This window comes from Tolypothrix sp. PCC 7601 (assembly GCF_025677855.1).
GTDB classification, from domain to species: Bacteria; Cyanobacteriota; Cyanobacteriia; order Cyanobacteriales; family Nostocaceae; genus Aulosira; species Aulosira diplosiphon.
Genome location: NZ_CP064879.1, coordinates 1,672,474 through 1,903,159, shown reverse-complemented (window position 1 = coordinate 1,903,159; position 230,686 = coordinate 1,672,474). Strand labels below are relative to the sequence as shown.

The 230,686-nt window shown below is 40.7% G+C and carries 200 protein-coding genes and 5 pseudogenes (2 of these 205 running past the window's edge); 97 read left to right on the top strand and 108 right to left on the bottom strand.

The genetic code is table 11. From position 1 onward, the window contains the following. Positions 1-843, top strand: the 3' portion of a protein-coding gene (locus tag HG267_RS07945; RefSeq protein ID WP_045872814.1) for an NHLP bacteriocin export ABC transporter permease/ATPase subunit. 2,061 nt of this gene lie to the left of the window's left edge; the window shows 843 of its 2,904 coding nt (coding positions 2,062-2,904); its start codon lies off the left edge, out of view; its stop codon occupies positions 841-843. Between the two features lie 280 nt (positions 844-1,123). On the opposite strand, the gene HG267_RS07940 is transcribed toward HG267_RS07945, so the two are convergent. Next, positions 1,124-1,468 (bottom strand): type II toxin-antitoxin system Phd/YefM family antitoxin, encoded by a 345-nt coding sequence (locus tag HG267_RS07940; protein ID WP_045872812.1) that lies wholly within the window; start codon positions 1,466-1,468, stop codon positions 1,124-1,126. Positions 1,469-1,571: 103 nt separating this feature from the next. On the opposite strand from HG267_RS07940, the pseudogene HG267_RS07935 reads away from it, so the two are divergent. After that, positions 1,572-2,298: pseudogene (locus tag HG267_RS07935) on the top strand (ATP-binding cassette domain-containing protein); the annotation flags it as partial. 280 nt (positions 2,299-2,578) lie between these two features. Here the strand turns inward: HG267_RS07935 and HG267_RS07930 are convergent. Then, the gene (locus HG267_RS07930) at positions 2,579-2,923 is read right to left on the bottom strand and encodes a type II toxin-antitoxin system Phd/YefM family antitoxin (RefSeq protein ID WP_045872812.1); all 345 of its coding nucleotides are present in this window, start codon (positions 2,921-2,923) and stop codon (positions 2,579-2,581) included. Positions 2,924-3,015: 92 nt separating this feature from the next. Then, a complete protein-coding gene (locus HG267_RS07925; protein WP_045872811.1) occupies positions 3,016-3,438 on the bottom strand; it encodes an NUDIX hydrolase in 423 nt (140 codons plus the stop codon). Positions 3,439-3,950: 512 nt separating this feature from the next. Between HG267_RS07925 and HG267_RS07920 the strand changes: the two genes are divergently transcribed. Then, positions 3,951-5,810, top strand: coding sequence for an aspartate kinase (locus HG267_RS07920; protein WP_045872810.1), 1,860 nt, complete (start codon positions 3,951-3,953; stop codon positions 5,808-5,810). Positions 5,811-6,040: 230 nt separating this feature from the next. On the opposite strand, the gene HG267_RS07915 is transcribed toward HG267_RS07920, so the two are convergent. The 7 genes from HG267_RS07915 to HG267_RS07885 all read right to left on the bottom strand — a co-directional run bounded on the left by HG267_RS07915 (position 6,041) and on the right by HG267_RS07885 (position 15,213). Further along, positions 6,041-6,217, bottom strand: coding sequence for a ribbon-helix-helix domain-containing protein (locus HG267_RS07915; RefSeq protein ID WP_168161019.1), 177 nt, complete (start codon positions 6,215-6,217; stop codon positions 6,041-6,043). 3 nt (positions 6,218-6,220) lie between these two features. After that, positions 6,221-7,159, bottom strand: coding sequence for an SPFH domain-containing protein (locus tag HG267_RS07910; RefSeq protein WP_045872809.1), 939 nt, complete (start codon positions 7,157-7,159; stop codon positions 6,221-6,223). Positions 7,160-7,384: 225 nt separating this feature from the next. Beyond that, positions 7,385-7,987 (bottom strand): hypothetical protein, encoded by a 603-nt coding sequence (locus HG267_RS07905; RefSeq protein WP_263420036.1) that lies wholly within the window; start codon positions 7,985-7,987, stop codon positions 7,385-7,387. Between the two features lie 452 nt (positions 7,988-8,439). After that, positions 8,440-9,192 (bottom strand): ISH3 family transposase, encoded by a 753-nt coding sequence (locus tag HG267_RS07900; RefSeq protein ID WP_263420035.1) that lies wholly within the window; start codon positions 9,190-9,192, stop codon positions 8,440-8,442. A 203-nt stretch (positions 9,193-9,395) separates the two neighbouring features. Further along, a complete protein-coding gene (locus HG267_RS07895; RefSeq protein ID WP_263420034.1) occupies positions 9,396-10,514 on the bottom strand; it encodes a hypothetical protein in 1,119 nt (372 codons plus the stop codon). A gap of 472 nt (positions 10,515-10,986) precedes the next feature. After that, positions 10,987-11,964, bottom strand: coding sequence for an L-histidine N(alpha)-methyltransferase (gene egtD, locus HG267_RS07890; protein WP_045872808.1), 978 nt, complete (start codon positions 11,962-11,964; stop codon positions 10,987-10,989). Between the two features lie 999 nt (positions 11,965-12,963). Then, positions 12,964-15,213 (bottom strand): HAD family hydrolase, encoded by a 2,250-nt coding sequence (locus HG267_RS07885; protein WP_045872807.1) that lies wholly within the window; start codon positions 15,211-15,213, stop codon positions 12,964-12,966. A gap of 407 nt (positions 15,214-15,620) precedes the next feature. Between HG267_RS07885 and HG267_RS07880 the strand changes: the two genes are divergently transcribed. Beyond that, positions 15,621-16,358: a 2-phosphosulfolactate phosphatase family protein gene (locus HG267_RS07880; protein WP_045872806.1), complete on the top strand. Its 738-nt coding sequence runs from the start codon at positions 15,621-15,623 to the stop codon at positions 16,356-16,358. A 406-nt stretch (positions 16,359-16,764) separates the two neighbouring features. Here the strand turns inward: HG267_RS07880 and HG267_RS07875 are convergent, their stop codons facing one another. The 11 genes from HG267_RS07875 to HG267_RS07825 form a co-directional block, all read right to left on the bottom strand. Next, the gene (locus HG267_RS07875) at positions 16,765-17,961 is read right to left on the bottom strand and encodes a tyrosine-type recombinase/integrase (protein ID WP_045872805.1); all 1,197 of its coding nucleotides are present in this window, start codon (positions 17,959-17,961) and stop codon (positions 16,765-16,767) included. A 22-nt stretch (positions 17,962-17,983) separates the two neighbouring features. After that, a complete protein-coding gene (locus tag HG267_RS07870; protein ID WP_155539495.1) occupies positions 17,984-18,193 on the bottom strand; it encodes a hypothetical protein in 210 nt (69 codons plus the stop codon). Further along, positions 18,171-18,359: a hypothetical protein gene (locus tag HG267_RS07865; protein ID WP_045872804.1), complete on the bottom strand. Its 189-nt coding sequence runs from the start codon at positions 18,357-18,359 to the stop codon at positions 18,171-18,173. The genes HG267_RS07870 and HG267_RS07865 overlap by 23 nt, the downstream gene beginning before the upstream one ends. Continuing rightward, the gene (locus HG267_RS07860) at positions 18,352-18,708 is read right to left on the bottom strand and encodes a hypothetical protein (protein ID WP_045872803.1); all 357 of its coding nucleotides are present in this window, start codon (positions 18,706-18,708) and stop codon (positions 18,352-18,354) included. The genes HG267_RS07865 and HG267_RS07860 overlap by 8 nt, the downstream gene beginning before the upstream one ends. Positions 18,709-18,971: 263 nt before the next feature. Further along, entirely contained in the window at positions 18,972-20,210 is a 1,239-nt protein-coding gene (locus tag HG267_RS07855) for a hypothetical protein (RefSeq protein ID WP_045872802.1), read from the bottom strand. Further along, the gene (locus HG267_RS07850; RefSeq protein WP_045872801.1) at positions 20,207-20,566 is read right to left on the bottom strand and encodes a hypothetical protein; all 360 of its coding nucleotides are present in this window, start codon (positions 20,564-20,566) and stop codon (positions 20,207-20,209) included. The genes HG267_RS07855 and HG267_RS07850 overlap by 4 nt, the downstream gene beginning before the upstream one ends. 108 nt (positions 20,567-20,674) lie before the next feature. Then, positions 20,675-20,869: a hypothetical protein gene (locus HG267_RS07845; protein WP_045872800.1), complete on the bottom strand. Its 195-nt coding sequence runs from the start codon at positions 20,867-20,869 to the stop codon at positions 20,675-20,677. Then, entirely contained in the window at positions 20,862-21,092 is a 231-nt protein-coding gene (locus HG267_RS07840; RefSeq protein ID WP_045872799.1) for a hypothetical protein, read from the bottom strand. Before HG267_RS07840 ends, HG267_RS07845 begins: the two co-directional genes overlap by 8 nt. 69 nt (positions 21,093-21,161) lie before the next feature. Next, positions 21,162-21,527 (bottom strand): hypothetical protein, encoded by a 366-nt coding sequence (locus HG267_RS07835; protein WP_045872798.1) that lies wholly within the window; start codon positions 21,525-21,527, stop codon positions 21,162-21,164. Positions 21,528-21,838: 311 nt separating this feature from the next. Then, positions 21,839-22,096 (bottom strand): hypothetical protein, encoded by a 258-nt coding sequence (locus HG267_RS07830; RefSeq protein WP_045872797.1) that lies wholly within the window; start codon positions 22,094-22,096, stop codon positions 21,839-21,841. Then, entirely contained in the window at positions 22,077-22,247 is a 171-nt protein-coding gene (locus HG267_RS07825; RefSeq protein WP_155539493.1) for a hypothetical protein, read from the bottom strand. The genes HG267_RS07830 and HG267_RS07825 overlap by 20 nt, the downstream gene beginning before the upstream one ends. A 145-nt stretch (positions 22,248-22,392) precedes the next feature. Between HG267_RS07825 and HG267_RS41890 the strand changes: the two genes are divergently transcribed. The 4 genes from HG267_RS41890 (at position 22,393) to HG267_RS07805 (ending at position 23,929) form a co-directional block, all read left to right on the top strand. Next, complete coding sequence (locus HG267_RS41890) at positions 22,393-22,596, top strand: ribbon-helix-helix domain-containing protein (RefSeq protein ID WP_045872796.1); 204 nt, start codon at positions 22,393-22,395, stop codon at positions 22,594-22,596. 281 nt (positions 22,597-22,877) lie between these two features. Continuing rightward, on the top strand, positions 22,878-23,237 hold the full coding sequence (locus HG267_RS07815; protein WP_235623101.1) for a hypothetical protein: 360 nt from the start codon (positions 22,878-22,880) through the stop codon (positions 23,235-23,237). A gap of 117 nt (positions 23,238-23,354) precedes the next feature. Next, positions 23,355-23,573: a hypothetical protein gene (locus HG267_RS07810; RefSeq protein WP_045872795.1), complete on the top strand. Its 219-nt coding sequence runs from the start codon at positions 23,355-23,357 to the stop codon at positions 23,571-23,573. Next, positions 23,570-23,929, top strand: a complete 360-nt coding sequence (locus HG267_RS07805) for a hypothetical protein (RefSeq protein ID WP_045872794.1) — start codon at positions 23,570-23,572, stop codon at positions 23,927-23,929. The genes HG267_RS07810 and HG267_RS07805 overlap by 4 nt, the downstream gene beginning before the upstream one ends. Here HG267_RS07805 and HG267_RS07800 read toward each other — a convergent pair. Beyond that, positions 23,907-24,149, bottom strand: a complete 243-nt coding sequence (locus HG267_RS07800) for a hypothetical protein (protein ID WP_155539491.1) — start codon at positions 24,147-24,149, stop codon at positions 23,907-23,909. The genes HG267_RS07805 and HG267_RS07800 overlap by 23 nt on opposite strands. A gap of 229 nt (positions 24,150-24,378) precedes the next feature. Between HG267_RS07800 and HG267_RS07795 the strand changes: the two genes are divergently transcribed. From HG267_RS07795 to HG267_RS07735, 13 genes are all read left to right on the top strand, one after another. Next, positions 24,379-27,210: a phage/plasmid primase, P4 family gene (locus tag HG267_RS07795; protein ID WP_052335328.1), complete on the top strand. Its 2,832-nt coding sequence runs from the start codon at positions 24,379-24,381 to the stop codon at positions 27,208-27,210. Between the two features lie 391 nt (positions 27,211-27,601). Beyond that, on the top strand, positions 27,602-27,931 hold the full coding sequence (locus HG267_RS07790) for a hypothetical protein (RefSeq protein WP_045872793.1): 330 nt from the start codon (positions 27,602-27,604) through the stop codon (positions 27,929-27,931). A 2-nt stretch (positions 27,932-27,933) separates the two neighbouring features. Continuing rightward, a complete protein-coding gene (locus HG267_RS07785; protein ID WP_045872792.1) occupies positions 27,934-28,689 on the top strand; it encodes a hypothetical protein in 756 nt (251 codons plus the stop codon). Position 28,690: 1 nt separating this feature from the next. Then, positions 28,691-29,389, top strand: coding sequence for a hypothetical protein (locus tag HG267_RS07780; protein ID WP_045872791.1), 699 nt, complete (start codon positions 28,691-28,693; stop codon positions 29,387-29,389). Beyond that, a complete protein-coding gene (locus tag HG267_RS07775; RefSeq protein ID WP_045872790.1) occupies positions 29,386-29,967 on the top strand; it encodes a hypothetical protein in 582 nt (193 codons plus the stop codon). The genes HG267_RS07780 and HG267_RS07775 overlap by 4 nt, the downstream gene beginning before the upstream one ends. Beyond that, the gene (locus HG267_RS07770) at positions 29,951-30,205 is read left to right on the top strand and encodes a hypothetical protein (protein ID WP_045872789.1); all 255 of its coding nucleotides are present in this window, start codon (positions 29,951-29,953) and stop codon (positions 30,203-30,205) included. The genes HG267_RS07775 and HG267_RS07770 overlap by 17 nt, the downstream gene beginning before the upstream one ends. Next, entirely contained in the window at positions 30,205-32,667 is a 2,463-nt protein-coding gene (locus tag HG267_RS07765) for a hypothetical protein (RefSeq protein ID WP_045872788.1), read from the top strand. Before HG267_RS07770 ends, HG267_RS07765 begins: the two co-directional genes overlap by 1 nt. A 2-nt stretch (positions 32,668-32,669) precedes the next feature. Further along, a complete protein-coding gene (locus HG267_RS07760) occupies positions 32,670-33,509 on the top strand; it encodes a hypothetical protein (RefSeq protein WP_045872787.1) in 840 nt (279 codons plus the stop codon). Positions 33,510-33,636: 127 nt separating this feature from the next. Then, a complete protein-coding gene (locus tag HG267_RS07755; protein ID WP_045872786.1) occupies positions 33,637-33,996 on the top strand; it encodes a hypothetical protein in 360 nt (119 codons plus the stop codon). 3 nt (positions 33,997-33,999) lie between these two features. Beyond that, positions 34,000-34,362 (top strand): hypothetical protein, encoded by a 363-nt coding sequence (locus tag HG267_RS07750; protein ID WP_045872785.1) that lies wholly within the window; start codon positions 34,000-34,002, stop codon positions 34,360-34,362. A gap of 1 nt (position 34,363) precedes the next feature. Next, the gene (locus tag HG267_RS07745) at positions 34,364-34,726 is read left to right on the top strand and encodes a hypothetical protein (RefSeq protein ID WP_045872784.1); all 363 of its coding nucleotides are present in this window, start codon (positions 34,364-34,366) and stop codon (positions 34,724-34,726) included. Next, the gene (locus HG267_RS07740; RefSeq protein WP_045872783.1) at positions 34,719-35,084 is read left to right on the top strand and encodes a hypothetical protein; all 366 of its coding nucleotides are present in this window, start codon (positions 34,719-34,721) and stop codon (positions 35,082-35,084) included. Before HG267_RS07745 ends, HG267_RS07740 begins: the two co-directional genes overlap by 8 nt. 1 nt (position 35,085) lies before the next feature. Beyond that, positions 35,086-35,409 carry a hypothetical protein gene (locus tag HG267_RS07735; protein WP_045872782.1) on the top strand — a complete coding sequence of 108 codons (324 nt, stop codon included), beginning with the start codon at positions 35,086-35,088 and terminating at the stop codon, positions 35,407-35,409. 26 nt (positions 35,410-35,435) lie between these two features. On the opposite strand, the gene HG267_RS07730 is transcribed toward HG267_RS07735, so the two are convergent. Continuing rightward, a complete protein-coding gene (locus HG267_RS07730) occupies positions 35,436-35,645 on the bottom strand; it encodes a hypothetical protein (RefSeq protein WP_045872781.1) in 210 nt (69 codons plus the stop codon). Further along, the gene (locus tag HG267_RS07725; RefSeq protein ID WP_045872780.1) at positions 35,642-35,989 is read right to left on the bottom strand and encodes a helix-turn-helix domain-containing protein; all 348 of its coding nucleotides are present in this window, start codon (positions 35,987-35,989) and stop codon (positions 35,642-35,644) included. Before HG267_RS07725 ends, HG267_RS07730 begins: the two co-directional genes overlap by 4 nt. A gap of 272 nt (positions 35,990-36,261) precedes the next feature. Here HG267_RS07725 and HG267_RS07720 point away from each other — a divergent pair, with 272 nt between their 5' ends. From HG267_RS07720 to HG267_RS07705, 4 genes are all read left to right on the top strand, one after another. Continuing rightward, positions 36,262-36,867: a vWA domain-containing protein gene (locus HG267_RS07720; RefSeq protein ID WP_045872779.1), complete on the top strand. Its 606-nt coding sequence runs from the start codon at positions 36,262-36,264 to the stop codon at positions 36,865-36,867. Between the two features lie 62 nt (positions 36,868-36,929). Continuing rightward, positions 36,930-37,535: a vWA domain-containing protein gene (locus HG267_RS07715; RefSeq protein ID WP_045872778.1), complete on the top strand. Its 606-nt coding sequence runs from the start codon at positions 36,930-36,932 to the stop codon at positions 37,533-37,535. Positions 37,536-37,666: 131 nt separating this feature from the next. After that, positions 37,667-38,272, top strand: a complete 606-nt coding sequence (locus tag HG267_RS07710) for a vWA domain-containing protein (RefSeq protein ID WP_045872777.1) — start codon at positions 37,667-37,669, stop codon at positions 38,270-38,272. A gap of 119 nt (positions 38,273-38,391) precedes the next feature. Next, positions 38,392-38,796: a salt stress protein, Slr1339 family gene (locus HG267_RS07705; RefSeq protein WP_045872776.1), complete on the top strand. Its 405-nt coding sequence runs from the start codon at positions 38,392-38,394 to the stop codon at positions 38,794-38,796. Between the two features lie 89 nt (positions 38,797-38,885). On the opposite strand, the gene HG267_RS07700 is transcribed toward HG267_RS07705, so the two are convergent. The 4 genes from HG267_RS07700 to HG267_RS07685 form a co-directional block, all read right to left on the bottom strand. Then, complete coding sequence (locus HG267_RS07700) at positions 38,886-42,434, bottom strand: filamentous hemagglutinin N-terminal domain-containing protein (protein ID WP_081584096.1); 3,549 nt, start codon at positions 42,432-42,434, stop codon at positions 38,886-38,888. A 256-nt stretch (positions 42,435-42,690) separates the two neighbouring features. Further along, positions 42,691-42,897, bottom strand: coding sequence for a hypothetical protein (locus HG267_RS07695; protein ID WP_045872774.1), 207 nt, complete (start codon positions 42,895-42,897; stop codon positions 42,691-42,693). A 138-nt stretch (positions 42,898-43,035) separates the two neighbouring features. After that, on the bottom strand, positions 43,036-43,293 hold the full coding sequence (locus HG267_RS07690; RefSeq protein WP_045872773.1) for a hypothetical protein: 258 nt from the start codon (positions 43,291-43,293) through the stop codon (positions 43,036-43,038). 287 nt (positions 43,294-43,580) lie between these two features. Then, positions 43,581-43,706 (bottom strand): hypothetical protein, encoded by a 126-nt coding sequence (locus HG267_RS07685; RefSeq protein ID WP_255325298.1) that lies wholly within the window; start codon positions 43,704-43,706, stop codon positions 43,581-43,583. Positions 43,707-43,836: 130 nt separating this feature from the next. Here HG267_RS07685 and hetI point away from each other — a divergent pair, with 130 nt between their 5' ends. Continuing rightward, positions 43,837-44,571, top strand: a complete 735-nt coding sequence (hetI, locus tag HG267_RS07680) for a 4'-phosphopantetheinyl transferase HetI (RefSeq protein WP_045872771.1) — start codon at positions 43,837-43,839, stop codon at positions 44,569-44,571. A gap of 255 nt (positions 44,572-44,826) precedes the next feature. Here hetI and HG267_RS07675 read toward each other — a convergent pair whose 3' ends face one another. The 4 genes from HG267_RS07675 to HG267_RS07660 form a co-directional block, all read right to left on the bottom strand. Then, entirely contained in the window at positions 44,827-46,782 is a 1,956-nt protein-coding gene (locus HG267_RS07675; protein WP_045872770.1) for a right-handed parallel beta-helix repeat-containing protein, read from the bottom strand. A gap of 724 nt (positions 46,783-47,506) precedes the next feature. Next, on the bottom strand, positions 47,507-48,400 hold the full coding sequence (locus HG267_RS07670) for an ABC transporter ATP-binding protein (RefSeq protein ID WP_045872769.1): 894 nt from the start codon (positions 48,398-48,400) through the stop codon (positions 47,507-47,509). A gap of 9 nt (positions 48,401-48,409) precedes the next feature. After that, on the bottom strand, positions 48,410-49,183 hold the full coding sequence (locus HG267_RS07665) for an ABC transporter permease (protein WP_045873017.1): 774 nt from the start codon (positions 49,181-49,183) through the stop codon (positions 48,410-48,412). A gap of 253 nt (positions 49,184-49,436) precedes the next feature. Continuing rightward, positions 49,437-49,709: a GlsB/YeaQ/YmgE family stress response membrane protein gene (locus tag HG267_RS07660; protein WP_045872768.1), complete on the bottom strand. Its 273-nt coding sequence runs from the start codon at positions 49,707-49,709 to the stop codon at positions 49,437-49,439. Positions 49,710-50,364: 655 nt separating this feature from the next. On the opposite strand from HG267_RS07660, the gene HG267_RS07655 reads away from it, so the two are divergent. Continuing rightward, on the top strand, positions 50,365-50,520 hold the full coding sequence (locus HG267_RS07655) for a lmo0937 family membrane protein (RefSeq protein WP_096622101.1): 156 nt from the start codon (positions 50,365-50,367) through the stop codon (positions 50,518-50,520). Positions 50,521-50,999: 479 nt separating this feature from the next. On the opposite strand, the gene HG267_RS07650 is transcribed toward HG267_RS07655, so the two are convergent. Then, a complete protein-coding gene (locus HG267_RS07650; RefSeq protein ID WP_045872766.1) occupies positions 51,000-51,347 on the bottom strand; it encodes a DUF760 domain-containing protein in 348 nt (115 codons plus the stop codon). A 318-nt stretch (positions 51,348-51,665) separates the two neighbouring features. On the opposite strand from HG267_RS07650, the gene HG267_RS07645 reads away from it, so the two are divergent. After that, the gene (locus tag HG267_RS07645; protein WP_045872765.1) at positions 51,666-54,248 is read left to right on the top strand and encodes a U32 family peptidase; all 2,583 of its coding nucleotides are present in this window, start codon (positions 51,666-51,668) and stop codon (positions 54,246-54,248) included. 915 nt (positions 54,249-55,163) lie between these two features. Here HG267_RS07645 and HG267_RS07640 read toward each other — a convergent pair. Continuing rightward, positions 55,164-55,640 (bottom strand): annotated as a pseudogene (locus HG267_RS07640) (magnesium transporter); the annotation flags it as partial. Positions 55,641-55,703: 63 nt separating this feature from the next. On the opposite strand from HG267_RS07640, the gene HG267_RS07635 reads away from it, so the two are divergent. Then, positions 55,704-57,014 carry an IS701 family transposase gene (locus HG267_RS07635; protein ID WP_096621593.1) on the top strand — a complete coding sequence of 437 codons (1,311 nt, stop codon included), beginning with the start codon at positions 55,704-55,706 and terminating at the stop codon, positions 57,012-57,014. Positions 57,015-57,030: 16 nt separating this feature from the next. On the opposite strand, the pseudogene mgtE reads toward HG267_RS07635, so the two are convergent. Further along, positions 57,031-57,918 (bottom strand): annotated as a pseudogene (mgtE, locus tag HG267_RS07630) (magnesium transporter); the annotation flags it as partial. A gap of 1,200 nt (positions 57,919-59,118) precedes the next feature. Here mgtE and HG267_RS07625 point away from each other — a divergent pair. Then, positions 59,119-63,663 carry a LamG-like jellyroll fold domain-containing protein gene (locus tag HG267_RS07625; RefSeq protein ID WP_052335327.1) on the top strand — a complete coding sequence of 1,515 codons (4,545 nt, stop codon included), beginning with the start codon at positions 59,119-59,121 and terminating at the stop codon, positions 63,661-63,663. 123 nt (positions 63,664-63,786) lie between these two features. On the opposite strand, the gene HG267_RS07620 is transcribed toward HG267_RS07625, so the two are convergent. Then, positions 63,787-64,143, bottom strand: coding sequence for a hypothetical protein (locus HG267_RS07620; RefSeq protein ID WP_155539489.1), 357 nt, complete (start codon positions 64,141-64,143; stop codon positions 63,787-63,789). A 53-nt stretch (positions 64,144-64,196) separates the two neighbouring features. Between HG267_RS07620 and psb34 the strand changes: the two genes are divergently transcribed. Together psb34 and HG267_RS07610 are read left to right on the top strand one after the other, a co-directional pair. Beyond that, on the top strand, positions 64,197-64,367 hold the full coding sequence (gene psb34, locus HG267_RS07615) for a photosystem II assembly protein Psb34 (RefSeq protein ID WP_045872763.1): 171 nt from the start codon (positions 64,197-64,199) through the stop codon (positions 64,365-64,367). Positions 64,368-64,437: 70 nt separating this feature from the next. Beyond that, positions 64,438-64,635 carry a hypothetical protein gene (locus tag HG267_RS07610; RefSeq protein ID WP_045872762.1) on the top strand — a complete coding sequence of 66 codons (198 nt, stop codon included), beginning with the start codon at positions 64,438-64,440 and terminating at the stop codon, positions 64,633-64,635. Positions 64,636-64,710: 75 nt separating this feature from the next. On the opposite strand, the gene HG267_RS07605 is transcribed toward HG267_RS07610, so the two are convergent. The 17 genes and pseudogenes from HG267_RS07605 to HG267_RS07525 all read right to left on the bottom strand — a co-directional run bounded on the left by HG267_RS07605 (position 64,711) and on the right by HG267_RS07525 (position 90,082). Then, complete coding sequence (locus HG267_RS07605) at positions 64,711-67,743, bottom strand: type I restriction endonuclease subunit R (protein ID WP_045872761.1); 3,033 nt, start codon at positions 67,741-67,743, stop codon at positions 64,711-64,713. 303 nt (positions 67,744-68,046) lie between these two features. Then, positions 68,047-68,958: a DUF4351 domain-containing protein gene (locus tag HG267_RS07600; protein ID WP_045872760.1), complete on the bottom strand. Its 912-nt coding sequence runs from the start codon at positions 68,956-68,958 to the stop codon at positions 68,047-68,049. An 83-nt stretch (positions 68,959-69,041) separates the two neighbouring features. Beyond that, on the bottom strand, positions 69,042-69,431 hold the full coding sequence (locus tag HG267_RS07595) for a type II toxin-antitoxin system VapC family toxin (RefSeq protein ID WP_045872759.1): 390 nt from the start codon (positions 69,429-69,431) through the stop codon (positions 69,042-69,044). Continuing rightward, entirely contained in the window at positions 69,428-69,661 is a 234-nt protein-coding gene (locus tag HG267_RS07590) for a type II toxin-antitoxin system Phd/YefM family antitoxin (protein WP_045872758.1), read from the bottom strand. The genes HG267_RS07595 and HG267_RS07590 overlap by 4 nt, the downstream gene beginning before the upstream one ends. A gap of 14 nt (positions 69,662-69,675) precedes the next feature. After that, on the bottom strand, positions 69,676-71,022 hold the full coding sequence (locus tag HG267_RS07585) for a restriction endonuclease subunit S (protein WP_052335326.1): 1,347 nt from the start codon (positions 71,020-71,022) through the stop codon (positions 69,676-69,678). After that, on the bottom strand, positions 71,022-71,522 hold the full coding sequence (locus HG267_RS07580; protein WP_235623100.1) for a DUF3368 domain-containing protein: 501 nt from the start codon (positions 71,520-71,522) through the stop codon (positions 71,022-71,024). The genes HG267_RS07585 and HG267_RS07580 overlap by 1 nt, the downstream gene beginning before the upstream one ends. After that, positions 71,519-71,767: a UPF0175 family protein gene (locus HG267_RS07575; RefSeq protein ID WP_045872755.1), complete on the bottom strand. Its 249-nt coding sequence runs from the start codon at positions 71,765-71,767 to the stop codon at positions 71,519-71,521. The genes HG267_RS07580 and HG267_RS07575 overlap by 4 nt, the downstream gene beginning before the upstream one ends. A 31-nt stretch (positions 71,768-71,798) precedes the next feature. Continuing rightward, entirely contained in the window at positions 71,799-72,083 is a 285-nt protein-coding gene (locus tag HG267_RS07570) for a UPF0175 family protein (RefSeq protein WP_045872754.1), read from the bottom strand. Positions 72,084-72,120: 37 nt separating this feature from the next. Next, positions 72,121-73,683: a type I restriction-modification system subunit M gene (locus HG267_RS07565; protein ID WP_045872753.1), complete on the bottom strand. Its 1,563-nt coding sequence runs from the start codon at positions 73,681-73,683 to the stop codon at positions 72,121-72,123. 265 nt (positions 73,684-73,948) lie between these two features. Next, positions 73,949-75,496 carry a mercuric reductase gene (locus HG267_RS07560; RefSeq protein WP_045872751.1) on the bottom strand — a complete coding sequence of 516 codons (1,548 nt, stop codon included), beginning with the start codon at positions 75,494-75,496 and terminating at the stop codon, positions 73,949-73,951. 109 nt (positions 75,497-75,605) lie between these two features. Next, positions 75,606-76,337, bottom strand: coding sequence for a TVP38/TMEM64 family protein (locus HG267_RS07555; RefSeq protein WP_045872750.1), 732 nt, complete (start codon positions 76,335-76,337; stop codon positions 75,606-75,608). A gap of 300 nt (positions 76,338-76,637) precedes the next feature. Then, a complete protein-coding gene (locus HG267_RS07550; RefSeq protein ID WP_045872749.1) occupies positions 76,638-77,861 on the bottom strand; it encodes an ABC transporter substrate-binding protein in 1,224 nt (407 codons plus the stop codon). 197 nt (positions 77,862-78,058) lie between these two features. Continuing rightward, the gene (locus tag HG267_RS07545) at positions 78,059-78,805 is read right to left on the bottom strand and encodes a TVP38/TMEM64 family protein (RefSeq protein WP_045872748.1); all 747 of its coding nucleotides are present in this window, start codon (positions 78,803-78,805) and stop codon (positions 78,059-78,061) included. Between the two features lie 251 nt (positions 78,806-79,056). Continuing rightward, on the bottom strand, positions 79,057-79,779 hold the full coding sequence (locus tag HG267_RS07540; RefSeq protein ID WP_081584095.1) for a TIGR04283 family arsenosugar biosynthesis glycosyltransferase: 723 nt from the start codon (positions 79,777-79,779) through the stop codon (positions 79,057-79,059). Between the two features lie 310 nt (positions 79,780-80,089). Further along, positions 80,090-80,371, bottom strand: a pseudogene (locus HG267_RS41885) (hypothetical protein); the annotation flags it as partial. Positions 80,372-81,097: 726 nt separating this feature from the next. Continuing rightward, positions 81,098-84,517, bottom strand: a complete 3,420-nt coding sequence (locus tag HG267_RS07530; protein ID WP_052335095.1) for a malectin domain-containing carbohydrate-binding protein — start codon at positions 84,515-84,517, stop codon at positions 81,098-81,100. Between the two features lie 1,269 nt (positions 84,518-85,786). Beyond that, complete coding sequence (locus tag HG267_RS07525) at positions 85,787-90,082, bottom strand: malectin domain-containing carbohydrate-binding protein (protein ID WP_045868636.1); 4,296 nt, start codon at positions 90,080-90,082, stop codon at positions 85,787-85,789. Positions 90,083-90,563: 481 nt separating this feature from the next. Here HG267_RS07525 and HG267_RS07520 point away from each other — a divergent pair, with 481 nt between their 5' ends. From HG267_RS07520 to HG267_RS07510, 3 genes are all read left to right on the top strand, one after another. After that, positions 90,564-91,145, top strand: coding sequence for a Uma2 family endonuclease (locus HG267_RS07520; protein WP_045868635.1), 582 nt, complete (start codon positions 90,564-90,566; stop codon positions 91,143-91,145). A 149-nt stretch (positions 91,146-91,294) separates the two neighbouring features. Beyond that, positions 91,295-91,525 carry a type II toxin-antitoxin system Phd/YefM family antitoxin gene (locus HG267_RS07515; RefSeq protein ID WP_045868634.1) on the top strand — a complete coding sequence of 77 codons (231 nt, stop codon included), beginning with the start codon at positions 91,295-91,297 and terminating at the stop codon, positions 91,523-91,525. Beyond that, positions 91,510-91,914: a type II toxin-antitoxin system VapC family toxin gene (locus tag HG267_RS07510; protein ID WP_228045671.1), complete on the top strand. Its 405-nt coding sequence runs from the start codon at positions 91,510-91,512 to the stop codon at positions 91,912-91,914. Before HG267_RS07515 ends, HG267_RS07510 begins: the two co-directional genes overlap by 16 nt. 12 nt (positions 91,915-91,926) lie before the next feature. Here HG267_RS07510 and HG267_RS07505 read toward each other — a convergent pair whose 3' ends face one another. Continuing rightward, positions 91,927-93,174: an ABC transporter substrate-binding protein gene (locus tag HG267_RS07505; protein ID WP_045868633.1), complete on the bottom strand. Its 1,248-nt coding sequence runs from the start codon at positions 93,172-93,174 to the stop codon at positions 91,927-91,929. A 336-nt stretch (positions 93,175-93,510) separates the two neighbouring features. Here HG267_RS07505 and HG267_RS07500 point away from each other — a divergent pair, with 336 nt between their 5' ends. Together HG267_RS07500 and HG267_RS07495 are read left to right on the top strand one after the other, a co-directional pair. Beyond that, positions 93,511-94,920: an MFS transporter gene (locus tag HG267_RS07500; RefSeq protein WP_045868632.1), complete on the top strand. Its 1,410-nt coding sequence runs from the start codon at positions 93,511-93,513 to the stop codon at positions 94,918-94,920. Further along, entirely contained in the window at positions 94,920-95,120 is a 201-nt protein-coding gene (locus HG267_RS07495) for a hypothetical protein (RefSeq protein WP_045868631.1), read from the top strand. Before HG267_RS07500 ends, HG267_RS07495 begins: the two co-directional genes overlap by 1 nt. Here the strand turns inward: HG267_RS07495 and accD are convergent. From accD to HG267_RS07470, 5 genes are all read right to left on the bottom strand, one after another. After that, entirely contained in the window at positions 95,104-96,054 is a 951-nt protein-coding gene (accD, locus tag HG267_RS07490) for an acetyl-CoA carboxylase, carboxyltransferase subunit beta (protein WP_045868630.1), read from the bottom strand. The two genes, HG267_RS07495 and accD, sit on opposite strands and share 17 nt — an antisense overlap. A 594-nt stretch (positions 96,055-96,648) precedes the next feature. Continuing rightward, positions 96,649-97,470, bottom strand: coding sequence for a prepilin peptidase (locus tag HG267_RS07485; RefSeq protein WP_045868629.1), 822 nt, complete (start codon positions 97,468-97,470; stop codon positions 96,649-96,651). Positions 97,471-97,564: 94 nt separating this feature from the next. After that, a complete protein-coding gene (locus HG267_RS07480) occupies positions 97,565-97,834 on the bottom strand; it encodes a hypothetical protein (protein WP_045868628.1) in 270 nt (89 codons plus the stop codon). A gap of 243 nt (positions 97,835-98,077) precedes the next feature. Then, complete coding sequence (leuB, locus tag HG267_RS07475) at positions 98,078-99,160, bottom strand: 3-isopropylmalate dehydrogenase (protein WP_045868626.1); 1,083 nt, start codon at positions 99,158-99,160, stop codon at positions 98,078-98,080. 87 nt (positions 99,161-99,247) lie between these two features. Further along, a complete protein-coding gene (locus tag HG267_RS07470) occupies positions 99,248-99,406 on the bottom strand; it encodes a hypothetical protein (RefSeq protein ID WP_155539035.1) in 159 nt (52 codons plus the stop codon). A 289-nt stretch (positions 99,407-99,695) separates the two neighbouring features. Between HG267_RS07470 and HG267_RS07465 the strand changes: the two genes are divergently transcribed. From HG267_RS07465 to HG267_RS07430, 8 genes are all read left to right on the top strand, one after another. Further along, a complete protein-coding gene (locus HG267_RS07465) occupies positions 99,696-100,547 on the top strand; it encodes a mechanosensitive ion channel family protein (RefSeq protein WP_045868625.1) in 852 nt (283 codons plus the stop codon). A 661-nt stretch (positions 100,548-101,208) separates the two neighbouring features. Beyond that, positions 101,209-102,111 (top strand): polysaccharide deacetylase family protein, encoded by a 903-nt coding sequence (locus HG267_RS07460; protein ID WP_045868624.1) that lies wholly within the window; start codon positions 101,209-101,211, stop codon positions 102,109-102,111. 604 nt (positions 102,112-102,715) lie between these two features. Then, complete coding sequence (locus HG267_RS07455; protein ID WP_045868623.1) at positions 102,716-103,666, top strand: ABC transporter ATP-binding protein; 951 nt, start codon at positions 102,716-102,718, stop codon at positions 103,664-103,666. Positions 103,667-103,708: 42 nt separating this feature from the next. Next, complete coding sequence (locus tag HG267_RS07450; RefSeq protein WP_045868622.1) at positions 103,709-105,610, top strand: ABC transporter permease; 1,902 nt, start codon at positions 103,709-103,711, stop codon at positions 105,608-105,610. A 69-nt stretch (positions 105,611-105,679) separates the two neighbouring features. Continuing rightward, the gene (locus HG267_RS07445; protein WP_045868621.1) at positions 105,680-107,383 is read left to right on the top strand and encodes a hypothetical protein; all 1,704 of its coding nucleotides are present in this window, start codon (positions 105,680-105,682) and stop codon (positions 107,381-107,383) included. Positions 107,384-108,504: 1,121 nt separating this feature from the next. Next, positions 108,505-109,263, top strand: coding sequence for an ATP-binding cassette domain-containing protein (locus HG267_RS07440; RefSeq protein ID WP_045871384.1), 759 nt, complete (start codon positions 108,505-108,507; stop codon positions 109,261-109,263). Continuing rightward, the gene (locus HG267_RS07435; RefSeq protein ID WP_045871385.1) at positions 109,260-109,892 is read left to right on the top strand and encodes an ABC transporter permease; all 633 of its coding nucleotides are present in this window, start codon (positions 109,260-109,262) and stop codon (positions 109,890-109,892) included. The genes HG267_RS07440 and HG267_RS07435 overlap by 4 nt, the downstream gene beginning before the upstream one ends. Before the next feature lie 16 nt (positions 109,893-109,908). Further along, complete coding sequence (locus HG267_RS07430) at positions 109,909-110,808, top strand: glycine betaine ABC transporter substrate-binding protein (protein WP_045871386.1); 900 nt, start codon at positions 109,909-109,911, stop codon at positions 110,806-110,808. Between the two features lie 206 nt (positions 110,809-111,014). Here HG267_RS07430 and ald read toward each other — a convergent pair whose 3' ends face one another. Then, the gene (gene ald / locus HG267_RS07425; RefSeq protein WP_045871387.1) at positions 111,015-112,106 is read right to left on the bottom strand and encodes an alanine dehydrogenase; all 1,092 of its coding nucleotides are present in this window, start codon (positions 112,104-112,106) and stop codon (positions 111,015-111,017) included. A gap of 376 nt (positions 112,107-112,482) precedes the next feature. Here ald and HG267_RS07420 point away from each other — a divergent pair, with 376 nt between their 5' ends. From HG267_RS07420 to HG267_RS07390, 7 genes are all read left to right on the top strand, one after another. Next, positions 112,483-112,656, top strand: a complete 174-nt coding sequence (locus tag HG267_RS07420) for a hypothetical protein (RefSeq protein WP_155539341.1) — start codon at positions 112,483-112,485, stop codon at positions 112,654-112,656. A gap of 416 nt (positions 112,657-113,072) precedes the next feature. Continuing rightward, positions 113,073-113,369, top strand: coding sequence for a hypothetical protein (locus tag HG267_RS07415; RefSeq protein ID WP_045871389.1), 297 nt, complete (start codon positions 113,073-113,075; stop codon positions 113,367-113,369). 244 nt (positions 113,370-113,613) lie between these two features. Next, entirely contained in the window at positions 113,614-114,621 is a 1,008-nt protein-coding gene (locus HG267_RS07410) for a WD40 repeat domain-containing protein (RefSeq protein ID WP_045871390.1), read from the top strand. 488 nt (positions 114,622-115,109) lie between these two features. Continuing rightward, positions 115,110-116,939 (top strand): response regulator, encoded by a 1,830-nt coding sequence (locus HG267_RS07405; protein ID WP_045871743.1) that lies wholly within the window; start codon positions 115,110-115,112, stop codon positions 116,937-116,939. A 114-nt stretch (positions 116,940-117,053) separates the two neighbouring features. Continuing rightward, the gene (locus HG267_RS07400) at positions 117,054-120,530 is read left to right on the top strand and encodes a PAS domain S-box protein (protein ID WP_045871391.1); all 3,477 of its coding nucleotides are present in this window, start codon (positions 117,054-117,056) and stop codon (positions 120,528-120,530) included. A gap of 247 nt (positions 120,531-120,777) precedes the next feature. Then, on the top strand, positions 120,778-121,152 hold the full coding sequence (locus HG267_RS07395; RefSeq protein WP_045871392.1) for a response regulator: 375 nt from the start codon (positions 120,778-120,780) through the stop codon (positions 121,150-121,152). A gap of 644 nt (positions 121,153-121,796) precedes the next feature. After that, positions 121,797-122,240 (top strand): response regulator, encoded by a 444-nt coding sequence (locus HG267_RS07390; RefSeq protein ID WP_045871393.1) that lies wholly within the window; start codon positions 121,797-121,799, stop codon positions 122,238-122,240. Between the two features lie 171 nt (positions 122,241-122,411). Here HG267_RS07390 and HG267_RS07385 read toward each other — a convergent pair whose 3' ends face one another. Further along, the gene (locus HG267_RS07385) at positions 122,412-122,807 is read right to left on the bottom strand and encodes a PleD family two-component system response regulator (RefSeq protein ID WP_045871394.1); all 396 of its coding nucleotides are present in this window, start codon (positions 122,805-122,807) and stop codon (positions 122,412-122,414) included. A gap of 58 nt (positions 122,808-122,865) precedes the next feature. Then, positions 122,866-123,993, bottom strand: coding sequence for a response regulator (locus tag HG267_RS07380; RefSeq protein ID WP_071989423.1), 1,128 nt, complete (start codon positions 123,991-123,993; stop codon positions 122,866-122,868). A gap of 1,221 nt (positions 123,994-125,214) precedes the next feature. On the opposite strand from HG267_RS07380, the gene HG267_RS07375 reads away from it, so the two are divergent. From HG267_RS07375 to trxA, 4 genes are all read left to right on the top strand, one after another. Beyond that, positions 125,215-125,853: a tetratricopeptide repeat protein gene (locus HG267_RS07375; protein WP_045871397.1), complete on the top strand. Its 639-nt coding sequence runs from the start codon at positions 125,215-125,217 to the stop codon at positions 125,851-125,853. Further along, positions 125,799-126,026 (top strand): hypothetical protein, encoded by a 228-nt coding sequence (locus HG267_RS07370; RefSeq protein WP_155539343.1) that lies wholly within the window; start codon positions 125,799-125,801, stop codon positions 126,024-126,026. Before HG267_RS07375 ends, HG267_RS07370 begins: the two co-directional genes overlap by 55 nt. A 173-nt stretch (positions 126,027-126,199) precedes the next feature. Beyond that, the gene (locus HG267_RS07365; protein ID WP_045871399.1) at positions 126,200-127,153 is read left to right on the top strand and encodes an RluA family pseudouridine synthase; all 954 of its coding nucleotides are present in this window, start codon (positions 126,200-126,202) and stop codon (positions 127,151-127,153) included. Positions 127,154-127,656: 503 nt separating this feature from the next. Further along, positions 127,657-127,974 carry a thioredoxin gene (gene trxA / locus HG267_RS07360; protein WP_045871400.1) on the top strand — a complete coding sequence of 106 codons (318 nt, stop codon included), beginning with the start codon at positions 127,657-127,659 and terminating at the stop codon, positions 127,972-127,974. Between the two features lie 321 nt (positions 127,975-128,295). Here trxA and prmA read toward each other — a convergent pair whose 3' ends face one another. After that, positions 128,296-129,216, bottom strand: coding sequence for a 50S ribosomal protein L11 methyltransferase (prmA, locus tag HG267_RS07355; RefSeq protein ID WP_045871401.1), 921 nt, complete (start codon positions 129,214-129,216; stop codon positions 128,296-128,298). Positions 129,217-129,308: 92 nt separating this feature from the next. After that, positions 129,309-130,889 carry a phosphoglycerate dehydrogenase gene (serA, locus tag HG267_RS07350; RefSeq protein ID WP_045871402.1) on the bottom strand — a complete coding sequence of 527 codons (1,581 nt, stop codon included), beginning with the start codon at positions 130,887-130,889 and terminating at the stop codon, positions 129,309-129,311. 589 nt (positions 130,890-131,478) lie between these two features. On the opposite strand from serA, the gene HG267_RS07345 reads away from it, so the two are divergent. The 6 genes from HG267_RS07345 to HG267_RS07320 all read left to right on the top strand — a co-directional run bounded on the left by HG267_RS07345 (position 131,479) and on the right by HG267_RS07320 (position 137,187). Further along, positions 131,479-131,811, top strand: a complete 333-nt coding sequence (locus HG267_RS07345; protein ID WP_155539345.1) for a hypothetical protein — start codon at positions 131,479-131,481, stop codon at positions 131,809-131,811. A gap of 76 nt (positions 131,812-131,887) precedes the next feature. Then, entirely contained in the window at positions 131,888-132,331 is a 444-nt protein-coding gene (locus tag HG267_RS07340; protein WP_045871404.1) for a chemotaxis protein CheW, read from the top strand. Positions 132,332-132,344: 13 nt separating this feature from the next. Then, positions 132,345-133,643 (top strand): methyl-accepting chemotaxis protein, encoded by a 1,299-nt coding sequence (locus HG267_RS07335; RefSeq protein WP_045871405.1) that lies wholly within the window; start codon positions 132,345-132,347, stop codon positions 133,641-133,643. A 263-nt stretch (positions 133,644-133,906) separates the two neighbouring features. Continuing rightward, on the top strand, positions 133,907-134,980 hold the full coding sequence (locus HG267_RS07330; RefSeq protein ID WP_045871406.1) for a chemotaxis response regulator protein-glutamate methylesterase: 1,074 nt from the start codon (positions 133,907-133,909) through the stop codon (positions 134,978-134,980). After that, positions 134,980-135,813 carry a CheR family methyltransferase gene (locus HG267_RS07325; protein WP_045871407.1) on the top strand — a complete coding sequence of 278 codons (834 nt, stop codon included), beginning with the start codon at positions 134,980-134,982 and terminating at the stop codon, positions 135,811-135,813. Before HG267_RS07330 ends, HG267_RS07325 begins: the two co-directional genes overlap by 1 nt. Positions 135,814-136,665: 852 nt before the next feature. Continuing rightward, on the top strand, positions 136,666-137,187 hold the full coding sequence (locus HG267_RS07320) for a hypothetical protein (protein ID WP_045871409.1): 522 nt from the start codon (positions 136,666-136,668) through the stop codon (positions 137,185-137,187). A gap of 118 nt (positions 137,188-137,305) precedes the next feature. Here HG267_RS07320 and HG267_RS07315 read toward each other — a convergent pair whose 3' ends face one another. Beyond that, a complete protein-coding gene (locus tag HG267_RS07315; RefSeq protein ID WP_045871410.1) occupies positions 137,306-138,838 on the bottom strand; it encodes a GUN4 domain-containing protein in 1,533 nt (510 codons plus the stop codon). Between the two features lie 710 nt (positions 138,839-139,548). Here HG267_RS07315 and HG267_RS07310 point away from each other — a divergent pair. After that, positions 139,549-139,806, top strand: a complete 258-nt coding sequence (locus HG267_RS07310) for a hypothetical protein (RefSeq protein WP_052335241.1) — start codon at positions 139,549-139,551, stop codon at positions 139,804-139,806. A 45-nt stretch (positions 139,807-139,851) separates the two neighbouring features. Here HG267_RS07310 and HG267_RS07305 read toward each other — a convergent pair whose 3' ends face one another. The 4 genes from HG267_RS07305 to HG267_RS07290 form a co-directional block, all read right to left on the bottom strand. Next, positions 139,852-141,201 carry a pentapeptide repeat-containing protein gene (locus tag HG267_RS07305; RefSeq protein ID WP_045871411.1) on the bottom strand — a complete coding sequence of 450 codons (1,350 nt, stop codon included), beginning with the start codon at positions 141,199-141,201 and terminating at the stop codon, positions 139,852-139,854. Positions 141,202-141,666: 465 nt separating this feature from the next. Further along, positions 141,667-143,136, bottom strand: coding sequence for a pentapeptide repeat-containing protein (locus tag HG267_RS07300; RefSeq protein WP_045871412.1), 1,470 nt, complete (start codon positions 143,134-143,136; stop codon positions 141,667-141,669). 561 nt (positions 143,137-143,697) lie between these two features. After that, positions 143,698-144,810: a DNA polymerase beta superfamily protein gene (locus tag HG267_RS07295; RefSeq protein ID WP_045871413.1), complete on the bottom strand. Its 1,113-nt coding sequence runs from the start codon at positions 144,808-144,810 to the stop codon at positions 143,698-143,700. 176 nt (positions 144,811-144,986) lie between these two features. Further along, on the bottom strand, positions 144,987-145,541 hold the full coding sequence (locus HG267_RS07290) for a 1,2-dihydroxy-3-keto-5-methylthiopentene dioxygenase (RefSeq protein WP_045871414.1): 555 nt from the start codon (positions 145,539-145,541) through the stop codon (positions 144,987-144,989). A gap of 548 nt (positions 145,542-146,089) precedes the next feature. Between HG267_RS07290 and HG267_RS07285 the strand changes: the two genes are divergently transcribed. Continuing rightward, on the top strand, positions 146,090-147,988 hold the full coding sequence (locus tag HG267_RS07285; protein ID WP_045871415.1) for an iron uptake porin: 1,899 nt from the start codon (positions 146,090-146,092) through the stop codon (positions 147,986-147,988). A gap of 317 nt (positions 147,989-148,305) precedes the next feature. Here the strand turns inward: HG267_RS07285 and HG267_RS07280 are convergent, their stop codons facing one another. Continuing rightward, a complete protein-coding gene (locus tag HG267_RS07280; protein ID WP_045871416.1) occupies positions 148,306-148,749 on the bottom strand; it encodes a hypothetical protein in 444 nt (147 codons plus the stop codon). Between the two features lie 130 nt (positions 148,750-148,879). Beyond that, positions 148,880-151,888, bottom strand: a complete 3,009-nt coding sequence (locus tag HG267_RS07275) for a valine--tRNA ligase (RefSeq protein WP_045871417.1) — start codon at positions 151,886-151,888, stop codon at positions 148,880-148,882. A 62-nt stretch (positions 151,889-151,950) separates the two neighbouring features. On the opposite strand from HG267_RS07275, the gene HG267_RS07270 reads away from it, so the two are divergent. The 7 genes from HG267_RS07270 to HG267_RS07240 all read left to right on the top strand — a co-directional run bounded on the left by HG267_RS07270 (position 151,951) and on the right by HG267_RS07240 (position 159,598). Further along, entirely contained in the window at positions 151,951-152,376 is a 426-nt protein-coding gene (locus HG267_RS07270; RefSeq protein WP_045871418.1) for a GxxExxY protein, read from the top strand. 42 nt (positions 152,377-152,418) lie between these two features. Continuing rightward, positions 152,419-153,681, top strand: coding sequence for an MFS transporter (locus HG267_RS07265; protein WP_071989424.1), 1,263 nt, complete (start codon positions 152,419-152,421; stop codon positions 153,679-153,681). A 284-nt stretch (positions 153,682-153,965) separates the two neighbouring features. Further along, the gene (locus tag HG267_RS07260; protein ID WP_045871419.1) at positions 153,966-154,928 is read left to right on the top strand and encodes an N-acetylglucosamine kinase; all 963 of its coding nucleotides are present in this window, start codon (positions 153,966-153,968) and stop codon (positions 154,926-154,928) included. 138 nt (positions 154,929-155,066) lie between these two features. After that, on the top strand, positions 155,067-155,498 hold the full coding sequence (locus HG267_RS07255) for a hypothetical protein (protein ID WP_045871420.1): 432 nt from the start codon (positions 155,067-155,069) through the stop codon (positions 155,496-155,498). Positions 155,499-155,630: 132 nt separating this feature from the next. Next, positions 155,631-156,485, top strand: coding sequence for an McrB family protein (locus tag HG267_RS07250; RefSeq protein ID WP_081584065.1), 855 nt, complete (start codon positions 155,631-155,633; stop codon positions 156,483-156,485). Beyond that, positions 156,476-157,561: an McrC family protein gene (locus HG267_RS07245; protein WP_228045572.1), complete on the top strand. Its 1,086-nt coding sequence runs from the start codon at positions 156,476-156,478 to the stop codon at positions 157,559-157,561. The genes HG267_RS07250 and HG267_RS07245 overlap by 10 nt, the downstream gene beginning before the upstream one ends. Before the next feature lie 1,008 nt (positions 157,562-158,569). After that, a complete protein-coding gene (locus tag HG267_RS07240; RefSeq protein WP_309227695.1) occupies positions 158,570-159,598 on the top strand; it encodes a peptidoglycan-binding protein in 1,029 nt (342 codons plus the stop codon). Between the two features lie 256 nt (positions 159,599-159,854). Here the strand turns inward: HG267_RS07240 and HG267_RS07235 are convergent, their stop codons facing one another. Beyond that, entirely contained in the window at positions 159,855-160,310 is a 456-nt protein-coding gene (locus HG267_RS07235) for a DUF2141 domain-containing protein (RefSeq protein ID WP_045871747.1), read from the bottom strand. A gap of 99 nt (positions 160,311-160,409) precedes the next feature. Between HG267_RS07235 and HG267_RS07230 the strand changes: the two genes are divergently transcribed. Next, positions 160,410-161,318, top strand: coding sequence for an LD-carboxypeptidase (locus HG267_RS07230; RefSeq protein WP_045871423.1), 909 nt, complete (start codon positions 160,410-160,412; stop codon positions 161,316-161,318). A 453-nt stretch (positions 161,319-161,771) separates the two neighbouring features. Here the strand turns inward: HG267_RS07230 and HG267_RS07225 are convergent, their stop codons facing one another. Together HG267_RS07225 and psbP are read right to left on the bottom strand one after the other, a co-directional pair. Then, positions 161,772-162,368 carry a Maf family protein gene (locus HG267_RS07225; RefSeq protein WP_045871424.1) on the bottom strand — a complete coding sequence of 199 codons (597 nt, stop codon included), beginning with the start codon at positions 162,366-162,368 and terminating at the stop codon, positions 161,772-161,774. A 199-nt stretch (positions 162,369-162,567) separates the two neighbouring features. Further along, positions 162,568-163,113, bottom strand: coding sequence for a photosystem II reaction center PsbP (gene psbP, locus HG267_RS07220; RefSeq protein WP_045871425.1), 546 nt, complete (start codon positions 163,111-163,113; stop codon positions 162,568-162,570). 152 nt (positions 163,114-163,265) lie between these two features. Here psbP and HG267_RS07215 point away from each other — a divergent pair, with 152 nt between their 5' ends. Further along, a complete protein-coding gene (locus tag HG267_RS07215) occupies positions 163,266-163,892 on the top strand; it encodes a hypothetical protein (RefSeq protein ID WP_045871426.1) in 627 nt (208 codons plus the stop codon). On the opposite strand, the gene HG267_RS07210 is transcribed toward HG267_RS07215, so the two are convergent. The 3 genes from HG267_RS07210 to HG267_RS07200 all read right to left on the bottom strand — a co-directional run bounded on the left by HG267_RS07210 (position 163,889) and on the right by HG267_RS07200 (position 167,700). Further along, positions 163,889-164,566, bottom strand: a complete 678-nt coding sequence (locus tag HG267_RS07210; RefSeq protein WP_045871427.1) for a response regulator — start codon at positions 164,564-164,566, stop codon at positions 163,889-163,891. The genes HG267_RS07215 and HG267_RS07210 overlap by 4 nt on opposite strands. A 380-nt stretch (positions 164,567-164,946) precedes the next feature. Continuing rightward, positions 164,947-165,921, bottom strand: a complete 975-nt coding sequence (gene era, locus HG267_RS07205) for a GTPase Era (RefSeq protein ID WP_045871428.1) — start codon at positions 165,919-165,921, stop codon at positions 164,947-164,949. A gap of 882 nt (positions 165,922-166,803) precedes the next feature. Next, positions 166,804-167,700 carry an alpha/beta fold hydrolase gene (locus HG267_RS07200; protein ID WP_045871429.1) on the bottom strand — a complete coding sequence of 299 codons (897 nt, stop codon included), beginning with the start codon at positions 167,698-167,700 and terminating at the stop codon, positions 166,804-166,806. Positions 167,701-168,272: 572 nt separating this feature from the next. Here HG267_RS07200 and HG267_RS07195 point away from each other — a divergent pair. The 4 genes from HG267_RS07195 (at position 168,273) to HG267_RS07180 (ending at position 171,827) form a co-directional block, all read left to right on the top strand. Next, entirely contained in the window at positions 168,273-168,854 is a 582-nt protein-coding gene (locus HG267_RS07195) for a hypothetical protein (protein WP_045871430.1), read from the top strand. 328 nt (positions 168,855-169,182) lie between these two features. Further along, positions 169,183-169,950 carry a hypothetical protein gene (locus tag HG267_RS07190; RefSeq protein ID WP_045871431.1) on the top strand — a complete coding sequence of 256 codons (768 nt, stop codon included), beginning with the start codon at positions 169,183-169,185 and terminating at the stop codon, positions 169,948-169,950. A 552-nt stretch (positions 169,951-170,502) separates the two neighbouring features. Beyond that, entirely contained in the window at positions 170,503-170,784 is a 282-nt protein-coding gene (locus tag HG267_RS07185; RefSeq protein ID WP_045871432.1) for a phycobilisome linker polypeptide, read from the top strand. A gap of 287 nt (positions 170,785-171,071) precedes the next feature. Continuing rightward, a complete protein-coding gene (locus tag HG267_RS07180; protein WP_045871433.1) occupies positions 171,072-171,827 on the top strand; it encodes a phycobilisome rod-core linker polypeptide in 756 nt (251 codons plus the stop codon). 255 nt (positions 171,828-172,082) lie between these two features. Here the strand turns inward: HG267_RS07180 and HG267_RS07175 are convergent, their stop codons facing one another. The 4 genes from HG267_RS07175 to HG267_RS07160 form a co-directional block, all read right to left on the bottom strand. Continuing rightward, positions 172,083-172,502 carry a helix-turn-helix domain-containing protein gene (locus tag HG267_RS07175; protein WP_045871434.1) on the bottom strand — a complete coding sequence of 140 codons (420 nt, stop codon included), beginning with the start codon at positions 172,500-172,502 and terminating at the stop codon, positions 172,083-172,085. Between the two features lie 243 nt (positions 172,503-172,745). Continuing rightward, the gene (locus HG267_RS07170; RefSeq protein WP_045871435.1) at positions 172,746-173,030 is read right to left on the bottom strand and encodes a hypothetical protein; all 285 of its coding nucleotides are present in this window, start codon (positions 173,028-173,030) and stop codon (positions 172,746-172,748) included. Between the two features lie 314 nt (positions 173,031-173,344). Then, entirely contained in the window at positions 173,345-174,934 is a 1,590-nt protein-coding gene (locus HG267_RS07165; protein ID WP_045871436.1) for a TrbI/VirB10 family protein, read from the bottom strand. An 867-nt stretch (positions 174,935-175,801) separates the two neighbouring features. After that, positions 175,802-177,205: a PhoX family protein gene (locus HG267_RS07160; protein WP_045871437.1), complete on the bottom strand. Its 1,404-nt coding sequence runs from the start codon at positions 177,203-177,205 to the stop codon at positions 175,802-175,804. An 871-nt stretch (positions 177,206-178,076) separates the two neighbouring features. Here HG267_RS07160 and HG267_RS07155 point away from each other — a divergent pair. From HG267_RS07155 to HG267_RS07145, 3 genes are all read left to right on the top strand, one after another. After that, a complete protein-coding gene (locus HG267_RS07155; RefSeq protein WP_045871748.1) occupies positions 178,077-178,523 on the top strand; it encodes a hypothetical protein in 447 nt (148 codons plus the stop codon). 668 nt (positions 178,524-179,191) lie between these two features. Next, the gene (locus tag HG267_RS07150; protein WP_081584051.1) at positions 179,192-181,432 is read left to right on the top strand and encodes a PAS domain-containing hybrid sensor histidine kinase/response regulator; all 2,241 of its coding nucleotides are present in this window, start codon (positions 179,192-179,194) and stop codon (positions 181,430-181,432) included. A 62-nt stretch (positions 181,433-181,494) separates the two neighbouring features. Further along, complete coding sequence (locus HG267_RS07145; RefSeq protein WP_045871438.1) at positions 181,495-182,823, top strand: response regulator; 1,329 nt, start codon at positions 181,495-181,497, stop codon at positions 182,821-182,823. 76 nt (positions 182,824-182,899) lie between these two features. Here the strand turns inward: HG267_RS07145 and HG267_RS07140 are convergent, their stop codons facing one another. Then, positions 182,900-184,411, bottom strand: a complete 1,512-nt coding sequence (locus HG267_RS07140) for an FAD-dependent oxidoreductase (RefSeq protein ID WP_045871439.1) — start codon at positions 184,409-184,411, stop codon at positions 182,900-182,902. A 313-nt stretch (positions 184,412-184,724) separates the two neighbouring features. On the opposite strand from HG267_RS07140, the gene HG267_RS07135 reads away from it, so the two are divergent. After that, complete coding sequence (locus tag HG267_RS07135; RefSeq protein WP_045871440.1) at positions 184,725-185,627, top strand: class I SAM-dependent methyltransferase; 903 nt, start codon at positions 184,725-184,727, stop codon at positions 185,625-185,627. Between the two features lie 200 nt (positions 185,628-185,827). Here the strand turns inward: HG267_RS07135 and HG267_RS07130 are convergent, their stop codons facing one another. The 3 genes from HG267_RS07130 to pruA all read right to left on the bottom strand — a co-directional run bounded on the left by HG267_RS07130 (position 185,828) and on the right by pruA (position 190,667). Continuing rightward, positions 185,828-186,211 (bottom strand): cyclic nucleotide-binding domain-containing protein, encoded by a 384-nt coding sequence (locus HG267_RS07130; RefSeq protein ID WP_045871441.1) that lies wholly within the window; start codon positions 186,209-186,211, stop codon positions 185,828-185,830. A gap of 938 nt (positions 186,212-187,149) precedes the next feature. Next, entirely contained in the window at positions 187,150-187,593 is a 444-nt protein-coding gene (locus HG267_RS07125) for a GNAT family N-acetyltransferase (RefSeq protein ID WP_045871443.1), read from the bottom strand. A gap of 65 nt (positions 187,594-187,658) precedes the next feature. Further along, a complete protein-coding gene (gene pruA, locus HG267_RS07120) occupies positions 187,659-190,667 on the bottom strand; it encodes an L-glutamate gamma-semialdehyde dehydrogenase (RefSeq protein WP_052335243.1) in 3,009 nt (1,002 codons plus the stop codon). Positions 190,668-191,164: 497 nt separating this feature from the next. On the opposite strand from pruA, the gene HG267_RS07115 reads away from it, so the two are divergent. Continuing rightward, positions 191,165-191,839 carry a hypothetical protein gene (locus tag HG267_RS07115; protein WP_045871444.1) on the top strand — a complete coding sequence of 225 codons (675 nt, stop codon included), beginning with the start codon at positions 191,165-191,167 and terminating at the stop codon, positions 191,837-191,839. Between the two features lie 343 nt (positions 191,840-192,182). Beyond that, positions 192,183-192,950, top strand: a complete 768-nt coding sequence (gene fabG, locus HG267_RS07110) for a 3-oxoacyl-[acyl-carrier-protein] reductase (RefSeq protein WP_045871445.1) — start codon at positions 192,183-192,185, stop codon at positions 192,948-192,950. 68 nt (positions 192,951-193,018) lie between these two features. Here the strand turns inward: fabG and HG267_RS07105 are convergent, their stop codons facing one another. Together HG267_RS07105 and HG267_RS07100 are read right to left on the bottom strand one after the other, a co-directional pair. After that, positions 193,019-194,116: a M4 family metallopeptidase gene (locus HG267_RS07105; protein WP_045871446.1), complete on the bottom strand. Its 1,098-nt coding sequence runs from the start codon at positions 194,114-194,116 to the stop codon at positions 193,019-193,021. A gap of 117 nt (positions 194,117-194,233) precedes the next feature. Then, on the bottom strand, positions 194,234-195,325 hold the full coding sequence (locus tag HG267_RS07100) for an MraY family glycosyltransferase (RefSeq protein ID WP_045871447.1): 1,092 nt from the start codon (positions 195,323-195,325) through the stop codon (positions 194,234-194,236). Positions 195,326-195,631: 306 nt separating this feature from the next. On the opposite strand from HG267_RS07100, the gene groL reads away from it, so the two are divergent. Further along, positions 195,632-197,308: a chaperonin GroEL gene (groL, locus tag HG267_RS07095; RefSeq protein ID WP_045871448.1), complete on the top strand. Its 1,677-nt coding sequence runs from the start codon at positions 195,632-195,634 to the stop codon at positions 197,306-197,308. Between the two features lie 217 nt (positions 197,309-197,525). Continuing rightward, positions 197,526-198,617 carry a 3-dehydroquinate synthase gene (gene aroB / locus HG267_RS07090; protein ID WP_045871449.1) on the top strand — a complete coding sequence of 364 codons (1,092 nt, stop codon included), beginning with the start codon at positions 197,526-197,528 and terminating at the stop codon, positions 198,615-198,617. Between the two features lie 440 nt (positions 198,618-199,057). On the opposite strand, the gene HG267_RS07085 is transcribed toward aroB, so the two are convergent. From HG267_RS07085 to HG267_RS07055, 7 genes are all read right to left on the bottom strand, one after another. Further along, a complete protein-coding gene (locus HG267_RS07085) occupies positions 199,058-201,031 on the bottom strand; it encodes a response regulator (RefSeq protein WP_045871451.1) in 1,974 nt (657 codons plus the stop codon). Continuing rightward, positions 201,024-201,419: a two-component system response regulator gene (locus HG267_RS07080; protein ID WP_045871452.1), complete on the bottom strand. Its 396-nt coding sequence runs from the start codon at positions 201,417-201,419 to the stop codon at positions 201,024-201,026. Before HG267_RS07080 ends, HG267_RS07085 begins: the two co-directional genes overlap by 8 nt. 313 nt (positions 201,420-201,732) lie before the next feature. Next, positions 201,733-203,481 carry an ATP-binding protein gene (locus HG267_RS07075; RefSeq protein WP_045871453.1) on the bottom strand — a complete coding sequence of 583 codons (1,749 nt, stop codon included), beginning with the start codon at positions 203,479-203,481 and terminating at the stop codon, positions 201,733-201,735. A gap of 67 nt (positions 203,482-203,548) precedes the next feature. Continuing rightward, complete coding sequence (locus HG267_RS07070; protein WP_045871454.1) at positions 203,549-204,553, bottom strand: ATP-binding SpoIIE family protein phosphatase; 1,005 nt, start codon at positions 204,551-204,553, stop codon at positions 203,549-203,551. A 1-nt stretch (position 204,554) separates the two neighbouring features. Continuing rightward, positions 204,555-204,953, bottom strand: a complete 399-nt coding sequence (locus tag HG267_RS07065; protein ID WP_045871455.1) for an anti-sigma regulatory factor — start codon at positions 204,951-204,953, stop codon at positions 204,555-204,557. Further along, entirely contained in the window at positions 204,940-205,311 is a 372-nt protein-coding gene (locus HG267_RS07060; RefSeq protein WP_235623071.1) for an STAS domain-containing protein, read from the bottom strand. Before HG267_RS07060 ends, HG267_RS07065 begins: the two co-directional genes overlap by 14 nt. A 59-nt stretch (positions 205,312-205,370) precedes the next feature. Then, positions 205,371-206,222: an STAS domain-containing protein gene (locus tag HG267_RS07055; protein ID WP_045871457.1), complete on the bottom strand. Its 852-nt coding sequence runs from the start codon at positions 206,220-206,222 to the stop codon at positions 205,371-205,373. Positions 206,223-206,265: 43 nt separating this feature from the next. Here HG267_RS07055 and HG267_RS07050 point away from each other — a divergent pair, with 43 nt between their 5' ends. Continuing rightward, a complete protein-coding gene (locus HG267_RS07050) occupies positions 206,266-206,478 on the top strand; it encodes a hypothetical protein (protein ID WP_045871458.1) in 213 nt (70 codons plus the stop codon). Here the strand turns inward: HG267_RS07050 and HG267_RS07045 are convergent. Together HG267_RS07045 and HG267_RS07040 are read right to left on the bottom strand one after the other, a co-directional pair. Further along, positions 206,437-208,107, bottom strand: a complete 1,671-nt coding sequence (locus tag HG267_RS07045) for a phosphatidylglycerol lysyltransferase domain-containing protein (protein ID WP_045871459.1) — start codon at positions 208,105-208,107, stop codon at positions 206,437-206,439. The genes HG267_RS07050 and HG267_RS07045 overlap by 42 nt on opposite strands. 326 nt (positions 208,108-208,433) lie before the next feature. After that, positions 208,434-209,348 (bottom strand): alpha/beta hydrolase, encoded by a 915-nt coding sequence (locus HG267_RS07040; protein ID WP_096622110.1) that lies wholly within the window; start codon positions 209,346-209,348, stop codon positions 208,434-208,436. Positions 209,349-209,623: 275 nt separating this feature from the next. Here HG267_RS07040 and HG267_RS07035 point away from each other — a divergent pair, with 275 nt between their 5' ends. Then, complete coding sequence (locus HG267_RS07035) at positions 209,624-209,944, top strand: DMT family transporter (RefSeq protein WP_045871461.1); 321 nt, start codon at positions 209,624-209,626, stop codon at positions 209,942-209,944. Between the two features lie 268 nt (positions 209,945-210,212). Here HG267_RS07035 and HG267_RS07030 read toward each other — a convergent pair whose 3' ends face one another. Further along, entirely contained in the window at positions 210,213-212,153 is a 1,941-nt protein-coding gene (locus HG267_RS07030) for an FAD-dependent oxidoreductase (protein ID WP_045871462.1), read from the bottom strand. 493 nt (positions 212,154-212,646) lie between these two features. Between HG267_RS07030 and HG267_RS07025 the strand changes: the two genes are divergently transcribed. The 5 genes from HG267_RS07025 (at position 212,647) to HG267_RS07005 (ending at position 218,180) form a co-directional block, all read left to right on the top strand. Then, the gene (locus HG267_RS07025; RefSeq protein WP_045871463.1) at positions 212,647-213,249 is read left to right on the top strand and encodes a TetR/AcrR family transcriptional regulator; all 603 of its coding nucleotides are present in this window, start codon (positions 212,647-212,649) and stop codon (positions 213,247-213,249) included. 1,077 nt (positions 213,250-214,326) lie between these two features. Then, positions 214,327-216,009 carry a Mu transposase C-terminal domain-containing protein gene (locus HG267_RS07020; RefSeq protein ID WP_045874445.1) on the top strand — a complete coding sequence of 561 codons (1,683 nt, stop codon included), beginning with the start codon at positions 214,327-214,329 and terminating at the stop codon, positions 216,007-216,009. Between the two features lie 3 nt (positions 216,010-216,012). Continuing rightward, complete coding sequence (locus HG267_RS07015; protein WP_045874444.1) at positions 216,013-216,852, top strand: TniB family NTP-binding protein; 840 nt, start codon at positions 216,013-216,015, stop codon at positions 216,850-216,852. After that, positions 216,852-217,367: a TniQ family protein gene (locus tag HG267_RS07010; RefSeq protein ID WP_045874443.1), complete on the top strand. Its 516-nt coding sequence runs from the start codon at positions 216,852-216,854 to the stop codon at positions 217,365-217,367. Before HG267_RS07015 ends, HG267_RS07010 begins: the two co-directional genes overlap by 1 nt. A 48-nt stretch (positions 217,368-217,415) precedes the next feature. Continuing rightward, positions 217,416-218,180 (top strand): TniB family NTP-binding protein, encoded by a 765-nt coding sequence (locus HG267_RS07005; protein WP_045874442.1) that lies wholly within the window; start codon positions 217,416-217,418, stop codon positions 218,178-218,180. A 647-nt stretch (positions 218,181-218,827) separates the two neighbouring features. On the opposite strand, the gene HG267_RS07000 is transcribed toward HG267_RS07005, so the two are convergent. Continuing rightward, positions 218,828-218,977 (bottom strand): hypothetical protein, encoded by a 150-nt coding sequence (locus tag HG267_RS07000; protein ID WP_168161050.1) that lies wholly within the window; start codon positions 218,975-218,977, stop codon positions 218,828-218,830. A 68-nt stretch (positions 218,978-219,045) separates the two neighbouring features. On the opposite strand from HG267_RS07000, the gene HG267_RS06995 reads away from it, so the two are divergent. Continuing rightward, positions 219,046-220,356 (top strand): IS701 family transposase, encoded by a 1,311-nt coding sequence (locus HG267_RS06995; protein WP_096621593.1) that lies wholly within the window; start codon positions 219,046-219,048, stop codon positions 220,354-220,356. A gap of 226 nt (positions 220,357-220,582) precedes the next feature. Here HG267_RS06995 and HG267_RS06990 read toward each other — a convergent pair. Further along, positions 220,583-220,696: pseudogene (locus HG267_RS06990) on the bottom strand (helix-turn-helix domain-containing protein); the annotation flags it as partial. Positions 220,697-221,063: 367 nt separating this feature from the next. Here HG267_RS06990 and HG267_RS06985 point away from each other — a divergent pair. Beyond that, on the top strand, positions 221,064-221,567 hold the full coding sequence (locus HG267_RS06985; RefSeq protein ID WP_045874439.1) for a TniQ family protein: 504 nt from the start codon (positions 221,064-221,066) through the stop codon (positions 221,565-221,567). A gap of 158 nt (positions 221,568-221,725) precedes the next feature. On the opposite strand, the gene HG267_RS06980 is transcribed toward HG267_RS06985, so the two are convergent. From HG267_RS06980 to HG267_RS06970, 3 genes are all read right to left on the bottom strand, one after another. Continuing rightward, the gene (locus tag HG267_RS06980; RefSeq protein WP_045874438.1) at positions 221,726-221,923 is read right to left on the bottom strand and encodes a hypothetical protein; all 198 of its coding nucleotides are present in this window, start codon (positions 221,921-221,923) and stop codon (positions 221,726-221,728) included. A gap of 182 nt (positions 221,924-222,105) precedes the next feature. Then, positions 222,106-222,411, bottom strand: coding sequence for a hypothetical protein (locus HG267_RS06975; RefSeq protein ID WP_045874437.1), 306 nt, complete (start codon positions 222,409-222,411; stop codon positions 222,106-222,108). After that, entirely contained in the window at positions 222,408-222,926 is a 519-nt protein-coding gene (locus tag HG267_RS06970) for a hypothetical protein (protein WP_045874436.1), read from the bottom strand. The genes HG267_RS06975 and HG267_RS06970 overlap by 4 nt, the downstream gene beginning before the upstream one ends. 170 nt (positions 222,927-223,096) lie before the next feature. Between HG267_RS06970 and HG267_RS06965 the strand changes: the two genes are divergently transcribed. After that, complete coding sequence (locus HG267_RS06965; protein WP_071989489.1) at positions 223,097-223,270, top strand: ribbon-helix-helix domain-containing protein; 174 nt, start codon at positions 223,097-223,099, stop codon at positions 223,268-223,270. A 146-nt stretch (positions 223,271-223,416) separates the two neighbouring features. Here the strand turns inward: HG267_RS06965 and HG267_RS06960 are convergent, their stop codons facing one another. The 6 genes from HG267_RS06960 to HG267_RS06935 all read right to left on the bottom strand — a co-directional run bounded on the left by HG267_RS06960 (position 223,417) and on the right by HG267_RS06935 (position 227,297). After that, positions 223,417-224,013 carry a hypothetical protein gene (locus tag HG267_RS06960; RefSeq protein WP_045874435.1) on the bottom strand — a complete coding sequence of 199 codons (597 nt, stop codon included), beginning with the start codon at positions 224,011-224,013 and terminating at the stop codon, positions 223,417-223,419. An 8-nt stretch (positions 224,014-224,021) separates the two neighbouring features. After that, a complete protein-coding gene (locus HG267_RS06955; protein WP_045874434.1) occupies positions 224,022-224,429 on the bottom strand; it encodes a hypothetical protein in 408 nt (135 codons plus the stop codon). A gap of 4 nt (positions 224,430-224,433) precedes the next feature. After that, positions 224,434-225,219 (bottom strand): TIGR04255 family protein, encoded by a 786-nt coding sequence (locus tag HG267_RS06950; RefSeq protein ID WP_045874433.1) that lies wholly within the window; start codon positions 225,217-225,219, stop codon positions 224,434-224,436. A 202-nt stretch (positions 225,220-225,421) separates the two neighbouring features. After that, positions 225,422-225,619, bottom strand: a complete 198-nt coding sequence (locus tag HG267_RS06945) for a M48 family metallopeptidase (protein WP_228045701.1) — start codon at positions 225,617-225,619, stop codon at positions 225,422-225,424. Beyond that, positions 225,616-225,813, bottom strand: coding sequence for a hypothetical protein (locus HG267_RS06940; RefSeq protein WP_045874432.1), 198 nt, complete (start codon positions 225,811-225,813; stop codon positions 225,616-225,618). Before HG267_RS06940 ends, HG267_RS06945 begins: the two co-directional genes overlap by 4 nt. Positions 225,814-225,818: 5 nt before the next feature. Then, positions 225,819-227,297 carry a class I SAM-dependent DNA methyltransferase gene (locus HG267_RS06935; protein ID WP_045874431.1) on the bottom strand — a complete coding sequence of 493 codons (1,479 nt, stop codon included), beginning with the start codon at positions 227,295-227,297 and terminating at the stop codon, positions 225,819-225,821. 6 nt (positions 227,298-227,303) lie between these two features. Here HG267_RS06935 and HG267_RS06930 point away from each other — a divergent pair, with 6 nt between their 5' ends. Continuing rightward, positions 227,304-227,459: a hypothetical protein gene (locus HG267_RS06930; RefSeq protein WP_155539659.1), complete on the top strand. Its 156-nt coding sequence runs from the start codon at positions 227,304-227,306 to the stop codon at positions 227,457-227,459. Between the two features lie 140 nt (positions 227,460-227,599). Then, positions 227,600-230,686, top strand: partial view of an NACHT domain-containing protein gene (locus HG267_RS06925; RefSeq protein WP_045874430.1) — the 5' portion only. The gene runs 1,374 nt beyond the window's last position; 3,087 of the gene's 4,461 nt are visible here — the first part of the coding sequence; its start codon is at positions 227,600-227,602; the stop codon falls past the right edge of the window.

Sequence of the window (230,686 nt, the reverse complement as noted above, 5' to 3'; positions counted from 1 at the left end):
GCAACTAGCTTAAGTACTACCGTAGTTGATGTTTTAGAAGCCCTTCCCCTCTGGGAACGCGCCCAACCCATCCTCAAAGCTACCCCAGAAGTCGATACCAATAAAGCCGACCCAGGCAGATTATCAGGCAAAGTCGAAATTAGCCATGCCATTTTCCGCTATCGCCTTGATGGCCCCCTGACTCTAGATGATGTCAGCTTGCGGGCAGAACCCGGAGAATTTATTGCCTTCGTCGGCCCTTCGGGAAGTGGTAAGTCTACTTTATTCCGCCTGTTATTAGGTTTTGAAAATCTAGAATCTGGTAGTATTTATTATGATGGGCAAGAACTAGCCGGATTAAATGTCAACGCCGTGCGCCGTCAATTAGGTGTAGTATTGCAACACAGCCGTTTAATGTCTGCATCCATATTTGACAATATTTCCAGTAACGCCGTCATTTCAATGGAAGAAGCTTGGGAAGCCGCAAGGATGGCAGGTTTAGCTGATGATATCAACGCCATGCCAATGGGGATGCATACAGTAGTCAGCGAAGGTGGTACAAACCTTTCCGGGGGACAGCGACAACGGTTATTAATTGCCCGCGCTTTAGCTTTACGCCCCCGCATCTTGCTATTTGATGAAGCCACCAGCGCCTTAGATAATCGTACCCAGGCAATTGTTAGTGAAAGTTTAGAAAAACTGAACGTTACTCGCATTGTTGTCGCCCACCGCCTCAGCACCATCCGCAACGCCGATCGCATTTACGTTTTGCAAAATGGGCGTTTAGTACAACAAGGCAATTTTGACGAACTCGCCACCCAACCTGGATTGTTTGGTCAATTGATTAAGCGGCAACAGATTTAGTATAGGGCATGGGGCATGGGGCATTGGGCATGGGGCATGGGGCATTGGGGATGGATTTTGAATTGTTTGTTCCCCAATCTCTCAAGTCAACAAAAAAACCAAAAAACTAGTTACTCAACAAAAAACCAAACAATAATTTTGGAGGGGGTTTGGGGGACGCAACCGTCACCCAATCGGGGGTTTGGGGGAGAATCCCCCAAATGAGCTAGCTGTTTCCACAACTGACAAATCAATCACTAATGATCTTATTTAACCTGTATTGGTCTATAACGATTTATGATCAGCTATCCTGATGTAGCTGACGCTTTCCTCGCGCTTTGATATTTTCTAGTAAACTCGGTAGAGACTCATCATCGTATTCTGTATATTCGCCATTTTTTATCTGTTCAGCTGCGATCGCCATATCTCGTTGTAATGCTTCTAACTTCAACTGACGCAGTTCTGATTCTGCACGCTCAATTCTATCAATCATTTCCTGAAAAGCACTTGCATCATGGACAACTACCTCTGCTTTGCCATTGACGGTTAGGACGAGAAGTAATTTAGTCGCCTTGATCTGCTCTAGAAACTGTTTGACGTTGCGCTTAAAGTCCGTGAGCGAGTAAATATGCTCTAGATTAATCATAAATTAAATATTTAAGTACTTAATTAAATCTCTATTCAATACCTACCAAACCATCCCCAATCCCCAATCCCCAATCCCCAATCCCCAATCGCTCAAAACAGTACGATTATCAGGCAAAGTCGAAATTAGCCATGCCATTTTCCGCTATCGCCTTGATGGCCCCCCTGACTCTAGATGATGTCAGCTTGCGGGCAGAACCCGGAGAATTTATTGCCTTCGTCGGCCCTTCGGGAAGTGGTAAGTCTACTTTATTCCGCCTGTTATTAGGTTTTGAAAATCTAGAATCTGGTAGTATTTATTATGATGGGCAAGAACTAGCCGGATTAAATGTCAACGCCGTGCGCCGTCAATTAGGTGTAGTATTGCAACACAGCCGTTTAATGTCTGCATCCATATTTGACAATATTTCCAGTAACGCCGTCATTTCAATGGAAGAAGCTTGGGAAGCCGCAAGGATGGCAGGTTTAGCTGATGATATCAACGCCATGCCAATGGGGATGCATACAGTAGTCAGCGAAGGTGGTACAAACCTTTCCGGGGGACAGCGACAACGGTTATTAATTGCCCGCGCTTTAGCTTTACGCCCCCGCATCTTGCTATTTGATGAAGCCACCAGCGCCTTAGATAATCGTACCCAGGCAATTGTTAGTGAAAGTTTAGAAAAACTGAACGTTACTCGCATTGTTGTCGCCCACCGCCTCAGCACCATCCGCAACGCCGATCGCATTTACGTTTTGCAAAATGGGCGTTTAGTACAACAAGGCAATTTTGACGAACTCGCCACCCAACCTGGATTGTTTGGTCAATTGATTAAGCGGCAACAGATTTAGTATAGGGCATGGGGCATGGGGCATTGGGCATGGGGCATGGGGCATTGGGGATGGATTTTGAATTGTTTGTTCCCCAATCTCTCAAGTCAACAAAAAAACCAAAAAACTAGTTACTCAACAAAAAACCAAACAATAATTTTGGAGGGGGTTTGGGGGACGCAACCGTCACCCAATCGGGGGTTTGGGGGAGAATCCCCCAAATGAGCTAGCTGTTTCCACAACTGACAAATCAATCACTAATGATCTTATTTAACCTGTATTGGTCTATAACGATTTATGATCAGCTATCCTGATGTAGCTGACGCTTTCCTCGCGCTTTGATATTTTCTAGTAAACTCGGTAGAGACTCATCATCGTATTCTGTATATTCGCCATTTTTTATCTGTTCAGCTGCGATCGCCATATCTCGTTGTAATGCTTCTAACTTCAACTGACGCAGTTCTGATTCTGCACGCTCAATTCTATCAATCATTTCCTGAAAAGCACTTGCATCATGGACAACTACCTCTGCTTTGCCATTGACGGTTAGGACGAGAAGTAATTTAGTCGCCTTGATCTGCTCTAGAAACTGTTTGACGTTGCGCTTAAAGTCCGTGAGCGAGTAAATATGCTCTAGATTAATCATAAATTAAATATTTAAGTACTTAATTAAATCTCTATTCAATACCTACCAAACCATCCCCAATCCCCAATCCCCAATCCCCAATCCCCAATCGCTCAAAACAGTACTTCAGCTAGAAGAAATCCTTGTAAAATTCTTCTCAAAGAAGTAGTTTTAATTCGCCGCATGGCTTGGGGAATATCTAGCCACTGTCTATCTCGAAACCCAGCTTCGGGATAATCTTCACTCAGGGTTTGCACTGGTAATAAATACATCTTGACGCGATAATTTTTACCTTGTTTGCGATATTTATAAGTACCAATTTCACGAGTATTTACCTGGCCGATGATTCCCGCTTCTTCCCAAGCTTCTTTCGCGGCGGAATCCGGCGGACTCATACCTTCAGGAATATCACCTTTGGGCATTACCCAACTTTGGCGATCGCGGCTTGTGATCAGCAAGACTTGGATTTTGCCATCTTGAATTCTATAAGGAATCACTCCAGATTGCTTCAATACTTTGTTGGCTTTTCGACTCATGTGACGTAGATTCTGTGGTGTCAATTCCTGAGGTACTTGAGACGAGTGATTGATAAACTTAGTGACACTTAGCTTTTACAGGAACTCCAAAAAATAAATTATTCCGTTCAAGTTGTTGATTGTTGACAGTTCACAGTCAACAGTCAACAGTCAACAGTCAACAGTCAACGATAGCAATGGAATATTTTTTACTTGGAAGTCCCTCAGGCTTAATGCTAACTGCATTTTTTCAATCAGGTTGGCACATAGATACTAACTCTTTGTGGTCTAAATATCCTCAATTACTCATTCCCGTTTAGTTATTCATGGACATAGTCGATAAATCGCAATCAGACTGTTAAATGTAAACTATTTTTAATAAAATTATGGTCAATCCATAACATATATCACAGAGATTGTGAGACACAGCGCAATTTTCTGTAAACTAAATAACTGGTAATGCCTTGCTCGGCTTGCCAAATCGCTGGTGTCGTTGATACAAGCAAAGCAGCAATATTGATTTCCCAAAATTTATGGCGCTCATAGTTCAGAAATACGGTGGTACATCTGTTGGTTCAGTCGAACGTATTCAAGCTGTTGCACAGCGAGTATATAAGACTGTTCAACGCGGAAACTCTCTAGTAGTGGTGGTTTCTGCGATGGGGAAAACTACCGATGGACTTGTGAAGTTAGCCAATGCCATCTCTAATAATCCTAGCCGCCGCGAAATGGATATGCTGCTTTCTACTGGCGAACAGGTAACGATCGCATTATTGAGTATGGCATTGCAGGAAATTGGTCAACCTGCAATTTCCATGACTGGCGCACAGGTAGGAATTGTTACCGAAGCCGAACACACCCGCGCCCGGATTTTGCGAATTGAAACAGAGCGCATGGAGCGTTACCTCAATCAAGGTAAGGTGGTTGTGGTAGCTGGATTTCAAGGAATATCCAGCACAGAAGAATTAGAAATTACCACCTTGGGACGCGGTGGTTCCGATACCTCAGCCGTAGCTTTAGCAGCCGCCTTAAAAGCAAATTTCTGTGAAATTTATACCGACGTACCCGGGATTCTAACTACAGACCCCCGCTTAGTTCCCGAAGCTCAACTGATGGCAGAAATTACCAGTGATGAAATGCTGGAACTCGCCAGCTTGGGTGCAAAAGTCCTACATCCCCGGGCTGTGGAAATTGCCCGGAATTATGGTGTGCCTTTAGTAGTGAAATCAAGTTGGACTGAAGACCCTGGGACTTGGGTAACATCGCCTCAACCTCACGGGCGATCGCTGGTGAATTTAGAAATTGCTAAAGCAGTAGATGGTATAGAATTTGATACCAACCAAGCTAGGGTAGCGCTTTTACGCGTACCAGATAAACCAGGGGTAGCAGCTCGGTTATTTGGGGAAATTTCCCGCCAACAAGTCGATGTAGATTTGATTATTCAATCGATTCATGAAGGTAATACTAATGACATTGCCTTCACCGTAACTACACCCATATTAAAACGGGCAGAAGCAGTAGCATCTGCGATCGCCCCCGCACTGAGAAGCAACTCTCATAACAGCGAAGAAGCTGAGGTGATGATTGAGGAAAATATCGCCAAAGTCAGCATTTCCGGCGCAGGGATGATCGGCCGTCCTGGTGTAGCCGCCCAGATGTTCGCCACCTTAGCGACAGCAGGTGTCAACATCCACATGATTTCCACCAGCGAAGTCAAAGTTAGCTGTGTAGTTTCCGCCTCAGAATGCGATCGCGCCGTCGCCGCACTCCGTAGCACCTTTGAAATTGTCGAAGAAAATGAAGCTAGCAAGGAAACTGCAGAGACAAATCACAGAAACATTGTTTCGCCTCTACCCCTCTGCCCCTCTGCCTCTCTACCTGATTCTCCCCCCGTCCGTGGCGTGGCTTTAGATTTGAACCAAGCACGGCTGGCAATTCGCCAAGTCCCCGATCGCCCAGGAATGGCGGCAAAGCTATTTGGATTATTGGCACAGCACAACATCAGCGTTGACATGATTATTCAATCTCAACGCTGTCGTATAGTAGATGGAGTTGCCAGAAGAGATATCGCCTTTACCGTCGCCCGTATCGATGGGGAACAAACCCAGAATTTGCTTTCTCAAGCCGCCGCAGAATATGGCTGGGGTGAAGTTGTCCTTGATAGTGCGATCGCCAAAGTAAGCATCGTTGGTTCTGGTATGGTAGGACAACCTGGTGTAGCCGCGAAAATGTTTGAAGCCCTAGCCCAGAACCAAATCAATATTCAAATGATTGCTACCTCAGAAATCAAAATTAGCTGTGTAGTCGCCCAAGAACAAGGCAGTAAAGCTTTGCAAGTGATTCATGCAGCATTTGGGCTGGCTGGTAGCCAGAAGTTTGTCGTTCCCGCATAGAAGAGCAAGGGGGCAGGGGGCAGGGTGCAGGGAGATCAGAGGCGGTTCGCATAAGACAAATCGATTGATGTTTAAATCCTGTAGAGACGCGATTTATCGCGTCTTCATAACCCTCGGTTAAGGATTTTCAACTCGGAATTTAGTTTGGGGAAAAGGTGAAAGGGTAAGGGTTAAAGGTTTTTTCTTGCCCCTTTTCCCCTTCCCATTTTCCCCTTAACCCTGTTTTGTCACTACTCTTCCTCTGCTTTACCTGGCTCATCTTTCCAGCGTCCTGCTTTTTTGACGGCTTCTGCTAACAAAAACTCAATCTGAGCATTGACGCTGCGGAGTTCGTCAGAAGACCATTTTTCTAGCCGTTCGTAAAGTTTTTCATCCAGACGTAGCAAAAATCGTTTCTTTTGTCCCATTTCCTAGTTATATAGGGTACCAGCATTGATCACGGGTTGGGCGGTTTGCTCCGATGTTAAGACAACCAACAAATTATTAATCATTGAGGCTTTGCGCTCATCATCCAATTCCAGCATTTGTTCTTGACTAAGACGGTTCAAAGCTTCATTTACCATACCTACTGCTCCCTCGACAATCTGCCGACGCGCATCAATTAAGGCTTTTGCTTGTTGTCTTCGTAGCATCATTTGCGCGATTTCTGGTGCATAGGCAAGGTGAGAGAGTCTGGCTTCAATTACTTCCACACCTGTAACTTCTAACCTGGCTTGGAGTTCTTTTTGCAAAGCCTGAGCGATTTCATCGGGGATTCCCCGCAGCGAAGGCGTGGCTGTATCGTCTGGGCTGTCATAAGGATAGCGAATTGCTAACGCCCGAATTGCAGTTTCACTTTGAATCGCCACAAATTCTTCATAGTCATCCACTGCAAACTTAGATTTAGCAGAATCAAAAACCTGCCAGACGACAACCGCGGCAATTTCAATCGGGCTACCTTCGGCATCGTTGACTTTAATAATTTTGCTGTTAAAGTTGCGTACCCGCAACGAAATTTTTTGCTTGCTAGCAAAGGGATTTGTCCACCAAAAACCTGATTCGCGAACTGTTCCCATATATTTGCCAAATAACACCAAAACTACCGCTTGGTTTGGCTCAACGCTAAAGAATCCTGATATTGATGGGATGACAACTGCAATTAATGCCGCAGCCAAGGGAGCAAGAAATTCTGCAGCGCTATCTTCACCTATCAAGTCTGTAACCTTCAAACCTCTTGCCAGTAAAGCTTCTAGCCCCTGTACCCTAGACCAAAGATACCACCCTCCCAGCAACGCGATCGCAATCACCACAGCCAACATAATAAAGCCGTTGACTTTGAACGCCGGAAATTCCTTGATTTTCGGTTCCATAATCTTTGTAATAGTAATTTAATATCTCGATGATATCATCGAGATATCAAAAATGTGGAACCACCCAAATTTAGATTGGGGAAAGGTTAAAGGGAAAAGGGTAAGGGACAAAAACCTTTCTCCTTTACCCTTTACCCTTTTCCCCGCTTCCGTTGCCTTGGCGTACTACTAAATTTCGCGGGCAGAGGAAAACCAATGCCCAATGCCCCATGCCCAATGTTTACTTCAAACTCCCAACACAATCTTAGAGTCGTTGGAGGAAGCTGTACTCACCATCGCAGAATATTCGCCGTTATAGTTGGTAAATGCCAATGGCGCTCTGCGAATATTAGAAAGACGAATTTGCCAATCAGAAACTTCCTCGTAAGTAAGATGACGAGTATTGGAAGTAGTTGTCCATACCCCCCAAAGGCAAGTATCTTCAAACTGCAGCATTCCTGTTTTACGTAAGTTACAAGATTGCGGGGTTCCGGGTAAGGGAATAATGCTGTAGCAGGAAGTTTGAAATTCTAATTGTGGGTTAATCTCTACCAGTTCATCCACAAGTTCCGAAATTGCTTCTTCCAGGCGCAACAAGTCATCATGGTCATCATCTGGTAGCCCGATGATGATGCCATAAGTAACAACTGGTATACCAGTGCTAACTACAGATTTCATCAATGTACAATGCTCCTGCCAAGGTAGCAGTTTCTTATATGCTTCTCCTCCAAACACAGGACGTTCAGCAGGGATATAAGCCAAAGGACAACCAACCTTCAGTAGACCTAAAAGTTTTGCGATCGCTAAAAAATGGTAGCTTACGATACATTTTTTGAGGGAAATATACAAAAGCTGAGAGTTTAGCTCAATGATAAGATTACTTTATAAATTAGCATCCAAAAATCAACCAAGATTCAGCCAGATGGTAAACACACTTCGCTCTTTACCCCATAGTTGCGGTCTACAGCTTGACGTAAAAATTCAAGCATCTGTTTGAGGGTAAATAGATGAGAAAAAAACTTGTCTAGTACTTCTTTTTAAACGGCTAAGATAATGCCATACTAGATAAATCCAAACGTTAATAATTAAAAACGCCAAAGCTACAAACAGAAGTCTAATTGTTGGATTTTTGATAGTTGTTTTAATGCGGCATTGATTTTTCATCCGATAGCTACTTTCAATTCCGAAACGAAGACGATAGTCATCATGTATTGAATGTAATGACAGCTTAACTTTATAAACAGCGTAAATAAAAAACTCCCGCCCATGCGCTCGTCTTTTACCATTTTTATATGTACAAACTATCCACAATTAAAAGTAACTGAGCCATATTTATCGCTGTTTAAAGTATAACTAGTCTTATAACTACGCCGCCCTCTAATTAATTGTCTAGTTCCGCCATGTTTGCCTCGAACAATAACTGGCATTTCAAATGGGATATCCAAAGCTTGTAACCATCTAATTACAGGTACACAGAAGAATTCTCTGTCTAAATATAATCGTTCTATTTTCAGATTCAAAGGTTCAATCAGTGCTAAAAGATAAGTGATAATCGCTGCCTTAGTATTTTGTTGTTGAATAGCTTTAATAGCTAAGGTGACTCGTTTATTTTTCTTAATTACATAGACAGTAGCGTAAGCATAAAAAGAACAAGTGCCACTTTTAGCTTGACTTCTATAAATATATGGGGCTTCCGATGGTGATGGTTCACCATAATAAGGAATTAAGTTAAAATCAATAGCTATTTTTTGCTTCCCCTGTCGAATTCCTTCTGGTAAACGGCTTTGTAGTGCTGTATTTAAGTCTAATTCTAGAGATTTTAAATCTGAATATTTATCTAAATGGTAACGAATATCGTTGCTTGTCGGAACATTTTTTAAGACTTTGGTTGTGTTTTCAATACTATCCCTTTGGGTGGCTGCTCGAATTAAAATTTCAAAGATATTTTGTTGTTCACATTTACCTTGAGTAGGAATTGGAATATGTTCTGTTAAACAGTTAACTACTTCATTTAAGGTTTTACTATCAGTTAAAACTGGCTCTCTTGAACTCATAGCCAAACTAAATAATCCTCAATTTTGCTTCTTTACCTCCATACTTTACAAAAAATTGCATACTACAGATCCAGAACTATGTTTTGGTGGGCGCGTTACCCTTAACTTTTTCGGTGATTAATGAGTTTTACTTATTTATGGCTGCTCAAGGAGTTTTCTAAAAAATGTATCTAATAATACGGTTTTTTTGACAACAGTCAGTTTTATAGGTATGCTCTGTGCGCGATCGCAGAACTTTTAGGTCTACTGACCTTACCATCCCAGCCAAACAAGGCTGCAATTAGTTCTTCATCTGGTCGCAGGTCGGTGCTGTCATAGTTGCGTCCAGCACCGAGAGTTGTTTTCCGCAGTTCTAAACCATTGGGCCACATGAGAGTGATTCCCATCTCCCGCGCCCCATTGGTAATTTCCAATATTTCTTCTCGTCCTCCAGGGAACAGCCCACGGGCGAGGAATTGATCGGAACCGATATTGATCGACACAGCCCCCGCCTGTTTCTGAATCTCTAACCATTTGAGGGCTGTAGCTGGAGACATTCTGCGAAAGCCAGTCCCGTAGGTGGGTGTCATGCAAAAATCACAGGTGCGATCGCATCCAATGTCTGCAACTAAGGAACCAACAGGTACAAATCCTTGGACGTTGGGGAGTGTCCCTAAGCATTCTTTTGCTACTTCCAAAGAGGGTAGCGCCCACTCATCAGGACTTTTAGCTTTAGTTTTCCGAGGATACTGTCTACCATCAGCGAGAATCACACCTGTGAGTTCTTCTCTTGGAGTTTTGCCCAGTACATAGTCGAAAATCGCCCAGTTTGCTCCCCCAGATTTATCCTGAACTACTGCTGTTGCGCCAGCTTTGAAGTAATGCTGTGGTTCCGCTAACGCATCCGAACCACCCACAACTATGGGGCGATCGCCTTTCGCTAAATGCTCAATCACCATACAACTAACTTGGCGGTCTTGAGAGAAATTGACTGTAATACCCCAAGCATCATAGGCTTCGGGGTCGAGGGTGAAAATTTTTCCCCCGACGTATGTTTTCCTCAGGGTCATCCCTTTCCAAACAATCTCTCCAAATTCTTCACTATAATTGTCATCTCTGAGGTTGACCAAGCGCGCATCAAATCCACCAGCTTGCAAGTCAGCTAGCAACACTTGCTTACTAATTAAAGAGCGATGTCTATATAAAGAAGTCCAATTTTTGCCTTCTGCATCGTAGAGTCCTGTTGCTGGCGGTTCAATTAGTCCAATTGTCGGACGCTTCTTGTTTGTCATAGTCGAAGGTGCAGTATGGGGGATAAACGCAGAGTTGTTTTGTTGTGTCATATTGGTAGTCTTGAAGAAACAGTTTGCAAGTGCAATATTTAGGCGATCGCTAAAACTTTTATTTATTTGCCCTTACAAAAAATAACTAATTGTTGGGCTATTAACATCATCAATTTTGAATTTTGATGCATAAATTAACATAATCAAACATCTAATTATCAAAGTTTTTTCGGGTGATATCTTTCTCAAGATTTAATGGCAAAAAAGACAGCAGCATTCAAGCAGATGAGTATTGATGTTGTTCATCAAATCAAGCAATAAACTATTGTTTCTATAGGGGACAATGGCTTAATAATTAAAACAGAAACTTATTTTGATGTTTTGTTAATGCCTAACCAATACTACTTGGTTAAGCATTTTGAACTCAAAGTTAGTTTTGGGTTAAAGGTTTGTTATTTCCCTTTTCCCATTCCCCTTTTTCCCCTTAACCTAAAAATATTGACTGCCTAACCCTATATTGATTTCAAATCAATTAAACTCTTTGGCAAAGAATTAAGCCAAACCATTGCTGTGGATCTGTCCAAGTTTTTACAGTTTTTAACCCTTGCATCTCCAATTGTTTTTGCATATTTGCTAAATCAAACTTCCGCGAGATTTCGGTGAGAATACTTTCACCTGCTTGAAAGGAGACTTTTAAATCTAAAATTTCTAGATTCACCCAATGCTTTTTTTGACAACGGAGATACATCTCAATTTGAGAATCAGCTTGATTATAGATAGCTTGATGGGTGAATAAGTCGATATCAAAATTACCTTGAAAACGCCAATTTAAATGGGATAGCATATTTAAATTAAAAGCTGCCGTTACTCCCTGAATGTCGTTATAAGCAGGCTCTAAAATTTCTTTGGGTTTTTGTAAATCAATCCCTAAAAGAAAGTAATCGCCTAGTTGTAATGTCCTTGAAATTTGTTTTAAAAATGCATGACAATCTTGTGGCTCGAAGTTCCCCAGAGAACTACCTAAGAAAAAAATCATCCGTCTATAGGCGAATGTAGATTCTAGTTTGACTAATGCTTGCTCGTATGTTGCTATTAATCCATTGATAGAAAATGTCGGATATTTTTGCTTGAGATTGAGGACAGTAGATTTGAGAATTCCTCCACTCACATCGATAGGTATATATTGACAATACTTGGCAATTTTTTGATAAGCATCTAACAAAAACACTGTTTTTGTAGAACTACCACTACCTAATTCTACTAATTCACAAACACCTGTAATTTGAGCAATTTCATCGGCACATTGCTTTAAAATTAAGGCTTCTGTGCGGGTTGGATAATATTCTGGTAGTTCACAAATTTGTTCAAATAATTCTGAACCGCGATGATCGTAAAAATACTTTGGCGGTATTTTTTTGGGAACTTGAGTTAATCCTTGAATGACATCTGTACCATCTTGATTAATCAGATCATGGTGACGCTTAAGACTTATTAAAGATGTAACTGACATTTGTGTTTCTGAAGTACTGAATGTTGGACAAAATTAGAGTTTTGGCTACTTTTATATAGAAAAAGTAGACCTAAAGCGAGGTCATCTCAAAACTTTGAGTTTTTATTGCAATCCTTGCAGGACTTGCAAAATTACTTATGAAGCTAGGGAACAACCAACAAGTATCAGCCAACAGAAAAGAAAAACTTACAAATGTACTCTGGCTTTCAAAAATGAAAGAAGATTTTTATAAAAGCTAGAGTAAATACCCGTAATAGTATATTCACATTCAACAGATAAGGTCAAGTCAAAAATAACAACACTTCGGTGAAAAACAACTTTTCTGAATTTTTATTGGTGTAAAAGTACCACTGAGAACGAGATTCAAATAATATTTATCCAGCCACTCTCTGCAAAAAAATAGGCTCTCCTATACCAGTTATAAAAAATTAATACTTGATATTAGGTTAAATCCTTACATAGTCAGAAATTCCAGATAAACAAAGTATATTTTTATTAAATATTTGATGATATTTGATACAAATCTTGTTAAATTAAATCTTTTAAGCTGATACGCACCTAAATCAAATATTTTGGCTATTTTGGCGTTAGGACTGTCAAGAGTCCAGAGTCAAAGGCTAGTTTGGACTTTGGACTCTTGACTTTTGACAACCTGAGTGCGAAATATACAATTTAAATGCTTAACAGCTTAGACATTTTTGAGTGTGAAGTCTGGGATAGCCAAAAAATATAACGTCATTGAAGATTGAGGGATGCAAACCCTCTTATCCCATTTCACTTTAAAAATGATACAGCAGATTGCTAGTTGGTGAGGTATAGATAATCGTTGATTGTCAGGGTAAGGCAGTGCCATTCCCCTACCTGTGTACCTCATTTACCTGAAATACGCTGTACATATGGGCAAGCAGAGGAGGCAGGTTAAAAGTTTTTTCTTGCCCTTTTCCCCTTTCCCTTTTGCCCTTAACCAACAACTATTGCACGCTGTTCTACTTAAGAAGGTCAGGCCCCTTCTGTAACTAGTTCTTCCCTTCTTTGCATTACCAATTCGATTTGTGCGTTCATTTCCGATTCTGTCTGAGATAAAGTCCCAAAAAAGTCGTAGTGATTCAAAGCTTCCAAAATGCCCCAAGTATAATGTCCCTGAGCAAAGTAAACTTGTGGATAGCTACGCAACTTTTCCAGTTCTTGGCTGTAATTCCCCACAACGACAGCTAGAGTATTACCCGCCAGCATCGATTCATCATTACCTGACGCACCTGCGACTAAGAAGCGTTTGATTGGCAATCCCCACTTCAACGCACAATAACGGATGGCATCGCCTTTAGAAGCGCGGATTGGAACCAAATCCAGATACATATTGTGGCTATAAATACCTTTCACATGGAGTTTATGCCGTCGCAAATGACGCATAATTTCTCGGTAGCTCATAGATTTTTCTTCATCAATAAAGTAGCTAATTTTAAACTTACCTTGACCTTCTGCGGGTTGTAGCATCACTCCTGGTAGTTCTGCCATTGCTTGGCGCACTGCGTCTGGTTGCCAACGATAGCTAATATGTCTTTGCCAGTTCATATCCGGAATTATCTGGGGGCCATAGTAAATCTCGCTACCTGTGGAGACAATGAGCAAATCTGGCATAGGAAAGCGATATTCCTCTAACATCTCTAAGGCACTGTCGAGGTTACGTCCAGTCGCAATACCTACTCCAGTAGTGCTACCTTCATTATTTAATCGCACAATTAACTGTTGTAGTGCTTCTGGGTCACCTAAGAGAGTATTATCAATTTCACATACTAAAAAGCGATCGGCAGTTGGTAAGCGGTTGGTTTCGGGAATATTCCAATCAGTGATGTTACTAGCTGGCCCTTGCCGCAAAGGACTGAGTAGAGATTGGACTCTTCTTTGGGGTAATTGACGCACATTTTCCAAATAGCGCTCTACGTGGGTATCCCAAGAGAAATTTTCCCTTACCCTACTTAAACCATTACTAGACCAACGTTGCCATTTTTCGGTATCAGTTAATGCTGTTCGCAAAGCATCTTGAATCTGTTTAATATCGAGGGGATCAATTAGCATACCATTGTCGCAAGCCCCTAGAATATCCCGTGGGCCGCCATCTGATGTGGCAATAATGGGCACACCACAGGCTGTAGCTTCAATTAAAGTTAAACCAAATGGCTCAGTTAATGCCGGATTAATAAAGACTCCCCGGGTTTTTGCCAACAATCGATAGAGTTCTGGTACTTCATCAGCACCGTGGTGTTTGGGATAGGCGATATAACCATAAAGGTCATAACGGTCTATCAACTGGAAAATTTCTGTGAGTACCTGACGCGGCCCTGATTCCATCGTGGTGATGTCATCTCGGTTACCTAAAACCAAGACCAAATTGGCGAGCTGACGCAACTGTGGATCTTCCCCATAAGCTTTTACCAATGTACCAACATTTTTCCGAATCGCCGGACGGGAAAGCGCCATAATCATCGGCTTTTGCGGGTCATGGAGAAATCGCTGCAAATCTTTATAGATAGGCGGTTCCTGCCAATTTTCGGTAACTGGGTAGAAGCGTTCGAGTGCTACTCCTGGCGCAATTACAACCATCCGTTGCGGTTGATAGTGGTCGTAAATACCATACTGCTGTGTGACTTCTTGATTAGTACTAGCAATAATTAAAGCTGCACTAGCAAGAGTAGTTTCTTCAGCTTCAATTCTGGTAGCCATATGAAAATAATTTTCAATGACTTCCGGCTTAGTTCCCTGTTCTAACAATCGTTGTTGTTTCACTCGTCCTAGGGAGTGACCCGTATGCACTAGGGGGATACCTAACCACCCAGCCACCCGACAACCTACATATCCCGCATCAGCATAATGGGTGTGAATCACATGAGGTAATTTACCAATTTGACGCAGATGTTTGAGTAATTCATCTGCGAAGTTATCCAAATGAGGCCAGAGAACTTCTTTGCGGAGATAGCGACGCGGGCCGCAGTTCAGACGAATAATTTGAGCTTTGTCAGAAAGAACTTCTACAGGTTTGGCGTAGTCAGGACTAACTTTTGGGTCGTTAACTAAACGAGTAACTAGGTCTACACGTTCAACTTGAGGGTGTTTCACTAAGGCTTGAGCAAGTTCCAGCACATATTTTATTTGCCCGCCTGTATCAGCATCTCGTCCTAATTCTAAATTGTGACCCCGAATTAACCCATGAACGCTGACTAGTAGAATATACAACCCTGAGCTATGTGACATAGTGCATTCCTCGTCATGACTGCATTCCAGCCTAAGAACAGCATCTACTACAGATAACTGTTAATCGCTACAGGTAAATAAAATTATCCAGGTATTTGCAGATTATAGAACAGATTTCCTCTGAGGATATTAGGGGATGCGGCAACTTGGGGTTCCTTTAACTGGAAATTGCTGGCTCCTTGACTCAATGGAATATTTTGAGACTGCTTTTCTCAACACTCAAAATCTACGACAAAAACAGCCCAAACAAGCTCTGAGCATAAGATTATAGAGAAACCCATAATGGTATTCATAGAGTATCCTCAATGATTCACTGTGGAGATTTCTTAGCCAATTCATCATCAATTAGATGACACCAAGTAGTTAGAATGTTATCTCGGCAGCATTAGATCAGGCTTATCTAAAACGTGAAGCTATTTGTTTATCACACCCCGGAATTGACTCCAACAGATCAAGCCCCAGAATGTGCGATCGCAGTCGATGTTCTGCGAGCTACTAGCACAATGGCTACAGTTTTGGCGGCTGGAGGCGAAGCTGTACAAGTGTTCAGCGATTTAGATCAACTCATGGAAGTCAGTGAAAAATGGCCCCCTCTCAAACGGCTGCGAGCCGGAGAACGTGGTGGTGCGAAAGTCGCTGGCTTTGAATTGGGTAATTCTCCTCTAGATTGCACACCAGAACTGGTACAAGGGAGGCGCTTATTTATCAGTACCACCAATGGTACACGTGCCTTAAAGCGGGTACAAGATGTGCCCACTGTCATAGCAGCAGCCTTGATCAACCGTGCTGCGGTAGTGAAATTTCTCCTAGAAAAGCAACCTGAGACAGTCTGGATTGTCGGATCTGGTTGGGAAGGTAGTTTTTCTTTAGAAGATACAGTATGTGCAGGTGCGATCGCCCATAGTATTTTGCAACATACTCAATTATCACCAGATGACATCGCTGGTAATGATGAAGTGATTAGTGCGATCGCGCTCTACTCTCAATGGCAAGATAACTTATTAGGACTTCTACAACACGCCAGTCACGGCAAACGTTTGCTGCGTCTGGAATGTGATGAAGATCTAAAATACTGTTCCCAAACCGATATTTTAGATGTGTTGCCTATACAGCAAGAACTGGGAGTTTTAAAATCTCTGGGTTAATAATTATACCAATTTTAGATTTTAGATTTTAAATTTTGGCAGCAATGCCTTGCATGGGTTTCCAAGGCCATCTGTTCCGTTCCCAGACTTAACGGAATTGCCCTCGCGTCGTTTTTGACGCGATTGTAGGGACGTTGTTCTCAACGTCTCTATACTATTACAACTGAATTTTACTTTTGCTCTACAATACTAAAGCTCAGACTATGGAGATTTCCCGTGTTAATTAGGTATTAATAGCATAAAATAATACATTATTTTAACTACTTAAATCAATATTACAAAGCATCTTCCACAGCTGTCGTGCTATTTGCGAAAAGTTAGACTAGAACTGTTAAGTAACGCTAGAAAGCGTAATTCAGGCACTTTTTTGAGTAGCATTTGAGTAGTAAATTTTGCTCAGGTAATTTTAAAAGTCTGGGCAGTCTGCACTAACTGTTTCTGGGTGGCAGTAATATTTCAACACTGTCGCTACATTGTCACCAATCCACAATGCAACTTTGTCCGGCGATACCCCACAGCTGATCGCCCAGGTTGCAAAGGTGTGCCTGGTTGCATACATTTTCAGGTAAGGGCACTTACCCTCAGATGCCAATTGCCTGACTACACCCGTATATCTATATTCTCCAGAGCGTCTCTGATTCCAAGCGTCAAACAAAATGCTTGTTGTTATAGGCTTTCCGCCTTTAGACAGAAAGACTAAATCGCTGGGCTTTCTGGCGGTTTGTTTGAGGTTGAGCAATAAGTGTTGAAGTTTTGACCCACTCTGGCAGGGGAACACACGCCGCTTTCCGTTCTTCGTTCCCTTCATGATTCGGAAGTAGTTGCAGCTTTTATCAAAGGTGATTCGCCTGCAATCACTGCTGATGTCTGCCCAGGACAAAGCAAACGCTTCACCTGGTCGGCAACCTGTCCAGAAGAGGAATTTTATTAATGGGGCGTAATGGCAGTAGAGATGATGTTGCTCAAAAGTCTCAATGATCAAGTCTCTCTGCTCCAGGGTGAATGCGCGGAAATCCTCACCCTGAGTAGATTTTCTTTTGGGTTTTTGAATTTTGAGGTTTGCAAAGGGATTGTCTGGGATGAGTTGCGAAGATACGGCCCACGCACAACATCGGCTGAAAAACGATAATGACTCCCACGCCACAAAATGAGAGAACGTAGCTAGAAGCCAATCACGAATTTTAGGTGCTTGTATTAATTCCTGGGTTGGGGATTGGCTGATGATTCTCTCTATCGCCCGATATTTACCCCGAATTGTGGTTTCTTCAAGTTGAGTTGACTGAAACTCGGTGAACCTTTCCCAAAGTTCTTGCAAGTTGTACTGATACTTGGTTTTAGACTTTTTTGGGGCTAGCGCTGCGGGTGCGATCGCAGTCGCGTGAAACTGGTAACTGTCTAAGGTGCTATCGAAACGACCTAGTGTAATGTCATTGGCGATCGCATCTCTGCGCGTTCTCACGATTTCACGGTTGCGCTTGGTGTCGCTCAGTCCAGTGCTGATATAAAACTGACCATCAAACCCGCGAACTCGAAAGCGAATTGACAGCTTTCTCGTTCGCGGATCAACGTTGATCCATTTATCTTCGCTTGCAGCCGGTGACACCGAGAATCCTCACTAACTAGTTCTAAAAATCGCGTGTTAAGCTGTGGTCAGCTTTACCCTGGGGTCTATTGCACCCAATAACGGATTTGTAATTGCAAATTCCCAAAGGCGATCGCTCCTTTCCCAAGTCGATCGCTTTCCCAGTCAATAACCTGTATTCACACTTAGTTTGAGAAGCGATCGCACCTGGCACGCGCGATCGCTTTTGTTTAAGCTCCGAAATGACGACCACTGTCTAAGTCGATTACGTACCCGCAGTCTTCGCAACAGGCAAGCTTTTCCTCTTCGTCATCCAGGTCGATAAACATATTGCCTCCGCAATCACGGCATTCCCCATAAAACTCGAAATTGCCTTGGTCGTCATCTTCGTCATATTCGATTTCAATTGGATTACTCATAAAATCGCCGAATCTGAATTTTGTTGGACAATTCTTGAATCTTTTCTATTCGCTGGTTGATTGTGAGACGCGAGATGTATTGATCGCACAGAATTTCAAAATCTAAGCCTTTGCAGGTTTTGGCTGATGGCAATCCTCTGAAGGTGTAGGCAAGTCGCCGCAGTAAGCGGTCGAGAAAATGTAATTCGTCAGTGGCGTTTAGTTCACCCATTTTGTTGATGATTTCTTGTAGTTCGCTGTCGTCCGTGGGTGGGATATTCCAAGAGTCACAAATTTCGCTTAAAAAATACTCTTTGGGAATTAAATCGCCGTGAATTTCGGTGTACGGTAAATTTCCGTGTACTTCCATAGATTGTCTTTATTTTTCGTTATTTATCGGATTTTTAAATAATGTCCACAGTCGCCCAAAGCTTGATTTTTCGGCATTTTCAGCCGTCCACAGCCGATTTTTTGGGCATTTTTTCTGTGGACGCTGTGGACAACTTAGACAAGCTCAATTGATGCATTATTTGGCGGGTACAGTACCACTTGCAAACACTAGAAACTGATTTATTTTTAAGGATAAAACTGGTGTTTGCAGGCTGTGGACGAACTGTGGACGGACTGTGGACGCTAATTTATCCACTTCCAACCCAGGCGATCACCACTGCCTTCTATTTCTCCCAAGCCCCTATCAGCTAGTGCTGCAAAGATGATCCGCACCTCGTCCGGTTGCATCCCATCAAAAAGCCGGCTGGCTTTTAGAAGTATGCGAGCTTTTAAAATCTCTCCTGGGTGAGATTGTCCCCAGTTGAGGATAAATTGCTCATACTCGTTAAGCTCTGTGAGCTTATCTATTTTCTCCTTTGGCGTTGGTGGTGAGGCTGCTGGTGTGGTTCCCCAGTTACTTAAGTCAAGCTCACAGGGAAGGTCATCAACCATGAAACGCTTTTTATCACCAGCTTTTAACCACTGTTCAAGGCGATCATCTTTTAGTTTCGTCCTGGCGTGGTCACGACCAAATTGCCCCAACCTCACCAGCACAAAGCAGCTGTAGAGTGTGTCCTTATCTCCCTGCAACCCGAAATTCTCTGCGGTGTCGTTTTGGGCAAGCGCACAGATAAACTGCTTGTAACGCCTACCACGCTTGGCATGGCGTTTAATCCAGGAGGTAGCGTTGTCGCATTCATCCACCAAAATCGGGAATTCTTCAGCAATCATGAACCGTTCTCGCCCGGCGATCGCGTTATCTCCACCCTCACCGCGTAGCTGAACAAGTTCTTGTAAGGTGGTTAAGTCTTGTCCCATCGCGGTGTCGATGGCTTTAAAATTTCCCTTGCGCCCAATGACATCGGCTTGATCAATCCATCCCCAATCATCAGGTTTGGCATCAGAATCATAGACAACGACTCTACCACCAATTTTTGATGATAAGAACTGAGTAAAAGTTGACTTACCGTCCCCAGTCCCGCCAACTAAAGCGACGTGTTTCTGTTTTTTCTGGATGTACTCAATGGGGTCTGTAATCATGTTTTCGGGTTGCCAATTGGCATCAATAGCACCAACCGTTAAGGCTAGTTGTGCGGTTGGCTGGGTTTGAGTTCTCGCTAACGCTTGATAGTTAACCCTTGATGCTTGGTCGATATCGCCTAGCATCTGGTTTAATTGTTTAGCTGATTTTTTGAGATTTCCTCCACCCCACAGGGCAGTTGCAGCCCCAAAAAACAGCCAAGGCCTGATTTGCTTTTGCTGAACATCAACGGCAGCGCACAAGACTAATACTGATGTGGCCCAGCACAGCCAAGATGCTGCTTTTGCTCTACTGTGCATCTGCAAGTAAGTGTGTACTTGTGAGGGGTGTAATTGGCTCATAATCCCAGCACTACCCCCACTGTTGCTAATGCCAGACGAAAAGCCAAGATACGCTGTAATTCGGGAATCGCTAGCAGTTGCCACAGTACCAGCACCATAATCACAAAGGCGATCGCACCACCAACTCTCATGAAATTTGGCAATGGAAAGCTTGCCCAGCAGCTACTAACCAGTGCGGGGATAGTAATTGATGCGGTGATATCAAATACTAGGTCTGGTAGGTTGCCAGGAATTGCGATCGCATTTATCCACCCTTGGCGAAACTCCTCAATTTTGTTGGTTTGCTGCTGGGGCATGGGTGCATAAGGAGTGCGATCGCTGGGAATTTCCACTACGATTTTTTGCTCATCTGCCATACTGCACCTCAATCTTCAGGTAGAAAGGGCGTTCGTTTTGCGGCTTATAAAGGGCAATTAGCGAAAAAAGAAGTGATAAGGCTGTTATCAAGACGATTATCACTTGATTCATGGCTCATCCTCACTTATATCAAGGAAAGCCATTGCTTGATTGACCGCTTGCTGGTCTTCATCTGATCGGCCCAAGTTGGGTAATCCAGGCTCATCTTTAGCGACGACGGCGGAAGCTCTTTCGGCTATGTCTTCAGGTACACCGTGAGCCGTTAGCGCTGACATCGATGCTTGATAAAGTTGATTATTCATCTTTCCCCCAATCGCTGTATTTGCCATAGCCACTGGTTTGAGTAAGGCGATCTGCTACGCGGTTAATCACCTCGATGTCACTTGTGGGTAATGGTTTACCCAGGTGGTAAGCGGCTGAGATATTAGCGGTTTCCTCTGCACTGGCACCGTTAGCGAGTAGCTGACCTTCGGGAAAGCTAACAGAATTAATGTCATTTTTTGGGTGGTTTGAATTAGTTTCCATCTGGTAAAATCCTTTCGTATCTGGTGTAAGAACTGGATTAGGCGATCGCGTTCCGTCCAAGGAAATCGCCTAAAAATCGGCTTTACTTGCAGTTGTGGAATTGAAGCTTGTAACTAACCACACCTGCAATGTGAGCCGAATACTTGGTTTAATGTCGATTGCTTGCTTGGTATCTAGTCCGATCGCGCGGCCGTCGTTAATCTTTACGTACAAGCTTTTACCAGTTTTGGATCTTGAGAAGAGTTGACCAGGTTCTAGAGTTGACCAGGTAACGGGGGACTTTCCGACTACATACTCAGCTTGATGTGAGTCAAAACCTTCCGCTAGTGGGTCAATAGTTAGGTCTTTCCATTGCTTTTTACGTCCTTTTAAGCCACTATTACCGCTTGATTTGCCGTTAGCAATGTGGCGATCGGCGATGTGTTGGTCAGTCATAGTAAGGTTATTAATAGGTTTACGTTCAGTTTTTCAACAACTTCATAGTTATTCGACCTTTCGCTGAAGTCTCTCTACTCACGGGTTTCAGCGATTTTTATTTTGCTCCTCCTCCTAGGTTGATTGCTTTTGGTCTTTGGGCGATTGCTCCTGGCGTGCAGTTCCTATTAGTACAGGCGTTATGGAACATGGCTCAATTGCACTGTAAACAGTGGGGCGTTGTATTCCCCTGAGTTTCTTTAACCCGCGTTTTTTGCGTCTGTTATTAATCTGCACAAGATTCTTTTTTGACATTTTTTACCTCTATTGAATTAAGCGATCGCTCCTGGCTTGGTGTAGTTTTCAGTCTGGTAATTGTGCGCTAGCCAGCAAACAAGCTCTAGTTGGTTGTCGTCGGTTAGCTGGTCACAGGCGATAACCAACTCCGGCGGGACATCTGAGAAGTTCATCTCATCAAATTGATATTCGACTGTGGTTGCTTCTCTTTGGGCTAGGCAGATGAGTGTTGCTATTCCTAGAGCTTGAGGTCGATCGCAGTTGGCGAGTATTTCATTGAGTAGTTGTTTCATAGCTTTTGCGGTTGTCGGTTAACTGGCGTTTCCCACTAGCAGGTCTTTGGCGTTCGCTCAGTGCTGGCAGGCTGCTATCTCTGCCTAGTTTGGGGATGAGGGGGATAGGGCATAAGGTTCTCAGCGCTGGCAGGTCTTTTTCTGTTTGCACTACGGGCTACAGGCTGCTATCTCTGTTTGTTTTGTGCCAAGATAAAACTACTTTACCCATGTAATAAGTTGATGCTAGCATTGCATGGGTAAAACAAGCAATCATTACATGGGTAAAATAAGGTAGGTTTACATGGGCAATCCAAATGGCACGAAAGGCGAAGACAGCTGTACACGGGATGAAGAAGAAAGACGTAACAGTCACTTTGACCCCGGCTGGAGTGGAAATGTTAGATCAGAAAGCTCAGTTGCTAGGGATAAGTCGGAGCGAACTTATAGAGCGAATAGCGAGAGAACAAGTCTTATCGACTTCAGAAGCTCAGATCATGGGGGAGTCTTTAGGGAGCTAATTGCTGAGTATCGTAGTCAAGTTGCTCTAAAACTTGGCATGATCAATTCCTTGCAAGAGGAAGTTAAACAGCTCGAATCAAGGATTCAGCAATTTGAAACCCTGCAATCAACAATAGAAAAACAACTAACTGAAAAACATTGAAGCCGTACTGCCCATAAAGCAGGCGGTTTTTTTGTGTGCCTACCTTTGAGCGATCATGACCCATGAAAATACCTAATCCCCAACACTTTAAACACAAATGCGAAAATTCTCCGATGCTGAATCCGGAGAATGTTTCGCATGGTGGAATTGAACATCTACCTTTCAATTCCTATGGAAATTATATTCAGTCTTCTGCTGAATCTCTTGATTATTTACTACTGCATAGTCGCATTCATAGAACTGACTAAATATGTTTATTGCGAGTGGCAAGCTTTCATCTCTAAATTCGCCAAGCAACCGCAAGGCAGGATGTCTCACTCGTACCGAACAGACCCCAGAAACAGATACCTACAAGGTGATTTACTCATTTTGGTTAAAGGTGATGTAGCAACAGCCAAGCGACTTTTAGCACAACAGCGAAGAAAAAATCCAGGTAAATCTGACAACTGGTATTTAGAGAAAGTTATCTACGACTTAGAACGCGATCGGCGACGTTAAACCATGCCCAATGACTTAAGCATGGCGTTAGCTGATCGGCTACCGCCATTTTTTATGGCTATTCCCCAGAAACAGACAAGCGATCGCCAATACCCAACACCCAATAACTAATACCCAATGACTAACGACTCACTGAAAGTAACCCTAAAAACTGCCACCGGACACCTTGTCCATGAAGCCGAACTTCCGCCATTTAAGGAATATCCCCAAGTAGTGATTTGGGGCGACAGAGTTTTTCAACTCAACCCAAAAGAAGTAGGTGGCAAGTACTACGAATGCTTTTTCTACATCGTTGTTGACCGCAACCAATGGATTAAGGAATTTAAAACCCAATGACTATGGCAACACAACAAGTAATTGACGGACTAAACACCGAATTAACTCGCCTGGGGTGGAAATGGGAGAACCCTAGAGTTCAAGCATTCATCAGGGAAGTAGAAACCAGATATCAAAAAGCAATGCCTCATCCACTGGCAGCACCAGACAAAGTAATTATTCGCCTAACCCAACTACTTAATCTTTACTTCCAGTGCCAAAACCTCATGCAAATACTCGTGATCAACTGGCAAGACGAAGATATTCAAGCTGCATTTAAGAAGCACGGCTACGGAAACAGAATGCCTATCCACGGATGGAAGGAATTGGTAGACCAACTTGATGAGCGTTGGTTTATTTCAGGAGGCGGCTTTTAAATCTGACATCAATGAGGGGTGATCTGTCTGCTAGAAAAATTTTCGTAATAGTAGACCCTGAACCGTCACTAACCGTCACTTCCTTACACAGCAAGGGTTCTGAACCGTCACTTCTACCGTCACTTCTACCGTCACTTCTACCGTCACTTCTACCGTCACTTCTACCGTCACTTCTACCGTCACTTCTACCGTCACCCCATAACAGAACGTTTGTACTCATCCATGAAACACATCAACCGCTCATACCCTGTCTCCTGTCCCTTGTCTTTTATGAAACACAAAAACAACAGAATACTTGCTTAATTGACTCTTTTTTCTAAGCACATAGTTCTTTTTTTTACAAGGTAAAATTATGAAATTACTCACACAAAAAAAGAAGGTTTGCAACAGCAACCTTCAACAAAATCAATTCTTTTCTTTAACTAATTCTAACATTTTTGGAGGTAGAAATGGTTAAAAAAACTGCTTCCACACAAGTATTAGAGACAGAAAAGCAGAATAAATTTAACTCATTTGACGAATTCAAAGAATTTGTTGAAACAGCATTTATTGAGGGTAGCGGAATTGACCCACAACTGTTTAAACACTGTATAGAGTTTCATGAAAGTTTAGAAATTCTGCCAGGGAATGAGCCGACAACACCGATTCATGAAGCTCTAAATTGGCACTTCACCCGTTTTGGCAAACAAGTTAAGGAAACATTATATGCAGCATTTTTTAAAAATGAGGACGGCTCAATTTGGCAAGCGGTACTGAGCTTATGGGATGAAGAACGCCAACGCCCGTATCTCTATCGCGCACCGAATGACAACGGCGACAGAGTTTTTCTGCCCCCCATCCCCGCCTCAATTAGAAAACGAATTGCATCACGCTACGGTGTAGAAGTCCCAATGGAAGGTAGTTTTTGGGAATGGTATAAAAACTCATCCATTCCCAGAATTATTGGTGAAGGTGGCAAGAAAGCATTAAGCGGTTTCAGCCAAGGCTATGTTGTCATGGCGCTTTACGGTTGTCGTTGCGGGGTAAAATCCAAAGATACGGACGGCAATGAAATCGCACCCGTACTCATCCCTGACCTAGAACAATTCCACAAAGATGATGCTATGTGGTTGTTTGCCCTAGACAGAGACGAGAAACCAAAGGCGAAAGCATCTGTCAGTGCAGGTAAGCGAAACTTGACTAACACTTTGCTTAGAACAGCCAAGTGTTACGTCGAAGATATCTTTTGGCGACCAGAACAAGGAAAAGGACTCGACGACTTAATCATGAATAGTGGTAGCGGCGCGTTTGATTCAGCCTATGCCAAGGCGATTAGTCGGCTAGAAAAACAGTTCCGTCCCCAGGGTACTGTTGACGAAAGCGATCGCAAGCCATCACAAGTTTTTGTGGCCCGACATATTGCTGAGAAATATCGCAATATCCTGGCATTCAACAACGAGATTAGCTGCTGGATGCGATATGCAGCCGACCATGACGGGATGTGGACAGCCGAAACCGAAGAATATATTGAATCAGTAATCTACCAAATAGTGTTATCTGAAGGGTTTGAGAATTTCTCGGCTAGCTTCATCTCCAGTGTTGTCAAAATTCTCCGGCATGAACTGATTGAGCGAACCTGGGGAGAGCGATCGCCCAACGAATTGCTTCCATTCCGCAACGGGGTTTTAAATATTGCTACTGGGGAGCTAATGCCCCATGCCCCCGGCTATCGCCTGACTTGGCAACTACCCAGAGATTACACTCAGTCAGGCAACTGGGATACCATCAACAATTTTTTGGATCACTTGTCCAGTGGCAATGCTGCCATCAAAGACTTGTTACTCTGCTACTGCAACGCTGTACTCAAAGGACGTTGCGACTTACAGAAGTTCCTTCACCTCATTGGTTTGGGGGGAACAGGTAAGGGAACATTCTCCAGGCTGATCATCAACTTAATTGGCGCTCAAAACGTCCACACAACCACGCTTGAGGAATGGTGTCAGAATCGATTTGAAGGCGCAAACGCTTACCGCAAGCGGTTAGTAGTCTTCCCAGATGAAGACAGACAGCAAGGTAAGCTAGGGAAATTTCTCAGCCTGACAGGACAGGATTTAATTAGAGCTGAGGAAAAACGTAAGAAAGCCTTCCAGTACAGATTTGACGGTATGGTACTGGTGATGAGTAACTTCCCCGTCTTTGGTGGTGACAGTGCTAGCCGAGTTAAACGGCGGGTGATTACAGTTCCCTGTAACAACCCAGTTGCCCCAGGCGAAGTGAGAGACTTGGAAGCCGAATTTGAACCGGAACTCTCAGCTTTTACCAATTACCTGTTGAGCATTCCAGACAGCCACGTTACCAGTGTGCTGCGGGGAATCCGAGAAATTCCAGAATGTACTTTGGAATTCTGGGAAAACCGGATGAGGATTGATTCAATCGCCGCTTGGCTCAATCAACAAATTATTTATGACCCTACATCCGTAACACCAGTAGGAAGTAACAGACAAGAAGGGGCTAACGGCGAAAGAATTGTTACTTTGTTTGGCTCCTATGTCCGTCACTGCAATGCATTGGGCGATGTTCCCAAGAGCCACAAAAACTTTGCCCCCGATCTAATCGAGTTGTGCCGTAGTGTCATCGGCTGGGAAGTAGATAGAAAAGTTACCAATACAGGTAAATTTGTACGCGGTTTGCGACTGAGAATAGCTGGGACAGATGACCATATTCCGACCCATGATTTTTACCTTATGCAACGTGTCGCAGCCGGTGACGGTAAAAGTGACGGTTCAAGTGACGGTTCAAGTGACGGTTCAGAACCCTTGCCAAATAAGGAAGTGACGGTTAGTGACGGTTCAGCCCCTACTATTACCGAAAATTTTATTTGCGAAAATATCCCCAGCGACAACCAACCCCAAACCGAAATTTTATGCCCAAGAACCTCACTCCCATTACCAAAAGCCTTTCACAATGAGGTTTCCGGGAAACTAGTTAGATTTACCCCCCTTCGCTACCAAGAAGACAACCGCACCAGATGGAAAATTAGCGTTGAAGGGCAAGTTAAGGAGTTAGCAATCTCCAGCCGGGGTAAAGACGATGCGATCGCTCAACTGGAAACGGCGGCCAAAAAATTCATTGATGATAAATTCCCTTGGAAGCCAGAATTAAACCAGCCGGCTATATATGGTGGTGAACGAGTAGAGGTAGTGGGTTATGAATCCAACCCCAGAAGATACCAAATTGAATTTAAGTCAGGGCATAAAGAATACGTCAAACCCTCAAAGCTTGAGAAACCCCCTACCCAGTGATTTAAGATGCCCTCATTGCGGAAGCGATCGCATTTTTCGCAATGGGCACAACAAGCTGAGGCGAACAGGCGAGAAAGTTCAAAGGTTGTACTGTAACCAGTGCGACCACACCTTCAGCAAACTAAGTTAAGTGAACTTAGCCAAAGTTTATAAAAGTTATTGATTAGGTGTGATTGCTTGGTTTTGCGATCGCCATGTTCCTGTTTAAGTACCTGTAAGGGTAAAACAGGTATATTGTGCATCTCTTACGCAGTAGTAAACCCGCAAATCAGACATAGCAAGGCTTCTGGATACTTGCAATATTCCACTTCTACATAAAAGTGGAAGATTTACTATTTTTTATGCTGCTATTACAACGGATTTATTCACTTCAATAAAAAAATCCAGTTTTATGGCGGAGCCAACCTTAGCCCAAGTTTTTGGAACAGGCACAACTCAAGATGCTGATGAAGTTGTGATTCCTAAATCAGGTTTAACTGGTGTGGGACTAGTTGCCTCATCAACAAATAATGCTGAATCACTTTTTGTAGCATTTCTACTTCAAGGTTCAACTGTTCTCAACGAGACATCAAGAACCGCAAGTTCTGATGTCTCTGTGGTGATCAGCGAACCCAGCGAAAGTTTATTAACCCAAAACTCAATTCGCTATCGCGTTACCTCTTACACAGTCGAACTCTACAAAGAGGAACCCACAAGCACAACTAACCCGATGGATTATTAAAAATGGTAAGCACAGTAACAGCCTTGACAGATGTTTCACCAGTTACCCAAACATCTCTAACTGATGCCATCAAAGCAGCCTGGGTTAGTACATTGGGATATACGGCGATTGATGATTACACAGTTAGCACAACGCGAAATCTAGTATTTCAAAAGTCTTTAGGGCTGGGAAAAACATACGATAATGTTTACTTTCAAATTAGTGTTACTAGTGGCTTGATAATATCCCAGATATTTCATACAGGCTGGAATGCCAGTACACACGTTGGTACTAATTCTGGTAGCGCTGGTGTTCAGGTTACTTTTGTAAATACTTCACCAGTTAGTATGAAAACTTTTAGAAGTAATTCTGGTGAATTTGACTTTCTTGTTGTCTATCAGAACTTAACTTCTCATATTTTGGGATGGTTTAGACCTGCAACACTCAATAATGTTGATGAAAATTTCTATTGCACTTTTTTGCATTGGCAGAATTTTTTCAATAGTATGTTATTTCGTGGGGTTGGTGCCGCCGCCAGCTTACTAGGTGAAACACAGTGGGCAGTAATTCATGGGAATATTTCACTAACGAATCACTACAACAAAAATGATATTATTCCCAGGTTGATAATCTATTCTTCTGGTAAATCAGTCTTAGGGATTACCAGTGATGATATTGCTCTTGGGGCGGGTAATGGACTTGGCTTATTTGCAACAGTAGGAGACTGGATTAAGGTCTGGAATGGGGGAGCTTCATACTCAAGCATATTTCTGAAATAGTATGACAGATGTAGGAATAGCACCAGTTATCAGCTTTAGTTCCTACTCAGGAGGTATGAGTAAAAGTATTGATAATTCTTTTACTTTTTACTCATATATTCCCCCTATTCAAGTAGGTTCTATTAGTAGCTTAAGTCACTTTTCCAGGGGTGCATTAGTAGCATTCCAAGTAATACCAAGCTTCAACTTTTACAGTTATAGCGCTGGAATATCATCTGTGATATTTGGTGGCTTAACTCTTCCCTTTGCACCTATTCCCGTTGGTTTTAATCAATCAGTCTCTTATCAAAGTGTTGATGGCATTGCACCTATTAACTTAATAGATGTTCTAGGACTACCAACTATTCAATACTTTGTAGGTTTTAACGAATGGCTGGAGTATGAGTCGAATTATTCTGAGAGTGCATCACAGGCATTTAATTTAAGATATTTATCTTCCAAGCCTGCTGGATTAATTGATAACTTAGCTGAATTACTGGGATTCAATTATTCACAGGATATCAACGAAATCAGAATTAAAATTTCCGACTTGTCCTTGTCAGATGCCAGTAAAGCACAGAATATTCTAGTTGCAATTATATTCAATGCCTTGGGCGCTTTCATATTCTCCAAAACAATGAAGGCTGAATTATGGGGAATAAAAATCATTAATGATACGAAGTATGCAGCAATTGTGGTTACAAAAACTGAACTAGAATGACAAAGCAATTTTGTAGCACAGATAATTCTAAAGCAAGTATCACTGTTGAAACCATCAATGGTAGTAAGACAGCAATTTTCGACGACCCACCTATCAAAATAGATGTATATAATTCATCCAAGAAAATATATCTCAAAAATCAATGGGAAAATACACGACAGCTAATAAATGTTATTCCTAGTAATTGGGCTGGAGAGATATTTGATAGAAACTTGTATGTCTTCTCTGAAGGCGGATGGAGATATTACAAAGCCGGATACCAAAGCTTTGCGAACCTGATTTACACCGTGTTTTTTATTGAGAAAGACACCCCGGAATACGCTACTTATCTTGTTAGAAAATACACTTACGAAACAGAGTTTAGCGCTAACAAAATGATATGTGCTTATACCCCTACTACTTTCTATGGATGGGAGGTATACGATACATCAGCTTATGTTGTGAAATGCGATGGCTGCTTACCCCACGAAACGCGAGTAAATAAAGCTAAATATCCAGGTTATTACTGCCTTGATTGTGAGGCTATCGATAGCAGATTGAGAAGAGTAGGAGATAAGCTCGATGGCGCAAACAGATGATGAGGTTTTAAAGCTATATAGAAGAATTCAAGAGTTAGAAAATAAGGTTGATAAGTTAGCCAGAATTGGCGAGAGATTAACCAAGGCTGAAAAAGATATTTTAGATTTAGGCGGAATTATTCAAAGTGTGATTGATGATGTTGGTCATCTGACTGAAGCTGTCGGAGAACATAACAAAACTGCTAGTAATAACCGCAATATTTTTCAATCAATTATTCAAGCTTTTATAGAGGACTAATGACTGTATTTCAACAGATATCGCCAAGTGCTTTAAGAGCTTATAAAGCATCTAGGTATATGAATGGCAACCCCCAAAAAATGTTGCTGGAAGCTAAACGCGCTAGTCGTGCAACTTCTCAGTTTATGAGTAGGGGTGGTGCTAGAGCAGCAGCCAAAAGAATGAAACTTTTGAAAAAAAGTGCCAAGGAAACTAAAACTCTTTGGGATACTTTCTTAAAAAAAGTACCAGGTGGAACCCAAACACAAAAAGCATCAGGTTCTGGTCGTGTCATGGGTGCTTTATATAGCCTGGCAATTTCATTGGGAATAGCAACATTTATGCTCAAGCTCAATGAACTTGTGCAAGCAGCTAATGACAGAAACTTTGACAGGTTGGGAAATGATTTATCTAAGGCATTAAGTAGTGTTCAACTAACCAAATCACAGTTGAATACAACGAATAAAAAGGTGAAGGAATTTGAACTACAAGACCAGCGTACTAGGGATAGAATTTACACTCTAGAGAAGCAGTTCCCCACAGTTAGAGAAAATGCTAACAATGCCTTGTATGAAACCAGACAAGGTAGAAAAATTTTAGAAGACAAAATTAATGTTAATAAAAAACTGGCTAACGATGCTTTATATGAAGTCAGAAAAGGCAGAGAAATACTAGAAAATAAGATATCTAGCATTAAAACCAAAATAGATACCCAATTTGAAAACTTTAAAGCACAGCTAGAAACTATCAGGTCTAAAATTTCGGATTCAGGTACTTCGGCAATCAAAAATTTGCAAACTGAAATTATCAAGGTAGGAATTGGCGTTAAGGAAGCCGCTAAAAAGAATGAATCTCTAGAAAAGAAACTTGATGCACTTCCGCCTACTATTATCAACATTCAAAAAGAGCTTGCTAAAATCAAGCCTGATGAAATAGTAGGTACTACTATCAAATATGTTGATGGAAAGATAGCAGAAATTAAAGATATCCTCAGAAAAGATATTCAGCCTAAAATTGATGCTCAAGGCAAAGAAATTAAAGATATTGGTGGTGTAACTGTCACTAGTTATGAAGGCGTGACTAAAAGCCTAAAAGATACTTACAGTTTATCTTTTGAAGCTGGCGCGGCTAAATGGAATGAAGATATTAGAGCCGCACAAGCCGAAATTCTCAAATCTACAAGCGTCACAATATCTTCTAATACCACCACATCATCGGCTCAAACTGCCCAGCAACTTGAGAAGCTCAAAACAGAAATTAAGGCTGACTTAAAACAACAAACCAAAGAACTTGAGAAGTTAAGGACTGATTTAGATAAAACTAAGCAATCTTTACCTTCACCATCTGAGATTAATAGTTTGAAAATTCAAACTGGCAATCTTAGCCAAAAAATCCCCCAATTAGAAAAAGATATCAAAGAGCAAAAGAAAGTGAATGATGCAGCTTTACCCAAACTAGATGATATTTCTGCCAAGCTGGGACTTATCCCAGCGCTCACGGCTAAAACCATCAAGCCAGATTTGCCCACAACCGGACAAATTGAACAGGCCACAGGTACAGCAATTTGTCGAAGTCTTAACGGTGGCTGTGCTGGGAAAAGCCTCAATGATGCTGTAGGCAACATCAACAACAACGCTAACAACAATGCCAATTCTTTATTAGATGCGGTCAACACTGGTGCTAATGCTGCTCAGTTGGGAATTTTGACAACTATCAACAACAAACTAGGCGATCAGGTTCCCGGTGGCATCAGTGGCAAGCTTGACCGATTCTCAAAATGGTTGCATCTTGACCGACTGCTAAACATGATGATTTTTGCAACCACTGTACATAATGCCTTTCAACTTTCAAATGATATTGCAACTACTTTAGGCAGTGCATTAAGTAATATTCTTGGTTTGATTGGGTTAAAGGATGATACAGGAAGCAATATTGATATCGGGCAAATTATCAATTCAACTGTTGAGAATTTAGTAAAGGGTATTGTTGGTGAGGAAAATTATCAATCCATCAACGCAGCTTGGCAGAAAGCTAATAGAATCTACCAAGCTACAACCAATGTTTTGAATAATTTGATGAATGTTAACTCTGTAATTACGAATGCTCTAGAAGTTATTGGCAGTTACACGGGCAAAATTGGTAATGCTCTCAGGATTTGGGGTGTAGTGGGTGAGAAAGCTTATAACTGGATGAATCCACAACCAAGCTTTGACAATAAATGGATAACCAAATTGCAACAGTTGCAAGAAGGAGCCAACACCGTTGCAATGGTTGCCCAAATTCCTGTTGATGGCGTAAACGCAGTTACAGAACTTACAAATTCAACAACGGAATTTATCAAAGCAGTTAAACAAGAACCTGATACCAAAGATGGTTTAGATGTTGGGGAAGCAGCCAAGGTTAAAGTCGCAGTAGAAGCGGGTAAAGCTGTAAGCGCTCCACCATTATTTGACATCACTGATTTATTTGATGGAGATGATTAACTATGTCACTTCCTGAAAATTTCAACGGTTGGGAACATTTACAAAAAACTTATATGCTTGAATACAACCGTAGGGTTGATAAGTTTTTTAGTGATGTTCAAGGTAATGGTGATTTATCAAATGTGCGGTCAAGTTTAAAGTTAGCTTGTAGGCTTGTTGATGGTGATAATGAAGCAACTTGGAGTTTACGCACTTCGTTATTTTTTGATGTTATTGGTTATTCTAGGAAAAATTTATCTATTTTCTATGGAAGCAACATAGATACAGCTTTACCCGTGGCTGGGCATCCTCAATTATTTTTATATTTCTCCCAAGATTCGCAAGCAGTCCCGCTTAACGGTAAACGGCTTGACCATGAAAAATCGTGCCGCTTGACTCGTTATGCTTGCAAGTCTGGTCAATCCTTACCTGCTGTTACCAAAGCTAATTTATTAGATATTGCCCATGAAATAAAAGCTCAGTTTGTTTCTGGTGGTAAAGGCATTATCTATACTGCTGGTAAGCTTTCAGTAAGCTATACAGACCCAGCGAACGGATTTCCTAAAGGTACTCGATGGTTGGTTAATTCTAAGAGCGAGGCAATAGAGTTATATGGGAAATTGTGCAATGTGATTGACCGACCATTTGACATTAACAAAATGAATGTTAATACACCAGAAAAAGACAGCACAACTCAAGTTATAAACACAACCGACACAATTTTAGGTAAACAATACAAGCAATATGCATACCGTCCGGTAGCCAATTTAAGGTTTAGGTATGCTTATGTTTCCTTCGGTGGTTCAGCCTCCCCAATTTTTCTGATAGATACCACTTTTAGAAATACAGCCTTGATTGCGTAAACACTTATTTTTTTTATTTTCATTCCGCAACATAGGGAAAGGTATAACCTTTCCAACTCTCGCAACCTATATAAAGCAGTGCTAGTTATTAATAAGTTAATTTTTAGCAAAAATCTGCATTTAATTTATGCCTACAAGAGTAGCTGGAGTTGAAAATACACCTCACGTAGTTGGCACGGGAGACAATAGAGTTTTATTAGTTCTACCTGATGTTTATTCTAGTGTTGGTGCAGCCTTGGGTGTAGTGAAGTTGGTAGGAGATCCACCAGCAGGCGTTCCTAGTACAACCGTTGGACGTGCGGTTGCAGATGGTTTAATTCGGAAAATTAGAATCTCATATATTGGTTCAAATGGTAAGCGCAAAGTTTCATCATTAATAGTTGCCGGTGACAAAGCAATGCAAGCTCGTGCATCTTTAATTGGCAGTACTTACCAATCTCACAAAATCCTTACCGCTTACTACCCCACAAGAATACAACTTGGGTAATTTATGCCCAAATTACAAAAATATTATGCTGCCAATGCTGACTTTGATAAATTTTATTTTAAGTCAACGGCTGGGCTTTACCAAAGTATCGGCAGTGTAACGACAGGCATTTACCCAGCACCAGACAATGAACTTGATTTACCAGAGTTTACAGTCAAAAACCTTTTACAAAAAGGTGTGTTAATTCGCCTCAATGCAATTGTTATTGTTGGCGGAAAAAAACGCTCATTTGATTTGCTTTGTAATCGGCTTGTTTTTCCTACTGTGCTTGATACTGCGCTAGATAAAACTTTTTCAATTACTGGCGGAGCTTCTGGACAAATCAAATCCTTAAACCAACGTAGAAGACAAATTTCTAGGGGATAAAATGGCAAAGTTAGATAAATATGTCGCAACCATTGACACAAAAAAATATGCTTTTCGTGCTCCTGCGGGGCTTTACGCTGGAGATGTGTCCACACAAGCAGGGATTGCTGTAGCACCTTCAGAGGATCAGGATCTGCCCGAATATCCGGTCAAAGAATTGCTTAAAAAAGGCATACTTCGTAGGCTAACTGCAATTACCACAACCGGAGCCGGTAAACGTAGTCAATTAAAATTACTGTGTGCCAAAGATAAGTTGGCCACAATTTTAGATGGACTCAAAAACAAAAGCTATTCAATTACCGGGGGCGGTTCTGGAACTATTAAATCTGTTGGCTTTAGCCGTCGAGTAGTCAGCCGTGGCTAGTTGGGAATCACTGGGTGAACCGACTGTCAGCAATAGTTGGCAGCAGTTCCCCTCATCCTTTGGTGATACTTTCCGTATCACTACAACTATTCAAAATCAAGACGATTGGGACAAGTGGAAATTTAGAAGCGCTGCTTATCTTCGTTTTATTTATGGAGATGGTAGCGCTTCTACTAACTACTACATTAGGGTGCTGAGTATCCCAACTGTTTATGTTTTTGCTGTTCCCAATGACTTAAGAAATCCTACATTTAGTTTAAGAACACCGGAAATTATCAGGGCTTCAAGATATCTACCACTTACACCAAATGATATGTTTGCGGCTTGGAAATTTAAGCTTGAAAAATTAATTGATTAATATGAAAGAACACCTAGACATAATAGTTAGCGTTTGTGTTTTGGTGGGTATGGTTTGGCGGTTGGCTTTAGTTCAAGCACAAATTTACAAAGCTATTGATGATGCACGTGATGAAATTGATGATTCTATCAATGCTGTTGCACATAAATTAGACTTGCATCTAATTGAGTATGGCGAAAAGAAAGAATTTACTGTTTATCGCTTCAATGGCATTGACGAAGTGATTCGTCACAAGTTCGACCGATGCTGGGGTGAAATTAAGCAAATTCAGAATTATCTTGCCAAACAGGGATTTATCCCCCGTGACCACAACAAATCAGATTAAACGCTCTGGGGATTCACTCGAGTAATTTACTTGGATTTTTTGATGTCGTTGCCTGCATTCCCGTAGAGAATTAAATCTCCATTCTCATTGACAATCTCTATGTAGCCATTAGGGTGAAAGTCTGGATAGATGTATTTACGAACTATTCCACTTTGCTTGAATGGCTTAAGGTGTTCATCGTGAGACGGAAACTCTACTCGGTCGCCAGGTTGTAATTTTCTCTTTGATTTTTTCATTCGCATAATTCGTTGTAAGCAGCTTTGATGATTCGCACTAAAATATGGGTACTTGTTGGGTCAAGTCTTTTATCGCTGATCAACAAAGCAGCAATTTCTTCAACAGTATCTAGCTGATTATCTGGTTGCTTTTCCGAGGTAATGAACAAAGTGCCAGGGTTTACTTCTAGCCAATTGCAAAGAGCAATAAAGCTTTCCATGTCCGGCTGATTGTAATTTTCTACCCTTGATAAAGTTGATGAGCTGATATTGCCAATCTCCGAGGCCGCGTCACGCAGTCCCTTTGTCCCGCGCTTGAGGCGGACTAGCTTTGCTAGCTGCACTATATCTAAATAGTTTTGCATTGTTCAGTAAATTAATGACGATATCTGTCCGGTGTGACAAAAGCTACTTGCTGCTACTTCCGCGATCGCATCTGGAATACTGCTACCAGAAAACGAAATGAGTAGCATTTGAGTAGAAAAAATGCTGCTGGTGAATGCTAAAAATCGGATTAAGAATAGCGCTTTTGAGCAGTAAATGAGTAGTAAAACTGAAGTAAAGCCGAGAAAGACTTATACAATCGGTGGTTCAAGTGGTTAGACTAGTAACCACAGGTAACAATCAAAGGAATACTATGATGAGTGACCGTGATTACACATTGATTATTGACAAAAGCGGCAGTATGTCCACTCCTGACCAAGCGGGTGGCAGAAATAGATGGGAGATAGCTCAGGAATCAACATTAGCCTTGGCGAGAAAGTGCGAGCAATTTGACCCTGACGGCATTACTGTTTACGTGTTTTCTGGCAGATTTAAACGCTATGATGATGTGACATCAGCAAAAGTCGCGCAGATATTCCAAGAAAACGATCCGGCTGGGACAACAAATTTAGCTGGTGTACTCCAAGATGCACTCAATAACTACTTTAAGCGCAAAGCTGCAGGTAAAACCAAACCCAATGGCGAGACAATTTTAGTCATTACGGATGGTGAACCTGATGATCGCAAAGCCGTATTTGAGGTGATTATCAATGCTACCCGTCAGATGGAGCGAGATGAGGAATTAGCCATTTCGATGATTCAGGTTGGTTCAGATTCCCAAGCTACTAAGTTTCTGAAAGCTTTAGATGACCAGTTACAAGGTGTTGGTGCTAAATTTGATATCTGCGACACTGTGACTCTAGATGACTTAGAAGAGATGAGTCTTGCAGATGTATTGATGAATGCGATCACAGATTAATCATATTTAATTCTGCCAGGGTTATCTAAATAAATGATGAGCAATGATTGGAGATATCAGCCATGCTAGAAAATCGGGATTACACTTTAATTATTGATCAAAGTGCTAGCATGGCTACCACAGATCAAAAAAATGGTACAAGTAGATGGACAGCATTACAAGAATCAACATTTGCCTTAGCTGCTAGATGTGAAGAGTTTGACTTAGATGGTATTACTATTTATCTATTTGCCAAAGGCTTTAAGCGCTACGATTACGTTACAGCAGCCAAAGTCAAGGAAATTTTTACAGAAAATATCCCTGGAGATACGACCAACTTAGCAGGTGTATTGCAAGACGCAATTAATAACTATTTTAAACGTAAGGCAGCCGGCAAAACCAAGCCAGCAGGCGAAGTAATTCTAGTGGTTACAGATGGGACACCAGGCGATCGCCAAGCAGTATTTGAGGTAATTATCAATGCCACTAAGCGATTAGACAATCCGCAAGAATTGAGAATTTCCCTGATTCAAGTTGGTGCAGATACTAAAGCAACTAAGTTTCTCCATGCTTTAGATGACGAATTACAAAGCGTTGGCGCTAAATTTGATATTTGTGACACCATTACCTTAGACCAATTAGAAGATATGAGCCTGACAGATGTATTAATTCAGGCAATAAATGATTGAGTAATCAGTATTTTTCTCTCGGATGTATAGCAAAAGCTTAATAGCAATCAGAGAGAAATCATAAATTTCGCAAATTATCTTTAGCTGCCCTATTTAATTCAATTTTGACTAGATACTTGGAGACATTAGAAATGCTAGACAATCGTGATTACACTTTAATTATTGATAAAAGCGGGAGTATGGCTACCCCCGATCAAAAAGGTGGTAGAACCAGATGGCTAGCTGCACATGAATCAACTTTAGCCCTAGCTAGTAAATGCGAACAATTTGATCCAGATGGGATTACTATTTATGTCTTTTCTGGTAAATTTAAACGCTATGAAAATGTAACATCTGCGAAAGTATCACAAATTTTCCAAGAAAACGATCCATCTGGAACTACTGATTTAGCTGGAGTACTAAAACACGCAACTGATGATTACTTTCAACGTAAGGCTGCTAATCAAACTAAGCCCAATGGTGAGACAATTTTAGTAGTTACTGATGGAGAACCAGACGATCGCAAAGCTGTAATGAAAGTGATCATCGAAGCTTCCCGGAAGATGGATCGCGATGAAGAGTTAGCGATTTCTTTCATTCAAGTGGGTACAGATGCTAATGCTACTCGCTTCCTCAAAGTCTTAGATGATGAACTCCAAGGAGCTGGTGCGAAGTTTGATATCTGCGACACAGTTACAATGGAAGATATGGAAGATATGAGTCTTGCAGAAGTGCTACTCAATGCCATAAATGACTAAAGCCAAGTAGCCATCATTCCTGCTGTATAGCAATTAGGGATGAAACAGGACGAGGAACTATGGGCTAGAGACTAGTATAGGCATAAAGTGGTGTTAATCTTGTTTACAGGAATCAGATAATGGATGCCATTGATAAGCTGTTAGCTGAACTCAAAAATGAATATCAGGAACCAAAACCCTCTCAACCTCAGCCACAGCCACAGCCTCAGCTAGGTATAGCCCAACCTGCAATCCCAACATCACCAAAAGCAGCCTCATTAATTGATAACCTTTTGGACGAAGTGAAAGCAGATTTTGCCCAAGTCGATGCAGCTGAACAATTGCAAAGACAGCAAGAATTAGAGCAAGAACGTATTCGCCAAGAACAACTGAAAGCAAAACAACTAGCAGCTTTGAAAAAACAGGCAGAAGAATGGCTAGCTAAATTAGATCCATTTTCACCTGAAGGGCTGTGGTTTGAAAGATTTGCTGAAGGATATCCTTCAAAATTAGCAGCAGCAATTGAATATTTGCAAAACAATTAGTAGGATGCGTTAATAACGCATCCTAAATTTTATATTTCTTCTTCCTGTTTCCTCCCTACGCAAATAATTTCAGAAATTAAGGCGGATTCTTATATTGCACTGCAAGTAGGTGCAGAATTGCTAGATACGGGAGGAATAGTATTCACAGAATTCGCTATTAGCTCTAATTGTCCATTACTATTAACTGTCCATCCTTGAGCCTCAATAATTACGGATGGTGTATTTTGAGATATTTGCGGCAACACTTCTTGTTTGTTACCTCCTACTTTTGCCTCTACTCCTACTTTTGGCGACAACTCACGTAAATCTGTCCAAACAGTCTTGCCAAGAATAGCGTCAGTAGGGTTTTCTGGTAATCCACCCCGTCCTGTGACGACAAAATTATTGGCGCGATCGCCTCGACAACTAGCAGCAATTTGTTGATTAGAGTCTACAATATTTTTTGATAATTCTATATTGGCAATATTTTTACTAGTTTCTAAGTTAGTAATGGTGACAATACCATTCACCCCAAATTGTGAACTTGCATCAATTTTGCTATCTGGAGAAAAGAAAATGCCTTGAGTTTGTATTTGAATATTACCTCCTGGCCCAAATACAGCATTAGCTCTAATATCACTGTGATTGTGAGCTAAAACAAAATCAGAATTAATATAAATATTGCCACCACCACCATTACTATCTAACACACTAGTACTAATTAAACTATTGTTATTGAGCAACAATAAATTACTAGTTATGTTTAAATTACCACCACCAGTTTTAGTAGAAGTTGCAACAATGTTGCCTTGATTAGTTTTTATTTGTCGAGAGTTAATCGTGATATTTCCAGCTTGACCTAAACCTGCACTATTAGTAGATATACGAGCTTGATTATTCAACTGCAAAATATCACTTGTAACTTGAATATTACCGCCATTGCCTTGTGATTCTGCTTTAGCTTCGCTAAAAGCGCCCGTAAATAATCCATTACTATAGCCATCAAACAGCATAGAACGGGCATCAATATTAATTAAACCTGCATTGCCTTTACCTGCAGTACTAGTAGTTAAGTAAGCGCCAGTCGTAAATTCTAGAGAGTCAGCATTAATATTAATACTGCCACCATCACCACTGCCTTTAGTGTCAGCAGATATTTGACTACCATTGCGAGCAGTTAATGATTGTTGCACATTTAAAAATATATTGCCGCCACCACCAGATAATGTAGATGCGGTGATGCTAGCAGGATTTTCCGCGGAGGTGTTATCTAGTAAAATAGCACCAGCTGCAATTTGAATATTCCCAGCTTTTCCTTGCCCTGGGGAAATATTAGAGTTAATGCTGTGGAAATTACTAGCACTAATAATGCCACCATCTTTAAGAGTTAAATTGTCAGTTGCGATCGCTAAGTTACCGCCATCGCCATTGCCTTGAATTGCACTAGCAAATAAACCACTGCGTCCTTGTTTGCTATACCCTACAGCTTCTATATCAGTAGCTTTGACTGTCAAATTCCCTGCATTTCCAGAGCCAGCAGTACTACTAGCAATTTGACCTCCATCTATCAGGCGCAAGGTTTGGGTATCTAGGTTTAAGTTTCCCCCCTTACCTGTAGCATTGGATGTGACAGTAGTAAATATCATGCTAGGAGCTTTACTAGAACTACCTATGAGCTCTACATCATTTGCCTGAATATTTAAATCTCCTGCGTTTCCAGAACTAAACGTACCTGTACCAATTTGAGCGCCATTGATCAACTGTAAACTTTGGGTATCAATGAATAAATTACCACCATTCCCCTTAGCTCCTGATTCTACATTTGCTAATAAACCAGTGGGTGACCCTCCTGGAGAACTACCACTTAGTTGCATCTGATTTGCTTTCACTTGCACAGTTCCCGCATTTCCAGAGCCAAAGGTTAGTGCTGCTATCTGTGCGCCACCAGCCATTTGCAAGCTGTCGGTATCAACCAACAATTGACCGCCATTACCCGTGGCTCTTGATTCCACATTGGCAAATAAGCCACTGGAACCCACACTAGCTGCACCTCCTACTAACTCTATCTCTTTTGCCTTAACAGTTAAAATTCCTCCATCTTTTGAATTGAAGGTGCTGACTGCCATCCTAGCGCCATTAGCAACATATAAGTTTTGCGTATCAATAGTTATATTACCGCCAGCGCCTTGGGTACCAGATTCTGAATTAGCAAATATGCCACTGGAAATCCTGCCTGAAGCACCAATTAACCGTATATTTGTTGCATTGATTTGAATATTCCCGGCATTTCCGAAGCCAAATGTATTAGAAAATGCCTGTGCGCCATTATTAATTAATAAGTTATCTGTTTCAATTACTAAGTTACCGCCATTACCTGTGGCTCCGGGTGCAACTGGTGTAAATAAGCCGCTAGGACCCGCAACACGCGAATCACCAGTCAATTCTACTTCTTGGGCTTTAACTTTTAAAGTTCCGGCATTACCAGAACCAAAGGTGCCACTAGAAATCTGAGCGCCACCAGCAACCAGCAAACTTTTTGTATCAATAAATAAATTGCCGCCATTACCGATGGCTCCAGGAGCCACATCGGTAGATAAATAAGTAATAAAAGGAATTGGTGATAGCGAACTGCCACTGACTGCTACAGAATCTACTCCCTTAATGTTCAGTGTTCCACCAGAACCATTACCCAAAGTATTTGCCAACATCGCAGAGGCATCTTTGATTTGGATATTACGCCCCTGTAACTTGATAGTACCGCCACTATTGCCGCTGACTTCTAGGGAGGCTGCTTGCGAAAGGTTAATGTCTTGAAAACTATTAACATCCTCATAACTCAATTCCCAACCAGAGGTAATAGGATTGAGTTTGACAAAACTGTTTGTGCCAACACTTCCTAGCTCAATTCGTCCTTCTTGTGCAGTCAGATTACCCCCTGCGATCGCAATATCTCCACCTACCAAAGCGAGGGTTTTCTGTGACTGTACCTGAAGTCCTACAGGTCTATTGTCTGTAATTACAGAAAAGTTATCTTGATTAAAACCTGTATTATTTCCTGGGCCATTAACAGTAATCATGCCTGTATTAGTAGGCCCATATTGCAACCCCAACGGAATACTAACTGTCAGCAGAGTGTGTGTTTGAGGACTGGTAGCACTAAATTCACTACCATCAGTAAATTTGATGCTGTTGGCTGTTGAGGCAATCAAAGAACCACCAATATTTAAAGAAGCATTAGCGCCAAAAACAATACCATTAGGGTTGATGAGAAATAGGTTAGCTGTGCCTTGGGTACGAATTAAACCATCAATATTTGAGATAGCGCTGCCAGTGATGCGGCTGATAATATTTTGAATATCAGTAGAGTTATTAAAAGATGATGTTTGTCCTGTGAGCAGGGAAAACTGTTCAAAGCTGTGAAATAAATTATTACCTACTCTAGTGCCGCCATCGATGTTAAAGGTTGCATCATTTGTAGTGACAATTGTATTAATAGGTAGAGAATTATCTGGAATCACTTGTGCCGCAGCAGTTAACCTGATATTTGCTAACGACCAGATAACAAGAGGTAAGCCCAGCAAAATTTTGAGGTTGACAAATTTGCTCTGTTTTTTCGTCGTTAGCATAGTTGTTGCATTTCTCTTGTTAGACGACATCATCTTAGCTACTGAGTAACTAAAAGTCTTCTCTAATCTCAAAAATTAAATAACTGATTGCTCAAAAGGTGGCGCTCAATTGCTCCCGTTTTGACAATCCCCTCAATCAAGGGAAATTTGTGTTAGAAGAACCCCGATTTCTTCAAGAAACCGGGGTTAAGGTTTGTTGCTGATCTGAACCGCATTAGTAGACATCCAAGATTCTTAATCAGTCCAGTGTCCTTACACAAATTTTACGAAAGTTCTTGCCTAAAGTTCTTTAACTGGTGGTATTTGGTTCATCCCAACCACCAGTACCAGATCCACTACCAGTACCAGATCCACTACCAAATCCACTCCCATCACCCCAACCACCTACAACTATTTCAGCTTCTTGATCACTGAGTTGGCTCAATTCAAATAGCTGGATCGTTTTGCTATTTTCTTGATTGTATGGGTAATTATTTTTGGGAAATTTTGCCTTCATATTATTCTTTAAAATTTCTAGTATTTTGCTGATGATTTATAGTCTAAATTTCTTTGATTTTTCAATGCATATTTTGTTTTTAACTAAGATTAGTTGACAATCTTACTCTGGTGACCTTATAAGATAACAGGATAAATATTACCAACCACCAGAACCACCACTACCACCAGAACCACCGCTACCACCAGAACCACCACTACCACCAGAACCACCGCTGCTCCAAGCTAGTGATGTTTCGCCTATATTTGATTCGGGAACAATGGAGATGCTAACTTGTATGCTGACAATCTCTGTACCGCCTACTACTAATTCCAATTCTTCGTCGCTAAGTTCAGTCAGTTCTACTAGTTGCATAATTTTGCTATTTTCCTTTGCTTTTATAGAATTATCTGGCATTAAGGTCTTCATAAATAGGTTGTCTATATTGATAAATATATTTATATATTAACGATATTCTTGTGTAAGAAACACTCTTAAGTAACTTATTTTTGTAATTTTAATATTCAAGGTGACTTTTATAAAAACTATTTATTGATGCCGTATAAATACTTTGCTTTAGATTTTTATGTCAGATTTTTTCTGATATAAAAAACAAAGCATAGGAGTATTTAAAGATAGTTAACAGTATTTTTGCGTAACTGTTTAGAGCAACTTTATCTAAATTAAATAGTGAAAACTCGCATTTAAGTCAAAATATCTATAGGATTCATTGAAAGCGGCGGGAAACTCCATCCCCTTGTGGGTGGAGAGGGACAGCCGCCCCGCCGCTTGGGGCATTGGGCATTGGTAATTTCTTCGCCATGCCCCATGCCCATACCATCTGTCGCATTCTTTTTTTAAATTGGTATAACTTGGCAAAGCAGCAATTATATTTTCGTAATCCGACAAACCACTCAAGTAAAATAGCTGTACTTACCATTCTCTTAATGTTCTTATTTGATGAACAATCCTCAGTATTTATGGTTACCATCGCCCAGAGAAGTAACTTTGTCACCAAATGAGGTTCATGTTTGGTGTATAAATCTTGACAAATCAGTAGAGGAGTTGCAATATTTAGCAACAATCCTCTCTAGCGATGAATTTGCTCGTGCTGAAAGATTTTATTTTCCAGAACATCGCCAACGTTTTATTGCTGGTCGTGGTAGCTTGCGGACTATATTAAGTTGTTATTTGGGAATTTCTCCCCAAGAAGTGCAGTTTGATTATGAACCTCGTGGTAAACCACTATTGGCAAGTAAATTTTCTTACAGTGGATTGACGTTTAATTTATCGCACTCCCAAAATTTAGCTTTGTGTGCAGTTAGTCAAAATCGCCAAATCGGGATAGACCTAGAATATATTCGCCCCATGTCGGATTTGGAATCTCTGGCTCAACGGTTCTTTTTACCAGGAGAATATGATCTAGTGCGATCGCTATCTCCAGAGCAACAATCTTCAGTATTTTTTCGTTATTGGACTTGTAAAGAAGCTTACTTAAAAGCCACAGGCGAGGGCATAGCGCAGTTAGAGCAAATTGAAATTTCCCTCACGCCTACAGCATCAGCTAAGTTACAGACAGTAACAGGCTGGAGTTTACTAGAAATACCCGCTGCTGACAATTATGCAGCTGCTGTAGTTGTAGCTGGTGTTGGCTGGGATTTGAAATGCTGGCAATATAGAGAAGTTAAGGATTAGGGATTGGGGAGACAAAGGAGCAAAGAATTTTAAATTCTGTGTTACACATCGATTATTTTTAATAACGTACATCTGTATCTTTATCCCTATATTTACAGCTTTTTCAAGTAGATAAATAACATAGATATAGACACAACAATGTTGTGCCTATATCGATTATGTTTCCTTTTCTTAATTGTTGGCAGAAATTTGGGAGTTAGTTCCACTTTCAAAGAAAGTGAGATTTACTTAACTTGCTGAATTGACAATTTGGTTCTAGAAAATGAAATTCTTCGCAGTCAGATTATTACTGGAAACGTTACCCAGTGTCAACAATTTCTGGAATTGATTGGGAGTGCTATCACCACCTGCATTCACACTCACAACCGTATTAGAACCAATTTGCTCTTTTTTCACATAACTACTGAAAGGATTAGAACTCTTAAAATTGGTGCCTTCAATAATTTTGTTGAGGTCAATTATATCTGCTCCAGAATCAAAATATTGAATCCAATCGCCTTTTTCTGCAATATTTTGATAGACAAATCTGTCCTTACCTCCTGAGCCATGTAAGATATCACTACCTTTACCACCAATCAAAATATCATCACCTTCACCAGCTTGGAGGATATCGTTACTATCACCTCCTTTAAGGGTATCGTTACCATCACCCCCTTGGAGAATGTTGCTAGTTGCAATACCTTGGAGAGTGTCAGCTCCTCTAGTCCCACGCATGAGATTAGGCCCGGACATAGTTGTGTTCATAGCAGTTGCATTCAACTGGCTAGATATCTCGAAAGCACCAACATCTACTTTGCTATCTCGCGCCATCCCGCGTGCGTCAATGGTGGGTATACCAGCACCTACTTTACCAGTATTAATAGCGGGGCTACCAGCTAGAAGAGGATGAACTAGCATACCTCCGATATTTTGTAAGGTGCCAACCAGAGGATCAACTATCCGACTACCGGAAACAACTCGACGACCTTGTTGAGGTGCTGGAAATTCAATGTTTCCACCCCCATCTTTGAGTTGATAGCCTACTTGTTTTTGTGATGCATCACCAGCATTATTGTTAGCAACGATGGAATTAGTAAGGGTGACAGCAGCAGATGGATCGCCAATCCAAACTGCCCCACAAGCGCGTCCGGCGGAGTTATTTACAATAGTGGAATTCGTAATGTTGACGGGGGCAGTTTTATCGGTATTGACAAACAGTGCGCCACCAGCATCCTTAGTCACCTTATTCGTGGAAAAGGTACTGTTAATAAAATCTTTCTTTCCGCCACCATCTAACCATACAGCCCCTCCTTGTTGCTCGGATATATTATTGGCAAATGTAACGTTACGGACTGTAAGATTGTTATTTGCTCGTAATGCGCCTCCGCGAGCAACACCTTTGCTATCTAAGCTGGCTGTGTTACCTACAACAGTGCAGTTTTCCAAAAGCATCTTGTCTGCACCGTAACTATAGAGGAAGAGTGCGCCGCCTTCTCCTTTAGTTTTATTGCCTTCAAATCGACTATTGCGAATGGCGATCGCACCACCCACAGGAGTACCTGGCCCGACTGGATCGCATCCATCAGTAAAGACTGCACCACCACCAGTACCACCAGCTGAACTGTTATTTTGGAAGAGTGATTTGTCTATAGTTAATCCCCCTAAGAGGCTATAAATTGCACCACCATTAACACCTTTGTTATTGGTAAATTTACAACCTTTAACAGTTAGATCACCAGAACCTCTGGTGGCGATCGCTCCACTACTAAAGCCAGATTTCGTTAAAGTACCATCATTGCTGTCAAAGGTGCTGTTAGTGACTACGCCTTTACCGCTATACCCGATATTGATGGCTCCGCCTTCACCACCGCGATTGTAGTTAAATTTACAGTTATCAACTGTTATGCTGCCATAGTCAACAACTTTCACAGCCCCACCTTTTTCGGTTGAGTAGCCGTTGGTAATGCTGAGGTTCCGCAGCGTAGCATTGATATGTCTGCCAACTTCAAATACTCTTGTGGCATTATTGCCGCTAATTTTTAAATTTGCTGCGCCTGCACCATCAATTGTCAAATTCTTTGTAATGTTCAGTTGCCCACTTGTAAGTGTAATTGTTTTGTTAGCAAGAGTAGAGGCAAACTTGATAGTGTCACCTGCTTGTGCAGAGGCGATCGCAGATCGTAAAGAACCTGCTCCATTATCGGCAGTTGAAGTTACGTTAATAATAGCCATGCTTTGAATTCCCTTATAGAACAACGGTTTTTCATCGACTGTTTTGAGAAAATCACCACTAAGCAGTGATTTATCAAAAGTCGATTCATCGTTTCACACGATGGGATTCAGAGCACCCTGTTTTGTAGATATCTTCGAGCTAAATTTTAAACTCCAAATAGTTGGAAATATTTAGCTCATATTGACTGAAAATTTGCTAACATCACCAATTTTCCCTGATTTACAGATGCTGCAATTGATCCTTGTGTTGATTTAGTTGATTCCACAGGATTAGCTTTCTGCACATTTTATAACTTCACCCAAACTTTTATCGCTATGATAAAATTACGTAGATTTCAGTTACCGAAGTAACTTTATCTATTTTCTTTTGTCCAGCCAAATTTACTTAGACGATGTTACACAATTTGTCTTCTTTATGCAACCTTTATAAAAAAATAATCTGATATTTTTATCACCGAATTGCAGATTTATAGGCTATTTAGAGCAAATTAAAGAATAACTATGTAAGAGTGAATAAAAATTAGTAGAATATCTCAAAACGAGGAATTAGTGATGTCTACACTATTTAGGTTGCCAAAAATGTTGGTTGCGATCGCCACTCTCTGCTTAAACAAATATTGATGTAGAGTAACGTATTATTATACATCATATTCACATAGATTACCGCTTTACTGACATACTGATAATTAAAACGATAATTCTTCTACCTCAGCCTGAGATATTGTTAATTGTGGTGCATAAGTTCCAGATAAATATGCTCTAAACGTACAGGCTGACGGGCTATAGAATCAATGGCTATCCCCTCGAAGCGTGCAATAATTTCCTTTAATTCCAAAGGTTCAGGTAACCAAAAGGCTAAATCGTTACCATAACGCCGATGAGTGAAACCATATTTTTCGGCGCGTGCGATCGCTTGTGCTTCAAACTCAGTCTGCATTAACACAATTTCTTGGGCTGGAATCAATGTACGTAATTCTGCTAAACTACCCTCAGCCAAGATTCGGCCATTTTTCATAATTCCAATTCTCTGGCAAAGACGTTCTGCTTCATCTAATAAATGAGTTGTGAGCAAAACTGTAATTCCTTGATTTTTGAGTTGGCGGATTAATTCCCAAACTTCATATCTGGATTCAATATCTAAGCCTGTAGTCGGTTCATCCAGAATCACTAGCTGTGGTTGATGTACTAAAGCGACTGCAATATTTAACCGCCTTTGCATTCCCCCGCTAAGTGTCTCTACAGGATATTTTGCTTTATCTAGTAAATTGACAGCTAACAGAGTTTCTCTAATTCTTTTATGGCGAGTTTCGCGGTTTAAACCGTAAATATCTCCAAAAAACTGGAGATTTTCTGCACAAGATAGGCTTTTGTAGAGTAAATTTTCTTGAGGTGCAACACCAATTATTCTTTTGGTCGCGGCGGAAATTGGCTGATGATTGATGGTAATATCACCACTGTCTGCATTCAATAAATTACAAATAATATTGATTGTTGTGGTTTTACCTGAACCATTGGCACCGATTAAACCGTAAACTTCTCCTGGCTCAATATGCAAATTTAAATTGTGGAGAACCTGGTTTCTACCATAGGATTTATTTAAATTTTTAATAATTAACATTGTGATTTTTTATAATCGCCTTTCTACTATCAGCATCCGCCAATAAGATAGCCAGCCACCGACAATCACAATCATAGCAAAAACCAATAAAAACCAAAAGTGTGAGCCTATATCACTAATTCCTTCGCCTTGAGATGAAACTCCTACGAGGGCTTCATTCATGTGATAAATAGGATTGAATTGAGCGATATTAATTAATGTGGGAGGAAATAAAGCTGCTGGTAAAAATGCTCCACCAAGGATTAATAAAGGTACTCCAAAAGCTGCTACTAAAGAGTTAACATCTTCAATACGACGTGCTAATTGTGTACCTAAAATAAAACCTAAACCCACATAAGCAATGATAGTTAATAAGATAATAATTAATCCTAATAAAATAGAACCTTTAAAAGTAGCGCCCCAAAATGCAGCAATAGTATAAATTAATATTGCCTGACCGATACCAATGCAACTATGGGCCAGAAAAATTCCTAAAAAGTAGGAAATTCCGCTTAAGGGAGCCAGAAACAGGCGTTTGATGGTTTTTTGTTCTCTTTCTGCAACAACAGTGGCGACAGTTCCACCCAAACAGCTAAAAAACATTGCTGCACCTACTAAAGTTGAGGGTGCAGCATATTCAAAAGCAGTATTGATGGGGAGTTTTGCCCGTTCTGCTAAAATAAATCCGCTCAGAATCAACACCGATATGGGGAATATACTCCAAAAAATTAAGCTGCGTCTGCGGCGCAATAGTTCAATTAGTATGCGTTGAGTTACAGCTATAATTTCACGCCAATATTTCATAGGAGAGGGAACAGGGAACAGGGAATAGGAAACAGTAACGCACCACATTCTATACTTTGCTTGGTGCGTTGCGCTACGCGACAACACACTACGTGAATTTTAAAAATTGAATATGAGTCTTAAATAAGCTTATCAATATATAACGCCAGCCTGATGACAAGCTGGCGTTTTAAATCTATTAAATTCAGGGACAAAAAATATATATAACTAAAATTCCCTGAAGTTTACTAAAAAATTGGTGGGTAATTTACTTTTACAAAGCGCTGCGGCGAGTGAGTAAGTTCCACAAGAAAACTGCAACAATTGCGCCCAGAACAGCAACTATCACACCTGTAATGCTGAGAGTGGGTGCGGCTAATGCTAGAGTTCCCGTACTGAAGAATACTCCTAGGCTACCACCAACAAATGCACCTATAATACCTAACAAAATTGTTCCTAGAATACCGCCGCCTTGATGACCTGGGTAGATAGCTTTAGCAATAGCTCCAGCAATTAGTCCTAAAACAATCCAAGCAAGAATGTTCATGGTTTGTAAGTTGATAAAAAACTTTTTGTTTTAACCTTTGTTGAGTTAAATCTAACACCTCAAACTTGGCAATCATATCTACCATCAGAATTAATTTATGTTAGCCTGAAGAAATAGCTCCATTTATAAATGTATATAACTTAATTACTGGCGTAGAAAGGAAACAGTAAATGGCTAGTACAACAAGGCAAAAGTAAAAAGAAAGAATACTTATACCACAAGCCTTTTAGCAATTACAGATGGTCTGTTTATTTACGCCAGCCTGTACTAGGTAAATATTTTAGTAAAAATAAATCGGTACTCAAATACGGTACAAGTTACCGACTGACAACTCTACTGGCTGCCTAATGTTAAGCCTCAAAATTTCTCGGATAGCTGTTATCTATTACTATAGGACTCAGATTTGATTTCTGAAAAAATCTAAGTATATGTAGGGTGCGTTATCACGAAGTGATAACGCACCGTATTCTGAGCTTTGGTGCGTTGCGCTGCGCGACAACACACCCTACGTATTTGTTCAAGAATCAAATATGAATCCTATATCTCCTAAAAATCTATCAATATAAATAGCCGTAATTCATCCGCAAGATAGTTAACTATATATTGAATATGTATCTAAAATTTTATTCAAATACGCAGTTTATAGGAAAAAATTATGATTGGTGTACTTTGGACTGTTGCAGTTGTACTATTTATCTTTTGGGCTTTAGGATTAGCATTGCATATTGCAGGTAATATAATTCATGTATTGTTACTTTTGGCAATTGCGATCGCAATATATAATTTCCTGAAATCACGCACAGCTTTTTAGTCCTTTAGAGACAACTTATAATAAGTTTCGTAACATAGTTTGGTGCAATTACCGACTTACTCACATCAAAGTCTAAGCTTGGGAGATGGCTTGGACTTTTGATTTTTGACAGGCCTTATACCAGGATATTTAATTTAGGGCTTATCAGCTGATTCAGCCCCTAAAACCTGAGTAATTTTGTGAATCAAAATTTCACTTAGAGTACTCCAAGTAAAAAAATGCTCAATTGTCATTGCGAATGGAGCAAAGCGGAATGAAGCAATCGCATAGACTCGCTCGTAGTTGCAAGATTTTGCGATTGCTTCTCTGCGAGACGCTACGCGAACGCTACACTCCGTTTCGCTCGCAATGACAGGTTTTGGATCGTTTATTTTTTGGAACACTCTTACACTAAAAACAATAGAGACTGTATTGTACAGTCTCTAGAAAGTTGGAGGAATACGCAGAATTAATTTTTACCAAAATTAGCTTACAAATTACTAATGTTGTGTATCTTGAGATGGCAATGCAGGTAATTGTAGCGATTTTTCCATATCAAATCGCTGTTCAATATTGCGAAGAAAATAGCCATCTACCATAGCAGCGCCTAAGAGTCTTCCTAATTCATCGCGGCTAGTGGTAATGAATGACTGATATCTATCATGAGGTAAATTACCTAACATTTCCACAATTGCACGTTGAATTAACTGTAATACTGCTGGGGAAGAAGGTTGAGACAGTTGAGCAACTGTTTCAGGGGACAAAGATTGCACGTATTGCCATAAATTATTTTGAGTATTTGCTTCAGATTCAAAATAATCTGGTTGGCGGCGGGAAAGATTACTCATAGTATTAAGATTAATTTGCGCTTCACTATGAATAAAAATTTATCTGCATTTTGATGGCTGCACAATCAGCAAAACCGAACTGCAAAGGCGGGTTTTTTCTACTCAATTTATTGTAGGGAATTGAGCAATTAAAAATTCAAAGTTTTTTCGACTTTTTAGTAATGAGTTTAACAGTACATAGGTAGCGGTAGTTTCTCAGTTAGCGTGAAAATCGAACCGCAGAGTGCGCTGGGGGAGAGACATTAAGAAAGCGATCGCCTCCTTTGCCCATTAACTTAGATAGAATCACTATGGTGCTAGTTAAACTTTCCCAGCCTGATGAAAAGCGATCGCTCCTTGACTCCTCAACTCACTGTATCCACTCTGCAATGTCCAGAACTACTCGCACCAGCAGGTAGCTGGGATTGTGCGAAAGCTGCTGTCGAAAATGGGGCTGATGCAATTTATTTCGGTTTGGATAGGTTCAACGCGCGGATGCGGGCGCAAAATTTTACTGAGGCGGATTTACCAGAGTTGATGGCTTTTCTGCACCTGCGGGGTGTGAAGGGTTATGTAACTGTTAATACGCTAATTTTTCCGCAAGAGCTACCAGAGGTAGAGCAATATCTGCGCTCGATTATTGCTGCGGGTGTGGATGCGGTGATTGTGCAAGATGTGGGTATATGTCGTCTGATCCGTCACCTATCGCCTGACTTTCCTATCCATGCTTCTACGCAGATGACAATTACCAGTGCGGCTGGGGTGGAATTTGCTCAGTCACTCGGTTGTCAGTTGGTCGTGTTAGCCCGTGAATGTTCCCTCAAGGAAATTAACAAAATTCGCCAGCAGATACGCCAAAAAGAAACTTCTTTGCCTTTAGAAGTCTTTGTTCACGGTGCTTTGTGCGTCGCTTATTCCGGTCAGTGCTTGACTAGTGAAGCATTAGGTGGACGTTCTGCCAATCGCGGCGAATGTGCCCAAGCTTGCCGAATGCCCTACGAATTAATAGCAGATGGCGAAGTTATAAATTTAGGAGAACGCAAATATCTCCTCAGCCCTCAAGACCTTGCTGGGTTGGAAGTGCTGCCAGATTTGGTGAAGTCGGGAGTCACAAGCCTCAAAATTGAAGGGCGGCTGAAAACTCCAGAATATGTGGCAAATGTTACTCATGTTTATCGGCAAGCCTTGGATCGGGTGATGGAGGAATTAACAGCGAATACTCCAAAGGCGAGAAAACCCTCCCATTCTGCTGAAGAACAATACAACTTGGAAATGGCATTTTCTCGTGGTATCTACACAGGCTGGTTTAATGGAATTAACAACCAAGGATTAGTTCATGCGCGGTTTGGCAAAAAACGTGGGGTGTACCTGGGAGAAGTTACCCGCATTCGCAATGAACAGGTGACAATCACCCTAGAAGCACCAGTGAAAGCAGGTGATGGAATTGTTTTCGATTCTGGTCATCCCGAAGCCAAGGAAGAAGGCGGGCGAGTTTATGCGGTGGTACAAAAAGGTAAAGAAGCCGTGCTAACCTTTGGCAGAAGTGACCTCAACTTCCGCCGAGTGCATATAGGCGATCGCGTTTGGAAAACTAGCGATCCAGAATTAGATAAGCAATTACGTCAAAGCTTTGCGGGAGACAACCCCCAATTTCAGCGCCCCATTGACTTAGAAGTTTACGGCGAAGTCGATCAACCACTAACTGCGATCGCCCGCGATGGACAAGGTCATGTTGTGCAAGTGAATTCGACAATACCACTAGTAGAAGCGCACACCAAACCCCTAACCACAGAACGTTTACAAGAACAGTTAGGTCGCCTAGGTAATACACCCTTCTGTTTAGGAAACCTAACCAATCACCTCAATGGCGCATTAATTTTACCCGTAAGTGAATTAAACCGGATGCGGCGAGAAATGGTGGCGCAGTTAGAAGAATTACGCCGTCAACCCAAACGCTGGGAACTCAACGATCATGCTTCTCTAAAAGACCTACTCCCCTCATCCCCCTTATCTTCCTCATCTTCCTCATCCCCCGCATCTCCATCACTCATCGTTTTAGTAAGGAACCTCAAACAACTCCAAGCCGCACTCCAAGCCGGAATCCAAACACTGTACTGTGAATTTGAAGACCCCCGCTTTTATCGCGAAGCCGTGCAGATGGTAAAAAAAGGGGAAATAAGCAATGCCCAATGCCCCATGCCCAATGCCCCATGCCCCACTATCTGGGTTGCACCTCCCCGAATTACCAAACCTGGGGAAAATTGGATTTTGCAACAAGTACGGGACTCCCAAGCAGATGGCTATCTGCTGCGGAATTACGATCATCTGCAATTTTTCGCCCAAGACCGTTGTGTTGGAGATTTCTCGCTGAATGTTGCGAACGCCTTAACCGCAGATTATTTTCACCAGCGCTATGGTTTGGAACGCTTAACCGCATCCTATGACCTGAATATTAGCCAACTCGAAGACTTACTTCATAGTTGTCCACCCCAATGGTTTGAGGTAACAATTCATCAACATATGCCAATGTTCCACATGGAGCATTGCGTATTTTGCGCTTTTCTTTCCCAGGGAACAGATTACACTAACTGTGGCAGACCTTGCGAACAGCATGAAGTGAAATTGCGCGATCGCGTTGGTAGCGAACATGTCCTCAAAGCTGATGTCGGCTGTCGCAATACTGTATTTAACGGCACTGCTCAAACGGGAGCTGAGTACGTACAGCGCTTGATAAATTTGGGATTACGTCAATTCCGCATTGAGTTTGTCAATGAAACCCCAGCGCAGGTGAGTAAAACTATACATTGCTACAGTCAACTTCTGCGTGGCGAAATTACAGGTTCCCAACTCTGGCGCGAATTGAAACTGCAAAATCAGCTAGGCGTAACTCGCGGGCCGATGGGAGTTTCTGCATTAAAGTAGTAATACGAATTCAAATAATGTTTGCGAGACATCAATATATTCTAGAGGGTAAGGCATTGCCCATTGATGTCAATTTAAGCTAAAAGCGATATAGGACGGGCGTTGTACAAATAGCGCCCTCATCCCCTAACCCCTTCTCCCGCAGGAGAAGGGGAACTAAATCTCTTGCTCCCGTCTCCCTGTGGGAGAGGGGCTGGGGGTGAGGGTGAAACCTTGCAACCAAGCGGGTTTCACGTTAAGTTGACACGTAGGGGCAATGCCTTGCCCCTACTATTTGTCGCATTCTTTTTTCAAATTGGTAAGCTATTCTGCTGTTAAGTTGCACAATCCATCGTGAAGACTGTTGACGGTTGACCGTTGACAGTTAACCGTCAACAGTTAACAGCCCTGATTAGTAGTTATGCAATTTAGACGCGCATCAATACTTGTCGGTTAAGGGGAAAAGGGGAAGGGGAAAAGGGGCAAGAAAAAACCTTTAACCCTTACCCTTTCACCTTTTCCCCAAACCAAATTAAGAGTTTAAAATCCTTAACCGAGCAGTATTGAGACGCGCATTAGCTTATAAAATTTTATTTTCTGTCTTCTGCGTCAAAAACTTAGAAATAATTCCCTACTAACTATTTCCATCACTACCCAGCAGCGTTTGGAAAATATTTCCTAATAAAAATATAGCGCCTGCGATGAACAAGATAAGCATTACACCAGCAAGGGCAGCAAAGGGAGAAGTTACGAACAACAATAAGAATACAAACATCAAAATTGATATTAATATTCTCAACATTTTTGTCACCTTTGAAATCTATTGGTTTCAAGCTAACTTACTAACTTAGGCAATACATATCTCTAATAGAGGAAATCAGATGTATTTCTTTAGTACAGTCAGGCGAAAATTAATTTATTATAATTGCTCAACTTTTATAAATTTAAAATTACCCGCGCTAAGTTGAAATAGATTAAAACACCTAAAACATCTACTGCTGTAGTGATAAATGGTGCAGACATTAAAGCGGGATCGAGGCGGAGTAAGCGAAATAAAAACGGTAGTGCGGAACCAGAAATTGAAGCTAAAACAGAAATAGCTACCAAACTAGTTCCTACCGCGATCGCAACTTCTAATTTTCCTTGGAGGAAGTAGGCCCAGACGGTGGCGACTGTACCTAACATGACACCTAATAATGCACCCGCGATCGCTTCTCGTCCAATTACCTGCAATGGCCCTAACATCCGGATTTCTTCGGTGTTCATCCCTCTAATGACTACCGTAGAAGATTGCGCCCCTACATTCCCACCAGTCCCAGTCAACAAGGGAATAAACGCTGTCAGGGTAACAACTTTTGCCAAAATATCTTCCTGAGACTTAATAATCGTTCCCGTAACAGTATTAGTAATTAACCCTGTTTTGTCACTCTGGCAGTAGTATAATAAGGTAAAAATGCTAGAACCAAGACACAGAGCATGGTACAGCCCCGTCCAGCCGCACCAACAGTCAAATTTGTGGACGAATATTGCCAGTGGTATAAAAGTCTGTTTCCAGATGTTAGGAGTTTCGAGGCTTTTAAATATCTCCATGTAGGCTGCATTTCTGATCTAAAACGTAAAACATTGCCAGAAATAGCAAAAATCGTAGGATTAGATAACCAGCAAGGGTTGCATCATTTTCTAACTACATCACCTTGGGATATAGAAAAGTTAAGAACCTTAAGGTTAGAGTTAATTTTACAAGTGCTAAAAGGTAGACCAATCATTTTAATTATTGATGAGACAGGGGATAAAAAGAAAGGGAGCAAGACAGATTATGTGAAACGGCAGTATATAGGAAATTTGGGAAAAACAGATAATGGAATTGTGGCAGTGACAGTATATGGTGTTTTCTGTGGGATGACATTTCCATTACTGTTTGAAGTGTATAAACCCAGGGAAAGATTACAGGCAGGAGATAAGTACCGCACTAAACCAGAAATAGCAGCAATACTGATAAAAAAGCTACAATCAATGGGTTTTAAATTCAACTTAGTACTTGCAGATAGCTTATATGGAGAGAGTGGTAAGAATTTCATATCTGTATTAGATGAACTAAACTTGAACTATATAGTAGCGATTCGGTCAAATCATTATGTAGAAATACTTCCACGACAACATATTCAATATTTAAAGTGGCAGAAGTTTCAAAGGGTATTCTCTGACTTGAGTCGGGAAAATCGATTTATTAGAGAAATTATTCCGGGAAAACGTGGAGAACTTAGATATTGGCAAATTACTACAGATCCAGAAAATTTGCCTGATAACACTACTTGGTATGTGATGAGTAAATATCCAGACATTACGCCAAGAGAAGTTGGAAATTTTTACGGTTTAAGAACTTGGGTCGAGTACGGGTTAAAACAAAGTAAGAATGAATTAGGTTGGTCAGATTTTCGCCTGACTCACTACCCAGATATTGAGCGATGGTGGGAAATTATTTGCAGTGCTTATTTAATGGTTAGTCTGCATTCGGAGCAACTGTTTCAGTCTCCATCACAACGAGAGTCAAAATTTGTTTCACATCCTTGGTGGGATAATGGAAATGGCTGGAAGAACATTCTTAACAATCTTCGTTTGATTATTCAACCTTTTACTTTATTTAATCTGATATATCCCTGGTTAACGGTTTTTCCTATTCCTCAATTAGCTTTGGGTTTTTTTAAACTTCAATCTATTATTTATAGCCTCACCAGTTCAATTTTTATATCCCTGATTCACCCTGATTTCTACTTTTCCTCTGCCTAGAGTGACAAAAGAGGGTTAATAAGACAAATAGCCATACAACCCGTTTGCGCGCCACTTCCATTAAATTCATCTGGAAGTAATTATCACCCCCTGACTGCACACCACCACCCAAGGCGTAAATATCTTCAGTGGTTTCTTGTTGCAGAATATCAATCACATCATCGACGGTGATAATCCCCACCAACCTCTGTTCTCGATCAACCACAGGTACAGCCAGAAAGTCATATCGTTGAATCAACTTTGCGACTTCTTCTTGATCTGTATCCGTGTGGACAAACACCACATCACGGGTCATAATTTCGGCAATCGCTTCATCTGGTTGAGATGTTACCAATTCCCGCAGTGAAACAATCCCTGTCAAATGTCTAGCCGCATCGGTGACGTAAAGGTAATAAATCATCTCGCTAGCCTTCGCGAGGCGGCGAATTCTCTCTATAGCTTGAGATACCGTAAAATTCTCTTTCAGAGAAATTAATTCTGGAGTCATGATGCGCCCAGCAGTATCAGCTTCATAACCCAATAGTTGCGCTGTGGCTGTACGTTCCGCCGGACTTAGTTGTTCTAGCAAACGATTGACAACTTTTGCAGGGAGTTCATCAAATAACCTAGCGCGATCGTCTGGTGACATTTTATCGACAATGTCCCGCACATCCTGACTTTTCAATTCTTCGAGTAGCTGTTCTTGAATACTGTAGTCGAGATATTCATAAACTGCGATCGCCTCATCCTTAGAAAGCAACCGAAACGCTAAAGCGTGCATTGCTTCTGGTAAACCTTCTATAGCCTCAGCAATATCCGCCGGCTGTACAGGTACCAAAATTGCTTTAGCGCCTCGTAAATCTCCCTCTTCCAACAGCATTTGTAACTGAGTTCGCACCAAATCTCGCAATTCCCGGCGCGACATATCCTGAAGGTTAGAGATTAAATGATGATTTTCTGTCACAAAGTCCACCTTCCTAAGGCAGTTTGAACAAGTTTGCTGCCCTTAGTCTAAAAGATGAAGGCAATATTCCACATCCAACTTAGGATTTTTCTTCTTCTTACCTTGAGATTCTGTATCTTCAATTTTGCCGTCGTTGAACATCCTACTTACCCATATCACTTAACTTAAATACCAATTAGCTAATAAGTAATCAGAAAGCGATCGCTAATATTTTTGCTCTTATTTACTTTATATCAAGCATTATTTACAGAAAGTATAAATAGCCTCATAAATATAAAGCTTCTCTTGATATATTTCTTTCAAATAAATTTATATTTGTAAAAATTTAATTTAGCCTGTAACTAATCTTAAAACTACTAATAATTAACTTCAAAAAATATTGCAACAATCTTTTTATTTCGACAAATATTCGTCAGATAAGCTGAACATGAATATGTATTTTTTCTGGTTAATTTGAGCTTGTCTTCAAAAGAATTTAATTTTTATAGTAAAAAAGCAGCATAAATGTGAATGTTTCAAGAAAAGCCATCACAGAAATTGACATCAAAGATAAATATAGGTTCCAATGATAATTACTTAATCAGTAGAAGGACTGAAAGCGCAATTCTCTAATTCATGAGTTAAATATCTTTGTTGCTGCGTATATCTACAAAAACTATTTTTGCCAAATTAACAAATTATCATCTGCTTGCACAGCCATGAAATATATTCATGTTCTGCGATATTGCATTGTAAATAAACCACTAATAGATTTTTATCATTTAGCAATGCTCTGATGCATTAAAAAGCTTTATTTCAAATACTATTGCAACCATGAACACCTTTTATGAGTGCATTATTTATTTGCCTTTTTTATTTTTTTAACACAGCAATAAATCCAAAAATTTGGCTCTTCATTACATACTATTCTAAATCACGTTCACAATTATCACGCAACCCTTGCCAAACAATAATAGTGGGCATTATTTAATAACATTTTAAGCATTTGGCAAGTGTTTGAGTTCTTAAGCTATATTTTTCAGCCAAGCTTTGAGGTTTAACTAATAATTTGGCATAACAGGTACGTAAGAACCAAAAATTTTCCCCTTTTCCCCTCAACAGCAATGAGTCCAAAAATTCATATTTTTTGGACTTATTGAGGTTAGATCTACTAAAAATAAAATGTTAAATTCTCAAAATATAGAGCCAAATTCTTTGGTTCAGGGAACATATACTTCTTTAAATAATCCTGGGTTATCTACTAGCCAAAATTTAGTTTTCATTGACGCTGCGCTGGCTAACAATTCCAGCCTGACTCAAAGCTTTGGTAATGCACAGTTATTTACACTCGACCCTAACCGAGATGGTGTAGCACAAATTGCAGATGTACTCGCGCATTATCAAAACGTTGCCAGTGTACATATCGTCTCCCACGGAAATGTAGGAGATGTATTAATTGGCAATACAAATTTGAATTCCCAAAACCTCAGCTTATACAGCGATGCGCTCAAAAGTTGGAGTAATGCTTTTACTGCCGATACTGATGTATTATTCTACGGCTGTAATGTGGGCGCAGGTGCAGAGGGAGAGACTTTTATCCAACAGTTGAGTCAATTAACTAGCGCGGATATTGCTGCTTCTAATAACCTCACAGGTAGTTCCAAATTCGGAGGAGATTGGAATTTAGAAGTAGCAACTGGTAGTCTGGAAAGTCTTGATATATTAAACCAAGCTGCGATCGCTAATTATGATGGTGCTAACCTCGCTATTGATGATGGTTTAGTTGGACGTTGGCAATTTGATGAAACTAGCGGTTTAACTGCCACTGATACTATTCAAAATAATAATGGCACTCTGGTAAATAATCCTAATCCCCAGTGGTCTACTGGCCAGGTTAACGGTGCTTTACGATTTGATGGTGTGGATGACTACGTCAGTGTACCAAGTAGTCCTAGCCTCAATTTGAATGGTGGGATATTTACCCAATCTGTATGGATATATTCGCAAATTACAGACAATGCCTATCATGGCGTAATTGGTTATCAACCAGGCGGATCGATTTCTCAACGCTATCCCGGTATTTGGGTGTACGAGCAAACAAAAATCCATGCGGGTTTTGGCGATGGAAGTAACTGGAACTCGTTTACCACAGGGGATGTACTCAAACCCAATGCTTGGAATAATGTAGTCACATCCTTTGATGGCACCACCTATAAAGCCTATGTCAATGGGCAAGAAGTTTATACTACTACTCAGTTTGCTGGACGCAAACCAGCCGCAACTCAACAACTAAATATTGGGCGCGTTGATAATTACTTCCAAGGACAGATTGACGATGTGCGAATTTATAATCGCGCCCTCAGCGCCGCAGAGATTAGCACCCTTGCACAGCAAACTACATCCACACCCCCAACTCCTACCCCTGGTGTCATTAGTCTGCAAAATAATGCGATCGCAGTCAATGAAGTTGATGGCACTGCTACTGTCACAGTCTTAAGGCAACAGGGAAGTGATGGCACTGTCACCGTTAACTACCATACAGTTAATGGCACTGCTACTGCTGGTACAGACTATACCAGTAAATCAGGCACACTGACATTTGCTACTGGTGAAACTAGCAAGTCTGTCACAATTCCAATTCTGGATGACACACTGGCAGAAGCCAATGAAACTTTTAACTTTGTCATTGACAATATTACTGGTGGGGCAACGTTATCAGCACCGCAAACCACGGAAATCACAATTATAGATAACGAGAATAATCCAGGTTTGGTGGGCTATTGGAAGTTAGATGAAACTACTATTGGTACCACCGTCATTGATTCCTCTGGTTCTAACAATAACGGTAGCCATGTCAATATCGCCTCACCTAGTGGCCCATCTACCAATGTTCCTAGCCTCAACTTTACGGATACTGGCAGTTTAAGCTTTGATGGCGTAAATGACTATGTAAATATAGCCAGCAATCCTAGCCTAAATTTAAGTGCTGGGCAATTCACCGAATCTGTATGGATCTATTCGCAAATTACAGACAATGCCTATCATGGTGTAATTGGTTATCAGCCAGGCGGATCGACTTCTGACCGCTATCCCGGTATTTGGGTGTACGAGCAAACAAAAATCCATGCGGGTTTTGGCGATGGAAGTAACTGGAACTCATTGACCACAGGAGATGTACTCAAACCCAATGCTTGGAATCATATAGTCACATCCTTTGATGGCACCACCTATAAAGCCTATGTCAATGGGCAAGAAGTTTATACTACTACTCAGTTTGCTGGACGCAAACCAGCCGCAACTCAACAACTAAATATTGGGCGCGTTGATAATTACTTCCAAGGACAGATTGACGATGTGCGAATTTATAATCGCGCCCTCAGCGCCGCAGAAATTAGCGCCCTCGCACAGCAAACTACAGCCACACCTCCTACCTCCGGCCCTGGTGTCATTGGATTGGAAAGTAGTACGATCGCCGTCAATGAAAGTAATGGCACTGCTACTGTCACAGTATTAAGACAACAAGGAAGTGAAGGTACTGTCACCGTTGACTATCAAACAGTTGATGGTTCCGCTACTCCCGGCGCAGACTACATCAGACAAACAGGGACACTAGTATTTGCTCCCGGTGAAACCCGCAAATCTATTGTCATTCCCATCTTGGAAGATAGTCTGGTAGAACCAAATGAAATTTTTGGTTTGGCCATTGATAACATCACTGGTGGCGCGAGTTTATTAGCACCTCGTACTGCTCAGATTACAATCTTAGATAATGAAAACCTATCGGGACTGATAGGTTATTGGAAATTGGATGAGACTAGTATTGGTGTCACTGTTGTTGATTCATCCGGTTTTAATAATAATGGTAACCACGTCAATATTGCCTCTCCTAGTGGCCCGACGACAAAAGTACCCCTGTTGAATTTTACTGATACCCACAGTCTGAACTTTGATGGAATTAATGACTACGTAAATGTATCTAGTAGCCCCACTCTGAATTTGAGTAATGGCACATTTACAGAATCAGTATGGATTTATTCCAACATTACAAATAATGGCTTTTATGGTGTTCTTGGGTATCAAGCACCTGGTACTGGGGACAACCAGCGTTATCCAGGGATTTGGGTTTATAACCAAACACAAATTCATGCTGGGTTTGGAGATGGTAATAACTGGAACTCTTTTATAACAGGCAATGTGTTGAGACTCAATGCCTGGAACCATGTAGTAACCACATTTGACGGTACCACATACAAGGCTTATGTAAATGGTCAGGAAGTCTACTCTACAAATGATTTTGCCGGACGTAAACCCTATGCAACACAACAACTCAATATAGGCAGAGTTGACAACTACTTCCAAGGGCAAATTGACGATGTGCGAATTTATAATACAGCGCTAGGAGCAGCAGAAATCCAGCAACTATACCAAGCACAGCCGCTACCAGATTCACGCCAACTGTTGACAGAAACAGTTATATCTGGTTTGGCAGTACCGACTGCAATAGACTGGACACCTACTGGACAATTGCCTGATGGACAGCTAATGTTTGTTGCAGAAAAGAGTGGAGTTGTCAAGGTCTTCAAAAATGGTGCTTTACTAGCAACTCCCTTTATCGATATTTCTCGTCAGGTTAATAACACAAGCGATCGCGGCTTATTAGATATTGCTGTTCATCCCGATTTTATTCACAATCCCTATGTTTACTTGCTCTTTACCTACGACCCCCCAGAAGTATACCAAAACGGGGGTTTAGCAGGGCCAGACCAGCAAGGTAATCGCGCCGGTCGCCTCATTCGAGTCACAGCTGATGCTAGTACCAACTACACTACCGCCATACCCGGTAGTGAAGAGATTTTACTTGGTAAAAATAGTGTATGGAACAACTTTAATGGATTTGTTGATAGCACTATTAACTTTAATCAAGCTCCAGCAGGTATATTGGCGAATGGAGAAAATATTCAGGATTTCCTAGCGGCTGATAGCACCAGCCACTCCATTGGGACTGTGAGATTTGGCCCAGATGGCGCACTCTATATCAGCAATGGTGATGGTACTTCCTACAACCAAGTTGACTGGCGGACATATCGTGTCCAAGATATTAATAACCTATCTGGTAAAATTCTGCGGATTGACCCGATTACTGGTGAAGGTTTAGCAGACAATCCCTTCTATGATGGCAATCCTAACAGTAACCGTTCTAAGGTCTACCAGTATGGATTACGGAACGCCTTCCGGTTTACCATCTCTCCTGAATCTGGACAGATTTATATCGGTGATGTTGGTTGGACGCAGTGGGAAGAAATCAATGCAGGTGGCCCGGGAGCAAACTATGGTTGGCCCTACTATGAAGGTGGTAGTGGTATTAACCTCCAGACTAGTGGCTACAAAGATTTACCCCAATCCCAAGCCTTTTATGCGAGTGGACAAACTACAACACCATCCATTTATGCCCTTAATCATGGCACTGCTGGCATTAATGCGATCGTCATGGGTGATGTTTACAGTGGCACTGCATTTCCCGAACAATATTGGGGAGACTTGTTCTTCAATGATTTGGGTCAAGGTATTGTCCGCAATATCAGCTTCGATTCCCTTGGCAATGTCACATCAGTAGAAACCTTTGCTACGAATGCTCAAATCGTGGTGCAAATTAACACAGGCCCAGACGGTAACTTATACTTTGTTGATTTAGATAATGGCTCAGTTGGTCGCTGGCGCTTTGCGTAAAAGGAATGCAGGGGAAAGGATAGGGGGAAAAGGGTAAAGGGAAAAGGTTTTTAACCCCTGTCCTAACCTTCGCTGCTACCAACGCACATCAGACATAGTTGCTTGTCAATCCTTAGCTTTCAGCTAGGGATTTTTCTTGTTCACTTTTATAGAAAGCGGCGGGAAACTCCATCCTCTTGTGGGTGGAGAGGGATAACAGCCCCGCCGCTTGGGGCATTGGGCATAGGGCATTGGTATTTTCTTTCCTATGACGGCAGTTGCTACAACGCGGGAAACCCGACGACAGTTGCCTCTTTGGTCGGAGACGCTACGCGTAGCTTGCTTAAGCGCAGGGGTACAAGTCGGGGAAGCCGCCCACGGCACTGTCTCCCCTATGCCCAATTCCCAATGCCCAAAAACTCCATCCCCTTGTGGATGGAGTTTTTTATAACTAACTTTTATCAGAGGTATAAGTTTTTCTGTGTCAAGCCTTCTTGTCAATTCGTAACAATTTCGTTACATTAATTTACATAGGTTAACAAGAGCAAAAAATTATGTATACCACCATTAACGAAGACGGCATTCTCAACAACTATGCAAATGAACCCCAAATCTACTATGCAGACTATCCCTCAAATGAGGAGCAACGTAGTTATAGTTTCCAGGCTGGAGTAGCTACTTTATTAGTCACCGCATTAGTTTTGGTTGCTTGCGGCGTTAGCTAATCGCCACTGCATATATCTATATATTCACCAGCTATTTACAAAGAACTTTGACAATAAGGAGAGACGAAAAATGTTTGCACCATTAGTAATATTGTTCCGTGAATGGATGGGCAAAGCTAAATTTAATCAGTTACGTGGTAAAGCCATTGGTTTACACGCCCAAACAATCACTAATTTTTGTAATCGCGTCGGAATTGAATCTAAGCAAAGACAGAACCTCATTCGTCTAGCTAAAGACAACGGTAAAAAGTTAGGCTTATTAGCTTAACAGCGCTGATTTAGAGAAAAGTTAACTGTTGCAAATATCAGATAACTTTTGCGGGTAATGCCAATTTGTATATGACTATTCTGACTGTTCGCTGTTGATAGTCTCATAAATACTGGATAGCAATTTTTCAAATACAAGTGCTTTAAATTCTTCATTGTTCATCACTTGCATAAATATTTTTTCGTTACCATCCATGCGTTCGATAAATAGATTTTCCAGATGATTTTCTAGAACTGGGGCAAAGTTTTCTTTAGTATTGACTTGAGCCGCTTGTTTAATGGAATCATTTGCGATCGCAGTTTCGGTAATCTGCTCAAAAAATAGCTGGTCGGCTGGGGTGAAGTTAGTTCCAAAGCGTTCGTTAAGGGTGTCGATTAGCTGGGATAGGGGGACTTCTTTATCTGGCTGACGAGTCCCGACAGAGGTAGCACCGCGTAATGGTTCGGCTTGTCCTGCGGTTAAATCTATTTTTCCTTCGCTGATTTTTTCCAGGCGATAAAATTTCAGTTCGATATCCCCAGATAAATCTATTTTTGGCGCTTGGGGACTACGAGGTAGTTTTTTCAAGAGAAACCGCCCGTAAGCATAAAGCTTTTCTAGTTCTGAATCTTGGTAAGGAATAATCTGAGCCAGGAAGAGGTAGAGATTGCGGAAGCTGGTAAGTTGACTTTTAAATAGTTCTTTCTCTGCGTCTTGCAAAGCTCTATAATTTTCAATAATCAGGTCTAGGAGTGTGTTTAATTTTTTGTGTTCGCTTCCAGTAAGAGAAGTTTTCGGACGAAACCAAATTTCGCACCACTGATTTACATCGTCGTGGCTAAAAAGTTGCCATGCATAAAGCTGGTAAGACAAATCATTTAATTGTTGCGGATCTGCGGTTTCGCCAACGGGAGTTTCTTCGTAGTAGGGTTTAAAAGCTTTGTAGATATCTTCGGGTTTGTTGACAAAATCTAAGACGAAAGTATCTTCTTTTCCTATGGTGGTACGGTTGAGGCGAGAGAGAGTTTGGACAGCTTGCACGCCATCGAGTCGTTTATCCACAAACATAGTATGCAGTAATGGTTGGTCAAATCCGGTTTGAAATTTGTTGGCGACAAGCAGCACTTGATAAGCATCGCTAGCAAATTTATCGGGAATTTCGGAAGTTTTAATCCCGCCATTCATCTTGACTTCAGTAAATGTTTGTCCGGGTAATTCATCAAGGATAATAGAACCGGAGAAAGCCACAAGGGATTTAATATCGCTATAGCCTTTATCTTTGATATATTTATCAAAAGCCAGTTTGTATTTAACCGCGTGTTCGCGGGAACTGGTAACCACCATTGCTTTTGCCCTACCCCCAATTTTATGGCGGGTATGGTTGCGGAAATGTTCGATGATAATTTCTACTTTTTGGGCAATATTGTAGGGATGAAGTTCCACAAAATTGGCGATCGCCTTTGCTGCTTGGCGACGGGGTAAGTCTGGGTTATTCTCAGAAGTGCGGACAAGTTCGTAATAGCGATCGTAGCAGGTGTAATTGGCTAAAACATCCTTAATATAGCCTTCCTCAATCGCTTGGCGCATGGTGTAGAGATGAAAGGGAATTTGGCCGTTCTCCCCCGGTTCGTCAAAGACGAGTTGGGTTTTGTGTTTGGGAGTAGCGGTAAAAGCGAAGTAACTGAGGTTGGGTTGTTTGGTGCGGGTGAGTTGTGCTTTGAGGAGTTGTTGTTTGGCTTCATCGCTGAGATTATCTTCCTCAAGTTCATCTTCCAGCAATTGGGATGCGATCGCAGATTCAATACCATCTTTATTTAAGATTTTGCGGAGTTCGGCGGCGGTTTCTCCGGTTTGGGAACCATGCGCCTCATCAACGATGACCGCAAAGCGTTTATTTTTAGTAGTAATGTCGATGGTTTTACCTTTTTTGGCTAAAGTCTCGATGGCTTTAGTAATGAAAGGGAATTTCTGAATTGTCGAAATAATAATCGGTACACCGTCGCTGAGGGCTGTGGCGAGTTGTTGGGTATTCTCGTCAATTTTCTGGACAACTCCGGCTTTATGGTCAAATTGATAGATAGTGTTTTGTAGTTGTTGATCCAGTACAGTGCGATCGGTGATGACGACAACGGTATGAAAGATTTTTTCGTCTTGGTTGTCGTGGAGGTTAGCGAGGCGATGGGCTAACCAGGCGATAGAATTTGATTTTCCTGAACCTGCGGAATGCTGAATTAAATAATTATGTCCAGCTTGATTTTGTTTGGCGTGGGTGATGAGTTTCCGCACGACATCAAGTTGATGGTAGCGGGGGAAAATTAGGGTTTCTTTTTTCTGGTAATTAACGCCAGTGGCGGTAGGAATTTTGGTTTCTTTAATTTCGACGTGGAGAAAACGGGCTAGGATGTCCAAAAGGCTATCTTTTTGTAAGACTTCTAGCCAAAAATAACTGGTGCGATATTCTTCATTATCGCCGGGAGGATTACCTGCACCGTGATGATTACCTTTATTGAAGGGTAGGAAATAAGTATTTTCACTAGCAAGTTTAGTAGTCATCCAAACTTCTTCTGTGTCAACGGCGAAGTGGACTAAGCAGCGTTGTTTAAAAGCAAATAGCGGGTCTTTGGGGTCTCTGTAGAGTTTATATTGATGAATGGCGTTTTGGTAGGTTTGTCCGGTGAAGGGGTTTTTCAGTTCAATGGTGGCGATGGGTAAACCGTTGATGCTGAGGAGAATATCGGGAATGCGTCCGGTTTTGATAGTAACTTGGCGGGTGATGGTGAGGCGATTTTGTTCATAAAGTGCCAAAGTTTCCGGGTTCATCCCTGTGTTGGGCTGGAAGTAAGCAACTCGCAGGGTTTTACCATAGCATTTAAAGCCATTGCGGAGGATATCAAGCATTCCTCGGCTTTTAAGTTCCTTGGTGAGACTCTCTATAATGATTTTCTCAGCGTCGCTGCTGTTGGCTAGGCGTTCCCATTGTTTGGGTTGGGTGGTTTTGATAAAATTGATGATTTCCTTGGGGAAAAGAGCGGTATCTGTGTCGTAGTCGTTTGCTTTACCTTGGTGATAGCCACTGATTTGCAGGAGTTCCCGTTCAATGATGTCCTCAAATTTATCTTCCGTGTGCATAGCTCACCAAGTATAAATATACTTAAGTATAAATTGTGAATTAATTAATGGCTAGAAAGTTACTCGGCGTAATAATCTGGTTTTGATATTCGGGTAAATCTTTGAGGATTAAAAGGTCTTTATCATACAGCGCTTTTGATATAAGTGATATGCAGCAATTCTAGAGATGCTTTTTAAACGTAAATGTAGGGTGTGTTGTCGCGCAGCGCAACGCACCGATATAGCATTAAAAATTCAAGGTGCGTTAGCCTACGGCGTAACACACCCTACGAACATCTTTTAAAATAAGCTCTAAATATTCAATCAGTTTTGTTGGTCTAACCAATTAATCAGGTCTTCTAAAGATTGGAAATCAAAAATTGCATCCGCTAGGTTTTCTATTTGCTCTACAGATAAAGAATTAATTCGGTTTTCTAAAGTAGAATCAATATTATTAAAGCGTCGTTTTAGTTGTCTTTTAACTATTTTTTGTTCCCCTTGTTCAATTCCTCTTTCAATTCCTTTTTCCATCCAACTGGTGACAATTTCCATAATTGCTTCCTCTTCTACTAAGTTGGCTTGTTTTAATTCGGTATCAAGTGTTTGTTCTTCTGTAGCGTTTAATTTGAGATAGGTGTCTATAAAGCCGGAAATTAGTTCCATTTTAGCAGGATTTAACTGCAAGGTTACTAACATCCTTAAGCATTCTAGTTTAACTCGGACTCTTTCTTCTGGTTTAAAGTCCATTTTTGCCATTAATGCAGCAGCAACGGGGTTTGGTTGGTTTAAAAAGTTGCGCCAGTTGAGGTTATTTAGTTGAATGGCGATGTAATTAAATTCCAGAATTTTTCGGTTAGGGAAGTTAACTGTATATTGGCTTTTTTCCGGGCGTTTGGGTTCGTCGTAAGAAAAGATAACTATCGGGAAGATTGGTAATAAATATTTGGCATCTAAACGAGCAAAGTAATGAAACATTCGCCGTTCAAATTCTTTTTGATTATACGCTTGATTTTCAAGATGAATCAGAAAATAGGTGTCTTGTTCTCTAAATTTGACTTGGGCTAATAAGTCGATTTTTCTTTTGTCTCCAGAGGTGACATCTGTAAATATTTCTTCTGGTAAAAATGTGAGGCTGTCTTTATTTACGTAGTCTAATACTTCTGGTAGGAATAATTCTATAAATTCCCAAAAGAAGGTTTGGATTAATTCTTTAAATAATCTATCGTGGTCTATCATTGGCTGATATGAAATTAATTTTATTAAGTAATATCCTCACAAAAATAGGTAATTTTTTATGCTTTGTGAATTTACAACCTGGTTTAACTCAATGTACTAAGAAAAGTGGCTTTAGTTAAGTTTCCGTCTACCGTGACAAGGGTGAGGTTATAATGAACTGCGGTTGCTGCAATAAAACGATCTGCGGGATCTTGATGTACTAAAGCTAATTGGCGGCTTAAAATTGCAATTTCATTGGATAAAGGGGCTTCTTTTGTGTCGAGTTGCTGTAGACTATTTTGAACCCACTGTTCTGGAGTTGGCTTTAGCATAAGTCTTCCTTTCTCAGCAAGCAAGAGGGTTTCCCAAATACTGATGGGACTTAGCCATAATTCATTTCTTTCGTCAGAGATTGCTTTTTGTAGATTGTCTGAAAGGTTGAGATTACCGAGAAGATACCAAATCCAGATATGGGTATCTAGTAAAAGTTTCATAAAAGTACGTCCCAAGTAACTAGATTTGAAGTAGGCTCGATAATATCCCCTGTAATTTGACCGCTATCTTTCATCGCTCCAAAGGCGGCTCTTTTGCTTTGATTAATGGGGGATATGATGGCTAAGGGAATACCATTTTGAATGATGGTAAGGGGTTCGCCTGTTTTTTGCGCTTGGTTAATTAGGTTTTGGAGGGTTTCGGGAAGTTCTGCAAGGGTGATTTGTGTCATGGTGGTTTCTGCGGTTAGGGGATGGGGACTTGGCGCACGTCTATTTTACCTGTGACGGCGTTGGTGATGAGGGCGGTGCGATATTCTTTTAATAGTTCGATGGCCTCTAGAATCTTGGCTTTTTGTTGCTTTATTTCGGCTGTTTTATGATCTAAGTAAGTAACTATTGCTTGTTGCTCTTTTTTTGGTGGTTTTGGTAGTCTATATAGCTTTAATTTCTCCACAGTCAAATGGGTAATTGTATTGGGATTTCCTTCAGCTACAAAAACACCAAGCTTGACTAAATAATAGAATATATAGAATAAAAACCTAGGGATTTCTTCTGTTCCAATCACCCTAAGACGATGTATTGCTTTTTGAAAGCCTAAAATGCCATCAACACCTTGAACAATAGCGGATCTCCCTGACTCTCCTCCCTCACATACCAATAAGTCACCATTTTTTACTAAGTACCTTTCATACTCGTTCGGATTAATATCCATTTCTGGCAAGTCATTTTGATTAATAAAATCCCACTGCACATCAACATTTCTTAAATATTGAACTAGATAATCTCCTGATATTCTTCGTTGATCTAGCATTTTTCCTAGTTCAATTAGATATCTTAGCCGCAATAATAGTAAACTCCAATGCTTCGGAATTTTACCCAACCACTCAATACCAGAATCTTTCATCGGGACGCTTGGATCTAGTCCTTTGGTGACAGCGTGACTGATGAGGGCGGTGCGTTTTTCGTCGAGTTTTTCGAGGAGGGCTTCTTTCTTGGCGATAAGGTCGTCTATTTGTTTGGTTTTATGGTCGAGAAAGCGGGCGATTATCTCCTGCTCATCTGGTGGCGGAATAGCAAAAGTTAAATTTCCTGCTTGTTGAAAATTTAAGCCTTCACGAGATGTACCGTTTTCATAAGAAAAAATTTGTTCTTTACCCTGCTTAGAACAAAGAAGTAAGTGCAAATATGGGGGAAAGATTTTTTTTAAGTCTGGTCTGAATATGCAAACGTGCTGATTTACATTTGCTTTTATGAAATTAGGAGGGACTAAACTAACCCGCCCAATAGATGCGCCTGTAATATTAAGTAAAATATCATTTGGAAATACTCTGCTATTTATCTGTAGGTTATCTATCTCATCATCAATATAAACAACATCGTCTAAACGTAAGCCATCATCATAAACATTTTGACTTCTAATTAGCATTACACCAGAATCAACATAAATTTCCGATCCTCCTTTTGGTGTTTTTCCACTTCCAATTTTAGTGACAAAAAATTTAGTTCTTTTAACTTCCCAATGTTCAGGAATCTCCCCCAACCACTCAACACCTGAATCTTTATACTTTTCATAACCCTGATACTTACCCATTATTCCGCCTCTATTTCCCCTGCTAAGACTAAAATCTTCTCATATAAAACAGGAGAAATCCAAAAAGTAGAACTTTCAATTAATTTATCCATCAAAGGCTTAACAGAAACAATAAAGCCTTTTGTCTTACCTTCCAATAAAACCCCTAATAATCCCGTAATTCTAATTCCTAAACGTTGTGCCTCAGCCCTCCCTCTGCGCTCATCAATTAATAATAAATCAGTTTTTAACTCCAGTGCCAAAATAATAGCCTCTGACTCTCCTTGATCCAACTTAGCTTGTTGCTTCAACTCCTCAACTTTATTCTTATCTATCACAGTTCTAATCTCCAACACAGGAGATATTTCCGCGAGTAATTCACTTAATATTATGGGATGACACCTTGATAATTCTTGATACACTGCTTGAGGAATAATCACCCTTTCATAAAGTGATTGCAGTAAAAAAATATGTTCAATACTAATCAAATTAGTAATAACAGAAGTATCACTAATAATCACAATCGCCCTAACTCCCGCAAATTTTTTAAGTCAACCTCAAAATCATCCACATCATAATGATATAAAGGAATTTTACGGGCTTTTAGTAAATCTTGAAAAGCATCACAGTCCATCTCTGCCATTTTCGCCGCATAACCTAAAGTTAATCGCCCCGACTGAAATAAATGTAATGCAATTTCCTGCAAAAATTCTGTAGGTGTTAACTGAGAAGCGTCTAAAAATTCATCGGAAATTGTCACAGCCATTGCTAAAATCTCCCAATTCTACATTTATCATTTAAGAAATTTGCTGATTTAACATTAATTCTGCTTGTTCTACTTCGTGACGTAATTCCTCCAAACTCTGAGAGTCATCAAAAATAGAAATACCCCATTTATTCATCATTTCGATAACTTCTAGCCGAGAAACACTCAGAATTTTTGCAGCCCGTCCACTGGTAATTTCTCCTACCTCTAATAAAGCCATTACATACCCTTCTTTAGCTTTGTGTAAAGCCTTTTCTCGAATCTCTGCCGAAAGCTGAATACTTTCTAAGTCTTCATCTGCAATTGTTAAAGCCATCGTTAAAACTCCCGACTCTACATTTTTATTTTAGCCTCTAAACCACTTCCCCCAACATTGCCATAATATCTGCTTCTAAAGATTTAATATCATTCTCAATTTCATCCAAAGGACGAGGCGGCTGATACACATAAAAATGACGATTTAACGGAATCTCATACCCTACCTTAGTCTTATCAAAATCAATCCAAGCATCTGGTACATGGGGCAATACTTCCGCTTTAAAATATGCCTCACAATGCCCCTTTACTAACTTAATCAACTCATTTACACTTGCATCTTTGTCATATTCCAAAGGTAACGGCAAGGTAATATCATCCGGTAAAGGTACAATTTCCGTATCTCGTAAATTACTATCCGGTTCAGGATTCCCCTTAGCATCTCGGCAGATTTCCGCTTCTGTATCAGTCTCTCCCAATGCTGCTAAAATCGCTTTTTTTACTGGAGCTTTTAAACTTAATCCCGCTTGTTTTAACACCCGATTTAAGTCATTTTCAAACTCATCCCGTGACAGATAAAGTTTATTTGCATTCAATTTCTGCAAAGCAGCTAAAATTTGATTTTGCAGACTTTCACCCATCTCAATTTCTAACTGTTGGACTTTAGCATCTTTACGCTTCTTAGTCGTTGCTAAATCCTGAAATGCTTTCTGCTCCGACAACCGCGCCAAACGCTCTTCACTCACCTGAAAATTTAACCGTAACGGACGCTCTACAGTAATTTTAAGAAATCCAAACTTTTGATTATCAAAAATCTTTGAGCAAACCCGCTTTTCTATCTGTCCGTCTGACTCCACCACACTGACATCATTATGCTCAAAATCCCCATACAGTCGCACCAGTTCCGCAATATGCTCAGGGGATAATTCATTGCGCTTATTACCGAGACTCTTTTTCATTTTTTGGAAATGACGAGTACCATCAATCAGCTGTACTTTCCCCCGACGATGCGCTGCTTTTTTATTCGTCACCAACCAAATATAAGTAAAAATTCCCGTGTTATAAAACATTTGGTCAGGTAGCGCCACCACCGCATCTAGCCAGTCATTTTCAATAATCCAACGGCGAATATTACTTTCACCACTCCCCGCATCCCCTGTAAATAAAGGCGAACCATTAAACACGATCGCAATTCGCGAACCATCACCGCCTACTTCTGGGGATGAGTGCATTTTCGATATCATGTGTTGCAAAAACAACAGCGAACCATCATTAATGCGCGGTAAACCAGCCCCAAAACGCCCATTAAATCCTAAATTGTCATACTCATCTTTAATAAAATCTTCTGGTTTCCATTCCACCCCAAAAGGCGGATTGGCAAACATATAGTGAAACTGTTTATCAGGATGACCAATTGCCACTTTAGCGATCGCTTTTTCAAAAGCATCCCCCTCTAAACCCATCGCCGCATATTTAGACTTAGCCTCCAGGACAGCTTGCTTTGTCGGTTCCAAGACTGCATCCAAACGCCGCAATACAATCAAAGGTAACATCACCCGGCGGTACTGTGGTGGACGGTATGGGCCACGGAGTTTGTCGGCAATGCTCCAGATAAAACCGACTAACTCTTGATTAGTAGAACTTTCTATACTAGCCACCATAGGATTTTAAGTAATAAAGTGAAATTTAAGTAACACTTTCTGTAAAGAATATCCAGTTTACCCCGTTCCACGTTCATTACCGCAAGTATGGTGCATCATCTGGTGGTGAACTTTAGATCTCTTGCAAAAGATGTGGAAAGGGGAAAGGTTAAAGGGGAAAGGGGAAGGGGGAAAGGAAAATACAAAACTGTTCCCCTACCTCTGATTTACCTAATAACGAACCACAGAGACACAGAGTACACAGAGAAGAGAGAATACTTGAAGATTAAGACAATTTGGTGAGAAAACCTAAGAGGCGTTTGGTATTTTCTGTTAATAATTTGCGCCGATAAGCATCAGCAGCTTTTTTAATTGCTTCTGCTTGGGTGGGATAGGGATGAATGACACCGCTTAACTTGTTCAAACCTAACTTACCGACAATTGCTGTAGTCACTTCCGAAATCATTTCCCCTGCATGACGAGCGACAATGGTTGCACCGAGAATTTCATCGGAGCCTTTTTTGTGGATAATTTTCAGGAATCCTGACTCTTCACCATCTGCGATCGCACGGTCTACACTACTAAAAGGAATTTTGATTGTCTCGACATTCCAGCCTTTGTCTTTGGCTTCTTGTTCCGACAATCCTACATGGGCAATTTCTGGGTCAGTATAGGTTACCCAAGGCATAACTAAACTGCTGAGTTTGCTACGACTTAGCCCAAAGGGTGAAAATAAGGTATTTTTAATGACAATGCGTGCGGCTGCATCAGCTGCATGGGTAAATTTCCAATTCATGCAGATATCCCCAGCTGCATAAATTTTGGGATTAGTCGTTTGCAGGTAATCATTGACTTTCACACCATGCTGCTTGTCGTACTCTACTCCAACGGCTTCTAAATTCAAACCTTCAACATTGGGAGCGCGTCCCGCACCCACTAAAATTTCATCTACAGTTACAGAATCGCGATGTCCGTTGCTAGAAAAGTACAGTCGCTTCCCTTCGGTGACGGTGACGACTTCTTCTAATTTGCAATTAAGTACTAAGCGAATTCCTTCTTTAATTAAAACCTTTTGCAGAATTTCTGCAGCTTCCCCATCTTCTTTATTAAGAACATGAGAACTGCGATGGAAAAGCACCACCTCAGAACCCAAGCGTCGGAAAGCTTGCGCTAATTCACAACCAATCGGGCCACCCCCAATGACTGCTAACCGTTCCGGTCGTTGAATTAAGGAAAAAACCGACTCATTAGTTAAATAACCAGCTTTTTCAATTCCCGGAATCCCTGGTTGCGCGGCTCTTGCTCCCGTAGCGATTACGGCTTTTTTAAACCGCAGAGTTTTGTCGCCAACTTCCACAGTATTTTTACTCGCAAATCGACCGCTACCTAGAAATATATCAACGCCTAACTTTTGAAAGCGTGCAGCCGAATCATGGGGACTAATACCAGCACGAATGCGGCGCATCCTTTCCATAACTGCGGGAAAATCAATATCAATATTTTGCGGAATATTAATTCCTAATTCCTTACCATCCCACAATTCACCCACCACACGAGCCGAACGAATAATAGTTTTTGAAGGAACGCAACCTACATTTAAGCAATCTCCACCCATGAGATGCTTTTCAATTAATGCGACTTTTAAACCCAAATCTAAACCCGCCGCACCCGCAGCCACAACTAATCCCGCTGTTCCTGCACCAATTACTACTAAGTCGTAAATATCAGCAGGTTTCGGATTTATCCAATCTGGTGGATGAACGTGGGATACCAAAGTTTGGTTATATTCATCCATTGGGCGGACTGTAACTCTTTCAAATTCTAAATTAGACATTTTTTAATTGTTGACTGTTGATTGTTAACTGTTGACTGTTAACTCGCATTCAATTTTTAGGTACTTCCAGAAAATAAATTATCCAATTCACCCGAAAGCAGATTTTTTATTAATTATTGCTTACCTCCTCCTCTAAAGCTTTCCTTGCTATCCTCGTCACATAAATTGTGACTGCAACTGTAGCAATAAAACCAATAATCCGAATTGCCCATTGTATTGTTAAATTGGTAGGTTGTGTTTCACTGCCAATTCTCGCCAAATTACCAGCTAAAGAACCAATATAAACGTACATAATGGTTCCAGGAATCATCCCTACAGAACCAATAAAGTAATCCTGAAGAGAAACTCCTGTAATCCCAAAGGCATAGTTTAATAAATTAAACGGAAATACTGGAGAAAGTCGCGTTAACAGGACAATTTTTAATCCGGCTTTACCAACAGCTTTATCGATAGCAACAAATTTTTGATTACCTGCAATTTTATTAGCAACCCACCCTCTTGCTAAATAACGTCCTACAAGAAAAGCTGCAGTTGCTCCTAATGTTGCACCAAGAAATACATAAAGCGAACCCCAAACTACACCAAAAACAACACCCGCACCCAAGGTGAGAATCGAACCTGGTAAAAAAGCAACGGTAGCAATAATATATAGTGCAATAAAAGCGATCGCGCCTACAGAACCCAGGCTATCAATCCATTGCAAAGCATCGCGTAAAATTGATTGGGGATTAAAGGTAGTGGATGCTTGTGCTAATGCTGTTTCATTGTTGAAAATAAAGGCAATATTGATTGCTAGGAATGCGAATAAAATTACTTTTTTGAAATAATGAGAATATATCATTTGCTTAAATGACCTGATTATATAGCAATACGCTTGGCTTAAGCTCATTAGTGATTGATTTGTCAGTTAATTACAAAAGCCAGAAGAATTGGGGGATTCTCCCCCAAACCCCCGATTGGGTGACGGTTGCGTCCCCCAAACCCCCTCCAAAATTATGGTTCCGTTTTGTTGTTGAGTAAATAGTTTTTTGGTTTTGTGATCAATTAATTTTCTTCACTGAACTGTATTAGATTATATAGGTAGATGCATTGGCAAATAAATTGATCAAGCAGTCTATTTTAAGTGAGTGAGATACTTGTTTTATTTAACGTTTAAAAATGCAAATTTTCCTTTCACTCCGTTTGGTTCCATTTTCAGTTTGGCAACGTAAAAGTCTTTTTGAATGACATCACCGACTGGTGTGAAAGCAATTTCACCCAAAGGAGTTTGATAAGTTCCTTTGAGTAATTCTTGATTTAAGGCTTTACGCAGTTGTGGTAATGAAAGTTGATTAATTTTACTCTTTTTATCTAAAGATTGCAGCGCTTCTACATATACCTGTAAAGCCGTAAAAGCTTGAGCGCTGACTTGGGGTGGTTCTCTACGATATTGCTCAAAATAGGCTTTGCGAAATGCAGTGTTAATTTCACTCTGATATTCTGGACTGTAAGCCTGGGCAATAATTACGCCATCACAAAGAGCTTTGCAGACAGAAAATATATGAGATGTATTAAAACCATTACCACCAATAATAATTCCTTGATAACCAAGTTCTCGTAGTTGTTTAACTAAATTACCGCCATCAACAGCTAAACCAGAAATAATTGCTAAATCTGGTTTTAAATTAATTGCACTACTGGCTTGAGTTTGAAAGTCGGTATCTGTAGTTTGGAATTTTTGAACTGTAACTAAATCTAATCCTAAATCTTTAACTGTTTTTTGAAATATTTCTGTCTCTGATTTATTGAAAGCATCATTTTGAGCATAGAATATAGCTACTCTTTTGATATTCGGATTTTGTTTAAGTGCGGCTTTCACTGCATAAGGTGCAACAACAGCCACCGAGGAAGAAACCCGCGCCACATAATCACCAATTTCGGGAATACCTTTAGCTGTATTGGATGCGCCGATAACTGGAATTTGATTGCGTTCGGCAATGGGATTAGCACTAAAAGCTTGCTGTGATAAAGTAGGGCCAATAATTCCTACAACTTTATTTTGATTAATTAAAGTTTGAAAAGCATTAACAGTTCCGACTTCATCGCCGCCAGTATCTTGAAAGATTAATTTAATCGGGTTGCCATTGATACCGCCTTTAGCATTGAAATATTTTTCAGCAATTTTTACACCATCAGTTCCTTCTTGTCCGAGTAATGCTACATTACTTGTTTGAGCAAATGCGATACCAATAGGAATTCCATTAGCGGCTGCTGATGTAGAATTAGTTGCGGGAGTTTTATCTGTACTGCTACTTTTACCACAGCCTATCAACAACACAGAACAGGTAAATAATAAGACAGTTTGCTGTGCGATCGCATTTTTCATAGCCACGTATAATTAGAATAATTTAAATATATATAAGAGCGTAGGCAATACTGCTCGGTTAAGGATTTTAAACTCTTAATTTGGTTTGGGGAAAAGGTGAAAGGGTAAGGGTTAAAGGTTTTTTCTTGCCCCTTTTCCCCTTCCCCTTTTCCCCTTAACCGACAAGTATTGAGAGCGTAGGGATTTTGAATAACTCCTTACTTTTCGTTACTTCTATCATCAGTAATCTCGACTATTGCTACAGTTTGTTTGAGAGCTTTTTGAGCAACTTTAGTTATATATATAGTCACAGCCACCGTAGCAATTAACCCCAATATTTGTATTACCCATTCTCCAATTTGAGCTTGAGGATTACTAGGATGATTGCTTGTATTCAGCATCGTCAAATTTGTTGCTAAGGAGCCGATGTAAACATACATCACAGTTCCCGGAATAATGCCAAGAGAACCTAAAATATAATCTTTGAGGGAAACTTGCGTGACTCCAAATGCATAATTTAATAAATTAAAAGGAAAGATAGGAGAGAGGCGAGTTAGTAGCACAATTTTCCATCCTGCTTGAGCCACAGCCAAATCAATCGCTTTAAATTTAGGATGTTTTTCTAGTTGTTGCGCTACCCAATCCCGTGAAAGATAGCGACCAATTAAAAAAGCTAAAGTAGCTCCAATGGTGGCAGCAATTATGACATAAACAGAACCCCAAAATACACCAAATAAACAACCACCCTTTAATGTCAAAATAGAACCTGGTACAAATAATAAAGTCGCTAAGTTATAAACAGCAATAAAAGCAATCGGGCCAAAATAACCTAGATTGTTAACTGATGTTATTAATGTTAGTAACATTTCTTGGATATTGAGATGTTGACTAGCAATGATGACTGTGGCAACTAGACAACCTAATAGTAAAAATTTCAGTTTAGGATACAATTGGCGCTTTTGCATTTTCAGTTAAGTAAGTCAGTGGAAATAACCCAAACTATGTTAATAAAAGTAAATAGGCTTTAAATCCTTACCAATGACAAATGACCAAGGACAAAGCGCAAAGTCTGAGCGGAGGTTGCCTCCGATCAGAACTTTGTAAGAATGACAGCCTCAGCCAGTTATCTTTAATTTCGCCGACCTAATTATCAGTTGTTTACTGTTGAGCGTCTTGCTATCTACAACCAAAATATTCTACTTCCCTGAGAATCAGCTTAAATCTTTCTAAATTTTTCCTGGCGATACCAGCTACGAATTCGCTCAGGTGATACACCAAGTAGATAAGCGATAATTACTATTTGATTAATGAAGGTGGTTTGAAAGATTCCCTTGTTCAACCATCGGCGCGCAGATGTAAGAACTGGTACGGGAACAATGATAATTTTACCCATATTTTTTAAACGGCGAATGAGTTCAAAGTCTTCCATAATAGGCAATTCAGGGCAACCGCCTATTTGCTGAAACATCGACTTAGTGATAAAAATAGCTTGATCGCCATAGGGCATTTGGAGAAAATGCGATCGCAAATTTACCCCCCATTCCACCAACCTGATACCCCAAGGCGCTGCATCAATCCGCAACTTAAAAGCACCCGCCACGGTTTTTTGTTGTAGGAGTGCAGTCCGCACCATACCATCAAAGCCAGCAGGTAAGCGAGTATCTGCGTGGAGAAATAGCAGAATCTCACCACTAGCAGCTACAGCACCCGCATTCATTTGCACTGCCCGCCCAGGAGATGAGAAGATAACTTTCACACCCAATGACTGAGCTATAGCTACAGTGTCATCCTGAGAGCCACCATCGACCACAATAACTTCCGTATTTGTACTGCCTTGAGTCGTGATAATTGCCTCTGCAATATTTGCAGCCTCATTTAACGTAGGAATAATAATCGAAAGCTTGGGAATGTTTATAGAGACAGTTTCATAATTTGACAATTTTAGTCTTGCTCCTTCCTGAGCGCTTTCTTTTTTCTTAGAGTAATACCACGTTTCAGTGACATACTCCTACACTGATGCTTCGCATACAGTTTAGGCTTCCAAGACAATCCGGCTATTGCTTAGGAGACTCTTCTCGACTTTATCCATTTTTACTCAGCCCAAAACCTGACGCTGAAACCATTGTGGGACGGTAGTTTTAGTTTTTGGATTTGGGTGCAAATCAGTAACATGGAAAAAGTATTTGCCAAAAAACCAGGATTTTTGCCGGATAAGGAAAACCGAGTTTTTAATTTTGGATAAAGTTGAGCTAAGGAGGCAAGAGAAGAGGCAAAAACAAGAGGTAGGAAATATTAGGAAAGTCGCTACTGAGTTGAGAATAGCCACTACTGAGTTGAGAATAGCCACTATTGAGTTGAGAATAGCCACTATTGAGTTGAGAATAGCCACTATTGAGTTGAGAATAGCCACTACTGAGTTGAGAATAGCCACTATTGAGTTGAGAATAGCCACTACTGAGTTGAGAATAGCCACTATTGAGTTGAGCAAAGCCGCTACTGAGTTGAGAATAGCCACTATTGAGTTGAGAATAGCCACTATTGAGTTGAGCAAAGCCGCTACTGAGTTGAGGATAGCCACTACTGAGTTGAGGATAGCCGCTATTGACTTAACGATAATGGCTTCTGTTGTTGGTTGGCGAGTTTGCGATGCCTACGGCGGGCTTCTCTACGAGACGCTACGCGAACGCCTACGCAAATGAATAAGTAGTTACATAAAATTAATTACCCAGTTTGAAAAAAGAATGCGACAGATTGTAGGGGCACGGCACCAGTCATTGGTGTCAACTTAACGTGAAAACCGCCTGGCTGCAAGGTTTCGCCCTCACCCCCAGCCCCTCTCCCACAGGGAGAAGGGAGCCAGAGATTTAGTTCCCCTTCTCCTGCGGGAGAAGGGGTTAGGGGATGAGGGCGCGAGGTATTTGTACAACACGCGCCGTATATAGCTTTTAGCTTAAGTTGACACCAATGGGCACCAGTAAGATATTTGATATGTAAAAAGATGGTGGATGCCGTGCCCTACCTATCTGCCACGTTATGTATTCAAAATGGTTTTCTTGAGTTCAGACATGATAATAACAGCTAATCGTTCTAATTTATAAATGAAAATAGGGACACAAATAATTTGTGTCCCTGTAATATCTTAAAAATGATTGAGAACCACTAAATAATACTCCTAAATCATTGATGAAATATTCATACCTTATATTTCACACATCAGATAGGATTGCTATCAGCGCCCAGTATAATTGTATGTTTCACTAAACAAAGATTGCACTGTCATTTAATGGTGCAAATGCATCTGTAATCACAGATGTTTGATTATTACTCTTCACAACTACATCTAACAATCCATCCTTATTGGGATCAATGAACTGGCTAGCGGTAAAGTTGGGGAGAATTCCTTTAATTATTTGGGATGAAACTGAAGTGATAGTTGCAGCTTGTCCGCCAATTGAAACTTCAGTTTCTCCACCAAAGTTTTTACCGCCAATCACAAATGTATTACCACCTGCTGCTGGTGCCCTCCAAGGGAAGATATCATAAGCAGTAGTATCTACTATGTAAAGATCGTCCGCCGTCGCAACGGTAATTGCATTATCAGCATAGTCAATACCGAGAATTGCACCACCAGGCCCAGTTACCAAACTCAAACCATCTGCAACGGGAGAATCAGCATTGAGAACTGTATTTTTGATAACTTTTGTGCCATCAGCTGATAAAGCCACGCTGTAAAGTTTTTGGTTCCATTGCTGGGCAATTAAATTACCGCGCAATTGGCTTTGGAAAGTTGTTGCCCGATATTCATCAATGCCATTAGTTGAAGAAGCAAAAGTTGTGAGTGGCGCTGTATAAACACCAGGAATGCTTGGTTTATCTGGCCCATAAAAAACATTTTGGCGATCATCAGTACGTCCACGATTGCGGTTAGGAGAACCGTAGTATTCACCTTGTTTGATCAGGTTTAGTTCATCTGGCGCACCGGGTGCAGGGATAGAAGTTGTAGCTGAGGTAGAAAGTTCTCCAAAGCCTGTGTTATGACCATTATCAGTAGCATAAAGCAATCCTTTGGTAGTAAAAACTGCGCCAAAGGGATTTCGCAGACCACTTGCATAGACTGAAACGTCAGTACCCGGTACAACATTGGCAACATCACCAAAGGCTTGACTATCTGCAGGATCAAAAGTTAATCCTGCTGGGATTTCATAACCAGGAGGTAGGGGATTTTGTAGAACATACTTGATATCACCCTTAAAGCCCGGTTTGGAAATCTCCGCTTTTAAGATAGCCGCAGACAAAGGTGATTCTGGTAAACCACCAATGTTGCTGTTAATGACACCTGCGTTAGTATTACTACCAACATTGATGTATAAATCACCTTTTTGATCGAATGTTAAAGCATTGATCCCGTGGTCTTGATTGGAAGTTGGTAGTCCTGTGACTAAAGCTGTCAAGTTGGAGAAATTCGGCCCATCTAGTATGGAAACTTGACCGCTATAAAATGACTGTTCTGTTTTAGGAAAAGCACTGCCACCGTTACCATAAAGCCTTGTATGGGCAACGTAAATACTGGGGGAACCAGATTGATCGTAGGGGTTAAAAGCAATACCCAAGATGTTTGGTTTGTTGCCAGCTTTATCTTGAATTGTGGTGATGATTTGGGTATCGATAACATTGTACTTTTCATCAAAGGTATAAGCTCTGATTTCACCACTATAAGTACCTACATATAATCTGCCATCTGGCCCCCAAGCTGCAGTTGAGGGTGCAGCTATTGAAGCTACTGTTTTCTTAGTGAAGCTGATAGCAACGATATCATTATCGTTGACGCTGACAGGAAGTTCTGGGATGGTGAGATTTTGATAGTTGCTATCTGTAGTAGAGATAGTATGAGAAATGGTGAGATTGTCAGCACCTTGGGCTATTTTGTCATCAACTACATTGACATTTACAGTTTGCGGAACATTCCAGTTAGCAGGAGTAAAGGTCAGGCTAGTCTTATCTGTAGTTAAGCGATCGCCTTTAACTACATTAATTGTGACATCTGCGGTCGGTTGTGTATTCAGAACTAATGAGTAACTATCATCAGCACTTCCTTCTGTAACCTCAGTTCTACCTTGTGTTTGTTGCAAAATCACCTGAGGGCCAGTGAGTGGGATAATCTCTAGACCTGAGAGCAGAGCATTGTTAACGCTGGCATCCAAATTAAGATTCAGCTTGCCATCAGTAACAGTCACAGTAGGCACAGATAGTACTAGCGCTGAGTTATTACCTGTGAAGAACGCATTTTTAGATTGTTTAAAAATGTCTACGTCAGAGAACACTTTCTGACCTTCTAAAGAAACATCAAAGATGCGCTCATTGAAGACAGTGAAGAAATTCTCAGCAAAGTGCAGATTTACTGTATAGTTACCAGCTGTTACGGGAATCTCGTAAGCTAGCTTTGCTGCATATCGATCGTCTTGATATATAGGATCATCTTCTGTCTTGCCAATTTCCGCAGTGGTGGTATAGACGTTGCTGTCACCAACCACATATTGCGGTTGATCTGCATCCCACTTATTCTTTTTGGCATCAGTGTAAGCTTTACCACCTACATTGATCCGAATAGCCTCTGGTGTTGGCGTTGGGGTTGGCGTGGGTGTGGGTGTTGGCGTGGGTGTTGGTGTTGGTGTTGTATCTACAGGAATGATTTCAATCGCATCAATTTTGGCGTTGTTGACACTCGCCAAGAACTGTAAATTCAGTGTGCCATCAGCAACTGTAACATCAAAAGACTTATCCAAAGCAATGTTATTACCACCCGCTGCTTTGAAAATATCCAAGTTAGTAATTACTGGATTACCTTCAGCACTTACGTCAAAGACACGTTGTCCAGCTTCAGTCCAGAAGAGTTCGGAAAACTTGAGCTTAACTGTATATTTGCCGTTATCAACAGCAATGGCATAAGAGAATTTATCTGACCAATGTTCGTCTTGATAAAGGCCGTCGTCAACAGTATTGGCGATCGGTGCAGTTGTAGTATAGGTGTTACCGCCATCAAAATACTTACTATTATCTGCTTCCCAAAGATTACCCTGACTATCTCTGTAATCTGCACCACCTGCATTAATGCGAATTGTTTTGCCTGTGGCTGTGGGTGTGGGCGCGGGCGTTGGTGTGGGTGTGGGTGTTGGTGTTGGTGTGGGTGTTGGTGTGGGCGTGGGCGTGGGTGTGGGCGTTGGTGTTGTATCTACAGGAATGATTTCAATCGCGTCGATTTTGGCATTGTTAACACTCGCCAAGAAATCTAAATTTAAAATCCCATCAGTGACTTTAACCTTAAAAGACTTATCCAAAGCGATGTTATTACCACCCGCTTCTTTAAAAATATCCAAGTCATCAAAGACTAACTGATTTTCGACATTTACATCAAATACACGTTGTCCAGCTTCAGTCCAGAAGAGTTCGGAAAACTTGAGGTTAACTGTGTAGTCGCCGTTATCAACAGGAATGTCATAAGAGAATTTGTCTAGCCACCGTTCGTCTTGATAAAGAGGGTCTTCAACAGTATTGGCGATCGCCGCAGTTGTAGTATAAGTGTTACCGTCAGAAAAATAATTATCAGCTTCCCAGAGATTACCCTGAGTATCAGTGTAGGCTGCACCACCTGTATTGATCCGGAGGATCTTGGTAACCATTGTTGTCATTTCCAAACAATTTCTTACTTAATCTCTCGGAAAAGCTAAACCTAAAACAAGGTGCTATGTAAACTTTTTATGAGTTTTTTTTAAAGATTAAAACAAGTCCTAAATGAGATGCTCATAACTTTCCAAAATTTATAAATTTTCTCTAAATACATGAGGAAGAATTTATAAATTTTCGATAAAGATATATAATTTACTGATAGGTGTAACTGTTACCTAATAGAGTGAGTTATTAATTTTTCCCACAAAGTAAAAGCTCGTAGTGCAGCAATAATTAATCTAAACAGGGAACAGACAACTGGCAAAACTCTATCAGAAAATATATAAGGTCACACCTTTCTTGCACTATATGTTTAAAAAATAAAAAGACTGTTTGCATAAATAAATTTAATTGCTATTTTCCATATAGTATGTCTGATATCATATCCATTTGGGGACTTATCATTATCTGTGAAAGTCGGTAATGGGTAATGGGTAATGGGTAATGGGTAATGGGTAATGGGTAATGGGTAATGGGAAATAAAAATACAGTTTAACAATTACCAACAAGACCAACCATATCGTAAGTAATTAGCCGACATTGATATGATTTTTATTGCAGTTTTCTAACCTTTCACTAAAATGCTAAAATAAATCCCCCTATTGACCTGACAAGCGCAAATAGCAGGGGAAAATACAGTTCAGTTAAGAAAATTAATTGAGCACAAAACCAAAAAACTAAGGCTCTTCATACTATGCTAAATCACGTTCACAATTATCACGCAACCCTTGCCAAACAATAATAATGGGCATTATTTAATAACATTTTAGGCATTGGGCAAGTGTTTGAGTTCTTAAGCTATATTTTTCAGCCAAGCTTTGAGGTTTAACTAATAATTTGGCATAACAGGTACGTAAGAACCAAAACTAATTACTCAACAAAAAACAGAACCATAATTTTGGAGGGGGTTTGGGGGACGCAACCGTCACCCAATCGGGGGTTTGGGGGAGAATCCCCCAATTGAGCTAGCTTCTTTAATAAGTGAAAAATCACTCGCTAAAGAGCTTAATTGAACTGTATTGGGTTATGGGGGATCAATAAGTTCGTTCAGGACTTACGCAAGCAAAATTTGTCATTGCGACCGGAACGAAGTGTAGGGAAGCAATCCCAGAATCTCAGGCGATTACGTCGCTGCGCTCGTAATGACGTAATTACCTAACTTTTGTGTAAGTCCTAAAGTGTACAGAGACAGCCAATCGTTTTTTAAACAACCTCTAAGTTCATTACACGAATGTAGCAGAGCCATATAGTGGTAAATATGCATCTGCAATCGTTGAAAATTGACCATTACTGCTAACAGTCACATCTAGCAAGTCAATGGGATTGGTATTAGTAAATGATGGTAATATACCCTTAATTCTTTCGCTGTTAACTTCTGTAATCGTTGCCGTCTTACCACCAATAATTACTTGAGTATTCGCCAAAGTACCAAAGTTTTTACCACCAATCACAAATGTATTTTTACCCGCATCATTATTAGCAGGTGCGCGCCAAGGAAAGATATCGTAAGCGGTAACACCTATTGCCGCAGCATCATTAGGAGTCGCAACTGTGATTTTTTTATCACTATAGTTTATGCCCACAAGCGCACCACCTGGGCCTGTTAAGATATCTAACCCACCGCCAACATTATTGATGGTATCGATTTTTTGTACCGTCTTACCATCTGCTGATAGTTGGTAAGTAGAAACTTCCGCATTCCAGCGCTGGGTAATTAAATTCCCCCGTAATTGATTATTGAATGCTGTAGCTCGATATTCATCTATACCATTAGTTGAAGCCGTATTGGTAGCGATGGGAGCAGTATATACTCCTGGAATACTGGCTTGCGATGGATCGTAATAAACATTCTGGCGAGGATCTGAAATGCCGCGATTGCGGTTAGGGCTACCATAATAATTACCCTGTTCAATCAGGTTTAGTTCATCGGGAGCGCCAGTTGCAGGTTTCTGAGTTGTAGCTGAAGTAGAAATATCTCCAAAGCCTGGGTTATGACCGTTGTCTGTGGCATAAAGTAATCCTTTGGTGGTAAACACTGCATCGTAAGGATTCCGCAGCCCACTAGCGTAAACCGACACGTCAACACCCGGTTTCACAGTGGCTTTATCTCCAAACACCTGACTAATGGCTGGATCAAAAGTCAATCCGGCTGGCGGTTGGAAATTCGATGGTAAAGAATACTGAACCTTACCATTAAAGTTGGTTTTGGAAATTTCTGCCTTGAGAATAGCAGCAGAGAAAGGAGATTCTGGAATACCGCCTATATTATCATTGGTAACCCCGGCATTAGTGTTACCACCAACATTGATGTATAAATCGCCTTTATTATCAAAAGTTAAACCATTAATGCCGTGGTCATGGTTAGAAGTTGGTAGACCTGTAACTAAAGGTATCAACTGGGAAAAATTAGTTCCTTGCAGAATAGAGACTTGACCGCTGTAAGGCGAAAGTTCTGTCTGAGGAAAAGCTCCGCCACGATTAGCATAGAGCTTACTATGAGCTACGTAGATACTAGGTGCATCAGAGGTATCATAAGGGTTAAAGGCGATACCTAAAATGTCACTGTTATATAAGCCCTTAAGAGTAGTAATCTCTTGGGTATTGGTAACGTTGTAATTCTGATCGAAAGTGTATGCTCTGATCGTGCCATCGTAATCGCCTACGTACAGTCTGCCATCTGGGCCCCAAGTGGCTGTAGTAGGGCCAGCAGGTGTGGACTCATTGATTGTCGCTACTACTTTTTGCGTAAAGCTGATGGCAACTGTTTCGTTATCTGCGATACTAACAGTAACCTTGGGAATGCTGAGATTGTTATATGTGCTATCGGAACTAGTAACGGTATGACTAATGTTGACTGTGTGATTACCTTCTACTAACTTATCGTCAACGGCATTGACAGTAACATTTTGTGCAATATTCCAGTTATCAGGAGTAAATGTGAAACTACTCTTGTTGAGGGTGATTTGGTTAGCTTTGTCTGTTGCCAAGTTAATTGTGACATTGGCGGTAGGTTTGCTATTTAAAACTAATGAGTAATTATCATCAGCACCACCTTCCGCAACTGCAGTACTACCCCCCGTTTGTTGCAAAATAACTTGGGAACCTGTTAGGGGAATGATTTCAATTGCCGAGATTGTGCCATTGTTAACGCTAGCATCTAAATTGAGGTTGAGTTTGCCATCACTGACATTTTGGGTAGGAACAGATAATACTAAAGCAGAGTTATTTCCAGGGAAGAAGGCATTTTTAGATTGTTTAAAAATGTCTACATTGGAGAAAGCTTTCTGACCTTCTAAAGAGATATCAAATACCCGTTGATCGAAATCAGTCCAGTAATTTTCTGAGAAGTGAAGATTGACTGTATAGTTACCGTTTGCTACAGGAATTTCGTAAGCTAAATTTTTCGCATAACGGTCTGTTTGATATAAGATATCTTCTTCTGTTTTGCCGATAGGTGCTGTGACAGTATAGACATTACTAGTTCCAACAAAATACTGGTCAGCCTGCCATACTTGACCCTGAGTATCAGTAAAACTTTTAGTTGCGCCTACATCAATCCGAATCGCTCCAGGCGTAGGAGTGGGATTACTATCATTATCGGTAATAGTGACTGTAACATTACCCACAGCAAAATTATTGTATTTGCTATCTGTGCTGCTAACAGTGTGGGTAATATCAGCTGTGTGAGTTCCTTCCACAGCAGTATCATCAACAGCTGTCACAGTCACTGTTTGTGCTGTATTCCAGTTACTTGGAGTGAAAGTCAGGCTAGTTTTATCGAGAGTGATTTGATTACCAGTTGTCCCAAGATTAATCGTGACATTGGCGGTGGGTTGGCTACTGAGGACTAATGAATAAATATCAGTAGCGCCACTTTCAGTCACCGCAGTATTTCCATCACTCTGTTGCACAATTACCTGTGCAGTTGGAGTTGTCGTAACGGGAATGATTTCAATCGCGTCAACTTTGGCATTGTTGACACTGGAGAGGAAATTTAAATTTAATGTGCCATCCGACACTTTGACTGTGAAAGACTTGTCTAAAGCTGTATTAGCACCAGCTTCTTTGAAAATATCCAAGTTAGTAATTACTGAATTATTTTCTGCTTTCACATCAAAGACGCGTTGACCAGCAGCATTAAAGAACAGTTCCGCAAACTTCAGCTTAACTGTATAGTCTCCGTTAGCTACTGGAATTGCATAGGAAAAGTCATTCAGCCACCGTTCGTTTTGATAAAGAGGGTCTTCAACTGTACTGGCGATCGCAGCTGTTGTCGCATAGGTGTTACCACCTGAAGAATATTGATCTGCAAGCCATTGATTACCTTGTCCATCTGTAAAAGCTGCGCCACCTGCATTAATACGTATGGCTTTACCTGTGGGAGCAGTATCATTATCGGTAATATTGACTACAACATTACCTACAGCAAAATTATTGTATTTACTATCTGTACTGCTGACGGTGTGGGTAATATTAGCTGTGTGAGTTCCTTCCACAGCAATATCATCAACGGCTTTCACAGTAACTGTTTGTGCTGTATTCCAGTTACTTGGAGTGAAAGTCAGGCTAGTTTTATCGAGAGTGATTTGATTACCAGTTGTCCCGAGATTAATCGTGACATTGGCGCTAGGTTGACTGCTGAGGACTAATGAGTAACTATCAGTAGCGCCACCTTCAGTTACCGCAGTATTTCCGCCACTTTGTTGCACAATTACCTGTGGGGTGGGAGCAGTATCGTTATCGGTAATATTGACTACAACATTACCCACAGGAAGATTATTATATTTGCTATCTGTACTGCTGACGGTGTGGGTAATATTGGCTGTGTGATTTCCTTCCACAGCAATATCATCAACGGCTTCAACGGTAACTGTTTGTGCTGTATTCCAGTTACTCGGAGTGAAAGTCAGACTAGTTTTATCTAGGGTAATTTGATTACCAGTTGTCCCCAGGTTAATCGTGACATTGGCGGTGGGTTGGCTACTAAGAACTAATGAGTAACTATCAGTAGCACCACCTTCAGTTACTGCAGTATTTCCGCCACTCTGTTGCACAATTACCTGTGCAGTTGGAGTTGTCGTAACGGGAATGATTTCAATCGCGTCAACTTTGGCATTGTTGACACTGGAGAGGAAATTTAAATTTAATGTGCCATCAGTAACTTTAACTGTGAAAGACTTGTCTAAAGCTGTGTTAGCACCAGCTTCTTTGAAAATATCCAAGTTAGTAATTACTGAATTACTTTCTGCTTTTACATCAAAGACGCGTTGACCAGCAGCATTAAAGAACAGTTCCGCAAACTTCAGCTTAACTGTGTATTCTCCATTATCTACGGGAATTGCATAGGAAAAGTCATTCAGCCACCGTTCGTTTTGATAAAGAGGGTCTTCAACTGTACTGGCGATCGCAGCTGTTGTCGTATAGATGTTACCGCCTGAAGAATATTGATCTGCAAGCCACTGATTACCCAAGCTATCTGTATACGCTTGTCCCCCTACATTAATCCTGATGGCAGCCATAATTTTTTATCTACAAATAATTCCTAAATTGCTTTGCGTAAAATATAAGCTTTATACGTATATTTCAGGTTAAGATTCGTTGATCATTCTTGAAATCTTAAAAATAATAATTACTAACTTCATCGAAAGTATATCTTTATGAAACTTATCTATTTTTAGATAAGTTTTTGATGATTTAATTATGAATTTATGATGAAATTATGTTGATTTTATGATGAATATCTCTGGTTGAGCAGATTAATGCAATCACAGTAATAATACTAAGATAAATAGTATAAATTAAAAAAAATGACTATTTGCAACCAACATTGAGAGCGATCGCTGTTTTTTGGCTCAAGCTACTATTAGCCAAGGAACAATTCACCCTTCTCTAAGGGTGAAGAAGGAGGAAAAGTATACCTAAGCTTTGCCAAAATCAAATATCAGTTCTATATAGAAATAAAATCAAGAAATTGCATTGCTAAATTCTGAGGTCTTAACTATGGTTGCTTCACCTGAAATCTACCTCACCCCTGAACAATACCTGCAAATGGAGGAAAACAGCGACATCAAGCATGAATACATCGACGGCTACATTTACGCAATGGCTGGAGCGCTGGACTCCCATGTTACGATTGCGGGAAACCTGTTTGCGCTTGTTCGTAATCATGTACGCGGTTCAGGCTGTCGTGTTTACATTGCTGATATGAAAGCACGCATCGAATCTCTGAATCGATATTACTATCCTGATGTGATGGTGACTTGCGACGAACGCGATCGCGAAACTCCTGCTTATAAAAAATTTCCCTGTTTAATTGTCGAAGTTTTATCTAACTCTACCGAAGCCTTTGACCGAGGAGATAAATTCGCTGATTACCAAACTTTAGAAAGTCTGCAAGAGTATGTTTTAATTAACACCAAACGTCAGCGAGTTGAGTGTTTTCGCCGTAATGAGCAAGGTTTATGGGTTCTACAATCTTACACAGACGCAGATAAATCATTTCAACTACAGAGTATTAAATTTGAAGGTACAATGGCTGACCTTTACGAAGATGTAGTCTTTGAAAACCCTGAATTAGCCTGATTTTAAAGATTTTCAATCCCAAATCCCAAATCCCAAATCTAAAATCTAAAATTGGGATCAGCGATCGCTCTTGCAAGAAGAACTAAAAGAGGGATAGTGCGTCTAAGTTTTTTGTGAGACTATGACTATAGTCATGACTATAGTCATTTATGAAATCGATTTCTAAAAGTAAACTCAAAGCTCAACTACTGGAGTTCCTGCGACTTGTAGAGTCAGAAGGGGAAGAAATTGTAGTTACCGATCGCGGTAAGCCTGTGGTCAAAATTTCCAAATATCCACAGACACTTTCAACAGAGGAGCTATTTAAGGAGATGCGCGGGAAAGTCAAGTATTTTGAAGATTTAACCACACCAACCAGTGAGGAATGGACAGAATTGTGAAAATAGTCCTCGATACCTGCGCTCTCATTTGGTGGAGTTTAGATCCACAGAAGCTTTCTCAACGAGCCAGCCAAATGTGCGATCGCATGGAACGGGAGCAAAATGGTCTTGTCCCTTCTATTGCAATCTGGGAAATCTCAATCAAAATCAAAAATAGAAAACTCGATTTAGGAGTCAATCTCAACGACTATGTCGCAACACTGAAAAAATCTAGTGTCGTTGAGATTGTACCCATTGATGAAAATATTTGGCTAGAAAGTGTTCGGTTAGATTGGAAGCACCGCGATCCAGTTGATCGGGTCGTTGTAGCACTAGCTAAAAGTCATCAAGCAGTAATCATTACAGCCGATCAAGAAATAGCTGATTTCTACCCTGAGGTAATTTGGTAGATTGGTTAGAGCTTACTCCATCGCCTGAATTTGCTGATTCGCTGCTGTTTGCGCTCTTACCATTGCCTGCTTTAATGGCTGCTGACCTAATAAAGCGCTAATAAATTGGTTATCAAAATTATTGACAATAGCTGCTGGATATTTGCCAGCTTGCCAAGGTGTAGCGTAGGATACGCCACTAACAAAAGGCGATCGCAAGGGGTCTTGGTCATAGCCTAATTTCTCAGCTACAGATTTCCGCGTAGGGAGTGCAAACCCTGTTCCTGTCCACTTTTGCATTCCTTGTTTACCTGTGAGATAAGCAATTAATTCCCAAGCTTCTGCTTTATGTTTGGCTTGTTTATTCATTACATAGGCAACTGTAAACACCATAGTGTTATTTTTACCATTAATTGTAGGTATCTCTGCGGTAGCAAATTCTAATTGAGGAAAGGTTTCTTGCAAATAAGGAATTGCCCAATTACCTTCAATGACCATTGCTACCTTACTCTGACCAAACATTTCACTACCAGAGTTTGTTCCCACATCAGATTTTTGAGCAGAGGAACGGTCTTTTTGATACTGATCTATAACTAACTGCAATCCTTGCAAGCCTGGTTCACTAGCAAAGGTGGCATAATCATTTTGATTAATAATTTGTCCACCAAAGGCTTTGATTTTATAAGCTTGACGCGCTAATTCCGGAATTTCCCCAAAGCCATATTTGTTGAGTTTTCCTGTTAGTTTCTCAGAATAGCTGCGTAATTCCTCCCATGTAGTTGGTGAATTACTCAAACCAGCCTCAGCAAAAGCTTTTTTGTTGTAAAACAGCGATAAAGTGGAATAATCTTTGGGAAAACCGTAAATTTGGTTTTGGTACTTGAAGCTATTAAGTAGGTTAGGTTCAAAGTCTGCTAAATCAAATTCCGGAGTGATATAAGCATTTAAAGGTTCGAGGACGTTTTGACTCATAAAAAAAGGAGCCTCTAGCGCATCCAGATAGAAAACATCAGGTGCAGCTTCTCCTACCAAGCGGGTTTTGATAACGTCCATGTATTGGTCTGAAATGACCTCATACTTAACTTTAATCTTGGGGTGCTGTGCTTCAAAGTCTTTTAGTACTTGCTGTAGAAGTTTTTGTTCTACAGGATTACCTCCCCAACCACTAAGTTTGACCGTAACTGCTGTAGATGCTTTGGGTAGTGTTAGACTGTGGCAACTAATAATTGCGATCGCGATCGCAATTACCAATCCAAAAAACTTGAACCAACTATTTCTCATCACTAAAAAGGATGTTCGCGTAGCGTCTCCGCAGGAGAATGATCAAGGATAAAGGATGAAACAAACAATAAATTGGTAATTATCTCTCAGATTTAGCAGTTGATAAAAATTGCCTAATCTGTATCCTATTATGAATGGCTTAAGTTGATTATTGAATTGAATTCATACTTCATATTTCAGCCTTGAGTTGCTAATCTCTCTATTTCTACTTATATCGTCTCTAATTGATGCCTAATATTTCTAAATCTGAATTTTTATTGAGAAATGCAAGGTAGAATGACGAGAAATTATCGGCACAAAACTCATCTAGGGGATCTCTCCGTAAAACTTTAAGTTATGACTTCTGTTCCGATTGAAACAGCTGCGCCTGTAACTCTGGAAACTGGCCAGATTACCACGCCGCAATTAACACTAACTTCTACCACCAAAAGCAATTCGCAGCTTTATAAAGATGCGATTCGCACCAGTTTGAAGGCTTCAACCCTGGATGCTGTTTTTGCCACAGTTTTTGGTGTGGCTACAGGTGGTATTTTACTTAGCAATTTCCTGTTGGAATTGGGTGCTAGTCCGGTAGTTTTTGGAATGCTGTCATCGATTCCCATGCTGGTGAACTTAGTTCAGCCGTTGGGTGCGTACCTGTCAGAACGCAGCAGCAGCCGTTTCTACTATTCTTTAAGAACTCATGGAATTGCTCGGTTACTGTGGCTAATTCTCGGCATTGGTATTATTAGCTCCGGCTGGTTAGGTCTGACTGCTTCCCAGTTAGTAGGATTAACACTGTTAGTTGTCTTGTTCAGCAGTCTTTTAGGCGGACTAGGAAGCGCATCATGGCTGAGTTGGCTAGCAATGATTGTACCTCGGCGGTTACGAGGTAGGTATTTTGGTATTCGCAATAGTGCGGCTAGCTTGACTAATTTGTTCTGCGTACCGTTGGCGGGGTTAGCTGTATCTCATTGGTATGGTGGAACTTTACAAGGTTACGGGGTAATTCTGTTTGTAGGTATTTTGTTCGGGATTATCAGTTTGGGATGTCAGTACTTTCAAATAGATATGAATCCTGCTGTGCAAAACACTAGCCTTGTAAAGTACCAGCAAGTAAGTGAATCTACTACAAACATAGAGGAAATTTCTCCGCTACATCCAACCCCAAACAACGAGGTTGCTAGCATTTGGAGTAACACTAACTTTTTAAGGTTTCTGCTGTATTTCGGCTTCTGGATGCTGGCTGTGAATATCAGCGCACCTTTTTTCAACTTCTATATGCTAGATCGGCTGCATTTAGATGTAAGTTGCGTGACGCTCTACGGTAGCCTGCAAGCCGGAGCGAATATGCTTTTGATTATCCTGTGGGGTAAATTGGCAGATAAAATCGGTAATCGCCGGATTTTGATTGTAATTGGAATTTTTGTTGCACTCACACCTGTGTTGTGGATGGGTGTCAGTGCTAATAGTTGGAATATTTGGCTATGGTTACCGCTATTACATATTTTTACAGGTGGTACATGTGCAGCAATTGATCTATGCAATAACAATATGCAACTGGGGATAGTACCACTAAAAAACCAGTCTATCTATTTTGCGATCGCATCTGCCGTTGCTGGTGTGAGTGGTGCTTTAGGTGCAACAATTGGTGGTTTCATCGCCCAATTCGCTGAACAAGGAGGCTTACTAGGCTTATTCGCTCTCTCTAGCGCCTGTCGCCTCCTAGCGATTTTACCCCTGATGTTTGTCAAAGAACCCCATTGATGGGAGATGAGGGAGGTGGGGGAGATGAGGGAGGTGGGGGAGATGAGGGAGGTGGGGGAGATGAGGGAGGTGGGGGAGATGAGGGAGATGGGGGAGATGAGGGAGATGAGGGAGATGAGGAAGATGAGGAGGTATTTCTTTTCCCCTTTCCCCCTTTCCCCCTTGTCCCCTTCCCCTTTTCCCCTATTCAGCCGCGCTAGAACTCAAACTCATGGTTTCCCACAAAACCATGTGCGGGGTGGTGGGTACGGGCTGATGTAAGCCAATCAACTGAGATAGAGTATTCTTTAACTGAGTCCGGGGAACGATTTCATCAATAAAGCCATGCTTGAGCAAATCTTCAGCGCTTTGGAAATCTTCGGGGAGTTTTTCTCTGATGGTTTGCTCAATCACTCGCCGACCAGCAAACCCAATTGTGGCTTTTGGTTCTGCGAGAATAATATCGCCCAACATGGCGAAACTTGCTGTTACACCCCCAGTAGTGGGATGAGTTAAAACGGGAATATATAAAAGTTTGGCATCGCGATGGCGTTGTAGCGCTGCGGAGATTTTCGCCATCTGCATCAAAGAGAGCATTCCTTCTTGCATTCTGGCACCACCAGAAGTGCAGACAATTACTACAGGATAGCGGCGTTGAGTGGCTTGCTCAATTAAGCGGGTGAGTTTTTCGCCGACAACAGAACCCATACTACCACCCATGAAGCGGAAGTCCATGACTCCCAACGCCACAGGTAAACCGTTAATTTCGCCTAAACCTGTTTTGACTGCATCGATTAAACCAATTTTGTCCTGCATTTCCCGCAGACGATCGCTATAGGGTTTGCGATCGCGAAATCCTAGAGGATCGGTGGGACGCAAATGCTCGTCCATCGGTCTCCAGGTATTTTGGTCAATCAATTGGCGAATGCGTTCATCGCTATCCACGCGATGATGATGACCACACTCAGCACAAACCATTTGATTTGCTCTCAGGTCTTTTGTATATGCCAATACACCACACTTAGCGCATTTATGCCATAATCCATCAGCGATTTCGCGTTCTTGACGTTCCAGGCTGGTGGTTCCGGATTTCCGTCGATTCGCAAACCAATCCAATAGAGACTTTAAACCGCGTGATTCTTCGTTGTTTGCCATTTTTATCTTATCAAGTGGGTAATGAGGTCGAAAACGGGCCAAGAAGCGATGGGGATTACAGGGTAAAAGTCCTCATTTCAAAGTTATGATTTGGGACTAGAGAAGGGATGCGGAGGATTGGGTGGCTCCGCTAGGGGAAGGGAACAGTTGTTCATCCCGTTTGGCTCTTGACTATTGACTACATCGTCAAATTACGCTTGTAAGCAATTCAGACCTTATTTAGCATCTTTGGTTGCCAGCTTAACGAAAATGCTTATGCCAACACAAGTGTGTTGTTGATTCGTTCTTGTGAAGGTATCCGCACAAGCGTTTGCATATTTACCCCTAAACCGGATGCTCTTTCCCAACCCCGCCAGGGTATACTTGCTCCCAAATCAAGAATTAGTGTTATAAGGTGATGAGCAATCAGCTTTTTAAGAGGGTAATACAGGTCACAGGATGATATTACCAAAATCTCAAGGGGCGTTGGCGTAATTGCGGTTACAGTCATAGGGGGTAGAAATTTCTTATGATGGTTTAATGGGTTGTTAAGGGAAGCTGGAGAAAATGAAATTTGATAACTTTGGATGCTAAATTGGTTTTTGACTCCTCTATTCACGTTACTGGAAAAAATAACCCCTGGTAAACAGATAAAATTGCTTCCCCGCCAAATAAAGCGATCGCAGCTCCCAAAGCGAGAAACGGGCCAAAGGGTATTTTCTGTCCAAAGCGGCGCTGTGAAAGGGCTATAGCCACACCACCTACTAACGCGCCCACAGCACAAGCCATAAAACCAGCTAAGAGTAAATATTTCCAACCTAGCCAAGCTCCCATCATCGCCGCTAATTTGGCATCTCCGGCTCCCATTGCAGTTTTACCTAGTGCTATGGAACCAAAAAACGCGATCGCATCAAATAACCATAAGCCCAGTACAGCTCCCACAATCCCCATCATCAGGTGCTTAATTGCTCCCACAGAGCTACCTTCAGGGAAAAACCCAATTGCTATTTGGAAGATCAGCCCCAAAACCAAACCCGACTGAGTCAGTTGATTGGGTAGAGTCATCGTATCTAAATCTATGAGTGATAGGGCCAATAACCAGCTACAAAAAGCCCAATAGCCAATTGTCAAAATAGAAACTTTAAATAGTAAAAAAACTAGTACAAAAATTATGCCCGTTATCGCTTCTACCACAGGATAACGGGCAGCAATTTTACTTTTACAATAACGACACCGACCTCTGAGCCACAGCCACCCCAAAACGGGTACATTATCGTAAGCTTTTAGCTGGTTGAGGCAATGGGGACAACGGGAAGGAGGCCAAAGAACCGACAACCCCGCCGGCAGCCGATAAACCACAACATTAATAAAGCTACCAATAGAAGCACCCAAAATGAAGACGAGTAAACTCGCCGGGACAATCATCAAAATGTCCATATAGTCCTTTGTCATTAGTCATGTGTCATTTGTACTTTGTCATTAGTCATTTGTCATGACTGTTGACTGTTGACTGTTGACTGTTGACTATTGACTAATACATATGAGATTCAATTTGATTTAGTGGTACAAAACATTCTTGTGGTAACAGCACTGGGCTGTTAGTAAAAACAACTTTGCCGCGATGGGTAGTGCGATTAATCGCTACTCCTGTGGCTTGTCCTGTTACTTCAGGATGCGCTTCACAAAGAGTGTAGTAAATCTGACCAGCAGCCCGGATGACAGCCGGATCAACCAAAGGAGGCTGGGAATGCTGGCTTTTAGGAGCAGTATAGTTTTCGTATCCTTGACGTAAAGCGTACACTATTCAGTTATTTGCTTTCTAGATTTGTCTCTAGTTTATATGAAAGTTTCCGTAACGGTTGCCAAAATGGTCAAGTTTTGTTGCAGTTTGGGGACTGGGGACTGGGGACTGGGTAATGGGGACTGGGAGATGAGGGGGAAACGGAGAAGGGGAAAAGGGGAAGGGGAAAAAGGGGAAATAATTATGCCAATTACCAATTACCAATTACCAATTACCAATGCCCCATGCCCCATGCCCCATGCCCTATCCAATTGCCTTAATTAATGATTCGCCCATTGCGCGACAACCTAAAAGCTTGGTGCCGGGTGAGAGAATATCACCAGTGCGATCGCCTTGTTCTAAAACTTGGAAGACGGCGTTTTCAATGGCATCTGCTGCGGCTGGTTGGTCTAAAGCATAACGCAACATCATGGCGGCACTCAATACCTGCGCTAGGGGATTGGCTTTATCTTGTCCAGCAATATCAGGGGCTGAACCGTGAACTGGTTCAAACACACCAGGGCCAGAAGCACCTAAACTCGCTGAAGGTAACATCCCAATACTACCTGTGAGCATAGCAGCAGCATCGGAGAGAATATCGCCAAATAAATTACCTGTAACAATGGTATCGAACTGCTTAGGCGCGCGGACTAGCTGCATTGCCGCATTATCTACATAGAGGTGAGATAGTTCGATATCGGGGTATTCTTGGGAAAGCTTGGTAATGCGATCGCGCCACAGTTGCGATACTTCTAAAACGTTGGCTTTATCTACAGAACAAAGTTTCTTGCCACGTTTGCGTGCAGCTTCAAAGGCGACTTTGCCAATGCGATCGATTTCTGATTCGGTGTAAACCATTGTATTTACACCGCGCTTTTCTCCAGTCTCAGTTTCAAAAATTCCTTTGGGTTTACCGAAGTAAATTCCCCCTGTGAGTTCGCGCACCACCATAATATCAACACCTTCTACAACTTCCTTTTTCAAAGTTGAGGCATCTATTAATTGGGGCAAAATTTTCGCTGGGCGTAAATTCGCAAATAATCCCAAACCCGCGCGCAATCCTAACAAACCTGCTTCTGGGCGGAGATTGGATGGTAAGGTATCCCACTTATAACCACCGATAGCCGCAAGCAATACAGCATCGCTATCGCGGCAAGTATCTAAAGTAGCCGCTGGTAAAGGTTCCCCTGTAGCGTCAATTGCTGCACCACCAATGAGGGCTTCTTGGAAATCAAACTTTAAATCGAATTTCTGCCCTACAATTTTTAGCACATCTACCGCTACGGCCATAATTTCGGGGCCGATGCCATCGCCGGGAAGTAGGGTAATGCGGTAGTTTTGGGTCATAGCTGCTGTTTACTAAGTAGATGTTGAGTTGTGCAAAAATGCTCACAGATTAAATATCATACCGAGCAATCTGCACTAATGGAGCTATCAATTTATTACAAGGGGGCATTGGGCATGGGGCATGGGGCATGGGGCATTGAGTAATAATTGTTCTTCCTCCACTCTCTGCGCCTTGCCCCTTAATCCTCTTTGTTGAGCGTTACGGCTTTGTTTTGCAGCAATAACCAGAAATTGAGGCTGAATCATTTGATACTTTATACTTCAGTCGCAGCCTATACAAGAGTATTCATATTCTGTTAACAGGATTTGTGAATCAGAATTATTCAATTATCTTGAATTTGCAAGTAATATTTGGGGATTAAAGATTACATCCACAACACTTTTATATTCAGTAAATCTAACAATTTTTATAAAATGATTTTCTATTTGGGTATACAGTCCTGCAAGAAAATTAAAAAAAAAGTATTTATAGACATTTTTGAGATAAAAAACTGTATGTTTGTTGTGTTTAAGAAGGCACAAACTACAAGAAATTATGAATTTTAAGGAAATTGGTCAGGTTGCTTTGGCGTTGTTAACGCAGTTCGGCTTGAAGCTTGTAGGCGCTATCCTGTTGTGGGTTGTAGCTCAACGCTTGATTGACTTTGGATTGAAGCTATTACGCCGTGCTTTCAAAGTTCAACATGTTGATCCGACACTGATTACCTACATTATAAATATCATTTCTGTCACCCTGAGAATTGTTCTAGTTGTGGCAATTCTCGGATTCTTTGGTATTGAAACCACCTCCTTTGCAGCTTTGTTAGCAGCAGCAGGTATTGCAATTGGTGCAGCATGGGGTGGACTGTTGGCGAATTTTGCAGCTGGTGCGTTTTTAGTGATTTTTCGCCCATTTAAAATTGGTGATTTCATCAGTGCAGCAGGTGTTACGGGAACTGTCACAGAAATTGGACTGTTCACAACTAATATCAATACGCCTGATAATGTGATGACAATTGTCGCCAATAACAAAATCTTTTCTGACAATATTCAGAATTACTCTGCTAATCCCTACCGTCGGGTTGACCTACTAGCCCAACTGCATCATTCTGTAGATCATCACGATGCGATCGCACGGTTGAAAGCTAAAATCAGCCAAATCCCCAATGTTTTGCAAAGTCCTGCACCTGATGTAGAAATTATTGATTTCAATATGGCAGGCCCTGTACTAGCAGTACGTCCTTATTGCAATAATGACCATTACTGGCAAGTTTACTTCGACACTAATAAAGTTATACGTGAAACCTTTGGCGAAGCTGGGTATCCCGTTCCCGAACACCGTTATTCAATCAGCAGCCCATCTTCCAATGGAGTTGATCCAGTAGTCCCTGCATCAATAATTAGCTGATACTGACACAAACCTAAATAATACAAATGTAACAGTAGGTAGGCATCTGTCCTGCCTACTTTATTATTTTTATGTAATGTTATATAAAAAACAAAAAAATTCTCAGTATTTAAGTCATATAAATGTAAATAAATAATGTGCTATCAGACTCATATTTGATTCATATTTGATTTTTGACAGGACTTACGCAAGCAAAATTTGTCATTGCGACCGGAACGGAGTGTAGGGAAGCAATCCCAGAATATCAGGCGATTACGTCGCTGCGCTCGTAATGACGTAATTACGTGACTTTTGCGTAAGTCCTATTTGAAATTCATGTGTTGCTTTATTAGCAATGCTTTTTGTGCGTTACGGCTTACACCTAACCCACACTAAATTACTTCCGAATGATTGATTTGCGACAACCAAAAATTTTTATACATCATTTATTGCAAACTGCTGTAAGTATACAGATATAGACCACTCTGCTAAACCAGTAAATCAGAATAATCTAGTTATACTTTCTGTGAAAGGTAAACATATGAACAGCTATCTGATGTGAACAAAGTTATTAGCTATCAAAGCAATTTTTGTTTACAATCTCTTACTTAGTACGTAATTGGCCCTTATAAAGTATGTCTACCTTACTTTAGGCATCCACAGTGGTTGAAGGAGAATTAAAGTGGCAGATAAGAAATCTTCGGTTAGACGAGGAATTATATTTATCCCATTAATTGCCGGAGTTTGTACTTTTGGCGCGGGATTGTATTGGCTGATGGATCAAACAGACCATCAAATGCACATTCAGAAGTCAAAGTCACTAACAGCCAAAGCGTTAATTAATCAGCAAGATTTGGCATTAAATAGAGACGCTGTTTCTTCTACAAACAGCCATATATTTGAAGTACCAAAAGCATTTCAAGGAAAAGTAGTTCAGCAGTTACCATTAACTGATAAAAATAAAGTTATTGCGCTGACTTTTGATGATGGCCCTGCACCTAAATACACAGAACAGATTTTAGGAATTCTGAAGAAAGAAAATATTAAAGCGACTTTCTTCTGTGTAGGGGAAATGGTGCATTATTTTCCTCAAATTGCTAAGGAGGAAGTAGCGGCTGGTAATGCTATTGGCAATCACACATGGCATCATTGGTATCGCAAGATGAACCCAACTATTGCACAGCGTGAGATTGAATCTACTGCTACACAGATATACGAAACTACGGGAGTTAAAACATCTCTATTTCGTCCGCCTTTTGGCATCCTTAACAATGGTGTAGCTGACTACGCTAAGAAGAATAATTATGCCATATTAATGTGGTCAGATGACTCTGAAGATTATCGTCGTCCTCCCGTATCTAGGCTAGTTAATAATGTTATCAAAGGTGCAAAACCAGGTGGCATGATATTAATGCACGATGGTGGTGGAAATCGCTCCAATACAGTTAAAGCTTTACCAGAAATTATTGATACTCTGAAAAAGCGTGGCTATAGTTTTGTAACCATACCTGAATTATTAGCAATACAAGCACAAAAACCCTTGGTGAGAATGGCCAAATTCCATCAACCAAACAAAGATATGTAAAATTTACTCAATTAATATTTACCAAAAATATAATAATAGTAATTATTAGTTGTATTCGTGGATAATATCTGCGAATACAACTTTTTTGTATTTTATGCAAACAAAGTACGCAAAAATTTAACCAACTCAAATAATGTTTGCGACAGATAAATCCTTTGTAAGGGCACGGCATCCGCAATCTTTTGGCATATCAAATATCATACTGGTGCCGTGCCCCTACCTATCTGTCGCGTTCTTTTTTCAAAATAGTATTAGACTTATTTCAAGATTTTTTGACATATAAATTATCTGTAGAGGCATAAATATTTATGCCTATCTTTCAATTCTTTTGGTGTGTTACGCTTAACACCTAACCCAACGCACTGACTCCACTATATGGTGCTGAGATTTATTCAAAAATAAAATTGGATTCCTAATATTATTCATCCGGTTACAGTAGAAAATATACTGAATATTAAATAAAAACAGTATTGATTGAGCGAAGTATTAATACTTAATAACATTAAGTTTGTGTAAACCTGGTTTCCATTTCTGAAACAGACATGGCAAATGCTGTAGAGACAGGTTAGGTTAACTTATAATCACAAGCCGCACCAAAGCAGGTATGGTAAAAGAATTAGCAATTCGTACCTCTGGACTGACGAAGCAATTTGATCGCCATGTTGCGGTCAATGATGTTGATTTAGAGATCCAAGCAGGTGAAGTATACGGACTTATTGGGCCGAATGGCGCAGGTAAAACAACTCTCATCCGCATGTTAGCAGCCGCAGAGGAGCCAACAACGGGTGAGATTTATATTAATGGCGATCGCTTGTTGCGTGACAAAAGTAATCCCACTCTCAAGCGTCGTCTGGGCTATTTACCTGATGACTACCCACTGTATGAGGATTTAACAGTTTGGGATTACCTAGATTATTTTGCGCGGCTATATCGCTTGCGGGAACCACGCCGCACTCAACGTCTGCATGAAGTATTAGAACTGATACAACTCGGTAATAAGCGTAATAGCTTAATTTCTACCCTATCGCGGGGGATGAAGCAGCGCTTAAGTTTAGCGCGCACAATTATTCATGAACCCATCTTACTGCTGTTAGATGAGCCTGTTTCCGGTCTTGACCCCATCGCCAGGATGCAGTTCCGGGAAATTATTAAGGCTTTGCAAGAAGCGGGAATGACAATTTTGATTTCTTCCCACGTTCTCAGCGATTTAGCAGAACTCTGTACTTCTGTGGGAATTATGGAACTGGGCTTTTTAGTAGAAAGCGCTTCTCTGCAACAACTTTACCAGCGGCTATCCCGTCAACAAATTGTGTTGTCTACATTGGGAGATTTAGAAACATTACTGCGGGAAGTAAAACATCATCCTTTGGTGGAAGAATGGGAAGTAATATCTGGTAAAAACAGTCTCAGAATTAACTTTTCCGGTAAGCAGGAAGATAGCGCTGAGTTATTGCGATCGCTAATTCATGTTGGTATTCCGATTACTGATTTTCACTGCACCCAAGAAGATTTAGAAACCATTTTCTTAAAGTTAGGGCACAAGCAAGCATCTTAATTCCGCAATAATTTTTAATTCCTCTGTTTGGAGCTTTTATCTATGATGCTCAAGTGGTTAGACAAAATCGGTGATTGGAATCCGCAATTGTTGCGCGAACTCAAAGGCCGCCTGAAACCTGTCAATATTTTAATTGCCTTGGCAATATCCTTAGTAACTCAACTAGGGACTTATATATATCAAATCAGCGAGTTGCCTAGCAAAACATATGCTATGTCAGGCATATACTGCAATCTTGCTGACGGTTATCAAAAAAATCTTACCTTTCTCAATCAAAGCCTTGAGCAGGTTAACTCCAAAATCAATAGTTATAGTGGGAGTAAAAACTCAGATTTATTAGCGAAAATCCCGGATTTAAAATTAGAACAAAAATCCCTACAACAGCAAATTGATAATTTTAGGAACCTGTTATATCAAACTTCTTGCCCATCCGAGCAAATAAATATGCAAATGTGGTGGCAAGACCATTGGAAATATATATTTATGACGCTGAGTGTGATGTTTATCTTCACACTTTTAGTTGCTGGTACTTATTTGCTCATCAATAATTTAGGGCAAGAAGAACGTCGCGGCACATTAAATTTTTTACGTCTCAGTCCGCAGTCAGAAGCCAGTATTTTAACTGGCAAAATGTTAGGTGTGCCAATTCTTGTCTATCTCACAGTTTTAGCGGCAATACCTTTACATTTATTGTCAGGTATTTTGGCGCAAATTCCCTTCACTGGGATTCTAGCTTTCTATATAGTACTGGCTGCTAGTTGTGTTTTCTTCTACAGTAATGCATTGCTATTTGGCTTAATTAGTCGTTGGTTTAGTGGTTTTCAACCTTGGTTAGGAAGTGGTTTAGTTCTCCTGTTTCTATGCGTAACTTTGCAAACGTTATTTTATAGTGCAGATGTTCACAATATACTCGCTTGGTTAAGCTTATTAAATCCTGCGAGTATGCTCGGCTATCTCACACCGCGATATCAGGAACCAGCAATACAAGGAATACAGTTTTTTTACTTACCACTTGGTAAAAATCTGATTGGTCTACTTGCCTTACATTTATTTAATTATGGTGTAGGCATTTACTGGGCTTGGGAAGGAATGAAACGCCGCTTTCGTAATCCTGATGGCGCAATTTTGAATAAAGTTCAGAGTTATTTTTTGGTGGCGAGTTATCAAGTAATTTTTTGGGGATTTACTCTGCAATACTCTAACAATTACTGCTCAGATTACAGAGGTGGTCAATCTATTCCTTGTTATCATGACTTGAACTATCAAATAGTTCAAAATTGGGGATTTATAGCATTTTTTAATATCATGCTATTACTTTCCTTACTGGTAATTTTGTCACCTCACAGACAAACTATCCAAGATTGGGCAAGATATAGACATGAAAAAGTTGCTAATTTTCAAGGATTTTGGCGGAAATTTGCGCTCACAGATTGGCTGGTAGACGAAAAAAGTCCAGCACTATTGGCAATGTTGATTAATTTAGCGATCGCAACTACGCCATTATTAGTTTGGATTGTACTTGCACCAATGTTGAATACTCGCCATAACACTGCCATAGAGTGGGTAAATGATATTGGTAGATTGCGGGCTATTTTAGGCGTGGCTTTATTCATTAGCCTGATGATGATTTACGCCACCTTAGCTCAACTAATGCTAATGATGAAAACTTCTAAGCGTTCAATGTGGGCAGTGGGGAGTATAGTTGCGGCTATCTTCCTGCCACCATTGTTTCTCGGAATCCTAACTATTAAACCAGCAGCTTATCCAGTAGCATGGCTATTTTCTACCTTTCCTTGGGCTGGTTTAGAATATGCTGCCACAATCACAGTTTTTAAGGCATTTATAGCTGAATTAACTGTCCTAATTTTGTTAAATATCAAATTAGCAAAGCAGATAAAGTTAGCCGGAGAATCTGCTACAAAAGCCTTGTTAGCAGGACGTTAAGAGGAAGGAGGTACAAAAAATAACAAAAGCCAAACATCCAACACTCAACACCAAAAGAGAGTTTTTAATATGAATCTAAATTGGATGAATCAAGTAGGAGATTGGAATCCTCAACTGTTGCGCGAACTGAAAGGAAGGCTAAAGCCGCGCAACTTAATACTTTCTGGTGGTATCTCATTGCTGGGTCAATTTATCATATTTATGTATTTTCAAACCCAGCTACCTACAAAACTCGAACTTGTATACAATTCCTTTGACCGATATTGCACAGGTAAACTTGAATATAATTCGCGAGAATGCCTTGTAGATGGATTTGGTAATCTCATTATCAACTGGCAATTGTGGTATTTAGATGTATTTACCTGGCTAGGGATTATTGGCTCTATTTCACTTTTAGTTGCTGGAACTTACCTAATTATTAATGATTTAGCTGCTGAAGAACGGCGTGAAACTCTCAATTTTATTCGCTTGAGTCCCCAAACGCCTCGAAGTATTTTATTGGGCAAAATGTTAGGCGTGCCGATTTTACTTTATCTTGGGGTACTATTAGCAGTTCCTTTACATATATGCTTGGGTTTAGCTGGGAAAATTTCGTTTCCTCAGATTTTTAGCTTTTACGCAGTGGTGGTTGCTGCGGGGATTTTATACTATAGCAGCGCCTTGCTATTTGGCTTAGTTGGTTCCTGGTTGGGAGGGTTTCAAGCTTGGTTAGGTAGTGCTGTAGCTTTAGGTTTTCTGTTAGTTACTTCGCCAATAGCCTTCAAAGAAGTATCAAATGAATATCCATTGGTTTTTGCTAGACTGATTAATCCTTCTTTATTAATTCCGTCTACTGCAATCAATTCTACTTTTAATTATGCTGGTTACTGGCTTACCAATTTTCACTGGTTTGCTTTACCTTTGGGAAATAGCAGAGTAGTAACACTTGGCTTTGCTTTATTGATTTACGGTTTAGGAACCTATTTTATTTGGCACTCCTTAAAACGTTGCTTTCGTGACCCCAATACCACAATGTTGAGTAAGCGGCAGAGTTATTTATTAACTGCTAGCTTTGCATTGCTGACTTTGGGATGTGCAAATTGGCAAAGATTAGTTTTGGAAGGAAATCCCAGCACATATCTTTTAGCTGAAAATCTCATGTGCTTATTGTTATTAGATTTTTGGCTGTTTCTCTATTTAATTGCTGCACTCAATCCTCATCGTCAACCCCTGCAAGATTGGGCGCGTTATCGTCGCACATCTAATTCTCAAGGAGTAGTAGGTAGAAAGCTGTTGCAGGATTTGATGTGGGGTGAAAAAAGCCCCGGATTGTTAGCGATCGCTATTAATGCCATGATTGCGATTATTGCTATGTGTGGGTTAATTCTCCTCTCCCAAGTCCAACTTGATGAAAAAATCAGAGCGTTTTTCGCTCTAGTGTTATCTGGTAGTTTAGCTATGCTTTATGCATCCATAGCTCAACTATTTTTATTCACCAAAAATCAGCATAGAATCTTTTGGGCTGCGGCTACTGTTGCTGCTCTGATTGTAGTACCAGTGATAGTTTTAGCTATATTCTCCCCTTACGTCAGAGACAACAATTATTTCTACTTGCTTTCAGTAATTGGGCCGATTTTTGCGATCGCACCTGGTGCAAACTCAATATCACCCATCACCGCATTGCTGTCAATTCTTGGTTATTGGAGTGCTGTGGGATTATTGGTATTCCAACTCAAGCGGAAGCTAGTCAAAGCTGGAGAGTCTGCTACTAAGGCGTTCATAGCTAGTAATTAAATACTGCTAAGTAAAATAGACTTCTAAAAGAAGTCTGGGAAAAGGTTAAGGGGGGAGGGGGAAAGGTTTTGTATTTTCCCTTTCCCCTTTAACCTTTTTCCTTTGCCCATCTCTTGCAAAAGTGCTTTTTACAATAAGTCTAATGAGCCGCAATACTTGTCGGTTAAGGGCAAAAGGCGAAGGGGAAAAGGGACAAGAAAAAACCTTTAACCCTTACCCTTTCACCTTTTCCCCAAACCAAATTAAGAGTTGACAATCCTTAACCGAGCACTATTGTAATGAGCAGATGAGGAAAAATATCTAAAACAAAAACCCAGTGGTTTTCACTGGGTTTTTGTTAGGGTTAATCCCTAAACTTTACTCTATAAAGCTTATATATAAGTTGTTGGACTAATAATTACAATAATCTGCTCTAAGCGCTTCCGCAGAAATACTGAACTTATCCAAGCCATCACTTTTGAATAGTTAATTCTACTGATAATCAATGACAATGCCATATAAAACAAAAACCCAGTGAAAACCACTGGGTTCTTGTTGGGGTTAATCCCCGAACTTTACTGTATAAAACTTTTTCTCTAGTTGCTGGCTTAATAATGATTTAAACAATGCCCTATCCGCTTCCGCATAACTACTGAACTTATTAATAGCCTCAATTTTTTGTGCTTAAATCCACGGATAATCAATTACCATGATTGCGGGAAACCCTTGCAGTAATTCACTCTAAAACAAAAACCCAGTGGTTTTCACTGGGTTCTTGTTGGGGTTAATCCCCGCACTTTCTGTATAAGACTTTTCTATATCTTGGTTTAATAATGATTTAAACAATGCCCTATCCGCTTCCGAATAACTACTGAACTTCCTCACCCCAGCAATTTTTTATGCATAAATCTACGGAGAATAAATTGCTATGATTGCGGGAAATCCTGGCAGTAAGTTACTCTCAAACAAAAACCCAGTGATTATAACTGGGTTTTGCTTGGGGTATATCCCCGCACTTTTCGGTATAGGGCTTCAGTATAGTTGCTTGTCTGATAATGATTACAACGGTAGCTTTGAAGATTCCGGAAAAATACTAGAATTTTTGACACTCATAGGATGATCAAGAAAATACCAGGTAAATCATGCCAGAAAATCACCAAATCGCTGTTGAATTCCGTGATGTCACCTTTAGCCGTAACCATCGCCCTTTGGTATCCCATCTCAATTTCTCGATTCGCCAGGGAGAAGCATTAGTATTGCTGGGGCGCAGTGGTAGCGGTAAAACCACGACTATGAAATTGATTAATCACCTGTTCACACCTACCACAGGGGAAGTGTTATTTGATGGTATCCCGACAACGCAATGGGACGAAATTAAACTACGGCGTAAGATTGGTTATGTAATTCAAGAAATTGGTTTATTTCCCCATTTCACCGTAGAACGCAATGTAGGTTTAGTTCCGACTTTGGAAGGTTGGAAACCAAAACAAATTAAAACCAGGGTTTATGAGTTATTGCACTTGGTAGGTTTAGAACCAGAACAATTTGCTGGGCGTTATCCCCACGAACTGTCGGGGGGACAAAGGCAAAGGGTGGGCGTAGCTAGGGCGCTAGCAGCCGATCCGCCTGTATTATTAATGGATGAACCATTTGGCGCACTCGATCCGATTACTAGGCTGGAAATTCAGCAAGAGTTTCGCCGCTTACAACAAGACTTAGGCAAAACCGTGGTGTTTGTCACCCATGACATTCAAGAAGCATTTGTGTTGGCATCACGAATTGGTTTAATGTATGGGGGAGAATTGGTAGTATTAGGGACAAAGGATGAATTTATGTTATCCTCACATCCTGAAAGTTTAGCTTTCCTCCAATGTCTGCATTCTCTGCAAGACAATTTATGAAAGATTTCTTTTTGATTAAGTACGCCCCCGAAATTTTGCAGCATACCCTGGAACATTTATTTATGGTGGGCATTGCAATTGGAATTGCTATATTAATCGGCATTCCTTTAGGCATTTTAATTACCCGTCAAACCCAACTCCGCCAACCGATTTTAGGGATTGCCAATATTTTACAAACTATTCCCAGTTTGGCTTTATTTGGCTTATTAATTCCTGTGCCTGTAATTGGCGGTATTGGTGTAGTACCTGCAATTGTAGCTTTAACTTTATATTCTTTATTACCGATAATTCGCAATACTTACACTGGCATTATTGGTGTAGATCCAGCAATTAGAGAAGCTGGGCGAGGTATGGGGATGACAGATAAAGAATTGTTATTACAGGTGGAAATTCCTTTAGCAATGGGAGTAATTTTAGCTGGGGTTAGAGTTGCCACTGTGATTGCTATTGGGATTGCAACTATTGCAGCGGCTATTGGTGCTGGTGGGTTAGGTGTATTTATTTTTCGCGGAATTGCAGTGGTAAATAATCAGTTAATTTTAGCTGGTGCGGTTCCTGCTGCATTAATTGCGTTAATTGCTGATTTGGTAATTGGTTGGATTGAAGGAAAGTTAAAGGTTAAAGGTTGAAAGCAATGTTTTAAAGATGAAAAAATTTCTGAGTTTATGCCTATTAACAGTTGCCTTGATAATTGCGATCGCTAGTTGTAGTCCTAATACCAATACAACTAGTAGTGGCGATATTATTGTCGCTTCTAAAGATTTTACCGAACAAGATATTTTAGGTGAGCTTTTAGCCCAACAAATCGAAGCCACAACTAATTTAAAAGTAGCTCGTCGCCCCCGCTTAGGTGGTTCTTTTGTCTGCCATAGTGCAATTACAGCAGGGAAAATTGATGCTTATATTGAATATACTGGTACAGCTTTTACAGGTATTTTAAAACAACAAGTAGTTAACGACCCCAAAATAGTTTACACAAAACTCAAGCAAGCCTACGCCCAACAATTTAATTTAGAAGTCATGCCCAGTTTGGGTTTTGAAAACACTTTTGCCATGACTATTCGCGGCGAAGATGCGCGGCGCTACAATTTACAAACTCTCTCGGAAGCTACTCAATATACTCCTCAGTGGCGAGGCGGTTTTGGCTATGAATTTTTAGAACGGGAAGATGGGTTTGCGGGTTTAGCGAAAACCTATAATTTACGTTTTTCCAAACCACCCCAAATTATGGATTTAGGCTTAATTTATCGGGCATTAATTCAAAAACAAGTAGATATGGTAGCGGGAAATTCCACTGATGGGCAAATTGCCCGTTTGGGTTTAGTGGTGCTAAAAGATGATAAGCAGTATTTTCCACCTTATGAAGCTACGCCCATTGTCCGCAAAGCAACTTTAGAAAAATATCCGCAGTTAAAAAATGCGATCGCTCAACTGGCTGGTAAAATTTCCGCAGACGAAATGCGGCAATTAAATTACCTAGTTGAAGGTGAATTACAGGATATTAAAGATGTTGTCCGCGAATTCCGGAAGTCCAAAGGATTATAAGCTAAACCACATCTAGTTTGCATAATCTGAAATTGTATATTTCTTGTGGGGTGGGCATCTTGCCCGCCCAATATATGCAAGTTAAATGAGGAACAACTTTAATATTTCACAATCATTGTAGGGGCACAGCATGGCTGTGCCCTATCTTTGACATTTGACTCTTGACTACCCTAACGAGTTAATAGCCAATTTCCACGCGTCGCCGCTTAACTTACCAAATCGGGGAATACTTCCTGTACAGCAGGATGTACTAAGCGATGATTTTGGACATTCACACCCTTAGCTAATGCAGGGTTAACATCCAGCGCCTTAATGCCGAGATTTGCTAACTGCACAACGTAAGGTAAGGTACTGTTATTAAGCGCTTGGGTAGCAGTCCAAGGTACTGCACCAGGCATATTAGGAACGCCATAATGCACCACACCCTCTTCAATGTAAATGGGGTTAGTGTGGGAGGTAGTGCGTAAAGTTTCCACGCAACCGCCTTGGTCAACAGCCACATCCACAATTACAGAACCGGGACGCATTTTTTGTACCAATTCACGAGATACTAATATTGGTGCTCTACGTCCAGGCACCAAAACCGCACCGACTAACAAGTCAGCTTCTTTAACGGCGGCTTCGATATGGGCAGAGTTGCTATAAAGCAATTCAACTCTAGAGCCAAATAGAGTTTCTAGGTAGGATAAGCGTTCGACATTCACATCCAAAATTTGTACGATCGCGCCCATACCTACAGCGATTCTAGCTGCTTCTGTCCCAACTACGCCGCCGCCTAAAATCACAACTTTGCCTGGTTTTACACCAGGTACGCCACCCAAAAGCACACCTCGCCCGCCTTGCTGACGTTCCAAATACCTTGCGCCGAATTGTACTGATAGCCGACCGGCAATAATGCTCATAGGAGAGAGCAAAGGTAATTTATTTGCACCAGGCTGTTCTACAGTTTCATAGGCGATCGCACAAGTGCCGCAATCAATTAAACTCTCAGTTAATTTGCGATCGGCTGCTAAATGCAGATAAGTAAATAATATCTGCCCTTTCTGCAAAAATTTATACTCAGCTTCTAGAGGTTCTTTGACTTTAACAACTAGTTCCCGATTCCAAACCGCTTCTGGTGTGGGGACAATCTCCGCCCCAGCACTAATGTACTCCTCATCGGTAAAACCAGCACCATTACCAGCTTGGGTTTGAACGAAAATCTGATGACCATTTTCGCGCAACACCCGCACGCTCGAAGGACTCAACCCTACACGAAACTCTTGATCCTTAGTTTCTTTAGGAATGCCGATTTCCATTTACAGCCTCTAATTAATTTTTGTTTAACTTTAGCCTGCCAGTCTCAGAGTGGCTACTTCCGTATTAGGGATAGCTAATAATTGCTCTGAGTTCCTTACCTTCTTTGTGAGTGTTGCCAAACTGTACTCTTGACTATTACCCTTGTCTGCCTAAAATATATAAAGAATAATAAATAATTGTAAACAACGGTTTACAAAGGTTCGATTCAAGCAGCTACTGCTGGACTTCTGAAGCTGTCTTGCTGGCGATTCAAGCATAGCAACTCAGTTCCACACCCACAGAAGTGCTGATGTCTATACCCTGTTTCAAGCCGCAGTGGCTATAAACATCTAACAATCACATTTAGTTTGCCGACAAATAAGAGAGGAATTGTTGATGATGACACAACCAAAGCCCACCGTTACCCCCAAACTCGAAGAGCCAAAGTTAGGCTTTAATGAATATGCCGAACGCTTGAACGGTCGAGCTGCCATGATTGGCTTTATTTTGATGGTATTAATTGAATACACCACCAATCAGGGCGTGTTATCATGGCTCGGTCTGAAGTAGTACTGCTGTAGAAGCCCAGATTTTTAAGTTTTAAGCTAGTAATTAGAGAGTTTTGACCAGCTGGAACAACCAGCTGGTTTTAACTTAAGTAATTAATAGCGAAACTAGCTGCTATAGCTTAACGTCTATGGCTATTAAGTAGATTTTGTCAAAGGGACTGGGGACTGGGAATTATTCTTTTTACTCAGAACTCTTGTACAGACGCGATTAATCGCGTCTCTCCAACTCAGCATTTTCAACTTAGACTGGCAATTACTATATGCAAGAGGGTAAATTACTACACTTCCTCTCCTACTTAATAAAATTATAATACTTTCAACGCCTTGACATCAGCAGGGCCAATCAAGGCCTGATAGCAAGTTAGGGATTTTCGATATATTTACATATAAAGCTAAACTGGATTAAACCAAGCTGTGATGAACGTTCTCTTACCTCGTTTTTTGAAGTCATCTTACCGTAAAGAACCGCTAATAAGTGTGTTAATTACAATGGGCGTAGTTGATGCCCTGATTGGTGGCTTAGATGATAGCTGGTCATTATTTACTTTTGGCTTAGGGATAGCTGGAATTAGCGTTGGCTGGAAACTGTGGCGTATGTACCAAAGCCGCCCTCCTATACCTGAAGAGCCTGTAGTACAACATTACTTACCTTCACGCTCATCTAGCCCAACTTTACCGATGTTGACAGTGACGAAGAAAAAACCACCACAATAAACAGTGCTGAGTAGTGAGTGCTGAGTCCTGAGTTCTTACCCTGAATTTTTTAGGGGTGGATAATATCTTAGTGTTCCTGAATAACTTCTCAACTCTCACAGAATAACTAGTAGACCCTCGGAGGGCACTTTGCTCAAGATTAGAGTAGGGTAGCAACAGGCGTTAGAAAGTGAGAAAAACTGTGAGCAGTGAGGGAAAATTTAGGGGCTATTTTGTGCTGCGCCCGTATATAGTTCTGGCGTTTATGGCTTCTATAATCCTTCCAGAGGCAATCTGGAAAGAAGTCTTCATTCATACTGCTTATGCTGCTACAGAAACAGCAACAAACTCACAAGCTAAAACTAACTTTGCCAATCCCCAGTTAATTTACACCCTGCAAGGGCATGGGGGAACTGTTAAATCCTTAGCTTTCAGTCCAGATAGCAAAACTCTTGCTAGTGGCGGTGCGGAAAATGAAGGTGTAATTCGCTTGTGGAATCTGACAACAGGCGCACGGGTGGGGACTATCCGCAAAGCACATAAAACAGCCGTCGAATCTTTGGTGATTTCACCTGACGGACAAACCTTAGCCAGTTGTAGCAGTGACTACACGATTAATATTTGGAATCTCAAAAATCAGCGATTTAAACGCTCTTTTGTCGGGCACAGCACAAATGTCTTGTCCTTAGCAGTATCCCCTGATAGTAAACTTCTTGTCAGCGGTGGGATAGATGGAATTCGCCTCTGGGATTTACCGCAACAACGTCCTTTAGGTACTTTAGTTAACTTTGATAACTTAATTTACGCCCTAGCAATTAGCCCTGATGGTACAACCTTAGTGAGTGGTGACTATAAGGGTGTAGTCAAACTGTGGAACTTAAGTACAGGAAAATTAATTCGTGCATTTGTCGGACATTACGATTTAGTTAGTGCTGTAGCTTTTACACCCGATAGCGAAACCCTAGTTACAGCTAGCCACGATCGCACAGTTAAAATTTGGAATATTCAGACTGGCAAACTCATCCAAACTTTAACCGGACATAACAACTGGGTAAACGCCATTGCTGTAAACCCCGATGGCAAAACCCTCGCCAGTGCTGGGAAAGATGGCATCAAATTGTGGGATTTAACGACAGGCGAGTTAATTAATACACTTAGCAGCCATACAGATTGGGTAAGTGCGATCGCTTTTAGTCCTAATGGTCAAATGCTTGCCAGTGGTGGTTTTGATAAACAAATTAAGGTTTGGGGAACTGCACCAAAGCGTAAGTAGTTATACTAATTCAAATAATATTGGTGACATATCAATATATTCTAGAGGGCAAGGCACTGCCTATTGGTGTCAACTGAAGCTAAAAGCTATATAGGGCGGGCGTTGTACAAATACCTCGCGCCCTCATCCCCTAACCCCTTCTCCCGCAGGAGAAGGGGAACTAAATCTCTTGCTCCCCTCACCCTGTGGGTGAGGGGCTGGGGGTGAGGGCGAAACCTTGCAACCAAGAGGGTTTCACGTTAAGTTGACACGTATGGGCAATGCCGTGTCCCTACAACCTGCCGCATTCTTTTTTAAAATTGGTATTAATAATTGGCAGTCCCTAAATCGCCATTCTCAACCACCCTGTTCCCTCTTGCCCGTTCCCTGTTCCCTGTTAATATGATTAATTTTTATTCCTCATGTACTTGCAATCTGTGATAAATCTTGCTGAACTGGACTCAGCAACCTAAATAATTGCTGTAAAAAACCAACCAAGAATGCATCGGATGAAAATTTTGCTGATAGAGAATGATTTGTTACTCAGTCAGGTATTGGCAGAGTTTCTGAGTGCAAATCATTACACTATCGACTTGGTAAATAATGGGCAAACAGGGCTAGAGTTAGCCATATCGGGGGAATATGACTTAATTTTACTAGACTGGCATATTCCCCAAGTAGATGGAATTAGTTTGTGTCGCCAGATGCGATCGCTTGGCTATAGTAAACCCATTTTGTTACTCACAGCAAATAATTCTAATGCAGATATTGTGGCAGGTTTCGATGCTGGGGCTGATGATTATGTTATCAAGCCTTGTGAACCAGAAGCATTACTGGCAAGAATTCGGTCTTTATTGCGGCGCAGTGGGGCATTTTCAGCTTCCAAGTTAACTTGGGGTAATCTGTGTTTAGACCAAATCTCTGCTAAAGTTACTTACAACGCTCAAGTAATTTCCCTGACAGTTACAGAACACAAGCTGCTGGAATTGTTTTTACAAAACCCCAATCGTATTTTTAGCCGGAGGGTAATTTTAGATAGGCTTTGGGGATTTGATGATGCACCAATTGAGAATGCTGTGACGACGCATATTAAAGATTTGCGGAAAAAACTCAAAGCCGCAGGGATGACGGAGGATATTTTAGAAACAGTATATGGTATTGGCTATCGCTTACAATCTCCGCCCACTGCTGCTTCTATTGCAGAACATCAAGATAGTCAAAAACAATCCCCTACTCAAGATTTAACGGCTATTAATCGAGTATTGGAACGATTAATTAATTCCTTGAATCATCAGGTGGTGGTACTGGAGGAAGCGAAAACTGCACTATTAACGGGAAATTTCCACCAAGATTTACAGCAACAAGCAAAGCATGAGGCTCACAAGCTAGCTGGCTCAATGGGGTCTGTTGGTTATTCCCAAGGTTCTCAACTGGCGCGAACATTAGAAAATCTACTCAGCAGCGATCGCACTCTTACCAATGAGGAAGTTACACAATTTTGCCAATTAGTGGAGGCATTGCAACAAGAGTTAACAAAACCGCCAATTCCAGCGATCGCGCCCCCAACTCCGCCGCGTCAAACTCATTTTGTGTTGGTGATTGATGATGATACTCTGCTGACTGAGCGTTTATGGATAGAAGCACAGGCTTGGGGAATACAAATTAAAATCGCTGGTAATTTAACTACAGCTCGCTCCATCCTAGTCTTTGAAACTCCTGACGCTGTTTTACTAGATTTATCTTTTCCTGATACAGAAGAAGACGGCTTAACGCTACTGCGAGAACTGGCAGCAAAATCGCCAAATTTACCCATTGTAGTTTTTACAGCGCGAGATAGCCTTGCCGATCGATTAGCAGTATCACGCTTAGGTGCAAGGCAATTTTTACACAAACCTGCTACTACTGAGCAAATTTTTCAAGCGATCGCCCGTATTTTAACTCAGCCTCAAATCACAGAAGCCAAGGTCTTAATTGTCGATGATGACCCTGTGATGCTAGCCACATTAGCCGCCTTACTGACTCCTTGGGGGCTAGAGGTAACTACATTGAACGAACCTCAGCATTTTTGGCAAGTCTTAATTACAACATCACCAGATATAGTGGTGCTAGATGTAGAAATGCCTGAAATTAGCGGTTTAGAGTTGTGTCAAATTGTGCGCCAGGATGCTAAATGGGGTGATTTACCAATTTTAGTGGTCACAGTCCATACCGAAGCAGAATTTCTTCAACAAGCATTTGCTGCTGGAGCCGATGATTTTATTACCAAGCCAGTATTAGCGCCAGAATTGGTAACAAGGGTACTGAGTCGCATTGAGCGAGTGCGTTCTTTAAGGGGATGAGGGAGGGGGCGGGGAGCAGGGAGCAGGGGAGAAATAATTAATAATCCACCCCATTAACCATTACCCATTACCCATTACCCATTTTTCACACCCTATAAGCTATAAGAAAAAATTATGAAAATCTATTCTAAATTATTATCTTATGGGGTAGCGATTGGCTCACCGGCGATCGCACTTTTGCTGTCGCTTTGGGTAGAGTCGCTGTTGTTTCAGCCTATTAGTGCGTTTTTCTATATAGCTGTAATTGTCAGTACTTGGTATGGTGGCTCTCGTCCAGGAATTGTCACAGTTGTTCTTTCCACACTGGCAATTGATTATTTCTTTATTCCTCCTAAATACCAGATTGGGATGAAGTCAGTATGGCCAGATATATTGCGGGTAATACTTTTCCTACTGGTTGCCTTAATTATTCATTTGCTGACTAGCAACTTTCTCAAAAGTAAACAGAAGATTCAAAAACTGAGCCAGGAATTAGCACAGGAAAAAGCTCAACAACTACGGATGGCGCTATCTGCGGCACAAATGGGGATGTGGGATTGGAATCTGGTAACGGGAGAAATTATTTGGTCGCCAGAACAAGAACAGTTATTTGGCTTGGCGGTTGGGGCTTTTGATGGTAAATATGAAACTTTTGAGGCTTGCTTGCATCCTGAAGATCGTCCAACAGTTGACCAGAAAATACAACAGGCACTACAAAGTCATAGTAACTACCAGAATGAGTATCGCATTATTTGGCCAGATGGTAGCATCCACTGGGTTGAGTCTAGGGGACATGCATTTTATGACGCAGCAAATCAACCTGTGCGGATTACGGGAACTGTGATGGCGATAGATGAGCGCAAACAAGCCCAAGATGCATTGCAGCAAAGCGAACAGCGATATCGTGCATTAGTTCATGCTTCAGCCCAGATTGTCTGGCGCACTGATGCTGAGGGGGGGACAATAGCAGTCCCAGACAATTGGCAAGAACTCACCGGACAATCTCCAGAGGAATGTTTGGGATGGGGTTGGTTAGAAGTGATTCATCCAGATGATCGCGATCGCACTGCTCAAGCCTGGCAAGAATCTTATATAAATCGCAGCTTATATGCAATTGAATATCGCATCCGCATGAAAAATGGCAACTACCGCGATTTTGCGGTTCGGGGTGTGCCAATTGTCGATGCTAATGGGAAACTGCGGGAGTGGATCGGCACTTGTACAGATATTACAGAGCACAAACAAGCAGAAGCAGCCTTAAGGGAAAATCAAATTCAGCTGCAGCGCCAATTGGCTGAAATCGAAACCATCTACCAGTCAGCACCAATTGGGTTGAACGTCTTAGATACTGATCTGCGCTTTGTCCGGATTAATCAGCAACTAGCAGAAATGAATGGGTTTTCGGTAGAAGCGCATATTGGCCATACTATACGAGAGTTGCTACCTGAATTGGCAAACGCAGCTGAACAACTGTTACTCCCCATTTTGGCAACAGGCACACCTGTTCTTAATGTAGAACTAACTGGTAAAACTCCAGCTCAACCAGGCGTACAGCGAACTTGGTTAGAAAGCTTTTGGCCGTTAAAAGATGGTGAACGCATCATTGGTATCAGTACCGTATGCGAAGAAATTACTCAGCGCAAACAAACAGAAATAGCCTTGCGCGAAAGGGAAGCAACTTTACGCTTATTTTTCCAGTATGTACCTGCTGGGATTGCAATGTTTGATCGCGAGATGCGCTATATCATAGCTAGTCAAAGATGGATAGACGACTACAGACTCGATTCTATTGAATCGCTGATTGGGCGATCGCACTACGAAATTTTTCCGGAAATTCCAGAACGATGGCAACAAATTCATCAAAGGTGTATGGCTGGGGCGATTGAAAGATGTGATGAAGAATTGTTTGTCCGCCTAGATGGAAGCCAACAGTGGATACGCTGGGAAATTCGCCCTTGGCATAATGCTACTGGTGAAATTGGTGGCATTATCATTTTTGGTGATGACATTACACAACGTAAACAGGCACAAATTGCCCTAGAACAACTGAATACCGAACTTGAACAACGAGTAGGAGAGCGAACAGCGCAACTTACCCAAACAAATGAGCGCCTGCTAGAGACGGTAATACAGCAGCAAAAAACCCAACTCGCTCTTTTAGAACAGGCACAACTACTGGAGTTTCAGGCTGTAATTACCCGCAATATGGCCGAAGGAGTATGCTTAATCCGCGCTACTAATGCCATTATTGTCTACGCTAACCCCAAATTTGAGCAGATGTTTGGCTATAACTCTGGTGAACTTAACGGTCAGCATGTTTCCATTCTCAACTATGCCACCGAATCGGTAACTGCTGAAGATGTCAATCAAGCCATTCGTGCTGCTGTCTTATCAAAGGGTGAAGCCACCTATGAAGTCCATAATGTAAAAAAAGATGGGACTCCATTTTGGTGTAGTGCAACTTGTTGTGTATTCACTCATCCCCAATATGGGGATGTTCTAGTTGCGGTTCATCAAGACATCACCGATCGCAAAGCGATGGAAGAAGCTTTGCGCCAAAGCGAAGAAAAGTTTCGCCAACTTGCAGACAACATTCAAGTAGTGTTTTGGATCTCAGATCTGAAAATTGGGCAAGTTCTCTACGTGAGCCAAGGATATGAAAGGATTTGGCAAAGAAACTGCCAAAGTTTATATGAAAACCCCTTAACTTGGTTAGATCCTATTCACCCAGACGATCGCCCACTTGTAGAAATTGCCTTTAGGGAACAAAGAATATTGGGAAAATACGACATAGAATATCGGATTATTCAGCCTGATGGTTCCATCCGCTGGATTCACGATCGCGCTTTCCCTATCAGGAATGAACTTGGGGAGATAATTCGCATGACGGGAATTGCCGAAGACATCACCGAACAGCACAAAATTGAACAGATAAAAAGTGAATTTATTAGTATTGTCAGCCACGAACTCCGCACCCCCTTAACTGCAATTCGCGCTGCTTTAGGCTTGTTAAATAGTGGTGTCTACGACAACAAACCAGAAAAATTCAAACGCATGATCGAGATTGCTGCCATCGACAGCGATCGCTTAGTGCGATTGGTTAACGATATTCTCGATTTAGAACGCTTAGAATCAGGTCGTGCAGTTTTAGATAAAAGAACTTACAATGCAGCTGATTTAATTCAACAAGCAGTAGAAGGAGTGCAGGCGATCGCCAAACAGCAAAATATTACCCTAGAAGTAAACTCCACCAACACTAAAGTTTTAGCAGCCGCAGATGCAATTATTCAAACACTCACCAATTTGTTAAGTAATGCCATTAAATTTTCACCTGCCAATTCTACTATTACCCTGAGTGTAGAACAGCAAATAAATTGGGTACTCTTCAAAGTTAGCGATCGCGGGCGTGGTATTCCCCAAGACAAATTAGAAGTCATCTTCGACAGATTTCAGCAAGTAGATGCCTCAGACTCCCGTGATAAAGGTGGCACAGGCTTAGGCCTAGCAATTTGCCGTAGTATCATTGACCAACACGGTGGCAACATCTGGGCTGAAAGTACTTTAGGTATAGGTAGCACTTTTTTCTTTACTCTACCATTGGCTAGGGACTAGGGACTAGGGACTGGGGATTGGGGACTGGGGACTGGGGAACTCGGGGCCCCCTCTGGGGATAAGGGGTAATGGGGACTGGGGACTGGGGACTGGGGAACTCGGGGCCCCCTCTGGGGATAAGGGGTAATGGGGATTAGGGACTGGGAAAAAATAGGGGAGCAGGGAGCAGAGGGAAAAATAACAAACACCAATTACCAATTACCAATCACCCATTACCAATTACCAAATGACAAATGACAAATGACAAATGACCAAACAAGTATTAATTGTTGATGATGACGAGCACCTCCGAGAACTGGTACAGGCTTGTTTAGAAGACTTAGGGGGATGGAAAACAATGACAGCTCCATCAGGGAAGGAAGCGTTAAAAATTGCCCAGACAGCACCCATTGATGCGATTTTGTTGGATGTATCCATGCCTGATATGGATGGTTTTGCAGTATTCGAGAAACTGCAAGAAAATATGGTTAGCCAATCGATACCAGTAATTTTATTGACAGCGAGAGTTTTGCCCAGAGATCGCGATCGCTTTGCACTCATGGGAATTGCTGGAGTCATTTCCAAACCTTTTGAACCCATTACTATTTCCCAGCAAGTTGCAGATATTCTCGGTTGGGATTGATTTGAAAGTGCTAGGTGCTGACTGCTGAGTAAACCCCAAGTACACTTTCATACAATACTTGTGAAATTTGTTTCATCAGAACAAGCTATCTTGATGAAACAGCGATTATTGCTATCTAGTATCTGAAGCCATACTAATGACAAATAACAGCTACTTATACCAATTTGAAAAAAGAACGCGACAGATTGTAAGGGCACAGCATTACCGTGCCCTCTAGAATATATTGATGTGTCGCAAACATTATTTTAATTGGTATTATTTCTCAGAATATTAATTTCTTTATTAGTTCTTTATTTTTATCCTTTATCTTTCTTGTGAGTGCATCAAAGTTTCTCAACTTACAGGATAAAGCTATGAGTGTTGGTCAGAAACTTGTAAAAAATATTTCAGCGTGCTACCGATTTGAAAAAACAATGTGGCAGAGATACATTCCGTAACTATTATTATTTCTGGCTTGGTTTTGAATTGGTATGACTTTATTTTGCTTCCAAGTCGTACTACTAGCAAAATGCCAGCACCAGCATTTATAGCGCCGATTTATTAAAGAAAATCTGTAAAAATTAGCACATTTTTAACCAACTATATATCTAGCATCACTAAATCTCTTTTAGATGATGAATTTTACCTTTTTGGAGCTTAATTCAATGAAGACTGGGGAGAAAATCACTATAAATACTAGAAAAATCTTACTGATCGATCATGAATTGATTGTAAGGGAGGTTTTGGAACTGTGCTTGCAAGATTTAGCGAATTGGGATGTAATCACAGCCGATTCTCCATTATCAGGATTGGAACAAGCAGAACTTGAGCGCCCTGATGCAATCGTCTTGGATATCGGAATGCGTGGTAGCTTTATGTTTCTACAACAACTAAGAAGCAATCGCAAAACTAAAGCAATTGCTGTTGTGTTACTAAGTGCAAATGCAAAATGGCTAGATCCAAAATTTCTGCAACAGTATAAAATTTCAGGTATTATACTTAAGCCATTCAATCCAGTGACGCTACCTGTGGAAATCGCTAAACTTTTGAATTGGAATTATAATGTACTACTTAATTCCCAAAATAACTTAACATCTATAGTTCGATGAGTTACAAATTATTGTAAGGACGCACAACTATGCGTCCTTACCTATGTACTTAATTTACTGGAACGATATAGAAATCATATTTAATTGTTGCCAACTCAGGTATATTTTTATTCTTTATTTACTGTTACTCCTTTTACTATAAATTTGCAGCGCTTGTTATTTTTTTTCGATTCATGATATAATGTAGTTCCAACCAGTCACGACTTTAATTGCACTTAGTAGATCTTCGGGAGTATAAGGCTTAGTTAAATAAACATCAGCACCTTGTTTTCTAGCCCATGCATGATGAACTGCCTGATTTTTATTACTACAGATCACGATTGGCATTTTTTGACTACTTAAATTTATTTTCAGGAAGCGGCACAATTCAAATCCACTCATTCCTGGCATTACCACATTAGTAACTATTGCATCTGGTTTTTCCTCTAATGCTATTTCTAAAGCCTCTTTAGCAGCAGAAGCTTTAACTATTTTGTAACCCCAGTCTCCGAGATAATAACTCATCAGTTCCCATTCTCGCAGAGAGTCTTTGACAATGAGAATCTTGCCAGCCCAAGTAATACCCAACCCTCAACCTCCCAAAAAAATAAGTAGGTTTGGTATTGTTATACTTCTGATTGCGAAATTACACCATGTGTTGAAAGATAATTTTCAACAAGTCTCCTTGCGTAAAAGGTTTAGTCAAATAGCCAGAAGCCTTGACTATCTTGGCTTTAGCTCTATCAATCAACCCTGTTTTAGCTGTAACCATAATTACAGGCGTATTTTTAAATTGGGAATGTTTACGCAATAAAGAACATAATTCATACCCATCAAGATGTGGCATGTTAATGTCTAATAAAATTAAGTCAGGTTTGGTGCGAAGAATTTCCATTAAAGCTTTTAATGAATCTGTAACTCCAATGACAGAAAACATCTGCTCATCTAAAAAACTTTTAATAGCATTTAAGACGCTAGGGCTATCATCAATGCAGAAGATAGTGTATAGTTTCTGGTCTGTAGTCGCAGGCTCAAATTGATGAAATTGATTATCTGTCTGCTGCAGGTTCGCAGTTAAATTATCGGAGGTTTCGGCAACTTGATTACTACCTTGCTTTGGGAAAATTGGTGGAGTTGTACCTAAAGATGGCGATGGTGTTTGACGTGCAAATTGTGAACCTGGATTTTGGGAAAATTGCGGTTTAAGATGACCTCTATATAGTGATGATTTATCCCCAAAAGGAGCTGCTCCTCTATATTTTTGACATTGTTCAACTAGTAGGCGTAAATTGAGATAACAAAACTTTGGCAAATCATCTAAAAAACTTTCGGGAATAAATTCGTAACTACCTTCTTCCAACTTCAAAAATGAGTCGAGAACTTCTAACGCCAATTGTTCAATAATAATTCCGGCTTGCGAAGAACTAATATATTTTTGATTGACTAACCAACAAATAGCTAGATAATCTGGATTTGGTATTGCTTGATTTTCGATCCCAGTCTCAAAAATTGCCCGTAACTGTTGATCGATTCCTTTGGGAAGAGTGGAAATTTGCTGACTTAAACGCTGCAAGTGTCTGTAAAGAGACTCAAACATTTTTTCTGAGTAGCAAGCGTAAATCAGTTTACCTTCTTCTATATATATTGACCAAGACCCTGATGAGCTGAATACTTGCAAACACCCAGTTACAGATTTATTTGTGATTTTTTTTAAGAGAGATAATGGCTGTAGCTTTTGAAAAAACCTGTATCTACTAATAGGAAGTGTCTTCATTGGGACGGCTCTAAGATAAAAGCAATATTTTTAATCGAAATTTTTGGAAACCCTTTCTGAGCATTACAGGGATCAAGTTAGAAGTGCTTTTAGATAGACATAGCGCTTTACGTCTAGGCGAGTAGAAGCAAATCTCGCTAACTCCCAACTCCCTGTCACACTAGAGTGCAGTTCGATGCACTCTAGCTTAGTAGAACAGCCATGCTATTTCTTGCCAAATAGCAAAATGGCTATACCTGCTCCCAGGAAACAGTATTCCAAAAATCAGCTTTACTTTCTGTATCTTTCGCTAATCTAGCTCATCTCACAGTAACGCAAGCGTTACAGCTAGTGCATTGCTCATGCATTAATTGCATGAAATCATTGCTCATGAGCTTTTTTAGCGACATTTGACATTACGTAACTAGTTAACCTTGAGGATGTCTCCAATTTGTGAAACTGTATTTATTGTAACTAAGTAAATATTTACCCTAATATTTTACCAAATTGGAGATCGTAGTGGTTCTCTCTAGAAACTTGGATAAAATTATCACTTGTTTCACAACTATGGTAACTTAGCACCGAGGAATAATCAGTTTGGATTGGATACGCAGATTGTGTATGGTAAGATGCAACGGCAACCGATTTAGCAGCAGGCAAGCTTTTCATCAGCAATAGCAACATATTTTGCTTTTATAAGGGAAAAATAGCCAATCTGCACAATTTGAAGGGTCTAAAGGCCCGATGCCAGAACATTTACTCAACTAGATTTGAAATTGCTATGTTGTGGCTTCGGCGAAGGATTAGCCTGCGATCGCAACGCTTCGCAATTTTTCAGATCAATAGTAAATATTCAGTAACTTCCCTACTAAAACTTAGGTTACTGCAAAATTCATAAAAAGGGAAAAGAAATATGTGAATTTTGTGAAAAGTAAATGAAGGAATTATGAAATAGAGCTATCTACATTAAAAATGTTATTCAAAAATAAATATTTATTTGGTTTATCCGGTTAACTAAAAAATGTACAGAAGATATCATTTTTTAGTTGATTTTTAATACCTGTACGGTAATCATCAATTGAGAAAAAATTGAGCCAGTCAGGGGCAATTTCACCCCTTGGAGCAAGTTTAACCCCGCACATGGCGCTGGCTTACCTACGTAGATTTTACAAATGGTGCAGGAATTCTCTAGTTGTTCTATGTATAGGTAATAATAAGAACAATGCATTTCGAGAGTAAGAAATGACTGTAAGCCCTAACCTATCAGAGTTGCTTCAGCAAGGACATGACCAACTGGATGGGGGAAATTACCACCAAGCTTTAGATACTTTTTACCAAGCGGCTGCACTAGAAGCCCAAAATCCACAGGTATTATATGGCTTGGGTTTAGCTTGCTATCGACTTGAACAATATCAAGATGCCATAGGATATTGCAGCCAAGCTTTGATAATTGAGCCAAACTACATTTTGGCATTAGCTAGGCGCGGATTGGCTTACAAACAGCTAGAGCAAACACAGTTAGCACAGGCTGACTTTGAGCAAGTTATCGCACTTACCCCTCAAGATGCAGAAGATTGGCATGGTAAGGGAATTACTCTATGGGCGTTAGAACAATATGAAGATGCGATTGTATATTACAACAAAGCTATAGAAATTAAACCTGACTATCACCGTGCTTGGTACAGCTGCGGACTAGCGTTGGAACAATTGAGGCGATATGAAGATGCACTTACATCGTTTAACAAAGCAATAGAAATCAACCCCGACTATTGCCATGCTTGGAATGATAAGGGAATGGCACTGAGTAATTTAAGTAGATATCGAAGATGCGATCTGATCGCAATCTTAGCAACACGGTGGCGATCGCAGGTGTCGGATTAGCGACTAGCCAAGTAGCATCTTCCATCATTCTTGCCCAAGAACCCCCACCCCCAGATATTCCCTTTTTCCAAACTCCGGCGTTTTGGTGGAGTCTCACAACTGGCGTAGTTGCTAGCCTCATTCTTTGGAGTATTCTGCGTTTGTATCGCCTGATTGCCAATCGCTTTCAATAAAAGCGACGGGAAACTCTATCGCCTTGTGGGTGGACAGGGATAGTCGCACCGTCGCTTGGGGCATTGGGCATTGGGCATTGGGCATGGGAGGATTGATTGTTATTGTTCCTTGTGGGTGTGTGGTTCGTTAAAATTAACTAGCATTCACTTAATTAGCAGCACTTCTAGATAGGGTGACCGAATTTAATTTACAAGTCCAAGACAGCAGCGAACGCCTTGATCGCTACCTTAGCCAAGAGTTACCAGATTTATCCCGTTCGCGTATTCAACAGTTAATCGAACAGGGTAATGTGCAGCTGAATGGTAAAGTTTGCACATCGAAAAAAATTAATGTGAAAACAGGCGATCGCATTACTCTAGAAATACCAGAAGCTCAACCCCTACAACTGCAAGCGGAAGATATTGCTTTAGATATTCTCTATGAAGATGATCAGCTACTTATTCTCAATAAACCCGCAGGTTTAGTTGTCCATCCTGCACCTGGTCATCCTGATGGAACTCTCGTTAATGCTTTATTAGCACATTGTCCCAATCTTCCGGGAATTGGGGGTGTGCAGCGTCCGGGGATTGTCCACCGTTTAGACAAGGATACAACAGGTGCGATCGCGATCGCTAAAACAGATATCGCCTATCAACACCTGCAAGCACAACTCCAAGCTAAAACTGCACGACGTGAATATTTGGGTGTCGTTTACGGTGCGCCAAAAGCCGAAAGTGGTGTGATAGATTTTCCGATTGGTCGCCACCGCCAAGACCGCAAAAAAATGGCAGTGGTTCCCATCGAAGAAGGCGGACGCAATGCAATTACCCATTGGCAAGTCCGAGAACGGCTTGGTAATTACACATTAATTCACTTTCAACTCGAAACAGGACGCACCCATCAAATTCGCGTCCACAGCGCCAAAATTGGGCATCCCATTGTTGGCGACCCAGTTTATGGTTCTGGTCGTTCTATTGGGGTAAATTTGCCTGGTCAAGCATTGCACGCTTGGCGGTTAAAGTTACAGCATCCTATATCTGGTGATTTAATTGAAGTGACAGCCCCCCCACCCCAAACCTTTGTTACTCTGCTAGAAGTTTTAAGACGGCGTGCTTTTAGTAGTGCTGCATTGGAGAGACGCGATTAATCACGCCTGTACAAGAGCTGACTTTTCACGGCATGTGGAAAACGTCATTTTGCGCTTTCTCTCAACCCCTATTTTTCCGTTACCTATTGTCATCAATTTAATACTCTTGCGAATGAAACTGTGGAAAAAGCTACGTAGTTTGCTTGGTTGAGGACTTACCGTGAAAAGTCAGGTACAAGAGGGCGGGGGAGAAAGAGTTTTTTGGGTTGTTCTACAGATGGAGTATTAATAACTAATCAGTTAAAAATAATATGAATTATGAATATGAATTATTAAATATTAAGAATATTAAGTTATAAAATAAACCTTAAATTTTCTGTTGTGAGTTGTTTACCGTAATGCAATTTTTTCACAAATTTGCTGCATTAAAAGTAGAGTTAAAGCATCTTTCAAAGGTTTGATATTTCATGCTGTTGACTTACTTTAAAACAAAATGATGTTACACCTTTTCTTGAAAGTACGCATTAATATTGAAATCAAACAAGAGAAAATCGGTGTGTCACATGGCTACTAAAAAACAATTCAACAGCTTTGAAGAAATGCTGAGTGATTCTGATGTACCTGTTTTGGTAGATTTTTACGCAGATTGGTGTGGCCCTTGTCAGATGATGGTGCCAATTTTAGAACAAGTGAATGCCCAATTAAAAGACCGTCTACGGATAGTTAAGATAGACACAGAAAAATATGCAGAGTTAGCAACCAAGTATCAAATTTACGCCTTACCCACCCTGATGTTGTTTAAGCAAGGTCAACCAGTAGACAAAATTGAGGGTGTAATGCAAGCACCGCAATTAGTCCAACATCTACAAACTAAGCTTTAGGGCATTGGGCATGGGGCATGGGGCATTGGGTAATGGGTAATGGTAATTTCTCCTTATCTGCCTTATCCCCCTCAATACTTGTCGGTTAAGGGGAAAAGGGGAATGGGAAAAGGGAAAGAAAAAACCTTGAACCCTTAACCTTTAACCTTTTCCCCAAAACCAATTTTGAGTTCAAAACGCTATCCCTTGTAGTATTGTCATCCCCCTAATCCCCATTACCCCTGATCCCCAGAGGGGGCCCCGAGTTCCCCAATCCCCATTACCCCTGATCCCCAGAGGGGGCCCCGAGTTCCCCAGTCCCCAGCCCCCAATCCCCAACCCCTACGACCGTCGCACATTCAAGCAACACCATTCTTTCTTCTTCCACAAAGTAGCAATCACCCAGCCGTGTTGTTCTAAGGCATCAGCTACGGCTTTGGATTGCTCAAGTAAAATGCCACTGAAGATAGCCCAAGTGCTAGGTTTGGTAATCGCGGTGATTTCGGGGACTAATTCGATAATTACATCAGCTAAAATGTTGCAGACAATGCCATCTACTGGTGCTTCAATCAGTTTTTTGAGGATGTCTACGCTGCCTTCTGCTGGGATCAAGCGTTTTGGGTTAATGTCGTTGAGAGCGCGATTGCTGAAGGTGGATTGGACTGCTAATGGGTCATTATCCACTGCATAAACTTTTTCTGCCCCTAGTAAGACTGCGCCAATAGAAAGGATACCAGAACCACAACCAATATCAGCAATTACTATTGGCTCTTTTTGAGTGTCTGAATTTACAAATGATTTAGGTAATTGACTCAGCCGCATTTCCAGAGATTCTAAGCATAACTGAGTTGTGGCATGGTTGCCTGTACCGAATGCTACACCAGGGTCGAGGCGAATTACTAAGCGGTCTGTGGATTCTGGGAATGGTAGCCAAGCTGGATTAATCAAAAAGCGATCGCCTATTTCTTCTGGTTGCCAATATTGTTTCCAGCTAGTAGCCCAATCTTCTTCATCAATTAATTGCCAGTTTAAATTTGGCTCTGATAACCCTACACATAGCGCATCTTGACGTAGCCACAACGATAGTGCTGCCAAATCTAACAAATCTACCTGAAATTCTGGTAAATAAGCCTTGACGAGTGAAGAATTGCCTTTACCTTCAATTGCTGTACCACGACAGCCAAAATTTTCCAGTCGCCAAAAGATTGTATCTTCTAGGTCTGGTTCAGCTAATATCTGTAATTCCCACCAGGTGTTTGCCATCTTTTCAGTGCTCAGTTCTGAGTGCTGAGTGATGAGAAAGTCCTGAGTTGATTCTTCTTCTACTCAGAACTCGCTACTCAGCACTCAGCACTTTATAGTGTTACTGTATACGCGTCCCGAATGCCTGGTACTTTGGTAATCTCATCCAAAATGCCCTCTGGTAAGGGATCATCAATACTGAGAGCCATGACTGCATCACCACGGACGATTTTGCGACCTACCTGCATACTGGCAATATTGACATTAAAACTGCCAAGTAGGGAACCAAGTTTACCAATGATACCCGGCATATCGCGGTGCAGGGTAAACAGCATATATTTGCTGGGGGGAACATTAATGGGGAAACCATCAACGTCAGTCAGGTGGATTTCTTTGTCACCTAACAAAGCACCAGTGACGCAATGTGTTCCTAAAGTGCCTGTCGCTTCTAGATGCAAGGAACCTGCATAGTCACGTACAGAGGCATCTCTGGTTTCAATCACCCGGATTCCCCGTTCTTTAGCCTCAATGCTGGCATTGACGTAATTTACTCGTTCCCGCAGTGCTTGGTATAGAAGTCCTTTTAGGGATGCTACCACTAAAGGTTGGCTTTTGTTAGTTGCTAGTTCGCCTTGCAGTCTGATGTTGAGTAATTCTACTCGACCGCCTGCTAGTTGTCCTACGAGATTTCCCAAGGTTTCTGCTAGCTGCATATAGGGTTTGAGTTCTTCCAGGACATCGGGGCCGAGTCCGGGAATGTTCACAGCCGAACGTGCGGGTAATCCTAAGAGGACATCACGGATTTGTTCAGCCACATCAATCGCCACATTCACTTGCGCTTCTGCAGTTGATGCTCCCAAGTGGGGGGTGAGGATGATGTCTTTACCAATCGATCGCAAATCCGATTCGGCTAATGGTTCAGACTCGAATACATCTAAGGCTGCACCAGCTATTTTACCTTCTTTGATTGCCGCCGCTAAAGCTGCTTCATCAATGATCCCACCACGGGCGCAGTTAATAATCCGGGCAGTAGGCTTCATCTTTGCCAGGGTTTTGGCATTGATTAAATGCGCTGTTTCTGAAGTTTTGGGGATGTGTAAGGTGATGTAGTCTGCTTGCTGGATGAGCAAATCTAAATCAACTAATTGACAACCAATTTGTTCAGCTCGTTCTGTAGAGATGAAGGGATCGTAACCTAACAACTTCATTCCCATCGCCTTAGCTACAGCCGCCACGTGGGAACCAATTTTACCCAACCCAACAATACCGAGAGTTTTTTTGTAAACTTCCGCGCCGACAAAAGTTTTGCGATCCCACTCACCTTTTTTCACCGAGACATTTGCATCGGGGATGTGACGAGACAAAGCCAACATCATGGCGATCGCATGTTCGGCTGCTGCGATCGTGTTACCTTCAGGAGAATTGACAACCACAATCCCGTGGCGTGTGGCAGCGGGAACATCCACGTTATCCACACCCACACCTGCACGACCGATAATCTTTAACTGCGTGCCGGCTTCAATAATTTCTTGGGTGACGCGTGTACCCGAACGAATCATCAGCGCATCGTACTCACCAATAATTTCTATCAGTTCTGCTGGTTTTAAACCTGTTTTGACATCAACCGTTGCTACTTGCGAGAGAATGTCAATTCCAGCCTGGTCAATAGGATCGGAGACAAGAACCTTGGACATGATTACTTTGTTTAAAGCTACAAGTTTTGCTGCACAAGACTTTTTAGTTTAGTCTTTATCCGTTGCAATTCAGCAAAAATTCTTTATTGTAATATCAACTTATCCTTACACTGACACCTCTCACTGAGGGTATATATTAGTTACACAGGTGATATGGCGCTGCTGCCAAATGTGCTGAGTGCTGAGTTGCAAGTCAGAATATACTCTTCTGCCTACACCTCTGCTTCTGTTTTCTCACCTTGTCCCTTGTTGATGCTAGGTGCTGAGTTTCAGAATTTGAATTGATTTTTACTGCCTCCTATATTTGAATATCAGTGACTGTTCGTGTCACCTTTGGGTAAATATAAACCATGAATAGGGGACAGTATAGATATATTTATTAATCGTTAAGAGTTATCTGTATTTCTTTCTGGCTACGCAGTGGCTCAGGAATATCACTTGACGTTGCATTCATCCCCAGTAACACAGTACTGCTGAGTATCACTTTATTACTGTCAAGGTGTGTGCGTAGGCGTAACCCTTTCTTTTTAACGCGCCTATTTGTAGGTTCCAAATCTTAATACTTTGAACAAAGCCGGATTCAGTTTTCTTGAGATTTTCTTTACGAATCATCTCTTACATTAACAATGCCAACCTATACATTAGTAATGTCAACCGATACGTTGGCAATGTCAACCCTTACATTGGCAATGTCAACCCACACATTAGCAATGTCAACCGATACGTTGGCAATGTCAACCCACACATTAGCAATGTCAACCGATACGTTGGCAATGTCAACCCACACATTAGCAATGTCAACCGATACGTTGGCAATGTCAACCCCTACATTGGCAATGCTGATGAAGCAACTTGTGTGTACACTGTAGGCGCGTGGGAAGGGGAAAAGGGAAAGAAAAAACCTTTCACCCTTAACCTTTAACCTTTTCCCCAAAACCAAATTTTGGGTTCCAAACCCTATCTCTTGTAGTATTGCTTCCTTCCCCACCCCAACCATCATGACTGAACAACTGTGTACCTTTTTCCTCAACGGCATTTTTTTTGGGATTGACGTACAGCACGTTCAAGAAGTGATTCGTCCCCAAGTAATGACACCTGTACCCTTGGCTCCCTCAGATATTTGTGGCTTAATTAACCTGCGGGGACAAATTCTCACAGTCATTGATTTACAGCAGCGTTTAGAAATGGGTAAATCCACCATCCGCACCACAACCCCACTAGATGAAGCCCAAGGATTTAATATAGTTGTCTCGACTCACGATGAAGTAGTTAGCCTCCTGGTTGATGATGTTGGTGATGTCTTAGAATTCACACAAAATACATTTCAACCCCCACCAGCAACTTTAAAAGGTAGAATGCATCAGATGCTAGCTGGAGCTTATCCATACGCAGGGGGTTTGCTGCTAGTTCTAGATACTAAAAAAATTTTAGCTGCCAATTGAGGAGCACTTTGCAATGGCTACAAGTCGGAGTGGGAAAACAGCCAAAACTCCCTCAGAAAATACTATAAATACAGTTGAGAGCGATCGCACTCCCACAGATCCGCAACTGCAACCTTTACTGAATGCATTGATAGCCGCCAAAAATGGTGATTTTTCAGTCCGCTTACCAGTGGATAACAATGGATTAGCCGAAATCGCCACAGTTTTTAATGAATTGGTGAGTGTCAACCAAGCTTTTAGCAAGGAAGTGAATCGCTTTGCATCCGAGATTGGTAAAAAAGGTAAACTCGGTTCCCAAGCTGAGGTTCCTGGTGTAACAGGTGCTTGGCAAGAAGTAATTGATAATTTAAACCAAATGTCAATTAACCTCAAACAGCAGATTACCAGTATTAATGATGTAACTCTCTCTGTGACTAGTGGCGATTTATCTAAACAAATCAAGGTACGCAATGCTGGCGACTTCAAACAGCTTACCGATAATACCAATCAAATGATTGGTAGCCTGAAATCTTCAATTCAACAAATGGCAGAAGTAGCCACAGCCGTTGCATCCTCCGCAGAAGAATTAACCGCCGTCAGTCAGGAAATGAATGCAAATGCCGAACAAACCTCAGAACAAGCCACTTCCGCCTCCGCCTCCGCCGAACAGGTGAATCAAAATACAGCTACAGTGGTGACGGCGGTGGAAGAGATGAACGCTAGTATTCGCGAAATTGCCAAGACAGTTTCCCAAGGTGCGAGAGTCGCAATAGAAGCTGTCAAAACAGCCGGTCGCACCAACGAAACCATTGGTAAACTTGGTCAAAGCAGCGTGGAAATTGGCAAAGTCATCAAAGTAATTACCTCCATTGCCCAGCAAACAAACTTACTCGCCTTAAATGCTACCATTGAAGCAGCGAGAGCCGGAGATGCTGGCAGAGGATTTGCGGTAGTGGCAAATGAGGTGAAGGAACTAGCCAAACAAACCGCCAACGCCACCGAAGATATTAGCCAGCGCATTGAAGCAATTCAAACAGATACCAAAGGCGCAGTCAACGCCATTACCCAAATTACTGATATCATCAACCAGATTAACGACTTACAAAGTGCGATCGCCAGTGCCGTAGAAGAACAAACCGCAACCACCAACGAAATAGCCCGCAACATCGGCGAAGCCGCCGCAGGAACCTCCGATATTGCCAAAAACATCGGCATCGTCGCCCTCAACGCCCAAACCACCACCATAGGAGCCAGCAACACCTCACAAGCCGCCACAGAACTATCCCGAATGGCAATAGACTTGCAAAAAGTCGTCAATCAGTTTCAATATTAATTGGTGTTTGTCATTTGTCATTTGTCATTTGTCATTCGTCATTCGTCATTTGTCATTTGGTAATGGGTAATGGGTAATGGGTAATTGCAATTTCTCCCCTGCTCCCTCATCCCCCTCATCCTCCTCATCCCCCAATCCCCAGTCCCCAATCCCCATTACCCCTTATCCCCAGAGGGGGCCCCGAGTTCCCCAATCCCCAGTCCCCAGTCCCCAATCCCCAATCCCCAATCCCCACAGTCCCCAGTCCCCAATCCCCACCCCCTATGCCCAAAATCCGGGTGCTCGTAGTTGATGATGCTGTTGTTGTACGGAGTCGCGTTAGTAAGATTCTGTCGCACGATGCTGAGTTGGAGGTGGTGGATGTGGCGGCTAATGGACGTATTGCACTCGCGAAGATTCCCTATGTGAATCCTGATGTGATTATTTTGGATGTGGAAATGCCAGATTTGAATGGTTTGGAAACTCTGGCGGCGATTCGCCAAAGTTATCCGCAGTTACCTGTAATCATGTTCAGCACTTCTACGCGCATAGGAGCAACTGCAACCTTAGAAGCTCTGTCTTTGGGTGCTTCAGATTATGCCACCAAACCTAGTAATTTAGGAAGTATGGAGGCAACTACCAAACATATCCGCGAGGAATTAATTCCTAAAATTAAGCTCTTTGGTGCCGGAATTAGTGTAGTTTCCCCAGCAATTACAGTTAACCATGCAGATGTTCCTCCCCAGCGTCCGAAAATAGAGCAAATAGATGTCATTGCAATTGGGGTGTCTACAGGAGGGCCAAATGCTTTAGCGCAAATACTTCCTGAACTTCCTGGGAATTTAGCAGTTCCCATCCTGATTGTGCAACATATGCCGCCCATGTTTACAAAACTGTTAGCTGAAAGATTAGCTTCTAAATGTCAAATCGCCGTAGATGAAGCGATTCCCGGCGCAGTCTTAGAACCTGGAAAAGCGTGGATTGCACCTGGAGACTTCCACATGGTAGTACAACGGCATGGCAATATGGTGAGAATCGATACTCATAAAGACCCACCAGAAAATTCCTGTCGTCCTGCTGTTGATGTTTTATTACGCTCAGTTGCAGAAGTCTATGGAGGGCGATCGCTTGCCGTTATACTGACAGGCATGGGGCAAGATGGATTACAAGGTTGTCAGCACATTCGCGAAGTTGGCGGTAAAATCTTAGCTCAGGACAAAGCTTCTAGTGTAGTGTGGGGGATGCCAGGTTTCGTTGTCAATGCTGGACTAGCTGATCAAATTGTACCCCTCGACCAAATGGCAGGTGAAATTATGCGCCGAGTTCGTTACAATCAAGTTCCGATTTTAGGTCTGTAATGAAACAGACGATGGGTGTAAGCACTACTGATTTTGATTTTATCCGAGACTTAGTTTATCGTCATTCGGCAGTTGTGTTGTCTGCTGATAAAACCTATTTAGCAGAATTATATTTACAGCCAATTACAACCTCTCTAGGATTTACAAAAATTGCTGATTTAGTCAATTACCTGCGTAACCAAACTTTTAATCATATTCACACCCAGGTAATTGAAGCTTTAGTGACTAATGAAACATCTTTTTTCCGTGATATTTACCCTTTTGAAACGCTGCAAAAATTTGTTTTACCAGAGTTAATCAAAAAAAGAGCGATCGCGCGATCGCTAAATATTTGGTGTGCAGCCTGTTCTCATGGACAGGAACCTTATAGCATTGCCATGTTGATGCGCGAACATTTTCCCCTATTAGCCAATTGGTCTGTAAAGCTAATTGCTAGCGACTTTTCCCAAAAAGCCTTAACCAAAGCGCGCCAAGGACGTTATAACCAACTAGAAATTCAGCGAGGACTACCAAAAAATTTGTGCGATCGCTATTTTCACAAAGTCGATAATGAATGGCAAATTCTTGATAATTTCATCAAGATGGTGGAATTTCAGCAAATCAATCTTGTCAAAACTTGGCCATCCCTTCCCAAATCTGATGTGATATTTTTACGCAATGTTTTAATTTACTTTGATATCCCCACTAAAAAAGCTTTACTAAACAAAATTAAGCAGCAATTAAGTTCAGATGGCTATTTATTTCTAGGTAACGCAGAAACCACCATTAACCTAGATGCGTCATTTGAACGTGTGCAATTTAATAAAGGTATTTGTTATCGATTACAACAATAAAACCCTTACCAATGACAAATGACTAGTACAACAAGGCAAAAGTAAAAAGTGAGCCAGTGCGGTGGACGGGTTCCCCGGCATAAAGCAACTGGCGTTAGCGCAGCGTTAGCGACGAAGGAGCGTCACCCGTTCGCTTTAGCGTCTCCTTTGGGAGAAGGAAGCAAAAGTAAAAAGAAAGAATGATGATTTTGTAATACCATTTTGAAAAAAGAACGCGACAGATGGGTTGGTAAGGGCACGGCACCAGTAAGATAATTTGATATACCAAAAGATTGTGGATGCCGTGCCCCTACAAAGAATTGATCTGCCGCAAACATTATTTAAATTAGTATAAGCTATTCGCTTGTTTTAAATGGGTGGCTTATTTCCGCCGTATTGTACTAGTTATCTTTCTTTGCACCGACCTGACTTTAAAAAGCAGGAGAGCAGGGAGCAGGGAGCAAGGGGGATTAATGAATTTTTCATGTGTTCTAGTGTATGCAGTTCATGATGGCTACTTATAATCCAATAAAGTTCAGTTTAGTTAAGAAAATTAATTGACAACAAAATCAAAAACTATTTACTCAACAAAAAACCGAACAATCATTTTGGAGGGTGTTTGGGCGACGCAACCGTCCCCCAATCGGGGGTTTGGGGGAGAATCCCCCAAGTCTGCTAGCTTTTCCCCAAGTAATAAATCAATCACTAATAATCTTATCTGAATTGTATTAACTGATAATCTAATACCAAATCAAATAATGTTTGCAACACATCAATAATATTCTAGAGGACAAGGCAGTGCCTTGCCCCTACAATCTGTCGCATTATTTTTTCAAATTGGTATAAATTAATAATAGCTATCCATAAAAAAATATGCCTCCTCGCCACACATCACTCCCACTATTACTAACTATTAGCCTAGCCACTATTTCACTTTTACCCGTTCGACCCTTACAAGCCGAAACTATAACCGTACCGCAACCTTCTAATGCGCCATTAGAACTAAGCTTATTAACAGAACCAAAAGGGCCTGTAATTACCGGGAATACCGTTAGCCAAGGAACTATCACCATTCCTAAATTATGGTGGGCCAAAGAAAGCGCTGAAAACAAGCTTTTAGATAACTGGATAGCATATCCAACTTCGCCAAAAGAAGCAGCAAGAGTAGATTTAATTGTGAATCAACAAATTTGGAGTTTATTAGATTATCTAGAACGCTACGACTTTGTAAATCGTTTAGGTACTGCCGCTAGGAATGATAATTATAATCTGCGAGTCTTTAATTATCAGCAAGAACTTTTAGCAACTTATACTTGTAACTATAATAATAGTCAGCCTTTATGCAACATCAAACTATCTTCTCAAAATCAATTAGGCTGGCGACGTTCTTTGTAGAAACTAACAGTTGTTAGCCAAACTAAAATTGCTCGTTTCCGACTAAGAAAAAGGGGAAAGGCTAAAAACCTTTTCCCCTTTTTCCTTTTCCCCTTTCCCCTTTATTGCATTATTGATACTATGCTAATCGTGAAGAAAGAGCCGAAAACCCTACCAAACAACCAAATAAACCCACTACCCAACCTTGGCGGACAGTGAGTAGATCAACAGTCGCCGCAGCTGGAAAATGTCCTATTGGTGCATCATCCACAAAATTTAGGTCAGAGTAGAATAGCCAAGCATCATTGACACGCCAACCGATGAGATCGCCAAATTTGCACCATGTTTGATAATCAGCATCAGCTTCACCACCAATACTGTCCCAAATCTGCTTTTGCACAGTAAAACCAAAACGACCTTTGCTATATTTGACCCACAGTCGGTCAATTGTGCAAAGGTCGGTATAGGGGAATTTATTGATTGCTGGAATATCTAACCAACCGGCTTCTTCTCGCGCCGCTACTTTCAGCATGAGGTTGAAAGTTTCCCGATCTGCAGCTTTCCAATCACCAGCTGCTAATAATTCTGACAATCGCTGGTAATCTATTCCTCGTTCAGAAGCCAGGTCATCAATTGCTGGTTGCGAGATAGTTAGCGTTGATGTATGCGCTTGAGTGTGGGTACTGTGCATCTTGTCGTCAGACATCACTTGCATAGAAGAAGCGCAAACGACTGGATGAGAAGTAAAGTTCTCACCGCTACCTGCATATTGAGCAATTCTTGAGATGTCTTTAACTTTATGCTTTTCTACACTAGGAGTTACTGTATTTGTCCGTAACCATAACTCTTCTAGTTGTACAAATTCCCTATGAGAGTTTACTTCTATGGGCAGGCCATTTCTCTGATTTTTAGCAATATCATGTAAATTTGCGTATTTTTGAATAACAACTCGCTGTGACTTAGCAATTGGTTCTGCATTGATCACAGGTGTTTGCAGAGGATACTTGTAATGCGCTAACAGTTCTGGAACTCGGAAACTGAGATATTGGTGTAACCGTTTTACAGTGGCGCATTGTCCCTGGCTTCCTAAACCTTCTAGGAGTGCATGGGTAAAAGCACCTTGTTGCAAGGCATCGATTTCAGCAGCAGATTGATTAGCAGTACATGATAAGATACTGATAAACCCGGTTTGCCGAGCCAAATTTTGTGTTTGTTGCCCAATTCCTAAGCCATGTCCTTGATGCTGGTGGTGATTAGCATCCAACATCAAAACAATATTATCTGAGCCAGAATTCCGGAGGCACTCAGTCAAATAACTCAGGGAAATTCCCGTATTTTCTATATCTTCTGGATTCCCATCAGCAGCTAAGAGGTAATCTTGCTCACCATAGCTCATCCCATGACCGTTAAAGAAAAACCAGAAATTATCTTCTGGCTGAAGGAAGGGACGCTCAAATAACTGCTGTAAGCATCGTAATAAGTTAGCGCGATCAGGACGAGTTAGTTCACCACCAATACTAGGTGAGTCATCCGAGAATAAGAAAACCCGCTCGAAACCTGCTTCATTGTGGAGCAAATTCTGCATTAACTCTGCATCCCGCTTCGCATATTTGAGGGGTTGCAAGCAGTCGTAATGATTAATACCAATAACCAACGCCCAGTTTTTTACCATCTCACTTTATATTGTTGCCACTGCAAGTAGAGTTTGATTGCTCCTAACCTCGTACTTCAGGAAAAATCCTGAGAGTGCTTGAACCCCCATCAGTCATTCAAAATCCTAGATTGATAATCTAGGTTCCATAAATCTTAGGGCTGAGATTAGGAATACTTTGTATTTCGTGCTACATATATCAAGACAAACAGCTCTTTCTACGGCTCTTTGTCAGGTATTTCCGGACTAAGGGAGTAGCAAAAAATAAATTATTCGAGAAGCCACCAAACACAGGTCAAGGTAGGAAACACGGATAGGCTCTCAACGAGACATAAATCTTATCCATATTAACTACGATTTCCAAAATTGGTATCAAAAGTCTAAAAATAATTGGAAATGGCTGCTATTTGCCAAAAATAACCATTTAAATAGCAATATATCTATAATTTTTCTGACTGCGTAGTTAGTGCTTCAGCACCTATGCTTAGATAATTTACCCCTATGGGGATGCAAGCTAGAAGCAGCTTTTCGCAGGGATGAAACATTTTTTACTTAGAAATCCCTCGATATCTGCTGTAATTAATTTAGTCTTTATGAATATAAAGATGATTTCATCATACTGATAAGTAAATACATGGGACAATAGCCACAGCAAATCGGCTTTGAGATGAATTAGTCTAAATTATTTTTTATCAACCAGTCATCTACTACTATTAGAAATCTAAAAAAGTATGTATGAGCCACAGAATATTAAAAAAGGTAAATTTTACTATCAAAATTTACCCAGAATTATCTTAGCTATTTTATTTGCTGTCATTTTTGTGAGTTGTGGTTATGCCACTGCTTTAGTATTAATATTCCATCCAAATATAAACACAATATATCCGACTTTCATTCCCAATATTCATAATCAAGTGCAATGTGAAAAGAGCGAAAGAATATGGCGTGAGCAAAAATGTTGGGATGAACAACATAATCCCTTATTTTAAAAGTCAGCCAATGGCTAGTATCTGTATGAGTCTTTAACTTAGACTTCAAGTTTCGGAATCAGATACTGAACAGTCAACTAAATTTTGACACCAATGTGCAGGAATTTCCAAATTTTCTGGCAAAATAGTTGTGCGATCGCCTAACGCTAATTCTAGTTGCTGTGATTCCAGATTTTCACATTTTGTTAAGTCACAACCAAACATCTTAGCTTTTTGAAATATTGCTTGATTCAGGTTAGCTCCGGTGAGGGTAGCATATTTGAGATTAGCTTCATAGAAGTTTGCTTCTTCTAAATTGGCCTCATAAAGGTTGGCTTCTTGAAGATTTGCTGTACTTAATAGTACGGCTTCTAAGTTGGCACCAATCAATTTTGCACCTTGCAAGTTACTACCAATGAGGTTGGCTCCTGATAGGTTGCATCCTTCTAAGTTTGCTCCTGCTAAATTTGTGTCGCAAAGAATAGCATCTTCTAAATTAGCGTTATAAAGAACTGCGTCTTGCAAATTAGCATCATATAGCATTGCTCCTTGCAAATCAGCTTCATAGAGAATTGCTTTCGCTAAATCAACTTTTCTCAGTACAGCTTCTTGGAGATTTGCTTCTGGAAGTATCGCCTTATGCAAATTGGCTTCATACAGCACCGCACCACAGAGATTAGCTTCCGTTAAGTTAGCTCCAGATAAATTTGCTCCGATGAAGTTTACCCATTGCAAATTCGCTCCAATTAAAATGACTCCAGAAAGATTCGCTTCCATTAAGTCAGCGTTACTAATATCGATATCGCGTAAATCGAGTTTTTTATTAGCTAAATCGTATTGTGCATTCCGCCTACCAATAACGGTAAGTGCTGTTTGAATATCTGTAGGCAGTTTTTCTGGTAAATTATTTTCACTATCTCGGCGCGCTGGAGCATTTTCGCGAATAAAAGCAGCCAGAATTTCCATAATTGTCCAATGATTTTTAGGGAAATCGCGAGCAATTCTTTCTAGCTCATATATCGCAGCAAATCTAGTTTCTATTTTGTCATTACCTAAATGTTTAATTGCTTGATAAAATCTTTCTGTATCCAACTCTTGAACATTTGATTGGGTGTAATTAATACCCATTTCTACTTTTTTCTCCCACGCCATTACTTTTGAAAGTATTTGTCCTAATGTACTCTGATCAATTCCCAGAGATAACCTCGAGGTATTATAAGCATTAATGGTAATAGCCATTGCCCAAGCAAATATAGCAATGATTGCCATCACCTTAGTTACTGCTGTGATTTTTTCCTCAGTTGGCAAACCATGAAGACTAAAAAAGAATAGAAGAATTAAAATTAATGAGAGAATAAATATAAGTGTGATAGATAGCACCAAACTAGTGAGTTCATTAGTCTTGATCAAAGACATCTCATTAGTCTTCATCTTTGACTCCTTGTGGAATTTAGTTTATCCATACTATTATTTGTTATTACCTTTTAATACAGTAAAAACACTGACTTAATTAGTCAATTAATTGGGGATCAAAGAAATCTCTATATATTTACTGACGATGTGATTCAGGCTGAGAACAGGTAATAGAGAACAGGGAAGCATAAGCCAAACCTTCCCGAATATTGAGTTTAAAACCCCTAAATTGATTGATTAAATGTATTAAAAACTTTTGTAATTTGGTGCAGTAAAAACTGCTGTTGTTAATCTTAAATAGATTGGCGAAATTAAAGATAACTGGCTGAGGCTGTCATTTGTCCTTGGTCATTGGTCATTGGTAAGGATTTCAAGCCTATTTACCTTTCTTAACATAGTTTGGTTTATTTCCACCGACTTACTTAAATAGCCAGATGCACCCAGATCAGCAATAGATGATATGTTAAATTAGCCAGATTGTCGCCAATGGGTTGGAGTTTCCACATAATCTGGAAGGCGGGTTGTGCGATCGCCCACTGCCAGTGTAATTTGTTGTAATTCTAAGTTTTTTGCACCTGTCAAAATTGCGCCTTCTAGTTTGACATCACAAAGATTGGTATCTAAAAAGTTAGCTCCCATCAGGTTAGCGCTGTGGAGATTGGCTTCATAGAGCATGGCTTTAGAAAGGTTAGCTCCTATCAGGTTCGCTTGATACAGGTCAGCTTCTGCTAAACTAGCTTCTGAAAGATTGGCAAAAAATATCTCTGTCTGCTGGAGTTTAGCTGCATTCAGGTTAGCACCACAAAGATTGGCTCCATTCAAATTTGCGCCATGCAGATTGGCTCCAATTAAACCTGTTAATTGCAGGTTAGCTTTTCCGAGTTTTGCTCCTTGCAAATTAGCTAAAAATAATTTAGCGCCAGCCAGGTTAGCAACTTTTAAAGTTGCTTGTTGTAAGTTAGCTTTATAAAGGTTAGCTCCTTGCAAATTAGCTGCGCGTAGACTTGCACCTGTGAGGTTAGCACCACGGAGATTAGCTCCAGCCAAGTTAGCGCGATTCAAGTTTACCCAAGAAAGGTTAGCTCCTCGAAGGTTAGCTTTGAATAAATTGGCTTCATAAAGAATCGATTTTAAGAGTTTTGCGCTACTCAAATTAGCATTAGCTAAATTAGCTCCCCGCAAATCTGCACTAGATAAATTAGCTCCCCGCAAATCTACCCGTTCTAAATTAGCTCCCAGTAAGTCTGCACGTCTAACATCTGTGTTGCGTAAATCTAGTGTTTGATTAACTTTGTCTTCTAAATAATTACGTCTACCAATGACTGTCAATGCTACTTGAATATCTGTGCGAATTTTTGGTGACTCATCATAGTAGTTAGATACAGATTGCTGTGTACGATTATTTTCTCGCTTTTGCTGCTCATAATTTAAGACGGCTATATCTTCTTCTCTTAATTGCTCTCCTTCACCAATGGGAGCATTCTCGCGAATAAAAGCCGTGAGGATTTCCATAATTGTCCAATGTTCTGTGGGAAATTCCTGCGCGACTCTTTCTAAAGCATAAATTGCACCTGTACGAGTTTCCGTTTTTTGATGTCCCAACTGTGCAATAGCTGTCATAAAGCGTTCTGCAATCAGCCTATCTTGACTTAGTTTGGCATTTTGAATGCCAAGTTCAACACTTTTTTCGGCTGCGATCGCACTTTTTTGTAAAGCCTGGGCACGCTTTGCGCCATAATAAGCATTAACGATTAATCCTAATCCTAGGAAAATAATTGCAGTAGTAGCTAATGCTTGAATTGTGTATTCTATTTGTTGTTGAACAGACAATCCTCGAATTTGGGACAATGCAAAGATAATTAAACTCAATAAGAGAGCAAATATAACTGTTATAACTATCAACCAATTCAAGATTACGCCTGTCTTGTTAGCAGACATCGCAGAAATATTCCTCACTACTCTGGATTATTACTTATAGTCCGAGGATAATATAACATTTAACTACAGTATACTTGTAAAAGCGTAGTTTTTCATCGATAAATGAAGTTTGGGGCAACTTAAGGCTACGCGAATACAGCATTTTTAAGTACATAAGTTACACAGGTAGGTCAAAATATTGTTGTACTTGGTAATAATCTCTACCTAACTTATGTGAAATATTATGCCTAAAAAATAGGTGAATTAATTTCCAATTAAATAATTCAAAATCCAAAACCTAAAATCTATTAATACCATTTTTAAACAACGGAAAGACCAGTAGGGGCACGGCATCCAAAATATTTTGGTATATTCAATTATCTTACTGGTGCCGTGCCCCCACAAAGCATTTACCTGTTGCAAAAATTATTTGATTTGGTAGAAGCTATTTCCACAAAACAAATTATCCTATTTAGCTTTGGTATGGATGCGTTACGCTATCGCTAACGCATCATACATGAACGATATATTCCCCCCTACACCCTGCACCCTGCCTCTCTGCCAAACAAGAGATAGTATATTTTAGTTGCAAGTTTCTGACTCTTCACCCCATCCTTGCATTTCTACTAATTCCATACATAATTCATTAATTCTTTCCAAATCAGGTTTGTGACGCAGTGTTGATTGAGTATAAGCAGTTTCCATTTTTGCTACTAATTCCTCTGCCATTTTCATCACCTGCTCATAAGAATAATCTCCGTGAAGAATAGCTTTTAAATCATCAACATCACCCGCTATCCTTCTATCTACAATTATTTCTCCTTGCTGTAAAATTTCTAAGCCACTGCGTAGCAATCTAATGCAGTGCATACCATGCTTCAAGTCGAAACCAGACTTTCTTTCCATTTCGGCTCTAATGGGATTTCTATTTTCTTGCCATGACAAGTAGGCTTTCCATTCTCGTAAAGCAATTTGATAATTTTGGCTTTTTTGCAGCAAGCGAATAAAATCTTTACGGCTATTGGTTAGCTTTTGAGTATATTCTAGAGTTTCATCGGGTAAAGTATACTGTTTGAGCATTCCTTTAAAATCAATATCTGCTGTCAACAGTTGGTATAACTGTTCAGCTTCTTCTAAAAATTCAATTCTGCCTCGAATTAATAAATAGAGATATTCCAAAAAAGCATTTAAATCATCTTTAACTAAAGGTAATTCGTCTTCTATGCCAAAATCAGATGGTAGTGGTTTCTTTTGTGGCGGATTTAATAACCACTTGCGATGAGTTTCCATCTTTTTAATTTGGGCAAAAGCGTAACCAGAATATGTATGTTTTACTTTTTTAGATAAAAATAGTTGTTTGTGTTTAATTAAATGTTCGCCAACTGGAGTTAGTACAGGATAGTTACCTAACCACAGCAATTCTAAAACATTGGGATTAGCTCCAGCTAATAACTGTAGGATTTTACGTAATTCGTAAATCACAGTATCTTTATTATTATCCAAAAAAGAAAATATTCCTGGTTCATCCCAACCATTTTCTTTTTGTTCTATGCGATCAAATCCCAGATAATACCTTTTAGGGGCGATAAATATACCCCGATAATCAAAGTCAGAATCAGGACGATTCAATCCATAGCCGTGGCTACCCGCCAAGCCAATCAGAATGCTTCTTTGTTCAACTACTATTCTTTTCATTACAAGCGATCGCAGCGACTCAACATCACTATCTTAAGCAGGGTAAAGGGAAAGGGGGAAAGGGTAAAGGTTTTTCCTATTGCTCTTTAACCTTTTCCCTTTTCCCTTCAAAACCTTGCATAGTTCAGTTTAATCGCATCTACTTACTGAAAGTCAGTTAAATTTGTAACGAATAATTAGCGCGGCTTGTTCATCGAATCGCTTAACTGAGTACCTGTGTAAGTAGGTAACCAACCTTCTGCGGTTGTAAAATAGCGTATTGCTTTAAAATTCAAAGCAGCATTCGGGCTACACCAATGCTCAACACCAGCCGGAATCACCAGATAATCTTGAGACTCAATTAAAAGCTGTATCTGGTTCCCATCAGGTTTGACAAAACCAAAAATCATCTCTCCAGCCAAAACATAGATGGGTTCAGTAGCAGTATGGGTGTGATAACGGTTGTAAGTTGCAATTAGTATCTCAAGATGCGGCGAACCTGGATGCATATTCAGCAAATCACACCAGAGATAGCCATTTTCCTGTTGGAGAAACTCAAAGACACTATTATGAAGTTCTAAAATGTAGCGCTTCTCAGACTCAGTGATAGTATCTTGTTCGATTAAATGGGGAAAAAGCAGCGATGTACCCGGATCGTAGTGTTTCAACTCAATTCCCAGAGGGGAAAGTTCACGGACTATCTCATCTAAATCACTCTCGATTGTACCGTTATCAAGCAATAGAGTAGCCATAACAGAAACACTCATAACCATTAAGAAAAGTATACTTAATTTTTTCTTAATTAGCCACTATGCCGATGGGTAAACCGGAGTTGTTTGTCCGAATTTCCTCACATTATCAATTAGAGATATACACCAGGATGCATTAATAATTTGGTGTTGAAGAACCTCAGTAATATTTAACTTGTTTCAGGTGTAAGCAGTGACACACGAAAAGTCTTGCCATTTTCGTATTCTCAGCTAAACGGTTTAGTATCAACCCGAATCAACCATTGAAATCCCCAAGCATTACCACAGAACTACACTTTTGTAATATTATTCCATCAATAGCAATTATTGAAATTATCAATAGTATTGACTGCTAATTATTTCAGAAAATAGGATTTACTATAATTTAATACTTGCGATTAAACTTCTGCGTTGGTAAGTCAATTCAGTGAATATCTGAACTAAAAAATTTAGATTTAGCAAGCTGTATTTGTTAGTTTAAATTTACTTATCAATGGCATTATAACATCGCAATTAAGTTTTTCATACTTCATATATATTGGGAGCTTATCATGAAAAGATATCTACTAGCTTCTGCTGGTGGAGCAGGTCTGCTATGGGTATTTTGCGGTTTATTACCCGTCAAAGCGCTGAGTATTTTAGAGCGCACAAATACAAATATAGCCCCGGAAGCGGATGGTAGTAGCTATCAAGAAAGTGATGTTCATGATAGTAATTCAGCCAATAATGTTGCTAGTAAATTGATAGTAGCTGATGGGACTAATCAGAAACAAACCAATGAAGATTTAGGTAATAATCCTGCTGCTAATTCTTCACCATCAATCACAGCACCATCGCAAAATTCATCTCAACCATCAAACGCGCTTGCTCAAGTAACATCTGTATCCCAACTCTCTGATGTTCAACCAACTGATTGGGCATTTCAAGCACTACAATCTTTGGTTGAGCGTTATGGTTGTATTGCAGGTTATCCCAATAGCACCTATCGCGGTAATCGAGCGATGACTCGCTATGAATTTGCAGCTGGCTTAAATGCTTGTTTAGAACGAGTCAATGAACTAATCGCTACTGCAACTACTGATTTGGTCAAAAAAGAAGATTTAGCCACCTTGCAAAAGCTGCAAGAGGAATTTTCTGCGGAATTGGCAACATTGCGGGGTCGAGTTGATGCTTTAGAAGCGCGCACAACAGAACTGGAAGCCAATCAGTTTTCTACTACCACCAAACTCAATGGTGAGGCCATTATCGCGGCTGTGGGAGCTAGCGGTGGCGCTCCTGGTAGGAGTGACCCGAATATCATGTTAGTCAATAGGGTGCGGTTAAATCTGACCACTAGTTTTACAGGTAAAGATTTATTAATTACAGGGTTGCAAGCGCATAATTTTTTAGGTGGAGCTACTGGTGAAGGTAGTTTGCAAAACAGCTTGGGGTTAGCTTCACCGATATTGAGTTCTAGTAGTGCGCGTACTAGTTTTGAACCGCAGTTTCCTGGGCTGAACGTTAAGGACTTGTCGAGTGTTAGTGCGAACAGTTTACAGCTTTATAAATTGCTGTATATCTTTCCCGTCAGCGATAAATTAACTTTATTTGCAGGAACTGCGGCGGAAACATCTGATGCTTTTCCCACCATTACACCTTTTTATGGTGAGGGACAAGAATCAATTTCTCGGTTTGCTAGCCTGAATCCGGTGTTACGTGTCTCTGGTGGAACTTCGGGTTCTGGTTTAGCATCGGCGGCGGGATTTATTTTTAATATTTCTCCCAATCTGGATTTCAGAGCTTTATATGGTAGCGTCAACGCCAACTTACCTGCAAAATCTGCTGCTGAAGTGCTCCCAGGAGTTTCTACTACACCTTTAGGGTCTGGTTTGTTTAGTGGTAGTAATGTCATAGCTGCACAGTTAACTTTCAAGCCTAGCCGTAGTCTAGACATTGGCTTAAACTACTCTCACAGCTATCACGAAATCAATATCTTAGGTACCGGATTAATTAGTGGTGATATTGGCGCTTTAGCTGGTGTGGGGGCGGGGACACCAGTCACGCTCAACTCTGTGGGTGGTACAGTAACATGGCAATTTTCTCCCAAAATAGCCTTCTCTGCCTATGGGGCAGCACTATTTGTTGATGATTCATCTAATAGTGTCAATGCTGCTACTACTTTTACCAGCTGGATGGTGGGGGTTCATTTTAAAGATTTATTCAATGCTGGAAATACTGCGGGTATTATTTTTGGTCAGCCACTTTTTCGTGCTGATGCTAGTGGTGCTGCTGTACTTACCCCAGCAGGCGAAAATCGAGCTACGCCTTACCATTTAGAAGCGTATTATCGGTTTAAAGTTAGTGACAATATTAGTATTACCCCTGGTGCGTTTGTTTTATTTAATCCAGAGGGTAACAGTAGAAATGAAACGACAACTGTAGGTGTACTGCGTACTACTTTTACGTTTTAAAGACAAGCGGAGTGGCTGACAAGTAGAGGTTTTTAACAGGTTTCTTTTAGGGGAATTTTAAATAAAAAATCTCCCATCAATTTTGATGGTGGAGGAGCAGAGATAAGGTGAAAGTGCTTTTGATATGGTGAAATTGGATAATTGATTTTTTTGATTTTCCTAAAACCATCAAACTACATTTGTTGAAACTTTGTGAAGTATTTATTTATTGGTTAAGTTCTGCTTAAATGTGTAGTAGCCAGTTAAGAGATATTTCACAAATCGCACTTTAATTAAGTTGCAATCGCTCTTTCACGCTTGTGATTAATCTAGGTAATCTAGGAATCACCCTGCTCTTCTTTATGAAAGCCATTCCTTTCTTTTTTAATGCTTTCTTCTAAAGCTTGAATTTGTTCACGGCGGGCTTCCAATTCTAACGAACGACGGGCTAAATCTTGATTTTGCAAGGTTAATGCTTGTCGCCAATGTTCTGCGCGTTCTGTTTCCTGTTGTAAAAAATCTGGAGTCACGCCAGTAGAAAGGTAAGCCTGTATCAAATAGAGTACCCAACTGGTGGCATCTTCTAATCTTTCAATATCGCCTGTAGATGAAAGTTCTACTAACACCAGCAATTTCTCGCTCATAGCGTTTCCCTTTCCTAAAAGAATCACCGCCTCTTCAGGGATAAGTGCCCATAGATTTTCGGCTTCTTGACGGGCCAATAAGCGCAACTGATACTGTTCTAAAAATTCGTTTTTATTTACCTGGGCTAGATATCGCATGACTGTCGCTTGGCTCCAATTCAAAAACTCAAAATTAATTTTTGATTTTTGATTTTTGATTTTTGATGTTCTGGGGTTGTTTCAATAGTAATGGGTAAGTTGAAAAAAATTACCCATTACTTCATTGCAGTTATGCTAAACCACGCAGGCGCTCTCGTAAAATTTCCCCTTGTTTCTCAGCCTCCGCTAAAGCATCTCGTGCACCTTGTACTACATCTTTGGGTGCTTTATCAACAAATTTAGCGTTACTTAACCTTCCTTTGAGAGATTGCGCTTCTGCTTCTACTTTGTTGAGGCTTTTCTCTAGCTTGGCTCGTAGCACCTCAATATCTACCACACCCTTGAGCGGAATGACTACTTGTACTGTCCCCACAACGCCAGCAATAGCGTTTTCTGATGCTTCTGGCTGCGATTCTGTTGCTAGTGAATGCTGATTGTCTGTGGCTGGTGGGAAAAACTTCTCCCAGAACTTTTGTCTCGCCTCAGCTATCAATAAATAGCGACTAATAAACCAAGTTGAGTAAACAAAACCAACTATTTCAAAGAAATTTCCAAATAAAGGAACTCGATCAATTGCATAACCAACAGAATAAGCCAACCTAATAAAGACAATTGTCACAATAATCAAGCCGATAGTTTTTAAACCTTTTAAAGGTGTTTTTTCTACAACTGCTTGTTTATTTTCCTTGTCATTAATAGTTAAAGTCTCAACCTTGGCCAAATCTTTAATGTAAACTTGTCCAGAGTTAATAATTTGCCGTTCTCTGGCGTTTTCACTTTGCAAATTAGCCGTCACTTTTGCCCCAGGTTTAATATCCGCCTCGGCACGTAAATTCCTAATAGTGCGGATAGTCTCAATTAACAGTTCAAATTCTGTCTCAATCTCGGGATTAATCAGGTTACTATCCGGTTGGGGATAGGGTTGTAAAGATAAAGTTTGTCGAGAATCTGCTGGTTGTTGAGTGAGAGTTTGCCAAATCTCCTCCGTAATATGGGGCATAAAAGGATGAAGCAATTTTAAAATCCCTTCTAGGATATGAGCCAGAATTTGTTGTGCTACTCGCCGCGATGCTGGATCAGCATTTTGTTGGAGACGAGACTTCACCAGTTCAATATACCAGTCACAGAAGTCACCCCAAATAAATTCATATAATCCTTTGGCTGCTTCACCTAAACCATAATTATCGATGTAATTAATAGTCTGTTTAATAACTTGATGGTAGCGCGAAAGAATCCAGCGATCGCTTAATTCTATGGGGAGTGGTTGACCTAATTGTTGCGGCGTTTGTCCATCAAGATTCATCATCACAAACCGGGCGGCGTTCCACAACTTATTAGCAAAGTTGCGGGAAGCTTCTACCGATGGCGACTCATCCTTTTTGCGGTCATATTCCAAGCGAATATCTTGGCCTGCGCCTACCACTTCCTTAACTAGGGTATAACGCAGGGCATCAGTGCCATATTTATCGATTAATAATAGCGGGTCAATACCATTACCTTTGGTCTTTGACATCTTTTGACCTTTTTCATCCAGCACTAAGCCGTGGATGTAAACGTCATTAAATGGCATTTTTCCAGTGAAATGACCAGCCATCATCGTCATTCTGGCTACCCAGAAAAAGATAATGTCAAAGCCTGTGACTAAGGTAGTCGTGGGGTAGTAAGTTGCTAAATCCTGAGTTTCTTGCGGCCAGCCTAAAGTGGAAAACGGCCATAATCCTGAAGAAAACCAAGTATCTAACACATCTGGATCTTGCTCAAGCTGGACGTTTTCACCAAATTGTGATTTGGCTTTCTCCCAAGCTTCCTCTGCTGATTTAGCAACTACAAAGGGGGTATTATCAGCGATTTGTCCGTTTGTTTCACTAACAGCATACCAAGCGGGAATTTGGTGACCCCACCATAATTGACGAGAGATACACCAATCTTTGAGTTTAACTAGCCAATCACGATAAACCTTAGTCCAGCGTTGGGGGACAAACTCCGGCGAATTTTGCTGATCGAGAAATTCTAGCGCCCGGTCAGCTAAGGGGCGAATTTTGACAAACCACTGAGTAGATAACAGGGGTTCAATGGGAACTTTGCCGCGATCGCTATAAGGAACGGTATGCTTATAATCTTCAACTTTGACTAAAAAGCCATCTGCCTCAAGACGCGCAACCACATTCTTTCTGGCTACAAAGCGGTCTTGTCCTTGAAATTCCCCAGCATTAGCGTTGAGAGTACCATCTTTATTGAGGATGTTAATAAACGGCAGATTGTGACGCTTACCCATTTCAAAATCATTGGGGTCATGGGCGGGAGTCACCTTCACGCAACCAGTACCGAAAGTTGGGTCTACAAATTCATCACCAATAATCGGGATTTCTCGCTGCATAATTGGCAGAGTGATTGTCTTACCAATTAAGTGCTTGTATCTCTCATCACTGGGGTTAACAGCCACTCCTGTATCACCCAGCATGGTTTCTGGGCGGGTTGTTGCTACTTCCACATAACCAGAACCATCGCTGAGGGGATAGCGGAAGTGCCAAAGGTTACCATTCACCTCTTGGTTTTCTACTTCTACATCAGACACCGCCGACTGAGTAGCAGGACACCAGTTAACTAAATACTCACCGCGATAAATTAAGCCTGACCCATACAGGCGAGTAAACGCTTCGATAACAGCTTGTGATAAACCCTCATCTAGGGTAAATCTTTCCCGCGTCCAGTCCACCGAAACACCCAGGCGGCGTAGCTGATTCACAATAAAGCCGCCAGATTCCGCTTTCCACTGTTTAGCGCGTTCTAGGAATTGTTCACGCCCCAACTCATAGCGAGTTTTACCCTCTTTCTTGAGTTGCTTTTCTAGCATAGTGTGTACAGCAATACTGGCGTGGTCGGTTCCGGGTAGCCACAGAGTATTACGCCCCCGCATCCGGTGGTAGCGCACTAGCACATCAATCAACGCGCTTTCAAAGGCGTGACCCATGTGCAAACTACCAGTGACATTTGGTGGTGGGATGACAACACAGTAAGGTTCGCCGCCATGATTAGGGTCGGCTTTATAAACTTGGTTTTCTTCCCAGAATTTTTGCCACTTGGCTTCTGTGGAGAATGGTTCGTAGAGACTAGGGAGATTAGGTATAGTTGCGGTCATGCGGGGAAAACTAAGTTTGGAAGGACTCTAATAAATTTTGCCACAGGGTTGGAGAGGGATTGATGGAGATAAACCGCAGAGGCGCAGAGAACACAGAGGGAAGAGAGTTAGGGAAAAGGATGAATTGGCTGACTGGTGAAGTAATTGGGGCGGCGATTGAGGTACATCGAGTATTGGGGCCAGGGTTTTTAGAGGAGGTGTATCAGGAAGCATTGATGGTAGAATTTTTGAGCCGTGGGATACCTCATGAATGCGAGAAGTGGGTAACAGTCAATTACAAAGGATATGAAGTTGGTAAAGGAAGATTGGATTTTTTGGTTGCTAACTGTCTAATTTTGGAATTGAAAGCTGTACAGAATCTAGCCCCAATCCATGAAGCACAAGTACTCTCATACCTGAAGATTACTAACTATCCCCTCGCTCTCCTAATAAACTTTAACGTTCCTCTCCTTACAAAAGGCATCAAACGCATTATCCTATCTTCTTAACTCCTCTCTGTGTCCTCCGCGTCTCTGCGGTTCGTTAATTCTATGAAAACCCCTTCCCCCTGGACATATATCCCCACCCTCTACTTCGCTGAGGGTGTCCCCAACGTCATTATCAGCAGCGTTTCCGTCATCTTTTACAAAAAACTCGGAATCGACAACGACCAAATCACCGCTTGGACGAGTTTTCTCTACCTCCCCTGGGTGATTAAAATGTTTTGGGGGCCAGTTGTAGATATTTACGCCACAAAAAGAACATGGATATTAGTCACCCAATTTGCCATGTTCTGTTGCTTGAGTTTAGTAGCTTTATCTTTACAACTCCCAAACTTCTTTTTTATCTCCCTAGCAGCCTTAACAGTTGGAGCATTTATTTCTGCCACTTATGATATCGCCACCGATGGCTTTTATATGTTGGCATTAAATCCCGAACAACAAGCTTTCTTCGTTGGTATTCGCTCGCTCTTCTATCGTATCGCTGTATTATTTGGTAGCGGATTATTAGTGGTATTAGCTGGAAGATTAGAAACCACACTCAACAATATTCCTTTAAGTTGGACTATATCCCTAGGATTTTCCGCCGTTATTTTTGCTATTCTGTTTATTTTTCATCGCTTCATTTTACCGTTACCGGAATCAGATACTTCTCGACAAACACAAGCCCAAAGCGAAAAAATTCCTTTTTTAGATATTATTCAAACCTATTTCCGGCAAGAGAAAATAGGCGCGATTTTAGCTTTTATTTTGCTCTATCGATTAGGTGAAGCCATGCTGTTGAAGGTAGCTTCATTATTTCTTTTAGATAAAGTAGAAAAGGGCGGATTAGCTGTTTCCACAGAGCAATTTGGCTTAATTTATGGAACCTTTGGTGTACTTTCTTTAATTATTGGCGGCATTTTAGGCGGAATGATTATTTCCCGCTATGGCTTGAAAAAATGTCTGCTACCAATGGCTTTAGCTTTAAATTTACCAGATTTATTTTATGTTTATCTTGCCTATGCTAAACCATCACTCACATTAGTTTATCCCCTAGTTTCTTTAGAACAATTTGGCTATGGACTCGGCTTTACTGCTTTTAGCGTGTATTTGATGTATATTTGCCAAGGTGAATATAAAACCTCTCATTACGCCATATCTACTGGACTAATGGCTTTAGGTTTGATGTTACCAGGAGCAATTAGCGGCACAATTCAACAAGCAGTAGGATATCCATTATTTTTTGTATTGGTTTGTTTGCTAACTATTCCAGGGATGTTGTCTATATTCTTCATTCCATTGACAGAACCAGTGAAGCCTCCGACAAGTTAAGAAGTAGTAAAAAATAAATTCTCAAATTATTTTTGGCGGGTTAGATGCAGTAAGATTTCATATTTTTATATTTATTTTGAGTGCATCTTCATCCACTATTATTTTTTGCATGATGAGAAACTTCATATTTGATAACCTGTTATATCACTTCTCTAAACTTCACCAACACATTCAAACCCTGAAACACACCTTAACTGATTTTCTTAATTACGAATTACGAATTACAAATTGGTATTAATCCCTACATATATTAATGTATAAAATAGCGAGTTTTGAATTTATCCATGAATTATGTTTTAGGGATTGATGGCGGCGGTAGTAAGACTGTTTGCGTATTAATGGACGAAACACGCCAAGTTATCAGCCGAGGAAAAGCAGGAGCATCAAATTATCAAAGTATAGGTGTAGATGCAGCACGACAATCTATTGAATTTGCAATTATGGCGGCGACAGAGCAAGCCGTAAATATTGCCAAACCAATTAAAATTACAGCAATTTGTTTAGGTTTAGCAGGTGTAGGACGCGCAGAGGATATTGAATTAGTAAAAAGTTTGGTACCAGCATTACAAAATAGTGAATTATTGCCAATTAACTGGGCATTATCTGCATCTAATATTGTAATTTGTCATGATGCTTTAATTGCTTTGGTAGGAGGAATTGGTAACAATGTAGGTATTGTTGCAGCCGCAGGTACAGGTTCCATAGTTTTTGGATGTAATCATCAGGGAATTACCAAGCGCGTTGGTGGTTGGGGATATCTTCTAGGTGATGAAGGTAGCGCTTATAAAATTGCGATCGCAGGTTTACAGGCAGCATTAAAAGCTTATGATGGCAGTGGAATGCCAACGAGTTTGGTAGATATTTTTAAAGCGTATTTAGAATTGCCTCATTTAGAAGCTTTAGTAGAATTAATCTATCGGCGGGGATGGGGAGTTACAGAAATAGCAGCTTTAGCAGAAATTGTGGATTTAGCAGCAGCTTTAGGCGATAAAGTAGCAAATCAAATTATTGAGGATGCGGTGCAATATTTTGTTAAAGCTACTTCCACAGTAATTGAGCAAATTTTTAGCGATCGCCCAATTTTAGAAGTAGTCACTACAGGAAGTGTATGGCAAGGTAAATCGAAGATGCATGAAAAGTTTACCACATCTCTTGTGCAGCAGTTTCCCAAAGTAAAAGTAATTTTTCCGAAGCATGAGCCTGCTTATGGTGCTGGTTTATTGGCGTTGCGGAAGTTAAGTAGGTAATAGAGATTTGAGCTAAAACAATAAGCCTTTATATATTTACGAGTTTTTACTATAGTGACTGACCATTTGAGCCAGTTACGCTAAAAGTGTTAGCTTCATTCATACTTGTAAAACTATTACTCTAAATACATAAAAACTATGGAATTTACTAAAAATATAAAAACTATTTTTCCTAGTAATACTTTTCAAGTAATTGAAAGCTATAAGAAAATACATCGTAGAAATTCTAATGAACTCAAAACCTCAGAAGAATATAAAGATTTTATAGATTATGTACAAAAGCCATTCATATTTTTATGTGAACGTCTCTATCAAAATCTAAATAAAAATTTAGCTAATGATAATTTTTATTACATAAATGGAGAAGGTCTGAAAGAAGTAAATATTGATTTATTGGTATCTCCTAATACATTTAGCATGAAAAAGTATATAGATAATTTTTCATTATTATATGTATCTATGAATGAAAAAGGGTTAGAAATTACTTTTCATGCATCTGAATTATTATTTAAAATAAATGGCATTCTAGATAAGTTAACTATTCAAAAAAATATTGCCAAAATTCCGTAAATTATATTTTATAAAATATTGTATGAAGGTGGATTTGCTTTACGCTTTAATCAAAACATTGTAGATATACCTGTATCAAAATTAATTAATAAATTTAATGACTGGTTTCAAGAAATAAGACCATTGTTTTTAATGTTGACAAATACTAATACCAGTAGAACGGAAGTATATACATTAAATCAATGTGCTGAAGAAACCGGGTTTTCTACAACAGAAATAAAGCATTGGATCAGTGCAGTTAATCGCAAAGGTCAAGCAATTATATGTGGTTCCCCTGGTATAGGAAAAACTTTTATAGCTGAAAGGCTTGCTCAACAGTTACTCAACGGTGGTTATGGTTTCTTAGAATTAGTACAATTTCACCCAGCATACACATATGAAGACTTCATTCAAGGTATCCGTCCCCACAGTAAAAATGGCAAACTAACATATCCGCTTGTACCCGGACGCTTTTTAGAATTTTGCAAAAAAGCAGAATCTTTTCAAGACACTTGTGTGCTCATCATAGACGAGATAAACCGTGCAAATTTAGCTCAAGTTTTTGGCGAATTGATGTATTTGCTAGAGTATCGCGATAAAGAAATTCCTTTAGCTGGTGGAAATAGTTTTCGCATACCAAGAAATGTCCGCATTATTGGCACAATGAATACAGCAGATAGGTCTATTGCCCTCATAGATCATGCATTACGTCGTCGCTTTGCATTTATTGAACTTCGCTCCAATTATGATGTATTGCGACGTTATCACCAAAAAACAGGTCTTGTAGTAGAGGGATTAATTAAAATTCTACAACAATTAAATCAAGTTATTGCCGATAAAAATTACGAAATTGGTATTTCCTTCTTTTTAACAGATAACCTACGGGAAGATATTGAAGACATCTGGTGTATGGAAATTGAACCTTATTTAGAAGAATACTTTTTTAACCAACCAGAGAAGGTAGAAAATTTTCGCTGGGATCAAATTAAGCAAAGTTTATGGATATAAACCCAGTAAAACACAAAATTATTGAAATAACCGAATATAAAGATAAGCTATTTACCCATCAAGACATACCAGATTTGGTAGGCAAAGAATTATATGATAAATATAAAACGCAAATAGATATAGAATTTCCTAGCTACAAAACAAGAAATCAGTGGCAGCTAAAATCTAAAGGATGGGTTGGTTATATTCCTGTAAATCCTGAATTTGGTTTAAAAATCAATCCCAAAGTTCCTATTAAAAACCTCTTGGGAATGCTGGAATATGCCTATAACTTTAATAATTTTCGATTTCTTGATGGGCTAATGGATTGCGAATCTCTGCAAGAATTTTATAATTATCTAGCTCATTTACTAGCCCAGAAAATTCTAGAGCGATGCCGTAAGGGATTATATCGTACTTACTTACCTAAAACAGAACAGCTTGCCTATGTAAGAGGAAGGCTGGATATACAACAGGTAATTCAAAAGCCTTGGGATGTTAAACTAAAATGCCACTACGAAGAACATACTGCTGATATTGTAGAAAACCAAATTCTTGCTTGGACACTTTATATTATTGGTCACAGTGGTTTTTGTTCAGACAGAGTATCACCAACAGTAAGAAAAGCTTATCACGCTCTCCAAGGATTAGTAACGCCAAAACCTTGTAATGCAGAAGATTGTATTGGTAGACAGTACAATCGCCTCAATGAAGACTATCAAATATTACATATTCTCTGCCGATTCTTTTTAGATAACAGTAGCCCAAGTCATGAAATGGGAAATCATCAAACTTTGCCCTTTCTCGTTGATATGGCACGTTTATACGAACTTTTCGTTGCCGAATGGCTGAAGCAAAATGCACCAACAGGCTATATTTTTAAACAGCAGTATCAAATAAAAGTTGGTCAAAATCGGCAATTCATTTTAGATATTTTACTTTGTGATGCTTCTACTGGCAAAGCATTAGCAGTTTTAGATACTAAATATAAATTTCCTGATCAAGCTGCAAATAGCGATATTCATCAAATGATTAGCTACGCTAACACAACCAATTCTAAACAGGCTTTCTTAGTATATCCGGTAGATTTAAAATAGGCACTAAATATTCACAGTTATGATATTAATGTCCGCAATCTCACTTTTTCATTAGATGATAACCTTGAGAAGGCGGGTCAAAGTTTCTTACAAAAACTATTCTCTACGCTTGTAAAGTGAGTGCTTCTAAAGCTCGACTAAAAAACTATAACTACTCTAAAAATTACACATTTAAATGATTCAATAATTCATACCAATCTGGAAAAAGAATGCGACATATTGTAGGGGCAAGGCAATGCCTTGTCCTCTAGAATATATTGATGTTTCACAAACATTATTGGAATTGGTATCACTTTGCGATCGCACTCTTGTTCATATCATGTTTCGTTGGGGAATACTATAAGTAGTCAAAGAGCACTTATTACAAATTATGACGCAAAATTCAGACATGAAATTCCGATGCAGATGAGAAACTGATGTGCGATCGCAGCTGCTATGCTCTTCATAGTCGGTGGCATTACATTGTATGGGCATAAACTAGCCCAAAATCGCTCAAGGAAGCGAGTTTGTAATTCAAATCCCCATTCAACAAAAAGTTCGTGAAGTGGTATCACTATAATCCAAAATCCAAAATTAGTAAAAGGGATAGATGACACGCTTGCGAATCACCTATCCCTAAATAGCTGCCCAGATGACGAACCTGGAAACCTATAATCAGGTATCTAATAACCCAAGTATCAGCCGAGAAATGTCTGATGTCATTGGGATAGATACTGATTTAGAAGAGATTTGTGAATAAATACTACAAGTTTTAGATGAGGATGCTAGGCTATGAATTTTTTCTGATATCAGGCTGAGGATGGGGAAGTAATTATTTCTTTCAGGAAGAGTTAACTTTTAGACTAGTTAAAGTTATGGTGGTATCGAATAAATTAAAAGCAACTATTGCCTAAAGTTAGTAATATGAGGCTATGCTACCCCTCAATCTCTATATTTACCTTTTGTATATGCCTGGGTTTGTACCAGAGTCCCGCGCAGTCTGCGATACCTGAGTTAAACCCAAAAATATTGATACTGGCACAAACCAGTACCCCAAAACTTGACCCACCAATGCTCCAACCCGGTAGTACAGGCCCGGATGTGCAGACTTTGCAAACCCAATTAAAAGAGTTGGGATATTACAATGGTGCGGTTAATGGGCAGTTCACAGAACCTACAAAAATCGCTGTATCTCAATTTCAAACAGCACAGGGTTTGCTAGCAGACGGTATTGTTGGCAGTACAACTTGGAAAAAGCTGCAAGCAGCTATTGCTGCTAAACAACCAATAATTACCGCTCCTGTACCTACTTCCAAACCCCGTGTTGAACCTCAGCCTAGCAAAAAAAATCTGATTTGGTGGTCAGTATTAGGACTAGGAACTTTAGGAAATCTTGTAGCAGTGATTTACTGTCTGAAATGGTTGCATCAAGTCAAAAAAATGCAACAATCTCAAGCTGCAAATAGCGAAATCAAAACTGAAGCAGACAGAAACATCAGCATACCGCAGTTACCAGAATCAACCAACAATCCTGTATCTGCGTCTAATTCGCCATCTGCTACAACATCCACACCTAAATTGTTGCCAGCAGAAACAACTTCTCGTTTAGCGAAATTTAGTCTAGTTGACGAATTGATGAACGATTTATACAGCGCTGATCCCGCAAAAAGACACAAGGCGATTTGGGATTTAGGTCAGCAGGGAGATTCACGAGCAATTGAGCCATTGGTAGATTTGATTATCGATGCGGATTCCCAGCAGCACAGTTTAATTTTGTCAGCTTTAGGGGAAATAGCTATTCGCACCTTCAAACCTATCAACCGTGCTTTAGCAATCTCAATGCAAAATCAAAATCCCCAAGTCCGGCAAAATGCTATCCGTGACTTAACTCGCGTATATGACATGATGTCTCAAATTACCCCCATCCTACGCCATGCGCTAGAAGATGCCGATCCAGAAGTCCAGTCAACAGCAAGGTATGCACTGAACCAACTGAATCGCATTCGTGTTTTATCAGAGCAAGAGAGTTTACCAGAACAGAGGGAGAAGGATGGTTAGGGGATTGGGGAACTCGGGGCCCCCTCTGGGGATAAGGGGTAATGGGGACTGGGGACTGGGGATTGGGGATTGGGGACTGGGGAACTTGGGGCCCCCTCTGGGGATAAGGGGTAATGGGGACTGGGGACTGGGTATTGGGAAAAAGCAGGGGAGCAGGGAGCAGGGGGAAAAATAACAAACACCAATTACCCATGCCCCATGCCCCATGCCCCATGCCCCATGCCCTATGCCCTATGCCCTATGCCCCATACCCCACCTATAAATATTTCAAATTTATTTTAATTTCGGTGTTGGGGCCTGCTAAAACAATTGCTGCATCGCCAAATTTAGGTGCGCTGGTGCGGATTTCTGGATTTTTGGAAAATCCAAAGCCTTCAGTTGGTATTCCCAAGCTATTGCGATTGAGAACTAAGTCCTTATTTTGGTCGTGCATGACTGCAACGGCGTAACTCCCGGCTTTGAGATTCTCAAAAGTGAGCTTTACAGGAATGTCAGTAATATTGGTACACTGCTTTTGAATGACGCGATCGCGTTGATTGGGAAATCCTTGACTATTGGCAAAAATACTGGCGCAAATTTGCCCTTGTTTATTTTTTAAGCCATCAATTTCTACTGTTAGGTTGCCGTTGAAATTGGCTCTGGCGCTGAAAGACCAAGCTAAATTTCCCACTACTGCTAAGAGCAGCATACTCACTTTCATTCCTTTGAGCATAAAATTATTTTTGGCGAAAACAAATAAAAGTCTCATCTTTAGATTACCTTGTTATCTCTACAAAGTTAGTAATTTTTATTACTAGTAAATAAGTTATTTATGCAAGCAAAAATTTTACCCCCGGCGCTCAAACCAGGTGATTTACTGCGTGTTATTGCTCCTAGTGGTGCTTTGCGAGAATTTGAGGCATTCAACAAGAGTATCGAAATTTGGCGATCGCGTGGCTATAAAGTGGAAGTCCCGGCAACAATCGGTGATAAATTGGGTTATTTAGCAGGAAAAGACGATCAACGTCGCACTCAACTAGCATCTGCATGGGAAGATCCTAATTGCCGAGGTATTCTCTGCGCTAGAGGCGGTTTTGGTAGCACCCGAGTTTTAGAAGATTGGCATTGGCAAGCTGGATTATCGCCTCTGCAAAATCCTAAGTGGTTAATTGGCTTTTCCGATATCACGGCGCTGTTATGGAGTCTTTACAACGAAGGGATTGCTAGTGTTCATGGCCCTGTATTAACCACTCTCGCTAAAGAGCCAGATTGGTCAATTGAGCGGTTTTTCAATTTGCTGGAAGGTCGTCCCTTAGAACCGCTCAAGGGTAATGGTTGGGGTGGCGGTATAGCTACGGGGATTTTACTACCTGGTAATCTTACGGTGGCAACTCATCTTTTTGCTACTGCCTTTAAACCCAATTTCGATGGTGTCATTTTGGGATTTGAGGATGTTTCGGAAGCACCTTATCGCATTGACCGGATGTTAACGCAATGGCGGTTAAGCGGTGCTTTATCAAAAGTTAAGGGAATTGCCTTGGGTAATTTTACTGGCTGTGAACCGCCAGCAAATGTACCGAGTTTTAGCGTTGAGGAAGTACTGCGCGATCGCTTAGGTGATTTGGGGATTCCAATTGTGGCTGACTTACCCTTTGGTCACGATAGTTGTAATGCGGCTTTGCCAGTGGGTGCCTTAGTAACTTTAGATGCTGACCAGGGAATATTAGCTATTAACAATTAACTATGAATTGGAGTACTGATAAATAGGGATTGAGATAAGCGGTTACGCATATTTCTCGCTCAGGTAGTCAAAATTCAAGAGTCCAAAGTCCAAGCTAGCCTTTGACCCTGGAACGCCAGTTCACTCAACGGAGGGAACCTCCGCACGTGACTGGCTCCTCTTGACCCTTGACGACCCTAACACCAGAATATTTGATCTAGACGCGTATCAGCTTAGATTCTGGTTTTAATATTTGATGATTTTATGAAATCCGAAATCAGTGTTATTACCCTGAGCAGAGAGTATTTTTTAATGCTACCCTAACAACAGTTGTCAGCGCTTCTACCCTCTAATGTTTCGGTTATTTAAAAAAAGCCAATGGTACCTTGATCATTGGCTTTACCTAAAGATTAGCGTTCACCACTTCAATTACTCTATAATCCCCTTGCTGCATTGTGGCAGATAAGGGTTTTTTCACGCTGACCAAAAATCAACAGCGTTGTATCCCAGTTCAGCTAGCATATGGCGCAGCAAGGGTAAACTCAGGCCGATGACGTTGCTGTGACAACCTGCAATTTTTTCTACAAAGAAGCTACCAAAACCTTCTATTGCAAAAGCACCAGCACATTTGAGCGGTTCACCTGTAGCGACATAAGCTTGAATATCGCGATCGCTCATTTTACCAAAGTAAACTCTAGTTACTTGGCATTTAACTACGGTGAGGTTTTGAGTTAAATCAATTAAGCTATGGCCGGTATACAAATCACCAAAGCTACCTTGCATAATTTTCCACCGTGCGATCGCTTCCTCAACATTGGCTGGTTTACCATGAATCTCTCCATTCAAAGCCAATACTGAATCACAACCCATAATTAAAGCTGATTCAAACTGCGGAACTACGGTTTCCGCCTTTCGCAGAGACAGAGTTTGTACTAATTGATTGGGATCGTTTAACTGGATTTGCGATTCATCAAAGTCGCTAGGGTAAACTATTGGTTCAATCCCAACAGTTTGCAGCAAACGCCGTCGCGCTGGTGAAGCAGAAGCCAGAACAAATTGCGGAATTGTCATAGAGACTTATGAATTATGAATATTAGGGTTGGTGTTAACTGTTGACTGTTGAATGTTAACTGTGAATCGTCAACAGTCAACAACTTGAAGAGGAATAATTTATTTTTTGAAGTTCCCTTGTCAATCAGCAAGAGTCCAAAATTAAAAGTATTTAACTCTGGACTCTCAACTTATGGCGAATATATAAATGCGTAACAGCTTAATAAACTAAGAAAGAATTGACCACATTTTCGATAGCTGATTTGAGTTTTGGCCAGCGTTGTTCAGGAATCGAGGCGTTAAAAGTGAAAACCTTACCACGGCTGACGGCGACACTCGCAATGTTATGCCGTTTTTGTTGATTGGGCAATTTCACCTCATATTCTAAAATGTAATATGTCTTGCCATCAGATTCTTTCTCAAAAGCATTGACTAATTCAGCAGTACGGCCAGAGTCAGCAGGTGCAAGAACAGCTTTACCCAATTTATATCCTACTTCTGTGGGTGTTCCTAGTTCTACTAAAGATTTGCCGTCAGGAACAGGACTTATTACTACTGAGACATTTTCACTGAATTCAATCAAATCATGAAATACCACATCAGGGCCGTTGGCTACTTTAACTTGCACCCAGCCGTTCGGATATGAGAACTCATAGCCATTAGAAGTATTGACAAAGCTTTTAACTCCCGCAGCCGCAGCTACATCAGGATTACTCAGGCTGAAGGTTAATACCAATAGCAAAATGAATGCAATTCGTTTCCACATTTTTTATAAATTCCTTTGGCCTGGCAGCAAAATAAGCCAAGCACAGTTTCTCATTGTCCCATCAACAGGGACGCTTAAGGCAATACACAATCTAGTGAAGTTGCTTGTAACGTCTGCTTTTATACTTTATTCATTCTGAGACTAAATAATCTATGTTGATCAGTAATGAATTGCGCTGGTTTTATCCTGGTAAACTTCCAGAAAATATGCAGTTGTGGTTTCAACAGCATTGTTTGGTGAACCCATCACAGCTACCAGAAGCAAGGGAAGATGTCTATCTCTATTCGCCAGGATGTGATTATTTGGGAATTAAATTGCGTCAGAGAAGGCTGGAGGTGAAATGGCGACAAGCAGAACTTGGTGTGATGTCTTTTGGCGATTTAATTACAGGTAAGGCTGAAAAATGGGGTAAATGGCTGTGTGAAGATGCAAATGCAGAAAGTTTTCAACCATCAATGGTGTTAGGTAACCCTGTATGGGTGAGTGTCAAGAAAGTACGTTATTCCCAACTTTTTCAAGTCTTTGCTGATTATGCGATCCAACCTGTTACCACTAAAGAACCTCTGGATAATGGTTGTAGTGTAGAAATTACTAATTTAGTAGTTGCAGAAAATGTTTGGTGGAGTATTGCTTTTGAAGCTTTTGGCGAAGATAGCTGTATTCGGGAAAATCTGCAAGCTACAGCTAAATGGGTATTTCATACCGATCGCAATTTTCCATTAGCCATCGCCAATTCTTACGCTTACCCTCATTGGCTAGAAGTGATCTCCCATTCCTAAACTAAGCCAGAACGCAGCGCTACAACTGCAGCTTGCACGCGATCATCTACTGCTAATTTATTCATAATCCCCCGGACGTGAGTTTTTACGGTATTGGGACTGAGATAAAGCTTTTCGGCAATTTCTGGGTTACTCAATCCTTCTACCATCAGTTTTAATACTTCTAACTCTCTCCCAGACAGGTTAGCGGCGTTTCCCTTAACTGCGGGGGGACGAAGATGTTCAATGACTCGCCGTGCAATTTGCGGATCGAGATAAGTTGCGCCATCAACAGCAGCTGCGATCGCACTCAATAATCGTTCGACACTGGCACCTTTGATACAATAGGCATCGGCCCCACTAGACAGCGCTGCAATAATTTCTGTCTCTGTTTGATGGGATGTCAGCATCACTACATGAATATCAGGTAATGCTGCTTTGATTTGCTGTGTCGCCGCAATCCCATCTAATCGCGGTAACCCAATATCCATAACTACCAAATCAGGTTTGAGTTTAAGTGCTGCTTGTACACCTAAATAGCCATCTTCCGCTTGTCCAACTATCTCCAATTGGGGATGAACCATCAATGACTGTTCTAATCCCAGTTGCATCATCGGATCATCTTCCACAATCAAGACTCGCAACGGCGGCGCATCGGTTGGTAGATTTAAGAAATAGCCATTATCTGGAGACATTGCGATCGCTCATACCATTTTGGATTTTGCGGAAAGTTGCGTGGGCGGGTTTCCCGGCATAAGCAAAGTGGTGAATTCGTTCGCTGAAAGCGTTCCCGCAGGGTAGGAGGGTTCCCCCCGTTGAGGAGGCAGTGCGCCCTTGCGGTTCCCCGACTTGTAGCAAATGCCGTCAAACTTTCCAAGACAGATTATTAGATTTTAGATTTTGGATTACAAACCAGTTTGTGGGTAACGATATTACCACTTAGCGATTAAAAGAAGGGAAAGGGAGAATGGGTAATGGGTAATTGGTAATCGAAATTTATCTGATTGTCTCCCTCATCTTCCTCATCTCCCTCATCTCCCCCGTCCCCCTAACCTCTACCTAGAAAGCAAATCCCTTACTCTTCCACTCGATATCCTAACTCTGCTAAACTGACGCGAGACTGCCGCCATTTGGGTTGCACTTTCACGAACAATTCTAGGTAAACTTTCCCAGCAATTAATTTTTGAATTTGTTCGCGAGCTGCGCTACCAATGGATTTGAGCATTGATCCACCTTTGCCAATCAGAATTCCTTTTTGAGAATCCCTTTCAACATTGATGGTGGCGAGTACGCGGGTAATGCTGGGAGTTTCTTCTACCAGATCAATGGCGATCGCTACTGAATGGGGAACTTCTTCACGAGTTAATAACAAAATTTGCTCGCGGATTAATTCGCCCATAATAAAGCGTTCTGGCTGGTCAGTTACCAAGTCAGGGGGATAATAATATGGCCCTGTCTCTAAATGTTCGATTAATAAATTTTGCAGTTGCGGCAATCCCTCGCTAGTCTTGGCAGAAAATTTCACTGTTTGCCATTTATAAGACTCAGCCAAGTGTGTATAACTATCATCTATCAACTGGGAATTTGTGGCTTGTTGGTCGATTTTATTCAAACCTAAAATTACTGGGGTTTGACTACGACTCAGTAACTCCGCAATAAAGCGATCGCCTGCGCCACAAGCCACAGATGCATCTACTACAAATAGCACTACATCCACAGACTCAATGGCTATTTTGGCATTTTTCACCAGCACTTCCCCTAATTGATGATGGGGTTTATGAATTCCTGGTGTGTCTACAAAAATTAGCTGTGCTTCTGGGGTGGTTAAAATTCCTCTTAACCGATTTCTTGTGGTTTGTGCTACTGGAGATGTAATGGCAACTTTTTGTCCTACTAACTGATTCATTAAAGTAGATTTACCGACATTAGGGCGACCGATAATGCCGATGAATCCCGATTTAAATTCAGGAGGAGCTTGGGGAATCGATACTTCTCCTGAAAAAGAGAAGATGTGATTATCAATACTAGTCACCTTTAGCTCCACCGTCATAGTTGATTGTTGGGATAGATTGTTTTTTCAGCGAGATACATAACAAACATAGAGATCACCCTGGCACTTTTTGGTGATTGCCTTTGCTTAAGTTTAATCTACTACTAAATATATTGTGTTCGCACACCAAAATCAGGAAATGGCATCACAGCTAGTTAGATAAACTCTCTTTCTTTTAGGGTATTGATTTAATGATAACACTGTGCTGCAATTGCCTGGTTTTTTGACTATAATACCTAAAAATAGTGATTCTTGGGAGTTGAGCAACATAGTATTCCTGCTTCTATCCCGATAGGTCAAAGAAGTGCGATCGCCTGAGGTTTCCATACTCAGAATAAGAAATATGGCTGAGATTTTTAGTTTTAGGTAGTCAACCTCAGAGACTTCCAATCAATAAAAATATCCGATTTTTTAACTAAGCTAGTAACCTAGATAACATAGCTACTTATTGTAATTAGGTGATATACAATTGCTGACTAATATTCTCAAGAATTGATTTTTTAGCACTTCCTAATTACATAGTAATCAATGAATTGCAGCTTTTAATCATAGAACTATCCTAGTTTTAGAATCAATAATGCAAATAGATAATTATCTAAAAATTAATAAGTCGTTTTGTTAATTTACTTTTTGTAGTAAAACCCAAAATTTTATAGCTTCAGCCTATAGTCTTGCTGGCAATGTTTCATTAGCTACTGATGGCAATTGACAAGCACATCATTTTAAAGAAAGAATTAATTTTTTATAAAGTTTTAGCAAATTTTTCTTTAATCGTAGTTAGATAATTGTGTCGGACGACCTCTTTATTGATATGAAGTTGAGATTTAGTAAGAGTTACTAAATCATCAGCTTCTTTCTGATTGACTACGTGACTTTGATTAATTAATTCAACAAAGCTAAAAAGCGGCGGATTAACCCAATAGTCACTGCTGGTAGTTCTAGCTGTGGTGTTAACCCCACATCTTCTAGTGGTTGAAAAAATTTGATTGCTTGGGGATTCATCTCAGCGAAGCGATGTCCAATTTCTGGCCCAGTAAATTGCGATTTTTGTCCCCAAATAATGGCTGTCGGTGTGGTTAGCTGCTGAATAAACAGTGATAAATCAAAGCACAAATCGCCACGGACAAAAGATAGCGCTGCATATTCAGCATTGGGTTGCTGTGCAGATTGCAAATAAGCATCAACTATTTCTTGATATACCCGGTTAGGTTGGGCAAATTGTCTTTGCTCTAAAAAACTCCGAATACCGTTGCTAGTCGCTATTCCTGTACTGTACAGCAAACGGTCAAAAACAGGAATACTAACTAACTGAGCAAAGAAACTGCGAGAGTAGTCTTCGCCAAAATCACCCAGTCCGGCGGGAGTTGTGAGAATCAGCGACTTGAATAAATCAGGATGAGCGATCGCAACTCGAATTGTCATCGCTGCTGTGAGGGAAGATGCGATCGCAGTCACAGGGCCCGTACAAGTCTGCTGGATAAACTCCCCAATTGTATTCAAATAATCTCCAATCTGATAATTCCGAGCTAAATGCTCAGATCTACCCCAACCGAGTAAGTCTGGTGCGATTACTCGGTACTCACTCGCAAAAGCCGGGTATACTTTTGACCACTCATAAGCAGAAGATCCACCACCAAAGCCATGAAGAAACAACAAAGTTTCTTTTTCATCTTTTGCAGTCAAATCATCCTGCCAGAGAGAACCAGTGTTTGTATAGTACACTATCCTACCGAGTGAGGTAATAATCGAACGTTGCTCAAATCCTAGTGGTTGAAACATAAGTATATTTTATTTAATGTCGTGTTTGCTTGGTCTAGATGACAGCCTGGTCTCTATAGAGTATTTATACTAAGTTGTGTTCAGAGATAGGATCGAGAAATCAATATGTGATGAACTTAAATTCTGCTGTTCATTTGCTCTTTGATTTCTCGATCCCCTAGGGTCTATCTCAGAGCGCAACTTTGTTTTACCCGTTGGCTGTAAACTTTCTACTATTATCAGTGAATTTACTATTCTGAGACTTCATACTAACGTCAGATTAAGTAGATGTAAAATTGCTGTAGTGTCTGTAAAGATATTGTGTTTTTTTTACACAAGTATTGCATGATTTTTCCTTGTGTTTAGCGCCCGATAAGGATTTTAGTCAGTAGCTAAGATAACTGAGATCGGAATTCTCGTGAGAATTTTGTATGGTAATCTATCAGAAAGATTACGGATAAATCAGAGCGTCAAGATGATCATCAAAACGCCAATCAAAAACCACTATTAATTCTAGTTTTGTACTTAGAAACAATAGATGTTGATGAAATTACTAAATTAATTTTCTATAAGTAACTGTAAAGTGGGGAGTCATGGTCAAGGAGGCTATTCAATCAGATACAATACCGAGGTTTAAAGACACTGGATTGAACCTGGAGAACTTTCATCTCCAAAACCAAGTGATAATTTCCGAGTGGCAAGGTCAAGTCGAAGCAGTAGCGGATACTACGCAGGAAAATTCACAGAACTGTATCTGTTTAAACTTTGAAGGCTTAAAATGTTTTGAACCAGTAGAGCGCCAGTATGAGTCCTTGGGCGTAATTTTTCATGAATGTTTAGCAATTCAACCATCAAATCCAGCCTTTCCCACCCACTCAGGCTCGATAGTATTGATGGGATCGCCTCAAACTGAATTGTTAGAAGTCACTTTTTTACGTCCTGTGAAGCAAGTCAGCGCCTTGGTAACCAGTTCACAGCGCCTAGTACTTTCAGCTTACGGACGCGATCGCCAACTACTTGCCCAAACAGTTTTACCAATGGCGAATCTAGCTAATTCTGACTCCGCAATTACCCCCAACGCCCAATTATCCGTAGCCGCAAATGAGATTTATTCGGTGACATTCAGCGTTTTTAATGGCTTATTCACTCTAGATAACTTTCGTTTTTGTGCTTAAAACAGTCTCAAAACTCCATAACTAAATCACTCTGCTTTACCGAAGTTCAGGTATTCTTAATAGGGTATTATTGATTCTCAATTCAGCCCCAGGTAAATGAAAAATCACCGAACATTAAGGGCGGAGTAGAAAATTTCACCCTTTGTTTGAGTTTTTGGTCAGCCCTTAACTTGGGGAAACCCACGCTTCTGGCATCGGCATTGGAGTTTATCAAACTATAAACTTAACTAATAGCTATGCCGTAAGCAGCTTGGGTGTCTGCATTCTTCCCTGATATGGGGTAAAACTTATAAACTAAACAATCTTGTAATTTTAGTAGGTAAACACCGTGGCACAGGCTTCGTCTTCGTGGCAGCAATTGATTAACCAGCTTTCCCACTGGTCGCTTCCAGATCTCAAGACAGGAGCCACAAAGCAGCGAAATTTTCAGCGTTTCTCTGGGCCTGGAGGCGTTTTAGGATTCCTGACAATAGTCGTTGCAATGCTGTTGTGGAACTGGAAGCTGCTGTTAGCCTTGAGTATTGGCATTGGGATCATGTTATCAGTCTACTCCATGCAAAAGTGGGACTGGCAACAACGCTGGTCACAAATGCAGAGGTTTTTCAACGGCCCCAACCGTCGCTTACTCTTGGCAGTCAGTAGTGGTGGAATCGCCACCTTTAGCACTTACATAGCAGCTACAATTTGGTTTGACTCCCATAGTCCTTGGATAGCTGCGGGAGTAATTACCCAAGGTATAGGAACCGTATTAACCTTAATTTTATTAGTCTGCCAAATCGTCAATTTTTATGGCACCACAGACGAAGACTATCTCGATCGCCTGTTGAACAATTTAACAGAACCAGACCCACTAAAGCGCTTAAATGCTATTAGACAACTCACCAAATTAATCACACGCAAGCGCGTTGATGCTTCCGTGCAACAAAATGTAGTGGAATGTTTGCAATTGTTACTCACCAAAGAAGAAGAATCTATCATTCGTGACGCAGCTTTTACAAGTTTGCAAACCTTAGATAACTCCGAAACGCCATCTGGCAAAACACCCCTGTTGATCCCTGTATCTGCAAAAGTTAACAGTCAATTGAAAGTTGAGTAGGGGTTGGAGATTTAAATATTTGCTGAAAGCGTTCCTGCAGGGTAGGGAGGTTTCCTCCGTTGAGTGAACTGGCGTGCAAAAGTCCAAAAAACCTGAATTTTTGACCCTTAAACACCACTTGCTCTACTTGGGCAAACCCCAGACGCTCTTACCTCTCGCAGAGCAGGCTTGACGCTGCGCTATCGCTTTTAGCGTCTCCCCTTGACTGTTGACTCTTCAACCAGAAGATGAGTTTACCAGTTGCGTAAGTCCTGGTGAAGAACGTTGGCGATCGCTGATTTTAGATTTTGGATGAATTTCTTCCCTTTAAGTCATTACCAATTACCCATCCTCAAATTAAATGATGGCAATTTTTGTATTCTTGGTTAAAATATCCTGGAGTCATTTTAATGACAGTCTACTGACTTGATAGCCAGATATGAGATTCAGAAAATCCAAGATTTTCTGGCTGATATCAAAATACAGTATCAATTTACTAGTATTTCTTTTCACCTTTGATTTATCAGTAAGTAGTATGCCAAACAATTCAATATATAGGAGAGCGTAAAACTCATGTTAGGTCAAACTGGATTTGATGCTGGTAGCAACCCTTCATCCAATAGCCGAGTATTTCGTTACGAAGTAGTAGGTTTGCGCCAAACCTCCGAAAGCGACAACAATCAATACGACATTCGGCATAGTGGCAGCGTATTTATCAATGTCCCCTACAATCGCATGAATCAAGAAATGAAACGGATTAGCCGTCTAGGTGGTAAGATTGTCAACATTGAGCCTTTAAATGTAGCGATCGCTCAACCTAGTGCAGTACCTCACCGAGGTGGTGGTAGACGCTAAGAATTGCAAAGAAATGTTACACCAGTTTTTCTCATAATTTTCTGATTGCAGGCTGATTGTGGTAGGTTTGAAAACCATTAATTTCCCTATATTCCCGGTAGTCTGGCACTTGCTAATATCAATTGTTTGACTCTCTAAACCCCTTGCACAGGGCGTTTCAGCATTACTGAACAAATGAATTAAGTTATGTAATGTTTATCAAACCAAATCGAATAATTCTCCCTCTTCTCCTTTATTATTATGATAACTTTGTAAGATTTCATTAAGGAAAGGGAGATTTTGTATTCGTGGCAATTCCTCTTTTAGAATATACCCCTATTTCTCAAAACCAGCGGGTAGCAAGTCTTGAAGTTCCTGGAGATGAGCAACCAAGGACTTTCTCTACTGACAACATACTTTCCGCAACAGATTTAGATGTTCTGATTGAAGCAGCTTATCGTCAGATTTTCTTTCATGCATTTGCTTCCGATCGCGAGCGTTTCCTAGAGTCCCAACTCCGTAACGGTCAGATCACAGTGCGTGACTTCATTCGCGGCTTGTTGCTCTCTAATACTTACAAACGTAGTTTCTACGATCTGAACAGCAACTATCGTTTCGTTGAACAGACAGTACAGCGCGTTCTTGGCCGCGATGTATACAACGAGCGCGAAAAGATTGCTTGGTCAATTGTGGTAGCGACAAAGGGTATTAAAGGCTTTGTTGACGATCTACTAAATTCTGATGAGTACCTCCAAGCTTTTGGCTACGACACCGTACCTTACCAACGTCGTCGGGTACTACCTGGTCGTGTAGCAGGCGAAACACCTTTTAACATCAAGTCTCCTCGCTACGATTCATACCATCGTGCGAAGTTGGGCTTCCCCCAAATCATTTGGCAAACTACCGTTCGTGGCTTTACCCCCCAAGAGAAGAAGCCTACAGCTGGTAACCCTGCTCTCTTCCTTGATATGGCGAAAAGCATCAACGCTAGAGGTAATGCACCTCAGCAGCTCTCAGTACAGAACATTGATATTGAGAAAGCGGTTCCCTATCGCCGTAAATAAGTTGAAATAACAACTTAACCAAAGCGTATGTTGTATTTATATAAAAATACAGCTGTCGTATTTTATATAAATATGACATACGCTATTTTAAGTTTAATTCAGATAAACTATAGCAATTCATGCATTAGTTGCGAAATATAAGTTCGTGTAGGGAATAAGCAATAGTGACAATAGCCAATAATTTTGCCACTCATTCTCAAATCATGAACAACTAAATTTTATATATCTGCTGGAATTGAGAATTTTGAAATTACCTCAAGCACATTCATCATTCTCTTCACTAAATCCTAACTCTAGGAGAGCTTTGCGGATTTTAGCTTTAGAAGGACGGACTTTAGGAACCGCTAACCGCAACTCTCTAGCAGTCTCAAATAAATCTCGCATTAAGATATCTAGGGAAGTATCATCTGCATCTTCCGGTAGCTTCTCAATTCTCGCCTCGTATGCAAGTGTATAAAGCTCCAAGTGATGTTTCCCCATCACTCTCGCAAGTTTCCTCAAAGTTTCCGGCGTAGGACAAGTTCCCTTAAAGCAAGCACCTCTGAGTCGTGGTTGAGGAACACCAGACAAATCCGCCAGACGGTTCATACTGATACCCTGTTCTTCCAAATATTGGAGAATGAATCGTCCTAAGGGGGAGCAATCTTCAGCTTTTATTTGCAACCTTGCTGGCATTGTTCGGTGTCAAGAAAATCCAAATATATACAATATAGCGGACTCCCAAGGATTAAGCATGATATGGCATACAAACCATAATCTTTTTTTCTCCTCCCTGCTTGTTGAAGCGCGATTAATCGCGTCTGTGCTCTGCCTAGCTGCCAAGAAAGAATAGTACATTTTTAGTTGGGAAACCCGCCTAACACGCTGGCTTCCCTTACAATTAACGTATTAAGTATTCAACCTGTAATGACTAATATGTTAATCTTGAGGCTCTTCAGAAATAGGTTCTGATTCTGTTTCAGAGTCGGTTTTGACATCAATTTTAGGTTTAACAGGTTTAGGGCCACGAATTAGAGCAGGATTGACCGGCGGCTTAGTTTCATCTTTAAAAGATCCTTTTTTTCCTTTACCAGATGAGCGATTCCCGCTTGGTTTTGATTTTGGATTAGACTCTCTTGGGGTTACAGAATCCAAATTTTCAGAATTACTATCAGCATTTGCTTGGGACTGACGTTCTGATTTCTTAATTGGGCGTTCTACCATTGTTGATTTTTGTAAATGTATTTTTTATGATACATCAGTTTAAAGATTATCAATTGGTTGAGTATGCTTTTTAGCTTTCGGACTCAATGCAATTGCATAATTCACAAAAATGTAAGATTCTTATTGACTAATTATTGCTGATTTTAACTTTGAGGGTATAGTGCGATCGCCTAAACAAAATCTGTGATTTATCTTTACCTAAGTAACCAAAAAATTGTTGACTGCTCAATTCAAAATGCAAATTTCCCTCAGCTAAAATAGATGTAACTTTCCAAATTAAATTTTAGCAATTGCTGGTGGAGTTGACATCATAACTAAAATTGCATTGCTTGATTAACATAGATTTCAATTGCTGTACCCGCAGGTAAAAACCAAACGTTAGTTCGTTGGCTCATTTGAGAAATTGCTTGCTGATTGCGTTGCACGATTTGGGGAACTACAGTATTTATCCCACCTTCTAAAACTCCGGCTAAGATGTTGCGTTGAGGATTACTATTGCTGACGATAGTACCACCAGCAGTTGTAGTTACAACTTGAGATTCAGTACGGTTAGCTAACTCAGCTGCTTTACCAAGACCACCTAACATAAATAACCCTAGATCCATACTAGCAATCGATGAACCGCTATTAGGAAATCGATTGGCGATTAAGGGTTTACCTTGGGGAGCACGAATGACCAGTGCATTTGCTGATAAACTTCTTTCTGTGATTTGTCCTTGATTTTTTACAATCATTTTGACTACGTTAAGCTGAATCAAACCTTGCTCAGAAATAGAGTTTATTTCAGTTAATAATTCTGTATTTGCAGGAATTGCGATCGCACCATCTGCTGCTTTTAAGGGTTCCTTTAACCTGACTACAAAGATATTATTATCATCGCTATCTTTTGATTTAGTCGTTTCTCCAAATATAGCTGTTGCCAACACAGCTTTAGCATGACTACCAATTGCTAAAGATTTTGGATTTTTTTGTAATCCTTGACCTACTATAGAAGTTTGCTGATTCGGTGTATCTTCTGGCTGATTATTACTTATTTGTTGTTCTTCTTGATGATTATTTTCTTCTACATTCCTGACATTTTGATTAGAATTATTAGCAGCAGCAACCTGTCCATAGCTACCTAACTTTGCTATCTTCTCCCAATCTTGGAGTGGGTTTGGTGTAGAGATTGGAGTTACATTGACTGATGGTTGCACCAATGGTTGAGTTGATGGTTGGCTAATCAGCGGTTGGGGTAATAATGAAGATTGAGCAACAGGTTGTTGAGGATTAGGGTATCTAACCATGCGCTCAACTGTAACTGTCCTGGGTACATAAATTGTTGACCTCGGTGTTGGTATTCTTGTAACTACCATTCGTTCAGATTGAGAAGTATCTGGCTGTGAATTTGATGCAACTGCTCTCATTCTGCCACTTCTTAACTGTTGTTGTGCTGATTTCACAGCTACCGCTTGTTCAGTTAAAGCTAATTTTGTTTTCAGAGTCTCTACTGTTGCTGCTAAACTTTCTTCTCTAGATTCTGGTTTTACCGATGGTTGAACTTCTGGCGAAACAATCTTCTTTTTTGGGGTTTGATTACTACTCATCAATTGTGATAAAAACCCACCAGCAAATAAAACTATCAATAAAGTAACACTACCAACTACACCTACTTTAGCAAAGGGATTTGATGATAGTGATTGCTCAGTTTTCTCTGCTGTTGGTTGAGATGGTAATAACTGTACGTTATCTGATGATTCTAATGATTCTTCCGACTCAGCAGATATTGACTCTACTTCCAAACCTACTAATTGAGCCATCCGTAATTCCCAATCATCAGCGTTTAATGCTAGTGGGTAGTTATCAGATTTAGTATTAGCTAAATTTTCTGAGGAAGTATCGGAAGAAACTAAATGCTGAGTCATATTATCAATCGAGTAATTTAAATTTTCAGGAGATTGTCAGTTTTTAAATTAAATATTTAACCGATTTTAATTTAGTTTGAAGCAATTGAGCAGCTACGAATTGTCATGCAATCAGATAGCTAATAGTGAATTTGTTAAATATTTATATACTCTCAAGGAAATTGCTTTTTAGCTATAATTTTCTCACCAGGTCTATTAAAGCATTTAAAAATTAATCAATTGGTCATTATCTGCACTTTACGCTGATATTCAGCTACCTTATGAGGCTGAAAATGCTCTATAATCTAAAATATTTACTCAGGTTGTTGACTAAAATTAATAGCATTAAACTTAATTATACCAAATCTTGCTGGCAATGAGTTTATAAAATTTCAGCAATTATTGCGTATTGTTGCAATCTCTAGTCAGGAATATTAAGCCTAAATTTATAGAAAATAAAAATTTTAATTTTTATTGAGACAGGGATGAAATAATTAAACATTTAGTTAAGTAGGAAAATTCCACTTGATTAAATATTTTAAAGATTCTGGTTTATACTACTTGATGTTTCCAGGTTGCTTGAACTACAAGCCTATATTTAGGGTTAGCAATGCCATCCTGTAAATAAATATTTATTTACTCTAGCAGAATTTATATCCCGGAATTTTTAGAAAAGTCCGGGATATGGGCAGCAAAGTTTAGTCTTATGCTAACTTTTTATATGACTTCATTCATTGCTTCAGTTAAGCGTGTTTTTAGGGGAAACTAACTGCCTTCATTTTATTTTTGAAAGTACATGAAAATAAAAATCTCGCTTGATTAAGCTGATAAAAATCAGCTTCAAACTTCTAACAAGGCTTGCTCGAAGTTAAAGTTATGACAAATACTTTATGCTCGTTTTCTAGTCCAAGGGCCCCAAATTGCACAGGTAATTCCAGGATCTTGGATATTGACAAACATTGTACGGCCATCAGGTGAAAAGCAAGCCCCAGCAAATTCACTACCGTTAATAGCATTTGCGGCAAAGCGATACAATTCGCCATTTTGGTTAACGCCAATTACGTACTCAGTATTGCTACCGTCTTCACATAAAAAGAGATCCCCAAATGGAGCTACGGTAATGTTATCAGGGAAATTAAGTATGTTCTCTGCCGGAGACTCAACAACTAGGGTAAGAGTGTTTTTTCTGGGATTATAAGCAAAAACCTGCCCTTGTCCTACAGCCCCACCATTGGTACAGGTAAAGTAGATATTGCCATCACCATACCAAGCACCTTCACCGCGTGAGAAAATGGCTGCACCCTTAGCTTGTCCTTGACCTCGCACGGAACTAGCAAAAGAATTGTCATTAGGGTCAACATTATCTATCGTTACCCACTCAACTTCAACTGATTTTGATTGAGTGACAGGGAACTCTTTGCTGGTATTAAGTCTAGGTTTTCCTTTAACTACTAGCGCCTCTAATACTCCCGCACCACGCTTTTGCAAATCACCATATCTAGTAGGACGGACATGAGGACGGAAGCGATAAAAACAACTACTTCCATCATCTTCTGTTTGATAAATCCATCCCGTCTTGGGATCAACAGCAACAGCTTCGTGATTAAAACGGCCCATTGCTACAAGGGGAATCGGATCGGCAATCTGAATATTCTCTGTTGCTGGAACCTCAAAGTTATAGCCATGCTTTTTGCTAGCTCCACCAGGTGTAGGAAGGGTCAGGTTCTCTTCGCAACTAATCCAAGAATCCCAAGGAGTCGGCCCACCAGCACAATTACGAATAGTTCCTGATAGAGAAACAAATTGCTTCTTCACCCGTCTATCAGGCCCAACAATAATAGTCGTTGTTCCTCCTCCAATTTGGTCATATCGTGGCAATCCGATGATTGGATTAGAACCATTAGCGCTGACCTCATGATTTCGTACTAAAATTGTGCTATTTGTTTTACGACCGTTTCTACTACGATCCTCAAAAGCAGCCATTCCATCATGATTACTGGCTACCAATGCCCCATCATCCATACGTTGGCCTGTATAGGATATGGCAGTGTAGTTAAATCCACGAGGAAGTTCTAACAGTGGTTGCTTACCTAAGTTAATTCCACCAAGCACAACATCAACTAGTTCATCTGCATTTTCGGGTAGTTTTGCCTCTAAGGGGCCATAGCCAATTCCGTTAGCAACTTTACCTTTGGCTGCTCCTGCATACAAGGCTTCTAGGGGAGAAAGCATCGTCACACCAACAGCACTTGCACCAGCCACCTTAAAGAAATTACGTCTTGATAAGTTCATTAGAAATGCTTCAGCAACATACCAGTGGTTTAAAAATAAAAATTGTTTTTTAATAAATTAATAAGGCTTGGTTAAGATTGGGTGTGAAGATACAGGTATGAAGGCTGTGAATATTCTGTGGTTAAAGGCAAACAGCCAATAAGCTGTTAAGCATTTAAATTGTATATTTCGCACTCAGGTTGTCAAAAGTCAAGAGTCTAAAGTCCAAACTAGCCTTTGACTCTGGACTCTTGACCCTTGACAGTCCTAACGCCAGAATATTTGATTTAGGTGCGTATCAGCTTATCAAAGAGTCACCGTACTCCACTGAACGACAGCGATCGCAATTTTCCTAAATTCATTATCAAACGCAGATATCATTTGCAAGCAATGCCACAACAGTCAAAAAGCTAGAATTTCTGACTCGTACCCCGGATTTCTCACGAATCGTCTAAAAATTCTTGGTCTTATGTACGTACTATAGCTGCAAGAGTGTTTAAATTTTTGCTCTAAAAATTCTATCTTTTAAAAAAATATCTTAAGCAAGGAAAAGATGCGATCAAGCTGAAAATAAGTGACTAAATCTATACTTAGTATCACAAAATCAAATAGTAATCTTATATCTATCTAAAGGATGATATTTATGATTTTTTGACTTTTGCAATATATTTCATAATTATGCATTTCAAAAAAAGCGATAATGAATTTTGCAATGATTTTCTGGCAGCCTCTATCACATCTAAATTTGTCAAAAAAGGGGTGAAAACCCCCTTGGCAAAAAAACAAATCAGATATACACATCAGTCTGCTAATTAACAGTAATATCTCGACTGTTAGTAGGGGCATAATGGGGGCAATTTATCAGGAAGCAGTTATACCAAAGGAGGTTGAGATGAGTCGTCTTCTTTATGAAAGCTCAGTGTCATATAAAGGATATCTCATCATTCCATTTGTTTTTGGCAAAGCCGATAATTACGAAATTTATTCCTATAAACTATTGGCAGAGATTGGTAATAATAGCCAATTTCACAAAACAGAGAATCCAGCAGGTATTTATGGCAGTAGTATCAGTAATATCATTGATATTGCCAAAGAACATATTGACAAACAGTCAGAGTTTATCAGTAGCGGTGATAGTTTTAAATCTCGCTATATTTACCATCACAATTTAATTATTGTCTCCCAACAGGAGGGTAAATATTTTTACGACCACTACCCGCCAGAGTTATTGAATAATATTGCAGCACCAAAATTATTCAATTCAGAATATGAATGTCTGAGTTGGATCAAACTGGGACTGGATGGGCGATATACAAGGCAAAGAGTTAGACAACTTTAAGATTCCTGCCTGAAAAAATAGGAAGTTGGATTTTGCGGCATAGGGCATAGAAAAAGCAATCAATGCCTGATTCTCTATGCCCCAAGTTAGTGAGCAGCAGTTGATCCCATCCTTAAGACATGGGATCAACTGCTGATTTTTTGTAAGCATTTTTACTCTTTGCAGATTGCAGATTGACCGAAAATCAATGATGGTAAGCCCCGAAGAGAAAAAGTAAAGCTTGTGATGAAGGATTGACTGCAGAGGAAAACGAGAAATCACGAACAGACATCAATACCTTTTCTGTGTCATCCTACCTGGGAATGAATTCTAAATGCAATAGGTATAATTTTATAGTATTACTGGATATCGAATACAAAATTGTACGGATAAAGCTGATATGAGATTTTGCTGATAGCCGTAAATTTACAGTGATTGAATCCCAGAAAAATTAGAAATATCGGTGTTTTATAGTTATCTATGAGAGTACATATCTAACTATTTCCGTTTTTACTCGGTTCTCGACCATCGGTATATTTAGATTCAATGGAAATAGACTTATCTTTGCGAGTTGACAGCCAACTCTATTTGAAGAACACCCAAACTAGGGTTTAAGTTCAAAACTTCAGGTGTGCAATCCTCAGCGCGATCGCATAAAAGCTCTATACTGCTGAACGTCAGAATTCACCATGAACCAACAATTCTCATCCGATAACCCCCAGACAACTTTGGGAGCAAACATTAACATGATTGGGTGTAATCTGACAGACATCGCTTCATCGGAGACCACAACATATTTGCAACAGGCTATTGATTATAGTCCTGTGGGGATGGTCATACTGGATCGGGAAATGCGCTATTTGACGGTGAATCGCAAATGGCTAGAAAGCTATCACATAACTGATGACATAATTGGACGCTGTCACTACGATGTATTTCCTGATATCCCCGAAGAATGGAAGCAGATTCATCAACAGTGTTTAGCGGGGGCGATCGCCCAACGCGATGAAGACCGATATTTACGTGCAGATGGTTCTATTGAGTGGGTACGCTGGTTGATACGTCCTTGGCATGAGGCTAGTGGTGAAATTGGCGGGCTGGTAATGTTTAGTGAAAATATTACACAGCGCAAACAAACAGAAGAAGACCTACGCGCTAGGAATATGCTGTTGCATTCTATTTTGGAAAGTACACCAGACTTGATTGTGGTTAAAGATTGCCAAGGTCGTCATGTGGCTCTCAACTCTAATTTAGCTAAATTATTTGGTAAGCCCATCAACGAGATTATTGGCAAAGACGATACAGCAGTATTACCACCTGATGCAGCTCAGGAAATCATGGCCAAAGACCGCCAGATTTTGGCAACAGGAATCACAGAGACTTACGAAGAAGAAATATCTGCTGATAACATTCAGGGGATTTTTCTGACCACCAAGGCTCCTTGGCGTGATGCTAAAGGCAACATGATGGGAATTATTGCCATAACCAGAAATATTACTGAGCGCAAACAAGCTGAAATCACCCTAGCTAAAGCTAAAGAAGCCGCAGAAGCAGCAAGTTATGCCAAAAGCGAATTCCTCGCCAATATGAGCCATGAATTGCGGACTCCCCTCAACGGTATTTTAGGCTATGCCCAAATTCTGCAACGTTCCCAACACTTAGATGAAAAAGAGCGATCGCGTATTGATGTCATTTACCAATGTGGTTCGCATTTGCTGACTTTAATTAATGACATTCTGGATTTATCAAAAATCGAAGCACAAAAACTGGAACTTACACCTACGGATTTCCACTTACCAGCATTTTTGCAAGGTGTTGCAGAAATGTGCCGCATTCGCGCCGAACTCAAAAATATTAATTTTCAATATCAATTAGCTGCAGAATTACCTATTGGCATTCATGCCGATGAAAAACGTTTACGACAAGTGTTAATTAATCTTCTCAGCAACGCTATTAAATTTACCGATACAGGTAGCGTAATTTTGACCGTGAGCTATGCTGCAGCCGGAAAAATTCGCTTTCAAGTCCGTGATACTGGTATAGGTATCCCCGAAGAAAAACTCCAAGTGATTTTTCAACCCTTTGAACAAGTAGGAAATCATCGGCGACAAACAGAGGGTACTGGGTTGGGATTGGCAATCAGCCAAAAAATTGTCGGATTAATGGAAACCACTATTGAGGTGCAAAGTCAAGTAAATGTTGGGAGTATTTTTTGGTTTGATGTCAACTTACCTGAAGCTGATGAGTGGGTTAAAACATCTCAAACTGATGACAAGGGACAAATTATTGGTATTAAAAACTGCCGTCCTAAAATTTTGATTGTGGATGATAAATGGGCAAATCGCTCAGTAATTGCGAATTTACTCAGCCCCATTGGTTTTGAGGTAGCTGAAGCCGTCAATGGACAAGAAGGTTGGCTGAAAGTTTGGGAATTTCAACCAGATATTGTCTTGACTGACTTATTAATGCCAGAAATTGATGGATTTACTTTGATCCAGCGCATCCGTAAGTCAGAAACATTCAAAGAAATTGTGATAATTGTGTCATCAGCAAGTGTATTTGAAACTGATCAACATCGCAGCATAGAAGTAGGCGGAAATGATTTCCTCCCTAAACCAGTACAAGCAACGACTCTCTTGCAAAAATTACAACAACATCTGCATCTAGAGTGGCTTTATGAAGAGCAGAAAAATGAACATCTACCAGAACTAGATCATACTGAGCTAATTGCTCCACCTATAGCCGAACTAGAAACTCTGTGCAAGTTGGTAATGAAAGGTAACTTTAAGGGAATTATTAAACAAGCAGCATTAATCGAACAGATGGATAAAAAATATATCCCCTTCGCGAAAAAGCTGCACGAACTAGCAACAGGATATCAAGACCAAGATATCTTGGCACTCATTCAATCTTATAAGTCAAAGCTTTGACAAACACCAAAAGACAAAATTAATTATGTCTTTTGTTGGTTTCTACACATCCTAGAGGTTGTATGACTCTGGTAACTGAACAAACGGCGACAGTTCTAATTGTTGATGATAATTCTGCCAATTTAGGTGTCCTATCTGATGCCCTAGATCAAGTTGGCTTAGAAGTATGCGTAGCAAAATCTGGCAAAATCGCTTTAGAAAGGATTAAATATGTTATACCAGATTTGATTTTGCTGGACATCATGATGCCAGATATGGATGGCTTTGAAACCTGTAATCACTTAAAAGCCAATCCTGTCACTAAAGATATTCCAGTTATCTTTATGACCGCATTTTCTGATACAGCTAACAAAGTCAAAGGTTTTGAAGTTGGGGCTGTAGACTATATTACCAAACCCTTCAATCAGCAAGAAGTTTTATCAAGGGTTAAATTGCACCTCAAATTACATGATTTATCAGTAAAATTAGAGCAGAAAAACGCTTTATTAGAGCAGAAAGTTGGAGAAATCAGCCAAGCATATCAAGATTTACAAGAAATGCAACTGAAGTTAATTCAGAGTGAAAAGCTATCTAGCCTAGGACAGATGGTTGCTGGCATCGCCCATGAAATTAATAACCCAGTCAATTTTATTTATGGCAATCTCATTCATGCCAACGAATATACTCAAGAAGTCCTAAATCTTTTAAATCTTTATCAAGAAGAATATCCTCATCCTACACCCCGTATTCAAACAGGGCTTGATGAAGTAGATATAACTTTTATTCAGGAAGATTTATTAAAGTTGCTCAAATCAATGAATATTGGTGCTAGACGTATTCGTGATATTGTGCAATCTATGCGGATTTTCTCGCGTGTCGATGAAGCCAACATGAATGCTGTAAATATTCATGAGGGCATTGATAGCACACTGATAATTTTGAATTATCGCTTAAAGTCTAAACCAGAGTATCCTGGTATTGAAGTAATCAGAGATTACAGCCAGTTGCCACTAATTGATTGTTATGCAGGGCAACTGAATCAAGTATTTATGAACATTATCGCCAATGCTATTGATGCTTTAGATGAATATAATCAGCAGCGTTCATTGGCAGAAATTAAGCAGCAACCAAGCCGCATAGAAATTCGTACTACTATGATTGACAAGAATCAAGTAGCTATCCACATTGCAGATAACGGCCCTGGTATAAATCAAGAAGTCCTAGAAAAACTATTTCAACCATTTTTTACCACCAAATCTTCTGGTAAAGGCACTGGATTAGGCTTATCAATCAGCCACCAGATTATTGTCGAAAAACATGGTGGCTGTCTCTATTGTAAATCGACACCTGGACAGGGAACAGAATTTATCATTCAAATTCCCATTCATCAAAAAGTTAGTCGAGTGGCTTAGTCGTCAAGAGTCAAGAGTCAAGAGTCAAAGGTCAAGAGTCAAAAGTTATTCCTCGTTGTCTCCATTCCCCAACCAGCTAAGGCAACCAAAAGTCAGGTAGGGTAGATTTGCCCAATTGACGGACTGTTTGATTGAGCGATCGCGCTGCTTGTATGTGGGGTTCATCTGCTTCTACTGGTAAAATCTTAGCTGGCTGACCTGCTCCTAAATAAGAAATTACCGAATTTGCTGCAGCTAAACCAGTGACATACGCCTTTTCCTGCGACCATGAACCATGAGGGGTGACAATCCAATCACCACTCATAAACACATTAGTAAAAGTAGTTGTAGCTGGTAACATATAGCGATAACTCCCTGGTGCAAAATGAGTCACTGCATTTGGCAGGCGAATTACACTTTTATCAATCACCTTTGCTTCTCGAAATGCTGGGATACAAGTTGTTAAATAACGCTGAACAATAGGCACAATTTCCTCATCACTTAAATTGAGGAATTGATTGCCATGATAAAAATCAGCTTCAATTACTGTTCCTGGTTCATTTTTATATTCATCATGGATGGCGTTTAAATCAAAAAATGTCCATCCTGTAGTTGCATCAAACCCAAAACAAGCATTAGAAGGGCGAGGAATATCAATTTTGCGGTCAAACCATAAGCGAGTCGCTAAAACATCAATTGCTCCTAAATTATTTAAATTACGAAATTCTTCACGATTTTGTAAGCTGGGGCTATTAGCAACTATTTTCTTCATGCCAGTGATACCAACAGCAAAAATTACAGCATCGGCATCAAAAACCTCATCGCCACAAACTACACCTGTGGCTCGATTATTACTATCTACAATTACATCAGTAACTCGTTTTTGAGATAATACTTTTGCGCCTGCTTTTTCAATAAGGTTTACCCAAGGACTAAATATTTTTTCGCCAACAGTTCCTCGACACCAAACAACATCAAAATCAGCTTGATGTGCCAAAATAAAAAAGTACAACATTCCTAATGTAGCTGCGGCTGAACATTGTTCGCCAGGGGCAAATAAACCTACCAATAACATCGGTTCAAAAGCTTCTTTATAAAGTCGCGCCGAAACCCCAAAATCTTTGAATAATTCCCGGGCTGTGACAAAATCATAACGCCGCCAAGCATCGGGAGAATTATCAAAATCAACTACAGCATAAAGTAAAGGTAACGCACTTAAACGGTCAATTAATGGTAAACGTTGAAATTTAGTGTACAGAAAAGTTCCTAAAGGAGTGGGTAGCCTGGGTAAGTCTTGAAAAATTGGTGATTCTACTTCTAATCCTGCAGGAGAATATTGAGCAGAACGAGTCCAAGTTGTAAAAGGATTAATTCCTAATTCATTAATGAGGGCAAAAATATTTCTGTAAGGATACCAAAAGCCATGTATACCCGCTTCCACAGAACTTCCGGCGGCTGTTTTCCAACCAGCAACTAATCCCCCAGGATAAGGCCCGGCTTCTAGAAGCGTCACATCATATCCTTGTTTTGCCAGATGGTAGGTAGCCCCTAAACCAGCCCAACCTGCACCTACAACGACTACCCGTTTTTGTTTTGACTCTGCTTTCATTGTGCAGTCCAGCCTCCGATTATTGCTATCTATAATTAAATTTAAAGTATTTGTAAACCGATGCTTACATTGCATCGTAAAATTACTGACAAATGCTAATTATATTTGCCTATACCAGCCAAAACAATTAGATTATTAGCACGGTTGTTATAATAAACAACCGCGATTTTAATGAATTTTTAAATTAAAAATTACTTTGATAATTATTTTATGTATTTTAAATAAATTAAAGTAGATATAACAGCACTTGCACTTAATAGTTGGTTAAGAGTATAACAGAAAAAATAGCTAGCTATTGATTAAGAATCTTATTATGACTCAATTAGAAAAATCTAGAAATAGCCTAAGTGACTTTCAGTTGCGGGATGGTATTTATTTTCCCAAAAATTATGAACAGTTAAATAGCACTGAACATAAACAAAAATGGGATGCAATTGGTAAGACTTATTATGGTTCTCAAAAAATTGAGCAGCTTCCCGAAACATCAGCTATTAAACAAGATTACACTTTGCTAGGTGGCAAACCAGGCGGTACATGGAATAAATTTCCTGAAAATAAATCTGTTGGTTCTATTCTAGAAATTGGTTGTGGTTATGGACGCGCTCCATTGCACCTTTCAAAAGATAAAAATCTGAGATGTGAAAAATATTATGCTATTGATATTTCCGAATCTTTACTCAGGAGATTAATTAAAGTAAAACAAGAATACGATTTTTTCCCTGGTGCGGAATTCAATATAATTTGTAACTCAGCAGAAATTTTACCATTAGCGGATAATTCTGTGGACTTAGTGATTTCTAATTGTGTTTTTATGCACATTCCAGATGCACAATTAAGAAACTTATTATCTGAGATATTTCGTATCCTTAAACCAGGTGGCAGTTTTGTATTTAATCATTCCTTTCATAACAAAGATTGTCCGTCCCATATTATCCATAATTTCATTAGAAATCTCAATGTATTTAGCCGGAATCCTATTTATCTCAAGCAATATTCAGCTAGAGAAATAGCAGAAATGTTGAATGATGCGGGTATCAAAGAAAAGTGTCCGCAATATACAGTGGAACATACAACAGAATATGCAATTTTACCAGAAACTATCAAAGGTATTCCATTACCATTTGCAAAAGCATTTAATAGAAGCTTAAAGCCTTCAGATGCTTGGAAAGAAACTTTAGCTTATGGTTTTAGCGCCTATAGCAATCCGCTAGCATAGTAGTAAATGAAATATTTTGCATTATGGGGAAACCACTGGTTAACAATGGTTTCCTTTTTTATTTCAATTTTATGAGCCAATGTCAAAATTCAAAAATCAAGGTAACGAACTATTGATAATAGGTTTGATTTTTGAATTGTTACCTGCCTATTATTTGTGAATTAAGCTGTGATTTAGATAAATATTATTTAGAGCATTTCTCAAATTGCTATTGTGGAGAAGCGATGCTCTAAACGAGTCAGACGTTCTGAATAATTTTTTATAACTTGCAGCGCAAATACTGGAGTTTCTTGAACCGCAAAAATAAATCTTTGTTCATTTAGAAAAGCAAGCTGAACATCGGTTTTGGCAATAGCTGTATAAGTTCTATTTTTTATGCCTACAAGTACGCCTATACCAAAAACTTCTCCTGGATGAATTGTTTCTATCAGCTTATTATTGATGAATATTTGAACCTCTCCTTGGATGATGCCATACATAAAATCACCCGGCTGTCCTTCTCCAAAGACTACTTGTCCTGCTGAAAATACTTGAGGATCAGGTTGTTTTTGGAAGATGCTGATTGTTTGTACAGGACTTAACATAAAAAAGCTCCTAATGCTCCGTTTCTAAGCCTATGTGTGGCATTGTAATTCTCTCTGTCACAAATGTATATAGGCATCCGATTTGATTTGTGAAAAAATATTAGTAACGCACGCACAGCATTGCTCCAGGCGCGTTACGCTATCGCTAACACAGCCTACATGAATTTTGGCAATCAGAAAACCAATCTTAGGAGGTATTGTAAAAATATACTCTCTATGAATTTTACAAATGCTCTCTGAATCAGATACAAGGAGATAAAAAGAATCACAAGTCTAGTGAATAGTTATTGCACTTTAAATAATTGCTCAAGATTTTCTAGCTAGCTGTGATGCTATCAATCACAATATAACCTTGGAAAAATATCTCTTTAGCCTCTAGCATTCAACGAAAATTTTTATATACAGTGGTAGTGAAATTTACCAATTTGTTCGCTATCTTCAAATAGAGTAGAGTGCAATATTAATTAATGTACAATGGATGACTCAATATTTATTATATTTCTTAGCTTTGGGTTTCTCTGGCTGGTAATGGGAGTTATAGGTTGGATGGCTTTTCTGAAATCTGAAGGCGAAGAGATTAAATTTGGTAAGTGGGGACTATTAGTTGCTATTCCAATTTTGATACCGATAATTATTACATTGATTATTGGTGCACTGTACCACTAATTGCAGCATTAATTATTAACTATCGTTTAAAAATATGGTGTGTTGAAGAGGATTCTAATGCACCATTAAAGCGATTAATGTTGATGCTAAGTACTCTACCACTGTGGGAGTAAATATAATTTTTTAGGACTTCTTCGGGAATTACAGCAGACTGTAAGTATTTTGACTTACGCATAGCGGTACTAGCCTTATAAAAACCAAGGTAACCAGAGAATAAGAACCACAAATATGCAATTTAAAAAATATGAAATAATGATTCAAATATCATCATATTATAATAATTTTCTCTTCATTTTGATATGAGCAATATCTGCTTCCATAAAGACTTCTCCTTCTGGTATAAAACCTAAATTATCATATAAACCTTGGATATATTTTTGAGCATGAACTATAACTTCTGGAATATGCTGATGAGCAATAATTTCTATTGCTTTTTCCATAAGTTGTTTACCAATACCTTTACCTCTAGCTTTGCTTAAAACGGCAAGTCTTTCTATTTTGGCAATTTTATTATCTAAATATCTAATTCTGGTAGTACCGACAGCTTCTTGATTTAAATAAGCAATTAAATGGTCACATATTTCATCTTTACCATCAAACTCTAAAGCAGCTTCTACTCCTTGTTCTTCCTGAAATACAGCGATTCTAATTGCTTTAATTGCTGCAAATTCTTCAGGAGACTCAACAATTTTGATAATTAAATCTTTGTTGATCATTTCGCTGCGCCTCTGCGGTTCGATGAAAAAGTAAGTAGGGCATCTGCCCTACCTTCTTTTATAATTTAATCTGCGCCTTCAATTGGTGCAAAACCTTGGCGTTGAATATTTTCGGTGATGGTGCGCGGTTCTAGGAACTGTAGCAGGTAATCGGGGCCACCTGCTTTAGAACCAACACCAGAAAGATTGAAACCACCAAAGGGTTGACGTGCGACGATCGCACCTGTAATTGTACGGTTAATGTACAAATTCCCGACTTCAAACTCTTGTTGTGCTTGCTGAATGTGGGATGGGGTACGCGAATAAAGTCCTCCAGTTAAAGCATAGTTAGTCCCGTTAGCTACGGCTAATGCTTCCTGAAAGTCTTTGACTTTAATTACCGCTAGCACAGGGCCAAAAATTTCTTGTTGGGCAATTATCGCATTCGGCGGCACTTCACTAAAAATCACCGGGCCGATAAAATATCCCTGTTGTGGTGCGGGTAACTCTAGTGCAACTAAGGCTTCTGTTTTACCTTTTTCAATATACTCGCGAATGCGATCGCGGGCGTTGGCATCAATTACCGGGCCGACTTGGGTGCTAGGTAACTCTGTTTCCCCAATGTTCAGGGATTTTGTGGCTTCTACTAACCGTTCCACAAAGCTATCGTAAATCGATTGCAGCACAATTACCCGAGAACAAGCAGAACATTTTTGTCCGCTATAACCAAACGCCGATTGCACTACCCCGACAACCGCTTGGTCTAAATCAGCACTCTCATCAACAATGATGGCATTCTTGCCACCCATCTCTGCAATTACCCGCTTCATTTGTTTTTGACCGGGTTTGAGGGTAGCTGCTTCTGCGTAAATTCTACAACCAACTTCTTGAGAACCAGTAAAGGCAATTACATGAGTATCAGGATGATTAACCAAATATGCACCAACCTGAGAACCCTTACCGGGTACATATTGATAGACACCTTGAGGAATCCCAGCTTCTACCAAAATTTCTGTGAGTTTCGCCGTAATAACAGAAGATGTTTCCGCAGGTTTGAGCAGAGTACAATTACCAGCAACTAACGCTGCTACAGTCATACCACAGGCGATCGCCAAAGGGAAATTCCAAGGAGAAATCACCACAGCAATTCCCCGTGGCTGGTAAATATAACGGTTCGTTTCCCCAGAAACATCATAATTTACGCCTTTATCCAACCGTTCCATTTCATCGGCGTAGTAGAGACAAAAATCTATCGCCTCCGAAACCTCTGCGTCTGCTTCCTTAACTGGCTTCCCAACTTCCAAAACTATCCAAGCCGAAAGTTCTGCACGGCGTTGTGACATCAAATCCCCAGCTTTCCGCAAAATATCAGCGCGTTGTTTCGCTGGTGTTTTCCGCCAAGCAGGAAAAGCTGCTTTCGCTGCTTTCATCGCCTGTTCAGCTTGTTCAACACTGATGAGTCCGACTTTCCCCACCACCTGACTAAAGTTAGAAGGATTGAGAGAATCAATCGCTTCTGGAGTATTCACATACTCCCCATTAATCAAAGGTAAATAAGTCCTCCCCAATTGCTGATGAACAGCCTGAAACGCCTCCGCCGACTTCCTCCTCTCTTCCTCCTGTGCATAATCAGTATCCGCCACACCCAAAAACCCTGCGCCTTCTTCTTTGCGGCTACCCTGCGGGAACGCCTCCGGCGAATGCGCCTTTGCGTGAGACAAATCCACCTTCGGAGGCGCTATCAACTCCTCAACTGGTCTATTCTCCAAATTTTGCCGTAAAAATGAACTATTAGCCGTATTTTCCAACAAACGCCGAATTAAATAAGCCATCCCCGGCAATAATTCACCGTAGGGACAATAAACTCTTACTCGGTAACCCTTATCAACCAAAGCCTTCGCCAGCTTATCCCCCATACCGTAGAGAACCTGCATTTCAAAACTACGTCGGGGAACCTTTAAAGTTTCTGCAATAGCTATTGCCCTAGCTTGCGATCGCACATTATGGCTACCAATGGCAGCATATACATATTGATGATTCTCTAGCAATAGCTGCGTAATGGCTTCAAAGTTCGCATCGCTAGCGGCTTTGTCATTATAAACAGGTTGAGGCCAATGTTTTTGCGCTGCTTTGATAGTTTCCTGATCCCAATATGCGCCTTTAACTAAACGAATAGTTAAGGGATAACCACGCTGTTTCAACCAAGCAATCACATCTCTAGCATCTTGCTCGCTGTCACGCAGATATGCTTGGATAGTGATGCCAATATCTGTACGTTGGCGAAACTCTTCTTCCATTAATAATTTTTTCAGGATATGAAGAGTTATATCTTTATAGGCATACTGTTCCATATCAAAATGCACAGCCGCCCCTAATTCTTTAGCATGACGTAAAAGGGTGCGAATGCGATCGCTAACTCTCGCCTCACTACCTTCAGCGTCTAAAGGGTCAAATTGCGAATAAAACGCCGTTAACTTCACAGAAACCTGAACTTTTGCTAGCTGTTCGCCATCTGCTTCATCAATAGCCGCTATAGCTTTCCAATTCTTTGATGCAGCTACCAATTGCTGTATTAATTCCGAATAGCGTTCTAAGTAAGATTTAGCTTCTGTTTCTGTAATTACCGCCTCACCAAGTAAGTCAATGGTGAAAGCCATTTTATCTTTACGTAGGCGTTCAACTGTTCTGATGACTTGTGTAATATTTTCCCCAGCAATATATTTATGAGCAAGAGTTTCAACGGCTGTCGCCACTGTTGTGGCTGCTACTTGTCCCGGCATAGAATCAGGGTTAGCAAAATTCAGCATTCCCTTTAACGCCGCAGGTAATTCTACAGATTCATCTCCTAAATATTCTTGTAAATGGGCAGCAATTTCCGCTCTGCTGCGTAAAGCTGGTAATGTATCGATAAAGCGAAATAATTGCACCCGTAAACCTGGATTGCTCATCGCCCAAGCTAGTAATTTATCATCCCAGCGCATTTGATCGCGCAAAGATGCCAAAAACGAGCGATTTTCTTGGGTTACTTCTAGAAGTTGTTTAGCAATTTCTTGGGTTTTAGCTTCGTAGGTGCTGGTTTGTACTTGTAATACCACTGATAATAACTCCTAATTCCAGGTAATACCAATTTTGGATTTTAGATTGAAAACCTTGAAAATAAGGCCGTGACAGGATTTTCAAGCAATACTACATATCCCAAGTTGGTATAAGGCTTGCATTTACAAGCCTCTGTATTCTATTTTGACTCCTCAATTTTGCTGTCACCATATTTCCCAAGTGCAAAATTCATTTCCAGTTTCGGAAATCAAATCTACCTACGAAATACAATTTGTAGTGGAACAGGATTTACACAGAGGTTACAGAAAATCAAACCGCAGAGGAATGAATACTTGTCGGTTAAGGGTAAAAAGGGGAATGGGGAAAGGGAAAGGAAAAACTTTAACCCTTAACCTTTAACCTTTTCTCCAAAACCAATTTTGAATTCAAAACGCTTAACTGAGTAGTATTGGTACACAGAGGAATAAGAGTTTGAGTAGTTATTGGCGTAAGTCCTATGGCAAATTCAGTTTAATAAATTAACGCATAAATTCAGATGTCCAACATCAGAAATAAAGATATATCTAAAGAAAAATTGCTCGATATTTTATTATATCGCTGGCAACAAACACTCCTACCTTTGAAGGTTAATCCAATAGATACAAATATTATTTTTAATCACCTAATTGCAGGTTATTTGGCTCCTGGGCGTTATTACCATACATTAGAACATATTCTTCACGTTCTGATTACTATTGATAATTTACAGGACTATGTTCAAGATATGTATGCTGTACAAATTGCCGCTTGGTTTCACGATATAGTTTATGACACTCAGGCTAAAGATAACGAAGAAAAAAGCGCAGAATATGCAAGTGAATTATTACATAATTTAGGGCTGACCGCTAATAAAATTGACCACATCACCCGCTTAATTATCGATACAAAATCACATCAAGCGGCTGCGGATGATTTTGATAGCCAAGTTCTACTGGATGCCGACTTAGCAATTTTAGCTGCCGACCCAGTTCAATATCAAGAATATGCTCAGGCAATTCGCCAAGAATATGCTTGGGTTCCACAAGACCAATATATTGCTGGACGCAAGCAAGTTTTAGAAAAATTTTTGCAGCGCGATCGCATTTATTTTACGCCTTTAATGTTTGAGGTTGCCGAAGAAATTGCCAGAGCTAATATCACAGCCGAAATTAAAACTTTGAGCCAAGGATAAAAGACAAATTAAATATCTATTATGCTGGAATGGCACTTACATAAAAAAGTTGCTCCCCAGATCCCCGACTTTTTGAAAAAGTCGGGGATCTAAATCTCGCTCAAGTGAGTAGCATTCTCCAGTAGGGTGTGTTATGGCTTTAGCCTAATGCACCGTTGATATCCCAACAATTAAGGAATTTAATCAGATTAAATTCATTTAAATAATATTCATAGATGCAGCTACCCATCTATGGCATTCTATTTTTAAATTAATAATCTTGAATTGAATTTCTACTTCTTCTCTATTCTTGAAGGTACAAATCACCATAAGATAATTAGCGCGGTGATTCAAAAAACATTACATGGAACTTTTGCCAGAGAACTTACAAAAATTACGTGGACAAGTTGCAATTATTACAGGTGCATCACGAGGAATAGGAAGAGCGATCGCACTAGAATTAGCTAGCTACGGAGCCAATGTAGTTGTTAATTATGCCAGTTCTAGTGGTGCTGCTGACAGCTTAGTTGCGGAAATTACGGCAGCAGGTGGCGAAGCTTTAGCGCTGCAAGCAGATGTTTCTAAACTCGACCAAGTAGAGGCGCTGTTCAACACCGTCATCGATAAATTTAAGCGGATTGATATTCTGGTCAACAATGCAGGTATTACTCGCGACACCTTACTTTTGCGGATGAAGCCCGAAGATTGGCAAGCGGTGATTGACCTCAATCTTACTGGTGTTTTCTTATGCACACGCTCTGCTAGTAAAGTTATGCTCAAGCAACGTTCTGGACGCATTATTAATATTGCCTCCGTTGCTGGGCAAATGGGTAACCCTGGTCAAGCAAATTACAGTGCCGCCAAAGCAGGTGTCATCGGCTTTACCAAAACTGTGGCTAAAGAACTAGCTTCTCGCGGGATCACCGTTAACGCCGTCGCCCCTGGTTTTATTTCCACCGACATGACCAGCAATCTCAGCAATACTGAAGAAATTCTCAAATTCATCCCCCTTGGTCGCTACGGTCAACCGGAAGAAATTGCTGGGATGGTGCGTTTCTTAGCTGCTGATCCCGCCGCCGCCTACATTACTGGCCAAGTGTTCAATGTCGATGGTGGCATGGTAATGGCTTAAGGAGTGCTGAATGTTGAGTGTACAGTGCGGAAAGCTCAGTACTCTACACTCAACATTCAATTCACAACTTATAATCCCAACAGTGCTGGTTCTACGCCTACTTTTTTCCAAGCATTACGAACAGCATTTTGTTCTTTACTTCCATGACCATATAATTCGCCAGCTACAGAGATTGTATGGTGTGCGGCTTTGGCAAAATTTGAACGGGGGCGTAATCTGTCTCTTAAGGTGATATACCAGATTTTTCCAGCTTTTTCCCAAGCGTAACCACCGATTTCTACTGCGGCTAAATAAAAAGCATGGTTGGGAATACCAGAGTTGATATGTACACCTCCGTTATCTTCGGTTCCTTTATATAAATCTTTGACATGGGCGGGTTGGGGGTCTTTACCCAATACAGGATCGTCGTAAGCAGTTCCCGGCGCTTTCATAGAGCGAATACCTACTCCTTTCACCCCAGGCATAAATAAACCAGCGCCAATGATCCAGTCGGCTTGATCTGCTGTGTGGTTGAGTACCCGTTGTTTAACTAAGGAACCAAAGACATCAGACATAGATTCATTTAATGCCCCCGGTTGATTTTGATAGGTTAAATTCGCTTCATATTGAGTGATCCCGTGGGTGAGTTCATGGGCGATGACATCAATTGATTTGGTGAAGCGAGTAAAAATCTGCCCATCGCCATCGCCATAAACCATTTGGTTGCCATCCCAAAAGGCGTTGTCATAATTCTGGCTGTAATGAACTGTAGAGTCTAAACGCAAACCGCGATCGTCAATAGAATTTCGCTTGTAGATTTCCTTGTAAAAATCAAAGGTAGCACCAGCAGCATCATAGGCTTCATTGACGGCGGGGTCTTGAGTAGGAGGATTGCCCTCACCACGTACCAGTTTGCCAGGCAGTTCTATACCATTATTGGCATCATAAATCGTCCGGCGCTTCTCTCCAGTTGATTTAGCCGAAGGAATTAAGCTTAAGACATCACGTTGTCCGCGAATCCGGGCGGAACGGGTTAAGCTTTGAAACGCCCAGTCACTCTGTTGAGTATCACCACGTTTGGCTATCTCCTTCAACATATGTGGTGGGACAACAAAGCAAATCGGACAAAATTGGTTATTGGCGTGACAAACCTGAGATTTAGCCGCTCTTTTACCTTGACGATGCATAGTTTTACTCCTGAATCACAGAAGTGGCGATCGCATTTCCATTCAATTTGCGATCGCCACTGTCCTTAGATCCAGACAAATTTGCTCAAATTTCGAGGTTTTGTCACAAAAATTCACTCATGAAATTGCTTCCACCCTCTTCATTCGTCCCCAGATAGTAAAGCCAATCAGGAGGATGACACTTAAGGTTGTAGCTAGCATTTGCACCAAGGACAAATGCTGCATTCTCATCGCCAACAAATTAAAAACTAAGCTAATTGACCACAGGGTAAACGCAGCACGGCGTTGAGAGAATCCCCAAGCTAGCAAGCGGTGATGAAGATGGTCTTTTCCTGGCGTACTCATGGGGTTTTTACCCGCCATCAGCCTTCGCACAATTACTTGTGTTGTATCCAGTACTGGAAGTAGCAAAAATAATACTGTTGGTACAAGTGCAAATACGGTAGTTACTTGCAATTTTCCTAAAATACTAGTCGCCGCTAGTACATAGCCAAAAAAGTAGGCTCCAGCATCACCCATAATAATTCTGGAGGGGTGGAAGTTATGGCGCAAAAAGCCCAAAGCTGCGCCTCCCAATGCTGCTAGGACTAAGGTTGCGGCTGCTTTTTGGGAAATTTGAGCAGAAACCGCCAATAGGCTCATCGCAGTGATAAAACTCACTCCTCCAGCTAAACCATCCATACCATCCATCAAGTTGATAGCATTGGTAATACCTACTACCCAAAATACTGTCAGTGATAGGGAAAGGAGATAATCAATGGGTGTGCCAAAAGTAACTTCGATTCTAATACCGTTAGCAACTAGTAACAGCGCCGTGAGAATTTGAGTGAACATCCGCACAGAGGGAGGTAAGCCAAATTGATCATCAATAAAGCCAACCAGAACTAAGATTGTTCCTCCCAAAAGGATAGTTAAAACCTGAGCTAATACACCTTGCAATTCAATCGGTCGTAAAAGGGTAGCTAATACCAGTGCAGCAATCACACCTGTGTAAATAGCCAATCCCCCTGCATTTGGCAAAGGTTCTCGGTTCAGTCGTCGTGCGTTTGGTTGATCGGCCCAACCCACCCGCAAAGCAAATTTACGTACTGTCGGCATTAAACGCCAGGTTACTAACCAAGCCAAAATAAACGTAAACATTACAGCCAACCAGCCGGTGCCGCTTGGTTCGGCAATACCCAGGGATTTCAGGGAGTTATATAGATTCATCTCCCAATCCAACCATTACTGCTAATATTCAACATAAGCATCAACTGTATCTTAATCAATAAAAGTTAAGGTTAAGGTCATTTGTTATTTGTCATTTGTCATTTGTCATTTGTTATTTGTCATTTGTCATTTGTCATTGGGTAATTGGTATTTGTCCTTGTCCCTTGATCACTCTTTTTCCCAGTCCCCAATCCCCAATCCCCAGTCCCCAATCCCCAATCTCCAATCCCCAATCTTCGTCATAGTATTAGCACTCTGGCGCTGTGAGTGCTAAATTGTCTAATGGAAGCGCTTGAGAAATAAAACATGGCGAAGATTATTGCATTTGATGAGGAATCGCGGCGGGCCCTAGAACGGGGTGTGAACGCTCTTGCTGATGCTGTAAAAATCACCCTAGGGCCAAAAGGCCGGAACGTTCTTTTAGAAAAAAAATTTGGTGCCCCCCAAATTGTCAACGATGGTATCACTGTTGCCAAAGAAATTGAATTAGAAGATCCATTAGAAAATACAGGTGCGAGACTCATCCAAGAAGTAGCATCGAAAACAAAAGATGTTGCTGGTGATGGTACCACTACAGCCACGGTTTTAGCACAAGCTTTGATCCGCGAAGGTTTAAAGAACGTTGCTGCTGGTAGCAACCCCATTATTCTAAAGCGGGGGATGGACAAGACTGTAGAGGCCTTAGTTGCAGAAATCGCCAAAATAGCCAAGCCAGTAGAAGGAAGTGCGATCGCTCAAGTTGCCACAGTTTCAGCGGGCAATGATGAAGAAGTCGGTAGTATGCTGGCTGAAGCAATGGATAAGGTCACTAAAGATGGTGTAATTACTGTTGAAGAATCTAAGTCCCTGACAACTGAACTAGAAGTAGTGGAGGGGATGCAAATTGACCGGGGTTACATTTCTCCTTACTTTATCACCAACAACGAGCGGCAGACCGTAGAATTTGAAAACGCTCGGATTCTGATTACTGACAAAAAAATTAACAGCATTCAGGATTTAGTACCTATCCTCGAAAAAGTGGCTCGTTTGGGTCAATCTTTGCTGATTATTGCAGAAGATGTCGAAGGCGATGCTTTGGCAACTTTGGTTGTGAATAAAGCACGAGGCGTACTTTCCGTAGCTGCAATTAAAGCCCCTGGATTTGGCGATCGCCGCAAAGCTTTGTTACAAGATATTGCGATTCTCACCGATGGGCAGATGATTTCGGAAGAAATCGGCTTGAGCTTGGATACCGCAGCTATCGAAGCCCTAGGAACCGCCCGCAAAATTACCATTGACAAAGAAAACACCACAATTGTCGCTGGTAGTACCACCAAACCAGAAATTCAAAAGCGGATTGGTCAAATCCGTAAACAATTAGAAGAAACAGATTCCGAATACGACAAAGAAAAACTGCAAGAACGCATTGCCAAGCTAGCTGGCGGTGTGGCAGTAATCAAAGTTGGTGCAGCCACCGAAACCGAACTCAAAGACCGTAAATTACGGATTGAAGATGCTCTCAACGCTACCAAAGCGGCTGTAGAAGAAGGTATTGTGCCTGGTGGTGGTACAACCCTAATTCACCTGGCTACCAAAGTAGAAGCCATCAAAAACAGCCTCGAAGATAACGAAGAAAAAATTGGAGCTGACATCATTGGACGCGCACTAGAAGCACCATTGCGTCAAATCGCCGATAACGCTGGCGTTGAAGGTTCCGTTATCGTTTCCAGAGTCAAGGAAACTGATATCAATGTTGGCTACAATGCCGCTACAGGCGAATTTGAAGACTTAATTGCGGCTGGTATTATCGACCCCGCCAAAGTCGTGCGTTCAGCTTTGCAAAATGCTGCTTCCATTGCTGGTTTAGTACTAACCACCGAAGCCCTCGTTGTTGAAAAGCCTGAAAAGAAAGCTGCTGCTCCCGCTGATGGCGGCATGGGTGGCATGGGCGGCATGGGCGGCATGGGCGGTATGGGTGGCATGGGCGGCATGGGCATGTTCTAAGCCACCAGTGCTGAGTACTGAGTGCCGAGTACTGAGTAAAAATTAGTTAGTATAAACAGTTTGTCTTTGCACAAACTGTTTTTTATTTGTCATTTGGTAATTGGTAATTGGTAATTGGTAATTGGTAATGGGAATTTATCCCCAATGCCCCATGCCCAATGCCCCATGCCCCAGATTGCGGTAAAATACAGCCCACGGCGTGTTTTGGGGCTGGGTAATGACTTCTGTAATTAATGTGAATTTACCAGAGCAATCTTATGAGATTGCGATCGCACCTGGTAGTTTAGATCAACTGGGTGAGAAAATGACTAGTTTGCAGCTAGGGAAAAAGGTACTAGTCGTTTCTAATCCCACTATTTTTAAGCATTATGGTGATAGAGCTATCAATTCTTTAAAAACGGCAGGATTTGAAGTTTCTAGCTGTATCTTACCAGCCGGGGAACGCTTCAAAAACCTGAATTCTATTCAAAAAATCTACGATGCAGCTTTAGAAAACCGCCTCGAACGTTCCGCTACAATTGTGGCGTTGGGTGGTGGTGTGATTGGTGATATGGCTGGTTTTGCTGCCGCTACTTGGTTGCGTGGGATTAGTGTCGTGCAAGTGCCTACCACATTGTTAGCAATGGTAGATTCGGCAATTGGGGGCAAAACAGGCGTAAATCATCCCCAAGGTAAAAACTTGATAGGGGCTTTTCATCAGCCGCGCTTAGTATTAATTGACCCCGAAGTTTTGAAAACTCTCCCCGTGCGCGAGTTTCGGGCGGGAATGGCAGAAGTAATTAAGTATGGTGTGATTTGGGATGCGGATTTGTTTTCCCAAATGGAAGCAAGTAAACACCTGAACCAACTCCGCTACATTAAACCTGAACTGATAGAAATCATATTAATTAGGTCTTGTCAAGCTAAAGCCGATGTCGTCAGCAAAGATGAGAAAGAAGCTGGATTAAGGGCAATTCTCAATTATGGTCACACCATTGGTCATGCAGTAGAAAGCTTGACTGGTTATCGCCTAGTCAATCACGGCGAAGCTGTGGGTATTGGTATGGTAGCAGCTGGGCAAATTGCCGTGGAACTAGGAATGTGGCAAAAAGAAGAGACAGAACGTCAAAACGCCTTAATTCAAAAAGCAGGTTTACCGACTCAATTACCCTCTGGGGTAGATATTGCAGCCATTATTGACGCACTGCAACTAGATAAAAAAGTCAAAGCAGGTAAAGTCAGGTTTGTTTTACCAACACAGATAGGTGTAGTGACAGTTACCGATGAAGTACCAGCAGATACGATTCGCCAAGTTTTACAGGCGATGTAATCAATTCACAACCAATTACAGATTGCGGGTACATGAGGTCACCAAACACGGGTAGGGGCAAGGCAGTGCCCAATACTTGTCGGTTAAGGGCAAAAGGGGAAGGGGAAAAGGGGCAAGAAAAAACCTTTAACCCTTACCCTTTCACCTTTTCCCCAAACCAAATTCCAACTTGAAAATCCTTAACCGAGCAGTATTGAGGCACTGCCTTGCCCTCTAGAATATATTGATGTGTTGCAAACATTATTTGATTTAGTATAAGTAATGCCTTAGCCAAAAAAAGAGTATGAAGAGATAGGGCAGATATAATGTCCGAATTTTTCACTAATCTTTACTATAGGGACTTCCAGAAATTAAATTATCCATTTTTCGGAGGCAAGACCATCATTGTATTCTTCTTCCTCATCTGCTTGCCAAAGAGATTATTTTTTTATTTGGAAGTCTCATACCCGGACTATAGTTAAAATCGCCTGTATTAGTATCTCTGGCTCAATTGGTTTGGAAATATGCTCTTGAAATCCGGCGGATAGTGCGAGTTGTTGATCGACATCTCCTGCATAAGCAGTGAGGGCGATCGCTGGAATTTCTCTACTCTGGTCAGGTGACTGCTTTCTAATTTGACGAATTAGTGTATAGCCATCCATATCGGGCATCCCAATATCACTGATCAGCAAATCAAATTTTGCTTGCCCCAAACTGCTCAGAGCATCATGTGCTGATTGGGCTTGCGTCACTTGCGCCCCGTACTGTTCTAGCAGGAAGGCAATGAACTCCCGCGAATCTCTGTCATCATCTACAAGCAGCGTTTGCAACCCATTGAGATTGAAGTCTGAGCGATTATGAAAGGTAGTATCATTTTGATTCAGTTGTGCGGCAGCGAGCAGTGGAAACTTGACTGTAAAGGTTGCTCCTTGTCCAACTCCCTTGCTTGCTGCTTGAACGGTTCCTCCATGCAGTTCAACCAAATGACGCACGATCGCTAACCCTAACCCTAATCCACCAAATCTGCGGGTCGTTGTCCCATCAGCTTGGCGGAAGTAGTCAAAGACATAGGGCAGAAAGTCACTAGAGATCCCCATACCAGTGTCGCTGACAGTGATTTGAGTATATTCCAAAGGATGAGTATCTACTTCATTCTTCATCCTTTCTAACCGCACCTCGACTCGACCACCCTGTGAGGTAAATTTAATCGCGTTGGAAAGTAGATTGCAAACAACCTGTTGCAGACGACCAGAATCACCCAATACTTGCCCAAGGTTTGGTTCAAATACTGTTTGAATCTGAATGGATTTAGCTTCAGCAGCGAGCCGCACGGTTTCCAAGGCTGCTTTGATGATCAAGCTGAGGCTAACTGGAACTTTATTTAAACTCAACTTGCCTTGAAGAATGCGCGACACATTCAGCAAATCTTCAATCAGTTGCGCTTGTAGTTTAGCGTTGCGCTCGATAGTTGCAAGTGCATACTGAGTTTTGGCTACGTCCTGTTGGCTCGTTTGCAAAATTTTTGTCCATCCCAAAATCGGATTCAGGGGCGATCGCAATTCATGAGACAGCACAGCCAGAAATTCATCTTTAATCCGGTTGGCTTGTTGTGCTTGTTCAGTTTGTTGTTGTAAAGAAACCATCAGCCGATTGAGGCGCTCGTTCTGCTCTTGCAGCAAGACTTCTGCTTGTTTGCGCTCGGTGATATCGGACAGGATGAAAACCGCACCTGTGAGTGTCCCCAGGCGATCAAATACCGGGTCGATAGTTTTGGCAAACCACCGTCCTTGGGACTGAAATTCTAGAACTTGCCGTTGGTGAGTTTCTTGAGCACGGCGAAAACAGGTGCCGTCACCCATTCCCCATTCTGCGTTTAACAACTCATGGTAAAGACGACCCAAAATTTCGCTCTTATGCTTGCAAACAAGCTGTATCATCGCTCGATTACAACGGCGAATTCTACCTTCTCTATCTACCAGACATACGCCGTCGTTGATTGAGTCAAAGGTGGTTTGCCACTCTCGGGCTGAGGACAAAGCAGCTTCCTCTGCGCGGCGAATTCGCAGCAGCGATCGCACTGTAGCCAGCAGTTCAATAGGTTCAACGGGTTGCACTAGATAGCCATCAGCACCACTGTCTAAACCTTCTGCTTTATCCTGGCTTTGGATAAAACTTGCAGAAAGTTGTAGCACAGGGATAAAAGCCAATTCGGGGTTGGCCTTAATTTGGCGACAGACCTCAAAGCCGCTGATATCAGGTAATTTGACATCCAAAATCACCAAATCTGGCTGATGATTGGCAACTGCCTTTAATCCTGCCGCTCCGGTTGCTGCTTCCACGACAGCAAAGCCTGCGTTTTGCAAAATTCGAGTCACAACGTAACGATTGGCTTCGTTATCGTCAACATGCAGGATCGTCACCCGTGGCTCAGACATAACTTTGCCCGCAAGCATCTAGAACCAGTCCAGCTTTTACGAGCGCATCTTGGAGTTGGGCAATCGCTGTTCCTTGAGAACCGATGTCTTTAGAAAGAATGGCGATGCTTTTTTTTGCTAATTGACTGTGCGCTTCTGCATCCAGCTGTGCTGATGAGTAGATAATCGCCGGAATCGACTGAGTGACAGTATTGCTCTTCAGCTCCTTGAGGACATCAAACCCGCTCAACTCTGGCATTTCCAAATCAAGCACGATGGCACTTGGTTGCTCGCGTTGTGCTAAATTTAATCCTTCCTGTCCATTCATGGCTTCTAAAATACTTAACTGTGTATTTACCAACAACTGTTTCACTAAATACCGATAGGCGGGGTCATCATCAATTAACAAGAGTGTTTGAGGTTGGTTCTGATTAATTAGCCTATTAACTCACCATTCGCGTAATCCAAATCGGAAATAATTAATTCCCAAAAAACCATGAAATTCCTACTATATATAGCTTTGGTTTTGGTAATCAGAATAGAAAGCTTACACTTACCCGATTTCCCTCAAAGATTTCAGTAGGAATCTGAATGTATCGGTGCGATCGCACCGTCATCGCACTGTGAACTAACCACGCCTCTAAAGGGTATATGGATAAAAGTTTGATGCGATTAATCCTTTTGTTGTAAGCCTTTTAACCATTTTGATGAATTCTTTATTTTCAGAATCGATTACGCGAACGATGAGTATTAAGTTTTTTTAATAGAGGCAATCTGTCTACTGGCTTAATTAAAAAACCGTCGGCTCCTAGCGCCAGTGCCTGCTTTTCGTTATCAATGATGGTAATGACGATTACAGGGATGCTGCGAGTTGTTTCATCTCCTTTGAGTTCTCGCAAAAACGTCCAGCCGTTTTGTCCTTCTAGCATAATATCTAGCATAATCGCCGCTGGTCGAACTTTTTGTAATACTTGCCTTGCCTGAGTTAAGGTACGGGTGGCAATTAATTGATAGATTGAATGCTGAAGGTGGTTTTCGTAAATAAATAACGTTTCTGGATGATCTTCAACTGCCAGAATGGGCAGGCGAGTTGACTCAAGTGATGCGATCGGTGGCAGTAGGGTGGGAAATTCGGTCGCGTATGGGTAGACAATCGGAATCGATGCCGTAAAGGTAGAGCCTTGGCCCAGCTTACTTTCAACTGAAATGCTGCCGCCGAGTAGCTCCGTTAGCTTACGTGATAACGGCAACCCTAACCCGGTTCCCTTCACCTGCTTTTGTAGAGAAGACTCAATTTGGACAAAATCCTCAAAAATGCGCTCTTGATCGGCGATCGCAATACCGATGCCTGTATCAGACACGGAGAAGATCACAGCATGACCCCTTTGCATAGCGCTGACACGCACTTCTCCCTGCTCAGTAAATTTCAGCGCATTCGAGACAAAGTTTCTCAGAATTTGCGCGACCTTCCCCTCATCGCTATACATTTGCCCAATGCCTTCAGGTTCCTCGATATTCAACGCCACGGAGGAGCCTTGAACCAATAATGGGCGCAGCATTCCTCGCAGCGTAGCAAACAAGTCACTGACTTCAAAGGAACTGGGACGCACTTCAATTTTTCCAGCTTCCACCTTTGCCAAATCCAGCAAGTCGTTGACCAGTTCTGATAATCCACTCGCCGCCTTTTGGATGAATGTCACCTGCTTTTCTTGCTCGGCGGTCAAATCACCATCCATCCGTGCCAGCAGCATCCGAGATAGGGACAAAATAGAGTTGAGCGGTGTGCGAAACTCATGGCTCATATTCGAGAGAAAGCGGGTTTTTAACTCGTTGGCCTTTTGCAGAGAGTCTGCCTTCTCATCCAATTCTGCGTAGAGAGCAAGCACACCGCGATTGGTATCTTCCAGTTCCCGGTTAAGTTGGGTTAGTTCTTCTTCGCGCTTGCGTAGCTCTGCCATTGCTTGCAGTAATTCCTGGTTTTGGCGCTGGATTTCTTCATAGGGATTTTGAGGCGATCGCTCCATCACAGTGTCTCGAATCTGCTGCAATTGCAAATCGGTGAAAGTAGGTGTGCGCTTCGACAACCCTTTACTCATCACCACCGTTGTTCCCTGTCCTGGCTGCGATTCCATCTCAAAGAAATCCATCAGTCTGCGGCTGCCCATGATGCCTAAGCCCATTCCTGTGTCTGAGGTGAAGCGTCCTGCCAAAACCTCAGCCAGATGAGGAATGCCTTCACCTCGATCCTGAATCCGAATGATCAACTCTTGAGGCTCTCCTGCCACAGAAAATTCAACTGTTCCGCCTCCGGCGTACTGAAAGGCATTGCGGGCAATTTCTGAAACTGCCGTTGCCAATCGTGCCTGATCTTGAGTATCAAAACCCAGTTGCGCTGCAATCTCACGAGTTCGCTGCCGAGCTTGCACAATATCCTGTTCGTAGTGGATTTCAAGGCTGAAAACTATTGTCAATTCGTTTCGCTCCCACTCAAAATTCTTAAACCTCCTGCCTCCTGCCTTTTGCCTCCTGCCTCCTGCCCTAACTGCCCATTCCCTTAGCCACTAACACTGTCACATCGTCCCGGTCTCGGTTAAAGTCTCGGTATAAGACACCTGCAATCAGGCTGGGATGTTTGTGACTCAAGCCTGGATAGCGATCAAGCTGCCACTTAGTATCTAATCCATCAGAATGCATAATTAAAAGTCCGTTGGCAGACCAGGGGTAGCTAAACTCCTGAATTTTGTGGATTTCATGTCCCACTGTACCGTTGTTAGATATCAGATGGTGGCGTTTAGTCAACGAGAAAATGCTAGCAGCGATGTTGCCAATGCCGGCAAAGCGGACAAACTGTTGTTCAAAGTCGATTTCAGCAATGGCGAGTGCTGCTCCTCTTGTACTTCGCAAGGCAGCGTGGGCAGCTTCAACAATTGCACCAGGAGCGCGATGATGTTCTTGAAAAATTCTGACGGCTGTTGCAGCCGCAGTGGCAGCCGCAGGCCCATGCCCTAAGCCATCGGCTACTAGCAACAAGCTGCGGTAATCATTTACTTGACACGCCCAGGTATCCCCAGAAACTTCTTCTCCTCGTTTTGGCAAACAGATTGCCCCAATTTCTAAGGACTTTTGGGGCAAATGGGGTATCGAATTTGACCAGAGGTGGGCGAGGAGCGCCGTCCCTTGGTGGGGAATCGAGTAAATTTCACATAAACCAGAGAGGCGACGAATTGCCCCCAGTCCATTGCCTAACGTTCCGGCTGTGGAAAAGCCATCTTGCAAACACTCATCCACATCAACCATTCCCCGTCCTTTATCTAGCGATAAGACTTCAATACCGATGGCTGAATTGTATTCGATCAATCTTAGCAACAATACTCCGCCCTGACCGTGCTGGATCAGATTACTCGCAATCTCTGTTACCACAATGCCAACCTTGCCCCGTTCCGTATCTTGAAAGCCGAGCCGAGTTGCTAAAGCGATCGCTACTCGTCGGGCTTCGCCGATCTGGCTAGATTCAGTAATCGAAATGGCAACAGATTCTAGCATTTTATTTCCATCGTACAATTGTGACGCGCGTTCCTTCTCCCACCACAGAATGAATCTCAAACTCGTTAGCAAGTCGTTTGGCACCGCCCAGTCCCATACCTAACCCGCTACCGGTGGTGAACCCATCCTTGAGCGCCAGGTCGATATTAGGAATTCCCGGCCCTTGATCTTCAAAGGTCAGCCGCAGTCCTCGTCGTTTCCCTTCCTGAAGTGTTTCTAGTTTGACTGTGCCACCTCCCCCATATTCTAGGGTATTGCGGGCTAACTCACTGGCGGCGGTCACAAATTTAGTTTGGTCTACTAAGCTCAAGCCAATTTCCACGCTTAACTGACGCACGGCTTGTCGAACTACGACTACATCACTAGAAGATTGAATGTTGATCGTTTCAGTCTTCTCCATCGTCATCTGCACTCCGTTTGGTGGCAGCGACCTGATTTGTGGTTTCATTAAGTAACAATCGCAACAGAGCCATTCCCTTTTCTAAGTTTAGGGCAGTGCGAATACCCGTCAGTGACAGCCCCAATTCCACTAGAGTAATTGCCACGGCAGGCTGCATTCCGACGACAACCGTCTGGGCATCCAGCACTCGTGACATTCTGGCTATGTTGCCTAAAATCCTGCCAATGAAGGAATCAACAATTTCTAATGCAGAAATATCGATCAAGACACCGTGAGCGCGAGTTTCAGCAATGCGGTTGGTCAAGTCATCCTGTAGCGTCATGGCCAGGCGATCGTGCATATCCACTTGGATCGTCACCAGCAGGTAATTGCCCATTTTGAGTATGGGAATGCGTTCCATTAGTTTCTCCTGTCCACCTATTGGGGTTGAGAGCGGGTGATGGTTACTCCCAAACGTTTTAGCGCCATGAGAAAGGCATCGGCTAAGGTTGCTTTCGTGATGACATCAGTCAAATCAATACCGAGATAAACGATTGTTTGAGCAATTTGAGGACGAATACCGCTGATCATACAATCGGCTCCCATGAGACGGGCAGCAGTAACGGTTTTGAGCAGATGTTGAGCAGTAAGGGTATCGACGGTGGGAACTCCGGTAATGTCGATGATGGCAACTTCTGATCCAGTTTCGACAATCTTCTGCAATAAAGACTCCATCATCATTTGAGTGCGGGCACTATCCAGGGTGCCAATAATGGGTAATGCCAAAATTCCCTCCCAGAGTTTAACCACTGGGGTAGACAACTCCATCAACTCTTCCTGCTGCCGCAAAATCACTTCTTCCCGCGTCTTCTGATATACTTCCATTGTCAGCAATCCCAGCTGATCCAGTAAGTTTGTCGCTAGCCAGATTTCTTCACCTAAGTCAATGGGATCTTTCAGTTGCTGACGCATCCGGTTGAAGAGGGGTTGCTTGAACGAAAAGACGAATGTAGCTGTTTGCGACGGTGTAAAGCCTTTTTGCGATCGCGATCGAGAAATGCTGGTCAGTATCTCCCGCACATCCTGCCATTGTGCTGCTTGAATATTGGTCAACTCGCCCTGCCCAACAGCAATCCGAAACAAGCTCAGGAATTCTCGGCACTCCTCTTTGAGTTCAGCTTCTTTAATCAAGCCTCTGCGAATATTGACAGTAGCTAACTCCTGAGTCCACTCCGATAACAGTTCTGCCTCGAAGGTTTCCAGGATTTCTGGGATCTTACTTTCGCTCATCGTTCCTATAGGGCAACAGCTTTCATTAGTCCAAAATCAGTGTATGCTGATTCAGCCCAAGGTGAAAGCTGAAGTTGGAGAGTGTTTAGAGTTAGTACGTCCAGATCATATTGCGATCGCATATTTGCATTTGCAAATCCGTTATCTGTATCCAGATGGTGGCTATCACTGGTTGTCTTGGCGTTTATCTACATCTCCAAACGGATTGACAATTTTAAGCCCCTGGTTTGAAATAATCGAGAAGGCGATCGCCTGAATCGGCACGAATTAATGCCACCACTACATCGGGTAAACTTCTCAAACTGGGATAAACCAAATAACGTGGTTCCCAACGGGGACGAAACTTTTCTTTGTAGGCGTGTAAACCTTTGAAGTTGTAGAAGCGATTTAAATGTTCGTAGAGATAGCCTAATACTTTTTCTAAGCGGCGTGATTGTGAAGTTTCACCTACACCAGCTAAAGCAGAAAGTGCAAAATTAAAACTATCGTAATTTTTCTCTTTAAAATACTGGAGCATGGAACTAAATAAAAAGTCCATTGTGCCATTTTCCATTGTTGGACGATGGCGCATCATATCCAAAGTAACTTCATTATGTTGATACTCTGGCACAATATTCGCGAAGGCAGTAATTTTTCCTTGGGGTTCGTAAACTACAGCAATTACACAATCTCGCAAATAGGCTTCATCAAACCAACCCAGAGAAAACTTTTTTTCTGAACCTTGTACCATCTTTAACCATTCATCACTTACAGGTTTTAGCTGACGTAATAATTCATCAGCAATTGGTGGTTGGTAAAACTTGACTTCATAACCTAGTTTTGTCAATTTATTAATTGCAGAGCGAAATTTTTGACCAGTTTTTCCTTGTAAAGTAAAAGTCTCCAGATCTACTATCGCTTCTTCACCAATCTTGAGTACCCGAAAACCGAGAGAAATGTAAATATCCAAATCATTGGGTAAAGTTTGGTAAAACGCGGGATACCAATCATTACGCTGACAAAACTCCCCAAAAGCGGCTATTACCTCTTGACGTTCATCTATGGGGCCAATGGGATCTCCCAATGCGATCGCACCCCTACCTTTGGGAACATAGGCGATGATACTGCGACCTGAAGGGCTAAAATAATAACTTTTATCATTTAATAATGTATAAGCTGCTAAAGAAGAATGACCATGTTTTTCGACAATTTCTTTAGCTTTGCGGCGTTCATTTAGGGTTGCGGAATCACGCAGAAAAACTGGTTGTAATAGCATTACCAATGCATAGATAAACGTACAAGCTGCTATTACATAAATTGAATCAGCAAAAAAATTACCAAATCGGGTTTTGGGTTGCAATCCCGCATTATCTTCTGTGAAGAACATGGCGAGAGTTTGAAATATCGCATCTTGCCAATCAAAATTCACCGAAAATTTGCCATCTAGCAAGTAAAATCCAATTGTGCCGTATGCCAAAGTAAATAGTAAAGCGCCTAATAATACCCTAACTCCCCGTGCAATTGAAGGACGGTCTGATTGAGCCGTAAATATATGGCGCATGGAGATTAATTGCACCAACAATATACCAGAAAGTATACTTTCTTCGTAGTCCCAACCCTTGACTAAATGACTAATAATAGAAATTACTAATAAACCAATTGTCAGTAACCAGGCGATACGTTTTCGCCGCAATAAATTTGTTGCCAAAGCTAATAATGCAAACCCAGTTAAAGCCGCAAATATATGTCCACTAGCACGAATTTCAAAGGGTAATAATTGCTTTAACCAATGACTGCGTTCAGGTAATGTTGGCGTAACTGCAGAAACCAAATTGACTAATCCGACTAAAGCTGTGAGAAAAGCTGCAATCCTCAGTCCGATTTTGGTTTTTAATTTAGAAGTCATTTTTCATTGATGATGAGTTAAGTAGGTCTGCAAAATTAAAGATAACTGGCTGAGACTATCATTTGTCATTTGTCATTTGTCATTTGTCATTTGTCATTTGTCATTTGCCAGAAACCGTAGGGTGTGTTACGGCTATGAAAGGATTTGGGACACAGAAACAATTAAATTTAGCCGTAACGCACCATCCATGCTTTATAAATACCTTTTAATTTCTGAAATTATTTGTTTAGTAGGAGAACAGGAAACCGGGAAGAAGAAATAAAAGTTTATTTAGGTTGGTTTAAAACTCAAATATGAATCCTATCATTGCTTATTAAGGTAGTTCTTTATTTAGCATTTTTAACTTTTGCATGATCAAACTGTTTTCCTACATACGAAAGTGAATCTTTTAGGTGCTTGTGAAAATAGTTCCAGCCAAAATCTTCACCAGATACACCATGTCCGCCTGGAAAGGCATAGAATACATTAGCAACACCTAATTTATCTAAAGTCTTGTGAAAAGCTTGAGTGGAAGCTAAGAATTCCACATCGCTACGTCCAGAATCAAGATACACCCGCAATCGCTTTTGATCAGGAATAGCTAATTTTTGCACAATTTGTTCGGGGCTATTTTGAGGGCCGCTATTATCTGTAAAGTAACCACAATGGCTAAATAGAACATTGAAGTTATTTAGATAGCGTAACCCGATGTTAAATGCTCCCCATCCTCCAGAAGATACACCTCCCATTGCCCAAAATTGTGGGTTATCTAAGGTACGATAATTTGACTTGACAAGTTTGACTAATTCCGAACCAATTAAAGTACTAATTTTGCCATTAGGGCCATCAAAATAATCTGGATCGTATAAAGGACTAGAACCACGATTGTCATTACCATCAGGTGTAATTACAATTGATGGGGCTAATTTTTTACTTTGATAAAGTTCATGTAGTACGTCTAACAGCGCATATTTATCTGCAAAAGCACGTTCGTTATCATGTCCGCCATGTAATAAAAAGATGACAGGATAGCGCTTTTGGGAATTTTGGCGATAGTCAGGCGGTAAAATTAGCCCATAGTTGCGGACTTGTCCCATTGCTTGAGATTTAAAGCTTTTGAGCTGAAATTCCAACCCTGTATTTGCTTGTGCTTTAGGTGCATCTAATTGCGGCGCACCTAAAATAAACACGTAGCCGTAACCAGCCACGGTTAAAAAGGCGATCGCACTTGCTAAACTAATCACAACGCGAGAGATTTTCATACTTATTTATCTCTACCTTCAGATAAATAGCACAACCTAAATAATTATATCTTGGTTAAAGAAACGGCAAATATATAGTATTTCTATTGAGTTTTTAAAATATACCTACAGCAGTCAATGATTACGCTACACTATTTAATTGTTACAAGTATATTGATATAGGTGATTTTATATAATTAGTAACAATATTTTTACTTATTGATTTTTATCTTTTTAGTAGAGATAATAAAAGGCTCTTATTTATCATCCAGCCTCACCCAGCCTTTATTATCAATATGTCAATTAGTTGGTTTTATTTGATTGGAGCAGTAATTTTTGAAGTTTTAGGTACAACTTGCATGAAGTTGTCCCAAGGATTTACTAATATTGTTCCTTCAGTATCAATTTTTATATTCTATGGACTTTGTTTTACTTGTATGACTTTATGTCTGCAAAAAATTGATGTGAGTGTTGCTTATGCTTTTTGGGCTGGTTTAGGAACTACATTAATTGCATTGATTGGTATTATTTTCTTTCGCGAATCTGCTAGTAGTATAAAGCTTATGTCTATAGCGTTGATAATTATTGGGGTGATTGGGTTAAATTCTGCTAAATAGATATGATTTGTCACTTATTAAAAAGCCAGATCAATTGGGGGATTCTCCCCCAAACCCCCGATTGGGTGACGGTTGCGTCCCCCAAACCCCCTCCAAAATTATTGTTCGGTTTTTTTGTTGAGTAACTAGTTTTTTGGTTTTGTGATCAATTAATTTTCTTAACTGAACTTTATTTAGATATAGTCATAAATTATGACTGCAAAATTTAGATTCCCGACTTTTCAAACAAGTCGGGAATCTAGACACCGCAAATTTTTACAAATCACACTTAAATTTGCAGTAAACCCTCTGGATTCACAGATAAAAGCGATCGCCTCTGTAACCCCTCACGGGATAAAATCTCATTGGCTGCTAATAAACCGCTACTCACAGCCCGTTCCATCAATCCACAAGGGAAAGGCATTTTTACCCAATCACCAGCAAAAATCAAATTAGCAACATTGGTACTAGTTTCAGGACGTTCTGCGTAACTATTGGGTGGATATCCAGAAAAGTTATGCTGATTGACTAATTCTCGATGCAGAATTTTTGCTTGCTTTAATTCCGGGACAATTTCGTATAGTTCCTGCTCAAAAGTGGTTAACAATGCTTCTTGAGTAGGAAATTCCTTTTCTTTATAGCAGTAGGCGTGTAATTCCACTACACTACCACCTGTACGTTGTGCCCAGTCAATAAATTGTTCTTGAATGCGGTGATACAGAGTAATGCTATCAGTTAGCTGGTAGCCAGATAGAGAAGTAAAATTGCTTTGTTCCCATTCAAAATCGCGATTAAACCAAAAACGACACACTGCAAATGGATCGGCGATGCTTAAATTTGCAACTTGCGATCGCACGTTTTTATCGACATCCCCATTTATCCGTTTAAATAGTTGCTGTACTCCCGGTACATCAGTAGCAAAGACATAATAATCGGCTGTAATTGTCTCTGGTGAAGATAATTCTTGATTGGCTGCTATCAGTTGTAATTCTGTATCTCGCTTTTGGGCTATTTTAAACTTAGCTAAATTTCTTTGTGCTGGCCCTTTTAAAACTTGACCATCAGCCGCAAACACCGCACCATGACAAGGACAATGGAATTTACCATCCTCAGCTTTTTTGACAGTACAACCTTGATGGGTACAGGTAAGTGAAATCGCTTCTTTACTCCCAACTTTTGCAGCAAATACTTCATCAGCCGCACCAAAATATTCTATGTTTTCATCAGTTACAGATGAGTTCTTCTTTATCCAAAAAGGAACGCTATTGTTATTACCGCCAACAAAATATTTGAGAGAGTCTACTCTACCTTCAACAGCAGCAATTTCACTGACGTTTGCGCCCGTGATAATTTTACCACCTGTATTTAAAATTGCCTTGGCGATAGGTTGAACTAAACTAGTTCCCATATCGTCTTTAGTACCATTAAAAGCTAACCCTTCTGGATTACCAAAAAAATAAAAATGGAAGAATTGCATCAATTCTCCCACACTCATCATGTCTGGTGCATTCAAACTCGATTTAGCAAAAGGTAGAAAATATAAATCGTATAAACCTTGGGGGAATTCCGATTCTACCCATTCCGCCACAGATATATTATCGAAGCGTTGATAATTCTTTTCGCGCTCAAAACCTGTAATGGCTTGAAAAACTTGCAAGTGTTTAAAATTAACTAAATTAATCCCCCATTGCAAGCGATTAGGAGAAGCGATCGCTAAATCTATAATATTCCAAGGAAAGGCTGAACGACTGGGGCGAAATACCTCTGGTTGATATTTGCGATCGCGGTAAACTACTGCATAAAAGTTTAATGATTGAAAATTATCTTTAATCCCTAATTCTGTAACTAAACCTTTCAAGTTATAGTATTGGGGAAAAAAGCCATGAAAACCATGCTCCATCATAAATTTTTCACCAACGGCTTCAATTTGCCAACTAGCAATTTTGCCGCCAAGTTGAGGGGACTTTTCTAAAAGTGTCACAACAAATCCCCTTTGACTCAATTCGTATGCACAGGCTAAACCTGCTAATCCACCCCCAATTACTACTACACTTTTTGGTTGATTTAGTATTCTTGGTAACTTCAGAGTATCTCTTTGAAAAACAGTTGGTTGTGGCTTACTGAAACGAGAGTATCCAGTTACTCCAGCGATACCACCAATACCGAACCACTTGAGCAGTGTGCGGCGGGAAATAGGCGATGATTCTGGCAAATTCGATAATTGGCTCATTTGGTTACAGAATTAACTCTTGATGATAAATTACTGGCATGAAATCATGGCTATCAGCTAGCCTTTTTTATGGAGTATTTTTCCCATTTCAGTGTTAATCCTCAGCAGCTTAATTTCGTGAGGAAAAGACAAACTATAGCAATCCTATTTCGGTTGTAAAAATATTCGTTTTGGGTGTTGACTTGCAAAAACCTTGATGCAAAAGCTGAATCTTGCATTCAGGATAGCTATATATGGCTTAATGTTGTTTTTGTCAATAATTTCCCCTCACGTTTGCTAGGTTCAGGCTATTTTTACCACAGACGATCAATCGGGAGATTTGGATGCAAAAAAAAGCAAATTATTTCACAGAATAAATGCCAAAATCATATTTAATGCATTGATGCTTGAGAAAACTCTTGACTTCAGCCTTCATACTTCACACTTCATCCTTTAGATGACAGTGTAATATAATATTTAAAAGTTGACTACTAAACGTTAGGTAGGTTTGGGAGTGCCAGACGATCGCAACTCTCCAAAACAAGTCTCATCCAGTGGAAGAGAACGCATTCTTGATGAAGCAGAACACCTATTTCACACCCGAGGCTACAATACAGTCACAATGAGGGATATTGCTCAGGCAGTCGGTATCCGTCAGGCTTCTTTGTACTATCATTTTCCCAGCAAAGAGCAACTTTTTGTAGCCGTCACCGAGCGAATGTTTGAACGCCATCGCTTGGGTTTACAGCAAGCCATCAGTGGAAACGAAGATAATTTGCGATCGCAATTATCTGCAGTAGGTGCGTGGTTTATCTCTCAGCCTCCCATCCATTTTTTGAGCATGGTACACACAGATATGCCTTTGTTAGATGAAGAAAATACTGCCAGGTTATCTGCTTGCTCATCTGAATGCATTTTTGACCCGATTTGTCAAATATTTGTTCAAGCACAACAACGAGGTGAAATTCGCAATGTACGTCCCCAATTACTAGCAGGATTCTTTCTGTCTGTAATCGAAAGTCTGCCTTTTGCTACTACATTTGCTAATGCTGCACCAAAGGATTTTATTGTTAATCAAATGATTGCTGTTTTGTTAGATGGATTAATCACAGATTAAAGGGAAGGGGGAAGGGGTAATGGGTAATGGGTAATGGGTAACTGGAAATTATCATAACTAAAAGTGTCGGAATTTTTATCAGCCTTTTCGCAGGGTAGAAGTCTAATAAACAATTTTAGATTTGGGATTTTTTGCCACTTTAATTATGTTCGCGCGACATTAAATAATTCGTGAGAGCACAAAATTGTTGTGCGCCTACCTATTTTTCGCAATCTTTGTTAAAACTTTGATTTTTTATCCAAATTTTTATTTCTCTGCTCTTTCTCTACTGAAATTTCTGATTTTTATATACAGCATTTTGCAACTAAATAAGATACACAACTAGAAAATTACAGTACAGATAATTGTAAGGGCAAGGCACTGCCTTGCCCCTACCCATATACAAATACAGTTCAGTTAAGAAAATTAATTGCTAACAAAACCAAAAAACTAGTACAAGTCGGCGTAAATAGCGCAAAGTTGGCGGTGTCGGTTTCCGTCCCGCCAAACTTTGTAAGAGAAACAGACCATCTGTAATTGCGACAAGGCTTGTGCTATAGTCATTCTCCCTTTTTACTTTTGCCGTGTTGTACTAGTTACTCAACCAAAAAAACAGAACAATAATTTTGGAGGGGGTTTGGGGGACGCAACCGTCACCCAATCGGGGGTTTGGGGGAGAATCTCCCAATTGATTTGGCTTTTTTAATCAGTGACAAATCAATCACTAATGAGCTTAACCCAAGGTATTGACCCTTTTTCTCCTTAACCGACAAGTATTTGACATTAATTTGTCAACGCGGACAAATAATGTGGCAATCTACAAATGTCGATTGCCAAATTAAATGACCACTTGACAAATTAATGTCCTTAAAAATATTCAGCTTAAAACCCTTATTTAGTAAGGGTTTTACTATTTTAACCTCAAGATAGCCGACTAGAGACTTATTGCCAAAATAGCTGTCCTCTCTTGGAATTTTGACACAATATTTGTCCTCTCTTGAAAAATACTCCCAACCAATATTTTTACCAAAATTGACAAAATAAATGTCCTTCAAATAGTACAATACAACTACGTTTGTATTGAACATATATGTAAATATGCTGGACGATCATCTAAATGGTGAGCAAGAGCCAGAAATTAATGAGATAGTGACTGAACTATCAGCAGATGATAGGCATTTGCTCGATCTGATTCAAAAATTGCTAGAACCATGCGATCGCATCACCTATGGAGAAAGACAAAGGGAAGTCGCAGCTAAACTAGGCAAGTCTGTGCGGACGGTAAGGCGACTGGTCAAAAAATGGGAAGAGGAAGGTTTAGCTGCACTTCAAACCACAACACGGGTTGACAAAGGCAAACATCGAATAGATTCTGATTGGCAACAGTTCATTATCAAGACATATAAGGAAGGCAATAAAGGTAGTAAGCGAATTACTCCCCAACAAGTTGCCATCAGAGTACAAGCAAGGGCTGCTGAATTGGGGCAACAGAAGTATCCCAGTTATAGGACTGTCTACAGAGTTCTACAGCCAATTATTGAGGAGCAAGAACAAAAAGCAGGTGTGAGAAGTCGAGGTTGGCATGGTTCTCGATTATCAGTTAAAACCCGCGATGGCAAAGACTTATCAGTAGAATACAGCAACCATGTTTGGCAGTGTGACCATACCCGTGTAGACCTATTACTAGTAGATCAGCATGGTGAACTTTTGGGTCGTCCTTGGCTGACAACAGTTGTAGATACTTACTCCCGTTGCATCATAGGAATTAACTTAGGCTTTGATGCTCCGAGTTCTCAGATAGTGGCATTAGCGTTGCGTCATGCAATATTGCCTAAGCATTATGGGTCAGAATATGGACTCCATGAAGAATGGGGAACCTATGGTAAACCAGAACATTTTTATACTGATGGCGGTAAAGATTTTCGCTCAAACCATTTGCAACAGATAGGTGTGGAATTAGGATTTGTTTGTCATTTACGCGATCGCCCCAGTGAAGGTGGCATTGTTGAGCGTCCCTTTGGAACTTTTAACACCGACTTATTTTCCACTTTGCCTGGATATACAGGATCAAATGTCCAAGAACGTCCTGAGCAAGCTGAGAAAGAAGCTTGTCTGACTTTAAGGGAGTTAGAACGTTTGCTGGTGCGTTACATCGTGGATAAATACAATCAACGTCCTGATGCGCGTCTAGGCGATCAAACACGCTATCAACGGTGGGAAGCAGGGTTAATTGCTTCTCCCAATCTAATTTCAGAAGAAGAATTACGTATCTGCCTGATGAAGCAAACTCGACGCTCCATTTATAGAGGTGGATATCTACAATTTGAAAATTTGACATATCGGGGAGAAAACTTGGCAGGTTATTCAGGTGAAACTGTTGTACTGCGTTATGACCCTAGAGATATTACAACTGTGTTGGTGTACCGCCAGAAAGGTAATAAAGAAGAGTTTCTAGCAAGGGCATTTGCTCAGGATTTGGAGACTGAGCAATTATCTCTGGATGAGGCTAAAGCTAGTAGTCGCAAGATTCGGCAAGCAGGAAAGATGATTAGCAATCACGCAATGTTGGCAGAAGTGCGCGATCGCGAAACATTCATTACCCGAAAGAAAACCAAAAAAGAACGTCAAAAAGCAGAACAGGCTGTAGTTGAAAAGGCTAAAAAACCTGTGCCTGTTCAACCAGAGGAAGAAATTGAAGTGGCATCTGTTGACGGTGAGACAGAATACCAGATGCCAGAGGTATTTGATTACGAACAAATGCGTGAAGATTACGGGTGGTAAAAAATGACTTTAAAACAAGCTCAAACAGTTGCACAACAATTAGGTGATATTCCAGTAAATGGTGAAAAATTACAAGTAGAAATTGATAGATTGAACCGGAAGACTTTTATCCTCTTGGAGCAAGTTAAAATTCTTAATGACTGGCTAGAAGGAAAGCGTCAAGCTCGTCAGTCTGGTCGTATTGTAGGAGAGTCCAGAACTGGTAAAACAATGGGTTGTGATGCCTACAGACTTCGGCATAAACCCAAGCAAGAAGTAGGAAAACCACCATTAGTACCTATTGCTTTTCTCGAAGACATACCCTCCGAGTGTAGTGCTAAGGATTTGTTCAATGAGATTCTTAAGCATTTAAAGTATCAAATGACTAAGGGAACTGTAGCTGAGATTAGAGAACGTACATTTCGGGTTCTTAAGGGTTGCGGGGTTGAGATGCTAATCATTGATGAAGCTGACCGCTTGAAACCCAAAACTTTTGCTGAAGTGCGAGATATTTTTGACAAGTTGGAAATTGCGGTGATTTTGGTGGGTACGGACAGATTAGACGCTGTAATCAAGCGAGATGAGCAAGTTTATAACCGTTTTCGTGCATGTCATCGTTTTGGTAAGTTTTCTGGGGAAGATTTTAAGCGAACTGTGGAGATTTGGGAAAAACAAGTTTTAAAACTGCCAGTTGCTTCTAATCTTTCCAACAAGACGATGCTCAAAACTTTAGGTGAGGCAACAGGGGGTTATATTGGTTTGCTGGATATGATTTTGAGAGAATCAGCAATTCGGGCTTTAAAGAAAGGATTACCAAAGATTGACTTAGAAACCCTAAAGGAAGTAGCAGCAGAGTACAAATAATGGAAGTTCCAGAGATTCAACCTTGGCTGTTTCAAATAGAACCTTTAGAGGGAGAAAGTTTGAGTCACTTTTTAGGGCGTTTTCGACGAGCAAATGATTTAACGCCTACTGGGTTAGGTAAAGCAGCAGGACTTGGCGGTGCGATCGCACGTTGGGAAAAATTTCGGTTTAATCCGCCTCCTACCCCTCAGCAGTTGGCAGCATTAGCTGTTGTGGTAGCGGTTGATGTCGATAGGTTAAAGCAGATGTTGCCACCTCTTGGTGTGGGCATGAAAATGGAGCCGATTCGGTTATGTGCAGCTTGTTATGTTGAGTCGCCTTGTCACAAGATTGATTGGCAGTTGAAGGTGACACAAAGATGTGCGAGCCACAATTTAACTTTGTTATCAGAATGTCCAAACTGTGGGGCAAGGTTTAAACATCCGGCGTTATGGGTATATCCCTGGTGTCATAGGTGTTTTTTTAGGTTTACCGATATGGTGAAATACCAGAAATTTGTATACTCTTCGTTATAGAGCAATTTGATAAATATTAGATTTGTAATAATCAAAAATAAGATAAAAATGTCTGAAATTTCATCAAATAAAAAGAATAATCAATCAGATTTTGAGCGATTATTTATTAATTACATTTTTTCTAATAAAAAATTAAGGCAAATATATGAATGCTTAGAGGTACAACAGCAATCAGGTCAAATTAATCTAACTATAGATGAACCGTTAACAGGAAAGTCTATAGCTTGTCAAATTGACAGTCAATCAGATTTTAAGCTATTATTTATTAATTACATTTTTTCTAATAGACAATCAAGGCTATTATATGAATGGTTAGACGTACAACGGCAATCACGTCATAATAATCTAATCATAGGTGAACCCTCAATAGGAAAGTCTATAGCTTGTCAAATTTACGCTTATAAGAATAAAATTCAGCACCTAATAGATACCTCACCTATTGTACCTATTGTCTATATTGATCCACCATTTTGTGCTAGTGCTAAAGACATCTTCCTAGCAATTATTGGGTTCTTAGATAGCGCAAGTACAGACTTGCATTTAGCAGCTTTACGAGAGAAAGCGCGTTGCCTATTGAAAGATTGTGGAGTAGAAATGTTAATTATTGATGATACTGTCCACTACAGTAATAAAGTTTTCACTGATATTATATCTATTTGTGAACCAATAAATATTGCCGTCATTCTGGTAGGTACACAATGCCTCTACTCTTATATATACGGTAATATGCATCTTAACCCTCGGTTTAACAATATTTATCGTTTCGGACACTCGGGAGTAGATGCAACAGAGCCACTTATAACCTTCTACTAGGAAAAATATGTATAAAACTTAACAAAGCATTAAATTTAGTAGGCGAACCAATGTTCGATATTGTGAACCAAACTTGTCAAAGGTATCATTGAAGGATAGAAACGTATTTTTAAAGCGCTAGCTATACAAGCTTGGAAAGATGGATTGAGGAATATTGAGGTAGCAATCTTAAAAAAATTGTACAGTGTCACATGTGATAGCAGTTCAATAAACTATGTAGGAAGGTTGAAATTTTTGACATTTTGGATTGATACTTGGTATAAGCTATATTTTGTAAAATTTATATAAGTTAAGTAGCAAAGTATCACAAGTTTCCGTGATTGTAAGCCTGTATAATCCCTTAGTATTTTCCGCAATGTTTAGCCACCAATAATCCCCCCTTACTTTACTGGAGAAAAAAGTAGCAAAGGGGGATATTGTATGTTCCAACGAACAAGAGAATTGATATTTAGTTAGGGCTAATCCAGGATCGTGGCAGTAGATATTCCTCAGTGAGCGCAAGTAAGTAATCAGAGCATCCTGAATGCGATCGCTTATAGTTTCTATGATGAAACGATATTGGATGAGAAAAGAACATTGGATTAAAATGCGTTAGCAAAGCTCCTCTGAAAGAGGCTCGCTAAAAATTAAATTGACCCCGAAAATGACTAAATTATGGGGTAATTTACTCTAGTTGCTCGACTGCCGGATTGAAAATGATTGTGAGGCGTTGCATTTGGTATCAGTCGGTGTAGAGCTTGGGAATGAGCTTCCGCATCACTCCGGCGGCGAAAACGAGCAACTATCTGGTGTTGCATATTAGCCCTGTTTTGTCACTCTGGCAGTAGTATAATAAGGTAAAAATGCTAGAACCAAGACACAGAGCATGGTACAGCCCCGTCCAGCCGCACCAACAGTCAAATTTGTGGACGAATATTGCCAGTGGTATAAAAGTCTGTTTCCAGATGTTAGGAGTTTCGAGGCTTTTAAATATCTCCATGTAGGCTGCATTTCTGATCTAAAACGTAAAACATTGCCAGAAATAGCAAAAATCGTAGGATTAGATAACCAGCAAGGGTTGCATCATTTTCTAACTACATCACCTTGGGATATAGAAAAGTTAAGAACCTTAAGGTTAGAGTTAATTTTACAAGTGCTAAAAGGTAGACCAATCATTTTAATTATTGATGAGACAGGGGATAAAAAGAAAGGGAGCAAGACAGATTATGTGAAACGGCAGTATATAGGAAATTTGGGAAAAACAGATAATGGAATTGTGGCAGTGACAGTATATGGTGTTTTCTGTGGGATGACATTTCCATTACTGTTTGAAGTGTATAAACCCAGGGAAAGATTACAGGCAGGAGATAAGTACCGCACTAAACCAGAAATAGCAGCAATACTGATAAAAAAGCTACAATCAATGGGTTTTAAATTCAACTTAGTACTTGCAGATAGCTTATATGGAGAGAGTGGTAAGAATTTCATATCTGTATTAGATGAACTAAACTTGAACTATATAGTAGCGATTCGGTCAAATCATTATGTAGAAATACTTCCACGACAACATATTCAATATTTAAAGTGGCAGAAGTTTCAAAGGGTATTCTCTGACTTGAGTCGGGAAAATCGATTTATTAGAGAAATTATTCCGGGAAAACGTGGAGAACTTAGATATTGGCAAATTACTACAGATCCAGAAAATTTGCCTGATAACACTACTTGGTATGTGATGAGTAAATATCCAGACATTACGCCAAGAGAAGTTGGAAATTTTTACGGTTTAAGAACTTGGGTCGAGTACGGGTTAAAACAAAGTAAGAATGAATTAGGTTGGTCAGATTTTCGCCTGACTCACTACCCAGATATTGAGCGATGGTGGGAAATTATTTGCAGTGCTTATTTAATGGTTAGTCTGCATTCGGAGCAACTGTTTCAGTCTCCATCACAACGAGAGTCAAAATTTGTTTCACATCCTTGGTGGGATAATGGAAATGGCTGGAAGAACATTCTTAACAATCTTCGTTTGATTATTCAACCTTTTACTTTATTTAATCTGATATATCCCTGGTTAACGGTTTTTCCTATTCCTCAATTAGCTTTGGGTTTTTTTAAACTTCAATCTATTATTTATAGCCTCACCAGTTCAATTTTTATATCCCTGATTCACCCTGATTTCTACTTTTCCTCTGCCTAGAGTGACAAAAGAGGGTTAGGAAAATGGCGAACTATACACCAAGGATTCAGCTTTTCAATGTAGGTCACAAAAACCTCCCGATCATACCTATGATTTAGCTAGTGAATTGCAGTTGAAGAATAGACAAAAGTTGCTTGAACATTCCCAAAACTAAAGCCACCCTACTGTGAGAGTGGCTGGTGAAAAAATGTCAGGATGACATTGCAATTGGTTGACCTTTCGATTCCTACTTATGTCCTGTCAGAGAACAGAGTATTTTCAGAAATTCTTCGGGAATTTCCTCGAAGTGTTCTAGCAGGAAGTCCATCAAGGCAAGATGGCGCAAATCGCTGGGCATAGGACTGCTCCTCTAAGTCACAGAGAGCAATACGAGCAACGGCGCTCCCAAAAGATAATCTTTTACTATGCTACAAAGTATCAAATGACAAAGGGAACAGTAGCGGAGATGAGAGACAGAAAGCTACTGTCCAAGTTTCATGGGAAATACCTGAAGCGAACTGTAGAAATTTGGGAAAAGAAGGTTTTGCAGTTACCAGTTGCTTCACATACAATCTTCAGCATCGCTGGAAAGATTGTATGTGAAGCAACTGGGGATTATATTGTTTAATTGATATGATTCTGAGAGAGGCAGCAATAAGTGCATCGAAGAAAAAATTACAAAAGATCGATTTGGCAAAACTTCAGGAAGTAACAGAAGAATACAAATAATGGAAGTAGTAGAAATTCAACTTTGGTTATTTCAAGTAGAACCATTAAAAGGAGAAAGTCTTAGTCACTTTTTAGGACGCTTTCGACGAGCAAATGGGTTAACGCCTGCTAGGTTAGGTAAGGAAACAGGACTTGGGAGCGCGATCGCACGTTGGGAAAAATTTCGGTTTAATCCTCCTCCTACCCCTGAACAGTTAGAAGCATTAGCTGTTGTTTTAGGGGTTGATGTGGATAGGTTAAAGCAGATGTTGCCACCTGCTGGAGTGGAAATAAAAAGGGAAACTGTTCGGCTATGTGCTGCTTGTTATGTTGAGTCGCCTTATCACAAAATTGAGTGGCAGTTGAAGGTGATACAAGGATGCCTGAGCCACGATTTAACCTTGTTGTCAAAATGTCCAAACTGTGGGGCAAAATTTAAGACTCCAGCAGTGTGGCAGGATAGTTCATGCCAGCAATGTTCTCTGACTTTTGCTGATATGGTAAAGTATCAAAAGTCTTATTGATTACTGACTTAGTACAATCATAAATAATATTTTTCAAATGTTAATCAGTAATAATCCCCCCTTGCTTTGATGAAAAAAAGGTGGCAAGGGGGGATATTTTATGTTTCAACAGATAAGAAAACTCACTACAAATTAAATTTGCTCCCAGAATGACCGAATTATGGAGTAATTTGCTCTGGTTGCTCGACTGCCGCATTAAAAATGATTGAGAAAGTTGCATTTGGTATCAGCCGATGTAGAGCTTGTGAATGAGCTTCTGCATCATTCCGGCGGCGAAAACGAGCAACTATCTGGTGTTGCATATTAGGAAAATGGCGGACTATACACCAAGGATTTAGCTTTTCAATGTAGGTCACAAAAACCTCCCGATCATACCTATGATTTAGCTAGTGAATTGGAGTTGAAGAATAGACAAAAGTTACTTAAACATTCCCAAGACTAAAGCCACCCTACTGTGAGAGTGGCTGGTAAAGAAATGTCAGGATGACATTGCAATTGGTTGACAGTTCGACTTCCCTCACCGTCAATTTTTCGATTCCTACTTATGCCCTGTGAGAGAACAGAGTATCTTCAGAAATTCTTCGGGGATTTCCTCGAAGTGTTCTAGCAGGAAGTCCATGAGGGCAAGATGGCGTAAATCACTGGGCATGGGACTGCGGTAATTACGTCCCTTGGAAAACCAACGCCTGACAGTTGAAAGTGAACGGGAGCAAATCCGAGCGATCGCTTCGTGATTGACATCCCATTTGGCATAAAAATTCTTGGGTGTCATTCCTAGTTGACAATGGCTATATAGATCAATCAAATTTTGCTCTCGTGCTTGTAAAGGACGCGGATTAGTCATAGCATTGGTTCCGCTTCCAATGGTTCTAAATCTTCTTCCCAGGCAATATCGGCAGATGCCCAAGCGGTACTGGGGCTATCTTTGCTCAAGCAAATGAGGTAACACCAAGTCCAGCAGCAAAGATGGGGAGCAAAGCTATAAAATCTGCCGATCGCAGTTCCCCAATCGGTGTCAGAACCAATCCAACGCAATTTATCGCCATACAAAAAGCGGGGTGTCTTTGCTGTATTAGGAAAGTCTTCGGGTAAATCAACAGAACTCGGAGAAAATTTCTGGTTAATTAATCTTGGGAGTAAATCCTGGCGATTGAGCGCCATCGCACTCAAATAATTAGCAATCAGTTCGGCATCGATACTCTGAGTTAGTTGAGAAATCAACAACGCTGCTAAACTTTCTTGTTCTTGCTGTTGACAGTAATTGCTGAGTTTCGCCAATACTTCAGCAATACCGAAGTCATCTAAGGCTTGTTGATAACCTCTGTATTGATCTGTTTTGTGGCAAACAGGTCTTAACATGGAATATGTCTCCTGTGAAAGGGAGCCAGAAGCCAGCGTCAGCCGTGGAAAGTTGTGCGCTGGCTTTTGACTTATCAGTAATTATACATAAATTTGATGTATTTCTATTTAAATTTATTTGTTTTTAGTGATTTAATATAAAAATACATAGTAAATCTGATAATAATCACATGGGGAAAGTAACACTGAGTATTTACATGGAAGAAGAAGACAAAGAAGCTCTGCAACAACTGGCGGATGCAGAGGAGCGTTCTTTGTCGCAAATGGCGGTGTTAATTCTCAAACGAGCGATTAGACAAGCGCAGGCGGATGGAACGATTTCGCCGCCTGGTAAGGGGAAGTGAGGCGATGATCGTCCGTTGAGAAAAGTTTCGGTTTAACCCCCCTGCTTCTCGCCAGCAGTTGGAGGCATTAACTAGGGTTCTAAGGGTTTGGGGAGATGAAAAACAAACAAAAAATCTCTAATATTTTCTTTACTTGATTTCTACTTTTATCCTCCTTTTTCGCTTTCATGTTGTGCTGGAAGTGCAACACGCCCATGATAACTGTAGTAACGTTGGAAGAAGTCTTCTAAATAGGGACTTACAAAGACGCTGCGCCTTTGAACTTTATTTATACTTATTTGATAGTATAAAAACTCCGGGTCTACTGCAAAAACTTTCTTAAAGTCTGCGGTTAACTCTGCTAATCCTTCTTTTGTTAAATCACACTCTAAAGGTATTTTTTCAAAAAAATGAAACTGCTTATTACAATTTGTTTTGACAAGATTCCATTTTTCAGAATTCATCTGATACGTATTTCTATCCTGTCTAATTTCTTGAGCTTGATATATCTCACAACAAAGTATGGAGTTCAATAGTTTATTCTGTTTATCTGTTGTTTGCCTAGCTTTATAATCCCAATCTAGGTCACAATCTTGACTAACAACAATTGCGTAAGGATGAATTATTGGTTTAAACTGCGTTTTATCTAGCTCTGGCGATGCTTCGTTAGGAACAGGTATAAACTGTATTACTCCCGTTAAAATTTCCCCTTGTCTAAGAGCTTCTTTTTCATCAGAGGCTCGATAAATTAAACTTTTGGGCATGATGAAAGCTATTCAAAATCAATAATTAAAGGTGGTCTGACTTCGCTAGGCAATAAGTTGCCAGTAATTACTCCTAAACTTTGGGGTAAGGTAGTTTGTTGTAAATCAGACCCACTATCGTTATAGTATTCCACCATCCTTTCAAGCGCTTCTGATGCTTCTTGTAAACCTTCTGTTGTAGAAGTCGCAAAAAGCATACTAATTAAACTTAAACATTTGACTAATAGAACGCTATTTTGATGTAATTGGCTGGGCAATTCAGCCGTAAAAGGTGACTCTATCGATATTCTAATATTTAAATTTGCTGTATTAAGTGATAAAGTTTCCCAAGGAGATATTTGGGTAGGAGTGGATATTACTTCGTACCTTTGCCCTATTATATTATTGTTTTTAGCACCACCAGTTATTATTTGCATAGAGTTATATGGTTTGAGGTCGCATTGCACTGTGTAATTCTTCGGTGATACTCCAGCGGAAAAGATTTCTGGCTGTACGATTTGCTTGGTCGAATGTATTCCAGACATTTTCACCTCTTTCTAACTTTCTCTCTGTAAAAAAATCAGCGTCTAATAAATAAGCTGTTTCATCGATATTTTTTTCTATGTCTCTAATTTGAACAAGTCCATGATTAAAATTAACTTGACCAAATTCAGTTCGTAATTGTAAATTTTTGACAAAATTTATTATCGATTCTTCTAACTCTGGAGTATGTAGTTCAGATGCAATATATTTAGGTATTAATTCAATCCATTCTTTGTTGGTAATGTTTAGCTTTGACCTAATGATTAAATCCCGATATCTTAAACCTATTCTTGAATAAAATGATGGATTATATATTTTCTCGAAAATTTCTACAGCATTTTTAAATCTTTCAATAAATTTTTCATATCTTTCATATTTGTTAGTAACAAGTGTAATGGAGTTTTTGTCTATAGAAAGCTGCCAACTTAAATCTTCTGATTTAAACTGATATGTCACCTCACTAGCAATGTTTGAGTTAAATTGGGTTAAAAGGTTTGATAATTCAACTGGTATTTGCAAGTTTCTAGAAGCTTCAAAAATAGGGTATTCAAATCTTACGCTATCTTGAAAATCTACAGGTTCTTGACTTGTAATTTTCAGAATAGTTGGAAATCTAATTTGAGCAATCACCTCGATTAGAGGATTGTACTCATAAATGACTCTTTCATAATCTGGGAGCTTCATCTTTAAAAAATGCTAAGACCAAGTGAGACAACCTTTTATCTTATAGAGTAGCCTAATTCTGAGCATTAGTCAGTGATGTTTCCCACACTTAAAAGTGATAGCTGGCAATTTTATTGCTGGCTATAGGTAAAGTTTATGTTCCCGTTACCTCTGACATCCGGAAACACAAGGATTAGAACCCAATGAATATGGCTATTTCTGGTTAAAGTTGTTCTTCGTGAACTATTTTCACAAACGCCCGTAAATTCCTCTCCCTCTCCTCTCTATCAGGCAAATCAGCAGATAGAAAGCACTTAAACACCTTGGCGTGGTTTGGTAAGAGCAAATGTACTAGTTCATGAACAATAACGAACTCTCCTACTTCTTTTGGCAAATCTAATAACTCTGTGTTAAGTGTCAAGCTTCCTGTAGTGATAGAAATTGATTGGCAAAGGTATTTTTATCAACATCGAGCTTTTGGCGTTCTTCCTCTGCTTCGACACATACGTTGGCTATTTCATCTAATTGAACTAAAGTCTCGTGTGCTTCTATTTGGCGGTTTTTAAAGGCTTGACGAACTTTTTCGGCGCGATCGCATCTCGCTCCCGCACCCAACCCACTTACACTTCGCTGACAGTTTTTGCCTCTAGGTTCTCGGTGATACTTTGGAAGAGTTCCAACGCTGCTTCTAAATCCTCAGCAATCTCTAAAGCTAAAACATCCGGTGCTGGGAGGTTATCAGAGTCTTCTAAACTCTCATCCCTCAGCCAGAAAATATCCAGACTGACTTTATCGCGTTGTATCAGTTCTTCATAGCTAAAGGCTCGAAACCTTTCTGTTTCCTGGCGTTCCTGCCGATTTTGAGCATTAAAGCATTGGATAAAGTCTTGCAAGTTCTCGTAGCGGAGGGGATTGGTTTTCAGGGTAAAGTGCTGATTGGTTCTGAAATCGTAAATCCACAGTTTTTTAGTCCAGGGATCGGCGCTAGCGGGTTTGCGGTCAAAGAATAACACGTTAGCTTTGACACCTTGAGCGTAGAATATACCTGTTGGCAATCTCAGCAGGGTATGTACATCACATTCGTGCAGTAATTTCTTGCGGATGGTTTCACCAGCACCACCTTCAAACAGGACGTTATCAGGAACGACAACCGCAGCTTTACCATTGATTTGCAGTAGGGTTTTGACGTGCTGGAGAAAGTTTAGCTGTTTGTTAGATGTGGTAGCCCAAAAGTCATCACGGCGATAAACGACCTTTTCTTTGTCTGCTTTGCCATCGTCGTTGAAAACAGTGATGCTGCTTTTTTTACCGAAGGGTGGATTTGTTAATACTAATTCAAAGCGATCGCCTGGATCTGCCATTAAGCTATCTTTAGCATCAACAGGACTTTCATCACCAGCAATACCGTGTAAATACAGATTCATCGCACAGAGGCGCACTACCCCATCAGCAACATCAAATCCTTTAAAGGTTTGATTTTTCAGGAATTGCTTTTGGGCTTTATCGAGTTTGTAATTTTTGGTAATGGTGTCATTAGCCACCAAGAAAAAACCACCTGTACCGCAAGCAGGATCGCAGATACGTTGTCCTGGTTGGGGTTGCATGACTTCGACAATGGCTTTAATTAATGCCCTTGGCGTAAAATACTGACCTGCACCGCCTTTGACATCTTCAGCGTTCTTTTGCAGCAATCCTTCGTAAATTTCCCCTTTTACGTCGATATCTAAACCAATCCAAGTTTCTGAGTTGATGAGTTCTACCAGTCGCTTGAGTTTGGCGGGGTCTTGAATTTTGTTTTGCGATTTGCGAAAGATAACGCCCAATAGCCCTTTTTCTTTACCCAGGTTTTCTAAGGTGTGGCGGTACTGGGTTTCTAAAGCATCACCGTCTTGCGATCGCAGTGCTTCCCAACTGTATTCTGTAGGAATGGTGGAACGTTTGCCCAAAGGTGGGGGAAGTTGGTTTTGTTCTTCCACCATCTTCAGGAACAGCAGATAGGTAAGCTGTTCTACATAGTCACTGTAGCTAACGCCATCATCGCGGAGGACGTTGCAGTAATTCCAGAGTTTTTGAACGATGGTAGAAGATTCGTTAGCCATTGAGTGATGCTACAGGGAGTTTTACTAGTAACGAAGCATTATATATTTTTGAGATGGCGATCGCGGCGAAGACAGTCTCAAATTAATATTCGGTCGCTCACTTCCAGCCTCACCTATTGTCTACCTGACGAACGCATCGCTGCGAAACATCCCAAAGCTTGAGTATATTACAGTCATTAGGTGTATTTTTTCGAGAATGATTGAGAAAGTATAAAATAAAACTTTTTTTGACGGTAGATCATTTTCAATTAAGTAATTAACCCTTAGTTAGCAAGATAGCTCTGTGCTTTCGGAGTATCCTAATGAGTTTCATTAACCTGGATCTGGTTTTCAGCGCAATTACTAGCATCGCCAATCCTTTGATTAAAGAAAAAATTCTGCGTAGTGAGACAGTAATTAAGTTACTCCAGCAATTTAACCTCGATCCAGAGCATCCACCTGCTGATTTTAGTGGTGTTTACGCTTATGCCTTAGTAGAATACGGTGTAGGCAAACCAAAACCATTACTAGAATTATTCCGACAAGAAGCAATTAAACAAGCTTTTCGCACAGCATTAGACCACAATAACCCCTCAATTCTGCTGTCTGAAGTTGATGCTTTTCTCGATGCCTATACATTGGGCGATGATATCAGAGGTTTGGAACTTGATGTTAGGCGAGAGGTAGCTGAATTTGCGACGGTATTTATCGAAGTGGCGAAACGTAGTCGCACACCTGCTGATGTGTTGATGAACCAGAAAATTGGTTCTCTACATAAAAGGATTGCGAGTATCCAAGAACAATTGGAAAGATTGCCGACGTTGGAGGGAATTCGGACAGAAATAGCAAGGTTGGCAGTAAATAATTATCCTGCACTACCCTCAAGTGTCACTGAAAATCAATGTAGAGCGATCGCACTAGCCCAGCAGATGCGAGGATGGTTTGAAACCTTGGGCTATGACTTTGAAAAATATGAAATCTGGGCAGAAGAATATTTTGAATGGATAATTCAGATTCCAGTACGTCGCAGTTATGACCGTGTTCTTATCCGTGGCGTGGCTGGAGAAATTGGACTGAGTGATGTGATGGCGTTGCGTTCCTCAGTTGAGGCGCAAAAAACTGATGAAGGATGGTTAGTAACAACCCGCCGCATTTCCCGTGCTGCAAGGGATGAAGTCAAAAAGGAAGCAAATCGTCATCTTGATTGTTTCACTTTTGACGAACTAATTGACTTGGATGCAGACTTTAATGCCTATCTGGACTGGTTAGAAGCGGAAATCAAACGCCGAAAAATTGATACTAAGTATGTACCCCTTGCTTGTACAAAAGAAGAAATTGACCCGGTGACTAAGCAGCGAATCGGGGTGAGTCGTTATGAAGAAGAAGACGGCTGGATTGATGGCTATATTGACTTGTGGCTTGATGACCCTGCAAAAGAGCATATTTCCATTTTGGGAGAATTTGGTACAGGTAAAACTTGGTTTGTCTTTCACTATGCTTGGACTGCACTGCAACGTTACCGTGATGCCCAAAAACGTGGTGTTGAACGTCCCCGTCTGCCTTTAGTAATTACTTTGCGTGACTTTGCCAAGGCGTTAAATGTAGAAAATGTTTTGGCAGGATTCTTTTTTACCCAACATAATATCCGCATCAACAGCGAAGTTTTTGACCAACTCAACCGCATGGGTAAATTGCTGCTAATTTTCGATGGCTTTGACGAAATGGCAGCAAAAGTTGACCGCCAACAGATGATTAACAACTTCTGGGAACTGGCAAAGGTGGTAGTTCCTGGTGCTAAAGTTATCCTTACTTGTCGTACTGAGCATTTTCCAGAGGCGAAGGAAGGACGCGCTTTACTCAATGCAGAATTGCAGGCTTCAACTAAAAAATTAACTGGTGAAACACCGCAATTTGAAGTCTTGGAATTGGAGAAATTCAACAATGAGCAAATTCGGCAGGTGTTGTCATACCAAGCTGAAGCAGCGACAGTTGAACAAGTAATGGGCAATGGGCAATTATTAGACTTAGCCCGTCGTCCAGTGATGACTGACTTAATCTTGGAAGCATTGCCAGATATTGAGGCGGGTAAACCTGTGGATATGTCACGGGTTTATCTCTATGCAGTGCGGCGCAAGATGGAACGGGATATCAAGGCAGAGCGTACTTTTACTTCTTTAGCAGATAAGCTGTACTTTTTGTGCGAACTTTCTTGGGAAATGCTGTCTAGTGACCAAATGAGCCTGAATTATCGGCTGTTCCCAGAACGTATCCGCCGCTTATTTGGTTCTAGTGTTCAAGAAGAGAAGGATTTAGACCATTGGCATTATGACATGATGGCGCAGACGATGCTTGTCCGCAATGCTGATGGTGACTATACTCCAGCGCATAGATCACTGTTAGAGTTTTTTGTAGCGTATAAATTTGCGGCAGAGTTAGGGGCGTTGGCGAGTGATTTTACTGAATTGGCACAAGCTCGATCGCTTGTAGATAAAACTGTCGTGCCTACTGATTATACGTGGTCTGGTTATTTTTCGCAGCAAGGGAGTGGTGAGGCGATGCCTGCGGCAACCCCTTTGGGGAACGCACCACTCAAAGCATTTACAAGTGAGTCTTTGAATAAGTTGAGGCAGACTTTTGGCAAAGCGCCACTTACTAAAGCAGTAATGGATTTACTTTTACCAATGTTGAGTAACAGTGAGTCTCTGATTAATGCGATTGAGGTAACGCGAGGTAAAAGCGAAAATGAAGCTGATTATGTTGGCGGAAATGCAGCAACATTGGCAGTAAAAGTAGATAAAACTGCTTTGGAGGATAGAGATTTAAGCCAAGTGGTTGTTAAAAGAGCAGATTTTACTGGTGCAATTTTACGAAATGTTAATTTTGCCGATGCAAATTTAGCAAATTCAGTTTTTACAAATACTTTAAGTCAAATTTTTTCGGTAGCATTTAACTCCAATGGGCAGTTTTTAGCAATGGGTGATGGTGCAGGTATTCGTTTGTGGCGAATTACTGACAAACAACAAATTATGACTTTTAACGGGCATCAAAATTTGGTATATTCAGTAACTTTTAGCCCTGATGATCAAATGCTTGTTAGTGTAAGTAGTGACTGTACTGTAAAGCTTTGGGATGTCAGAACGGGAAAATGTATGCAAACGTTACTTGGCCATACTGCTACAGTTAGAACAATAGCATTTAGCCCGAATGCTCAAGTTATTGCCAGTGGGAGCGAAGACAAAACAGCAAAATTGTGGGATGTAAAAACTGGCGAATGTTTGATAACCTTTTCAGTGCAAGATAGTCTTGTAAGGGCAATTGCATTTAGTCCCAATGGTGAAATACTTGCTTTTACCGATAGTAATTATACGATTAATTTATGGAATACCCGTATATCTCAGATCCAAAAGATT

Bases quoted from the DNA above. Each gene is read 5' to 3' on its own strand.
- HG267_RS07775 (WP_045872790.1), top strand. From the start codon at position 29,386: ATGACAAAGCAATTTTGTAGCACAGATAATTCTAAAGCAAGTATCACT.
- HG267_RS07055 (WP_045871457.1), bottom strand. From the start codon at position 206,222: ATGAGCGAAAGTAAGATCCCAGAAATCCTGGAAACCTTCGAGGCAGAA.
- HG267_RS07410 (WP_045871390.1), top strand. From the start codon at position 113,614: ATGGCTTCTATAATCCTTCCAGAGGCAATCTGGAAAGAAGTCTTCATT.
- HG267_RS07760 (WP_045872787.1), top strand. From the start codon at position 32,670: ATGTCACTTCCTGAAAATTTCAACGGTTGGGAACATTTACAAAAAACT.
- HG267_RS07390 (WP_045871393.1), top strand. From the start codon at position 121,797: ATGAAGACTGGGGAGAAAATCACTATAAATACTAGAAAAATCTTACTG.
- HG267_RS07245 (WP_228045572.1), top strand. From the start codon at position 156,476: ATGGATATAAACCCAGTAAAACACAAAATTATTGAAATAACCGAATAT.
- HG267_RS06985 (WP_045874439.1), top strand. From the start codon at position 221,064: ATGGAAGTAGTAGAAATTCAACTTTGGTTATTTCAAGTAGAACCATTA.
- HG267_RS07165 (WP_045871436.1), bottom strand. From the start codon at position 174,934: ATGACTCAGCATTTAGTTTCTTCCGATACTTCCTCAGAAAATTTAGCT.
- HG267_RS07440 (WP_045871384.1), top strand. From the start codon at position 108,505: ATGCCAGAAAATCACCAAATCGCTGTTGAATTCCGTGATGTCACCTTT.
- HG267_RS07660 (WP_045872768.1), bottom strand. From the start codon at position 49,709: ATGAACATTCTTGCTTGGATTGTTTTAGGACTAATTGCTGGAGCTATT.
- HG267_RS07545 (WP_045872748.1), bottom strand. From the start codon at position 78,805: ATGCAAAAGCGCCAATTGTATCCTAAACTGAAATTTTTACTATTAGGT.
- HG267_RS07860 (WP_045872803.1), bottom strand. From the start codon at position 18,708: ATGGAAGTACACGGAAATTTACCGTACACCGAAATTCACGGCGATTTA.
- HG267_RS07850 (WP_045872801.1), bottom strand. From the start codon at position 20,566: ATGGCAGATGAGCAAAAAATCGTAGTGGAAATTCCCAGCGATCGCACT.
- HG267_RS07930 (WP_045872812.1), bottom strand. From the start codon at position 2,923: ATGATTAATCTAGAGCATATTTACTCGCTCACGGACTTTAAGCGCAAC.
- HG267_RS07530 (WP_052335095.1), bottom strand. From the start codon at position 84,517: ATGGTTACCAAGATCCTCCGGATCAATACAGGTGGTGCAGCCTACACT.
- HG267_RS07895 (WP_263420034.1), bottom strand. From the start codon at position 10,514: ATGACACAACAAAACAACTCTGCGTTTATCCCCCATACTGCACCTTCG.
- HG267_RS06995 (WP_096621593.1), top strand. From the start codon at position 219,046: ATGGTACAGCCCCGTCCAGCCGCACCAACAGTCAAATTTGTGGACGAA.
- HG267_RS07765 (WP_045872788.1), top strand. From the start codon at position 30,205: ATGACTGTATTTCAACAGATATCGCCAAGTGCTTTAAGAGCTTATAAA.
- HG267_RS06975 (WP_045874437.1), bottom strand. From the start codon at position 222,411: ATGACTAATCCGCGTCCTTTACAAGCACGAGAGCAAAATTTGATTGAT.
- HG267_RS07260 (WP_045871419.1), top strand. From the start codon at position 153,966: ATGAATTATGTTTTAGGGATTGATGGCGGCGGTAGTAAGACTGTTTGC.
- HG267_RS06970 (WP_045874436.1), bottom strand. From the start codon at position 222,926: ATGTTAAGACCTGTTTGCCACAAAACAGATCAATACAGAGGTTATCAA.
- HG267_RS07635 (WP_096621593.1), top strand. From the start codon at position 55,704: ATGGTACAGCCCCGTCCAGCCGCACCAACAGTCAAATTTGTGGACGAA.
- HG267_RS07785 (WP_045872792.1), top strand. From the start codon at position 27,934: ATGGTAAGCACAGTAACAGCCTTGACAGATGTTTCACCAGTTACCCAA.
- HG267_RS07835 (WP_045872798.1), bottom strand. From the start codon at position 21,527: ATGACTGACCAACACATCGCCGATCGCCACATTGCTAACGGCAAATCA.
- HG267_RS07340 (WP_045871404.1), top strand. From the start codon at position 131,888: ATGACTGAACAACTGTGTACCTTTTTCCTCAACGGCATTTTTTTTGGG.
- trxA (WP_045871400.1), top strand. From the start codon at position 127,657: ATGGCTACTAAAAAACAATTCAACAGCTTTGAAGAAATGCTGAGTGAT.
- HG267_RS07845 (WP_045872800.1), bottom strand. From the start codon at position 20,869: ATGAATAATCAACTTTATCAAGCATCGATGTCAGCGCTAACGGCTCAC.
- HG267_RS07050 (WP_045871458.1), top strand. From the start codon at position 206,266: ATGCTGATTCAGCCCAAGGTGAAAGCTGAAGTTGGAGAGTGTTTAGAG.
- HG267_RS07435 (WP_045871385.1), top strand. From the start codon at position 109,260: ATGAAAGATTTCTTTTTGATTAAGTACGCCCCCGAAATTTTGCAGCAT.
- HG267_RS07700 (WP_081584096.1), bottom strand. From the start codon at position 42,434: ATGATGTCGTCTAACAAGAGAAATGCAACAACTATGCTAACGACGAAA.
- HG267_RS07400 (WP_045871391.1), top strand. From the start codon at position 117,054: ATGAAAATCTATTCTAAATTATTATCTTATGGGGTAGCGATTGGCTCA.
- HG267_RS07500 (WP_045868632.1), top strand. From the start codon at position 93,511: ATGACTTCTGTTCCGATTGAAACAGCTGCGCCTGTAACTCTGGAAACT.
- HG267_RS07210 (WP_045871427.1), bottom strand. From the start codon at position 164,566: ATGTCTCCAGATAATGGCTATTTCTTAAATCTACCAACCGATGCGCCG.
- HG267_RS07900 (WP_263420035.1), bottom strand. From the start codon at position 9,192: ATGAGTTCAAGAGAGCCAGTTTTAACTGATAGTAAAACCTTAAATGAA.
- HG267_RS07570 (WP_045872754.1), bottom strand. From the start codon at position 72,083: ATGGCTTTAACAATTGCAGATGAAGACTTAGAAAGTATTCAGCTTTCG.
- aroB (WP_045871449.1), top strand. From the start codon at position 197,526: ATGACTTCTGTAATTAATGTGAATTTACCAGAGCAATCTTATGAGATT.
- HG267_RS07710 (WP_045872777.1), top strand. From the start codon at position 37,667: ATGCTAGACAATCGTGATTACACTTTAATTATTGATAAAAGCGGGAGT.
- HG267_RS07135 (WP_045871440.1), top strand. From the start codon at position 184,725: ATGACTCAATTAGAAAAATCTAGAAATAGCCTAAGTGACTTTCAGTTG.
- HG267_RS07815 (WP_235623101.1), top strand. From the start codon at position 22,878: ATGGTGGAATTGAACATCTACCTTTCAATTCCTATGGAAATTATATTC.
- HG267_RS07085 (WP_045871451.1), bottom strand. From the start codon at position 201,031: ATGTCTGAGCCACGGGTGACGATCCTGCATGTTGACGATAACGAAGCC.
- HG267_RS07125 (WP_045871443.1), bottom strand. From the start codon at position 187,593: ATGATCAACAAAGATTTAATTATCAAAATTGTTGAGTCTCCTGAAGAA.
- HG267_RS07315 (WP_045871410.1), bottom strand. From the start codon at position 138,838: ATGGTAAAAAACTGGGCGTTGGTTATTGGTATTAATCATTACGACTGC.
- HG267_RS06930 (WP_155539659.1), top strand. From the start codon at position 227,304: ATGCTACAGGGAGTTTTACTAGTAACGAAGCATTATATATTTTTGAGA.
- HG267_RS07690 (WP_045872773.1), bottom strand. From the start codon at position 43,293: ATGCCAGATAATTCTATAAAAGCAAAGGAAAATAGCAAAATTATGCAA.
- HG267_RS07520 (WP_045868635.1), top strand. From the start codon at position 90,564: ATGGTTGCTTCACCTGAAATCTACCTCACCCCTGAACAATACCTGCAA.
- HG267_RS07495 (WP_045868631.1), top strand. From the start codon at position 94,920: ATGGGAGATGAGGGAGGTGGGGGAGATGAGGGAGGTGGGGGAGATGAG.
- HG267_RS07280 (WP_045871416.1), bottom strand. From the start codon at position 148,749: ATGCGATATCTAGCCCAGGTAAATAAAAACGAATTTTTAGAACAGTAT.
- HG267_RS07840 (WP_045872799.1), bottom strand. From the start codon at position 21,092: ATGGAAACTAATTCAAACCACCCAAAAAATGACATTAATTCTGTTAGC.
- egtD (WP_045872808.1), bottom strand. From the start codon at position 11,964: ATGTCAGTTACATCTTTAATAAGTCTTAAGCGTCACCATGATCTGATT.
- groL (WP_045871448.1), top strand. From the start codon at position 195,632: ATGGCGAAGATTATTGCATTTGATGAGGAATCGCGGCGGGCCCTAGAA.
- HG267_RS07780 (WP_045872791.1), top strand. From the start codon at position 28,691: ATGACAGATGTAGGAATAGCACCAGTTATCAGCTTTAGTTCCTACTCA.
- HG267_RS07290 (WP_045871414.1), bottom strand. From the start codon at position 145,541: ATGGCTACTCTATTGCTTGATAACGGTACAATCGAGAGTGATTTAGAT.
- leuB (WP_045868626.1), bottom strand. From the start codon at position 99,160: ATGACCCAAAACTACCGCATTACCCTACTTCCCGGCGATGGCATCGGC.
- HG267_RS07515 (WP_045868634.1), top strand. From the start codon at position 91,295: ATGAAATCGATTTCTAAAAGTAAACTCAAAGCTCAACTACTGGAGTTC.
- HG267_RS07225 (WP_045871424.1), bottom strand. From the start codon at position 162,368: ATGACAATTCCGCAATTTGTTCTGGCTTCTGCTTCACCAGCGCGACGG.
- hetI (WP_045872771.1), top strand. From the start codon at position 43,837: ATGAACAATCCTCAGTATTTATGGTTACCATCGCCCAGAGAAGTAACT.
- HG267_RS07265 (WP_071989424.1), top strand. From the start codon at position 152,419: ATGAAAACCCCTTCCCCCTGGACATATATCCCCACCCTCTACTTCGCT.
- HG267_RS07395 (WP_045871392.1), top strand. From the start codon at position 120,778: ATGACCAAACAAGTATTAATTGTTGATGATGACGAGCACCTCCGAGAA.
- HG267_RS07645 (WP_045872765.1), top strand. From the start codon at position 51,666: ATGAAAAGCGATCGCTCCTTGACTCCTCAACTCACTGTATCCACTCTG.
- HG267_RS07375 (WP_045871397.1), top strand. From the start codon at position 125,215: ATGACTGTAAGCCCTAACCTATCAGAGTTGCTTCAGCAAGGACATGAC.
- HG267_RS07470 (WP_155539035.1), bottom strand. From the start codon at position 99,406: ATGATTCAGCCTCAATTTCTGGTTATTGCTGCAAAACAAAGCCGTAAC.
- HG267_RS07450 (WP_045868622.1), top strand. From the start codon at position 103,709: ATGATGCTCAAGTGGTTAGACAAAATCGGTGATTGGAATCCGCAATTG.
- HG267_RS07525 (WP_045868636.1), bottom strand. From the start codon at position 90,082: ATGGCTGCCATCAGGATTAATGTAGGGGGACAAGCGTATACAGATAGC.
- HG267_RS07770 (WP_045872789.1), top strand. From the start codon at position 29,951: ATGGCGCAAACAGATGATGAGGTTTTAAAGCTATATAGAAGAATTCAA.
- HG267_RS07565 (WP_045872753.1), bottom strand. From the start codon at position 73,683: ATGGTGGCTAGTATAGAAAGTTCTACTAATCAAGAGTTAGTCGGTTTT.
- HG267_RS07310 (WP_052335241.1), top strand. From the start codon at position 139,549: ATGTATGAGCCACAGAATATTAAAAAAGGTAAATTTTACTATCAAAAT.
- HG267_RS07040 (WP_096622110.1), bottom strand. From the start codon at position 209,348: ATGAAAATCTCTCGCGTTGTGATTAGTTTAGCAAGTGCGATCGCCTTT.
- HG267_RS07585 (WP_052335326.1), bottom strand. From the start codon at position 71,022: ATGGGTAAGTATCAGGGTTATGAAAAGTATAAAGATTCAGGTGTTGAG.
- HG267_RS07320 (WP_045871409.1), top strand. From the start codon at position 136,666: ATGCCTCCTCGCCACACATCACTCCCACTATTACTAACTATTAGCCTA.
- prmA (WP_045871401.1), bottom strand. From the start codon at position 129,216: ATGGCAAACACCTGGTGGGAATTACAGATATTAGCTGAACCAGACCTA.
- HG267_RS07730 (WP_045872781.1), bottom strand. From the start codon at position 35,645: ATGAAAAAATCAAAGAGAAAATTACAACCTGGCGACCGAGTAGAGTTT.
- HG267_RS07735 (WP_045872782.1), top strand. From the start codon at position 35,086: ATGAAAGAACACCTAGACATAATAGTTAGCGTTTGTGTTTTGGTGGGT.
- HG267_RS07335 (WP_045871405.1), top strand. From the start codon at position 132,345: ATGGCTACAAGTCGGAGTGGGAAAACAGCCAAAACTCCCTCAGAAAAT.
- HG267_RS07160 (WP_045871437.1), bottom strand. From the start codon at position 177,205: ATGAACTTATCAAGACGTAATTTCTTTAAGGTGGCTGGTGCAAGTGCT.
- HG267_RS41890 (WP_045872796.1), top strand. From the start codon at position 22,393: ATGGCACGAAAGGCGAAGACAGCTGTACACGGGATGAAGAAGAAAGAC.
- HG267_RS07560 (WP_045872751.1), bottom strand. From the start codon at position 75,496: ATGTCTAATTTAGAATTTGAAAGAGTTACAGTCCGCCCAATGGATGAA.
- HG267_RS07035 (WP_045871461.1), top strand. From the start codon at position 209,624: ATGTCAATTAGTTGGTTTTATTTGATTGGAGCAGTAATTTTTGAAGTT.
- HG267_RS07155 (WP_045871748.1), top strand. From the start codon at position 178,077: ATGAGTCGTCTTCTTTATGAAAGCTCAGTGTCATATAAAGGATATCTC.
- HG267_RS07140 (WP_045871439.1), bottom strand. From the start codon at position 184,411: ATGAAAGCAGAGTCAAAACAAAAACGGGTAGTCGTTGTAGGTGCAGGT.
- HG267_RS07830 (WP_045872797.1), bottom strand. From the start codon at position 22,096: ATGAAACAACTACTCAATGAAATACTCGCCAACTGCGATCGACCTCAA.
- HG267_RS07575 (WP_045872755.1), bottom strand. From the start codon at position 71,767: ATGGCTGTGACAATTTCCGATGAATTTTTAGACGCTTCTCAGTTAACA.
- HG267_RS07750 (WP_045872785.1), top strand. From the start codon at position 34,000: ATGCCCAAATTACAAAAATATTATGCTGCCAATGCTGACTTTGATAAA.
- HG267_RS07170 (WP_045871435.1), bottom strand. From the start codon at position 173,030: ATGGTAGAACGCCCAATTAAGAAATCAGAACGTCAGTCCCAAGCAAAT.
- HG267_RS07605 (WP_045872761.1), bottom strand. From the start codon at position 67,743: ATGCACACGGAAGATAAATTTGAGGACATCATTGAACGGGAACTCCTG.
- HG267_RS07200 (WP_045871429.1), bottom strand. From the start codon at position 167,700: ATGTTTCAACCACTAGGATTTGAGCAACGTTCGATTATTACCTCACTC.
- HG267_RS07795 (WP_052335328.1), top strand. From the start codon at position 24,379: ATGGTTAAAAAAACTGCTTCCACACAAGTATTAGAGACAGAAAAGCAG.
- HG267_RS07070 (WP_045871454.1), bottom strand. From the start codon at position 204,553: ATGCTAGAATCTGTTGCCATTTCGATTACTGAATCTAGCCAGATCGGC.
- HG267_RS07250 (WP_081584065.1), top strand. From the start codon at position 155,631: ATGTTGACAAATACTAATACCAGTAGAACGGAAGTATATACATTAAAT.
- HG267_RS07665 (WP_045873017.1), bottom strand. From the start codon at position 49,183: ATGAAATATTGGCGTGAAATTATAGCTGTAACTCAACGCATACTAATT.
- HG267_RS07270 (WP_045871418.1), top strand. From the start codon at position 151,951: ATGGAGATAAACCGCAGAGGCGCAGAGAACACAGAGGGAAGAGAGTTA.
- HG267_RS07420 (WP_155539341.1), top strand. From the start codon at position 112,483: ATGATGACACAACCAAAGCCCACCGTTACCCCCAAACTCGAAGAGCCA.
- HG267_RS06935 (WP_045874431.1), bottom strand. From the start codon at position 227,297: ATGGCTAACGAATCTTCTACCATCGTTCAAAAACTCTGGAATTACTGC.
- HG267_RS07305 (WP_045871411.1), bottom strand. From the start codon at position 141,201: ATGTCTTTGATCAAGACTAATGAACTCACTAGTTTGGTGCTATCTATC.
- HG267_RS07555 (WP_045872750.1), bottom strand. From the start codon at position 76,337: ATGATATATTCTCATTATTTCAAAAAAGTAATTTTATTCGCATTCCTA.
- HG267_RS07010 (WP_045874443.1), top strand. From the start codon at position 216,852: ATGGAAGTTCCAGAGATTCAACCTTGGCTGTTTCAAATAGAACCTTTA.
- HG267_RS07455 (WP_045868623.1), top strand. From the start codon at position 102,716: ATGGTAAAAGAATTAGCAATTCGTACCTCTGGACTGACGAAGCAATTT.
- HG267_RS07285 (WP_045871415.1), top strand. From the start codon at position 146,090: ATGAAAAGATATCTACTAGCTTCTGCTGGTGGAGCAGGTCTGCTATGG.
- HG267_RS07020 (WP_045874445.1), top strand. From the start codon at position 214,327: ATGCTGGACGATCATCTAAATGGTGAGCAAGAGCCAGAAATTAATGAG.
- HG267_RS07015 (WP_045874444.1), top strand. From the start codon at position 216,013: ATGACTTTAAAACAAGCTCAAACAGTTGCACAACAATTAGGTGATATT.
- HG267_RS07045 (WP_045871459.1), bottom strand. From the start codon at position 208,107: ATGACTTCTAAATTAAAAACCAAAATCGGACTGAGGATTGCAGCTTTT.
- HG267_RS07175 (WP_045871434.1), bottom strand. From the start codon at position 172,502: ATGCCAGCAAGGTTGCAAATAAAAGCTGAAGATTGCTCCCCCTTAGGA.
- psb34 (WP_045872763.1), top strand. From the start codon at position 64,197: ATGTATACCACCATTAACGAAGACGGCATTCTCAACAACTATGCAAAT.
- HG267_RS07105 (WP_045871446.1), bottom strand. From the start codon at position 194,116: ATGCATCGTCAAGGTAAAAGAGCGGCTAAATCTCAGGTTTGTCACGCC.
- HG267_RS07215 (WP_045871426.1), top strand. From the start codon at position 163,266: ATGTTGATCAGTAATGAATTGCGCTGGTTTTATCCTGGTAAACTTCCA.
- HG267_RS07800 (WP_155539491.1), bottom strand. From the start codon at position 24,149: ATGAGTACAAACGTTCTGTTATGGGGTGACGGTAGAAGTGACGGTAGA.
- HG267_RS07405 (WP_045871743.1), top strand. From the start codon at position 115,110: ATGAAAATTTTGCTGATAGAGAATGATTTGTTACTCAGTCAGGTATTG.
- psbP (WP_045871425.1), bottom strand. From the start codon at position 163,113: ATGTGGAAACGAATTGCATTCATTTTGCTATTGGTATTAACCTTCAGC.
- era (WP_045871428.1), bottom strand. From the start codon at position 165,921: ATGACGGTGGAGCTAAAGGTGACTAGTATTGATAATCACATCTTCTCT.
- HG267_RS07415 (WP_045871389.1), top strand. From the start codon at position 113,073: ATGAACGTTCTCTTACCTCGTTTTTTGAAGTCATCTTACCGTAAAGAA.
- HG267_RS07230 (WP_045871423.1), top strand. From the start codon at position 160,410: ATGCAAGCAAAAATTTTACCCCCGGCGCTCAAACCAGGTGATTTACTG.
- HG267_RS07705 (WP_045872776.1), top strand. From the start codon at position 38,392: ATGGATGCCATTGATAAGCTGTTAGCTGAACTCAAAAATGAATATCAG.
- HG267_RS07715 (WP_045872778.1), top strand. From the start codon at position 36,930: ATGCTAGAAAATCGGGATTACACTTTAATTATTGATCAAAGTGCTAGC.
- HG267_RS07235 (WP_045871747.1), bottom strand. From the start codon at position 160,310: ATGCTCAAAGGAATGAAAGTGAGTATGCTGCTCTTAGCAGTAGTGGGA.
- HG267_RS07505 (WP_045868633.1), bottom strand. From the start codon at position 93,174: ATGAGAAATAGTTGGTTCAAGTTTTTTGGATTGGTAATTGCGATCGCG.
- HG267_RS07295 (WP_045871413.1), bottom strand. From the start codon at position 144,810: ATGAAAAGAATAGTAGTTGAACAAAGAAGCATTCTGATTGGCTTGGCG.
- HG267_RS06955 (WP_045874434.1), bottom strand. From the start codon at position 224,429: ATGCAAATAATAACTGGTGGTGCTAAAAACAATAATATAATAGGGCAA.
- HG267_RS07145 (WP_045871438.1), top strand. From the start codon at position 181,495: ATGACTCTGGTAACTGAACAAACGGCGACAGTTCTAATTGTTGATGAT.
- HG267_RS07685 (WP_255325298.1), bottom strand. From the start codon at position 43,706: ATGGGGCATGGCGAAGAAATTACCAATGCCCAATGCCCCAAGCGGCGG.
- HG267_RS07065 (WP_045871455.1), bottom strand. From the start codon at position 204,953: ATGGAGAAGACTGAAACGATCAACATTCAATCTTCTAGTGATGTAGTC.
- HG267_RS07920 (WP_045872810.1), top strand. From the start codon at position 3,951: ATGGCGCTCATAGTTCAGAAATACGGTGGTACATCTGTTGGTTCAGTC.
- HG267_RS07625 (WP_052335327.1), top strand. From the start codon at position 59,119: ATGTTAAATTCTCAAAATATAGAGCCAAATTCTTTGGTTCAGGGAACA.
- serA (WP_045871402.1), bottom strand. From the start codon at position 130,889: ATGTCCAAGGTTCTTGTCTCCGATCCTATTGACCAGGCTGGAATTGAC.
- HG267_RS07030 (WP_045871462.1), bottom strand. From the start codon at position 212,153: ATGAGCCAATTATCGAATTTGCCAGAATCATCGCCTATTTCCCGCCGC.
- HG267_RS07005 (WP_045874442.1), top strand. From the start codon at position 217,416: ATGTCTGAAATTTCATCAAATAAAAAGAATAATCAATCAGATTTTGAG.
- ald (WP_045871387.1), bottom strand. From the start codon at position 112,106: ATGGAAATCGGCATTCCTAAAGAAACTAAGGATCAAGAGTTTCGTGTA.
- HG267_RS07745 (WP_045872784.1), top strand. From the start codon at position 34,364: ATGGCAAAGTTAGATAAATATGTCGCAACCATTGACACAAAAAAATAT.
- HG267_RS07195 (WP_045871430.1), top strand. From the start codon at position 168,273: ATGGTCAAGGAGGCTATTCAATCAGATACAATACCGAGGTTTAAAGAC.
- HG267_RS07590 (WP_045872758.1), bottom strand. From the start codon at position 69,661: ATGACACAAATCACCCTTGCAGAACTTCCCGAAACCCTCCAAAACCTA.
- HG267_RS07255 (WP_045871420.1), top strand. From the start codon at position 155,067: ATGGAATTTACTAAAAATATAAAAACTATTTTTCCTAGTAATACTTTT.
- fabG (WP_045871445.1), top strand. From the start codon at position 192,183: ATGGAACTTTTGCCAGAGAACTTACAAAAATTACGTGGACAAGTTGCA.
- HG267_RS07790 (WP_045872793.1), top strand. From the start codon at position 27,602: ATGGCGGAGCCAACCTTAGCCCAAGTTTTTGGAACAGGCACAACTCAA.
- HG267_RS07595 (WP_045872759.1), bottom strand. From the start codon at position 69,431: ATGAAACTTTTACTAGATACCCATATCTGGATTTGGTATCTTCTCGGT.
- HG267_RS07650 (WP_045872766.1), bottom strand. From the start codon at position 51,347: ATGAGTAATCTTTCCCGCCGCCAACCAGATTATTTTGAATCTGAAGCA.
- HG267_RS07720 (WP_045872779.1), top strand. From the start codon at position 36,262: ATGATGAGTGACCGTGATTACACATTGATTATTGACAAAAGCGGCAGT.
- HG267_RS06965 (WP_071989489.1), top strand. From the start codon at position 223,097: ATGGGGAAAGTAACACTGAGTATTTACATGGAAGAAGAAGACAAAGAA.
- HG267_RS07185 (WP_045871432.1), top strand. From the start codon at position 170,503: ATGTTAGGTCAAACTGGATTTGATGCTGGTAGCAACCCTTCATCCAAT.
- HG267_RS07465 (WP_045868625.1), top strand. From the start codon at position 99,696: ATGAATTTTAAGGAAATTGGTCAGGTTGCTTTGGCGTTGTTAACGCAG.
- HG267_RS07550 (WP_045872749.1), bottom strand. From the start codon at position 77,861: ATGAAAAATGCGATCGCACAGCAAACTGTCTTATTATTTACCTGTTCT.
- HG267_RS07115 (WP_045871444.1), top strand. From the start codon at position 191,165: ATGTCCAACATCAGAAATAAAGATATATCTAAAGAAAAATTGCTCGAT.
- HG267_RS07915 (WP_168161019.1), bottom strand. From the start codon at position 6,217: ATGGGACAAAAGAAACGATTTTTGCTACGTCTGGATGAAAAACTTTAC.
- HG267_RS07600 (WP_045872760.1), bottom strand. From the start codon at position 68,958: ATGATAGACCACGATAGATTATTTAAAGAATTAATCCAAACCTTCTTT.
- HG267_RS07885 (WP_045872807.1), bottom strand. From the start codon at position 15,213: ATGTCACATAGCTCAGGGTTGTATATTCTACTAGTCAGCGTTCATGGG.
- HG267_RS07655 (WP_096622101.1), top strand. From the start codon at position 50,365: ATGATTGGTGTACTTTGGACTGTTGCAGTTGTACTATTTATCTTTTGG.
- HG267_RS07940 (WP_045872812.1), bottom strand. From the start codon at position 1,468: ATGATTAATCTAGAGCATATTTACTCGCTCACGGACTTTAAGCGCAAC.
- HG267_RS07910 (WP_045872809.1), bottom strand. From the start codon at position 7,159: ATGGAACCGAAAATCAAGGAATTTCCGGCGTTCAAAGTCAACGGCTTT.
- HG267_RS07325 (WP_045871407.1), top strand. From the start codon at position 134,980: ATGAAACAGACGATGGGTGTAAGCACTACTGATTTTGATTTTATCCGA.
- HG267_RS07670 (WP_045872769.1), bottom strand. From the start codon at position 48,400: ATGTTAATTATTAAAAATTTAAATAAATCCTATGGTAGAAACCAGGTT.
- HG267_RS07865 (WP_045872804.1), bottom strand. From the start codon at position 18,359: ATGAGTAATCCAATTGAAATCGAATATGACGAAGATGACGACCAAGGC.
- HG267_RS07675 (WP_045872770.1), bottom strand. From the start codon at position 46,782: ATGGCTATTATTAACGTAACTTCAACTGCCGATAATGGAGCAGGTTCT.
- HG267_RS07445 (WP_045868621.1), top strand. From the start codon at position 105,680: ATGAATCTAAATTGGATGAATCAAGTAGGAGATTGGAATCCTCAACTG.
- HG267_RS06960 (WP_045874435.1), bottom strand. From the start codon at position 224,013: ATGCCCAAAAGTTTAATTTATCGAGCCTCTGATGAAAAAGAAGCTCTT.
- HG267_RS07805 (WP_045872794.1), top strand. From the start codon at position 23,570: ATGACTATGGCAACACAACAAGTAATTGACGGACTAAACACCGAATTA.
- HG267_RS07695 (WP_045872774.1), bottom strand. From the start codon at position 42,897: ATGAAGGCAAAATTTCCCAAAAATAATTACCCATACAATCAAGAAAAT.
- HG267_RS07610 (WP_045872762.1), top strand. From the start codon at position 64,438: ATGTTTGCACCATTAGTAATATTGTTCCGTGAATGGATGGGCAAAGCT.
- HG267_RS07100 (WP_045871447.1), bottom strand. From the start codon at position 195,325: ATGAATCTATATAACTCCCTGAAATCCCTGGGTATTGCCGAACCAAGC.
- HG267_RS07430 (WP_045871386.1), top strand. From the start codon at position 109,909: ATGAAAAAATTTCTGAGTTTATGCCTATTAACAGTTGCCTTGATAATT.
- HG267_RS07725 (WP_045872780.1), bottom strand. From the start codon at position 35,989: ATGCAAAACTATTTAGATATAGTGCAGCTAGCAAAGCTAGTCCGCCTC.
- HG267_RS07150 (WP_081584051.1), top strand. From the start codon at position 179,192: ATGAACCAACAATTCTCATCCGATAACCCCCAGACAACTTTGGGAGCA.
- HG267_RS07380 (WP_071989423.1), bottom strand. From the start codon at position 123,993: ATGAAGACACTTCCTATTAGTAGATACAGGTTTTTTCAAAAGCTACAG.
- HG267_RS07810 (WP_045872795.1), top strand. From the start codon at position 23,355: ATGACTAACGACTCACTGAAAGTAACCCTAAAAACTGCCACCGGACAC.
- HG267_RS07130 (WP_045871441.1), bottom strand. From the start codon at position 186,211: ATGTTAAGTCCTGTACAAACAATCAGCATCTTCCAAAAACAACCTGAT.
- HG267_RS07000 (WP_168161050.1), bottom strand. From the start codon at position 218,977: ATGCAACACCAGATAGTTGCTCGTTTTCGCCGCCGGAGTGATGCGGAA.
- HG267_RS07755 (WP_045872786.1), top strand. From the start codon at position 33,637: ATGCCTACAAGAGTAGCTGGAGTTGAAAATACACCTCACGTAGTTGGC.
- accD (WP_045868630.1), bottom strand. From the start codon at position 96,054: ATGGCAAACAACGAAGAATCACGCGGTTTAAAGTCTCTATTGGATTGG.
- HG267_RS07510 (WP_228045671.1), top strand. From the start codon at position 91,510: ATGGACAGAATTGTGAAAATAGTCCTCGATACCTGCGCTCTCATTTGG.
- HG267_RS07485 (WP_045868629.1), bottom strand. From the start codon at position 97,470: ATGGACATTTTGATGATTGTCCCGGCGAGTTTACTCGTCTTCATTTTG.
- HG267_RS07300 (WP_045871412.1), bottom strand. From the start codon at position 143,136: ATGTCTGCTAACAAGACAGGCGTAATCTTGAATTGGTTGATAGTTATA.
- HG267_RS06950 (WP_045874433.1), bottom strand. From the start codon at position 225,219: ATGAAGCTCCCAGATTATGAAAGAGTCATTTATGAGTACAATCCTCTA.
- HG267_RS07370 (WP_155539343.1), top strand. From the start codon at position 125,799: ATGCGATCTGATCGCAATCTTAGCAACACGGTGGCGATCGCAGGTGTC.
- HG267_RS07330 (WP_045871406.1), top strand. From the start codon at position 133,907: ATGCCCAAAATCCGGGTGCTCGTAGTTGATGATGCTGTTGTTGTACGG.
- HG267_RS07855 (WP_045872802.1), bottom strand. From the start codon at position 20,210: ATGAGCCAATTACACCCCTCACAAGTACACACTTACTTGCAGATGCAC.
- HG267_RS07275 (WP_045871417.1), bottom strand. From the start codon at position 151,888: ATGACCGCAACTATACCTAATCTCCCTAGTCTCTACGAACCATTCTCC.
- HG267_RS07925 (WP_045872811.1), bottom strand. From the start codon at position 3,438: ATGAGTCGAAAAGCCAACAAAGTATTGAAGCAATCTGGAGTGATTCCT.